The sequence below is a fragment of the Pseudomonas sp. SJZ074 genome (assembly GCF_007828215.1).
In the GTDB taxonomy this organism is placed as follows: Bacteria; Pseudomonadota; Gammaproteobacteria; order Pseudomonadales; family Pseudomonadaceae; genus Aquipseudomonas.
Genome location: NZ_VIUE01000006.1, coordinates 57672 through 223119, shown reverse-complemented (window position 1 = coordinate 223119; position 165448 = coordinate 57672). Strand labels below are relative to the sequence as shown.

The following is a 165448-nucleotide window of genomic DNA, read 5'->3' as shown; positions in this document are numbered from 1 at the left end:
CTGAATGGGCATAAAAAATCCGATACCAGAGGACTGGTATCGGATTTTCTAGAAAGCCCGGCTTGGACTCAAATGCTTAAGTGAACAGCATTACGGACCTGCCAAGCTTTTCCTGTGGCGAGATTTCATAGTCACCTATCGCGTCCATAGCCAACCGCGATTCGCCGCACTGCCCCGCCGTACCTATTCTTGTATCAATCGATGTCAGGAATAAGGAACCGCATCATGCACAAACGTCACTCCCCCCCTGCAGGCTGGCAATGGCACGCGTTCAACCCGACCCATCTGGTGTTGCAGCTGATCGCCGCGCCCTTGCTCATCATCGCATCGTTGCTGATCATCTCGGGCGCGCTCAAGCTGAACCTGGCGGACATCAGCATAGGCATCATCGCGGTATTCGCCTCGCTGGGACTGTTACGTCAACCTCACTGAACGCCCATGTACCTCAGCCGAAAATCGTCACCGTCTGCCGGCTCATGGCGATCAGACGGCCATCGGCACTCCAGAACTTCGCGGCGACGTGACCGTAGCCGTCCTGGGCGTGCTCGATTTCGGCCAGGTACTTGCACCAGTCCAACGTCGTCAGCGCCAGCACCGGCTGGACGAATTCGATGGTCCAGGTAAGTGTGCTGCCCGGTGCCATTTGTGTCAGGTGAGGCAGCAGCGCGGGCGGCCAGGCATCCACCAGCGCGAGGATGTGGGCTTCATTGAGCGGCTCTTCCTTCACCTCCCCACGCAACCGTACCCAGCCGCCCATGCTGCGGGATTTATTGCCGGTGAACGGCAGGCCCCCAACACTCCAGCGCATCGCCAGGTGACGCATGAACTCTGGTGTGCCGCCCTTGATGTATGGCAGTTCCTGGCAGTGCTCGACGCTTTTGAACTCAGGCGCGGGATCGGCCTGCACCGCCACCACGGAGGAACGTGATGCACCGAAGCTACCTTGCACCACTGTCACCACCTGGCCATTCTGCACCGCGCGCCCCTGCACCTGGCTGACCGCCTTGCCTTCACGCAGCACCTCGACTTCAAAACTGACGGGGACGTCCGGTTCGACCGGGCCGACAAAGGTAATCGCCAGCGAGCGCACCGGACGGTCCGCCGGCACCCGTGCACGCATCGCCTCATACTGCAGTGCCGCCACCAGCCCGCCAAAAGTGGCGCGGCCCTGGCCCCATTCAGGCGCGATGGTCACGGCGTCTGGCTGACGACGCACAGCATCGATCAAATCGGAAAAGCGCATGGCAACCTCGAAAGCATGGGAGAAAGGTGAAGGAATCTTAACCAGCCGGGATAAACGACACAGCGCTCATTCCGGCCAAAGAGGCTGACAGATAGGCCGCCACGTGGGAATCCACCGCAACCTCCCTTGTGGGAGCGGGCTTGCTCGCGAAGAGGCCGGCACATCCAACATTGATGTCGACTGACATGTCGCCTTCGCGAGCAAGCCCGCTCCCACAGGGAGAGGTAGGGGTAGGCTTCAGGACTTCTCGAAGCAGCTGGCAATCAACTTATCGAGCACCTTGTCAGCCTTGGCTTCGGCCTGGGTCATGGTAGTGCGCCAGACCGGTACACAGGGTTGCAGATCCTGTTCCTGCTCGGCCCGAGCCAGCCATTGCCAGCAGTCGTGCCAATCGCCCAGGGCGCCTTGGGCGGACTTGAGTCGCGGCATGGCCGCCTCCGGCAGGCGATCGAGCTCCGGGTAGGCTTCGATCGCATAGCGCACGCGCTTGATCAGCAGCCGTAATCGGTGGCGGTCATGAGCCGGATCACGTAACGCTTCACCGAGTTTTTTCCATTGCTTGTTCAGGCGTTTTTCGATGCGTTTGCGCAATCCCTTGAGCAAGCCCTGGCGCTGGGCGGCGCGAATGAAGCGCGGAAATGCGTCGAGGATCATCAACAGTTGCGTCACCTCCCGGCTCGCGGCCACGGCGGGATAGGCCTCGGCCATCTGCAGCCGACGCCGTTGCGCCGCATCGGTCTTGCCGTGCTGTTCAAGGTAGGCCGCCAGCACTTCACGGTCACGCAACGGCGTGGTCAGGGTGCCGACCGCCGAAGCAGCTGTTTCCAGTTGTTCGACACCCGGCAAGCCGCGCAACGGGCGAAGCAGGCTGCGCAAACGGCGAACCGTGGTCCGCAGGTCATGCAGCGCTTCGCTGTCGGTATGGGCACTCAAGCGGGCCTGGCAGGCCAACAGGCGGACTTCCAGGCCCAGTATCCGGGCCACCAGCCGATCGATCATGGGGGCGTACTCCGTACGCAGCTTCAAACCGCAAGCTTCAAGCTGCAAGTAGAGGTGTGTTGCGTGCTTCTCTTGCAGCTTGTCGCTTGCTACTTGCCGCTGCCGTTATCTTCCTGCGCGGGACTCGCGGATGTAGAAGCGCGCCTTCTCGGCCTTTTTGGAGCAGCCTTCGAAGGCCTCGAATTGCTGCTGGGTCTTGGCACCGGTCAGCAGCGACAGGGCCTTGGAATAGCTGACGGTACCGGCAAACCCTTCGGCCTTGGCAAGGTCCAGTTCATGCCAGGCGGCATCGAGCTGGCTACCGCAGCTGTCACGATAAGCTGTTTTGCCTGCGCAACCGGCCAGGGCCAGAACCATCAGGGATGCTATCAGGGGCAGGCAGTTCCGGGCTTTCATCATTACACCTCAGTCAGGTCAAACAGTCGTGCTGGTAAGACGGTCGCAAAGGCGAAAAGTGCCTTGGCCCGACCGCCTTAATTCAAGTGTGGGCGAGCATACAAAAATGTCACACCAGCGTGTCAAAAAACGACGCCTGTGCCACAACGATTGAGCCGGGCCCTCGATAAGTGCATTGTTGAAGTCTGTTCGACAAGAGGCCGGGTCATGACAAAACGTGTCGCATTGGTATTGGGTTCGGGCGGCGCACGGGGCTACGCCCATATCGGGGTGATCGAGGAAATCGAACGGCGCGGCTACGACATTGCCTGCATCGCCGGTTGCTCGATGGGGGCCGTGGTGGGTGGAATCTATGCCGCCGGAAAGCTCCGGGATTATCGCAACTGGATCGAAAGCCTGGATTACCTGGACGTTTTGCGTCTGGTGGATGTCAGTTTTCGCCTCGGTGCGATCCGCGGTGAAAAAGTCTTCGGACAGATTCGCAAGATCGTCGGCGAACTCAATATCGAAGACCTGCGCATCCCTTACACTGCCGTGGCCACGGACCTGACCAACCAACAGGAAATCTGGTTCCAGGAGGGTTGCCTGCATCAGGCGATGCGCGCCTCGGCGGCCATTCCCAGCCTGTTCACGCCAGTGATGCAAGGCAATCGCATGCTGGTGGACGGCGGCCTGCTCAATCCGCTGCCGATCGTGCCGGTGGTGTCCAGCCACTGCGATCTGATCATCGCGGTCAACCTCAATGCCACCAACCAGCGGCAGTACAGCCTGCCGGTGATTCCACGTCCCGCCGCATTCAAGAGTCGATTCGACAACCTCATCACCTCCCTGGGATCGAAGTTGCCGTTTCGGCGCAAGCAGGCCGAGCAATTGTTACTGCTGGAGCAAGAAGCATTGAAGGCCGAGGCCGCCGACATCAACGCCTGGCTCGAATCCGTCGAACCCGAAGGCCAACAACCGGCCGCGGCGCCGGAGGCCGAAGGCGCACCGAGGTCCGCCACCGGCTCGTTCATCATCGACAACGTCGGCCCGGCCTCGTTGCTGGACTTGATCAACCAGAGTTTCGAAGTGATGCAAACTTCGCTGGCCCAATACAAGATCGCCGGGTATCCCCCGGACGTACTGATCAACGTGCCAAAACGGGTGTGCCGATTCTTCGAGTTCTACAAGGCGCCGGAGCTGATCGCCCTGGGGCGGGAGATTGCCAGTGATACCCTGGATCGGTATGAGAGTGAACGGAGCTGAAGCAACACCCTGATCCTGTGGCGAGGGGATAAATCCCCTCACCACAACAATGCTTGGCTGAAGACCGAGGGATTAAAACCTACCTTCTCCCAACAACCGATACCCCACCCCCGCCTCGGTCACGATGAACCGGGGACGAGTCGGATCGTCGGCCAGTTTTTGCCGCAGGTGGCCGACCACGATGCGCAGGTAGTGGCTGTCCTCGGTGTGGGTCGGGCCCCAGATATCCTTGAGCAATTGGTGTTGGGTGATGACCCGTCCGGGGTGCCGCGCCAGTTGCGCCAGCACGGCGTATTCCTTGCGGGTCAGCGCCACTTCGACGCCGTCCAGCAGTACTCGGCGATACGCCAGGTCCACCGTCAACGGACCGAACGTCAGCGCCGCTTCCCGGGCCTCGCCTGCCGGCGCCTGGCGCAAGAGAGCGCGGACGCGAGCCAGGAACTCCTGGATGCCGAACGGCTTGGTCACGTAATCGTTGGCGCCGTTGTCCAGCGCCTCGACTTTCTGGGCTTCGCTGGCCCGCACCGAGAGCACCAGCACCGGCACCGTCGACCATTGGCGGAACTCGCACAGCACCTGCTGACCATCCATGTCAGGCAGGCCCAGGTCGAGCACCAGCAGATCAGGCTTGTTCAATGCAGCCTGGGCCAGGCCGTCGGCCCCTGTACCGGCCTCCAGTACCTTGTAGCCCTGGGAGGTCAGGCTGATGCGCAGGAATTTGCGGATCTGCGGTTCATCATCGATGACCAGGAGGGTCGCGGTCTGGCTCATGGGGTCCGTTCACTGAAATCAATGGCTGAGAATAACCTAGACCGGCTCAGGCTTCATCGTCCATGCCCGGTTGTGCCTGCAACGGCAGATGCAGGGTGATGCAGGTGCCGCGCCCGTCGATGCCATCGCCTACGCTGATCCGCCCGCCATGGGCGCCCACCATGCCCCGACAGATCGCCAGCCCCAACCCCGTGCCCTGCCCGCCCCGATCACCGCGCGCAGCGGTGTAGAACATGTCGAAGATTTTCTCCCGCTCTGGCTCAGGGATCCCCGGTCCTTCGTCGGCCACGGCAAAAAACACTTCACTGTCCGTCGTGCCGGCGCTTAGCGACAGGCGCCCGTGAGCCGGCGAAAAACGCGCGGCATTCTCCAGCACATTCACCAGGGCCTGTTCGATCAGCGCCGCGTGGACATGCAGCAATGGCAATTGGGCGGGCACCTCGACGCTGACCATCAGCGGTGCCAGCACCGCCCGCAGGCGATTCAGTGCACTGCCGACGATATCCGCCGGCGCCACCCAGTCCCGCGCCAGTTTCAGGGCGCCGTGGCCGAGACGGGTCATGTCCAGCAGGTTCTGGATGTAGCGGTCCAGACGCTCGGCTTCATCGCGGGTGCCTTCGAGCAATTCCCGACGATCCGCCAGCGGGATCGCCTCCCCCAACGCCAGCAGGCTGTCGATGCTGCCACGCATGGCGGTCAGCGGCGTGCGCAGATCATGGGAGACCGAGGCCAGCAAGGCACTGCGCAGTTGCTCGGTCTCACCGTGCAGGCGCGCCGCCTCGAGGTCCTGCGCCAACTGCGCCCGAGCCAGCGCCTGGGCCAGGGGCTGGCTGAGGGCCGCCAACCAGCGCCGACGTTGACCGCTCAAGGGACTGTCGTCTTTCGAACGCACGCCCAACAACGCCAGCGGTCCACCTTCCACTGACAACGGCCACCACCACCAGCGCCCGGATGGCAGAGTCCCGGTCCCGGCACCAGCCGGCTGATCATGCTGCCAGGCCCAGTCGGCCGCCGCGCGTTCGGCCTCGACGAATGTCAACGACTCAGCGGTCTCGACCTTCCAGCCACTCTGCCCCTCTCGATTGAGCAGGCACAGCTGCAAGTCGTGCCAGCCGTTGAAGTGCTGCGCGGCTGCGCTGATCACGGCCTGGCGGTCGGTGGCAGCCGTGAGTTTGCGGGACAGATCGAGCAATTCGCCGGTTTCCTGCTGGGTGTCGCGCAACACCTGCAACTGCCGACGCTGACGGGCAGCGAGGTTGCCGGTCAGGGCCGCCATCAGCAGAAAGAACACCAATGTCAGCACGTCTTCGTCGCGCTGGATGGTGAGGGAGAAATTCGGCGGAATGAACAGAAAGTCATAGGCCAGAAACGACAGCGCCGCGCAGGCCAACGCCGGGCCGAGGCTGCTGCGCACCGCCACCAGCAAGACCGCCATCAGAAACACCAAAGAGATATTGGGTAACTCCAGCAGCCCCGAAATGCCCCAGGCCAACGCACTGGCCGCCACGGTCGCCAGCAACGCCAATACGTAGTCGAAGCCGGTCTGGACGCGACTTGAGTGAACGCGGGCGGGACGTAGTTGTTCCTCACTGTCCAGTACATTGATCTCCAGCCCCCGGGCATCGCGCAACAGGCGTGAGGCCAGGCCGCCACCGAACCATCGTCTGCGCAAACGAGGTCGGGACTGCCCTACCAGGAGCAGAGTGGCTCGACGTTCGATGGCATGCTGGACCAGGGTCCTGGCCACTTCGCCGGCACGCAACAACACCACTTCGCCACCAAGACGCTCCGCCAGTTGCTGGGCGCTTTGCAGGCGCTGGCGCGAGGCCTCGTCCCGGGCACCACCGTTGTCCACATGCACCAGGCTCCACGGCAGATGCCGACGCTGGGCGACGCGGCTGGCATGGCGCACCAGGCGCTCGGCTTGGGCATCGCCGTCTACCCCCACCAGTAACCGCCCCCGCACCACCGGGGCGGCCTGCCCCAGTTGCCGATAGCCCAGCGCCAGATCATTGTCCACTTGCGCGGCGGCAGTCTGCATCGCCAGCTCACGCAGGGCCGTCAGGTTGGTCTGGGTGAAGAAAGCATCGATTGCCGCACGGGCCTGCTCCGGCACATAGACCTTGCCGTCGCGCAGACGCTCCAGCAGTTCACGGGGCGGCAGGTCGATCAGCAGCAGTTCATCGGCTTCCTGCAGAACCCAATCCGGCAGCGTTTCACGAACCTGCACCCCGGTGATGCCGCGCACCTGGTCATTGAGGCTTTCCAGGTGCTGGACGTTGACGGTGGTGTAGACATCGATGCCAGCGGCAAGCAGCTCTTGGATGTCTTGCCAGCGCTTGGCGTGGCGACTGCCGGGGGCATTGCTGTGGGCCAGCTCGTCAACCAGCACCAGCTTTGGCCGGGCGGCAAGCAAACCGTCGAGGTCCATTTCCTCGAGCATCACTCCACGGTATTCGGAGCGGACCAAAGGCTGCTGCACCAGGCCACCGAGCAGCGCTTCGGTTTCAGCGCGACCGTGTGTCTCCACCACGCCGACGATGACTTTCACGTTCTGCCGCAACTGGGTGTGGGCCGCTTGCAACATGGCGAAGGTCTTGCCGACACCTGGCGCCGCGCCAAGAAAGACCTTGAGCCGACCACGGCCAGCGCGGGGCAGATTGGCTAACAGGGCATCGGCGCGGCCGGAGTCGCTCATGGTGTGGTTCTCTTGCTTTCAGATATTGATGCAGTGAGTGTTCCGAGGCCTTCGCGAGCAAGCCCGCTCCCACAGATAATTGCGCTGAACGTGTGGGAGCGGGCTTGCTCGCGAAAGCGTCCTCACAGGTTCAGAGTTTCTCAAGCGCCAGGTTCAACGCCAGCACATTCACCACTGGCGGCCCCACCAGAGGTTGCTCGATGTGAGTGTCGAGCAACTGCTGCAAGGTCGAGACCGGCAGATTGCGCGCCGCGGCGACTCGCGTCAGTTGATAGGCAATCGCTGCCGGTGGCAAGTGCGGATCCAGTCCGCTGCCGGAAGTGGTCAACAGCGCCAGCGGCACCGGCCCCTGACCTGGCACCAAAAGCTTGTGAGCATCATCGATTATCCGCGAGGCCAGGGCCGGATTGCTCGGGGAAAGATTGCTCGCGCCGCTGGCAACCGTGGCGAAGGTGCCAGCCGAGGGACGTGGATGGAACCAGGCATCCCCCTGGAAGTCCTGGGCGATCAGCAATGAACCGCGCACCTTGCCGTCGGCTCCCTCGACAAGGCTGCCGTTGGCCTGGACGGGAAAGGCAACTTGCGCCACACCCGTGACCAGCAGCGGATAAGCGACTCCGGTGATCAGCGTCATCAGGAGCAGCAGGCTCAAGGCCGGGCGAACTAATCTGAACATTCCAAAATCCTCAGTTGAAAACACATTTGTGGCGAGGGGATTCATCCCCGTTGGGCTGCGCAGCAGCCCCACAATGCTCACTCGTTTTACCGGACATATAGAGGTAGGCTCAGACCAGCCCCAACGCCGTCAACAACACATCAATCCCCTTGATTCCCACAAACGGCACCACGATCCCACCCAGGCCATAGATCAGCAGATTACGCCGCAGCAACGCCGCCGCGCTCGCCGCCTGCACCCGCACGCCGCGCAAGGCCAATGGAATCAGCACGACGATGATCAGCGCGTTGAACACAATGGCCGAGAGGATGGCGCTCTGCGGGCTGGTCAGGTGCATCACGTTCAACACGCCGAGCTGTGGATAAATCGAGGCGAACAAAGCCGGCAGGATCGCGAAGTACTTGGCGACATCATTGGCAATGGAAAAGGTGGTCAGTGCTCCACGGGTCACCAACAGTTCCTTGCCGATCTGTACCACGTCCAGCAACTTGGTCGGGTCACTGTCGAGGTCGACCATGTTGGCCGCCTCCCGCGCCGCTTGCGTACCGTCGTTCATCGCCATGCCGACATCGGCCTGGGCCAGGGCCGGGGCGTCGTTGGCACCGTCGCCGCACATGGCGACCAGCCGACCGTCATTCTGCTCATGGCGGATACGCGCCAGCTTCTTCTCCGGCGTGGCCTCGGCCAATACGTCATCGACACCCGCTTCGGCGGCAATCGCGGCGGCGGTCAGTGGGTTGTCGCCAGTGACCATCACGGTACGGATGCCCAGCTTGCGCAATTCGGCGAAACGTTCGCGGATACCCGGTTTCACCACATCCTTGAGATGGATGGCGCCCAGCAGCTTGCCGTCCACGCACACCAATAAGGGCGTGCCGCCGCTCTGGGCGATCTTGTCGACCTCTTGGGCAAGCATCGACGGCAACTGGTTGCGCGGCAGGCCGATAAAACCCAGCAGCGAATCCACTGCCCCCTTGCGGTATATCCGCCCCTGATGATCGACACCGGACAAACGGGTTTCAGCGCTGAACGGTACCGCCGTCAGCGATTGCAAGGCAGGCTCGGGCTGCGGATGCAAAGCCCGCAGATATTCCACAATGGACTTGCCTTCAGCCGTGTCGTCCGCCAACGAGGCCAACAGCGCGCCTTCGGCCAGCGCCTTGATGCTCACACCAGGGGCGGCATGAACCGCTGCACAACGACGATTGCCGAACGTGATGGTGCCGGTCTTGTCCAGCATCAGCACGTGCACATCCCCCGCCGCTTCCACCGCGCGACCGGATTTGGCGATCACGTTCAGGCGCACCAGCCGATCCATCCCGGCGATGCCGATGGCCGACAGCAACCCGCCGATGGTGGTAGGGATCAACGTGACCAGCAGCGCCACCAGGAACACCAGTGGCAGGCTGCCGTTGGCAAAGTGGGCGAACGGTTGCAGTGTCACCACCACCAACAGAAAGATCAGGGTCAGGCCGATCAACAAGATGTCCAGCGCCACCTCGTTCGGCGTCTTCTGCCGCTTGGCACCTTCGACCAAGGCGATCATGCGGTCCAGGGTCGACTCGCCGGGGTTGCTGGTAATGCGCACCAGCAACCAGTCGGAGACCAACCGCGTGTTGCCGGTGACCGCCGAACGATCACCGCCGGATTCACGAATGACCGGCGCAGACTCACCCGTGATCGCCGCCTCGTTGACCGCGGCAATACCTTCGATCACCTCGCCGTCGCCCGGAATCATCTCCCCCGCCTCGACGCGCACCACATCGCCCTTGCGCAAACGGGTGGCGGGGACGACTTCAAAACCATTGGCAATCCGGCGCCGTGCGCTCAGGCCTTCGCTACCAGCCTTGAGGCTGTCGGCCCGGGCCTTGCCATGCCCTTCGGCCAGGGCTTCGGCGAAGTTGGCAAACAGCACGGTGAACCACAGCCAGAGCGCGATCTGCGCGGCAACGAATGTCGGCACGGCACTGTCGGGAATAAAGCACAGCACAGTGGTGAGGACTGCCGTCAGCTCCACCACCAGCATCACCGGCGCACGATGCAACTGACGCGGATCGAGTTTGACGAAAGCCTGTATCAACGCCGGCCGCCACAGGGCGGAGATGGCGGTTTTCGCGGCTTGCGGTGCCTGAGTGGAGACTGCTTGGGGTGCGGGCATATTCATCATCGGATCCTCAGAAACCCATGCTCAGGTGTTCGGCAATCGGGCCCAGGGCCAGGGTCGGCAGGAAGGTCAGGCCGCCCACCAATAAAATGGTCACGGTCAGCAAGGTCACGAACAGCGGGCCGTGGGTGGGGAAACTGTTCTGGCCGATCGGGGCGGTTTTCTTCAGCGCCAGGCTGCCGGCCAACGCCAGCACCGGCAGGATGTAGCCAAAACGGCCGATCAACATGCCCAGGCCCAGCATCAGATTATGGAACGGCGTGTTCGCACCGAATCCGCCGAATGCCGAACCGTTGTTGGCCCCTGCCGACGTGTAGGCGTACAGCAACTGGCTGAAACCATGGGCGCCGGGGTTGCTCACCGCAGCGGCAGGCCCGGGCAGGCTTGCGGCGATGGCGCCCAGCACCAGCACGCTCACGGGCATCACCAACAGGGTCACCACCAGCAACTGCACTTCCCGGGCGCCCAGTTTCTTGCCCAGGTATTCCGGGGTGCGGCCAATCATCAAGCCGGCCAGGAACACCGCGATCAGCACATTCAACAACATCCCGTAGAGCCCGGCCCCGACGCCACCGAAGATCACCTCGCCAACCATCATGTTCACCAGCGCGACCATGCCGCTGAGGGGGTTGAGGCTGTCGTGCATGGCGTTGACCGAGCCGTTGGACGCCGCCGTGGTGGTCACCGACCACAGCACCGAGGCGGTGGTGCCAAAGCGCGCCTCCTTGCCTTCCAACGGTGCGACCTGCTCCACGGCCGCATCGGCCAGTGCCGGGTTGGGTCGGTATTCGGCCCACAACGAAGTCGCACCGCCGATCAAGAAAAGCGCGAGCATGCAGGCGATGATCGCCCGACTCTGACGCAGGTCCTTGACGTAATGGCCGAACGTGAACACCAGTGCGGCGGGAATCAGGATGATCGAAGCGAGCTCGAACAAGTTGCTCCAGGCCGTCGGGTTCTCGAACGGGTGCGCCGAGTTGACGCCGAAAAAACCGCCACCGTTGGTACCCAGTTGCTTGATCGCAATCTGGCTGGCAGCCGGGCCCAACGGGATCACCTGGTCGGCCCCTTGCATCGTCACTCCGTGCACATAGTGCGCAAACGTCTGCGGCACGCCCTGCCACACCAGGAACAAGGCCAACAACAGGCACAGTGGAAGCAACCCGTAGAGGGTGGCCCGGGTCATGTCGACCCAGAAATTGCCAAGGGTCCTTGCCGATTTACGCCCGATTCCGCGACACAGTGCTACCAGCACAGCCAGGCCGGTGGCGGCGCTGACAAAATTCTGCACGGTGAGGCCAATCATCTGGCTCAGGTAGCTCAAGGACGCTTCACCGCTGTAGGACTGCCAGTTGGTGTTGGTCATGAAACTGACGGCCGTATTGAAGGCCTGGGTCCATTCCATGCCGGGCAGTTGCTCGGTGTTGAGCGGCAAGTACCCTTGCAACAGGAGAATTGCGAACAGCACCACGAACCCCGCCAGATTGAAAGCGAGCAAGGCCAGGGTGTATTTCTGCCAGCTCTGCTCGACCTGCGGATCGATCCCGGACAGCCGGTAACAGCCTCGCTCCAGTGGACCGAGGACCGGCGAAAGCCAGGTGCGCTGGCCTTCCATGACCCTGTAATAGAACAGCCCGAGAAATGGAGCCGGAATCAACACCAGCGCGAAAAAGGCGAGGATCAGCCCGTAGTCATAACCGTGCATAACCGCTCCTAGTTCCGGTCCGTGCGCAACAGCGCAACCAACAGATAAATGAACAGCGCCACTGCCAGTAGCAATGACACCCCGTCCAGGACACTCATGGGACTTCTCCGTGGTGCGGCATCGGGCCGCGTGTGGAGTGATTGTCGGCAGGGAGGCTGTAAAGGAACGAGATCGAGGATGGGTTCGGGGGATAAAGAATTCGTAAAGAATGAGGGATGACTTGCCGATCGCGTTATGAGATGCATCCGATAGAACAGGGGTAGTATTGAACCACTGCGAGCAACCTTCGCTCATAAGTGATAGGTGTGGCGGATTGGGTGAACGACGCCCACTGGCCCGCCCTCAAGGAGAGTCCTATGCCCTGGTATGCCTGGCTGATTTTGATCGTTGCAATCGGCTCGATCGTCGGAGGCCTGATGATGCTGCGCGACACCGCCAACAAGGTCGAACTGACTGAAGAACAACGCAAGCGCGTGGCCGAACGGAATGCGGAGATGGATGCGAAGGAGGCCAAGGATCGTTGAACTGCGCGGGCCCTGGCCTGCACATTTTTCCTGTGGCGAGGGAGCTTGCTCCCTCGCCACAGGAAAAGTCAGTACGTTATTTCTCCCAATCCGCCTTGGCAATCTGCAAGCCATGCAGGCCCTTGTAGGCCGCCCGCTCGGGCTGGCTCCAGCCGTCCAGCAACGCATCTTCCAACCGATAGATCTCCACACCCAGTGGACGACAGACGCTGAGCGGATCCTGTGCGTCCGGTCCCCACATTGCCAGCGACAGATCACCGCCAGGGCAAGTGGATAAGGCGCAGAGCAGATCGATCTCGGCAAAAAACTCCAAGTAATCGCCCTTCTGCGCCGGACAGGCTTTCATGAAGTACATGTCGTCATGGTTAAGCCCGGTGCACTGGAAAATGTTCAGCACATCGTGCACGTCGAACTCCGTAAGGCCATGGGGCAACACCGCGCGGGTCAGGTTCGAATGACAGTGATGATGAAAATCCTCACCGGTCAGCATCCTGTTCACATAGGGATCACAGCGTGTACCCAACAGATCGTGCAGCCGTCCGCCATGCTCATCGATACCGTAGCCGGCCAGGCTGTCATCGGTAATGGTCACCAGAGGTCTCAAGAAAGGCAGGTTCGACCAGAGCCGGTCATGAGTACTGACATGAGCGCCTTGCAGCTGCCGAGTGCGCGCCGCCCACAAGCGCTCCCGCGGGTCGTGGGCATTCCAGACGTTGAAATCGCCCACCTGCGGCCCCACCGGAGTGGTGACACGGAACACATGCCCAGCCGGCACATGCCAGGCACGACCGGTGCGGATCGGCACTTCGAATTGCTCGATCAGCGTGCGTTTGTCCTGCTCGGCGCGGATGCGGTCGTAGAAGGGTTTATCCACCTGCAGGGCCGAGCCTTTGCTGACCTGGTAGGCGGCTGGATAGTCTTTGTACATGGCACAGATCCTTGATCAGTGTTTATTAACGGGTGTCAGCAATTGCAAAAGCATCTGCTCGGAATCATCGAGATAGAGGCTCATCGCCTCATACGCCGCCTGCTTGTCGCCTTCAATCAGCCAATCATGGATCTGCCGGTCACGGGCCAGCCACGGCGCCTGGAAACGTGGTTCATCAGGCGCCGAGAAAAACGCCAGGCGCAATTGCGCAACCACGTTGGTGAAAAACTCGTCGAATAAAGGACTGCCCATCAACCCGACGATATATTGATGGAACGCCAGGCTGTGGGTCCCCACCGCGCGCCAGTCTTCACGCTCCCGGGCCAGCTCGGCCGCCTCGAGGGCCTCATACATCCGATCGGATCGATACACGCCCAACAGCTGGCTGTTCATGATCGCCTGAAGCTCCAGGGTGCGACGAACCTTGAACAGATCCCGCACATCGTCACTGTCCAACCTGCGAACCATCACCCCTTTGTTACGCACATAACGGGTCAGCCCTTCCTGCCCCAGGCGATGCAACGCCTCACGAATGGTATTGCGCGAGGCGTTATAGGCCGAGACCAGATCGTTTTCCACCAAGGCCATGCCGGGCAGCAAGCAGCCTCCGATGATGTCGGCGCGTAGCTCCAGGGTGATCTGGTCCGCGAGGGAAAGTCCCGTGTTCATGCTCAATGCCTCAGATTGTTCAACAATCGACTGCTAGTGAGTAATCATGATTTGTGCCAAGTTTTATTACTTATCGGATGCCGTCGAATCGTTGCCTTGGCTTCTTTTTCGCCAAAACGCAAAAGGCCAGTCATTCGACCGGCCTCTTTCGCTATCTCACTTCAATTCACTTCCAGCTTGTCGAGATTCCTGTCCAGGATCGCCTTGCCAATTCCCTTGACCTCCAACAATTCCTCAACTGAAGAGAACGCCCCATTTGCTTCCCTGTATGCAACAATCGCCTTCGCTTTGGCCTCACCTATACCCGCCAGCTCGCGCTGCAGCGTAGGGGCATCTGCCTCGTTAAGGTTCACTTTGGCCTCTTGGGGCTTGGGCGAGATGTTTATTGCCTTCGGCGTTGCCGCTGTATCGATTTGTGCTGAAGGTGCAGCAATGGCGGCAATAGAGGCGCTGGTCAGCAGAGCAAAAACCAGGGAGTAGAAATAGCCTGTACGCATAAGTGACGCTCCATGACATCGTTGAGAGAGAAGCAGCTTTTCCGAAGCTGCTTCTCAAACTTAGGCGATGCTGAGTCGCTGTCAAAAATGGGTACGTTACAGATTATGTAATAATCAGGGCTCAAGACGCCGTTGCTGATAGATCCAGTCAACAATCTCCCCGTCTGGGGCATACCCGCTGACGGTATCCCGAAGCAATTGGCGGACCCGGGTGTAGTCATCGTGTTCAATCGCAGCCAGCAGCTCAGCCAGCTTGGTCTTGAGCACATCCCAGGGAAGATGATCTTCGTTGGCACTCATGATCATTGGATGCGGGGTAGCAACGACGTTGTCACCAATCAACAACTCTTCATAAAGCTTCTCACCGGGCCGCAGGCCTGTGAATTTGATTGAAATGTCACCGTGAGGATTCCTCTCCGAGCGGACACTCAAGCCAGACAGGTGAATCATTTTCTCCGCCAGTTCGACAATTCTTACCGGTTCGCCCATGTCGAGAACGAACACATCGCCACCCAATCCCATCGAACCTGCCTGAATAACCAGTTGTGCGGCCTCGGGGATGGTCATGAAATAACGCGTGATCTTCGGATGGGTAACGGTCAACGGCCCGCCGGATTTGATTTGTTTATGGAACAAGGGAATAACCGAACCGGACGATCCCAACACGTTGCCGAACCGGACCATAGTAAAACGAGTCTTGTTGACTCGAGACACATTGGCATTATCACCGAACAACACGGGCGCCAGCTCACGGCTAAGGGCTTGCAACGTCAACTCCGCGAGCCGCTTGGTACTGCCCATCACGTTGGTGGGGCGCACGGCTTTATCAGTAGAGATCAGGACGAAGTTCGATACACCCGCCTGCAATGCAGCCTGAGCGGTGTTCAGCGTCCCAATCACATTATTCAAGACCCCCTCGGCAATATTATGCTCGACCATGGGGACATGTTTATAAGCAGCAGCGTGATAGACCGTATCGACATTCCAAGTCTTCATCACATCCAACAATTTAGCCTGATCCCGTACCGAACCCAGTATGGGCAGTAAACGAACAGATAAGGACTCCCGGGTAGTTCGTGGTTCAAGTTCGGACAAGATGCTGTAAAGGTTGAACTCGCTATGGTCATACAATAAAAGCGTGGTGGGCTTGAGCGCCAGGATCTGCCGACACAGTTCCGAGCCAATTGATCCCCCCGCCCCGGTGACCAGAACCGACTGCCCAGTGATGCAATGCTCGAGCAAATCAGGTTGCGCAGGTACCGGGTCACGCCCGAGCAAGTCCGCAATATCTACTTCCTGGATATCATCAACCTTGACCCGGCCACTGGCCAGGTCCATGAAACCCGGGACGCTACGTACATGCAGTGGAAATCTTTCGAGCAAGGTCAAGATCTCCCGACGACGACCACGGGACGACGAAGGTATCGCCAATAGGATTTCCTGCGCCCCCGTTGTATCGATCATCTTTTGAATCTGCTTGGGTTCGTAGACCTGAAGCCCGGCGATTACACGATCTGCGATGCTGCTGTCATCGTCAATGAACGCGACTGGCCGCATTACCCGCCCCATGCGCAACGCGGCCACCAGTTGGTTTCCCGCGGCTCCAGCGCCATAAATAGCTACCTTAGGCAAGCCGTCGTCACGGTTGGCAAACGGGACATGTTGGGCTGCAGTGAACCAGTCTCCCAGGAAATACTGCCGCATCATCAGCCGAAGGCCACCAATCATGATCAAGCTCAACCACCAGTAATTGAAGATGATCGAGCGAGGTACCACGGTTTTATGGTTGCTGTACCAATACACCACCAGGGCCAGGAGCAAGGCAGAAAGGCTGACCGCTTTACAGATGGTGATCAATGCGTCGTTGCCGAAGTAACGCATAACGGCGCGGTACATGCCGAAGCGGATGAAAATTGGAATGGCGATCAGCGGGGCGCAAACGAAAAGCCAAAGATGCGTGGCCATCGGGGTGGCCAATGCTTCAACGCCCAGTCGAACGACAAATGCCAACCATAAGGCGGCCCAGACCAGGATCACGTCGGTGAACACCTGGATTGCGCGTTTGTAGCGCCTTGGCAACCCTAACAAAGCCGCTCTTAATTTATCCATAGATCCTTCACGCACCTTGGCCAGCTCCCAAATTAATCCGTTCCTGATGCACGCGGTTCCATCGCGGAGCATTGGACAATCGATAAACGAAAAACGAAAAAACAAAAAAACGCGAACCTTACCTTGAAATCAGGCCTTCTCAAGCTCGCCCGCACGAAATTTGATAGCCAGCAGCACCAATGGCGCATAAGCCACTATCAAAGCTAACGCTCCGTCCAGATCCCACAACACAACACAGGCTGCTAGAGGTAACAGCCAGAACACGTTGAGCGCCGCCACCGCCAACGTCACTGGCAAATGTCGACCGTACTGACGCGACGCGAATTGATAGGCATGACTGCGATGCGCCTCATACACCTTATCGCCGCGCAGCAGACGCCGTACCAAGGTAACGGTTGCATCGACAATAAAGACACCCAGCAAAATCAACCAGACCCAGAGCAGTTCCGGTGAAGTCCATGCTGCTTGCAAAGATAGCAGCCCCAGGATGATGCCGAGAAACCCACTACCCGCGTCCCCCATAAAGATGCGCGCGGGTGGAAAATTCCAATACAAGAACCCTGCTACTGCCATTGCGAGTACCAGCGGAGCGACGATCAAGCCTTCAAAACCGCCCAGCCAATAAAGTAAGCAGGCTCCCAGACATGTGCAAATCGCTTCAACGCTGGCAATGCCATCGATGCCGTCCATGAAGTTGTAAAGATTGAGCATCCACGCCAGGTAAAAGACTGCCAGGACGTCTCCAAACCAGCTCAATTCTAGACCGATACCGAACAGCGTGATTGGTGGAAGGCCGCCCAACCAATACAGCGCCCATATTGATGCCGCGAAATGTCCCAACAACCGCCAGCGAGCCGCAATGTGACCATGATCGTCGAGGAAACCCAATATAGCGATTCCTGATCCTGCCCCCAGCATAGCCCACATAGCGGCCCAGCCCATAGACCCGGTGACTGCTAATACAGGCAGCGCCAATAGGAAGCTAATGACAATTGCTACTCCGCCGCCACGCGGAGTGGGGACAGTATGTGAGCTGCGGGTGTTGGGGATATCGATGATGCTTCGGGCAAGGGCATATTTACGCAATGCGCCAGTGAGGAAGAGTGATAACACAGCTGCGAGAGGAATGATTGACCAAGAAGACATGAATGAAAATTTTCCATGACAGAAGGTAAGAAGCTCAACGAGCACGAGAAATATAATCCTTCCCAGCCCTGAACAATGCCTCATCGGGTGTTATAGGGGCTGTCCAAGCCAAAAGCTCACGAGCTTTGCTAGAATCAATAGTAAGAGAACCGTAAAGCTGATCATATGTAGTTTCGCGCCGCAATAGCTTCGCTCCTCCATAAATCAATGAGTCAGGGATAGGGAATAATCGCGCCTTACGCCCCATCCCCTTAGAGAGGCAACGAATGATTTGCGGAGTCGATACATCAACCCCATCGGACACGAGAAAAGTCTGATTGGCTGCGTCAGGATGCTTTATGCATAGCACAATCAGATCAACCAAATTCTCTAGAGAAACCATACTACGCTGATTGTTTACACCCGAAAAAGGTAGCGGTAACCCACTTGAAACTAGTTTCAACAAAAGCCTGAAATTTCCTGGGGCATGGCCAGCATAAATCAACGGTGGACGGAGAATAACCAACTCCATCCCACTTTCATGTGAGATATCCTTGAGCCCTCTCTCTGCTTCCAACTTTGAAAGCGCATAATCAGTATGAGGTATCAATGGAGAGAATTCATTTAATGGGTGCCCTGCCGTGCTCGCGCCATGGACTCCAATTGAACTGATGAAAATAAATCGCTTCACGCCGGCCGCAGAAGCTTGTCGCGCGAGATTGAGACTCGCATCAACATTCACCTTCCTGAACTCCGACAGAGGGTTTTCAACTGTGTCGTTAAGTTTATGAGCTCTGCCAGCAACATGCACGACGCAGTCAATGCCCTGCAACGCCGGAGTCCACGTAGTTTCACTCGAAAGGTCACCGACACCAATAGTTTGAGAGCCACTCCAAACTATCTGCGGCGAGCGAGATGTCGCTACGACAGAATAAGCAGCATCAAGAGCCGTGTGCAACCTACTCCCGACAAACCCCGTACTACCTGTCAGTAAGACCCGCTTTATAGGATTCATTTTTTAAGATAGCTTGCTAATTTGAACGGAACCTTCATAGCCACGAGCAGAATATTGGTATAAATCCCATTTTCTTTGCAAGCTCTGACGATTTCCAAGTTTTGGTGAATTCTCCACCAAAACCCTGTAGTGCTTATTCCGCCCTCTCGCATTTTTACCATGACAGCTGCATGCCTTACCATCTTTACATTCTTTGAAAAAAAACGAGCCATCAACTCAAAGTCAGCAGAAACACGATAGCCCAACTTGTAATCACCGTATTTTTCAAAAAGCTCACGTCGTGCGTAAAAAGTAGGATGAGGTATCATAAAACCGAAACGAACTTTCCACGGAGAAAAACTCGCCGAGGAATACCTCCGAGTAACAATATCCATTTGGTCTCGCTGTACAAAAACGAGATCTGCGTAACTGGCCTGAGCATCTGGATTACTCTGCAGATGTGTCACCATCTGCTGAATTACATCTTCCCCAGCAAAAACATCATCAGAATTCAATATTCCTACATAATCACCGGTTGCGGCCTTGACACCCTTATTCATCGCATCATATATACCCTTGTCCGGCTCGCTTATTACTTTTGCAATCTTCCCTTCATACTCGGAAATTATATTTAGCGTGTCATCTTTAGACGCGCCATCCACCACAATGTATTCAATATTGGAATAGCGCTGCAAAAGAACAGACTCGATGGTGTCTCTGATAGTTTCAGCACTATTGTAGCAGACGGTGATTATCGAGATTTTCAACACTATTAGCTCCGACCATATATATCTTTAAAACGGACAATATCATCCTCCCCCAAATAGGTACCTGATTGAACCTCAATCAACTCTAATGGTATGACACCTGGGTTCTCTAAAGCATGGACCTGCCCAACAGGAATGTAAGTAGACTGGTTTTCCGTGACGAGATAGTTCTTTTCGCCATTGGTTACTCGTGCAGTGCCACTGACAACGATCCAATGCTCCGCCCGGTGATGATGCATTTGTACCGACAACTTCGCACCCGGATTTACCGTAATGCGTTTGACCTGATAGCGCGCTCCATTGTCTATGGAGTCATAGACACCCCAAGGGCGATAAACTTCACGATGATTAGCGTACTCGGGACGCTTACAGTTCTTCAATTGATCGACGATTTTTTTGACGTCTTGCACATCTCCCTTGTGTGCTACGAGCACCGCATCTTTGGTCTCAATGATCACAAGATCGTCAACCCCTATTGCGGCAACAAGTCGGTGGGTGGCGTGTATATAGCTGCTACTTGTACGCTCGGTCAGTACATCACCTTTAAGTACGTTGCCATTGGCATCTTTTTCTGCGGTATCCCAAAGTGCTGACCACGAACCGACATCACTCCATCCAGCGTCAAGCGGCACCATCACCGCGTCTGACGTGTGCTCCATCACGGCATAGTCAATTGATTTTTCCGGGCATGCACCAAACGCCTGAGCATCGACACGGATAAAATGCATATCCTGCTGAGAACCTTCAAATGCGGCGCGGCAGGCATCGAAAATATCCGGAGCAAAACGCTCCAGCTCTTGCAGATAACGACTCGCTCGAAACACGAACATGCCGCTGTTCCAAAAATACTGTCCGCTGTCCAAGTAATTCTGAGCAGTTATTACGTCAGGTTTTTCTACAAAACGGTTGACAACATATCCTCCTTGCTCAAGCATTTTGCCTCTTTCCAAATAGCCAAAACCAGTTTCCGGATGAGTAGGGACAATTGCGAACGTTACCAATTTTCCCGCTTCGGCCAGTACCAACGCCCGATCGATGCTAGCGTGAAAGGCGCTGGTATCTTGGATAAGATGATCGGCCGCAAGAACCAATAGAATAGGGTCACTTCCAGAAGCGGTCGCCTGTAATGCTGCGAGCGCGATGGCCGGTGCGGTATTACGCCCCACCGGCTCAAGCAATATCTTGGCCTCCTCCATCTCCAATTGCCGCAATTGCTCTGCCGCAAGGAAGCGATGCTGCTCATTGCAGATAAGTATTGGCAAATCATGATCAAGCCCTTCCAGTCGCTTGATTGTCGACTGCAGCAGCGATAGCTCCGCGTCGACCAATGGCAGAAACTGCTTGGGATTGAGCTGGCGAGACAGGGGCCAGAGACGGGATCCCGCGCCGCCTGCCATGATTACCGGAAGAAACATACAAGGGTGTCCTTTACTGCTGATATCAAGATTGGCTGTTATTTTTTATTCTTCATAGGCTTATGGCGTTAACTGCCATATAAATCCAGACTGGTAACGCCTTAGTTTCTGATTTCCAGATGGTGCTCGACGAACCATTTATAGGCGTCGCGAAGGCCTTCTTCGAGATCAATTGTTGCCTGCCATCCTAGCGCTCGAAGCCGAGAAACATCCATCAACTTACGTGGTGTGCCATCAGGCTTGCTTGCATCAAAAGTCAATTTCCCCTTGAACCCTGTGATCTTGGCGATGGTTTGTGCGAGCTCGCGTATCGTACAGTCTATCCCCGTTCCTACATTAATATGCGACAGCATAGGCTGGGTGTTCGCTTGGTAGCTAGCCGCATCGAGCTCCATCACGTGTATGCTCGCAGCCGCCATATCATCAACGTGCAGAAATTCTCGCATCGGATTACCGCTTCCCCAGATAACCACCTCAGCTTGTTTTTCCTGGACGGCGTCATGGAAACGACGAAGCAACGCCGGAATCACGTGGCTGTTTTCCTGATGATAGTTATCGTTCGGCCCATAAAGGTTAGTCGGCATGACGCTGCGATAATCGCGACCATGTTGCCGATTATAGCTCTCGCACAATTTGATCCCGGCAATCTTGGCGACCGCATAGGGTTCGTTAGTAGGCTCCAGCTCCCCCGTAAGCAAGGCCTCTTCTCTGATCGGCTGAACCGCCTGCTTAGGATAGATGCAGGAGGATCCGAGAAACAGCAATCGTTGAACACCTGACTCATGCGCTGCCCGAATTACGTTCGCCTGAATCATCAAATTGTCGTAGATAAAGTCTGCTGGGAACGTGTTGTTGGCATGAATCCCCCCAACCTTGGCTGCTGCTAGATAAACTTGGTCAATACGATTTTGGGCGAAATAGGCATGTACCGCCTGCTGATCAAGCAGATCCAACTCGTCACGAGCGGCGCAAAGAATGGAACGGTAGCCAAGATCGTGGAGCCGACGCACTATGGCTGAGCCCACCATGCCTCGATGACCGGCAACGAAAATGCCCTGGTTTAATTCGCGAGGCATCATTAATTCTCCAAAGCGACCGGAACATCGTGTCCGTGCAGCTTAAGCAAGGCATGACGCTGAGCTACCTTGAGGTCTTCACGCACCATTTCCGCGCACATTTCCTGCACGGTGATTTCCGGTATCCAACCAAGATTTTTCTTGGCTTTGCTTGGGTCACCCAACAGGGTTTCAACCTCCGTAGGCCGGAAATAACGTGGATCCACACGAACAATAACATCTCCGACGTTCAACGCCGGTGCAAACTCATCATCAATGCGCTCCACAACCGCGCGCTCCTCTACACCCTCGCCCTCAAAACGCAAAGTAATCCCCAACTCAGCAGCGGACCAGCGAACGAACTCGCGCACTGAATATTGGACCCCTGTAGCGATCACGTAATCCTCAGGATGTTTCTGCTGCAACATCATCCATTGCATACGGACATAATCCTTGGCGTGCCCCCAATCTCGCAGCGCATCCATGTTGCCCAGGAACAGGCAATGCTCCAATCCTTGGGAAATGTTTGCCAGAGCACGCGTAATTTTGCGCGTCACGAAAGTCTCACCGCGGCGCGGGGACTCATGGTTGAACAGGATCCCGTTACAAGCGTACATACCGTAGGCTTCTCGGTAATTCACAGTGATCCAATAAGCATAGAGCTTCGCAACCGCATATGGGGAGCGAGGATAGAAAGGCGTTGTCTCTTTCTGCGGGATTTCCTGTACCAAACCGTATAGCTCGGATGTCGACGCTTGATAGAAACGAGTCTTTTTCTCCAGTCCCAGTAAACGAATGGCCTCCAGAATGCGCAGCGTTCCCATTGCGTCGACATCAGCCGTGTATTCAGGCGACTCAAAACTCACTGCAACATGGGATTGAGCGCCCAGGTTGTAGACTTCATCTGGTTGTACTTCTTGGATAATTCGAGTGAGGTTCGAAGAATCACTCAAATCACCATAATGAAGGACAAAGTTGCGATTATCTACGTGTGGATCTTGATAAATATGATCTACGCGCTGAGTATTAAAAGATGATGCACGACGTTTTATACCGTGAACTTCGTAGCCTTTTTCAAGCAGCAGTTCAGCCAAGTAAGAGCCGTCCTGACCAGTAACGCCTGTGATTAGTGCTTTCTTACCGTTCATTTAACCACCTTTGAATAAATAGAATTTAACGAAGCGACATAATTTTCATAGTTATCACAGATAGATCGGTTTGTCTCCGATTTCCGGCAACCAGATAATGTCTCAACAAGCACCATTAAGCTTGCAAAATCCCCAGGAGGGTAACAAAAAACCTTTTCCTTGAACTCAACCAGCAATTCATCCTTTTCAAGATCGCTATTTAAAGCAGGAACAATGACATTAGAACCGGAATACAGGGACTCATACACGGTGCGACCGGTGCAAAAAAAAGGCTCTCCCCGGATTAAAAAATCGATTTCCCCGAAAAACCCAGTGGATTGCAAATCGGTGACTTGTCCAAGATAGACAATAGTACCATTAGACCTATCCACAATGGTCCTCAGCTGATCAATATATCCGGTTGCGCCCCCACCGACGATTAACAGCGTCGCGTTAGTCGGAGTCTGCGACAAAAAATGACTACAGACTTCTAAAACGCCTTTCCCACTTTCAATTCGGCCGGCAATGGCGAACACAATTTTTCCGGCTTCTTTCAGCGTCGCTATTTCTTTTGGCAATCGCTCATTTGCTCTAGCCCCCTTGAAAGGATTCTGAACAATATCAAACTCATGCCCCGCCCCTACAACCTCATAAAAACGCTGCTGCACGGCTTTATCAATGAAGATAAAGTGATCACACGTACCCATCAGATATTTTTGATAAGTGGAAACCTGGGTATCCAGCATTTCCCGAACATGTGAAACAACGGCAACTTTTTTGAAGATCCGATAAGCTCGCAATAACAACAAAAAATCCGACAAAACCAAACTATTCAAATGAATTATATTAGGCGAAAGTCTGAACAGTTTGTAAAGCACCCAAGGGCTACTAGCCCAAAAAGCAAAGCGAGAAGCCCATGAGAGAATAAAACGCCTAAAAAAAGATAACTGTACATCATAGTTATAAGTGATCGGCGAGAAAAAATTTATTACATCTACGCCTTTCCCAACACTCGTAACACTTCTGTGCACAGGCGAAAATAGCGATAAATGGTATTTCCCCATCAGTTCCATATGCTGGCGCAAGCTGGAACCCGCTCCATATATAGAGTCAGGGGAAACATGACTGACCATCAAAACCTTGAGACTATTAACATTCATACAAATCCAACTATTAATAACAGGACCCAAGCAAAACTAAAAACCTCAAAAATCCTCCTCCCTAACAGCACCACCCCCCATGCTTCGACAGCCCTTTAATCAAACTTAGCTTGCATCTTGAGCATCCCTGCAGTCCCGGAGCGCCGCGCTAGCACGATACAAGATAGAACAAACACCGGATAAAAATATCTCGGAGAATAAATTGGAGTAAGAGCAAATATAGAACAATAAATTATAGCAATGAAAACCAAATCATCGCTCAACTTTAGACGCCGACGAAAAAAAACAATCAGAAAAAGCACGAACGCCACAAGACAATGGAGCGTAACTATCAAATTATTATAAACATCATTAAGATCAAACACATTACCTATTCTAAACACCAACCCATACATAGCATGAAGCGCTTTGGGTATAAAAACCAGAAAATAAAACCCATCCCGTTGAGCTGCATTGAGGAAAACATATGCCCCACTACCTTCATCTACGGCAGCGCCTCTATCAGCATTACTATTGACTCCAACAAATTGATCCCCTATAAAAAAATAGGCCACTGATATGCTTAATAATAAAAGCCCCAACAATAATGCACGCTGATGGTGCAATGGATTGATGGACGAGAAAGTCAAAAAAACCACTATAATAAAAAGTGAAAGCTGCCAGCGAACAAAAAAAGAAGACACAAGCGCCAACACCAAATAACCTATGTGTCTACGAAACAACCAAGCGACGAGCGATGATATTGTTAACAAGGAGATTATTTCCTTGTTAACAGAGAGCAAACTTGAAAATGTGACCGGACTCAAGAAAAGCAAGAACACAAAAAGAGCCCAATTATACTGCCCCCCAACTCTCACCAACCACAAAGAAATAAACGTCAGCATAATATTGAAAAAAAGTACTAAAACGCGATCACCACCGAGAACATCCAAAATAACCAACGGACCAAAATAGTTACTATCCCAAGAGATCATTTCAGAAAAAGTTTTAAATTCTGCCTCTCGGTATAGTTTTTCGTAGGTCAGCGAATCCGCGAAAAACTTGAAATCAATATCACCGCTAAGCATGTATCTACCCAAAAAAGCGTAGAATAAAACCGCAGAAGACGCGAAGAAAAATAGCAGGAATGTCGACTTCCGAATATACAGCCTCATTTTTTTCCCCGCTACGATACCATTTTTCAACATTAATGCAGTGCATTTAGAAGTACTTATACATCGCGCCCAAGAAACCATTGTGACGCTTCTCAACTTAATGAGTACTCTACTGAGCGCTACACCTAAGAAGCCTTTCTAATATAATTATGATAAATTTTCTTCATTCCATCCCATAACGCCCGATCACTTGGATATTCATCGTGTCGCTTCTCGGGACGTTCAATATAAGCTTTCAACATAGGCTCGTCCCAACCCATTTTTTTGAGAAAGTATTTTTTGTCTACTTCCAACCCTTCCTCTGACGGATAAGGTGACTCTTCAAGCCTAGCTAAAGCTTCATCGCGAGTCATCTGGCCACTCATTATAAGAGTAGCCAAATGCAATTTTCGCTTGTCCACTCCGAATTTTTCAGGAAGCAAATACCCTTGATAGAAACGTGTGAATATAGACTCGTAATGCTTATAAGGATATCGCTTATAACCATACTTCACTTCAAGCTCGTCTAAGGCTTGATTCTTTTGATAATCATAAAAATCAAGATACGAAACCCACTGAATCTGACGCACCAAACGATTAACTATATAATCAAACGTACCCACTGACGGAAAGGTCTTTAATTTAACTCCACCAAGCGCGCCCAATGCCTTGATATTTTTTTTATCCCACTTCCGCCAATTCCAACCTTCTGGCATGGGCATACCTTCAGTAGCAGAATTGCTTCCTGATAGTATATATTTTATTCCATACTTTCGAGCCTGAGCAAAATTAACTGCAAGCATAGCATTATCGTATAGCAACTCGACATCGATAACATCGGCATCAAAAAAAGCCTGCATCAAGCGTTTATATTCCGGCCATTCGATAACGTGAGTATAGAGATCGACGTTAAGCCCCGAAACAAGATTCTTTATATTGCTTGCAGCCAATTCGGAGTTCCAATTATTGTCCATATGGACAGCTAATGGCCTCAATCCCTCCTTTACCGCAAGATCAAGAGCGTATGAGCTGTCTACACCGCCAGACAACCCAATGACACAATCATACCTTTTGCCGTTACCCGCTCGTTTAACCTTATCTATGAGTATTTTGCGACGTATTGCTCGTTCCTCTTCGGAAACGAAAACAACCTTGCTGATTTGCTTCTCAAAATAAGAACAAAAGTTACAAACTCCATTGGTATCAAAAGATATGTCAGGGGCTGACGTATCCATCACACACCGTGTGCATACCTGGTATTTTTTATGCATCTGAACTCCTAAATAACGACTCAAGCGCTGAGTAACTGGGATAACTAATCAGCACAGCTCGATGAGGTCCTTGCAAAACAAATATACTACCCGCGGCTACCGCAGAAGCTCCCGCCTGAACGGCTTCAAGCAAATGCGCCATGCTACCAGCACCGCCCAAGGCAACCAATGGAACATCAAGGACTGAAGCGGCGGATTTTATCACGTCCAGATCATAACCATTCTGCATACCGTCACGGTCAACTGCATTCAGAAGGATTTCTCCCGCCCCAGCGGAGGATAACTCCTTCATGACAGCCAGCCAATCGGCAGATAGCTTTCGCCGAGACGAGGCTGACCAAAGCTTAATTCGGCCTAACCAGTCTCTCTTCACATCAATAGATATTACGATGCTTTGACTGCCGAAGCGCGAGGCCAATTCAGTTATAAAACTTGGATTTTCCAGCGCTGCAGATTGTAGGACAACCTTCTCTACCCCCAGTGAAAATAAAATCCGTGCTTGTTCCACGGTATTTATCCCGCCACCATAACCAAGCGGCATAAAGCACTCAGCCGCAAACTCCTCAATCAATGCAAAATTTGGGGGGCGCTTTAGGCGAGTCGCATCAATATCAAGAACAACGAGCTCATCCACTTCTTTTTCATTGAAGATGCGGATAGCATTGATCGGATCGCCAACATATTTTGACTTACCAAAGCGCTGTGTCTTTACCAAACCATTATCACGGAGTAGTAAAGCTGGTATTACTCGATGTCCCAGCAAGTCACACCTCTAAAAACTGCTTGAATAATTCCATGCCATACCGATGGCTTTTCTCGGGGTGGAATTGCACCCCCCATATATTTTCTCGATGAAATCCTGCAACAAAGTCCTTTCCATAATTACAAATAAACATTTCATCTGACTTGTTTGCACACTCCACATAATAAGAATGCACAAAATAGAAGCGCCGCTCCAATGACTCACTCGAAACTAGCGCATTCTCACCAACAATACTTACCGCATTCCATCCCATGTGGGGAACTTTCAATCTATCTAGTTCCCCCTGAAACTCAAAGTGTCTCACTCTGGCGTCGATCCATCCTAACCCGGGTTCTAGCCCCTCCTCACTCGACTTGCACATTAATTGCATGCCCAAGCAAATACCTAGAGTCGGGATCTTGCGCTGTAATACCGCCTGATTAAGTTCGGCGAGCCAGCAACCAGTCCTCAAACACTCCATCGCGTGGCCAAAGGCGCCAACGCCAGGAAGCAACAACTTTTGGACTTTCGACAAATCACTCGGATGAGAAATTATTTCAGCCTCTCCTCCGACGTGCTTAATCATATTTACTACGGAGGCGATATTACCGGCACCATAATTAATTACAGAAATCTTACGTTTGCTCATGCTTTCACCATCGCCTTATCCAATATAGCTTGGATGCCTCCCTGAGGAGCAACACTCGAAGTTGAATGAACGCAAGAGAGTTTCTCGTCTATCCACAACTCAATAGTGGCGGCATCCTGCTCTAAAACAGTTGCTATTCCAGAGCGACGCTCATGCTCATACAGCCCCTCTAGGACTCCGCCCTTATTTAAATGAGGATTCAACAACGCAGAAGGCAATCCAAACCATGAAGCTTCGATCACCACAGAACTCATATCAGTTATATGCAAACTAGCTTGGGATAATAAAATCGGCAGTGGCAGCAAACTTGCTTGACGCCATTCTACTCCAGCCAAGCCTCCAAATTCCTGAGCCAAATACTTTTCGCAGTATTCACCCTCGTCTCCCGTCATTTGAATCGGATGCAGACGTATTAACCAGTTATATCGATTATGGGTCTGCTTGATCACTGACTCTAACGCCTTGCACATAACCTTATTGAAGTCGCTTTGAGGATAGTAATGAATATGTAACCCCCACTGCAAAGCCACTAAAATAACGGGTTTTTCATCAAAAAAAATCTTGCCTTTACTCAGCGCATCTTGGACCAACAAGTCCTCATCGCTAGGAAACTGAAATCGGTGAAACCAGGGGTGACCTATAACATTAATTGTGACCCCTCGCTTCGGCGCCCAACTTTCTAAATACTCCGCACTTCGTTGATCCCAGCACAAAAATCCATCAGGTAAATCCGAGGCGGCGACCTTGTTCGGCAAAATATCTCCATACCACTTATTATCTTTAGCAATAACACCGTGCTGGATGTCATACACAGAGATACCTGAAACTCGACAAGCTCGACAGAGAGCAAGATCGGGCTGTATACTTATTACCAGCTTAGGCTTAACCACATTTAATATTTTCAACCATACAACAGTCTTTCTTGAGACCCCGTACTCTTTGCTTTTCTCACGACAGATAAAAACAGACAGCATTCGCACCAATAAAGCGACAAATATTAAAGAACGATTAAATGCTGCGGGCGAATTATAAGCTAGATCTCCAACCAGCCGACTAATAGGTGTAGCAATAGATTGGACACTTATTTCCTTCTTAAAACATTCCTCAACAATCGTATCAATTATCGGAGAATACGCTTTCCCTGCGTGCTGATATCCGCAATCCGCATCGTGCCGGACGACTAAAACATCAGATTGACTCAGGTTAGACCAGCCATCCTTATAAAATACCGCCAATAACAGCGACCTGAATTTAGAAAGAACTGCCGTCATTTTCCAATGCTTCATAAAAGTACTCACACATCTTAAAATCGAGATACGTATCAATATCTATCGATCTCTCCGCGGGCATTATAAATGCTTGACTATCATTCATAAAAAAACCACGCTCACTTAAGAAACTTTCCGTTTTAGCCAAATAGATTGCACCGTTCAGGCGATAATATACAGGAAGATCTTGACTACGTTGATTTAATATTTCCGGTCGTAGAAAGTTCCCCATAGACCCATCAGTCCCCAGGGTATTACTCCAAAGCGGTGAGTGCTCACACTGACATACACTGATGATACTTTCCGCTTTCGTATTATCCATACGCCGCGCCGCTTGGCGGATATCCTCTGCCTTGCGCAGAGGTGAAGTCGGCTGTAATAACATCAACCGAGCGGGCCTTATTTCCTCTTTAGCCAAAGATTCCAATGTATGAATAAGCACGTCTACGGTCGTCGCCGTATCGCTAGCCAAATAGACTGGACGCCTAATTGTGTGAAGACCGAGTCGCTTACCTTCCGCCAAAATCGCATCATCATCACTGCTAACGACTAACTGATCAATTACCTGACTTTCGAGGGCCGCCTCAAGTGTCCAACGGATTAACGGTTTACCATGCAGATCCAACAGGTTTTTTCCAGGCAAACGCTTACTACCAGCTCGAGCAGGCACCACCGCAACGATATCTACGTTGTAGTTACCCATTGAATAATCCTGTGATGTCAGACTGCGCTCGCTGAAAGTCCTCCATCCTGCCTATGTCGAGCCAGTATTCATGTATGGGAAACATATTTACATCGTTGTTTTTCGCGATTTGTTGCTCCAACAAGGTAGGCATGTCTATGCGAGTTCCAGCCACAACACTTTTCACCAATTCAGGTGAAAGCAAATAAATCCCTGCGTTAATAAAGAAGCGATGCACCGGCTTTTCCACCATGGAAAGAATCCGATGCCCTTCACTTTGAATAACGCCATAAGGAATACAATACTCATACTCCCGGACACACATTGTGGCAACCCCTTGATGCTGCTGATAAAATTCAAGCAGGTTCTGAAAATTCAAGGTGGTAAGTAAGTCGCCATTCATCATGAACATTGGTAAATCAATTTCATTATGAGGCAGCAATCCCAGTGCACCACCCGTACCGAGTGGTTCCTTTTCGTGGATATACTCGATGCTGACGCCCCAACGACTACCATCGCCAAAATACTCTTGAATCATTTCTGGCATGTAATGCGTAGAAACGAAAAATCGATGAAAACCGGCATTGATGAACCCCTCGATAATTAGCTCAAGAATTGGTTTATCACCGACTTTAAGTAAGGGTTTGGGACAGTTCTGGGTTAATGGACGCAGACGCGACCCAAAGCCACCAGCCATAAGAAAAACGGGGTTGTCATACTGCTTTTTTTGCAAAAGTCCATGCAGCGTTTCCAGGCCCACAACCCGTCGCTGAGTATCGACAACAGGAAGTTGCAGCAGTTGATGCTTTTCCATAACAGAAAGCATTCGCTCCTTGCTCCAGCTTCGCTCCACCGTCAGAGGCGACGAGCACATAACCTCTTTAACCTTGATGTCCAGCGGTAGATGCTTGAGTAAACTACGACGCACATCACCATCCGTTAGGGTTCCAAGAAGGCGCCTCTCAGCATCTACAACTAGAACTATACGCAACGCCATGCGATCAAGTGTCGCAACCGCTTCCTCAAGAGAAGTTTCCGGGCCTACGAGTACCGATTCCCACTTTTGCATACCTAATATCCTAGTCATCACGCAGAACGGCTTTCTTACGCCCAGCAAGCCCCAATAAAATCTGACGGGCCTCAAGGTTTCTAACAACCACAGCCCCCGCCCCTACAACGGCGCCTTCCCCAATCGTCATGCCTTGGATCACGGTAGCACCACTAGCAATAAAAGCACGATTGTGGACCCGAACATCGCCACAGAGTGTAGCCCCTGGAGCGACATGAACATCCTCACCCAAGCAGCAATCATGATCGACTCCAGCCCTGGTGTTAATAATTGAATTGGCCCCCACCACCACATCTGCCTGGATGATTGCGCCCGCCAGGACCTGAACGCCTTCATGCAAATCCGCACTGGCATCCACCCAGGCTGTTGGGTGCACAAGTACTGGAAATCGATATCCCTGTGCCTTCAGACGTTGAAAAATCTTTACTCTTCCGACTCCTCCGACGAGTTGGCCGATACCGTTGACCAGCTCAATGGCCTCCGGGTCCAAAGCGTCGAGCGCCGCGTCACCGCCAAGGATCGGCACCCCGCGCCACCGCCCGCCAATCTGATCGGCTAAAACAGGATCACAAACTCCCAGCACATCAAATCCCGCCGACATGACAAGAGACAATAGGACCTTGGCATGTCCACCGGCCCCCAAAATGACCAGCGGTTTCCGGTCGTTCAAGGCTCGAGGTTCTCGCCGGCGGTATAAGCTCTCGCGGCGCGGGAACCTACGAGCCCCCATAACGCGGTTGGTGCCATACCTTGGCCGGTTCTCGCTGTCGTCAAATGCTCGCGAGACAATATTTGTCCTTCAGCTATTGAACAAGCTGCTACTACCTGCTGGCGAGCGGCTTTGCGAGTGTCCCACTCACTTGCTTGGGGAGCCTTAATTCCATTGCCAAGAGCCTGTTCCAATGCGCGGATATCGGAAATCATTGCCTTAAGTTCATGTGGCTCAAGTGAGGCCATGTGGTCCGGTCCGGGCATGGACCTATCGAGAGTGAAATGCTTTTCAATAATTCGCGCACCACGAGCCACGGCAGCAATGGAAACCAAGGCTCCTTCAGTATGATCCGAGTACCCAACCTGAAGACCGAAAGCAGAAGCCAGCGTATCCATAGCTCGGAGATTGACCTCAGACCAAGGCGTCGGATACTGGGACGTGCAATGAAGTAGCGTAACATGTCCAGACAACCTATTTCGCGCCTCTTGGCTACCCCAGCAACGCCATACATCCTCCATATCTGCAGGTTCTCTGGAGGATGTCAGGGCATGAGCAACAATGGCCAAGCCCTGCTCCACTTCTGCAAGCGTAGCCATCCCGGTGGAGAGAACCAGTCTCTTCCCCGTACGGGCGAACTGCCACAACAGAGGACCATTGGTCAGCTCTCCCGAGGGTACTTTGAATAATGGCATGTCCAAACTCTTGAGAAATACCAAGCTGTCAAAATCAAATGCTGTCGAAAGAAAATCTACTCCCTTTTGATGGGCGTAACTTTGCAAGCTTGCATGCCACTCTTTTGGCAATTCGAGCTTCTTCAACATCGATAACTGACTTTCGGTCTCATCCTGACTTTTCTTCTGATAGGCCGCTTTTGCCAAATGCTTCGAGGCCAGTCTAGAAGCATCGAACGTCTGAAACTTCACTGCGTTTGCGCCGGCCTCAGCTGCCGCATCTATCAATGCGAACGCTAATGTCCGGTCACCATTATGGTTCACGCCGGCTTCAGCAATGATGTACACGCTATCTGTGTCGGAGTGCTTCATAAGTCAGCTCAGATCATAAAATGTTTTATGGGCAGTCCCGTCATAACTCTTCAGGACCTTAAAAATTGCTTCTGAGGCGCCGCCCTTACCATAAGGATTGACAGTGTTCTTACACGCCGCAGCAAACTCAGGTGTCAGCGCCTTGCAAAGCGCCTGCTCGATCGAATCGCCAGTTGGGTTACAGTGTAATACAGAGTCGGCAGCTAACCTTCCTTTCTGCCGAACGCCAATATTTACTGTCGGAACACCAAAAGCCGGAACCTCGATAATTCCGCTCGAAGAATTACCCACTACAACGGAGGCCATTGATATCGCAGACAGATAACGTCTGAAGCCCAACGACTGTATCGCCAGAACCCGACCAGGCCGGGCCTGAGCATACGCCTCGAGCAGCAGGATGATCGTTCGACCACCATTATCAGCGTTCGGGTAGGTGAAAATGACCTGATACTGAGGGAACTTATCCAACGCCTCTGTGAGTGCTGTGAAGCTCGCTTGAGGATGTTCATCCATCGCAGTGACTGGATGGTAGGTCACCAGCAAATAGGGAGGCCGCAAGTCAAAACCGAGACTGCTGCGAAGCTCCTCAATATTCATCTTAGGAGTTCGTAGCAAATGATCAATTCCTACGGCCCCGACATTGAAGACACGCTCCGGCGACTCGCCCATCTGTATCACGCGATGACGGTAGGGCTCAGCCGCTACAAAGTGCAGATATGCCATCTTGCTGATGGCGTGCCGAATAGCATCATCATAAGCCCCCTCTGTAATCTCCCCCCCATGAAGATGTGCAATGGGAATGCGCATGATCAAAGCAGCCTGCGCGATCGCCAGTGCTTCGAAACGGTCTCCCAGGATTACTAATATGTCCGGCTGCAACCTATCTAATGCGTCGGCAAAACCCATTGCTCCAACGCCCATCGACTTCACGACGCCAACGGCGGAATCCGATGAAAGTAGCATTTCTACCTTGGCATCAATGTCAAAGCCGTCCTCTATAAGCTGACGCCATGTATCCCCAAATTGAGGCGAGAGATGCATGCCGCTCACAATGACTTGCAGCTGAACTTCGTCACTCGACTGAACACTCTTCATCAACCAATAGAGCAGGCCGTATTCGGCCCGCGAACCGGTAAAAATGGCTATCTTGCGCTTCACCCTCGAATCTCCGGCACAACGCTGCTAGGCAAGTTCACGATCCGCGCGGACAGCCACTCAGAGTTACTCAGATCACCACGAAGACAATTAGCGTAGAGAGGGAGATGATTCATTAATCTCCAAATAGGTCGAGTCATAACTCCACTGTCATTAGTCGCTTTGAGCAGTTCGTCTCTCTGAGTTTTATTATCGCAAATTACAGCATTTAACCAGTAGTTTGAGCGACAACCTTCAGGCTCCGTAACGAATTGCAAATCACTCCCTTTCAACGCTTGCGCATAACTCGAGGCCAATTCACGCTTAGAGCAGATAAAATGTTCCAACTGCTCTAACTGCGCACAACCCAAGGCCGCGTTGATGTTAGGCAAACGATAATTATAACCAAGCTCATCGTGCACATATTCGAAGGGGTGGGGTTGTTTGGCGGTGGTTGTCAGGTATTTCGCCCGAGCACCCAACTCCTCATTAGATAATATCATTCCGCCCCCCCCCGTCGTGATTATCTTGTTTCCGTTGAAGCTCAGGGTACCCAAGCGACCGAAGCACCCCGTGTGACGCCCTTTATACAGGCTACCCAAAGATTCTGCTGCGTCTTCGACCAGGACAAGACCCCAACGAGCACAAACCTCCATCAATTCATCCAATTCAACCGGATGGCCAAAGGTATGCATTGGTAGACAGGCTCTTACAGCCTGCCCGGTCACCTTATAACGACAAAATCCCTCAGAGTCCAAGTGCGCGTTATTCTCGAGCCAAACCTCAAGAGCCTTTGGGGACATCCCCAACGTCTGACGGTCCACGTCAACAAACACTGGCTCCGCGTTGCAATATGCAATTGCGTTGCACGTAGCAACGAACGTCAATGACTGGGTTACTACCAAATCACCTGGTTTAACTCCGGCCAAGAGCAACGCAACATGCAGCGCCGCCGTGCCGTTTACCGTTGCGACCGCTCGAGGACTACCTGTGTAAGAGGCGATATCCCGTTCAAACCGGTCCACAAATGCGCCTACGCTCGAAACAAACGTCGACTCGATGGTCTCCACCACATAATCACGCTCGTGCCCTAGAAAGACAGGAGCGTGCAGAGGAATGAAATCATTCGTGCGGTATTGTGCACGCACGAATTGGATCAGAGAGTCGAACATAAGAGCGCCTCAAACGTTATAAATATCGGCTTTGTACTTGGCCAAGTTCTCTGGAAGCAATAACCAGTCGATTGTCTTCTGCAGCCCTTGGCGAATGTCATATTTCGGTTCAAACCCGGTTAGCGCGCGAATTTTAGTATTATCGCACCACAAACGAAATACTTCTGATTTTTCAGGGCGAATTCTTTGCTGATCCGTAAGAAATTCCACATCACTTCCCATCAACTCACGGATCAGATTCAGAGTATCCGCAACAGATATCTCGAAGTTAGATCCGATATTCACAGTCTCTCCCACTGCCTCGCTGCATCGAGCCAACGCCAAGAAACCACGACAGGTATCATCAACATAATTGAAATCGCGAGTGGGAGTTGTGTCACCCAATTGAATTTGTTTTTTCCCGCTGGCAATCTGGGTAATAATAGTAGGAATCACTGCTCTTGCAGATTGGCGAGGGCCATAAGTATTAAATGGACGCGCGATAGTTAGGGGCAAATCAAACGAATTATAAAAACTCATCGCCATCGCATCGGCGCCAATCTTCGATGCACTGTAAGGTGACTGCGCCTGCAATGGATGTTTTTCATCGATAGGCACGTATTGTGCTGTGCCATACACCTCGCTGGTCGAAGTATGGATAACACGCTGCACACCGTTTTCAAGAGCCGCTTGACAGATATTGAGTGCGCCCTTGATGTTAGTATCAACGTAACTATCCGGCGCAATATATGAGTATGGAATAGCGATCAATGCTGCCAGGTTAAAAATGACATCAACGCCTTTGGTGATATGCTTACAGTAGTGCGGATCACGAACATCACCACTCAGAACCTCAATATCCGACGCGCACCCAATACCCTCCAACCACCCCCAATAATTGAAGGAATTATATTGAGATAGCGCTTTAACCTCGTACCCTTCACGCACAAGCAGTTCTGTCAGATGAGAGCCGATAAAACCATCAGCCCCCGTAATTAATGCTTTCACTTAACATTCCCTCCTATCAGACCACCTAGGTAACCGTAATGACTTTCGTACCTAATCAAAAGCTTACAAGGATTCTATATTATTTTCATAAAGCATAGTTATGCCACTGAGGCACTCGCCATTGTCTTCTTCCTGATCAGTTTTGCAGGTACCCCACCCCAAATCTCACCGGCTGGAACATCCTTTGTGACAACCGAGTTCGCTCCAACAACCGAGTTAGCTCCAATAGTTACACCAGGATTAATAAAAACGTTTGCACCTATCCAGCAATAATTACATATGACAACATTACCGCGCCTCTCGGGTGGATTCCCTTGGGAAAAATCTGCATCGGCATCTGCAGACTGCGTATAAATTCTAACATTATGAGAAATTCTACAGCCATCGCCTATTTTTACCACGGCACCAGCAACCGCCTGAATAGTCGATAGTTCCCCAATGTAGCTATCACCGGCTTCAATACGGCCATTTCCATAAAATTGAATGAAAGCACCATTGAATCGAAAACGCCTATCTATCGCGTATTTATTTCGATATACAGCGTATGTTATACCCCACCCAACACGACGAAACAAAAGAAGAAAGCTAGATAATAAATTCAGTATATATAACTTCATTTCGACAAACCTCGATTCAATATGATCGATAAAGACCGAACCACCTCAGACCACGGCATGGAATAAATGCGCCTGGAGAGCATCCAGGCTAACAGGAAAAGCACACCCTCAGAAAGCGCGTACGCAATAGCGGCGCCCTGCAAACCATATAGCTTTACAAAAAAAACAGTAACTACAACTGAAAACACCCCTGTACAAACTGTAACGATAGAAACACTGCTTGTTCTAGACGAAAAAAAGAAAAGCCCTGCAATTGAAAGGTACATTCCTTTAAAACTTTGCCCCAAGAAAAACCAGATAACGATTTCTTTTGCTGCAATGAAATTCTTGCCCACTACAGCAGAGAAAAACAACTCGCAAAATCCGATTGCTAAAACTGCCAAAGCAGCAAATGCGAGCCAAATCAAGTATGTTATTCCGACCACCTCTAGACGTGCAGCGTCAGAATTTTCTTTAAGCCTTGTATACAACCAAGGACCGTAAACCTTAATGAAAGCATCCGCAATCAATCCCATGATCATGCCAATCTGAAGTGCTAGGGTATAGATACCCACCGATTGAATATCAAGCATATTGGCAATAATGAATCGATCAGCGACAACCATTACGAGCCCGCCGATTACATGTGGAACTAAGGGAACACCAAATTTCAACGCGCCTACGACTTGCCCTTCCCCAATTTTGGGGTAACTCAATTCCTTGTTCAACAATAGCAATAACAAAGCTAAAAGTCCGAAAACACTAGTTGCAATGACCTGCCCCAGGGCCCGCCCCTCCCACCCCATTAGAAAGCCAAATACGAACACCAACGAAACCATGGCATTTATTAAGCCCTGAGACACTTGAAAAATACCATATCGCTTGGCCGTTCTACTCATCTGCCATAGCGTAAGTTTTATATTTACAAGAAACTGCATTCCAGAAATAGAAACAGCAATTAACAGCCATCTATATGGTAGACTCGTGGATTCAACGAGCAAATCCCCAAACACCGCAACCAAAAAAAATATCACTATTGTACTGACAAATAAAATACCAATACAAGCTCCCACAAGTCGTGCCAGAGCGGGTTTTTCAAGTTCAAAAAAACGAACTCCGATTGCACCGTGCACGCTGAGTCCTGTCACCGCCCCAAACAGATTGACCATAATACCGAACATGGCCACAACTCCATAATCAGCAGGAGACAATGCACGTGTCAAAAACGGCAATAGCAAAAAGGGAATACCGGCACTAATGATATTCGCGCCTAAGAAAATCCCAGCATTACCGAGGAGTCGTATATTCATTAGCACTCACGAAGAAAAGTGATTCAAACTAATATTCAATGCACTACGCAACCCAGATATTACACTCTCGAACACTGGAGTGACATCTGCACTCATAGGTAGACTCATAACCAGCCTGGCAACAGAATTAGATATAGGAGTCACCAATGGCGAACCATAACTACAATAGGCGGGTTGCTCATTTAGAGGAACGGGATAATGAACAGCAGTAGGAACACCCTCCTGCCTGAGAACTTCTTGTACTTGCTCGCGATTATCTACCATTACAGTATATTGGGCAAACATGCTCGTACGATCGCTTTTTTGATGAATACGCCTGACCCCTAACTCATCCATTATTCGATTATAGCGCCCCCCCACCTCGATTCGCTGAGCAACCTCCCAATCAAATCGTTTTAGCTTGGCCAAAACTATCGCGCATTGAAGCGTATCCATCCGGCCACCCAATCCGACGCGGGTATGCCAATATCGCCTACTTTGTCCATGAACGCGAATCTCTCTACAAGCTTGAGCAAAGGCATCGTCAGAAGTAAATATTGCTCCGCCATCACCATAGCATCCGAGAGGCTTACTTGGAAAAAAACTGGTACATCCAACAGTCGACAAATTACAGCTCTTACGCCCCTTGTATTCCGCACCAAAACTTTGAGCAGCGTCCTCAATCACCGGTATATCGCCATATCGGGCGGCGATCGCGTTAATCTCATCCATATCCGACGGCTGCCCATAAAGGCTGACGGGTATAATCGCTTTTGTCTTGCGGCCAATTGCAGCTTCTAGCTGATTAACGTCGATGTTGCAGGTCAGCGGATCGATATCAACGAAAACTGGCCTTGCTCCCAATAAAACAATAACTTCTGCTGTCGCGGCAAAGGTGAACGGAGTAGTTACCACCTCATCACCGGGCGCTACACCCAAGGCCATTAGGCTAATAAGTAATGCGTCCGTACCACTGGAGACCGTTATACAGTGTTTGGCACCCGTGAAAGCAGATAGCCGCGCCTCAAGCTCAGCGACTTCGGGCCCCATAATGTATTGCCCATGTTCAAGTACGCTGTTGATTCGCCCCTGTATCTCCTCCTTCAACGCCTCATATTGAGTTCTTAAATCAACGAAAGGAATACTCATGAGCCCGAACACTCCAGATTTCCAGCAACTAATTTATAATGTTGCGCCGTGTGCGGGCACGTATAGGTTCCATCACCAGTAAGGCCAAGCGGTACCCTTTCTCCCTGCTGACTCATCCAGCCAATTTGTTTCGCCGGCACGCCTGCCATTAGCGCATAGGGTTTGACGTCTCGATTAATAACCGCACCTGCCGCAACGAACGCATACTCACCAATAGTAACACCACAAACGATAGTACAATTCGCGCCTAACGTTGCACCTCGCTTGACCAAGGTATCTCGATACTCATCTTTCCGAGATACCGCGCTACGGGGATTATATACATTAGTGAATACCATGCTTGGACCACAGAAAACGTCATTTTCCAAGGTGACATTGTCATACACGGATACATTATTTTGAATCTTGACGTTGTTACCAATAACAGCACAGTTACTAATAAATACGTTTTGCCCTAGGGAGCAACCTTCGCCAATACGCGCACCTGAACAAACATGTACAAAATGCCATACACGCGAACCGCTGCCTATCACGGCGCCTTGATCAACGATAGCGGAAGGATGTAGCTGATAGTTCATAGTTTCCCTCATCTGTTCAAGGTTTTAAGAAAAGGGTGGCCTTCATCATCCTGGGCATCACTGATTTTCAAAGAGCGAATATTTTCTACTGTTTCGATACAATGCCGGGCATCTTCAAGTCCATAACCTCGCCCCGCCAGGATCTCGTTGTAGCTAGCGGTATGAAGATCCGTAAAGCCCTCAGAAAACTCCAGCTCTTTCCCGTCGACGGTAATCGAGCGATAGGTAGGTTTTTTCTCTTCTACTGCCTCAGGCAGGTCATTACTGTCGATGGAAAGAAACCAACGTACACGCGCCTTCTCGTACTCCAGGTACCCGGCAGCCTTGTATTCGCTACTAAAATGAACAACGTTTCGCTGAAGCTTTCCGAAAATGAAATGGAGCATGTCATAGAAATGTACACCGATATTCGTCGCTACACCGTAGGACTTCCGCGGATCACCTTTCCAACTTTCCATATACCATTTACCACGGGAAGTGATATAGGTAAGTTCTACATCATATTTATGCTGAGGAGAACCACGGAAAATTTCATTTCTAAGCTCTATAATTGCCTGATGATGACGAAGCTGTAAGATATTATATACTTTACGTCCTGTTTCTCGCTCGATGGCTGCGAGCTCATCAAGAGCGGCCACGGTTGGCACCAATGGCTTTTCACAAATCACATCACATCCCAGACGCAGCCCAGCGGCAATATGAGATTGATGCAGATAATTAGGCGAGCATACTGCAACATAATCCAAAGCCAGGACAGGATCTCTTTTAAGACGCCAGGCATACTCATAAAAACGCTCGAATTCGGTAAAAAATTCACTTTGAGGTGAAATACTATCTACTATGCCTACAGAATCATTTATGTCATATGCAATTACTAACTCGTGACCTGTATCCTTGATCGCACGCATATGCCGTGGGGCTATATAACCCGCCGCACCGATTAAAGCAAAACGTTTCACTTTGACACCCTCCACAGAGTCAGGCTTTAATTATATGTTTTTCTGGAATACGATACTTTCCACGGGTATCAATTAATAATTTCGAATGCCGACGTATCAGATCATAATCAAATTTATCGTGATCAGTGGCAAGTACCACCGCATCAAAAATGGTTAACTTTTCGACCGATAACTCTTCACTTGCGAGATCGAAATTATGCTCTCGCATTCTTGGAAAAACGGGGACGTGTGGATCACTGTAAGAGACCAAACCGCCCTTAGCCGCAATCAATTCCATGATTTCAACTGAGGGCGACTCGCGCATATCGTCGACATTTTTCTTGTAAGCGATTCCCAAAACCAATATTTTACTATCTTTAAGCGCCTTTCCTCGTTCGTTAAGCCCGTCCATCAGCTTACCTACAACGTATTCCGGCATGGCCTTATTGACTTCGCCGGACAACTCGATGAATCGAGTATGTAATCCATACTCTCGAGCCTTCCAAGTTAGATAGAATGGATCAATAGGGATACAATGACCACCTAAACCAGGGCCTGGATAATAGGCGGTAAACCCAAAAGGTTTCGTAGCTGCCGCATCAACAACTTCAAAGATATCTATCCCCATGCGGTCAGCAACGACTTTCATTTCATTAACCAAGCCGATATTTACTGCTCTATGGATATTCTCAAGCAGCTTTGTCATTTCAGCCGTTTTTGTTGAACTAACAGTAATTATCTTATCAATGGCATGCTCGTAGAGTGCCACCCCCACCTCAAGGCAAGAGGGCGTGTGCCCACCAATCACCTTAGGTATCGTGCGAGTTTCGAAACCTGGATTGCCTGGGTCTTCCCTCTCAGGGGAGTAAACGAGGAAAATATCCTCACCGACACGTAGACCACCTTCTTCCACGCGCGGAAGCAATTCTTCCTCAGTTGTGCCCGGATAAGTCGTACTTTCAAGAGAAATAATTTGTCCAGGACGAAGGAAGGGCTTGAGAGCATTCGTAGTATTAATCACGAAGCTCATATCAGGCTCGCGATACTTATTTAGAGGAGTAGGAACACATAAAATCAAGGCGTCGCACTCCGCCACTCGCTCGAAGTTGTCTGTTGCTTCGAAACCGGTCAGACGGGCAAGCGCAATTTTCTCACTTTGGATATGCTCAATATAACTATTCCCTGCATTTAACGATTTAACTTTGGCCTCATCAATATCAACACCCAGCACCTTGAAACCGATAGCATTATACCGAAGCATCAAAGGCAAACCTACGTAGCCGAGCCCCACTATGCCAATAACCGCCTCTTTACTCTTAAACTTTGCGACACTCGCCTGCTTCAAGCCCAACATTAATATAACTCCCAAATTTTTTGTATTACCAAACACTTACTGAAACAGACTTTCCTCGTGCCCTCCTTAACAATCTCGAAAATCCACTTCAGACAACAAAACTCATCGATACTACCGTCCTATTGTTAAGCCACTCTCTATACCACTAACTCTGCAGACGTATGACCGATGGTGGAAATCTGGCACCACGCGGAAATATTTCCTACTTCGCGATGCTCAGTAGGGACGCATCATCTTGTGCTTCGCATCGTACCAGATCCGCGTTCGACTCTGGAGTATCAGATACTTTCAACTTCGAGGGTTGCTCATGGCGATCAGATTCGCAGCCAGGAGGGATGCCTACTACTCCCTGCAGTGATGGCACATCTGCATCATAGAGGTTCATTTTGGGGAGGTATGGGGCGGTGAAAGCTACGCTAGCACCTATTTCGCCAATACGTTCCTTTTTTGACGAGGGGCCGTTGTCGTCAGACAAGGCATCCTGACAAGTCGTAACCCACTATGGCGAGAGACGGCAACGCAACATGACGGCAACAGACACCGTCAAAAAAGAGCGTATTTGTGATACAGGACACTAGCCGTAGCTCACGATGAAGAGCCGGCTTAACCGGAGTTTAAATCACCTCTTTAAGGTGAGCATCTAGGGTGACAAGGGTCAATTCAGAGATTTGCACCCACAGGTAGACTCAAATAACCATCAACGGGAAAATGATAAACATTCTATATTAGAAGCATCATTAAAATTAAAGCACTTTCCAACACGAGCTCATAGTAGGAGTACCATTCAAAACTCCGACGTACAATACCTACTCGCCATTCACTTAACTTATGCTGCGCCTATCCTGCATTACGCTCTTGCTTACAAAAAAACGAATTAATGCAATAAACCCCGCAAGAATAAAACCTAAAATAACCCCGATCGCGAGTATATAAAATTTCCTGGGCTTTATTGGACTTTCAGGCACTTCAACATTCCCATCCAAGCGATAAACCGATATGCTGTCAGGGTCCACATTTAATTTCCGGTAGAAATTGTAACGCATTTGCAAAGAACGTAAATCTGATATAAAAGCATCGTCGGAGGCCCGTGACTCCAGAGCCTTGATCTCTGCAGCCAACGCTTTGCTTCCTCGCTGATAATCCAGTTTACTGCCCGTCTCGACAGTTATATCAACTGCGGCTGTTGACTTTATCACCGGACCAGTCAAACCAATAGCTTCCGCGATTTTTAGCGCCTCTCGCAACTGTTGAATACGATCCTCGCGTACGCGCTGTGCATTTTCGCGCAAACTGATAATTCTCTGCTCGATATTGCGAGCCTTCACCGCCGCTTCGGTCGTGACGTTCCTGACTAGCTCTAACTCCGCAGCTTCACTGGCGCGAGCTACATAAGCCTTGATCCATTCGGTCGCCTGCACGGGGTTCCCCCCTTGAATCGTCACAGAATAGCGATCTGGAGTGTCTTTCCCCCCCTTTACTACCAACCGCCTAGAAAAACCTTCATACAATTGATCCATCGCCCCCTGACGCGCTTGCTCAGGAAGAGAAGGGAGGTAAATATCATTGAAAAATTTCTGACGAAGCGACTCCGCCTGCAGATTTCGGATAAATACACCATAAACATACCCAATTGAATAAGTATCCAGCTCAGTACTTTTCCCCCGCCCATAATTCAACTCAGCAATCCCATTCTGAGTAGGCGGCATGATGAAAAGCTTGGCTTCGTAAACTGGCTTACTAAGAAATGCGTAGGCGGCCGCACCAATAGTGACCAACAGCGTCACACCTATGATCAACCACTTCTGAGCCCAAAGCCCACGCACGAGCTCTATCAGATCAATCTCATCAGAGCCACGCACTTCAACACGGTCATTTTGCATGTAGGACCTCGCCTTCATTGTCTGAAATCACGCTTGCAAAACTCAACGCATGAAGAGGCAGGACAACAGGCAAAGCCCCGATAAAAACCGAAACAAACTGGATTAAGTTAAGCACAAATAAAAAAACCCGTAGTCATAAAAATTATTGGCAGCGATCCCTACTCCAAGACTACCAGGCTCCCACACTCCATCATTTCAGCCGTCGCCGCCCCCCAACGAACCACGTCAGCAAGGGACCGAATACCATACCCAGCAGTAGCGCCAACAGCACGAAAACCGAAACCGGAAGCTGCGGAGCCGACCAGCCGAGGAACAGCAGGGCAACAGGCTGATTGTTTTCGAGCACGAACAGGACGATGGCTACAGCCACGAGCAGCGCTAGTACGACAACCGCCAGACGCTTAAAGTTCCCCATGAACACCTCTTTATTTTTGATGCGCTGTTAAAACTCGTCCCCCTCCTCCTCATTCACCCGATCCCTGAGTTCTTTGCCCGGCTTGAAATGAGGCACGAATTTGCCATCAAGACTCACGGATTGCCCGGTTTTAGGGTTACGCCCTACCCGCGGAGCGCGGTAATGCAGGGAGAAGCTGCCGAAGCCACGGATCTCGATACGATCTCCCGTAGCCAGGCATTGGGACATTTGCTCAAGCATGGTCTTGATAGCCAGTTCCACATCCTTGGATGAGAGTAGCCCTTGATGGGTGACAATACGTTCGATCAACTCCGACTTCGTCATATTTTTCCCTTCTTTTTCAAGCAGCTAGGAAAATCGCTTAAAAAGGTTTTAGCATGGTCGAAGGGATTTGAACAGCCCAAGTATTGACATTCTTCCTCATTCCCCTGTTGGTCTTCCGCACAGATGGCGGGACCTTACTCGGGTTATCGACACATGACCAACATTGTCCGCGTCAGATAACCCGCCGGATTGAAACCGAAGGGATACGAATCTTCATCCTTCGCATCGTCGGATCGGGTAATCACTTTATAACCCGCCCCCTTGCACTCCCTGGCAGCCCGCTTATGGCACTTCTCCCAGCTGGACCCCAACCCCGAGCAATCGATCTCGATTCCGCTGACACCGCGCACTGCGTGGGTTTTCGCGCTTGTGGAGCACCCAGCCAGCATGACTACCAACAACACAAGAAAGAGTCTGTTCATTCAAGACCTATCGGCAGGAGGCCATCCATTCAAAGCAACCCTTGGTCGCTATATAGATAATTGATCCGCTTAACAAAACAGACCACTCTATCAAAGAATTGGTTTCCCCCCCTGACGATGCATGCCCAGGCGAAACGTGGAAATGAACGGAATCGCGGGCACAAAAAAGGGCGACCGAAGTCGCCCTTTTTTACAGAAAGTCAGAACTCAGTTCTGCTTTTCCGCTTGTGCAGCACGCAGCAGGTCACCCAGGGTGGTGGCTACTGGAGCATCCGAAGCAACTGGCTTGTCGCGCAGGCTTTGGATAGCTTCTTTTTCGTCTTCAACATCTTTCGACTTGATCGAGAGCTGGATTACGCGGCTCTTGCGATCAACGCTGATGATCTTGGCTTCTACTTCTTCGCCTTCTTTCAGAACGTTACGTGCGTCTTCAACGCGGTCACGGCTGATTTCGGAGGCTTTCAGAGTCGCTTCGATATCGTCGGCCAGGGTGATGATGGCGCCTTTGGCGTCAACTTCTTTCACGATACCCTTAACGATTGCGCCTTTGTCGTTCTCTTGAACGTACTCGGAGAACGGATCGCTTTCCAGTTGCTTGATACCCAGGGAGATGCGCTCGCGCTCTGGGTCAACCGACAGGATAACGGTGTCCAGTTCGTCGCCCTTCTTGAAGCGGCGAACGGCTTCTTCGCCCACTTCGTTCCAGGAGATGTCGGACAGGTGAACCAGACCGTCGATGCCGCCGTCCAGACCAATGAAGATACCGAAATCGGTGATCGACTTGATGGTGCCGGAGATTTTATCGCCCTTGTTGAACTGGCCAGAGAAGTCTTCCCATGGGTTGGACTTGCACTGCTTGATGCCCAGGGAGATACGACGACGCTCTTCGTCGATGTCCAGAACCATGACTTCCACTTCGTCGCCGACTTGTACGACTTTCGAAGGATGGATGTTCTTGTTGGTCCAGTCCATTTCGGAAACGTGCACCAGACCTTCAACGCCTTCTTCCAGCTCAGCGAAGCAGCCGTAGTCAGTGAGGTTGGTAACACGGGCAGTGACGCGGGTGCCTTCTGGGTAACGGGCTTTGATAGCGACCCATGGATCTTCACCCAGTTGCTTGAGGCCCAGGGAAACACGATTGCGCTCGCGATCGTACTTCAGAACCTTGACATCGATCTCGTCGCCAACGTTGACGATTTCCGAAGGATGCTTGATACGCTTCCAGGCCATGTCGGTGATGTGCAGCAGGCCATCGACGCCACCCAGATCGACGAATGCGCCGTAATCGGTGAGGTTCTTGACGATACCCTTGACCTGTTGGCCTTCCTGCAGCGATTCCAGCAGAGCTTCGCGCTCGGCGGAGTTCTCGGCTTCCAGGACACTGCGACGGGAAACGACAACGTTGTTGCGCTTCTGGTCCAGCTTGATGACCTTGAATTCCAGCTCTTTGCCTTCCAGGTGCGTGGTGTCGCGCACTGGACGGACGTCAACCAGGGAACCTGGCAGGAACGCACGGATGCCGTTAACGTCGACAGTGAAGCCGCCTTTAACCTTACCGTTGATAACGCCCTTGACCACTTCCTCAGCTGCGAAAGCCGCTTCCAGAACGATCCAGCATTCAGCGCGCTTGGCTTTTTCACGGGACAGCTTGGTTTCACCAAAGCCGTCTTCAACCGAGTCCAGAGCAACGTGAACTTCGTCACCGACGTTGATGTTCAGCTCGCCAGCATCGTTGTAGAACTGCTCAAGCGGGATGAGTGCTTCAGACTTCAGACCAGCGTGAACGGTTACCCAGCGAGCTTGGTAATCGATATCAACGATAAGACCGGTGATGATGGAGCCTGCCTGAAGGTTCAGGGTTTTCAGGCTTTCTTCAAAGAGTTCCGCAAAGCTTTCGCTCATTTTAATTCCTGTTGATTAGGGCGAAGAATACGCCCGCCTCCACACCCCAGACGATGTGGGTTAGTTTCATATAGAAGAAGCACCGCAGGACTATGACTGGTCCCCTGCGGAGCTTCCTGTCACCCGGCGATATCGCGAATGGCAATCTCGCTCATGATGCGTTGCAACACCTGATCGATGGACAATTCCGTGGAATCCAGCTGTATCGCGTCAGCCGCCGGCTTGAGCGGGGCTACTGCGCGCTGGGTGTCACGCTCATCACGTGCACGGATCTCATCTAGCAGACTCGACAGACTAACATCCTCGCCTTTGCCCTTCAACTGCAAATATCGGCGACGAGCCCGCTCCTCCGCGCTGGCGGTCAGGAAAATCTTCAATGGCGCGTCCGGAAAGACGACCGTGCCCATGTCCCGACCATCGGCCACCAGCCCCGGCTGCTCCAGGAATGCGCGCTGACGCTGGAGCAACGCTTCGCGTACCGCCGGCAGTGAAGCGACCTGGGAGGCCCCGGCGCCAACGGTTTCAGTCCGGATGACATCGCTGACTTCGTCGCCTTCCAGGATGATGCGCTGCAGTTGACCATCGGTCGCTGCAATGAATTGCACATCCAGGTGCGCCGCCAGGGCCTTGAGCAACTCCTCGTTGGTCAGGTCGACGCCATGGTTGCTGGCCGCGAATGCGAGCAAGCGATACAGGGCCCCCGAATCGAGCAGGTTCCAGCCCAGTTGCCTGGCGAGGATCCCGGCGACGGTGCCCTTGCCCGAGCCGCTCGGGCCATCGATGGTGATGACCGGTGTCTTGATGTTCACGACTGTGCCTCTTTTGCCACCCGAATGCCGACCTGCTCGCACAGTGCCAGGAAGTTCGGGAACGATGTCGCAACGTTGGCGCAGTCATGGATGCGAATCGGGGCGCTTGCCCGCAGGGACGCAACACTGAAGGCCATGGCGATGCGATGGTCACCGTGACCATGGACTTCGCCGCCGCCGATCTGGCCGCCGTCGATGATGATACCGTCCGGCGTCGGCTCGCATTTTACGCCCAGCGCCAGCAAGCCATCCGCCATCACCTGGATACGGTCCGACTCCTTGACCCGCAGCTCTTCGGCGCCGGTCAGTACCGTCCGTCCTTCCGCACAGGCGGCAGCCACGAACAGTACCGGAAACTCATCGATCGCCAGCGGAACCAGCGCCTCGGGAATCTCGATACCCTTGAGTTTAGCCGCTCTGACGCGAAGGTCCGCCACCGGCTCGCCGCCGACTTCACGCGGGTTCTCCAGGGTGATGTCGGCGCCCATCAGGCGCAGGATATCGATCACGCCCGTGCGGGTCGGATTGATGCCGACGTGCTCGAGCACCAACTCAGAGCCTTCGGCAATGGACGCGGCCACCAGGAAGAACGCCGACGACGAAATATCGCCCGGCACTTCGATGTGGGTCGCGGTCAACTTGCTACCCGACTCAACGGAAGCCGTAGCCCCGTTGACCGTAACCGGATAACCGAAGCCACGGAGCATGCGCTCGGTGTGGTCACGGGTCGGCGCCGGCTCGGTGACGGTGGTCTTGCCTTCGGCATAGAGACCAGCCAGCAGCAGGCAGGATTTCACCTGGGCGCTGGCCATCGGCATGGTGTAGGTCAGGCCCTTGAGCTTGTTGCCGCCACGGATGACCATCGGCGGACGACCTTCGGCAGCCGTCTCGATGACCGCGCCCATTTCCCGCAGCGGGTTGGCCACGCGGTTCATCGGCCGCTTGGACAGCGACGCGTCGCCGGTCAGGGTGCTATCGAAGTCCTGCGCGGCCAGCAGGCCGGACAACAGGCGCATCGAAGTACCGGAGTTACCCAGGTAGATCGGACCTGGCGCAGGCTTGAGGCCATGCAGGCCGACACCATGGATCGTCACGCGACCATGGTGCGGCCCTTCGATGACCACCCCCATGTCGCGAAACGCTTGCAGCGTCGCCAGGGCATCTTCGCCCTCGAGGAAGCCTTCCACCTCGGTCACGCCTTCGGCCAGGGAACCGAGCATGATCGAGCGGTGGGAAATCGATTTATCGCCCGGTACACGAATACGCCCGCTCAGGGAGCCACCAGGTTGTGCCAGGAAAATCAGATCGTTGGAATTCATAGCGTCCACATAGGCCCGACGGGCCAGGATTTTACTGAAATGCTCGCGGGCCACCCTGGCACGTGTGAAAACGCCCAGCAACTGGTGCCCGTCCCCTGCATCGACCGCGTCGCGCAAGGCGTCGAGGTCGCTGCGAAATGTATCGAGTGTGCGCAGGACAGCTTCGCGATTGGCGAGGAAGATGTCGTGCCACATGACCGGGTCGCTACCGGCGATTCTCGTGAAATCGCGGAAACCGCCGGCAGCGTAACGGAAGATCTCAAGATTTTCATTGCGTTTGGCCAATGAATCCACCAGACCGAACGCCAACAGGTGCGGCAAATGACTGGTGGCGGCCAGGACCTCGTCGTGGCGCCCGACCTGCATGTGCTCCACATCGGCGCCCAACTCGCGCCACAAACGGTCCACCACAGCCAGCGCAGCCGGATCGGTCTGGTCCAGCGGCGTCAAGATGACCTTGTGGCGGCGAAACAGCTCGGCATTGGAAGCTTCCACGCCGCTCTGCTCGGAACCAGCGATCGGATGCCCCGGCACGAAGCGCACCGGCATCCCGCCAAAGGCTTCGGTAGCCGCACGCACGACGTTACCCTTGGCACTGCCGACATCGGTCAGGATCGCCCGGCCCAGGTCCATGGTCGCCAAGCGTGCCAGGAGTTTTTCCATGGCCAGAATCGGCACCGCCAGCTGAATCACGTCAGCCCCCTGGCACGCAGCCGCCAGGTCGTCTTCGCAGCGGTCCACCACGCCCAGCTCCACCGCCAGCTTGCGCGACTGCGGATCCAGGTCGACGCCAACCACCTCGCGGCACAGACCTCCTTCTCGCAAGCCCTTGGCGAACGAACCACCGATCAGTCCCAGACCGACCACCACCAGGCGACCGATCATAGGTGCAGCAGGTTGCAGCGAAGTGACATCAACCACGAGCCAGAACCTTGCTCAATGCCTCGAGGAACCGGCTGTTTTCCGCTTGCAGGCCAACGGTGACGCGCAGGTGGTTCGGCATGCCGTAATTGGCCACCGGACGCACGATCACGCCTTCACGCAACAGGCCCTGGAACACCGGTGCCGCGACACGACCCAGGTCGACGCAGATGAAGTTGCCTTTCGACGGAATCCAGCCCAGGCCCAGCTCACGGAAGCCAGCCTCCAGTTGCAGCATGCCGGCCTCGTTCAGGCGACGGCTCTGCGCCAGGTACTCCTCATCCTGGAGTGCAGCGCAGGCGGCGGCCAGAGCAAAGCTGTTGACGTTGAACGGCTGGCGTACACGGTTCAGCACATCGGCCACCACGGCAGTGGACAGGCCGTAGCCGACCCGCAGCGATGCCAGGCCGTAGGCCTTGGAGAAGGTGCGCGAAACCAGCAGGTTCGGGTACGCCGCGAGGAAGTCCAGGCCATCGGGCAGGTCGCTGCCTTCGGCGTATTCGATGTAGGCCTCGTCCAGCACCACCAGCACGTGCCCAGGGACGTCCTGCAGGAAGTCGTCCAGGGCCTGGGCGTCGAACCAGGTGCCCGTCGGGTTGTTCGGGTTGGCGATGAATACCACCCGGGTATTGGCGTCGATGGCCGCCAGCATGGCCGGCAGATCGTGTCCCCACTCCTTGGCCGGAACAACATGGGCGTCGGCACCGACCGCCTGGGTAGCGATCGGGTAGACCGCGAACGCATGCTCACTGAATACCGCGTTGAGGCCCGGCGCCAGGTAGGCACGCGCCACCAGCTCAAGGATGTCATTGGAACCGTTGCCCAGCGTCACCTGGTTCAGCTCGACACCACAACGCTCGGCCAGCAGGCTTTTCAAGGCAAATCCATTGCCATCGGGGTAGCGGGTCAACTCGGCCAGCTCGTCACGGATCGCCGCCAGCGCCTTGGGCCCGGCACCCAGCGGGTTCTCGTTGCTCGCCAGCTTGACGATGCTGGCCGGATCCAGGTCCAGCTCGCGAGCCAGTTCGTCCACGGGCTTGCCTGGAACGTAAGGCGAAAGTTGTTGCACGCCTGGCTGTGCCAGGGCGAGGAAGTTGCCACTCATTTGCTATCCGCCCTTATAGAACTGCCTTGGGGTAGGAACCCAGCACCTTGAGTGCCACTGCTTCCTGACTGATTTTCTCCAGCACACCTTTTACCAGCGGGTCGCGGTGGTGGCCGACGAAGTCGATGAAGAACACGTAGGTCCATTTACCGCTGCGCGACGGACGCGTCTCGATCCGGGTCAGGTCGATACCGTTGTCGTGGAACGGCACCAACAGTTCATGGAGCGCGCCGGGCTTATTGCTCATGGAAACGATGATCGAAGTCTTGTCGTCGCCGGTCGGTGGCACTTCCTGGTTGCCGATCATCAGGAATCGCGTGGAGTTGTCCGGACGGTCCTCGATTTTCTCAGCCAGGCGGGTCAATCCATAGAGACCGGCCGCCATGTCCCCTGCAATTGCCGCCGAGTTCCACTCGCCCTTGACCCGCTTGGCCGCCTCGGCGTTGCTCGATACCGCCACGCGCTCGACGTTCGGGTAATGGGCGTCCAGCCACTTGCGGCACTGGGCCAGGGACTGGGCGTGGGAATAGATCCGGCTGATGCTGTCGGTCTTGGTGTTCTCGCCCACCAGCAGGTGATGGTGGATGCGCAGCTCGACTTCGCCGCAGATCACCATGTCATGCTCGAGGAAGCTGTCCAGCGTGTGGTTGACCGCACCTTCGGTAGAGTTCTCCACCGGCACCACGCCAAAATTCACCGCGCCGGCCGCGACTTCGCGGAAGACTTCGTCAATGGCGGCCATCGGCTTGCTGATCACAGCGTGCCCGAAGTGCTTCATGGCCGCGGCCTGGGTGAAGGTACCTTCAGGCCCCAGGTAGGCGACTTTCAGCGGTTGCTCCAGCGCCAGGCACGACGACATGACTTCGCGGAACAGCCGCGCCATTTCTTCGTTGCTCAGCGGGCCCTTGTTGCGTTCCATGACCCGCTTGAGCACCTGGGCCTCACGTTCGGGACGATAGAACACCGGCACTTCACCCTCGGCCAGGGAGGCCATTTTCACCCGGGCGACTTCCTGGGCGCAGCGTGCGCGCTCGCTGATCAGCTCCAGGACTTTTTCGTCCAGGGCATCGATGCGCAGGCGCAGCGCCTTGAGTTCTTGCTCTGACATCAGCCGTGTTCCTTCTCGAACTCTGCCATGTAGGCAACCAATGCGTTGACCGCATTGATGTCCACGGCGTTGTAGATGGAAGCGCGCATGCCACCGACAGAGCGATGGCCCTTGAGGTTCAGCAACCCGCGCTCGTCGGCACCCGCCAGGAACGGTTTGTCGAGACGGTCGTCGGCCAGGCGGAACGGTACGTTCATCCAGGAGCGGTCGGTCTTGTTGATAGGGTTGCTGTAGAGGTCGCTGGCATCGATGAAGTCGTAGAGTGTGCGCTGCTTCACTTCATTGAGTTTGCCGATGGCTTCGACACCGCCCTGCTCTTTCAACCACTCGAACACCAGGCCCGACAAGTACCAGGCCAGGGTCGGCGGCGTGTTGTACATCGAGCCGTTGTCGGCCGCGACCTTGTAGTTGAGCATGGTCGGGCACAGGGAACGGGCACGACCCAACAGATCCTCGCGAATGATGCTGACCAGAATGCCGCTCGGGCCGATATTCTTCTGGGCGCCGGCGTAGATCATGCCAAAACGGGAGACATCCATAGGGCGCGAAAGGATGTCCGAAGACATGTCGGCCACCAATGGCACATCACCGGTTTCCGGTATCCAGTTGAATTCCAGACCGCCGATGGTTTCGTTCGGCGCGTAATGAACGTAGGCCGCGTCCTTGGACAGGTTCCACTCGTTCTGACCGGGAATGGCGAAATAGTCGTAGGGCTTGGCGGTGGCGGCAACGTTGACATGGCCGTAACGCGAGGCTTCTTCAATGGCTTTCTGCGACCAGATCCCGGTGTCGATGTAGTCGGCCTGGCCGTTTTCCGGCAGCAGGTTCAACGGGATCTGGGCAAATTGCTGGCTGGCGCCACCCTGCAAGAACAACACTTTGTAGTTGGACGGGATGTTCAGCAGATCACGCAGGTCCTGCTCGGCCTTGGTGGCAATGGACACGAACTCATCGCTGCGATGGCTCATTTCCATGACGGACAGGCCCTTGCCATGCCAGTCGAGAAGTTCACCCTGGGCACGCTTCAGGACCGCTTCAGGAAGCGCCGCCGGGCCGGCACAGAAGTTATAGGCTCTCTTGCTCACATCCAATCTCGCTCTGATCTGGTGGTCACATAAATCTTGTGTTCTGCACACAATCCCTGTGGGAGCGGGCTTGCTCGCGAATGCGGTGTGTCAGTCGACATCTGAATGGCTGATACACCGCATTCGCGAGCAAGCCCGCTCCTACAAGAGGAATGCGCAGTGTCGCAAATTTTCAAAAGGGACAAACAACAAGGGGGCGAATCTTCATCCGCCCCCTACGTGTCCGCTTACTCCTGCGGTTCTTCTTCGTCTGCGGCAGCATCGAGCGATTGATCGTCGCCGGTCATGTCGTCGACATCGGCACCCAGGGTACCGTCGAACGCCACGTCGTCCTCGCCTTCCAGCTCCTCGCCTTCGACTTCCGATGGTTCCTGCACCCGCTCAAGGCCCACCAGCGTTTCATCGCTGGCCAGCTTGATCAGCGTCACGCCCTGAGTATTACGGCCCAGGCTCGACACCTCGTCGACCCGCGTACGCACCAGAGTGCCCTGATCGGAGATCAGCATGATTTCCTCGCCATCGAGCACCTGGACCGCGCCGACCAGACGGCCGTTACGCTCGTTGCTGACCATGGCGATCACGCCCTGGCCGCCACGCTTGTACTCCGGGAACTCGCTGATGGCGGTACGTTTGCCGTAGCCACGCTCGGAAGCGGTCAGGATCTGGCTGCCTTCTTCGGGAATCAGCATAGAGATCAGCTTCTGGCCTTCCGGCAGGCGCATGCCGCGCACACCGCGGGCAGTACGGCCCATGGCACGAACATCGGACTCCTTGAAGCGAGTCACCTTGCCACCGTCGGAGAACAGCATGACCTCACGCTCGCCGTCGGTGATGGCGGCGGAAATCAGCACGTCGCCTTCGTCCAGTTCCAGGGCGATCAGGCCGACGCTGCGCTGACGGCTGAAGGATTCCAGCGGGGTTTTCTTGACGGTGCCGTTGGCGGTCGCCATGAAGATGTAGTGGCCTTCGGTGTATTCCTCCACCGGCAACATGGTGGTGATGTACTCACCATCGTCCAGTGGCAGCAGGTTGACCAGCGGACGACCACGGGCAGCGCGGGACGCTTCGGGAATCTCGTAGGTCTTGAGCCAGTAGACCTTGCCCTTGCTGGAGAACAGCAGCAGCGTCGTGTGGCTGTTGGCAACCAGCAAGTGGGCGATGTAGTCCTCGTCCTTGACGCCGGTAGCCGATTTACCTTTGCCGCCGCGACGCTGAGCCTGGTAGGCGGCCAGCGGCTGGGTCTTGGCGTAGCCACCGTGGGAAATGGTCACCACGCGGTCTTCTTCCGGGATCATGTCACCCAGAGTCAGGTCCAGGCGCGCATCGAGGATCTCGGTGCGGCGCACGTCGCCGTATTCGGCGCGGATCACTTCCAGTTCTTCGCGGATCACTTCCATCAGACGCGTGGCGCTGTTGAGGATGCGGATCAGCTCGCCGATCTGGTTGAGGATCTCCTGGTACTCGGCCAGCAGCTTCTCGTGCTCCAGGCCGGTCAGGCGATGCAGGCGCAGTTCCAGGATGGCTTGTGCCTGTTCCGGGGACAGGAAGTACTTGCCGTCGCGCAGACCGTATTGCGGGTCGAGATTCTCCGGACGGCAGGAATCGGCGCCGGCACGCTCGACCATGGTCATCACCGCACTGGACTCCCAAGGCGTACTGACCAGCGCTTCCTTGGCTTCCGACGGCGTCGGCGAGGCCTTGATCAGGGCAATGACCGGGTCGATGTTCGACAGGGCAACGGCCTGGCCTTCCAGGATGTGACCCCGCTCACGGGCCTTGCGCAGTTCGAACACGGTGCGGCGGGTGACCACTTCGCGACGGTGACGCACGAAGGCTTCCAGCAGGTCCTTGAGGTTCAGGATCCGCGGACGGCCATCGATCAACGCGACAATGTTGATACCGAACACGCTTTGCAGCTGGGTCTGGGCGTAGAGGTTGTTGAGGATCACCTCAGGCACTTCGCCACGGCGCAGCTCGATCACGACGCGCATGCCGTCCTTGTCGGACTCGTCCCGCAGTTCGGTGATGCCTTCGAGTTTCTTCTCCTTGACCAGCTCGGCGATCTTCTCGATCAGACGGGCCTTGTTCAGCTGGTATGGGAGCTCGGTGATGACGATCTGCTGGCGGCCACCGACCTTGTCGATGTCTTCGACCGTCGAGCGGGCGCGCATGTAGATGCGGCCGCGACCGGTGCGATAGGCCTCGATGATACCGGCCCGACCGTTGATGATCGCGGCGGTCGGGAAGTCCGGGCCGGGGATGTACTGCATCAGCTCATCGACGCTCAGCTCGGGGTTGTCGATGAGGGCCAGGCAACCATCGATGACTTCACCGAGGTTGTGCGGCGGGATGTTGGTTGCCATGCCCACGGCGATACCGCTGGAACCGTTGACCAACAGATTCGGGATACGGGTCGGCATGACCGCCGGGATCATTTCGGTGCCGTCGTAGTTCGGCACCCAGTCCACGGTTTCCTTGTGCAGGTCGGCCAGCAGCTCGTGGGCGAGCTTGGTCATGCGCACTTCGGTGTATCGCATGGCCGCGGCATTGTCGCCGTCCACGGAGCCGAAGTTGCCCTGACCGTCTACCAGCAGGTAGCGCAGGGAAAATGGCTGCGCCATCCGGACGATGGTGTCGTACACCGCAGTGTCACCGTGAGGGTGATACTTACCGATCACGTCACCGACGACACGGGCGGATTTCTTGTACGGCTTGTTGAAGTCGTTGCCCAGCTCGCTCATCGCGAACAATACGCGCCGGTGCACGGGCTTCAAGCCATCGCGCGCATCCGGCAGCGCCCGCCCGACGATTACGCTCATTGCGTAGTCGAGGTAGGACTGTTTCAGCTCGTCTTCGATATTGACCGGGAGGATTTCTTTGGCCAGTTCGCCCATGAGAAGCCTGATTCCTTTTTCTGGTGAAACCTCGTCACATCCAGACGGGACGAACGAAGCTCGCCGCCACAGGACAAGTGCCGTGCAGCGACTTACGACAAATCAACGAGTTATGCCATGGATCTGCGCAGTAAAGACCGCTTCGTGAAGCGACCCTGGAAACCGCCGGATGTTATCACAAGAGCCGCCACGCACCTATCCCCCAGATGCGCATGGAGCATAGTTAGTTGACCGGTGACAGGCTGGAATGGGACGAGAGGGGCTTAGAAGCGCTGCGACTGGAGAAATTGCACTCAAATGCAAGGAGTTCTGGAGGTTTCAAGGGCCTCATCGCGAGCAGGCTCGCTCCCACAGGGAGGCTTTACATGCCCGAGATTCCGGACACGACCCGATTCCATGTGGGAGCGAGCCTGCTCGCGATGGCGATGCACCTGACAAAATAGTCTCAATGCAGCCGCTTGCGGCACATCAGTTGCGCCATCTTCGCGGTGTCCGGGCGCTCGACGATCCCCTTCTCCGTGACGATGGCGTCGATCAGGTCAGCCGGCGTGACGTCGAACACCGGGTTGAACGCCTCCACCTCCGCGCCGACCCGCTTGCCGCCAACTTCCAGCAGTTCGCGCCCGTCGCGTTCTTCGATCGGGATGTCCTCGCCGCTGGCCAGGTTCATATCAATGGTCGAACTGGGCGCCACCACCATGAAGCGCACGCCGTGATGCATGGCGCAGACCGCCAGTTGATAGGTGCCGATCTTGTTCGCCACATCACCGTTGGCAGTGATGCGGTCGGCGCCGACGATTACCCAGGTCACACCCTTGGTTTTCATGATGTGGGCGGCAGAGGAATCGGCGTTGAGGGTCACCGGGATACCCTCGTTCGCCAGCTCCCACGCCGTGAGGCGCGAACCCTGCAGCCATGGACGGGTTTCGTCGGCATAGACCCGCTCGACCATACCCTCGATGAATGCACCGCGAATCACCCCCAGGGCCGTGCCGAAGCCGCCGGTGGCCAGGGCACCGGTGTTGCAATGGGTCAGGATGGCCTGGGCATTGCCCTGGTGCTTGCGGATCAGGTCGACGCCGAGCTGGGCCATGGTCAGGTTGGCTTCACGGTCACTTTCGTGAATGGCGATCGCCTCGGCCTCGAGGGCGGCCAGCGGCTCGGCATGCTCTTTCAAGCGCGCCAGCCGGTCACGCATCCGATCCAGGGCCCAGAACAGATTCACCGCCGTCGGCCGGGACTCGGCCAGCAAAGTGAAGTCAGCCTCCAATGCCGCGCCCCAGTCCCCGCCCTCGGCCACTCTCGCGCGGGCGGCCAGCACCACGCCGTAAGCCGCACTGATGCCGATGGCCGGCGCGCCGCGCACCACCATCGTGCGTATGGCCTCGGCCACCCCGGCCGCACTGGTGTAGGCGATCCAGTTTTCCTCGAACGGCAACACGCGCTGATCCAGCAGGTACAGGGCGCCATCCCGCCAATCGATGGCCTTCACCTTCTCCGCAGCCAACAGTTGATCGCGCATCCTACACTCCGCACTCTTGAACAAAGCCGCCGATTATAGCGATCCCAGCGCGATGACGCTCGGGTATACTTCGCCATCCTTTATAACCCATGGAACCGATCCACAATGCCCAAGCCTGCCATTGCGCTCGACTTACTATTGCTGCCGACCTGGTTGGTGCCTGTCGAACCCGCTGGCGTGGTACTCAAGGATCATGGCCTGGGTGTCCGCGACGGCTGCATCGTGTTCATCGGTCCACGGGCCGAAGCCCTGAAATGCGAGGCTGCCGAAGTCCGTGAGCTGCCGGGCATGCTGCTCAGCCCGGGCCTGATCAACGCCCACGGCCATGCGGCGATGACATTGTTCCGCGGCCTGGCCGACGATCTGCCCCTGATGACCTGGCTTGAACAACATGTCTGGCCGGCCGAGGGCAAATGGGTCGATGAAGACTTTGTGCGCGACGGCACCGACCTGGCAATCGCCGAGCAAATCAAGGGTGGCATCACCTGTTTCTCTGACATGTATTTCTATCCCAAGGTTGCCAGCGAACGCGTCCATAACAGCGGCATCCGTGCACAAATCGCCATTCCGATCCTCGATTTCCCGATTCCCGGGGCTGCCAGTGCCGACGATGCCATTCGTCAGGGCATCGAATTGTTCGGCGACCTCAAGCACCATCCGCGGATCAAAGTCGCATTCGGCCCGCATGCGCCCTACACCGTGGGCGATGAGAACCTGGAGAAAATCCGCGTGATTGCCGAAGAGCTGGACGCAGCCATTCATATGCATGTTCACGAAACCGCCTTCGAAGTGCAGCAGGCGGTGGATAACACCGCCGAGCGGCCGTTGGCTCGCCTCGGACGACTGGGCCTGCTGGGGCCGCGTTTCCAGGCTGTGCACATGACTCAGATCAGCGATGAAGACCTGGCCTTGCTGGTAGAAAGCAATTGCAGCGTGATCCATTGCCCGGAATCGAACCTGAAGCTGGCCAGTGGTTTCTGCCCGGTGGAGCGCTTATGGCAGGCCGGGGTCAATGTGGCGGTCGGCACCGACGGCGCTGCGAGCAACAATGACCTGGACCTGCTGGGGGAGACTCGCACCGCAGCCCTGCTGGCCAAGGCCGTCGCCGGCTCGGCCACGGCCCTGGATGCCCATCGGGCGTTGCGCATGGCCACGCTCAATGGCGCCCGGACGCTGGGCATCGAGGCCACCGTCGGCTCCCTGGAAGTCGGCAAGGCCGCCGACCTGGTGGCCTTCGACCTGTCGGGATTGGCCCAGCAACCGATTTACGATCCGGTGTCGCAGCTGATCTACGCCACCGGCCGCGATTGCGTGAAACACCTGTGGGTGGCCGGCAAGCCGTTGCTTGAAGACGGCCAGCTGACCCGCCTGGAGGAACCGCAACTGATCGCCACGGCCCAGGCCTGGGGTCGCCGCATCAGCGGTCACGACGAATAACCCCGCCTCTTGAGCCACGGCTCGGGGCCACTGATTTTTTCAAGTTTTTCGAGGATCTGCACATGAGCAACGTCGACCACGCCGAAATCGCCAAATTCGAAGCCCTGGCTCACCGCTGGTGGGACCGCGAAAGCGAGTTCAAGCCGCTGCACGATATCAACCCGCTGCGGGTCAACTGGATCGACGAACGGGTCAACCTGGCCGGCAAGAAGGTGCTCGACGTCGGCTGCGGCGGTGGCATTCTCAGCGAAGCCATGGCCCAGCGCGGCGCAACGGTGATGGGCATCGACATGGGCGAAGCACCGCTTGCGGTAGCGCAGCTGCATCAACTGGAGTCCGGCGTCAGCGTGGAATACCGGCAGATCACCGCCGAAGCCCTGGCCGAGGAAATGCCCGCTCAGTTCGACGTGGTCACCTGCCTGGAAATGCTTGAACACGTGCCGGATCCGTCCTCGGTCATCCGCGCTTGCTTCCGCATGGTCAAGCCCGGCGGCCAGGTGTTCTTCTCCACCATCAACCGCAACCCGAAGGCGTACCTGTTCGCCATCATCGGCGCGGAATACATCATGAAGCTGCTGCCTCGCGGCACCCACGACTTCAAGAAGTTCATCCGTCCTTCCGAGCTGGGCGCCTGGAGCCGTGCGGCCGGGCTGACCGTCAAGGACATCATCGGCCTGACCTACAACCCGCTGACCAAGCACTACAAGCTGGCCACTGACGTTGACGTGAACTATATGATCCAGACCCTGCGCGAGGAATAAGTCGATGCGTCTCAAAGCGGTTCTCTTCGACATGGACGGCACGCTGCTCGATACCGCGCCGGACTTCATCGCCATCTGCCAGGCCATGCGCGCCGACCGCGGCCTGCCACCGATGAACACGCAGCACATTCGAGACGAAATTTCCGGGGGCGCCCGTGCGATGGTCGCGGTGACCTTTTCCATGGACCCGGAATCACCGGGCTTCGAGGACCTGCGCCAGGAATTCCTCGATCGCTATCTCAAGGGCTGCGCCGTCCACAGCCATCTGTTCGACGGCATGGCCGAGGTGCTCGCCGACATCGAAGCCGCCAACCTGATCTGGGGCGTCGTCACCAACAAACCGGTGCGCTTCGCCGAGCCCATCATGCAGCAACTGGGCCTGGCCGAGCGCTCCAAAGTGCTGATCTGCCCGGATCATGTAAAAAACAGCAAGCCGGATCCGGAGCCGCTGATCCTGGCGTGCAAGATGCTCGACCTGGACCCGGCCAGCGTGCTGTTCGTGGGCGACGACCTGCGGGACATCGAGTCCGGGCGCAGCGCCGGCACCAAGACCTGCGCGGTGACCTACGGCTACATCCATCCAGACGACAACCCCAAGCACTGGGGCGCGGACGTGGTAATCGATCACCCGCTGGCGTTGCGCGAAGTGCTGGATAACGCGTTGTGCAGTTGCTGAGCTGACTACTTCGTGTGGCAAGACACTAAGTAGATTTTTTGTGGCGAGGGGATTTATCCCCGCCGAGGTGCGAAGCGCCTCCAAGAGATGTCAATCACTGCGGTGTATCAAGTAATACGCAAGGGGTCGCTTCGGACCCAGCGGGGATGAATTCCCTCGCCACAATACAACCCGTCGCCACACCGTGCATCACCACGCATCGTTATGTTTCGTGAGGTTCTTATGTTTGATTATTCCGCCCGCCCCGATCTGCTCAATGGCCGGGTCATCCTGGTGACCGGTGCCGGTCGTGGCATCGGCGCCGCTGCGGCCAAGGCTTATGCCGCCCACGGCGCTACCGTGCTGCTGCTGGGCAAGACCGAAGCCAACCTGACCCAGGTCTACGATGAAATCGAAGCGGCCGGTCATCCACAGCCGGCAGTGATTCCCTTCAACCTCGAAACCGCCCTACCCCATCAATACGACGAACTGGCGGCCATGATCGAAACCGAATTCGGTCATCTGGACGGCCTGCTGCACAACGCCTCGATCATCGGCCCGCGTACACCGCTGGAACAGCTGTCCGGCGAGAATTTCATGCGAGTGATGCAGGTGAACGTCAACGCCATGTTCATGCTCACCAGCACCTTGCTGCCGCTGCTCAAGCTGTCCACGGATGCGTCCGTGGTGTTCACCTCAAGCAGCGTTGGCCGCAAGGGCCGGGCGTACTGGGGTGCCTATGGTGTGTCCAAGTTCGCCACCGAAGGGTTGATGCAGACCCTGGCCGACGAAGTCGATACCGTCGCGCCGATGCGGGCCAACAGCATCAACCCCGGCGCCACCCGCACCAGCATGCGCGCCCAGGCCTATCCGGGAGAAAACCCGCTCAATAATCCAACGCCAGAAGAGATCATGCCGGTCTACCTGTATTTGATGGGGCCGGACAGCAAAGGCGTCAACGGCCAGGCCTTCAACGCACAATAAGCGCTCGCCCCCACGTTGCGGCGGTTTACCGTCGCGACGCTCGAATCCTTCGATAGCCAGCCAGACGAACCGCCAAAGCCCTGTCGCGCAAATCCCGGGGTGATATTCGCGATTTTTTCACTTCATTGATTTGCAATGCTTTTTTCTGAAGTGAACAGACTGGCACGACTTTCGCTCTAACCCTGCTAAACACGCCATGTCCGGCGGGTAACGGAGGTTGATACGAGACCTGCGTCAGCCAAGGAAAGCAGACTAGACTCAAATCAGCGTCCTACGGGACTGACGGGCCTGTACGACACGCAGCCCCAAGCCACCGCACCCAGCCTGCCAGGACAGATTTTGCTTAGGGGCTTACGCCAAATGAAAACGCCCATCCAGACCAACGCGATTGATTTCGACAGCGCCAAACTGCAGCGCCTGGGCCTCGGTCAACCGTCACCGCTCGTCGCGCGGTCCGTCAGTCTTTCGCAGCTGCGTCAGCAATTGAGTCAGCAATTGCAGACCAGCCTGGAACCACAGCGGATTCTGGGTCTGTTTTTCCGTGAAGCTCAACGACTGGTACCACTGGATGCGCTGGCCTATCAACACAAGCCCAGCGACCTGCGGCTGGAGTTCGGTCAGCGTGGGCATCACCTGCTCAGCTACAACCTCAGCCACGAAGACGAACAGCTAGGCGAACTCGTGTTCCGTCGCAATCAGCGCTTCAGCGATGCGGAGCAGAGTGATCTCGAGTCACTGATGTCCACCCTGTTGTTTCCACTGCGCAACGCCCTGCTCTACCGCGCCGCAACCCAGAGCGCCCTGCGCGATCCGTTGACCGGGACCGGCAACCGCATCGCCATGGACCAGGTCATGGAGCGGGAAATCGACATGGCCAGGCGTCACATGCAACCACTGTCGTTGCTGATGCTCGACATCGATCACTTCAAGCGCATCAACGATACCTACGGCCATGGCGCCGGCGATGAGGTGCTCAAGGCCGTTGCCGAGTCGATCAAGGATCAATTGCGCAACGTGGATATGGTGTTCAGGTTCGGTGGTGAGGAGTTCCTGATCCTGCTTTCCAATACCAGCCGGGAAGCCGCTGCCACGATTGGCGAGCGACTGCGCTATGCAGCCCAATTGCAGGAGTATTTCGCTGCCGGTGTCAGGATCGAGCTGACGGTCAGCCTCGGCTGCGCGACACTGTTGCCGGGTGAGTCCATAGAAAGCCTGCTGCGCCGGGTCGACAGCGCGTTGTATGTGGCCAAGCGCGAAGGACGGAACCGATTGGAAATGGCGGGTTGAATGAGCGAGCCAGGCCTGGCAGAAAACCGAACCTGAAGCCAACACAACTTTATTGTTTGGGCTGACGCTCACTCAAACCAAATGTGGGGGCGAGCCTGCTCGCGATAGCGCTCCAACAGCCAACCTCCCCGTTGGCGGCCCGAGCACTTCGCGGAGCAAACTCGCCCCCACATCGGTCAACTAAACATCAGCTCCCGGCCAGCGCCAGGCGCTCGCGAGGGGATGCCGACTTTCCGGCAGACTCCGACTGTTCCAGTTGCATGCAACGCTCCAGAAACAGGTACATGTAATCGTAGCTCTTGCACACCGCCTGACGCAGTTCGGCCTGCAGGGCCTTGCTCGGATTCATGCCCGCCAGCGTGCAGATGATCTCCAGCGCTTCCCACGGATGGGCATCGTCGTACTGGGCATGCATCTTCAGCCATTTCATGGCGCGCTTGCGCTCTTCATCGGCGAAGGCCGCCGCGTAGATGCCGCTGGAACACACCACCGCCGACCACTCACCGGTCGCGCCTTCAATGGCATAGTTGGTCGCCGCGATTGCCACGATCAGCGGGTCCGAAGAGCTGGTGTGCCAGCACCAATGGCTCAATGCGTGGAGTTCAGGCGGCACCTGCTGTGCCTGCAGGTCCTCAAGCGTCACACCGTGGGCGGCGCTCCAGTTCACCCAGTAGTCGGCGTGATTGAGTTCGACACGAATGTTGCGCATCAGCCAACGCCGGGCCATATCCTCGCCGGGGTGGCGGGCAAAGCGAGTCTTGGTGAGGTTCTGTGCCATGTATAAAGCGAACTGTTCAACGACCGGCCAACCACCGATAAGGTAGTGGCGCATGGTCCTGGCGCTGAGCTTGTTATCGCGCATGCGTTGATACAGCTCGTGTTCGACAACCCGGCGCTTGCTCTCGCCGCAATCGGCAATGAGCTGCTGTGCCCATTGTGGATAGCTTTTGGCGTCCATGAGCGGGCCTGTTCGGTTGAATGTGTCGATCACTGTCGGGCTCCTTTTGATTGTGATTTTTTTCCGGATCAACAAGAGGCTCAGCGGAACGTGCCGGGGGCCTTGAATAACAACGGCTGGGGCCGGGCCGGCCTGCACTGCAACGTATCACAGGTAAACAACTGCGGGCGCTCGATGACATACCCCTGAGCGTAATCCACTCCAATCTCCAGCAATGCCTGCTCGATCTGGGCAGTTTCCACAAACTCGGCAATGGTGCGCTTACCCATGACGTGGCCGATGTGGTTGATCACTTCGACCATTGCACGGTTAATCGGGTCGTCCAGCATATCCTTTACGAAACTCCCGTCGATCTTCAGGAAGTCTACAGGTAAATGTTTCAGGTAAGCGAATGAAGACATTCCGGCGCAAAAATCATCCAGCGAAAAGTAACAACCCAAGCTCTTGAGTTCATTGATAAAGCGAATGGCACTGCCCAAATTCGAAATAGCGCTGGTCTCTGTAATTTCAAAACAAATCATTTCCGGCGGAATCGAATAGGCTGCGAACTGTTTACGCAGGAAGTCGAGGAACGCCTGATCTCCGATAGTCGTGCCTGACAGATTGATCGCACACATGGCCAAGGGCCCCTGCCGCGACTCGTTCAAGCACTGGCGAATGATCTTGAAGACATTTTCCACTACCCAACGGTCCAGGGACGTCATCAGGCCATAGCGCTCCGCCGCAGGAATGAAGCTGTCCGGCAGAATCATCCGCCCGGCCTCATCGTGCAGGCGCAACAGGATCTCAATGTGCCCGCCACCGTGTTCTCCCGGACCCAGCGCCGCAATTTCCTGGGCATACAGGCAGAAACGGTTTTCCTCCAGCGCCATGTGCAAGCGCTGGACCCAGGCCATCTCACCGAAACGCAGAGACAGCTCCGAATCGTCGGCATGGTAGACCTGGACTCGGTTGCGCCCCTTTTCCTTGGCCATGTAGCAAGCCATGTCGGCGGCGCGCAGGGAGGCTTCCAGGGTCGTCGGGTTCTGGGCGATGTGCACCAGGCCGATGCTCACGGTGGTCACAAACGGTCGGCCTTTCCAGACAAAATGCAGGTTCTGCACGGTCTGGCGCAGCCCTTCGGCGATCTTCTCCGCCGCCTCCGGTGAACAATTTTCCAGCAAGATACCGAACTCATCCCCGCCCAACCGGGCCAGGGTGTCGTTTTCCCGCAGGCCCGATTGCAGCAACGCGCAGATGTGTCGCAACAATTCGTCACCCGCCGCGTGGCCGCAGGTATCGTTGACCAGTTTGAATTGGTCCAGGTCGAGGAACATCAAGGCATGGCGCCCGGCCTGGCGCGTGAGGTTATGCAGTGCCTGCTCGAGCCGGTATTCGAATTCCCGGCGATTCGCCAGGCCGGTGAGCGCGTCATGGGTGGCCTGCCACGACAGGTTGGCAATGTACTGACGCTCCTGGGTCATGTCGTGCAGGACCAGTACGGCGCCGCTGACCTTGCCCGCATGGCGGATCGGCGCCCCCACCAGGGTCACCGACACGGTGCTGCCATCCAGGCGCTGGATCAGTTTGGAATGTTCGCTGCCACCACCGAGCCGGCCGCTGAGGATGTGCTCGATCAGCGTCAGGCCCTCGGTCTGGGCATTGTCGTCGAGCAAATTGAACAGCGCGGCCAGGGGCAGTCCGGTGGCATGCTCGGCCTTCCAGTGGGTCATCGCCTCGGCAGCGGGATTCATGTAGGCAATGGCGCCTTCGACGTCGGTGGTGATGACGCCGTCGCCGATGGATTGCAAGGTGATCTGCGCCCGTTCCTTCTCCAGTTGCAAAGCGTTGGCGAACACCTGTCGTTGAGCCAATAACTTGTGGGTACGCAACAAAGCCAGGACGATGAGCCCCAGCGCAGTGGCGAAGTTGGTCACCAGCAACAGGCGCAGGATAAAGCGCGATCCCTCCCCCAGCGCGTCGCTGAAAGCCTTGGCGGCCGGGGTGACGGAGTCGTTGATGGCAAAGATCTGCGCCTTCCAGCCGCGCACATCGTTTTCTGAAGCAGTCCCTTCGGTAATGCTGTCATGCATCTGCCGGGCAACGTTATCCAACTCGATCAGATAGCCGTCGCCCACCGTCCAGAGATCGATGGCTTCCTCCAGGTAACTGAAGTGACGGAAATTCAAATACAGCCAGATCAGGCTGGACACGTCGTCCGGGTGGTTTCCCCCTTGGAGGATGCCCGCCCGCGCCGCCTCCAGGTCCGGTGGCTGACGATCCAGCGCTACACGCAGGTCATGTCCGCCCTCGGGCACGGCAATGGCTTGCTGGTATTTGCGGAAAATCGCCTCATCACGGCTGTCGGCATAGAGGTTGAGGTAGTAAATGGCGTCTTTCTGCCCCTTGGACCAGAGGCTTTCCCCCGCGACATAGCCGCGAACGGCCGACAATACATAGAGGCTGACGCCCCCAAGCAATGCCTGAAATAGCACAACGGCAATGAAGGGCCAGACGATGCCCAACAACCGAGGCGTTCCGAGAGTCCGCTTTTGCTTCATGAGGTCCCTTGCACAGGCATTACCAATGAGCACCCGGGAGAAATCCGCTTCTGATTCCAGAGCCTAGGCCAGTTTTCGCTCCTTGGAACGGCTGGATCCAGGGATCGACAGGCTTTGGGTGGAAATTCGAAGAAACCGGGGGCTTTTGGCTGACTTTTTTGGATACTAAGCGCAGAAAATCACAGGAAACTCAAGGCTGCTGTATCTGTTGCAAATGACCGTAGAGTCGAGCGTACAGGCCGCCCTCGGCAATCAACTGCAAATGGTCGCCGTCTTCGGCGATTTGCCCCCCGTCGAACACCAATACCCGATCCGCCTGTTTCACGGCTGACAACCGGTGGGCGATGATCAGCGTGGTGCGCCCGCTCAGGAATCTCGACAAGGCCTGATGAAGGTTGTACTCGGTGGCGGCGTCCAGTGCGGAGGTCGCCTCGTCGAGAATCACCACCCGCGGCTCGGCCAATACCATGCGGGCGATGGCCAGGCGTTGACGCTGCCCACCGGACAGCCGCACCCCGGACCGCCCGACCACACTCTCCAGCCCCAGGGGCAACGCGCGCACCGTGGTATCGAGCTGAGCGATGGTCAATGCCCGCCAGCACGCTTCGTCACTGCAGTCGCGGCCCATGGAGAGGTTGGCCCGCACCGTGTCGTTGAACAAGGCAGGATGCTGCAGCACCACCGCGACATTTTCACGGATGGTTTCCAGGCCGATTTCCTGCTGCGTGGCGCCGCCAAACCGGATGCTGCCCGACTGCGGCGTATACAAGCCCAGCAATAGCTGCACCAGGGTGCTCTTACCGCCACCACTGGCACCGACGATGGCGACCTTTTCGCCAGGGGAGATAGACAGGTTCAACTGGTCGAGCACCAGTTCCTCGCCATAGCCGAAGCTCAAGTCCTGGATGTCGATGCCCACGGTATCGCGGCCCTTGAACGGGTCGACACCGCCGCTGTACTGCGGTTCGTCGGCCCGGGCCAGGAGTTCGTTGATCCGGCTCAACGCGCCGCCGGCCGCGTAATAGGCGTACTGAAGGTTCAACAGCTGTTCCACCGGACCGATCATGAACCAGAGGTAGCTGAACACCGCCAGCATCTGGCCGATGGACAGGTCGGAAAACAGTACCGTGAGCATCGCCGCCGCACGGAAGATGTCAATGCCGAACTGGAACAGCAAGCCACTGGCCCGGCCCGACGCATCGCTTTTCCACTGGGAATTGACCGCATAGTCGCGCACCTCCCGGGCGCGCTGCCCCAGGCGCCCGAGGAAAAATCCCTGGCGGTTACCGGCACGCACCTCCTGGATCGCATCCAGGGTTTCGGTCAATGCCTGGGTGAAGCGCGAGGTGCTGTCGTTCTCGAGCTTCTTGAGGTGCTTGACCCGCTTGCCCAACTGCACCGTGGCGTAGATTACCAGCGGATTGAACAGCAGGATCAGCAGCGCCAGTTTCCAGTGCATCCACATCAGGATGCCGGCGGTGCCCACCAGCGTCAGCATTGCTACCAGAAAACGGCTAAGGGTTTCGCCGACGAATTTATCGAGGGTGTCCAGGTCGGTGACCAAGTGAGCGGCCACGGTACCGCTGCCCAGGCTTTCGTATTCCCCCAGGGAAATCCGCTTGAGGCGCTCGATCAGGCGGATGCGGATGCGATAGACGATGTCTTTGGCGAGCCTGGCGAACAAACGCGCCTGTAGCACGTTGAACAGCAGCGCCCCGCATCGAAGGGTCAGGGTCATCAGCAGCATCAGCCCGATATAGCCGGCAGCCGTTTGCCAAGCCGTAGGCAAGGCGTGGTTCATCACCTTCAAGGCGGCGTCGCCCCGCCCCAGCAGTACTTCGTCCACCAACAATGGCAACAGCAAGGGGATCGGCACGCTGCACAGCGTCGCCAGCACGGCCACGCCGTTGGCTATCCACAGGGCTTTTTTGTGTTTGAGGGCCAGGCGACGGATTTCCGCCCAGCTCAATCGATCGACGCGCTGTGGCTCCGAGGCGCCATCCGGCAGGTCAGGCACAGGCCGCACGCTCCAGCCAGCGGCCAAGCAATGGAGACAGTTGGCCCAGGGGCTGGTAACCGTTGGTGAGCAGGGCCAATTGGCCGTCGCGTTCGGCCAGCAGCGTGGGGAAACCGGCAATGCCGAGATCCTGCACCCAGGTGAAATCCGCGGCTGTGGCCGCATGCTGCTCGGCGCTGTCGAACGCTGTGGCAAATTCGATGCGTGGCAGGCCGGCCTGTTCGGCCAGTTCCACCAGGACGCTGGCACGGGTCACGTCGCGCCCCTGCACATAAAAAGCCTGTTGGATCAGCTTCACCAGCTTCCAGGCCAGGTCGGGCGCCAGGCTTCGGGCCGTCACCACCGCCCGACAGGCCGGCTCGGTGTCATAGACGAAACCGTCCGGCAACGCGTCCTCCAGCTTGAATAGCTGGCCGGTAGCCTGGGTGACAGCCTGCCAGTGCTCGAGGATGTAACGCCGGGTAGTGGGCTCCAGCGCCGAACCACTGCCCGTACGCAACCCGCCCACCACCAGATGCAGTTCAACGCTCTGGGCCTGCGCCTGCTCGACCAATGCTTCGGCCACCGGCGCAAAGCCCCAGCACCAGGAACACATCGGGTCCATGACATACAGCAGGCGTGGCGGCATGGTTCAGGCCTCGGAGGATGATTGCTTGTAGTTGTAGCCGATCGGGTGCGGCATGTTGCGAGCCTTGGCCAATTCGATCTGCTTTTGCCGGTCGATGGCACTGCGGCGGGTCTTCTCGCTCAGCTTGTCCCAGCAATGCGGGCAACTGATGCCAGGCACGTAGTGCTCCGAAGCGCGATCTTCCAGGCTCACCGGTGTACGGCACGCATGACATTGATCGTAGTCGCCTTCGCTGAGATCGTGGCGAACGGTCACGCGGTTATCGAATACAAAGCAGTCGCCGCGCCATTTGGTTTCTTCCTGGGGAACTTCTTCGAGGTATTTCAGGATGCCACCCTTGAGGTGGAAGACCTCGTCGAACCCCTGGCTGAGCATATAGCTGGAAGCCTTCTCGCAGCGGATGCCGCCGGTGCAGAACATCGCGACTTTCTTGTGCTTGGCCGGATCGAAGTTGGCCTTGATGTAGTCGGGAAATTCGCGAAAGCTGGTGGTCTTGGGATCGATTGCGCCTTCGAATGTCCCGATGGACACTTCGTAGTCGTTACGGGTATCGATCAGCAACACTTCCGGATCGCTGATCAGCGCGTTCCAGTCCTGGGGTTCGACATAAGTGCCGACCTGCTTGTTCGGATCCACGCCTTCGACGCCGAGGGTGACGATTTCCTTCTTGAGCTTGACCTTGGTGCGGTAGAACGGCTGTTCGTCGCAGTACGACTCCTTGTGATCGATGTCGATCATGCGCGGGTCGTTCTTGAGCCAGGTCAGCAAGCCGTCGATGCCTTCGCGGGTGCCGGAGACCGTGCCGTTGATGCCTTCTTCGGCGATCAGCAGGGTGCCTTTGATACCGTTATCGAGCATCGCCTTGAGCAAGGGCTCACGCAGCTCGACGTAATCTTCCAGGGTGACGAACTTATACAGTGCCGCCACGACAATGGGTTGTGTCATGGGTATTTCTCCAGGTGGCTACCCTCGTAAGGGGTGAACCGGATGCAAAAAAAACGCGCCGGGTCAGCGGCGCGTTGCGGATTCTAGCAAAAACTCGTGGGTTGCAGGACTATGAGGTCGGGGCTTTATACAAATCCCCTCGCCACAAAAGCCCCCAACTCACCGTCAATCAGTGCTTACTGCCACCGGCACAGGTCGGCGAAGCCGGGGCGGCGTCGATCTGCGCCCACTCCTCGGGGGTGTAGGTGTGCAGCGCCAACGCATGGAATTCGCCCATCAGCTCACCCAGCGTGCCGTAGACCTTCTGGTGGCGCTTGACCCGATTGAGCCCTTCGAACTGCCGGCTCACCACCACCGCCTTGAAGTGGGTCTGTAGCCCGCGGCTGTGCATGTGGCTTTCATCCAGCACTTGCAGGTGTTCAGGCTGCAAGAGGCTGAGTGTCGATTCGATGCGTTGTTGCATGCTCATTCCAGGCTCCGCTTACGGCTTTTTCTTGGCTGGGGCAGGCGCAGCGGATTTCGGCTCGAGCTCGGCGGTCATATCCGCCAGCAGCTTGTTGACCACCGGCACCGCGCTTTCCAGCTTGGCCTGGGTCAGTTGGGCCGACTGCTGGGTCAGTTGCGGCATTTTTTCCAGGACTTTCTTGCCCAGCGGCGACTGATAGAAAGCCACCAGGTCCTTGAGCTCCGACTCGCTGAAGTTGGTGGTGTAGAGCTGGACCATGTCCGGCTTGAGCTTGTTCCAGCCGATGGCTTGGTCAAGCGCGGCGTTGGCCTTGGCCTGGTAGGTTTCCAGGGTGGCTTTTTTCGACTCGGGAGCCTTGGTCTGTTCGAAGCGCTGGGCAAACATCTGTTGCACTTGCATGTACACCGGGGTGCCCAGCTTGTCAGCGTGCGCCAGGGTCAGGAATGCTTCGGCGCTGGCTTTGTGACTGGCGGTATCGGCGAGAACAGGGCCGCTGGCACACACCAGAGCAACTGCGGTACAGATGGCGCGAAGACGGGTCATCGAGTTTCCTTATCTAACTGGCGAGGTAAAATCCCAAGGGCGACCATTCTGCGCCTAAAAAACGCCAGGCCTCAACCCCGGTGCTTGCCGGTCCCGATTGACGGACCGAACCGACCACCCCTAGATTGACGGAACCGGTACCGCCCGACAGGGCCTAAACTGCGCATTCAGACCTATCAGGAGTTTGACCCAATGAGCCGTATCGAAACCGACAGCCTTGGCCAGGTTGAAGTCTCGGAGGACGCCTACTGGGGCGCCCAGACACAGCGTTCCATGATCAACTTCGCCATCGGTAACGAACGCATGCCGCTGTCGGTGCTGCATGCCCTGGCGCTGATCAAGAAAGCCGCCGCGCGGGTCAACGACCGCAACGGCGACTTGCCCGCCGACATCGCCCGGCTGATCGAACAGGCCGCCGACGAAGTACTGGATGGCCAGCATGACGACCAGTTCCCGCTGGTGGTCTGGCAGACCGGCAGCGGCACCCAGAGCAACATGAACGTCAACGAGGTGATCGCCGGGCGCGCCAACGAACTGGCGGGCAACCCCCGCGGCGGCAAGACCCCTGTGCATCCCAACGATCACGTCAACCGCTCCCAGAGCTCCAACGACTGCTTCCCTACCGCCATGCACATCGCCGCCGTGCAGGCCGTCCACAAGCAATTGTTGCCGGCCATCAGCGAACTGTCCGGCGGGCTGGCGGAGCTGGCGGCGCGTCACCTGAAACTGGTCAAGACCGGCCGTACCCACATGATGGATGCCACGCCGATCACCTTCGGCCAGGAACTGTCAGCCTTCATTGCCCAGCTCGACTACGCCGAACGGGCAATCCGCGCCGCGCTGCCGGCGGTCTGCGAACTGGCCCAGGGCGGCACGGCGGTCGGCACCGGGCTCAATTCGCCCCACGGTTTCGGCGAGGCGATTGCCGCGGAACTGGCGGCGCTGTCCGGTCTGCCGTTCGTCACCGCGCCGAACAAGTTTGCGGCGTTGGCGGGGCACGAGCCCCTGACCACGCTGTCCGGCGCGCTGAAAACCCTGGCCGTGACCCTGATGAAAATCGCCAATGACCTGCGTCTGCTGGGCTCCGGCCCTCGGGCCGGCTTCGCCGAAGTGAAATTGCCCGCCAACGAGCCGGGCAGCTCCATCATGCCCGGCAAGGTCAACCCGACCCAGTGCGAAGCCCTGTCGATGCTGGCCTGCCAGGTCATGGGCAACGACGTGACCATCGGCTTTGCCGCCAGCCAGGGCCATTTGCAACTGAACGTGTTCAAGCCGGTGATCATCCACAACCTGCTGCAATCGATCCGCCTGCTGGCCGACGGCTGCAGCAACTTCCAGCAACACTGCATCGCCGGGCTCGAGCCCGATGGCGAGCAGATGGCCGCGCACCTGGAGCGCGGGTTGATGCTGGTGACGGCGTTGAACCCGCATATCGGCTACGACAAGTCCGCCGAGATCGCCAAGAAGGCCTACAGCGAAGGGCTGACCCTGCGCGAGGCTGCGTTGCATCTGGGCTATCTGACCGACGAGGAGTTCGATGCCTGGGTGCGGCCGGAAAACATGCTGGAGGCCGGTAGCCAGGGCTGAATCCTGGTTGACAGGGAGTTAGCCTTCGCGAGCAGGCTCGCTCCCACAAGGGATTCCAGTCGAACCCGGGACTTGCATACGCTGAAGATCTAATGTGGGAGCGAGCCTGCTCGCGATGAGGCCGGTCGACTCACATCACTGTCACCTTCAGGCCGCTACCGCTCCACAGCCAACCGCTCACGCCGGGCCCTGAGCCCGGCAATCAGCGAAGGCCCCAACGCCACCAGCGCTGATCCCACCACCACCAGCACCGCCCCGCCATACCCCAGCAGATTGATCTGCTCGGCATGCACATAGTCGGGCCACCACCAGGCAGCCACGGCCACCGCGGCGAAGGTCACCAGCGGCGTGATCGCCAGGGTCGCGCTGACTCGTGACGCCTCCCAATGAGCCAGGGCCTCGGCAAAGGCGCCATAGGCAATCAGGGTGTTGAGGCAACAGGCAAACAACAGCCAGCCTTGCAGAGGGCTCAGTTGCAGCGCTTCCAACGGGTGGGCCCACGGTGTGAGCAGCAACGCGCAGAACAGGTAGATCACCATCATCACCTGCAACGAATTCCACACCGTCAACAACTGCTTCTGGCCCAGGGCGTAGAACGTCCAGACCGCCGACGCCAGCAACACCATCAAGACCCCGGCGGTGTATTGGCTCAGGGAGGTCAGCAACTCGGCGAGGCGCTGGTTGAAAAACAGCGTGAAACCGATCAGCAGTACCAGCAGGCCAATCCCCTGCCCCAGGCTGAAACGTTCCTTGAATACAAAAAGGCTGGCGACCAGCAGCAGGATCGGCCCCATCTGCACCACCAATTGCGCGGTGCCGGGGCTCAGGCGATTCAGGCCCATCAGGTACAACACATAGTTGCCCACCAGCCCCAGCACCGCCATCGCCACCAACCAGCCACCCCGCGGACCGAGCACCTTGCGGCTGGGCAGGCGTCGGGTGGCCGCCAGATAAATGAACAGCAAGCCGCCGGACACCAGCAAGCGAAACCAGGTCACGGTGACCGGATCCATCACCTGCAACACCTGCTTGAGCTTGATCGGCAGGATTCCCCACAACAGGGCGGTCAACAGGGCGAGGAACAGGCCGTAGACCCAGCGACCGGACGAAATGTGCATGCAATCCCCGAGGCTCAAGAAAAGAGCGACTATTCTAGTGGGAGATGGCTTGGCGACACAGGGACAGTTACGTACTAACAGTTCAAAGGTCGTTTGCGGAAAGGAGAGATGGCACATTGCCGCCCATCGGCTGGCCAAGCGCCAGTTGATACCAACGAATAAACTTCACTCAACCGATTTTTAAGTTTCTTGGAGTCTCCATGCTCGGCAAACGCGCCCAGGACCTCACCCCTGCGATGGTCTTTCCCAGTGACCGGATCTGCCGGATAAACGGTGAATTTTATTTCAGTACCCGGGAAGGCACCCAGGAAGGACCGTTTGCCAGCCGTGAAGCCGCGGAGCAAGAGGTCGCGGCGTATATCGAGCGGATGCAGAAGGCGCTTGAGATCGCTAGCTGACAAAGGATTACCCAGACCTGTGGCGAGGGGATTTATCCCCTCGCCACAAATGGAATCTTTCCTCGGCTTCGTGTTTAACGCACCGCCTCGAACAACCCCGTCGCCCCCATCCCACCGCCCACGCACATGGTCACGATGCCATAGCGCAGGTTGCGCCGTTGCAGTTCCCGCACCAGATGGCCAACCTGGCGCGAACCGGTCATGCCGAACGGATGACCGATGGCAATCGAGCCGCCGTTGACGTTGTATTTCTCATTATCGATTTCCAGACGATCGCGGCTGTACAGGCACTGGGACGCGAACGCCTCATTAAGCTCCCACACATCGATGTCGGCGACCCGCAGGCCCTTGGCCTTGAGCAGTTTCGGTACTGAGAACACCGGACCGATGCCCATTTCGTCCGGCGCGCAACCGGCCACGGTGAAGCCGCGGAAAAACGCCTTGGGCTTGAGTCCCAGCGCCAGGGCTTTTTCCAGGCTCATCACCAGGGTCATCGAAGCGCCGTCGGACAGTTGCGATGAGTTGCCCGCCGTCACCGAACCGTCTTCGGCAAACACCGGCTTCAACCCGGCCAGGCTTTCATAGGTTGTGTCCGGACGGTTGCAATCGTCGCGGTCGACCACGCCGTCAAGCACCTGCACCGCGCCGGTGTTTTTATCTTCCACCCTGTACTTGACCGCCATCGGTACGATCTCGTCATCGAACAGCCCGGCCGCCTGGGCCCGGGCAGTGCGTTGCTGGCTCTGCAAGGCATAGCGGTCCTGGGCTTGGCGGCTGACCTGGTAACGGCGGGCGACGATCTCGGCGGTCTGGCCCATGGGGAAATAGATTCCCGGTACCTGTTCCTTGAGCAGCGGGTTGATCAGGTTGTCGGTGTTGACGCTTTTCATCGTCAGGCTGATGGACTCCACGCCACCGGCAACGATGATGTCGCTGCAACCGGAGGCAATCTGGTTGGCGGCAATGGCGATGGCTTGCAGGCCCGAGGAACAGAAGCGGTTGAGGGTCATGCCGGCGGTGCCGATGCCCAGTTGGGAGAGCACCGCCACGTTACGGCCGATGTTGTAGCCCTGGGCACCCTCGTTGGAGCCGGCACCGACAATGCAATCTTCGACACTGGCCGGGTCGATGTCGTTGCGCGTCAACAGCGCATCGACGCAATGGGCCGCCATGTCGTCCGGGCGGGTCATGTTGAACTTGCCGCGAAACGACTTGGCCAGGCCGGTCCGAACGCTGTCGACGATCACTACTTCTCGCATGGCGGTTCCTCATTGTTGTAGGCGGTCAAGAATGGGTCGAGCATAAATCCACCCCATAACCGACCGCGACAATCATTCATCCCGCATATGCGACCTTATCGCCCGCTACTTCCTGCTGCGCTTGAACGCTGCCTCCAGCGCCTCGTTGAGGGTACGCAACACCTTGACCCGGGCCCAGCGCTTGTCATTGGCCTCTACCAGGGTCCAGGGCGATATTTCGGTACTGGTGCGGTCGACCATGTCGCACACTGCCGCCCGGTAGGCGTCCCACTTGTCACGGTTGCGCCAGTCGTCCTCGGTGATCTTGAAGCGCTTGAAGGGGATTTCCTCGCGCTCCTGGAAACGTTCGAGCTGAGTCTCCTTGTCGATGGCCAACCAGAACTTGACCACCACCACGCCAGCGTCGGCAATCTGCTCTTCGAAATCATTGATCTCGCCATAGGCCCGCAGCCAGTCGGCCCGACTGCAGAAGCCTTCGACGCGCTCCACCAACACCCGGCCATACCAGGAGCGGTCGAAAACGGTGAATTTGCCCCGTGCCGGAATATGCCGCCAGAACCGCCACATGTAGGGGTGAGCGCGCTCTTCTTCGGTGGGCGCGGCAATCGGCACGATGCTGTATTGGCGTGGATCGAGCGCTGCCGCGACCCGCCGGATCGCCCCGCCCTTGCCCGCTGCGTCGTTGCCTTCGAACACGGCCACCAGGGCGTGCCGGCGCATGCGTTTGTCCCGCAGCAAACCGGCAAACCGGGCCTGCTCGGTGATCAGTTGTTCCTCATAGTCGTCCTTGTCCAGCCGCAGGGTCATGTCCAGGCTGTCGATCAGGGTCACCTGGTCATCCAATGCCGGCAGCGGTGCCACGCTGACCTTTTCCGGCTTGATCTTCGGTCTATCCAGCGCCTGGCGCATGCCTTCGAGCAGGATCCTGCCGACCGTGAGGCTGCGATAACAGGTGTCCACGCCCTCGATCACATGCCACGGCGCGTAATCGCGGCTGGTCCGGCGCAGCACCCGCTCACCGTACTTGACGAACTTGTCGTAGGTCTGGGATTGCTGCCAGTCCAGCGGGCTGATGCGCCAACTGTGCAACGGGTCATCCTTGAGCCCCTTGAGCCGGGCTTTCATTTGCTTCTTGGACAGATGAAACCAGAACTTGAAGATCAGCGCACCTTCATCGCAGAGCATTTTCTCCAGGCGCTCGGCGGCATTGATCGCCTGATCGAGCCGGGGGTCCTTGAACTCGCCGTGGACCCGGCCCTGGAGCATCTGGCTGTACCAGTTGCCGAAGAAAATTCCCATGCGCCCCTTGGCCGGCAGCATCCGCCAGTAACGCCAGGCCGGCGGCCGCGCCAGTTCTTCGTCGGTCTGCTGGTCGAAGGTGCGCACTTCGATCAGCCGCGGGTCCATCCACTCGTTGAGCAACTTCACCGTCTCGCCCTTGCCCGCGCCCTCGATACCGTTGATCAGCACAATGACCGGGAAACGGCTCTGCTGATGCAACTCGAACTGGGCTTCGAGCAGCGCTTCACGCAGTGCCGGCACTTCGGCCTCAAAGGTGTCTTTATCGATGGCGTGACCGATTTCGGCGGATTCGAACATAGGCAGCTCCTTCTGGGATTGGGGCAAGACTAGCGGATTGAATGCCGTGATGTGCAGGAGCTCCTGCGCAGTTACCCAGCCTCGGGCTAGAATAGCGTCCCGGAATTCACCGAGCCTGCCATGCCCCCCGTACAGCACCATGCCCAACTCGATTGGGATGACCAGGGTCTGCCCCGTTCACGGGTATTCGACGATGTGTATTTCTCCGACCAGTCCGGGCTGGAAGAGACTCGCTATGTGTTTCTTGAACAGAACAACCTGGCCGAGCGCTTCGCCGCGTTGCCGGACCATGGGCGGCTGGTGATCGGTGAGACCGGATTCGGCACCGGATTGAATTTCCTCTGTGCCTGGCAGTTATTCGAGCAATGCGCCCCCGCCGGGGCGCGACTGCATTTTGTCAGTGTCGAAAAATACCCCCTGAGCCCTCAAGACCTGCGTCGGGCCCTCGCCCTGTGGCCGTCACTCAAACTTCAGGCCGATCAGTTACTGGGACAATACGTTGCGATCCATCCAGGTTTCCAGCGCCTGACGCTGGTGGGCGGACGGGTGACGCTGACCTTGATGATCGGAGACGCCCTGGAGCAGTTACCGCAACTGGACGGACATATCGACGCCTGGTTCCTGGATGGCTTTGCACCGGCCAAGAACCCAGATATGTGGACCGCCGAGCTGTTCGCCGAACTGGCCCGGCTGTCGGCGCCCGGGGCCACCCTGAGCACCTTCACCAGCACCGGTTGGGTGCGGCGCTTGTTGAACGCAGCGGGCTTCAAAATGAAGCGTACGCCAGGCATCGGGCATAAATGGGAAATCCTGCGGGGCGTGTTCCTCGGCGGGCCGGAATCCCAGGAGCAGGCCGCCCCCCTCCCGACAAAACCCTGGTATGCGCGCCCCGCTCCGCTCAGCGGCGAGCGCCGGGCCCTGGTGATCGGCGGTGGCCTGGCCGGCTGCGCCAGCGCGGCGAGCCTCGCGGCCCGTGGTTGGCAGGTGACGTTGCTGGAGCGACATGCCGGGTTGGCCGAGGAAGCGTCCGGCAACCCCCAGGGGGTGTTGTACCTCAAGCTGTCCGCTCATGGCACAGCGTTGTCGCAAATGATCCTCAGCGGTTTCGGCTACACGCGGCGCTTGCTCGAACACCTGCAGCGGGGCATGGACTGGGACGGCTGCGGTGTCTTGCAGTTGGCCTTCAACCACAAGGAAGCCGAGCGCCAGACACAACTGGCCGCCGCGTTCCCGGCCGATCTACTGCGCACAATGGAGCAACGCGAAGCCGAGGCGCTGTCCGGCATCGGCCTGGCCTGTGGTGGTCTGTTCTTTCCTGAAGGAGGATGGGTACATCCGCCGGCATTGTGCCGCTGGCAGGCCTCGGCCCCGTTGGTCGAGGTGTTGCCCCATCATGAAGTGCTGGATCTGCGTCGCGTCGATGGCCAGTGGCAAGCCTGGGACGGTGAGCGCTACCTGACCAGTGCACCGGTGGCGATCCTGGCCAGCGCCGCCGAGATCAAACGTTTCGAAGCAGCCGCCGACCTGCCCCTCAAGCGCATACGCGGACAAATCACCCGACTGCCCCAGACCGACCGCAGCCAGGCCCTGCGCACGGTGGTCTGCGCCGAGGGCTACGTGGCCCCGCCGCGAATGGGCGAGCATACGCTGGGCGCCAGTTTCGACTTCAAGAGCGCTGACCTGACACCCACCGCCGCCGAACATGCCGGCAACCTGCAAATGCTCGAAGAGATCTCTCTCGACCTGGTGGACCGCCTGGACGCCGGCAACCTGGAACCGGAGCAGCTCGAAGGCCGTGCGGCGTTCCGTTGCACCAGCCCGGACTACTTGCCGATTGTCGGTCCGTTGGCGGACAACCGGGCATTTACCGAGGCGTATCACGCCCTGAGCAAAGATGCCCGCCAGGTCCCGGACACCCCCTGTCCCTGGCTCGATGGCCTGTACGTCAACAGCGGCCATGGTTCCCGCGGCCTGATCACGGCGCCGCTGTCCGGCGAACTGATCGCCGCCTGGTTGGACAATGAACCCCTGCCCCTGCCACGCAACGTGGCCGAGGCCTGCCATCCGAACCGGTTTGCGCTGCGGGCATTGATTCGCGGCAAGGCCTGACGCAACTTAAATGCCCATCGCCAAACCTGTGGGAGCGGGCTTGCTCGCGAAGGCGGTGTATCAGTTTGCAAACGTACTACTGACACACCGCCTTCGCGAGCAAGCCCGCTCCCACAAAGTACCGCGCAATCCCTAGCCAAGCCGTTCCCACCCGTCGACTTATAACGCATCGATCTAAAACTCACGGCAATCCCACCGGTCAGTTCCAGGGTACCCGCCATTTCGGCGTGTACCGTTTGACTCCTCCCCAACGGAAAAACCGGTAAGGACTTATGTGCGGATTAGCTGGAGAGTTACGTTTCGATCAACAACCTGCGGACCTTGCGGCCGTAGAGCGAATGACCCATCACCTGGCCCCTCGCGGCCCCGACGCGTGGGGTTTCCATAGCCAGGGCCCAATTGCCCTGGGCCACCGGCGCCTGAAAATCATGGACTTGTCCGATGCCTCGGCCCAGCCGATGATCGACAATCAACTGGGCCTCTCCCTGGCCTTCAATGGCGCGATTTACAACTACCCCGAATTGCGCGCCGAACTGGAAGCGTTGGGCTACGCCTTTTGTTCCGGTGGCGACACCGAAGTGTTGCTCAAGGGCTATCACGCCTGGGGCGAAGCGCTGTTGCCCAAGCTCAACGGTATGTTTGCCTTCGCCATCTGGGAGCGCGATGCCAAACGCCTGTTCATTGCCCGCGACCGTCTCGGCGTCAAGCCTCTGTATCTCTCCCGCACCGGCCAGCGCCTGCGCTTTGCCTCGGCGCTGCCGGCACTGCTCAAGGGCGGCGATATCAGCCCGATGCTCGACCCGGTCGCCCTTAATCACTACCTGAATTTCCATGCCGTGGTCCCGGCGCCCCGTACCCTGCTGGCCGGCATTGAAAAATTGCCGCCAGCCACATGGATGCGGGTGGAAGCCGATGGCAGCATCGAGCAGAAAACCTGGTGGACCTTGCCCTACGGCCCGCGGCCCGATGAGCAGGACCTGAACCTGGAAGACTGGATCGACCGCGTGCTCGACAGCACCCGAGAAGCCGTCGCCATTCGCCAGCGGGCCGCCGTGGACGTAGGGGTGCTGCTTTCCGGTGGCGTGGATTCGAGCATGCTGGTGGGCTTGCTGCGTGAAGTCGGCGTGGAAGACCTGTCCACGTTCTCCATCGGTTTCCAGGATGCTGGTGGCGAACGCGGTGACGAGTTCCAGTATTCGGACCTGATCGCCAAGCACTACGGCACCCGCCATCACCAACTACGCATCGATGAAAAAGAAATCATCGAGCAACTGCCGGCGGCCTTCCGCGCCATGAGCGAGCCCATGGTCAGCCATGACTGCATCGCTTTTTACCTGCTGTCGAGGGAAGTCGCCAAGCATTGCAAAGTGGTGCAAAGCGGCCAGGGGGCCGACGAACTGTTCGCCGGTTACCACTGGTATCCACAGGTGGACGGCGCCAGCGATCCCTACGCGGCCTATCGCGCCGCGTTCTTCGACCGCAGCTATGAGGAATACGCCGCCACGGTGCAACCGAAATGGCTGACGGCCAACGATGCCGCCGGTGATTTCGTCAAAGCGCATTTTGCTCAGCCGGGCGCCGATGCGGCGGTGGATAAAGCCTTGCGCCTGGACAGCACGGTGATGCTGGTGGACGACCCGGTCAAGCGTGTCGACAACATGACCATGGCCTGGGGCCTGGAAGCACGCACGCCGTTCCTGGATTACCGGCTGGTGGAACTCTCGGCCCGGGTCCCGGCGAAATTCAAATTGCCCGATGGCGGCAAGCAAGTCCTCAAGGAAGCCGCCCGGCGGGTGATCCCCGGCGAAGTAATCGATCGCAAGAAAGGCTATTTCCCGGTGCCGGGCCTCAAGCACCTGGAAGGCAACACCCTGGCCTGGGTCCGCGAACTGCTGCTGGACCCGAGCCAGGATCGCGGCCTGTTCAACCCGGCCATGCTCGACCGCCTGCTCACCGACCCCAACGGCCAGCTTACCCCGCTGCGCGGCTCCCGGCTGTGGCAACTGGCGGCGCTGAACCTGTGGCTCAGCGAGCAAGGAATCTGATCGATGAAACCCCACACGACGCTTCACAATCAACGGCTGCTGCGCGGCCAGGCGCCTTCCTATGAACGCTTGCAGGCGCGCCTGGCGGTGGACGGCAGCGAATTGGGTGCCGCTCCTATCGCGGTGCATTGCGGTTGGGGCCGATTGCTGATCGGCCATACCTTCCCGGACCCGGCGACCCTGGGCCAGGAACTGCTCAATGAACAACCCGGCGAACGTGATATTGCCCTGTATGTAGCAGCCCCCCAGCAGGTGCTGGGGCTGGAACCGGCGCAATTGTTCCTTGACCCTTCCGACACGCTGCGCCTGTGGTTCAGTGATTATCGGCAAGCCACGCGGGTGTTTCGCGGATTCCGGATTCGCCGGGCCCAGAACGACGCCGATTGGCAAGCCATCAACCAGCTTTACCAGGCCCGCGGCATGCTGCCGGTCGATCCCCAGCGCCTGACGCCGCGCCATCAGGGCGGGCCGGTCTATTGGCTGGCCGAAGACGATGACAGCGGCGCAGTCATCGGCAGTGTCATGGGTCTCAACCATCAGAAAGCCTTCAACGATCCGGAAAATGGCAGCAGCCTCTGGTGCCTGGCGGTGGACCCACAATGTTCACGGCCCGGTGTCGGAGAAGTGCTGGTACGTCACCTCATCGAGCATTTCATGAGCCGTGGCCTGAGCTACCTCGACCTGTCGGTCCTGCATGACAATCGCCTGGCCAAGAACCTCTACGCCAAGCTTGGTTTCCGCAACCTCTCGACCTTCGCCATCAAGCGCAAGAACGGCATCAACCAGCCGCTGTTTCTGGGGCCCGGACCCGAGGCACAGTTCAACCCTTATGCACGGATCATTGTCGAGGAGGCACACCGCCGGGGCATCGAAGTGCAAGTGGACGACGCCGAGGGCGGTTTGTTCACCCTGATCCACGGCAGCCGCCGGGTGCGTTGCCGCGAGTCCCTGAGCGATCTGACCAGCGCCATCAGCATGACGTTGTGCCAGAACAAGAGTCTGACTCACAAAGTGTTGAAGAACGCCGGCCTGAACCTGCCAGCGCAACAGTTGGCAGGCAATGCCGACGACAACCTGGCGTTTCTCGATGAACATGAGCGGGTGGTGGTCAAACCCCTGGACGGGGAACAGGGTCAGGGCGTCGCGGTGGACCTGCGCACCATCGAAGAAGTGCAGAGCGCCATCGAAGCCGCCCGGCAGTTCGATAGTCGGGTGTTGCTGGAAAGTTTTCACGAAGGGCTCGACCTGCGCATCCTGCTGATCAACTTTGAAGTAGTGGCCGCGGCGATCAGGCGCCCCGCGGAAGTCATCGGCGACGGCCAGCACACCATCGGAGCCTTGATCGAAGCCCAGAGCCGGCGACGGCAGGCGGCCACCGGAGGGGAAAGCAAGATTCCGATGGATGCCGAAACCCAACGCACGCTGAGTGCTGCAGGGTATGACTACGACAGCGTGCTGCCGGCCGGTGAGCATCTGTTCGTACGACGCACAGCGAACCTGCACACCGGCGGCATCCTGGAAGACGTCACTGACACTCTGCATCCGACCCTGGCCGATGCGGCGGTGCGTGCTGCACGCGCCCTGGACATCCCCATGGTCGGCCTCGACCTGCTGGTGCCGGCTGCCGATCAACCCGAGTACGTGTTCATCGAAGCCAACGAACGCGCCGGCCTGGCCAACCACGAACCACAACCCACCGCCGAACGCTTTGTGGACCTGCTGTTTCCCCATAGCCAGGGGGTGGTCTGACACCCCTCAGTAGTGGACTGATCGTTCCCACGCTCCGCGTGGGAATGCCTCAAGGGACGCTCCGCGTCCAGATGACGCAGAACGTCAGCGGCTGCATTCCCACGCAGAGCGTGGGAACGATCGGATACTCAACCGTTCAGGAGTTTCCATGATCAGCAAAATCCCCGAACCGAATCTCGAATATCTGCAGAAAGTCCTGCTGGAAATGCTCGCGATCCCCAGCCCGACCGGCTTCACCGACACCATCGTGCGCTATGTCGTCGAACGTCTCGAAGAGTTGGGTATTCCTTTCGAAATGACCCGCCGCGGTACGATCCGCGCTACCCTCAAGGGTCGCAAGAACAGCCCTGACCGGGCCGTGTCGGCCCACTTGGACACCATCGGTGCCACCGTGCGGGCCATCAAGGACAATGGTCGCCTGACGCTGGCACCGGTAGGCTGCTGGTCCAGCCGGTTTGCCGAAGGCAGCCGGGTCAGCCTGTTCACCGACACCGGCGTGATCCGCGGCAGCGTGTTGCCCTTGATGGCGTCCGGGCACGCCTTCAACACCGCCGTGGATGAAATGCCTATCAGTTGGGATCACATCGAATTGCGCCTGGACGCCTACTGCGCCACCCGTGCCGATTGCGAAACCCTGGGGGTGGGCATCGGTGATTACGTCGCCTTCGATCCCCTGCCTGAATTCACCGAGAGCGGTCACATCAGCGCCCGTCACCTGGACGACAAGGCCGGGGTCGCGGCCCTGCTGGCGGCGCTCAAGGCGATTGTCGACAGCGGCGAGGAGCTGCTGATCGACTGCCATCCATTGTTCACCATCACCGAGGAAACCGGCAGTGGCGCGGCCGCCGCGCTGCCCTGGGATGTCAGCGAATTCGTCGGCATCGACATCGCCCCGGTCGCACCCGGCCAGCACTCCAGCGAACACGCCGTGAGCGTGGCGATGCAGGACTCCGGCGGGCCCTATGACTATCACCTGTCACGACACCTGTTGAAACTGGCCAAGGAGAACGAACTGCCGGCACGCCGCGACCTGTTCCGCTACTACTTCAGCGACGCCCACTCGGCCATCACTGCCGGCCACGACATCCGCACCGCCTTGCTCGCCTTCGGCTGCGATGCCACCCATGGCTACGAACGCACCCATATCGACAGCCTGGCCGCCCTCAGCCGGCTGCTCGGTGCCTACATCCTCAGCCCGCCGGTGTTCGCCAGCGACGCGCAACCGGCCCAGGGTTCGCTGGACCGCTTCAGCCACCAGATTGAACACGACACACAGATGGAAAGCGATACCCGGGTGCCTTCGGTGGATAGCCTGGTGGGGCAGCGTTCGAATAACTGACAGAGGATTTTCATCGCCCGCAAGATTGCATCGCGAGCAGGCTCGCTCCCACAAATGGCGCTGCACCACACCCTCTGTGGGAGCGAGCCTGCTCGCGATGAGGCCGGAACAGGCGTCGCAAATCCTAGGCTAGCCGCCAAAGCCCATAAGCCGTAGCATTTGCGACATCATCCAGCCGAGGTACCCCATGCTGATCCCCCACGACCAACTCGAAGTCGACACGCTCACTCGCCTGATCGAGGACTTCGTGACCCGCGACGGCACCGACAACGGCGACGACACGCCCCTGGAAACCCGCGTGCTACGCGTAAGGCAGGCGTTGACCAAGGGCCAGGCAATGATCGTTTTCGATCCGGAGAGCGAGCAGTGCCAATTGATGCTCAAGCACGACGTGCCCAAGCACCTGTTTGACTGATCACGCCTTGCGGGCGACCTGGTTCTTCTTTCTCTGGATCTTTTCGTATATCTCGAAACGATGAACATCGATGTGACGCGGCGCTTCCACGCCAAACCGCACGGTGGTGCCGCTGACCGACAGCACACGAACGGAAATATCATCACCGATGGAAATCAGTTCACCCACGGCACGGCTGAGTACGAGCATGGTTCTTGTCCTTAAGAAGGTCTGGACCTTGACCATGCCCGGCCTGTTTCCTGTTCACAAGACACGGGCGAGAATTCAGTAACCCCCTACAAACAAGATTCCGGTAACTGAAGGAAACTTCCTGCAAAATCAGGTCGGACCGCGACACTTTCAAAACCCGAGCAGCGATGTCCAGCAGGATGGCTCCATCCTGAGGACACCGCCTTTGAAGGTCAAGTTGGGTTCTGCCTGGCTTTGGCGCGCATCTTGTCGGCCATGACGGTCATTTCGTCGTACAGCATCTGCGGGTTCTTCTGCTTCATCGCCCAGGCCATGCGCCCCTGTTCGTGAGGCAGGATCATGAACTCACCCTGGGCGACCTGCTGGAAGATGTAGTCAGCGATGTCGGCGGCAGTGATGGGCGAGCTTTCCAGCAACTTGCCTACCTGGACCTTCATGGCCGGGGTCGGACCACGGAAGGAGTCCAGCAGGTTGGTCTGGAAAAACGACGGACAAACCACGTGCACACCGATTTCCTGCTGCGCCAGTTCGACCAGCAGGCTTTCCGACAACGCCACCACGCCAGCCTTGGCCACGTTGTAGTTACTCATGGCCGGTCCCTGCATCAGCGCCGCCATGGAAGCGATGTTGATGATCTTGCCGCGGCTCTTCTCCAGCAACGGCAGGAACGCTTTGCACCCCTTGACCACCCCCATCAGGTTGATCGCAATCTGCCAGTCCCAGTCCTCCAAGGACAATTCACTGAAGAACCCGCCCGAAGCCACGCCAGCGTTGTTGACGATGATGTCGATGCCGCCGAGCTTCTCTTCGCAAGCCTGGGCAAACGCCGTCAACTGACTGTAGTCACGTACATCGCAGCGCTGGACAAAGCCGTCGCCGCCGGCGTCGCGCACCAGCCTGAGGGTTTCCTGGAGGCCTGGCTCACTGACATCCGACAAGGCCAGGCGCCAGCCTTCGCGGGCCCAGCGCAGCGCGATTTCGCGGCCCAGGCCCGAGCCGGCACCGGTGATCATCATGCGATTTTGCATAGGAAACAGCCTTTGTTCCGGGAGAGATGGGCCGAGTGTAGCGAAGGAGCCAGCGGGACCCACGCTCCATCAGATTGCTGAATGGCGGGGGCAAACCACAAAGGGTTTTGATTGAAGGAATGCTTCTGTAGCGAGCCATTCAGTCACTGAAAAAACTTTGAATCTTTTACAGGACGTTACGGTCGGACTTATTAAGCCGCCCGGATTTAATGCAGCGTGCTGGCAGTTGAAAGTTGTATCACTCCAAAACTGACCAATAAGGAAATCAACAATGGGCACAATACTCATCATTATCCTGATCCTCCTGCTGATCGGCGGCCTGCCGGTCTTCCCGCACTCCAGAAGTTGGGGTTACGGCCCGTCCGGCATCATCGGCGTAGTGTTGGTAGTGCTGTTGATACTGCTGTTACTGGGCAAGATATAAATCAATGGCAAAAAAAAAGAGGCCTTTTTCAAGGCCTCTTTTTTATTTGCCGATCATCAGTCCGGTTTTCCATCCACTACGCCAGCGGTGTTATCCAGCAGGCTCTTGGTAGCGGTTTGCAGGAAAGACTCGAGCTTGAGCTTCATCTGGACGCTATCGGGTGCATCCGGAATGGCTTCCGCACGGGGGTTGGCCCCCAGTTCATAGCGGAACATCTTCGGCCCCATTTCTTTCTCCTTTGGCAGTACCAGGATCCGATCGCCCTGGATTATTGCCGTAGTCTGATCACTGCCCGACGGCTTGATCACACCGAAACCGGTATCGCCCTGTGGCAGGTTCAACAGGTCACGCCCCCAGCATTGGTGGCGTACCTGTCCGCCGATACGCCCCATGATGGTGGGGACGATGTCGACCTGGGTACCCACGGTGTGGTTACGCTGGCCGAATTTTTCCTGGACACCCGGACCAATCAACAACATCGGCACGTTGAAGCGGCCCAGATCCATCTCGGTGATCTGGCGTTCGTTGCCGAAACCGTGGTCGCCCACCACGACGAACAGCGTTTCCTTGAAATAAGGCTCCTTGCGTGCCTTCTCGAAGAACTGGCCCAGCGCCCAGTCCGAATAGCGCATGGCGGTCAGGTGTTCGTTCAGGCTGCCACGGTCGGTGACCCGCTCCACCGGCAGCGGCGTCGGCAGTGCATACGGCGTGTGGTTGGACAGGGTTTGCAGCAAGGCATAGAACGGCTTGCCGTTTTCCCGCGCCTTGAGCTCGATCAGGCCACGGTCGAACATGTCCTGGTCGGACACGCCCCAGGTCGGATCGGAAAACACCGGGTTGACGAAGTCGTTACGCCCGATGAAGTTGGTCATGCCCTGGCTGCTGAAGAAACCCGACTGGTTGTCCCAGGCAAAATCACCGTTGTAGACATATACGTCGTCGTAGTCACGAGCACTGAGCAGTTGCGGCAGGCCCGACAGCTTGTGGCTGCCTTCCGGCGTCTGCATCAGGTATTCGAAACCGGGCAGGTTCGGGAAGCACGCCATGGTGGCGAACATGCCTTGGTGAGTGTGGGTGCCGTTGGAGAAGAAACGGTCGAACAGCAGGCCTTCCTTGGACAGCTTGTCCAGGTAAGGCGTGATGTTGCCCGGTGCGCCCAGGGCGCCTACCGAGTGACCGGCCATGCTTTCCATGAGAATCACGACCACGTTCTTGATCGGCAGCGTCTTGTCGGCTGGCGGCGTGTAGTCGCGACGCACCGCAGCAGTGGCGGTATCCACCAACTTGTCGTCGGGCAACACCAGCATGTCACGCACAGTCTGCTGGGCCAGTGGCTGTTCGAGGGTGGCTTTCCAGATGTTGTCACGGTCTTCGGACATGCGGCTCTTGGCCGCCGCCACCAGCGACAGCGTGCCGTTGAGGCCCAACTGGTTGGCGAAGTTCGAATCGGTGGTATAGACATCGCCCCAACGCAGCGGCGGACCTTGACGCAAGGTGCCACGGGCCGCGACCACAGCCACCAGCAGGCAAACGATGAACACCGCCACCCGGCCGTACCATGGGGCGATCTGGCGGGTGCCGATGCTGCCGCCGCTGAACGGCCCGCGCGGGCGGGTTGCACGGTCCGCGCCCTTGAACGCCAGGCTCAGGATGATGGTGCCGCCGGCCCAGGCCAGCAGGTAGCGCACCACCGGGAATCCATACCAGAGCATGCTCATCACGGTTTTCGGGTCTTCCTTCACATACTGGAAGACCAGGCCGTTGAGGCGCTGGTGGAACTCACGGTAGAAGTCCATCTCCATCAGGCCCAGGAACAGCGCGATGCTGGAGGTGACGGTCAGCCAGAAACGAAAGAAACCTCGGGCCGCCATGGCGCGAGCGCTGAACAGCGCCAGTAGCAGCGGAACGCAGAGGTAAACCACCAGGCGCAGGTCAAAACGCAAGCCATTGGCGAAGGCTTCGACGAAGGTCGTGGCCGGGGTGTCGAGGATCATTTGGCGGTTATAGACCAACAGCGCCACGCGCAGCAGGCTGAACATCACCATCATCACCAGGGCGCAGAGCAATGTGTAGGCCAGGTGCGATTTGACGGTCGGTTGCAGCAGGCGATGCGTGCTTCGCTGCTGACTCAGGGCATCCGGGATTGCCATGTCGTTTGAGGACCCTATTGGAGTTGGAGTGACAAAAAGTACAAAGGCGCACCCGCCATTGGCCAAAGCCTGGCCCGGGGTTTGCGCAAGAGCGCAGATGTTGCACGAACGGCTAAGGCATTGCCATTAAATAACCGACGGCAATAAAGGCGCGAGGGATTGTCCGCAAGATTTTGTGAAAATTTCGTTCAATGAATATCTGGAAACACAAAATGCCCGAACCAACCTCAATAACAAGCCGCCCCTATTGTGACGAGGGGATTTATCCCCTTGCCACAAAAAGCCCCGCAGGCTCACCGATCAGTCGTTACTCGGCTTGTTTATCGCCTGCAACACGTACTGGGGCATGGCAAACGCACCGAGGTGAATCTCAGGGTTGTAGTAGCGGGTGACAATGCCGCTGCCAATGAACCGCTCATGCAGGGTTTCACGGGAGAGCTTGCGGTAAGCGCTGTCGGTCGAGCCCCAGGCGAAAGTCATGGCGCCACCGATGTAGGTCGGCACGGCTGCCTGGTAGAAGTGCCAGTCGGCAAACAGGCCTCGCAGGCGGCCGGCGGTGGTCTGCACTTCGCCCAACTGCATGAACGGCGTGCCGTTCTGGGTCACCAGGATGCCGCCGTCGTTCAGGCAGCGATGGCAAGCCTGGTAGAAGTTTTCCGAGAACAGCACTTCACCCGGGCCGATCGGGTCGGTGGAGTCGGAAATAATGACGTCGAACTTCTCTTGAGTGGTGGAGACGAAGCGCATGCCATCATCGATCACCAGGTTCAATCGCGGGTCGTCATAGGCGCCCTTGGAGTGGTTGGGCAGGAATTCCTTGCACATGTCCACCACGGTGCCGTCGATTTCCACCATGGTGATGTGCTCGACACCCATGTGTTTGGTCACCTCACGCAACATGCCGCCATCACCGCCACCGATGATCAGCACCCGCTTGGCCTTGCCATGAGCCAGTATGGGCACATGGGTGAGCATCTCGTGGTAGATGAACTCATCGGCTTCGGTGGTCTGGATCACGCCATCGAGCGCCATCACCCGCCCCATGCGCGGGTTCTCGAAGATCACCAGGTGCTGGTGCTCGGTACGCACTTCGTGGAGCAGCTTGTCCATCCGGAAACGTTGGCCGTAGCCTTCGTAGAGGGTTTCCAGGTAGTCGCCGGTCGGGGTGGTCGTCATGGTCAGGTGCTCCGATAGCTCACAAAGGCGCGCATTCTACGACGATGGGGATGACAGGTCGAACCTTGAACGCCTGGCCAGACAAAGATCCTGTGGCGAGGGAACTTGCTCCCTGGCCACAGGATCAGCATCGCTCGTCAGTGGAACTGGCGCCCCAGTCCACCCGGCACGCCTTCGATGGTGGTGTCTTCCCACGGCCCGTTCGGGCTGACAGAGCGGCTCCAGCCGTTGTTCCAGCGATAGTAGGTGCGTTGGCGGTAGAAGGTGTTGGGCTGGTTATCCAGCACATAGACCCCAAGCTTAGCGTCCCAGTGGCTGTTGCCCCCAGGCGGTGGGGCGAAACTGGCGGAAGTGCGCGGCAGCGGCTTGGCCGGCTTGTTCGGGGTGGCCGGTTTGCCCGGGGCGGTGGACGGCACCGGTTTGGTGGTCGGCGTCGAAGGCGGAATCGGTGGCAGCGGCGTCGTGGGCTCCGGCGGACGATGGACCGCACAAGCGCTCAGGCCCAGGACGAGCGTCAACAGAGTGATACGAGCGATGGCGGTCATGGAGTAAATTCCTGTCATTGGTCCGGGCTGTCGATGGTCAGTTGTTGCGGCGTCGTGGTACTGCTGGCCAGGGGTTGGCTGCGGCCGATCCATTCACCGGAAGTCGGTTGCCCGGCCCGGGAGATACGCGCCACCAGTTGGACTTCAGGGAAGTTCGACAGTTTCAGTTGCGGCATCATCGCATCCGCGTCCCCCAGCTCGACGCTGACGGGCAGGTCGGCGACGGTCAGGCGCTTGGCCGCCAGCGGCGCCGGCGGACCGGAAACGGCACGGGCAAAGATGAATACGCTGTCGCCAGGCTGCACCTTGGCCTTGAGGGCCGGCGCCAGGTCGACACGTACCTTGAGCAGTGCGCCGGCCTTGACCGTCGGAACCTGAGCCACCTTGCCGCCACTGGCTTGCAGCTTCTCGGTGGCGCGGGCAATGCCGCCTTGCAGCGCCTCGCGGGATTTGTCGCCCTCCGGCAGTTGCGCCAGCAGGCGCCCCCAGAAGTCGATTGCGTCCTGATAGCGCTCGCCTTCAAACGCGGCGATGCCCAACAGGCCCAGGCTGGTGACTTCCTTGGGATCGAGTTTCAGGGCCTCGTCGGTCAAGGCCTGGACCTTGTCCGACCATTTCTTGCCGTCGGTAAAATACTGCGCCTGGGCCCACTGCCCCAGCAGCTCGGGCTGCCGCCCCGCCAACGCCACGGTGCGCTCGAAGATCTTCGCCGCATCCGCCGGCCGATCCTGGGCCATGTAGGTACGCCCGAGGAAATACAAGCCCTCGGCGGAATTCGGTTGTGCCGCCACCGCCCTTTCCAGGCGCTGGGTCATTTCTTCCATCGATTGCGGCGCCTGGGCGAATTCGCGGGTCAGTTCGACTTTGTCGCTCGCGCCGAAATGCAGGTACAGGCCCAGACCCAGCACCGGCACCAGCACAGCGGCGAGCAACGGCAGCGGCTTGCCCATGCGGGATTCGCGCGGCGCCTCGGCACCCTCGGTATCGGCGAGCAGTTCCCGGGCGGCTTCGGCACGGCCCGTGTCCAGTTGCGCGGCGTTGAGCACGCCCTCCGCCTGCTCGGCCTGCAACTCGGCGACACGCTCCTGGTACAGCGCCACGTTGAGCGCGGTGCGGTCCTCTTCCCGCTGGGCACGACGAACCCGCAGCACGGGGATCAACAGAAAACTCAGGGCAATCAGGAGAAGCAGACCTGCGGCGAGCCAGAAATCAATCATGCTTGGTGTTATCCAACAGTTGGTCGAGGCGCTGGCGCTCTTCGACGGAAAGCGTGTCCGGGGCGGCGGTGCGCTGCACCCGGCGGCGGCGCACGAGCAGCGCGATGACGACGAAGCCGCCGAGCAACAACCCGGCGGGGCCAAACCAGAGCAGTGCGGTCTTGGAGGTCAGGGCCGGGTTGTAACGCACGAACTCACCGTAGCGATCCACCATGAAGTCGATGATCTGCTGGTTGTCCTTGCCCTCGCCAAGCATGCGGAAGATTTCCTTGCGCAGGTCAGCGGCAATCGGGGCATTGGAGTCGGCGATGTCCTGGTTCTGGCACTTGGGGCAGCGCAGCTCCTTGGTCAGCTCGCGAAACCGCTCGCGCTCGCCTTCGTTGGCGAATTCGTAGGTGTCGATGGCGGCATGGGCAACACCAGCGAGACTCAACCCCAGGATGACGGCGGCTAACCAACGCTTCATGGCTTGGCCTCGTCCACCAGTGCCTGGTATTTGCCAGCCAGTTTCTCCCGCCAGACCTGCTCGTCGATTACCCCGACGAACTTGTCACGGATGATGCCCTTGGCGTCGATGAAGAAGGTTTCCGGAGCCCCATAGACCCCAAGGTTCAGGCCCAGGGAGCCCTCTTCATCACGAATGTCCAGTTGATATGGGTTGTGGAACTCGGCGAGCCACTTCAAGGCATCGACGTTGACATCCTTGTAATTGATGCCGTAGATCACCACGCCTTTCTCGGCCAGCTTGTTCAGCACCGGGTGCTCGACCCGGCAGGAAATGCACCAGGTGCCCCACACGTTGACCAGTGCCGGCTTACCCAGCAGATCAGCGCGGGTCAGGGTCTTGTCGCCCTGCACCGAAGGCAGGGTGAATTCCGGAAACGGTTTGCCGATCATCGCCGAAGGCAATGCGGACGGGTCCAGGAAAAGCCCCCGATACAGAAAGATTGCCACCACTATGAACAGCGCCAGCGGCAATACCATCAACCAACGTTTCATGCAGTGGCTCCCTTCACGCCCAGGGCTTCGCGCACCCGGGTTTTCACCTTGACCCGATAACGCCGATCCAGCGCCGCCAATGCCCCACCCAGTCCGGTGAGCAGACCGCCGAACCAGATCCAACGCACGAACGGCTTGACGTGCACCCGCACCGCCCAGGCGCCGTCGCCCAGGGACTCACCCAGGGCCACATAGAGGTCGCGGGTGAAACCGGCGTCGATGCCGGCCTCGGTCATCACCGAGTTCTGCACGGTGTACAGGCGTTTCTCGGGATGCAGTACCGCCACTTCCTGGCCGTCACGGATAACCCGCACCGTGCCTTTATCGGACGTGAAGTTCGGACCTTCGAAATGTTTGGCGCCTTCGAACATGAATTGGTAACCGGCCAGTTCCATGACCTCCCCCGGTGCCAGGCGCAGGTCGCGTTCGGCGCTGTTCTGAGTGGACAACACCACACCCAGGGCGCAGACGGCGATGCCCAGGTGAGCAACCTGCATGCCCCAGTAGCTGCGGGTCAGGGTTGCCAAGCCCTTGACCAGGCCTTTATGGCGGGTCTTGTCGAAGATGTCCCGTACACCGGCGAGCAATACCCAGGCGGCCAGCACGAAGGTCGCCAGCACGGCCCAGTTGAAATCGCCATAAGCGATTCCGGCCACCACGGCCAGGCCGGCAGTGCCCAGCAGCACCGGCGTCAGCATACCCAGCAGCCACTTGACCGGAGTGTCTTTCCAGCGCACCAGCACACCGACCGCCATCACCACCATCAGGATTGCCATCAGCGGAATGAACAGCGCATTGAAGTACGGCGGCCCGACCGACAGCTTGGCGCCGGAGAGCGCATCGAGCACCAGCGGATACAACGTTCCCAGCAGGATCATCGATGCGGCCACCACCAGCACCAGGTTGTTGCCCAACAGCAGCGTCTCTCGAGACCAGAGGTTGAAGCCGACCTGGCTCTTGACCACGGGTGCCCGCAAAGCGAACAACGTCAGCGAACCGCCGACCACGAACAGCAGGAACATCAGGATGAACACGCCGCGCTCGGGGTCCGAGGCGAAAGCATGCACCGACGTCAGCACGCCGGAACGCACCAGGAAGGTCCCCAACAGGCTCAGGGAAAACGCGGCGATCGCCAGCAGCACGGTCCAGCTCTTGAACACGCCACGCTTTTCCGTGACCGCCAGGGAGTGAATCAGTGCCGTGCCCACCAGCCAAGGCATGAACGAGGCGTTTTCCACCGGGTCCCAGAACCACCAGCCGCCCCAGCCCAGCTCGTAGTAGGCCCACCAAGAACCGAGGGTGATGCCGATGCCGAGGAAGGCCCAGGCGACGATGGTCCATGGGCGCGACCAGCGTGCCCACGCGGCATCGAGGCGACCACCCAGTAACGCGGCGATGGCAAAGGCAAACGCCACGGAAAAGCCGACGTAGCCCATGTAGAGCATCGGCGGGTGAACGATCAGGCCGATATCCTGTAGCAACGGATTGAGGTCGCGGCCGTCCATCGGCATCTGCGGCAGGATCCGCGCGAACGGGTTGGACGTGACGATCAGAAACAGCAGGAAGCCAGTGCTGATCATGCCCATGACCGCCAGCACCCGGGCGAGCATCACCTGGGGTAACTGCCGGGAGAACACCGAGACGGCGAAAGTCCAGCCGGCGAGAATCAAGGCCCAGAGCAGCAGCGAACCTTCATGGGCGCCCCACACCGCACTGAACTTGTAATACCAGGGCAAGGCGCTGTTGGAGTTACTCGCGACGTAGGCCACGGAAAAATCGTCGGTCATGAAGGCGTAGGTCAGGCAACCGAAGGCGAACACCATGAAGGCGAACTGACCCCACGCCGCCGGCTGGGCCAGGCTCATCCACAGGCGGTCGCCGCGCCAGGCACCGAGCAGCGGCACCACGGCCTGCACCAGGGCCAGGCACAGGGCCAGGATCATCGCCAGGTGGCCCAACTCGGGAATAAAAATGCCAGTGCTCATCAATCAGCCCTCCTTCACGGGAGCGGGTGCCGACTGACCACTGTCTTTAAGAGCCTTGGTCACCTCCGGCGGCATGTATTTTTCGTCGTGCTTGGCCAGCACTTCGTCGGCCACCACCACGCCGTCGGCGTTGAGCTTGCCCAGGGCGACGATGCCCTGTCCTTCACGGAACAGGTCCGGGAGGATGCCGCGATAGGTGATGGTCACGGTCTTGTTGAAGTCGGTGACGTTGAACTTCACGTCCAGCGAATCCCCGGAACGGACCAGCGAGCCCTTCTCCACCATGCCGCCGGCGCGAATACGCTTGGCTAGGGGCGCTTCGCCGTTGGCGATCTGGGTCGGGGTGTAGAACAGGTTGAGGTTCTCCTGCAGAGCACTCAGGGCCAGGCCGACCGCGGCACCGACCCCCACCAGGATCGCCAGGATGATGACGAGACGTTTTTTACGCAGCGGATTCACTGACCATTCTCCCGGCGCAGACGACGCGCCTCTTGTTGCAGATACCGCTTGCGGGCCAGGATCGGCACCGCCACATTGAGGGCCAGCACCGCCAGGCAGATGCCATAGGCCGACCAGACATACAGGCCATGATGGCCCATGGCGAGGAAATCGCCGAATGAAGCGAAACTCATCGAGCGGCCTCCAGGCTGTTCTGTACTTCGGCCTTCACCCAACTCGCCCGGGCTTCGCGCTTGAGCACTTCCAGGCGCATGCGCAGCAACAGCACCGCGCCGAAGAAACAGTAGAAACCCAACGCGGTGAGCAACAGCGGCAGCCACATTTCCATGGGCATCGCCGGTTTCTCGGTCAGCTTGAACGTGGCGCCCTGGTGCAGGGTGTTCCACCACTCCACCGAGTACTTGATGATCGGGATGTTGATCACCCCGACAATCGCCAGCACCGAGCAGGCCTTGGCGGCACTCTCACGATTGCTGATGGCGTTGCCCAGCGCAATAAGACCGAAGTACAGGAACAGCAGGATCAGCATCGACGTCAGTCGGGCATCCCAGACCCACCACGAGCCCCAGGTCGGCTTGCCCCAGATGGCTCCGGTGACCAACGCCACGGCGGTCATCCAGGCGCCGATGGGCGCGGCGCACTGCAGGGCCACGTCGGCCAGCTTCATCTTCCAGACCAGGCCGACCATGCCGCATACCGCCAGCATGACGTAGATCGACTGGGCGAGCATCGCTGTCGGCACATGGATGTAGATGATCCGGAAGCTGTTGCCCTGCTGATAATCCGGCGGCGCGAACGCCAGGCCCCAGACCACGCCGATGCCAATCAGCAGCAGTGCGGCAATGCTCAGCCAGGGCAATAATTTGCCGCTGATGCCGTAGAACCATTTGGGTGAGCCGAGCTTATGAAACCAGGTCCAGTTCATTGCTGTTTCCATCACGGTTGCGGCGCGCTGTCACACGCCGCGGGTCTGCCTTAACTTCACAGGAAGTGGTCGTTTTTTGACCAGGCCTCATTATTATTCGCCGACGCTGATCTTCAGGCCAGCAGCTATTGCAAAGGGTGTCAGGGTTATCGCCAGGGCGGTCAGGCTCCCAAGCCAGAGCAGATAACCGGTCGCCGGCATGCCTTGCAAGGCAGCTTGCAAGGCGCCACTGCCGAGGATCAACACCGGGATATACAGCGGCAGGATCAGCAACGCCAGCAACAGGCCGCCGCGCTTCAAGCCCACCGTCAACGCCGCCCCCACCGCACCGAGCAGGCTCAGCACCGGTGTACCCAGCAGCAACGAGACCAGCAGAACCGGCATGCACGCAGCAGGCAACCCCAGCATCATCGCCAGCAGCGGCGAGAGCAATACCAGCGCCAGTCCGGAAAAAACCCAGTGTGCCAGTACCTTGGCCAAAACCAGAAGGGCCAGGGGGTGCGACGAAAGGACCCACTGTTCCAGGGAACCGTCTTCGAAATCACTGCGGAAAAGCCCGTCCAGCGAGAGCAGGACCGACAAAAGCGCCGCCACCCAGACCAGCCCCGGCGACAAGGTTTGCAACAATTGAGTCTCCGGTCCGACCGCCAAGGGGAACAACGCGATGACGATCGCGAAGAACACCAGCGGGTTGGCCAGTTCGGCCGGACGACGGAACAGCAGGCGCGCCTCGCGGGCGAGCAACAGGCCAAACACGCTCATACGGCCCAGTTCCCCAGATCAATATTGCGATAACCGGACGGCATCCGGGCCAGGGTGTGGTGGGTGGTCAACAGCACCATGCCACCGCCTTCGCAATGCCTGGCCAGATGCTCCTCGAGTTGTGCCACGCCCTGCTTGTCCAAGGCAGTGAACGGTTCGTCGAGAATCCACAGCAGCGGGCTGTCCAGGTACAACCGGGCCAGTGCCACGCGACGCTGCTGGCCGGCGGACAAGGTATGGCAAGGCACGTCTTCGAAGCCGCGCAGCCCCACCGTGGCCAACGCTTGCCAGATCGCCTCGCGGCCGGCGGGTCGATGCAGCGCACAGAGCCAGCTGAGGTTTTCCTCGGGGGTCAGCAAATCCTTGATCCCGGCGGCGTGCCCGATCCAGAGCAGGTTGCGGGCCAGCTCGCTGCGCTGGTCCTGCAGGGGCCGACCATTGAGCAGCACGTTGCCTGCGGTCGGCTGCATCAACCCGGCCAGAAGCCGCAGCAGGCTGGTCTTGCCACTGCCGTTGGGGCCACTGACCTGCACCATATCGCCAGGCGAGAGTCTCAATTCGAGGTGTTCGAAAAGCAGCCGCAAGTCTCGCTCACAGGCGAGGCCGACAGTTTGCAAGAGAGGACTGGTCAAGGGATCGCGGGCCTTATACGGTTTAAGTCGGCGGTGCAGCGGCCGTTAAAGAGATGCAGCATAGATGCATTGACGGCCTGTTCCACAGAGCTGCGTCAAACAATTGCAAGGTTTTCGCCGCTCCCTGAAAGACGGGCGGCATTATACATGGCATGCCCCCAGGGGGCGTTCTCAATTAGTTCCAGGGTAAGACCGCAGATGACAGGCGACATGAACATCCAGCCGCTGCCCCAGCCCACGGCAACGACGCGTACGCCGGCGGTTGGTGGCGAGCTGCTCAAATTGCTGACGCCGGTCGAAGGCCTGATCGCTGCCGGCCAGACGGCCAGTGCCGAGGTGCTGTCGCTCAAGCAGGCAGACCAGACTTTCCAACTCTTGCTCAAGGTCACCCTGGAAAGTGGTCGCCAGACCACGGTGCAGGCCACCAGCGCCCAGCCGTTGCCACAAGGCACCAGCCTGGCGGTGACGCAGCCGTCCGCCAGCAACCTGGCGATCGCTGTACAACAGTCCGTTGCTTCCAGCGTTGCGACCCTGACCCGGATCGACACCGCGCAACTGCCGGTCGGCACCCTGCTGCAAGGCAAGGTGATTACCAGCCAGGCGTTGCCGCAATTGCCGGGGCAACCGGCGGTGTATCGGTCGCTGGTGAGCCTGCTCAACACCGCCCAGGCCGGCAGCACCCTGGACATCGACAGCCCCCGGCCGCTGCGTATCGGCACGCTGTTGAGCGCCCAGGTGCAGGATGCCCAGACATTGAAATTCATTCCGCTGAGCAACCGCCAGGAACAATTGGCGGTGAGCCAGCAACTGGTGACCCAGGTGAATCGCCAGGGATCGTTGGACAGCCTGATCAGTGCCCTGCAGGCGCTACCCGCCACGGACGAGACCGGCGTCGAGCTGCGTGCCGCGGTAACGCGCCTGCTGGCCAACCTGCCGGATGTACAGCAATTGAGCACGCCCAAAGGCTTGGCCCAGGCCTTGGCTGCCAGCGGTGTATTTCTGGAAAGCAAGCTGCTGGCCGGACAACCTCCGAGCGTAGCCGCGGACCTCAAGGGTGACCTGCTGAAGTTGATCGCCCAACTGACCACGACCCTGCCCGCTTCCACCAATCTCGGCGCAGTCATCGCCGCCAACACCCTGGCCCAGGCCTTGCCCAGCTTCGTGCGCAACGCCCTGGGTACCCTCGGCCAGGTCAGCGCAAAGCCGCAGCCCACCGGTTTCCCCCTACCCTCGCGCCTGCTGAAAGGCCAGGACGATGAAGGCGACCTGGAACACCTGTTGCGCCTCGCCGCCGCCGCCGTATCGCGCTTGCAAAGTCACCAGCTGTCAAGCCTGGAGCAAACCGGCCTGACCGATGACGGTCGCTTGATGAGCACCTGGCAACTGGAAATCCCGATGCGCAACCTGCAGGACATCGTGCCGTTGCAGGTCAAGTTTCAACGGGAGGAAACCCCGCCTCGGGAACAACCCAACGAGCGTCGGGAAGAACGCGAGGCCAAGCAGCAACTCTGGCGGGTCGAGCTGGCATTCGACCTGGAGCCGCTGGGACCGCTGCAGGTCCAGGCGCAATTGCTCAGCGGCAGCCTGTCCAGCCAGTTGTGGGCGGAACGGCCCTACACGGCAAACCTGATCGAACGCAACCTGGCGGCACTGCGCGAGCGCCTGGTGACCTGCGGCGTGAACGTTACAGACCTGGACTGCCATGTCGGCATCCCGCCCAAAGGCCCCAAGACCCGACTCGAACAACGTTGGGTGGACGAAACCGCATGACAACCCACACCGAACCCCGCCAGGCCATCGCCCTCAAATACGACGGCCACCACGCCCCGACCCTCACCGCCAAGGGCGACGAAGCCCTGGCCGAGGAAATCCTGCGGATCGCCCGAGACAGTGAAGTGCCGATCTATGAAAATGCCGAGCTGGTGAAGCTCCTGGCCCGGCTGGAACTGGGGGAGAGTATTCCGCAGGAGTTGTATCTCACCATCGCCGAAATCATAGCCTTTGCCTGGAAACTCAAGGGCAAATTCCCCGAGGGGTTCGACCCGCATGCGCCGAGTGTCGAGAAGGATGTGACGGCGCGCGGGGAGGATTACTGACTGTCGGCGGCGACGCTGAATACGAACAATCTACTCATTGAAGAGAGTCTCGAACTGATCGCTGGCTAGCGACGCGACCGATTTTGAAGTCTGTAAATCCTGTGGGAAATAACTGTCTAAGTTGAAGGAGTCAGCACTCGCTGGGCCGAGAAACAACCCAAACCCTGCTAACCCGTACCCCCAGACATAGCGCAACAGCCGGTTTTTAATGGGCTTGCATCACGAAGCGCGGGGGAACCACTCGCCAGGATATCCACCTGAGCTTCCTACAGCCTGGTTGCGGCTACCAAAATCACTGCCTAAAGTTGGCCTGTCGCCGACATCAGTTGGCGAAGGGTTTCGCAGCCCTTAAGATTGATACCTTGTTCGCCATGTACGGCCGGCTTTCGGTTGCGCATCGTTTCATGGCGGTTGTGCGTGGGAGACCTTCGGGTCTGCCGGGTCTTGGTGTTAATCCTCCGGTCTGCGAACCCGCGCATAACTGCCACCCATCCTGTTTCGCAGCAGAACGGTGGCAATCCAATTTTTATCAGGATTAACACCATGACAACTCAACACACGCTCAACCACTTCACCCCCATGTCTCACTTCGCCACCGAACATCCCATCCTTCTCATTGATGCCAATGCCCCACTGACTGAACTCCACAGCTGCCTGAACGAACGTCTCGAAGCCGTCCTCAAGTATCTCAGTCTCATGGCCTGCACCACCCTGCCCGACTATGCCGAAAACGACGTAAATACAGTCACCAACATTGCTCGGATTCTGGTTCAGGATGTGAGCGATGTGTTTCGGGTAATTGAGGTACGGGGGATGGAGGCATCTGAGGGATAGTTGCGGTTCTAGACATACAACCCGTCTCGGCGGGTTGTTGCTTTTCTGGTTCGTATTTAGAAGCGATAGAAAGCCTTCTGAAAGACGCTCAGTAAGATTTAGGCCTCCACGTTCTTGGTCTTTGTCTTGAATGCAAAACAGCCAATAGCTCTACCGAATTTCACTCAGGAGCAGGCTTTCCAATTTGTCTATAGAATCAGCGCCCATTGAGTAGAATACGTTACGAAAAATGACTCCAAGCGCCTGATCTCAAGGATTTCTGTGCTGGTGACCGAGGAGAGCTGAGGATTTGCGATGAAAATTGAATACCTCGAGATCGAAGGCTTCAAGAGCGCGGTAAACATAGTCCTGCGGGATGTGCCGCCCTTTACAGCTCTAGCCGGCTCGAACGGTGCGGGTAAGAGCAACATTACTGACGCGCTGGCCTTTCTGGGTGCGGTAGTGAAGCGAGGAGCTGCCCAGGCAATACGTGACTTTGGGGGATTCCAGCAGATTCACTGCTTCAAGCATAGGAAGGAAAAACGAACGACGATCTCCTTTGCACTCAGGATAAAGCTCAAAGAAGAGTTGTTCGACTACAGCTTGAAAATATCCGGGATAGATCGGGTACCTCAAGTACTTGAAAGCTTGAAGGTCAACGGCAAACAGGTCATTGACCGCAAGACTAGCAACGAAACGCAGATTGCTTTAAGTGACGCCCAGGGTCTGCAGCTCTTGCCTGAATATGCACAGGACATGACTGCGCTCATGCTGCTCAGCCATTCGCCACTTTATCGCATGCTCACCAATATCCAAGTATTCCGGATCGATCCGCTAGAAGCCAAGGAACCTGACAACTCAACAGCAGACGCTACGACACTCGATAGCCACGGTCGAAACGTGGCAACCATGTTGTCAGTTCTGGAGAAAAACGAACGCTTTCGTGACCAGGTACTGGAATGGATCGAGTTGATAGTTCCGGGAATGGAGAATGTCTCTACCGAGAAGCAAAGGTTGGATGGCTCAACGGTGATCACCTTCAAGGAAGAAGGAACAAAAGCTCGGTTCCCGGCACGGCTGATTTCTGACGGTACGATTTATGCCCTGTGCATCATGACCGCTGTATTAAGCCGTGCAGACAAATCAGGCATCACAATCATAGAGGAGCCGGAACGAGGCATTCATCCGAAAGCTATCGGTGAGCTGGTCCAGTTGATGCGTGAAAATGCGTCCGTGGAGCACCCAGTTCTCATCACCACCCATAGCGAATCCGTTGTCCGGAATCTTGACCTTGTAGAACTGTGGCTCGTGAATAAAGAGGATGGCAAGACCAAGGTCAAATGCGCTTCGGACTCAAGGGTCGATAAAAAAGATATCCCGCTGGACACCGCCTGGCTGGCCAATCTTTTTGATGGAGGCCTGCCATGGTAAAAGTTGGATTCATCGTTGAAGGCGACAGCGAAAAAATCGTTATCGAATCCGCTGACTTCAGAGCGCTTCTGCTGGAAAACGACTTTGAACTGGTCAATCCCGTGGTCAATGCCAAGGGAGGCGGTAATCTTTTACCGCAAAACATCGACGCCTATCTGGCGCGCCTGGATCAGCAAGCAGTGGACAGAATCGTTGTGCTTACTGATCTCGAAGATGAAGAATCGGTTGATGTAGTCAGAGCGCGCGTCTCAAACGATCGAATAGATATCACATTTGTCGCTGTAAAAGCATTGGAAGGATGGTTCCTGGCTGACTCAAGTGCAATACGCAAATGGCTTGACGTCCATCACTTCGATGAGCCTCAACCCGAGCAGACACTGAACAAGCCCTGGGACCGCCTCAAAGAAATATCAAATGAGCTTGGCAAACGCGGTCCGGGCAACAAGACCGCGTTTGCAAAGAAGATGGTCAAGCACTATGGCTTCAGCATTCGTCAAGCCGCCTCGCACCCAGAGTGCCCAAGTGCGAAGGAACTTGTCAGCTATTTCACGAGGCAGGGACAAGCCTAAGCACAGGACAACCTGCAAGGCTGAAATCTCTTGCAGCTTGCAGCTTGCCGCTCAAGGCTCTTAGCCACCTCTATGCAACTTGCTCATCAACTCCGCCTCGGCCTGGGTCAAGCCACAGGCCTGGGTCAGTTCGTCGATACTGGCGCCCATGCCCACCAGCCGCGCAGCCTGGGCAAAGGACAAGCTCGAGGGGTCGCGCTGTTCCAGTTGAGCCAGTTTGTCCGGTAACGGGCCGACCACGGCGCGCAGCTCATGGATGGCTTCCCCCATGCGCACGGTACCGTTCTGGTAATCGTCGACACGCTTGGCCAGGTCCCTGATGCGCTGATCGCGCAGCGCATCGCCCTGGGCCTGTTGAGCGGCGACCTGCCGCTGCTCGCGTATGTACGCCAGGAACATCGCCAGCGTGCCTGCCCAGAAAAGAAACAGGACAATGACTGCTACCTCAAGAATCAATCAGATACTCTCCAGTTCCGACCACTCTTCTTCACTCATCATTTTTTCCAGCTCGACCAGGATCAGCAACTCGTTGTTCTTGTTGCAGACGCCCTGGATGAACTTGGCCGATTCTTCGTTACCGACGTTAGGCGCGGTTTCGATTTCCGACTGACGCAAGTAAACCACTTCGGCAACGCTGTCGACCAGGATACCGACCACTTGCTTGTCGGCTTCGATGATCACGATACGGGTGTTGTCATTGACCTCGGTGGAGTTCAGGCCAAAACGCTGGCGGGTGTCGATCACCGTAACCACGTTGCCACGCAGGTTGATGATCCCCAGCACGTAGTTTGGCGCACCCGGTACCGGGGCAATCTCGGTATAGCGCAGCACTTCCTGCACGCGCATCACGTTGATGCCGTAGGTTTCGTTATCGAGTTTGAAGGTGACCCATTGCAGGATCGGATCTTCGGAACCCTTGAGAGACGACGCCTTATCATTCATACCCTGACCCCTCGAAAAACCGCCTGTGGCGGTGTGTTCTGCGCCGTGACGCTGTGCGCCACCGACTGTGTTATTTCGGTTTCTGGACCGGCTTGGTGCCGCCCAGGTGTTTTGCCCCGCCACTGGCGATCAGCTCCGCCAGCTCGGAAACGTCCAGCAAGGCGCACATATGCTCGATCACCGTACCTGCCAGCCATGGCCGTTGCCCTCGATGGCTGCGCCATTTGATCTCGCTCGGGTCCAGGCGCAGGGAACGGCTGACCTGGTGCACCGCCAATCCCCACTCGTAACCTTGTACCGAAATCACGTACTGCAGGCCCTGGCGAAAATCATCGCGATAACGGTCCGGCATCACCCAGCGCGCCGTATCCAATACCTTCAGGTTGCCGGCCTGGCTCGGCAGGATCCCAAGAAACCAATCCGGCTGGCCAAACAACGGCGTCAATTCGTGCCCGGCCAGGGAGTAAATCGACCCCAGGCATACCAGCGGCACCGCCAGGGTCAACCCGGCCACATCGAACAACAGACACTCGAACGGCTCCGCAGCCCAGGCCGGGCGGTCGTCGGTTTCTACCGGCGGCGGTGTGTTGCTCGGTGGCAGATGGACTTCCACCACCGGCGTCACCAGGCCCTGCAACAACGGTGCAACGGTGGAAACCGCAGCCAGCACCGGCGCAGGCGCCTCCATGATCTTCACCGGTGGCCTGGCGGCCGGTGTTTCCACCGCTGCGGCAACCACTGACTTGCGAGCATCACGGGCCTGCTCTTCGAGCACGGCCGCCTGAAACTCATCCAGCACACCTTCGGCTTCGACGGACGCGGGCAGAGCCTCGGGCACGCTCGGCTCCGGTGGCAATTCTTCGGTCGCTTCCTGCAACAGCCCATCCAGGTAGGACTGCAAGGCCATTTGCGGACGCGAGGTTGTCTTGATCGGGCGGTTCATGAAAACAGTGCACCGCATATAAACGTTATCGGCATGAGTGCCATCAGACTTGAGCCTGCAGAGCGTTTGGAAGCGTTCAATCAGGCCACCTGCTGGGGAACAAGTTGCTGGGCCAGCAGGTGCTTGAGCAAGGCCCGGTAGGCCAGAACGCCACGGCTCTTGCCATCGAACTGGGAGGGGGTCACACCGGCGCGGCTGGCATCGCGCAAACGCGTGTCGACCGGGATGTAGCCCTGCCAGATTTCATCCGGGTACATGTCCCGCAATACGCGCAAGGTTCCCATGGACGCCTGGGTACGGCGGTCGAACAAGGTCGGCACGATGTTGAACGGCAGCGACTGTTTGCGTGAGCGGTTGACCATCGCCAGGGTGTTGACCATCCGCTCCAACCCCTTGACCGCCAGGTGCTCGGTCTGCACCGGGATCACCAGTTGCTGACTGGCCGCCAAGGCATTGACCATCAACAGGCCCAGCAGCGGCGGACTGTCGATGATTGCGTAATCGAAATCCTGCCACAGCTGCGCCAGACTCTTGGCGATCACCAGGCCCAAGCCGCCCTGCCCCGGCGACTGCCGCTCCAGGGTGGCCAGGGCGGTGCTCGACGGCAACAGCGAAATCCGCTCGTCGCTGGTGGACAGCAGCAATTGCCCCGGCAAACCCTCAGGCACATGGCCCCGATGCAGGAACAAGTCGTAGTTGCTGTGCTCCAGGCTATCGGGATCGTAGCCGAAATAGCTGGTCATCGAGCCATGGGGGTCCAGGTCGACGAGGACCACACGCTTGCCCGCCTCGGCCAGTAATCCGGCTAAAGCGATGGAAGAAGTGGTTTTACCCACCCCACCTTTTTGATTGGCAACTGCCCAGACTCTCATTCGGATCGTTCCTCCCGGCCGAAACAGGCTCGACCGAGAAATAGCTCGGTTATAAAGCGGGTGACGGAGAATTGACGGCGCTCTGTCTTCCCGGTGTCTTGACCGGGGTCGGTGCAGTTTGTGTGCCAGCCCGCTTCAATGCCGCATCCGGCTTTGCGTTGGCCGTACCGGTACCGGTCAGGCTGCGGCGTACATCGAGGTTGCGCGACACCACCAGTACGACGCGCCGATTTTTCGCCCGCCCTTCGACGGTGGCGTTGTTGGCCACCGGTTGGAACTCGCCATACCCCACCGACGCCAGGCGTCCGGGGTTCACACCCTGCATCGCAAGCATGCGGACAATGCTCGCCGAGCGGGCCGAAGACAGCTCCCAGTTGGTCGGGTACTGCGCGGTGCGAATCGGCTGGTCGTCCGTAAACCCCTCCACATGGATCGGGTTGTCGAACGGTTTCAGGATCGCTGCCACCTTGTCGATGATGTTGAACGCCATGTCGCTGGGCATGGCGTCGCCGCTGCCGAACAACAGGCTGGAGTTGAGTTCGATCTCTACCCACAGCTCGTTGCCGCGCACGGTCATCTGGTTGGAACTGATCAGGTCACCGAATGCCGCGCTGATGTCATCGGCGATGCTTTTCAACGGATCGCTGCCACCGGCAATGCCGGCATCGACCTGTTCGGCGTCGCGGACCAACGGCTTGGCCGGTGTGGTCGTCTTGGGCCGCTCGTCGCCAATGGGAATCGGCTTGAGGGCGCGGTCCGAGTCGGTAAATACACCAATCAACGCTTCGGAGATGACCTTGTATTTACCCTCGTTGACCGAGGAGATCGAATACATGACCACGAAAAAGGCGAACAGCAATGTGATGAAGTCGGCGTAGGACACCAGCCAACGTTCATGATTGACGTGCTCTTCATGATGCCTGCGACGCGCCATGGTCCATTACTCCCATTAGTCCATGAAGCCCTGGAGCTTCAGTTCAATGGAGCGCGGGTTTTCACCTTCGGCGATCGACAGGATTCCTTCCAGCAACATTTCGCGATAACGCGACTGGCGCAAGGCAATGGACTTGAGTTTGGCGGCAATCGGCAACAACACCAGGTTGGCACTGGCCACGCCATAGATAGTGGCGACAAACGCCACGGCGATGCCGCTACCCAGCTGCGAGGGGTCGGCCAGGTTGCCCATCACATGGATCAGGCCCATCACCGCACCGATGATGCCGATGGTAGGTGCGTAACCACCCATGCTTTCGAAAACCTTGGCTGCTTCGATGTCGCGGCTTTCCTGGGTGTAGAAATCCACTTCCAGGATGCTGCGGATGGCTTCGGGTTCGGCGCCGTCCACCAGCAATTGCAGACCTTTTCGCGCGTAGTTGTCCGGCTCGGCATCCGCCACGCCTTCCAGGCCAAGCAGGCCTTCCTTGCGAGCGGTCAGGCTCCAGTTCACGACGCGATCGATACCGCCGGCCAGGTCGACCCGTGGCGGAAACAGAATCCAGACCAATACCTGTATGGCACGCTTGAACGCACTCATGGGCGACTGCAACAGCGCGGCGCCGATGGTGCCACCGAGCACGATCAACGCGGCTGGGCCGTTGGCCAGGGCGCCGAGATGACCGCCCTCCAGATAGTTGCCACCAATGATGGCGACGAACGCCATGATGATACCGATCAGACTGAGGACATCCATTACAGGCACGCCTCGACCAGGTTTTTACCGATGTCGTCCAGCCCGTACACCGCGTCGGCCAGGTCCGCTTTGACAATCGCCATCGGCATGCCGTAGATCACGCAACTGGCTTCGTCTTGGGCCCAGATCGCACTACCGCCCTGCTTGAGCAGGCGCGCGCCTTCGCGACCGTCGGCGCCCATGCCGGTCAACACCACCGCCAGAACTTTGTCACCGTAGGATTTGGCTGCGGAACCGAAGGTAATGTCCACACAAGGCTTGTAGTTCAGGCGCTCGTCGCCTGGAAGGATTTTCACCGCGCCGCGACCGTCGACCATCATCTGTTTGCCACCCGGGGCCAGCAACGCCAGGCCCGGCCGCAGGACATCGCCGTCCTCGGCTTCCTTGACGCTGATATTGCACAACTTGTCCAGGCGCTCGGCGAACGCCTTGGTGAAGGCAGCGGGCATATGCTGGATCAACACGATGGGGGCCGGGAAGTTGGCCGGCAACTGGGTCAGGACCCGTTGCAGCGCCACCGGACCACCGGTGGACGTGCCGATGGCAACCAGCTTGTAGGCCTTGCGCTTGGGTGCCGGCGACGCGCTACTCGCCGGGGCCGGGGCCGGGGCCGGGCGTGTAGGCGCAGGGGCCGGGGCACTGCGTACCGGGGGCGGATTGAAGCTGCCCGACGACGGCGCAGGACTCGGTGCAGCCACAGGCGCGGGAGCCGCTGGAGTGTAGGCACTCACGCGGCGGTTGCTGCGGGAAATGCTGTGGACCTTCTCGCACAGCAACTGCCGGACCTTGTCGGGGTTGCGTGAGATGTCCTCGAAGTTCTTCGGCAGGAAATCCACCGCCCCGGCGTCCAGCGCGTCGAGGGTGACACGGGCGCCTTCGTGGGTCAGGGAGGAAAACATCAATACCGGAGTCGGGCAGCGCTGCATGATATGCCGCACGGCCGTGATGCCGTCCATCATTGGCATCTCGTAGTCCATGGTAATCACGTCCGGCTTGAGTGCCAGGGCCTGATCGATTGCCTCTTTGCCATTGGTCGCGGTACCGACGACTTGAATCGTCGTGTCCGCCGAGAGAATTTCCGAGACGCGGCGGCGGAAGAACCCCGAATCGTCCACCACCAGGACTTTAACTACCATAAACACTCCGTTAGACGAGGCGCGGCACTGGGCCGCGCCCCTCCAGAATCAAATACGCCGCGCGGCGTAACGCTTGAGCATGCTCGGTACATCGAGGATCAGCGCGATGCGGCCGTCGCCGGTGATGGTGGCGCCGGACATGCCCGGGGTGCCTTGGAGCATTTTGCCCAGCGGCTTGATGACCACTTCTTCCTGGCCCACGAGCTGGTCGACGACGAAGCCGATCCGCTGGGTGCCCACCGAAAGGATCACCACGTGGCCCTCGCCCTGCTCCACATGCGCTGCGGAGCTGACCAACCAGCGCTTGAGGTAGAACAACGGCAGCGCCTTGTCCCGCACGATCACCACTTCCTGGCCGTCCACCACGTTGGTACGCGACAGGTCGAGGTGGAAGATCTCATTGACGTTGACCAGCGGGAACGCGAACGCCTGGTTGCCGAGCATCACCATCAGCGTTGGCATGATCGCCAGGGTCAGCGGAACCTTGATGAGGATCTTCGAGCCCGAGCCCTTGACCGAGTGGATGTTGATCGAACCATTGAGCTGGGAAATCTTGGTTTTCACCACATCCATGCCCACACCACGACCCGACACGTCGGAAATCTCGGTCTTGGTCGAGAAGCCGGGAGCGAAGATCAGGTTGTAGCACTCGGTATCGCTCAAGCGGTCGGCAGCGTCTTTGTCCATCACGCCGCGCTTGACGGCGATGGCACGCAACACTTCCGGGTCCATGCCTTTGCCGTCGTCGGAGATCGACAGCAGGATATGATCGCCCTCTTGCTCGGCGGCCAGGATCACCTTGCCGCTGCGGACCTTACCCGCGGCTTCGCGCTCTTCCGGCGATTCAATGCCATGGTCGACCGCGTTGCGCACCAAGTGGACCAGCGGGTCGGCCAGGGCCTCGACGAGGTTCTTGTCGAGGTCGGTATCCTCACCCACCAGTTCCAGATTGATTTCTTTCTTGAGCTGGCGAGCCAGGTCACGTACCAGGCGCGGGAAGCGCCCGAAAACTTTCTTGATCGGCTGCATCCGGGTCTTCATGACCGCGGTCTGCAGATCGGCCGTGACCACGTCGAGGTTCGACACGGCCTTGGACATGGCTTCGTCCTGGCTGTTGAGGCCCAGGCGCACCAGGCGGTTACGCACCAGCACCAGCTCGCCAACCATGTTCATGATCTCATCCAGGCGCGCGGTGTCAACCCGAACGGTGGTTTCGGCTTCACTGGTCGGTTTTTCCGCCGGTGCAGACGTCGCGGCCGGAGCACGGACAGGCGCAGCGGCCGCCGCTGCAGGCTTGGGTGCGGGGGCCGGTGTTTCGGCCTTGGGTTCCGGTGCCTTGGCGGCGGCTTTCGGCGCGGCCTTGGCGGCCGATGCGGCAGTTGGCGCAGCAGAGGCCGTGCCGACTTCGCTGAACTTGCCTTTGCCGTGCAGATCGTCGAGCAGCGATTCGAATTCCTGATCGGTGATCAGGTCGCTGCCGGCCGCTGCGGCGGCAGGCTTGTTCGGAGCCGGCGTAGAGGCAATGGCCGACTCCAGGGCGTCAACGGCGAAAGTCCCCTTGCCATGCAGCTGATCGAGCAAGGCTTCGAATTCATCGTCGGTGATGTCGGAACTGTCGCCCGCGGCTTTCGGCGCGGCTGGGGCTGCCGGCGGGACAACCGCATCGACAGCGAACTGGCCTTTGCCGTGCAACTGATCGAGCAGCGACTCGAACTCTGCATCGGTGATCTCATCGCTGGCCGCGCCGGTATCAGCGGGCGCAGCCGCTACCGGAGCCTGGGTCTGAGTCTGGGCTTCGGCCTTGACGGCACTCAGGGAGTCCAGCAGTTGTTCGAATTCGTTATCGGTAATATCGCCCGATTCCTCGGCGGCCGGCTCCTCGACAATGGGTTCTTCAACCGCGGTCTCGACCGGAGCAGCTTCGTCAGCCGATTGCGGCTCGGCCAGGCGCGACAGCGCAGCGAGCAACTCAGGGGTGGCAGCGGTGATCGGCGAACGATCACGCACCTCGCTGAACATGCTGTTGACCGCGTCCAGCGCTTCCAGCACCACGTCCATCAATTCCGAATCCACGCGACGCTCACCCTTGCGCAGGATGTCGAACACGTTCTCGGCAATATGGCAGCACTCCACCAGCTCGTTGAGCTGAAGGAAGCCGGCGCCTCCTTTTACAGTGTGGAAACCGCGAAAGATTGCGTTGAGCAGATCCGCATCATCCGGCCGGCTTTCCAGCTCGACCAATTGCTCGGACAGTTGCTCTAGAATCTCGCCGGCCTCAACCAGGAAATCCTGAAGGATCTCTTCATCGGCGCCGAAGCTCATTAATGGGGTGCTCCTAAAACAGGGCTAAAATCCAAGGCTGGACAGCAAATCGTCCACATCGTCCTGACCGGACATAACGTCTTCTCTTTTATCGGCATGAATTTGCGGACCTTCACCCTGAGAGAGATGTTTTTGTGGATCTTTTTCGGCAAGCATCGCTTCACGGTCGTGTTCAATGCCCGCAAAGCGGTCGACCTGGCTGGCCATCAACACCAGCTTGAGCAGATTGCCTTCGACTTCGGTGACCAATTGGGTGACGCGCTTGATCACCTGACCGGTCAGGTCCTGATAGTCCTGGGCCAGCAGAATGTCGTTGAGGTTGCTCGCGACCGCGCGGTTATCGGCGCTACTGCGTGTCAGAAAACCGTCGACCCGACGCGCCAGGTCGCGGAATTCCTCTGCGCCGACTTCACGACGCATGAAACGGGCCCAGTCGGCGCTCAAGGCCTGGGCTTCATCGCCAAGGCCATTGACCAACGGCGTGGCGCTTTCCACCAGGTCCATGGTGCGGTTGGCGGCGGCCTCGGTCAGCTTGACCACGTAGGACAGCCGCTCGGTCGCGTCGGTGATCTGCGAGACCTCCTCGGCCTGGGGGGTGTTCGGATCGATCTGGAAATTGACGATCGCGCTGTGCAATTCACGGGTGAGCTTGCCGACTTCCTGGTACAGACCACGATCCCGGGTCTGATTGAGCTCGTGGATCATCTGGACTGCATCGCCGAAACGACCTTTCTCAAGGCTGTCGACCAGTTCGCGGGCATGTTTTTTCAGGGTCGATTCGAAATCGCCCATTGAAGCTTCATTATTCTCCATAGCTCCCCCGTGGCGCCGTTAACCGATGCGTTCGAAGATCTTTTCGATCTTTTCTTTCAACGCCTGGGCCGTGAAGGGTTTGACCACATAGCCGTTCACACCGGCTTGGGCCGCTTCGATGATCTGCTCGCGCTTGGCTTCGGCGGTGACCATCAACACAGGAAGGTGCTTGAGTTTTTCATCGGCGCGCACATGGCGCAGCAAGTCGATACCGGTCATGCCGGGCATGTTCCAGTCAGTCACCAGAAAGTCGATGCTCCCGCTATTGAGAACCGGGATGGCAGTGGTGCCATCGTCGGCCTCGACCGTGTTGGTGAACCCAAGGTCACGCAACAGGTTTTTTATGATCCGCCGCATCGTTGAAAAGTCATCAACGATGAGGATTTTCATGTTCTTGTCCAATTCGACCTCCAAGCAGACTTAAACGCGTACAGCACCTGAACGCGCCATTTCAATCAATCCGGTACAGCATCCGACGACGGTCCGGGGCACCCGAACCGACTGTCAGCGCGCTCGCCACTCCCCCAAACGCCCCCGCAAACGGGCGGCGCACTGGCTGTGTAACTGACTGACCCGCGATTCGCTGACCCCCAGGACCTCACCGATTTCCTTGAGATTCAGCTCTTCGTCGTAGTACAGCGCCAAGACCAGTCGCTCACGCTCCGGCAAATTGGCAATCGCATCGGCCAACGCGCTCTGGAAACGTTCGTCTTCCAGGTCACGCGCAGGCTCCATGTGAGTACTCGCGCCGTCCTCGTGCAGCCCATCATGATCGCCGTCCTGCAACAGGTCGTCGAAACTGAACAGGCGGCTGCCCAAGGTATCGTTCAAAATCCCGTAATAATCATCGAGACTCAACTGGAGTTCGGCCGCAACCTCGTGATCTTTAGCGTCTCGTCCGGTTTTCGCTTCAATAGCGCGAATGGCGTCACTGACCATGCGGGTATTGCGATGCACCGAACGGGGTGCCCAGTCGCCCTTGCGGACTTCGTCGAGCATCGCGCCGCGAATGCGGATGCCGGCGTAGGTCTCGAAACTGGCGCCCTTGCTGGCGTCGTATTTGTTCGCCACTTCGAGCAGGCCGATCATGCCCGCCTGGATCAGGTCCTCGACCTGCACACTGGCCGGCAACCGCGCCAACAAGTGATAGGCGATGCGCTTGACCAAGGGCGCATAACGCTCGATCAACTCGTATTGGGCGTCCCGTGCCGATTTCTTGTAGAGGTGGTTGTAACCGCTGGCTGTCATAACACGGGCCCTGCTGTTTGTTGCACGAGACGCTCGACGAAAAATTCCAGATGCCCGCGCGGATTGGCCGGCAGCGGCCAGGTATCGACCTTCTGGGCGATTGCCTTGAATGCCAGCGCGCATTTGGAACGGGGAAAGGCTTCATAGACGGCACGTTGCTTCTGGACCGCCTTGCGTACGCTCTCGTCGTACGGCACGGCACCGACGTATTGCAGGGCAACGTCCAGGAAACGATCGGTGACCTTGGTCAACTTGGCGAACAGGTTGCGCCCCTCCTGCGGGCTCTGGGCCATGTTGGCCAGGACGCGGAAGCGGTTCATGCCGTAGTCGCGGTTCAAGAGCTTGATCAGGGCGTAGGCGTCGGTGATGGAGGTAGGCTCGTCACAGACCACCAGCAGCACTTCCTGGGCGGCGCGCACGAAGCTGACGACCGAATCACCGATGCCCGCCGCCGTGTCGATTACCAGCACGTCGAGGTTGTCACCGATGTCGCTGAATGCCTGGATCAGGCCAGCGTGCTGGGCCGGCGTCAGATGAACCATGCTCTGGGTGCCGGAGGCGGCCGGCACGATGCGAATCCCGCCCGGCCCCTGCAGCAGCACGTCACGCAGCTCGCAGCGGCCCTCGATCACGTCCGCCAGCGTGCGCTTGGGTGTGAGTCCCAACAGCACATCGACGTTCGCCAGGCCCAGGTCGGCGTCCAGCAGCATGACCCGTCGGCCAAGCTCTGCCAGAGCCAGGGACAAGTTCACTGACACGTTAGTCTTGCCGACGCCACCTTTGCCGCCGGTCACCGCGATCACCTGTACGGGATGCATGCTGCCCATGTTCGTTCTTTACCTGTCTTACTTAGACGGAGGCCACATTACTGGCTGCGCGTTCACATACGGAACATTGCCTGGCAGACCATCGATGTAGGTACAAAAAGTATTCATGATTACCTCAGCCAACCTGCTTGGTCGGGCTGTGGTAGATATCAGCGAACATATCAGCCATGGCTTCTTCGCTGGGTTCGTCCTGCATTTGCACACTCACGGCACGGCTGACCAGTTGGTGGCGGCGCGGCAGATGCAAATCATCCGGGATCCGCGGCCCGTCGGTCAGGTACGCCACCGGCAGATCGTGACCGATCGCCAGGCTCAAGACCTCGCCCAGGCTTGCCGTTTCGTCCAGCTTGGTCAGGATGCAACCGGCCAGTCCGCAGCGCTTGTAGCTGTGGTAGGCGGCGGTTAGAACCTGTTTCTGGCTGGTGGTTGCCAACACGAGATAATTTTTTGACTTGATGCCGCGTCCGGCCAGGCTTTCGAGCTGCATGCGCAGGGCTGGATCGCTGGCTTGCAGGCCTGCGGTATCGATCAGCACGACGCGCTTGCGCAACAGTGGCTCCAGCGCCTGGGCCAGGGATTGACCCGGATCCACATGGGTCACCGACACGTTGAGAATCCGGCCCAGGGTCTTGAGTTGCTCCTGGGCGCCGATACGGAAGCTGTCCATGCTCACCAGGGCAATGCTCTGGGCACCGTACTTGAGTACATAACGGGCGGCGAGTTTGGCCAGGGTCGTGGTCTTGCCCATGCCGGCCGGGCCGACCATGGCGATCACCCCACCCTCTTCCAGCGGCTCGACTTCCGGCGTGGCAATCATTCGCGCCAGATGCGCCAGCAGCATGCGCCAAGCCTGGCGAGGCTCGTGGATATCGTTGATCAGCGCCAGCAGGTCGCGAGCCAGCGGGCCGGACAGGCCGATGCGTTGCAGGCGGCGCCACAGGTTGGCCTGGGCCGGACGGCTGCCTTGCAGTTGGTTCCAGGCCAGGGAGCCGAGCTGGACTTCCATCAGTTCGCGCAGGCTGTTGAGTTCGAAACGCATCGAGTCCAGGGCACGCGGATCGATACCAGGAGCCGGTGCGGCAGGCGCCGGCGCGGGACGGCGCGGCTCGGCCGGGGTCGGCTCGATCAACGGTTCGGCAGCGGTCAGCGGCAGGCCTGCGGTCAACGGCTGACCGGCAAACAATTGACGATTGGTACCCGGGGCCGCCTCGCCTTCGCTGCTGCGCAGACTCAATTCGGCCTGGGCGCTGGCAATGCGCGACTGGGTCTTGCGCAGCTCATCCTCAAGCTCCATGTTCGGAACCCGCGGGGCGAGCGCAGACAGCTTGTAGTCCAGAGCCGCCGTCAGCTCGACACCACCGGCGATCCGGCGGTTGCCGATGATGGCTGCTTCGGCGCCCAGCTCGTCACGGACCAGTTTCATGGCCTGACGCATATCGGCGGCGAAAAAACGCTTCACTTGCATAACCCACTACCTCAGCCGTTGGGCCCTACTGTCGCAACAATGGTCACTTGCTTGTTGTCCGGTATTTCCTGGTACGCCAGCACATGCAGCCCCGGGACCGCGAGGCGACCGAAACGCGAGAGCATCGCACGAATCGGACCCGCCACCAGCAGGATCACCGGTTGGCCTTGCATCTCTTGCCGCTGGGCTGCCTCGATCAACGAACGTTGCAGCTTCTCGGCCATGCTTGGCTCCAGCAGAACGCCCTCTTCCGAGCCTTGCCCTGCCTTCTGAAGACTATTGAGCAATATCTGTTCCAACCTTGGCTCCAGCGTGATCACAGGCAGCTCCGACTCAGTGCCTACAATGCTTTGGACGATTGCACGGGATACGCCGACCCGAACCGCGGCCACCATGGCGGCGGTATCTTGACTCTTGGAAGCGTTGTTGGCGATGGCTTCGGCAATACTGCGGATGTCGCGTACCGGCACCTGTTCGGCCAGCAGCGCCTGCAAAATCTTGAGCAACTGCGACAACGAAACCACACCCGGCACCAGCTCTTCGGCCAGTTTTGGTGAGCCTTTGGCCAACACCTGCAGCAATTGCTGGACTTCTTCGTGGCCGATCAATTCGCTGGAGTGCTTGTACAAAATCTGGTTCAAATGCGTCGCGACTACCGTACTGGCGTCCACCACGGTGTAACCGAGGGACTGGGCCTGGGCCCGCTGACTGATTTCAATCCACACCGCCTCCAGGCCAAAAGCCGGGTCCTTGGCGGTAATGCCGTTGAGCGAACCATAGACCTGACCCGGATTGATCGCCAGTTCGCGGTCCGGATAGATCTCGGCTTCAGCCAGGATCACCCCCATCAACGTCAAGCGATAGGCGCTGGGCGCCAGGTCGAGGTTATCGCGGATGTGCACGGTGGGCATCAGGAAACCCAGGTCCTGGGACAGCTTCTTGCGCACCCCCTTGATCCGCGCCAGCAGTTGTCCGCCCTGGTTGCGATCCACCAGCGGGATCAGGCGATAGCCGACTTCCAGCCCGATCATGTCGATCGGGGTCACGTCGTCCCAGCCCAGCTCCTTGGTCTCCAGGGCGCGGGCCGGCGATGGCAGCAGTTCCTGCTGGCGCTTGACCTCCTGCAATGCCTGGATTTTCTGCACGTTCTGCTTCTTCCAGAACAGGTAGGCGCCGCCTGCCGCCACGGCGGCCATGCTCAGGAAGGAAATGTGTGGCATGCCCGGGACCAGGCCCATCACGGCCATCAGACCGGCGGCCACAGCCAGGGCCTTGGGCGACGCGAACATCTGCCGGCTGATCTGCTTGCCCATGTCTTCGGAGCCCGAAGCACGGGTCACCATGATCGCCGCAGCTGTGGATAACAACAGTGATGGCAATTGCGCCACCAAACCGTCACCGATGGTCAGCAAGGCGTAAACCTTGCCTGCATCACCGAAACTCATCTGATGTTGGAAGATACCGACGGCCATGCCGCCGATCAGGTTGATGAACAGGATCAACAGGCCCGCGATGGCGTCACCGCGCACGAACTTGCTCGCACCGTCCATGGAGCCGTAGAACTCGGCCTCCTGGGCCACTTCGAGACGCCGGAGCTTGGCCTGGCTCTGATCGATCAGGCCGGCGTTGAGATCCGCGTCGATTGCCATTTGCTTGCCAGGCATCGCGTCGAGGGTGAAACGCGCGCTCACCTCGGAAATACGCCCGGCACCCTTGGTGACCACCACGAAGTTGATGATCATCAAGATGGCGAAGACCACGATACCAACCACGTAGTTACCGCCGATCACCACCTCACCGAAGGCCTGGATCACCTTACCGGCGGCGGCATGACCTTCCTGGCCGTGCAGCATGACCACGCGGGTCGACGCCACGTTCAGCGCCAGGCGCAACAGCGTGGCCACCAGCAGGATGGTCGGGAACACGGCGAAATCCAGCGGGCGCAGGGCATACACGCACACCAGCAGCACTACGATCGACAAGGCGATGTTGAACGTGAAGAACACGTCCAGCAGGAACGGCGGTACCGGCAGCATCATCATGGCGAGCATGACCATCAGCAACAGCGGGACGCCCAGATTGCCCCGGCCGAGGTCTACGACGTTGCTGCGCGCAGTGCTGAGTAACTGAGAGCGATCCACCAAAATTCCCCGTTCCTGTGAAGCAAACTTTTGACGCCCGGAACGGGCGCAGACGGGGTATTGCAAGAAGCCTTCCAACTTTTGCCAGACCTTGGAATACAAGCCTTCAAGCCAGAACACGAATCCTGTGGGAGCGGGCTTGCTCGCGAAAGCGGTGTACCCGTTGATAGATGCATGACTGACACGACGCCTTCGCGAGCAAGTCCGCTCCCACAGGGTTTGTCAGTAACAGGACCTGGCGCACACCTTATTCTGGATCGCGACGCAAATCCGGCGGGATCGGCAGGTCCTTGAGTGGATCGGGGCGCTTGCCTTTGCCGGCGCGGTGCTGGCGGATCTGATAGACATAGGCCAATACCTGAGCCACCGCCAGATACAGCCCGCCAGGAATCTCCTGATCGAGCTCGGTGGAATAATAGATCGACCGCGCCAGGGCCGGCGACTCCAGCAGCATCACTTCATTGGCCACGGCAATCTCCCGGATCTTCAACGCCAGGAAATCGCTGCCCTTGGCCAGCAACACCGGAGCGTTGCCTTTGTCCGGGTCGTACTTGAGCGCCACCGCGTAATGGGTGGGGTTGGTGATGACTACGTCGGCTGTCGGGATCGCCGACATCATCCGCCGCTGGGACACCTCATGTTGCAACTGGCGAATCCGCTGCTTGACCTCCGGCTTGCCCTCCTGCTCCTTGTACTCGTCGCGAACCTCCTGCTTGGTCATCATCAGCTTCTGCTTGCTCTGATACAGTTGGATCGGTACATCGATCGCGGCGATCAGAATCAGGCCGCAGGCCATCCACAAGGCACTCCAGCCCACCAGTTGCACGCTATGGATAATGGCCTGTTCCAGCGGCTCATGGGCGATGCGCAGCACGTCGTCAATGTCCGACTGCAACACCGTCAAAGCCACGGACAAAACCAGCAAAAATTTCCCAAAGGCCTTGAGCAGCTCCATCAGGGCCGAGGTGGAAAACATGCGCTTGAGGCCTGCCAACGGATTCATCCGACTGAACTTGGGGGCCAGGCTACCGGCTGCGAACAACCATCCCCCCAGGGAAATCGGGCCGATGAAAGCAGCCAGGAGCAAGAAGATCAGAATCGGCTGCACCGCCACGATCGCGATCTTGCCCGAGTGCAACAGGTGCTGCGCCATAGCCCCCGGACTGAGCAGCACCTCACGGGGCAGGGAGAAATTCAAGCGCATGATTTCCAGCAGATCCAGGGCCAACCCGCCCCCATAGATCAGCAGCCCGCCAGTGCCGGCCAGCATCACCGCAAGGGTATTGAGTTCTTTGGAGCGCGCGATCTCACCCTTTTCCCGGGACTCGCGCCTACGCTTGTCCGTGGGGTCTTCTGTCTTGTCCTGGCCACTCTCGCTCTCGGCCATGGTTCAGCGCGCCTGTGCCATGTCGCGTAGCAGCTGCAAGGCCTGGGTGGCCAGCGGCTGATATTGATTGAGAATATCCCCCAGGCTGACCCAGAAGATCACCATGCCCAGCACCAGGGTCAGCGGAAAGCCGATGGAAAAAATATTCAGCTGCGGCGCCGCCCGGGTCATCACCCCAAATGCAATGTTGACCACCAGCAGGGCCGTGATCGCAGGCAGCACCAATACCATCGCCGCCCCCAGGACCCAGCCGAGCTTGCCGGCAACCTCCCAGAAATGATTGACCAGCAGCGCACTGCCCACCGGCATCGTGGTGAAGCTCTCGGTCAACACTTCGAACACCACCAGGTGTCCGTTCATGGCGAGGAACAACAGCGTCACCAGCATCGTCAGGAACTGACCGATCACCGCCGTATTCACGCCGTTCGTAGGGTCGATCATGGACGCGAACGCCATGCCCATCTGGATCGAAATGATTTGCCCGGCCACCACGAACGCCTGGAAAAACAGCTGCAGCGAAAATCCCATCAAGGACCCGATCAGGATCTGTTCGGCCACCAGCATCAGCGCACTGAGGTCCAGGGCATGAACCGGTGGCATCGGTGGCAACCCAGGCGCGATGACCACTGTAATTGCCAGGGCGAAATACAAGCGCACACGCCTGGGCACCAGGGTCGTACCGAAGACAGGCATGCTCATCAATACGGCAGTGACGCGAAACAGCGGCAAGACGAAAGCCGCCACCCAGGAGCCGATCTGGGTATCCGTCAGCGCGAGCATCGACATCCGTCAGCCGATCAACTGCGGAATACTGCCGTACAACCGCAGGATGTATTCCATGAAGGTTTGCACCAGCCAGGGCCCGGCGATGATCAGCGTCACCAGCATGACCAGCAGGCGCGGCAGGAAGCTCAGGGTCTGTTCGTTGATCTGGGTCGCGGCCTGGAACATCGCCACCAGCAGGCCTACCAGCAGACTGGGAATCACCAGGATGGCGACCATCACGGTTGTCAGCCAGAGCGCTTCGCGAAACAGGTCCACCGCTACTTCGGGAGTCATATCGCCCTACCTGCAAAAGGTCTAAACACCGCCAAAACTGCCTGCCAGGGTACCGATGATCAAGGCCCAGCCATCCACCAGCACGAACAGCATGATCTTGAACGGCAAGGAAATGATCAGCGGCGACAGCATCATCATACCCATCGCCATCAATATGCTGGCGACCACCAGGTCGATGATCAGGAACGGGATAAAAATCATGAAGCCAATCTGGAACGCGGTTTTCAGTTCAGAGGTCACGAATGCCGGTACCAGAATGGTCAACGGTGCCTGGTCGGCACTGGCGATGTCGGTGCGCTTGGACAGGCGCATGAACAACTCCAGGTCGCTGCTGCGGGTCTGGGCCAGCATGAAATCCTTGATCGGCACCTCAGCCTTGGCCACGGCGTCCTGGGCGGTGATCTTTTCCGCCAGGTAAGGTTGCAGCGCATCCTGGTTCACCCGGTCGAACACCGGCGCCATGATAAACATGGTCAGGAACAGTGCCATGCCCGTGAGGATCTGGTTCGAGGGCGTCTGCTGCAACCCCAGGGCCTGGCGCAGGATCGAAAAGACGATGATGATCCGAGTGAAACTGGTCATCAACATGACGAACGCCGGGATGAAACTCAGCGCAGTCATGATCAGCAGGATCTGCAGGCTGACCGAGTACTCCTGGGCCCCCTGGGCGTTGGTACCGAGGGTGATCGCCGGAATCGACAACGGATCGGCAGCGAGCGCCAACGGCGCGGCCAGCATCAGGGCCAGCGCCAACAAAATGCGCAGCGGCATTACTTCTTATCCTTCTGGTCTTTACCCAGCAGTTCCATGAGGCGCTGGGCAAATTCGGGGGTAGCCTGGTCGGTGGCAGGCACCTGCACCGGCTCCTTGAGGACATGCAACGCAGTGATGGATCCCGGACTCAAGCCCAGCAGGATTTGCTCGTTGCCGACCTGCACCAGCACCAACCGATCCCGCGGACCGAGCGCGCGCGAACCGACGATGTCGATGACCTGGCCCTTGCCGGTGGGCCCCGCTTGCTGCACGCGTCGCAGCAGCCAGGCCAGCAAGAAGATCACCCCCAGCACCAGCAGCAGACCGAGCACCAGCTGTACCAATTGTCCGGCCATGCCACTGCCAGCCGTCGACGCTGCGGCCGCGGTGCTCGCGGATTCGGCCGCCATGACGCTGAATGGCAGCATCAGGGTGGTAGCGAAAAGACCTTTCACTCAGCGCAGCTTCTTGATGCGTTCGCTCGGGCTGATCACATCCGTCAGGCGAATGCCGAACTTCTCGTTGACCACCACCACTTCACCATGGGCAATCAGGGTGCCGTTGACCAGCACGTCCAGCGGCTCACCCGCCAGGCGATCCAGCTCGATCACCGAGCCCTGGTTGAGTTGCAGCAGGTTGCGGATGTTGATGTCGGTGCTCCCCACTTCCATGGAGATCGATACAGGAATATCGAGAATCACGTCCAGATTCGGCCCGTCCAGCGTCACCTGTTCGTTGCTTTTCGGCACGCTGCCAAACTCTTCCATCTGCAAGCGATTGGACGCATTGGCGCCGGTGTCCGCGGCCAGCAAGGCGTCGATGTCGGCTTGTCCGGTTTCACCGGCTTCTTCCAGGGCTGCTGCCCACTCATCAGCCAGCGACTGGTCGTCCTGGTTGTTCATATCATTAGCCATCATTTGTCCTCGGCGGGCAAAAATCAGTTAAAAACGTAAAAATTCAGCTACAAAACTCAAGGTTCGACATTGCTCAGCGGCGTTCGATCGGCTCAATCACTTGCAACGCCAGGTTGCCTTTATGAGAGCCCATCTTGACCTTGAAGGCCGGTACGCCATTGGCGCGCATGATCATGTCCTCCGGCATTTCGACAGGAATGATGTCCCCCGGCTGCATGTGCAGGATGTCCCGCAGGCGCAACTGACGCCGGGCAACCGTCGCACCGATCGGCACGTCGACATCCAGTACGTCCTGGCGCAACGCATTGATCCAGCGCTCGTCCTGATCGTCGAGGTCGGACTGGAAACCGGCGTCGAGCATTTCGCGTACCGGCTCGATCATCGAGTACGGCATGGTCACGTGCAGGTCGCCGCCACCACCATCGAGCTCAATGTGGAAGGTCGATACCACGATAGCTTCGCTCGGCCCGACGATGTTGGCCATGGCCGGGTTCACTTCCGAGTTGATGTACTCGAAGTTCACTTCCATGATCGCCTGCCAGGCTTCCTTCAGGTCGACAAAGGCCTGTTCCAGGACCATGCGCACGACCCGCAGCTCGGTCGGGGTGAATTCACGGCCCTCGATCTTGGCATGACGACCGTCACCGCCGAAGAAGTTGTCCACCAACTTGAAGACCAGCTTGGCATCGAGGATGAACAGCGCGGTGCCGCGCAACGGCTTGATCTTCACCAGATTGAGACTGGTGGGCACATACAACGAGTGCACGTACTCCCCGAACTTCATTACCTGCACGCCACCGACCGCTACGTCGGCGGAGCGACGCAGCATGTTGAACATACTGATGCGGGTGTAGCGGGCGAAACGTTCGTTGATCATCTCCAGGGTCGGCATGCGTCCGCGAACGATGCGATCCTGGCTGGTCAGGTCGTAGCTTTTGACGCTGCCCGGTTCAGCAGCGTTTTCGGTCTGCACCAGGCCATCGTCGACACCATGCAACAGCGCGTCGATTTCGTCCTGGGACAACAGGTCCTGCACGGCCATGGCGGGTTCCTACTGCAATACGAAGTTAGTGAAGAGCAACTGTTCGATCACCACTTTGCCGAGCTCTTTCTGAGCCACTTCCTGCACGCTGGCCGTGGCTTTCTGACGGAGCATCTCTTGGCCAACGGGAGTGGCGAGGGTGTCGAAATTCTGTCCGGAAAACAGCATTACCAGATTATTGCGGATCAGAGGCATGTGCACCCGCAGCGCTTCCAGGTCAGCCTGGTTGCGACCCAACAAGGTGATGCTGACCTGCATGTAGCGTTGACGGCCATTCTGGGTGTAGTTGGCGACGAATGCAGGCGCCATGGATTCGAAGATCGCTGGCTGCTTGCCCACCGGCGCGGCCTCGACCACCGGCGCAGGCTTGCTTTGAGCGCTGTGCATGAAATACCAGGTTGCCCCCACGGACACACCGATCGCCAGGAGCAAACCCACGACGATCAGGATGATCATCTTGAGTTTGCCTTTGGTTGCGGGGTCTTTTACAGCTGCTGCTTCGCTCTTCGCCATGCCAATAATCCGTCACTAATCGGGGGGTTTACGGTTGCATGGCAAGGCAGGAGCAAGTGTTATGCCAGAAGCAATTTGCGACATCCGAAAACAACTGTGGGAGCGGGCTTGCTCGCAAAGGCAGTGTGCCAGATGACATTGTCATCAACTGACACACCGTCTTCGCGAGCAAGCCCGCTCCCACAAGGGGTTACCTCACCGGTCAGGCGTAGTAATCGACCGCGCTGGTACCGATGACGCTGGTGGTAGCAGCCGCCACCTCAGCGACGTTGGCCGGCAGGTGCTCATCCGTCGAATCCACTCGCCCGCCGGAGGATGACATGCGACCGGCCTGGGCCTGCTGCTGCGCCTGCTGATCCGGGTTCTGAGAACCACGGGACTGATCGGACACGTTGACATCGACCTGGCCCATGCCCTGCTGGGCGAAACTGTCCCGCAGGCGATGCAACTGGCCTTCGAGGGCTTCGCGAACGCCGGAATGGGCACTCATGAAGGTCACTTGGGTCTGTTGATCCGGCACCATGTTCACCCGGATGTCCAGACGACCAAGCTCGGCGGGCTGCAACTGGATATCGGCAGCCTTGAGATTGGCGCTCGACAGGTACATCACCCGGTTGACCACTTCTTCGGTCCAGCCACTCTGATTCATGGCGATGGGCTGGTTGACCGGCACCGCATTGGCGGTCTTGGGCGTAGCGGCCTGGGTCAACGCCGCCAGGCGGTTGGCGAAATCATCCACGCGGGTGTCACTGGAAGCCGCGCCCAGGTCCTTGAGGCCCTCGCCGATCAGCCCACTGAACGCCTTTTCCCCGCCTTGGCTGCCAGGACCGGTACTGTTCTGGTCCGCTTGCACGGTGAGCATGCTGGCCATGCCAGCGGCAAACGTCTGGGCCGAGGTCGGCTCACCGTTGAGTGGAGCCGGGGCGGCGGTCTTGGATTGGCTGGTCGCGGAAACGTGGCCGCCCTGCTCCATCGCCAAGCGCAACGCCGGCAAAGCGTCAAGCGGATCGGCCTCGGGATCGAATTTTGGATCTTCCGGCGCGGCCGGGACTGCCGGGGCTGCCGGGACCAACGGAACGACCGGGGTCGCCACGGCAGCCGCTACTTGCGGCACAGTCGAGGCGTCCACCACGGGCGCGGGTACTACGTCGGCTTGAACCACAGGTATAGCCACATCCGACGGCAACATCGGGTCGATGACAGGATCGGCAGGGGTCGCGTTCGCTACCGGAGTCTCGGTCTCGGTTTTGCTGTCGGCATCGGCGTCCTTGTCTGCCGTGTCATCGGCCTTGACCGGTTTGTCGGCGGGCAAGGGTTTGCCGCTATCGGCAACGGTCGGTTCCGGGGCGGCAGCCGTTTCATCGCCGGTGTCCTTTTTGACGCTGCTGTCGGGGGTCTTGTCGCGCACCGGCTTCATCGCAGGCTCAGGGGCCGACGAGGATTTGACGGGGGCTTGCTGGGCGAAGACCTGGGCGAAGCTGGAGGCTCTATTGCCGAGGTCCGGAGCCGCTGCCGGCGGATTGACGGCGGCCTGCGGCTTGGCCTGGGCTGAGGCCTGAAGCAGTGTATTGGGCGTAACGGGCATAAAAAGGTCTCCGCTGCACTGAAATCATAGGTACAGTCGAGACTGGACAATGCAAGGGACGGGCCAACGCCCAGACAGTGGTGATGGGTGGCAGGTCATCACTCAGCAGTGGAAGCCTTCGCGCTCTTCCCGGTAAAGATTTCGGACATGGGCAAATTCGCTGTCGATTTCGCTGACCAGCTTCTCGATGCCGCCCAAGGAAGGCTGTTTGGCACGCTGCTCCAGCTCACCACACAGTTCGGCCAGGCGGATGGCACCCATGTTGCTGCTGCTGCCCTTGAAACTGTGGGCGGTGGCGCTCAGCTTTTCGGCGTCGCGGGCTTCATGCAGCACACGCAAGCGTGCCTCGGAGTCGTTGAGAAACGTATCCAGCAGTTCCAGATACCCTTCCTCCATGACTTCCTTCAACGTGCTGAGCACGTCGCGGTCCAGATGAATCTCGTTCACTTGTTCGCTCCCTGATCAAGAGTCGCGCGGATTATGCCAGAGCCTCCCAGAAAAACTCCACGCGGACACTACGACCATCGTCTGACCAACACGCCTGATGGCTCAACTGACGCACCAGACTGACACCTCGTCCCGACAACCGGTCGCTGTCCAGCGGCCGAGCCAACACACGGGCTACATCGAAGCCCTCACCACTGTCTTCAACCTCGATCACCAGGCGACCTCCGTCGCCGTGGGGCGTGACATGCAAATGTACCCGGATGTGACCAGCGTCCAGTTCATCCAGACGAGTGCTGCGCTCCATGTAATAGTGCGCAAAACCCGACGCGTCGCGCTTGATGCTCGAGTCGAGCCCCAACACCCCATGCTCCAGGGCATTGGAATAGAGCTCTGAAAGAACGCTGTAAAGCGCGCCGCTCTGAGCTCTGAGCCCATGCACTTCAAGCAGCAACTGCAACAAGTACGGCATCGGGTTGAAGCGCTTGAGCGTCTGCGCCCGAAACTCGAAACTCACCGACCAGTCCAGCGGACTGGATTGGCCGCTGTCGGAATAGACCGGCGGCGGCGGATTGAGTTGCGTCGGCGCGACCATCCGCACTTCGACCATGCTGAAATCGTCGCGTGCCTCGCCGCGAAAGTCCCGCAGGGCCTGCTGGATATCTTCGAAAAGGCAATCGGGTTCACGGTTGGCGGCAAACACCTGCTGCAGCCGCTCCACACCGAACAGTTGGTCATCGGCATCGCTGGTATCGATCACGCCGTCGGACAGCAGGAACACCCGGTCGCCCACCGCCATAGGATGCACTTCGGTCCGGTCATCGAACAGTTGAGGCGTGAGCACCCCCAATGGCAAGTGCCGCGCCGGCAATGGCGTGCGCACGCCAGTGAGACTGTCATGCAAGTACCCATCGGGCATGCCGCCATTCCAGATTTCCACCGTGCAGCGCTGGAAGCCCAGGCAGAGCAGCGTCGCGCAACAGAACATGTCCACCGGCAGGATGCGTTTGAGCTTGGCGTTCATTTCCCGCAGGATCTGCGCCAGGCCGTAGCCTTTGGCAGTCATCCCATAGAACACTTCCGCCAGCGGCATCGCACCGACCGCCGCTGGCAGGCCGTGCCCGGTGAAATCCCCCAGCAGGACGTGCATGTCGCCGGCCGGATTGAACGCAGCCAGCAGCAGGTCACCGTTGAACAGGGCATAAGGCGATTGCAGGTAGCGGATATTCGGTGCGCTCAGGCAGCCGGAATGGGCAATCTTGTCGAACACGGCCTTGGCGACCCGCTGCTCGTTGAGCAGGTAATCGTGGTGCCGGGCAATCTGGTCACGCTGTTCAACGACCGTGGCCTGCAACCGGCGCAGACGGTCCATGGCCTTGATCTTGGCGGCCAAAATCACCTGGTTGTAGGGTTTGGCCAGGAAATCGTCACCGCCGGCTTCCAGGCAACGGGCCAGGCCTTCGCTTTCGGTCAATGACGTGAGGAAAATGATCGGCACCAACTGGTCGCCGGCCAGTTGCTTGATCTTCTGCGCCGCCTCGAATCCATCCATGACCGGCATCATGGCATCCATCAGCACCAAGTGCGGACGTTGCTCCGTATAGATTTCGACCGCCTCGGCACCATCGGCGGCGGTGAGAACATGATGGCCCTGGCGGCGGACAATCGTCGACAACAGCAGTCGGTCAGCGGCACTGTCTTCGGCAATCAGGACCGTCAGCGACTCCAACTCGGACAACATGGCTGTCGATCAGGCTTTGCGCGGATGGACCTTGTCCTGATGGGCATGTCCTGGCTGCGGTTTGTCTTTCTCCGACTTGTCGTCTTTCGGGCCGTCGATATCGAACAGCTTGTCGAAATTGGATATCGCGAGAATCTTGCGTACATCCGCGCCGCAGTTGGTGACATTCACGTCAGCGTCTTCGCCGCCGGCATGATCACGGAGCAAGAGCAGCATGCCCAGCGCGGAGCTGTCGAGGTAGGTTGTGTCCTTCAGGTCCACGACGTAGGTTTCAGGCTTGCGGTTGAGCTTTTCGTAGGACTCGCGAAACTCCTGATGCCGTCCGAAATCGAATCGACCCTTGATCGAAATCGTCAGCTTCTTCCCATCATCGGATACTTCGGTAACGACTGACATAGTTGGCTTCCCTGTCATGGACATACGTGTACAAGGTTTAGCATCTGGTAAAGGACTGAGCAAGGTTTTGGCCCATCCAACCGATAAAATCTCGACTTCATGATCAATACGAATCCTGGCGTGGCAGGCGCTGGGATAACTCATCCAACAATTTCTGCTCGCGCTTGTCTTCCAGTTGCCTCGCCTCATCGATGTAGCGTTGCACCAGCTTGCGCAGCCCCTCTACCCGGGCAAAGGCTTCTTGCCAGCTCTGGCGTGCCTTCTCCAGGTTGTTCTGATGCCAGACCAGGCTTTGGCGCTGCTGGTCGATGGCGGTACCCAACTGCGCCAGGAAGCCTTGATAACCCAACAGCCACTGGCCGGAGACGCCATGGCTGCCGCGAGCGATCCATTGTTCCTGGTATTCGAGGCGGAAATTCTCGAGGTCTGCCAACTTGCTTTCAGCGACGGCCACCTGCCCCTGGAAATAGGCCAGCCGCTGGACAGCGGTTTTTTCGGCCTTTTCGGCCATGTCCACCACCGGCGCCAGGCGCGCCGCGCGACTCGTGGCCATGGCCGATTACCCGCCGGCGACCGGGGCGAAGATGGTTTGCAGGTGCGCTTCGCTCGCGCCCATGCCGATGTTGTCGTTCAGGCTTTGGCGCAGGTACACGGCCATCGCCGGATAGAGATTGATCGCGGTATCGGTTTCACGATCGCCACCGGGCACATAGGCGCCCACGCTGATCAGGTCGCGGCTTTGCTGGTAGCGCGACCAGTATTGCTTGAACTGCTGGGCACGCTTCATGTGCTCGGCACTGATGACCGATGGCATGACCCGACTGATGGACGCCTCGATGTCGATGGCCGGGTAATGGCCTTCTTCAGCCAGGCGCCGGGACAACACGATGTGGCCGTCGAGCACGCCTCGCGCCGAGTCGGCGATAGGGTCCTGCTGGTCGTCGCCTTCGGACAGCACGGTATAGAACGCGGTGATCGAACCACCTCCCTTCTCGGCGTTGCCGGCGCGCTCCACCAGCTTCGGCAGCTTGGCGAACACGGAAGGCGGATAGCCCTTGGTTGCCGGCGGCTCACCGATGGCCAGGGCGATTTCCCGCTGGGCCTGGGCAAACCGGGTCAGCGAATCCATCAGCAGCAGGACATTCTTGCCCTTGTCGCGGAAATATTCGGCAATGCGGGTGCAATACATGGCGGCCCGCAGGCGCATCAAGGGTGCGTCATCCGCTGGCGATGCCACCACGACAGAACGCTTGAGGCCTTCTTCACCGAGGATGTGCTCGATGAACTCTTTCACCTCACGACCCCGTTCGCCAATCAGCCCCACCACAATGATGTCGGCTTCGGTGAAGCGGGTCATCATGCCCAACAGCACACTCTTGCCCACACCGGTACCGGCGAACAGGCCCAGCCGCTGACCGCGCCCGACCGTCAACAAACCGTTGATGCAACGAATGCCCACATCCAGCGGTACGCTGATGGGGTCGCGCTTGAGGGGGTTGATGGTCGGACCATCCATCGGCACCCAGTCTTCGGCCTTCATCCCGCCCTTGCCGTCCAAGGCCCGACCGGCCCCGTCCAGCACTCGGCCGAGCATGCTCATGCCCATGGGCAAGCGACCGGTATCGGCCAGGGGGACCACCCGCGCGCCGGGGGCAATCCCGGCCACACTGCCCACCGGCATCAGGAATACCTTGCTGCCGGCGAAGCCCATGACCTCGGCCTCGACCTGTACCGGGTGATAACTGTCGTCGTTGATCACCAGGCAGCGACTGCCCATGGCGGCGCGCAGGCCCTCGGCTTCGAGGGTCAGGCCGACCATGCGCAACAGGCGCCCTTCGAGAATCGGCTGGCCGGCCAGCTCGGTGGCCTCGGCGTAGCTGCCCAGGCGCTTGCCGAAACTGGTGCGCTCAAGACGCATCGCGGCCGTCCGGCTCAGCAGCAATCAACTCGGCACCGTCCGGGTCGATGGGCGAAACGGCCGGAGGTTCGTCCGGCAACTCCAGGCTCAGGTCGGCAGCGGCCGGGTGAAGGGCCTGTTCGTGCAGTTGGTCGAAGAGCTTGGCCATGATCTGGCTGATGCGGGTTTCGACGGTCGCATCAATGCGGCTGTGCTCTGTTTCCACGCGGCAACCGCCCGGCAACAGGGCTTCGTCTTCGACGATGCGCCAGGTTTCCTCATGGCGCTCGCGCAAGGCTTTGACCAGCTCGAAATCCTGAGGATTGATGTACAGCCGCACGTTGCCCACGCCCAACGGCAAAAGCTTCAGGGCCTCGCGCATGACGTGTTCGATCTGACTCGAATCGATGGCCAGCTCACGCTGGATAACCTGCCTGGCGATGTGTTGCACCAGCCCCACGAGGGACTTTTCAATCTGGGTGTCCTGCTCGGCGATGGGATCGAACAGGTTGAGCATCAGCGACTCCAGCGCTCGCAGCTTGGCCGTCAGCGCCACGTCGGCTTCCTGACGAACCTTGAGCGAGGTGCTGTGGAAGCCTTCCTTTTCGCCGATGGCAAAGCCTTCGTTATAGGCTTCCTGACGAATGCCCTCGACTTCCTCGAGGGTCAGTGGCTGGACTTCCTCCAGCGGCACCTCTTCCATCTCCGGCAGTTCTTCCACCGGTTCCGGCTCAGGCTCGGGCACGTGGGGATCGAAGCTGGGCAACGACCAGACGTCGAAACCACCGACGTCCCGGGCGCGGATCAGGTCGCTGGGTGAATCATCACTCTTGGCAGACATAACGACCTTAGATCATCTCTTCGCCGCCCTTGCCACCGAGCACGATCTCTCCGGCTTCGGCCATGCGGCGGGCGATGGTGAGGATTTCCTTCTGCGCGGTTTCCACGTCGCTGACACGTACCGGGCCCTTGGCCTCGAGGTCGTCGCGCAACAGTTCGGCCGCCCGTTTGGACATGTTCTTGAAGATCTTTTCCTTGACGCCTTCGTCCGAGCCCTTGAGAGCCAGGACCAGCACGTCGGAGGACACTTCGCGCAACAGGGCTTGAATGCCACGGTCGTCGACATCGGCCAGGTTGTTGAACACGAACATGAGGTCTTCGATCTGACCGGACAGGTCTTCGTCGAACTCACGGATCGAATCCATGAGTTGACCTTCGATCGAACTGTCGAGGAAGTTCATGATGTCCGCCGCGCGCTTGATACCACCCAGGGTGGTGCGCGAGGCATTGGAGTTGCCCGAGAACTGCTTCTCGAGAATCTGGTTCAATTCTTTCAGGGCCGCCGGCTGCACGGTGTTGAGCGAAGACACTCGCAAGATGATGTCCAAGCGCGCCTTGTGGTCGAAGTTGCCCAGCACTTCACCGGCCTGGTCCGGGTCGAGGTAAGCCACTACGATTGCCTGGATCTGCGGGTGCTCGTAACGGATCACGTCGGCTACCGCCCGCGGCTCCATCCACTTGAGGCTGTCCAGGCCGCTGGTATTGCCACCTAACAGGATCCGGTCGATCAGGCCATTGGCCTTGTCCTCGCCCAGAGCCTGCGTAAGCATCTTGCGCACGTAATCATCGGAACCCACGCCCAGGCTGGTCTGATCGCCAACGATGTCGACGAACTCGCTCATCACCTGCTCGACCTGTTCGCGGTGCACATTCCCCATCTGGGCCATGGCCACGCCCACACGCTGGACCTCCTTGGGTCCCATGTGGCGCAGCACCTGGGCAGCGTCGGTCGAGCCCAGGGACAGCAGCAGAATCGCGGCTTTGTCTACCCGGGACAATTTGGCAACAGCGGCTCGATTATCACTCATCTGCGTTGATCCACTCTTTCACGACCTGGGCCACACGACCCGGATCTTCTGCCACCAGACTCTTGATGGCGTTCAACTGAGCGTCATAGCCTTCGCTCGGGCTTGGCAGCAGAATGCTCTGCGGCCCGCCGAGGCTGACGCGATCGTTAGCCAATTCGCCATCCAGGCCGCCCATGCCGCCCAGCTCTACATCGCCCAAGCCAGCCAACTGCTTGTTCTTGCCACCATTGGTAATGTTGTTGAGCACCGGACGCAGCACACCGAATACCAGCACCAGGATGAACACTACGCCCAATACCTGCTTGACCACATCCCAGAACCAGGGTTGCGAATAAAACGGAATATCGGCGATGACTTCACCACGCTCCGAGGAGAACGGCACGTTGATCACGCTGACGCTGTCGCCACGGCTGGCGTCGAAACCCACGGCATCCTGGACCAGGCGAGTGAAGCGCGCCAATTCGTCGGCGCTCCATGGCGCACGGCTGGTTTCACCATTGGCCGGGTTGACCTTGACCTGATCATCCACCACCACCGCAACCGACAGGCGCGTCAAGCGGCCCTGCTGCTGCTTGGTGTGGCTGATGGAGCGGTCGAGTTCGAAGTTCTTGGTCGATTGTTGACGCTTGTCGGCCGGGTATGGCGCCAGCATCGGTTGGCCGGTGGCCGGGTCCATGATCTGCTGGCCGTTGGCGTCCACCAGCGGCTGGCCTGGCTGTACCATGCCGGCGGTGCCCGCAGCGCCCCCGGTGGTTTGCGGCGCGCTGGCCGGCGACGGCGGCTGATTGCTCAGGGCGCCGGGCACGCCTTGCGGGCCGTTGCTGGCGGTGCGCTGCTCGTTCACCGATTGCTCACTGCGCAACGCCGGTTGATCGGGGTTGAACTGCTCGGAGGTCGACTCGACCGCGCTGAAATCCACGTCTGCCGAAACTTCGGCCTTGTAGCGGTCGTTGCCCAGGATCGGTTGCAGGATGTTGTGCACACGCTGGGTCAGCATGCCTTCCATGCGGCGGCTGTAATCGAACTGCTTGCCGGCCATGGTCAATTCGGAATTTTCCGCCTGATCGGACAGCAAGGTGCCTTTCTGGTCGACCACGGTGATCTGGGACTTGCTCAACTCGGGGACGCTGGTCGCCACCAGATTGACGATGGCAACGACCTGGCCTGGCTCCAGGGCGCGGCCCGGATACAGTTCAACCAGGACCGACGCGCTTGGCTTGCGCTCGTCGCGCACGAACACCGAGCTTTTCGGAATCGCCAGGTGCACACGGGCGCCCTTGACGTTATTCAGGCTGGAGATGGTACGTGCCAGCTCGCCTTCCAGGCCGCGACGATAACGGGTCGCTTCCATGAACTGGCTGGTACCCAGGCCCTGGTCCTTGTCGAGGATTTCGAAACCGATGTTGCCATCGGTCGGCGTCACGCCGGCGGCGGCCAGCTTCAGCCGCGCACGGGCCACGTCGTCGGCCTTGACCAGCAAGGCGCCGGAATTCGGTTCGACGGTATAGGGAATGTCGGCGGAAGCCAGGGTTTCCATGACCTGCTTGGCGTCCATACCCGCCAGGCTGCCGTAGAGGGGACGGTAGTCTGGCTGCTGGGACCACAGCACCACGGCGAAACCAATCGCCACGCTGGCAGCCAGGCCGACCAACAGCCCCACCTGACGCAACATGGTCATCTCGGAGAGATTTTCCAGGAATGACAACCCGAACAGCGGCGGTTTGCCGTCTGGTGGGGTGGCCTTGGCCGGAACGTTATCTACGGCTGCTTCTGCCATGACTCAATAGTTTCCTTAGACCGGCATCTGCATGATGTCTTGATAGGCCTGGACCAGTTTGTTGCGAACCTGGGTCAGCGCCTGGAACGAGACAGTGGCTTTCTGCGAAGAAATCATTACGTCGGTCAGGTCGACACCACTTTTGCCAATTTCAAAGGCACTGGCTAATTGGTTCGACGCCTGCTGGGTATCGTTCACTTTATTGACGGCCTGGCCAAGCATGTCGGAAAAACTGCTGCCGCCCACCTGGGGGACCGCGACCGATTTTGGCTGCGACATGGCGTCCATCTGCATGGCCCGCATGTCCAGCATCAACCGATTAAATTCAATACCTTGGCTCATGGTCTATTCTCTCTGGCGGCCCGCGTTTTTTTGACGCTTACTCGATGGGTACACAGGTGTTAGCAACAAGGGTGCCAGCTCCATGGCGACGTTAAACAAATGCACACACGGATTCTTGTGGGAGCGGGCTTGCTCGCGAAGGCGGGGGTTCAGACGACGCAATATCGACTGACAGGCCGCTTTCGCGAACAAGCCCGCCCCCACAAGGATTTCCGGTTCAAACAACTCAACTGGCGAACAGATACGCCTCGACATCCATCCCCGCGTCACGCATCTGTGCCAGCTTGTAGCGCAGGGTGCGCGGGCTGATACCCAGGCGTTCGGCCGCCTCCTTGCGACGGCCGCGCTCGGCGCGCAGGGTGTCGATGATCATCTGGAATTCGCGTCGACGCAGGTCGTCTTCCAGCCCGCCGGCCGACTCGCTTTCCACCTCGACCCTCGGCGGGACCGGCACCAGCGTCGGCAGTGGCGCGCAGGCCACGGGGCCCGCCAGGCAGAAGTCCTCCGGCTGGATCAAACCACCCTGCTGCAGGATCAATGCACGCTGAATGGCGTTATCCAGCTCCCGCACGTTTCCGGGCCAGGGATAGGCAATCAGACAGGCCTTCGCCTCGGGCGACAGCCTTGCCGCCGCATGCTTCATTTTATTGACGTGCCGGGCCAGCAGACGCTCGGCCAGTGGCAGGATATCGGCAGTGCGCTCACGTAATGGACGCCAGGCGAGAGGGAATACCGACAGGCGGTAGTAAAGGTCCTCGCGAAAACGGCCTGCCGCCACCTCGCCGGCCAGATCCCGGTTGGTGGTCGCCACCACGCGAATATCCAGGCTGATGGGCTTGCGCCCGCCCACCCGCTCCACTTCCCGTTCCTGCAAGACCCGCAACAACTTGGCTTGCAGGCCCAAGGGCATTTCGGAAATTTCATCGAGCAGGATGGTGCCGCCGTCGGCCTGCTCGAACTTACCCGCCTGGGCCGCAATGGCACCGGTAAACGAGCCTTTTTCGTGACCGAACAGCGTCGCCTCGAGCATGTTGTCGGGAATCGCCGCGCAGTTGATGGCAATGAACGGTTCATTGGCGCGACGGGATTGCTGGTGGATGTAGCGCGCCAGCACTTCCTTGCCGGTGCCCGATTCACCGGAAATCAACACCGTGGAATCGCTGCGCGCCACCCGTGCGGCCAATTCGAGCAATTGGGCGCTGGCCGGTTCGAGCGCCACCGGCCCCTCCCCCTCGACCGCAGGAACGCCCAGTGCATGGCGGGCCACCAGATCGAGCAGCGCCTTGGGCTCGAACGGCTTGACCAGGTAATCCGCAGCGCCCTGGCGCATGGCGTCCACCGCTCGCTCGACCGCCCCATGGGCCGTCATCAGCAAGACCGGCAACTGCGGTTGGCGCGCACGCAACAGCCCCAGCAATTGATGGCCGTCCATGCCGGGCATGTTCACATCGCTGACCACCAGGCTGAAGGTTTCCTGGCCCACGGCCAGCAGTGCATCCTCCGCCGAACCGACCGCCGTGTAATCGTGCCCGGCCAACACCAGTGTATCGGCCAACGCTTCGCGCAGGGCCCGGTCATCCTCAACCAGCAACACCTTGATCGCCATCGACTTCACTCCACCTCCGGCGCGCCGGAAAACAGCGGCAGGAACACCATTGCACAGGTGCCACGCCCCAGCCTTGAACGCAGTTGCAATTCTCCCTGATGAGCGCGGGCCACAGCCTTGACCACGGTCAGGCCGAGCCCGGTCCCGGTAGTCTTGGTGGTAAAGAACGGCTCGCCGAGACGCGCCAGCACTGCCGGCTCGATCCCGCCGCCATTGTCGCTGACACACAGGCGCAAGGTGTTGTCTCGGCTATACAGGTGAACCTTCAGTCGCACATCTTCGCCACTGGCCTGGATGGCATTCTCGATGAGGTTCAACACCGCCCCCACCAAGGTGTCGCGGTTGCAGAGGACTTCCCCGGCATGGCTGTCGCACTGCCAACGGATTGGCAGACCCTGCACATGAGTCAATGCCGCGGCCTGCAGGGATTGCAACAGGGCTTTCGGGGTGACCCGGTCAGTCAATGGCAGCTCGCCACGGGCGAACACCAGCATGTCCCGCACTTGATGCTCGAGCTCATGCAGGCGCTCTTTCAGACGCCCGGCGAAACGCTGCTGGGTTTCCATTGGCAACTGTTGCTCGGTCAAGTGACTGGCGTACAGCAACGCGGCGGACAGCGGCGTGCGGATCTGGTGAGCCAGGGATGCCACCATGCGTCCCAGGGACGACAGGCGTTCATGGCGGGCCAACTGGTCTTGCAGGTGACGGGTTTCAGTCAGGTCGTTGAGCAGCACCAACTGGCCGGGTTCGGCGTCCAGCGAACGCGTCGAGATAGACAGGCGCCTGCCGTCCTTGAGAGACACTTCATGACCGTCGTCCTCACGGGGGGCGAAGCAACGCGCAATGACGTGTCGCCACAGCTCGCCCTCGAGCGGCAACCCGAGCAGCTCGCAGGCCGCCGGGTTGGCTTCGCGAACGAAACCATGGGCGTCGATGACAATGACGCCACCAGGCAACAGGTCGAGCAGGTTCTGTAGCCGGTTGGCCAAGCGCTCTTTTTCCGCCAACTCCTGCATGCGCTGAGCGCTGACCACCGCCAGCTCGCCCTTGAGCTCAGTGACCCGGGCTTCGAGCAGGCTGTAGGAATCGGTCAACTGGCTGGACATCTGGTTGAACAGCGAAAACGCCTGCTCGAGCCCAGGGCGACTTGCCTTCTCGGCGGACGGCATGAGCCCCGACTCAGGGACAGGAGACATCTGGACGTGGGCGGCTTGGCTCATCGAACTCTCTCGCTTGGCTGACCGTCAGTTAAACGATCTGTTGAGAGAGCTTTAGCAATAGCCGTGCCGGAAGGTGGTAAACATGAATCGAGCTGTCGCGGGGGACTTTGTGGCGAGGGAATTTATCCCCTCGCCACAAAAAATCAGGCGGTCATGAGACAGGCGTCAATCATCCGCCTGTTCATCGCCTTCACGACGACTCATACCGTACTTGCGCATCTTCTCCACCAGGGTGGTGCGACGGATGCGCAGGCGTTCCGCTGCGCGAGCCACGATACCGTTGGCGTCGTCCAGGGCCTGCTGGATAAGACCCTGCTCCAGGCCACCCAGGTAATCCTTGAGATCAAGGCCTTCCGGCGGCAGCAAGGCACTGCTGGTGAAGTCCGGTGTGTGGCCGTTGATCGCCACGCGCTCTTCCAGATCGCTACGCAGGGTATCGACCATTTGCTCGTCTTCGTCGTCGACGTAGCGGAATTTCTTCGGCAGTTCAGCCACACCGATCACACCATAGGGGTGCATGATCGCCATGCGCTCCACCAGGTTGGCCAATTCACGGACGTTGCCCGGCCAGCCATGACGGCACAGGGACATGATCGCCGCCGAATTGAAGCGGATCGAACCGCGCTTTTCGTGCTCCATGCGCGAAATCAGCTCGTTCATCAGCAGCGGAATGTCCTCGACGCGCTCACGCAGCGGAGCCATCTCGATCGGGAACACGTTGAGGCGGTAGTAGAGGTCTTCGCGGAAACTGCCGACCTCGATCATGCTCTCGAGGTTCTTGTGGGTCGCGGCGATGATCCGCACGTCGACGCTCTGGGTCTTGTTGCTGCCCACGCGTTCGAAGGTACGTTCCTGCAGGACCCGCAGCAGCTTGACCTGCATCGGCAACGGCATGTCACCGATTTCGTCAAGAAACAGCGTGCCACCGTTGGCCAGCTCGAAACGCCCGGCCCGGCTGGTGATCGCGCCGGTAAAGGCGCCCTTCTCATGGCCGAACAGCTCGCTTTCCAGCAACTCGGCCGGAATCGCACCGCAGTTCACCGGCACGAATGGCGCTTCGCGACGCTTGGAGTGATAGTGCAGGTTGCGCGCAACCACTTCCTTGCCGGTGCCCGACTCACCCAGGATCAGCACACTGGCGTCCGTATCGGCGACCTGCTGCATCATCTGGCGTACGTGCTGGATCGCCCGGCTGGTGCCGACGAGGCTACGGAAAAGGTTGGGTTCGCGATGCCTGCCGCGCTCACGGGCCTGATCGTACATCTCGCGGTAAACCTGGGCGCGATGCAGCGAATCGAGCAATTTGCTGTAGCTGGGCGGCATTTCGAGCGTGGAAAGCACTCGGCGACGCTGGTCTTCAGGCAAGTCAAGGGAAGAATTTTCGCCCATTAACAAAACCGGAAGGAACTCATCCCAGGTTGAGAGTGTCTTTAGCAAGCCCAAAAGAGTTGCGGGGGCATTTACGGTCCCGATAAGGACACAAATGACTTCACGACTGGAAGCCAGCGAGCCGACAGCCTGCTGCCAGTCATGGCTTCCGCAAGGTAAATTTTCTTCGCCAAGAAAATTTAAAATCACCGCCAGGTCACGGCGGCGGACGCTGTCGTCATCGATCAGGAGAATTTTGGTTTCACGCCACATGCAATAGCAACTTCCCTAGTCAACTCAGTGCCCGAAATTAGGGGGCAAGCTAGACGCTTGCAGACTTGTCATGCCTGTAGACGCCTGAAATCTGTAAACAGCTACTAGTTAAGTCAAAAAACGGTGCACAGTCAAATTTATGGCGCACTTTGTTCGGATTAACTGAGCATTAACCGAACAGATGGTATACCTTTGCGGCGTTTTGCGCTTGATGGACTTGCGACATCTCGTCGACTATCGCCTGGCGCTCCCCAGTCGCCGCTTCCAGCAACTGCTTGTAGACCCCCAGCAGCTCCTCAAGATTATTGCGCAACGCCGCCTCGTCCAGCTCTGACTCCCTCAGGACGTCTTCCATGCAGGAACGGCACGTCATGTCCAATTGACCGATCGCCTCCCAGTTACGCTCTGCCAGGGCATCGACCAACGCATCACGGGTTTGTTCTATTCGCTGCAAGACAAGACTCATGGGGAGTACTCCTTAGAATTGCGGACCAGGCGCGGCGATGCCATCCCAGCCTTCTTTGACCGTGCGCAGCAGACCGGCGACTTCGTCAAGGATCTTCGGGTCGGTCTGGATATTCGCATCGGTCAAACGCTTGATCATGTAGGCATACAGGTTATCCAGCTCGGCCACCGACTCCGCCTGGTTCTCCATGTCCAGCCCCTCGCGCAGGCCACCAATGATGCCGATGGCCTTGCTGATCAGAATACCCTTGTTGGCGATGTCCTTGCGCTCCATCGCGCCCCTTGCCTGGGCGATACGATCCAGCCCGCCTTCCATCAACATTTGTACCAGACGATGGGGACTTGCTTCAGAGGTTTGCGCCTGGGCGCCAATTTTCTGGTATTGGCGAAGGGCTAACATCGGATTCATGTTCTACCTCATCAAAAAATCTTCGGTTCGTATAAACAGTTTATCGACGCCGCGTCAAAAAACTTTAGGTCGAAAAAGCCGAAAGCCCGGAGCGTCATGGACGCAACCGGGCTTTCTTGTGTCACTCGGAATCAGCTGTTCTTCTGCTGCGCCGAGATGGCCTCAAACATGGAGGTAATATTGCTGGCGGTGGCTTTCAGCTTGCCCACCAAGGCATCCATGTCGTTGTACTTCTTGGTCAATACGGCGGTCAGGGTTTCTACCCGGCGGTCAAGCGCGGCCTGATCGTTCGTCAAGCGGGTCTGGGTCTTGTTCAGCGCCGTGGTCCGCTGATCAAGGATCCCGCCGGTCTTCGTATAGGGGTCGATGGCATTGGTCATGCGCTCCAGCAAACCATTGGTGCCGGTAAACATCGTCTGGACTTCACCACTGAGCTTCTTGTCGTTCATCGCCGTGTTGAACTTGGTGGTGTTGAAGTCCAAGGCACCGGTCGTCTGATTGGTGGTGATACCCAACTGGGCCAGTACCGTAAGCTTGTCACCTGCCCCGGTTTCAGACAACGGACCCCGAATCGTTGCCAGGATAGAACGAGGCAGAGCGTCGCCGGTCATTTTTGCCGCAACGGTAGGGTTGCCATCAGCGTCGAGCGACGGCTTGGTCAGCGCAGTGATGTTGGTCGCGATTGCGTTATAGGCGTCGACGAATTTCTGGATCGAAGCTTTCAGACCGTCGTTATTGGGCGCGACGGTCACGGTTGAAGTGGCATTCGTTCCACCGGCAACCAGGTTCAAGGTCAATCCCGAAATTGCCTTGTCGACTGTGTTGCTCTTGCTGGTCAGCGCCATGCCGTCAATGGAGAACTTGGCATCGGTCGCGATGGCACCGATGGCTCCGGCCGAAGTCGCCGTCAAGGCAGCACCGCCCGCCCCCACGACATTGGTCCCGTCGATCTCCAGCCCGGCAATACCGCTGACCGAAATATCGGAGCCCGCACCGGTCGTGCTTGAACCCAGCACCAGGCGCGAACCGAAAGAGTCGGTCACGATGTTGGCGCTGATGCCCGCGGTCTTCAGCGATGTATCGGCGTTGATCGAGTCGCGAACCGATTGCAGGGTAGCCCCGCTTGCCACATTGAGATTGTAGTTGACCCCGTTCTGCGCGATGGTCAACGTGCCAGTGGGAATGGCACTGGTGGTACCGTCGGCGAAAGCCGCGCTGGTGACCTTGGACGACGTGGCGATGTTATCGACTTTGACGGTGTAGTTGCCGGCGACAGCCGTATTGCTGGCAGTGGCGGTAACATAGCTGGTTGCGGAAGATGTCGCAGCAAAACCGGCAAATTGCGGCGTGGTTGTGCTGGACAGAGACGTCATGGCGGCCTTGAAGGATGCCAGCAGGGACTTCAGGGTGCCTACCCCGGAAATGCTGTTGGTGTTGGCCGTCGTCGCGCGAGTAATCTGGCCTTGCTTGGCCGCCTTGTCAGAGTCCACGAGGACTTTGACGATGGCTGTTGTATCCAGGCCGGAGCCGAGACCCAAGCCAGGTAGAATTGGACTTGCCATGTGAAACTCCCTTCAGTATGTCGCCGGCCTTTTGACCACTACAACGCCCAAAAGAACATAGCAACAAAATTCGTGCCAGTTGTCAGGCTTCTGCGCTGAACAACAGGCTGTTTGCATCATTCAAACTGTTGGCCAGTTTCAGAACTTCTTCGTTCGGGATCTGGCGAATCACTTCACCTGAATCGCTGGCAATCACTTTGACTACTACTTTGCCTGAAGGCTCATCAATGGAAAACTCCAGGTTGCGCTTGACCGATTGAACGAACTTCTCGATCTCCTGGACAGCTTTCTTGAGTTTTTCCTGCTCGGCAGCAGCGTCTTTAGGGGCTTCCTTTACCGGCGCCACAACCAACGCGTCGGTTCGAGGCTTCTCCACTGGCTTGTCGACCACGGTGGGTGCCGGCTTCGCCGCTGGATAAGACAAGTTCAGCTTCACGCTCATATCCATGTCCATCACCTCTTGAACGGAAAAAGCGAGAGAGTACGCAAGCGCACTCCCCCGCTAAAACTCATCCGGCTATTACTGAAGCAGCTTCAGTACAGCGGATGGCAGTTGGTTGGCCTGGGCCAGAACCGAAGTGGAAGCCTGTTGCAGAGTCTGCTGCTTGGTCAGCTGGGCAGTTTCAGCAGCGAAGTCGGTGTCTTGTACACGACCCAGTGCAGCACTGGCGTTTTCGTTGATGTTGTTCAAGTTGGCGATGGTGCTGGTGAAACGGTTTTGTGCAGCACCGAGGTCAGCACGCGAGGAGTTGATCGTTGCCAGTGCAGCGTCGATTGCAACAACAGCAGCCGAGAAGTTGGTTTCAGCAATGGCACTGGTCGAACCGGCGATGGTGATTGCCGAACCGACGCCCAGGGTGTCAGCGTCGAAGCTGGCGCTCAGGGTCAAGGTGATCTGGTTCGAGGTGCCAGTGTTGGAGCCGACCTGGAAGGTCATGGTGCTGGCGGTACCGTCGAGCAGGTTCTTGCCGTTCAGGTTGGTGCTGTTGGCGATACGAGTCAGCTCGGCGCTCATCTGGGTGAACTCTTTGTTCAGAGCGTCACGGTCAGTCGAGCTGTTGCTGTCGTTGCGGGACTGGACGGCCAGTTCACGCATACGTTGCAGGATGTTGGTTTGTTCCTGCATCGCGCCTTCAGCGGTCTGAGCGATGGAGATACCGTCGTTGGCGTTTTTGATCGCCATGGTCTGACCACGGATCTGCGAGTTGATGCGGGTAGCGATCTGCAGGCCGGCGGCGTCGTCTTTGGCGCTGTTGATTTTCAGGCCGGAAGACAGACGGGTCATCGAGGTGGACAGCGCATCGGAAGCCTTGTTCAGGTTCTTCTGTACGCCCAAGGATGTGACGTTGGTGTTTACTGTTAAAGCCATGACGAATTCCTCGTTGGTTGGGTACTGCGGCTTCCGGCCTTGGCAACCGCCGGGTTGGCCTAGAGAACCTTCGTAATAGTTATCGTCGGCTTGGGAACTTGCTTGAGGGCTTTTTTCAAAAAATTTACTAGCAGGTGGCCACCCCTTGAAAAACAAGGGCTTAGCCCAGGGAAAAGGCCCAAAAAATGGCGCCTGAAATCTGCGCTGGTAAATTTCAGGCAAAAAAAGTGGGAGCGGGCTTGCTCACGAAAGCGGTGGATCAGCTTGTATATGTGCTGAATGTACCAACGCCTTCGCGGGCAAGCCCGCTCCCACATCACATCTCAGGTAATTCAGTCGCGATAGAGAATCGCTGAGCCCCACGACAGGCCAACACCGAAACCGCTGATAGCCACACGCTTCCAGCTGGCATCCAGGGCATGTTTTTCCAGCAGTAGAGGAATACTCGAGGACACAGTATTTCCGGTCTCCACCATGTCCTTGATGAATTTCTCAGGTTTGTCTTCAAAACGTCGCGCCACGGCATCGACAATCGCCGCGCTGCCCTGGTGGATGCAGAACGCGTCGATGTCATCGGGCTGCAGTGACGATTCGCTCAGCAATTCGTGCAAGTGGGCCGGCACTTTCAACAAGGCAAAGTTGAACACCTGGCGTCCGTTCATGAAAAACACACCATCACTGACCTTCAGGTGCGGCGCACCGGAACCGTCAGTGCCGAACTTGGCCTTGCCCAATTGCCAGATTGCCCTCTCGCCCATCCAGGTTGCAGTGGCGGCATCACCAAACAACATGGTGGTGTTGCGATCTTCCGGGTCGACGATCTTCGAATAGGGATCAGCCGTCACCAGTAGGCCATTCTTCAGCCCTGCCGCCTCCATGAAGCCTTTCAAGGCATAAATGCCGTACACATACCCCGAGCAACCCAGGGAGATGTCGAACGCCGCGACATGGGTCGGCAGGCCCAGCTTGTCCTGCACGATGGCGGCGGTATGAGGCAACCCTTCCTCGTCACCGTTCTGAGTGACGACGATCAGCGCATCGATCGATTCGCGCTTGAGTTCGGGATTGCTGGCAAACAACGCATTCACCGCTTCAACACACAGATCCGAGGTTTCCTGGTCGGCGCTTTTGCGCGGCAGGAACGCCGAACCGATCTTTCCTAGGATGAATTCTTCATCCTTCTCGAACTTGGCACCCTGAGCGTAGTTATCCACACCAGCGGTCGGCACGTAACTCGCTATGCTTTTTATGCCAATCATCATGGCTTCCCGATCATAAATAGCTACTGAATATGTACCCCAAAACGCGGCGGGGGTGCGTCATAACGATTGAACCGCGGAGCTGAACACGACATTCGATGAGCTGAACGCGCCTTCAGTCCGGGGAACACAATACATTGAAGATGCACTTTATGACCTATGCGTCACGCCGTTTTCCGTTCGAAAACGATTTTACCCTGGGATAGTCACGCAATAATTTCATGTTTTCACATTCAATCAGGCAGCCAGATATCCCGCAAAGCCAACAATACGGAGCCTGCAAGCGTCCAGCTACGGCCCACACGTTCACGCAGGGCATCTCCTACCTGTGCCGCAGCGTCAAGATCATTCAAAAAAGCCCGGATTCCATCCATCCACGCCTGATAGGTATTGGTCACGCGCATGACCGGTAAATCGATGCGGTACGCCTCAAGATCGCTGCAGATGACCGGATAGCCACAAGCGCCATACTCCAACAACCGTAGAGGGGTCTTGTAGCGACTGGATGGTCCATCATCCAAAGGCGCCAATGCCAGATCCAGGTTCAGTGACGCCAACTTCTTAGGATAGGAGGCGATGTCGGCATTGCCATGGCACTCATGGACGAAGGGACGCAGATGATCCGGGCAAGGACCGAAAACCACCCATTGCACTTCGTTGGCGAGGTCCTTGATTACGTTGGCAAGCATATCAAGCTCGCCGGCATCTCCCACGCCACCCGCCCAACCGACTCGAGGCCGCTCCGCGTACCGACGCTTGCTATCCACGCTGCCCCAGTCTTCCGGCGAAAGATGAGGGCCGCGGACCCGGATATCGGGATGAAGCCTTTCGAAGGTCTGCGCCATTGCTTCACTGTTCACCACCAACCTATCCATACAGGACAGACCTTGGCTCAACGTTACAAGCGCCTGTTCGGAAGATGGGAATTCACTCAGATCGTAGACCTTGAATGCCCGGGAAAACGCCCTCATGTGCTGCATCGTTTCCAAGACGCTATCGCTGACCGGCTGTGCGAGCACGATTGCATCCGCCGCGTAGCGCTCCAGCTCCACTGCCGAAAACAAAGTGGGCGACAAACGACCGTCAATCAATCCGGCGTCACGCAGCGCGTTGAAGGTCTGAATGACCCGACGCCCACTATTGTCACCTTGTGTATGGGGATGAGCCAAGACCGTCGGCAAAGCCTTGCAAGCCGCCAGGGGACGCCATGACAACTTCGAATCCGCTAGGTTGAACGCCGCACCGGCAGCAAGGGAAAAATTGGTGTTATAAGCGGGATCCCGAGCCAGCTGGGGCAACCACCGCTCATATAAGCGGTATCGTTGCTCCGGCGAGGCTTCAGGGCTTTCAACCTCGCTTATCAACAACTGCGCTCGCGGCGTCCACACGTTTAGATAGCCGGCTTGCTGGGCTTTCAGACAAAGATCCACATCCGCCCATGGCGCGAGCTCTTCATCGAAACCTCCTAGAGCCAGGAACAACTCCTGGCGCAGCATCAGGCACTGGCCGCTCACGGCGCTATAGTTCTGATCCACCTGGCCGCGCAGCATATAACCTGCAGTGTCGGCGCTTTGCCCCAGCAACGGCCTGCCCACGGCCCCAGCCATGCCCAATACCAACCCGGCATGCCGTAGCTTACCGTCTGCATCAATCAACTTCGCTCCGACACATCCCACTTCAGGACGCATGGCATGGTTGAGTAACTGTTGCAGCCATTCCTGTTCAATGGCAGCAGTGGCACAGTCGAGAAACAAAAGGACGTCGCCTCTCGCTTCGGTGGCGCCCAGGTTGCGAATGGCTTCGGCCGACGCATGGGATGAGAACCGCAGGACCCGGATATGATCGGCCCCCAACTGTTCAATACCTGACAACCAGTCGCACAGGGTCGGTTCTTCATTACCCCGGTCCAGCAACAACAGTTCGTAGCGACTGTGCAGTGTCTGTCCCAACAGGCTATCGAGACAGCGTTGTACGTGGGGCAGTTGACCATCGATCACGATTAGAATACTGACTGCCGGTATACCTGCATGGTTATAGTCCAGCGCATAACAGCCCGCCATTTGCGAATCGACCGTTGCCATCGGGAAACCCCGAGTGTGCAGGTGCTGTTCAATAACTGCCCGCTCTTGGGGACTATCCTGCAACGTCAAAAGGTCGCTGATCACCAAGGGTTCACTGATATGCCCCAACCCTTCTAGCCCGGCCGTTTCGATCAGGCGAAGAATGAACTCCAGCTCGAAGGCCTCCGGCCAATCAATCATGAAGCCGCCCATGCCTTGCCAGACATCACGACTGAATAGCCAATGCCCAGCCATGGTGGCAGGCAAGCTGAGCAGCAGATCGAGATTGAAATCCGGACGCAGCATCAAGTCCAGATTCCCGTTCGCCTGGCGCATGACTTCGTCGGCATAGACTGCCCGTACCGCAGGAGCATCGATCAGGTCCAGAGTGGCGGTCAAGAAGCCACTGGCGCTCAATTCGTCCCCGGTTTTGAGTACCATGAACCATTCGGCACTCGACTCGCAAAGCCGTTGATTGATGAGTTCCACGCCCTGAGCCCCCGGCGCAATCCGGAACGCTTCAAGATTGGTTCGCGAATCGACCCTGGTTACGTCAGGCGTCAGCACGGTCACGCGAATCGAGGCGTAGACATCATCAAGCGCCTTAATGCTGTCGAGCGTGCGATTCAACTCATCCAGCGCTCCCCCGTCATCAAGTACCAATAAGTCGAATGACGGCATGACTTTGCCGCTCAAACTGGCCTCGAGCACCTTTTTCTGCACATCGCTCAATACGCGGGAAGCCAGCCAACGACCACCTTCGCCGCCCTTGCTCTGTGCTTGCCAGGCGCGTCCTGCTTGTTGAGTCACGTCGATAAAATGGTCAAGCGCAGACCAGAATTTCGCCTGATGCTCAAGCTGAGTCTGGCGCAACAATGGCAGCGTCTGCCGGGCTCGCTCGATGGCCTCCGGGGTATTTCCCCAAGCCGTTCCATAGTTCTTATTCTCGAATTCAGACAGTTGGGCCTGCGCATACTGTCCCGGCAAAACGATACTGATGCACCCGCAAAGAGCCGCTTCGGCTGCCAGCCCCGAGCGCTCGGCAAGATAAAAATATTCACACTGTTGAAACAGGTCCGCCAATCCTTCCCAGGAATCAGGGAATTCCGGTGTGATCTCCGTCGCATCCGGCGGCAGCAATTCAGGATCGATTTTTGCCTGCGCCGCCCTCCCCTGGTAGTAACAGACCTTCCCGGGAATCCGTTTGGCTGGGTCGGCTGGAGGGCAAAAAATACTTAGGTCGATAGGTGGCAGATGGAGAATATTTTCCTCCGGCATACCAGGTTGCAGCAGTCCTCGCGAATAGGCGAACCGTAGGTCCCCCTCATCATAGATGCCGCTGCCGCCCAAATAGCCTGGCTGGTTGAGGAGGTAACGTACTACGACCCCTGCCCCGAGTGGATTGCCATCGACGATTTCCGGATATACCGCAATAGGTTCCAGGCCTTGAGACTTGTGCAACGCAATGACGTCGCTGCTCAGGTGAGGCGTCATCAGGTTCGGATTGAATACCCGGGCCGCGACATAGGCTTCGTAGCCAGAACGCTTGAGCGCATCGCACAACATGTGCATTACACGAATGCCAGCGGAACTGCGGCGATAATTCGGCGCGTAAATGTAATAGGGTTGCGGCCGCCGGGAGAACAATTTGCGCATCAAGATTAATGTCTCGTTGAATAGAGTGAGATAGCAAACTCGTTAGCGGGCACCGGATGTCGATTCATCGTTCCACACCCCGAGCCCAGTTCGCCATGCTGTCTATGGAGGCGTCCAAGGACGTCCAGACATCCAGGCCAAGCCCTCTGGCGCGACCGATGTCGGGGACGTAGAACGAGCGTCCTCCGCCTTCGGAACGCCCCAATATTGTCACCGGCTTGTGCGGCGCTATACGCGCCACTACTCGCTTGGCAAGGTCCGCAATGCTGATCGCTTCGTCGGAGCCCACGTTGTAGGCAACGCCTGGCTCTCCACGTACAAGCAGGGTCAGCAGCCAGGCTGCAAGATCAGCACCGTGCAGGTAGCTGCGTACGGCCTGACCATTGGAATTGAGCACAATTTCTTCTTCGTACAGCGCGTCGCGAACAAAGTTGCCGATGGCGAAATGTCCGTCCAGCGGTAACCCTGGCCCAGCAAAAGCGAAGCAGCGAGCCATCACCACTTTGATCCCATAGCATTGCGCATACAGTGCGCCCAGCGTTTCCTGTGCCCGTTTACCTTCGGCATAGGCACTGGCAGCCACATTGCTTGCACAGGCCCCGCTGTACGACTCACAGACTCCTACAGCAGAAGACAGGCTTCCATACTGGGCACCCGAGCCGGTTAGCAGCACTCGCGAGGAGGAATTGCGCGCGGCAAGATCGAAGACCCGTCGAGCACCATCGACGAGGGTGTTGAACAGTTCCAGTGGATGCGCGTTGGCCGTAGCAGAGGTATCCGCGGCAGCATGCAGAATCAGGTCCGGTACACGTCCGGGAAGGTCGACGAGATCACGGATATCGCCCGTGAACCAACTGATCCAGGTGCATTCGCGATATTCGGGATTCGCTGTCAGAAAGCGCGACGGATCACGCGAGGTGATCGTCACCGTGATTGCGGCACCCTGGCCATTGAGATAGCGCAACAATGCCAACAGCCAGCGGCCAAAGAACCCCGTCCCCCCGGTTAACAGAAGATGGGCTCCAGCCAGTTCATTCCGTAGGCTCAAACCGGCCAGAACCGATGACAGACCGTCGGGCATTCTGAATGCCCTGGGAGGGAGGGAAGCACGCATTCAGAAAACCGACCTCGAAGTCTCGCGGTAGTCAGGCTCCTGCATCGGATAGTCAGCCAGGGTGACATCACGTTTCGGCGCCTGCCAGTTGCCGTAAACGTATGTCAGGTAGCCAGGAACGTCATGTGGAGTAAGGAACTGCCTATCCAGGAAGCAGGTAGTATCTGCCGAGCGGAAATGAACCTCCGGGGCAATAAACTCAGGACCGGAAGATTTGGTCACGGATTTCCCGTCTTCAAAAATGCGCCGCATGAAACCCAGTTCAAACGGCACGATAAGGTCACTGTCCGCCGCGTTTTCGAAAGTCACGGATACGCCCGTAACGAAATCTCCTGACTTGAGAACGATGATCTCTATGCAAACACCCTCTCGATGCGGAAGAAGAGACTTGAGATCCGGCAGATGATCCAGCAGCAGGGGAAATTCGTCGTCATTGATGGAAAAATCGATGTCGTCATCCCACGGAATCAGGTCGCCGTCGCGTGTCGCCCCCAGAAGCGTGCCGAAATCCAACAGAATGGGGAGGCTGAACGTCTTTGCAAGCTCACCGACTCGTTGAATGGCCTCTACGGCAAGCGCCTTGGTGAAGTCGTGGGAAAACGGCTTGGCCCCACTATTGACTGCCAGCATGTTTTTCGGGGGAATGATGATTTTTTCCGCTGGAACACCCAGTTCCTGGAGTTGAGCGGTAATACTTTCCCACCAACCAGTGCTGATCACGACCAGATCATAATCCAGGCTATGCAAGGCGGACGGCAGGACGACCGGCACCGGGCCGACGAAGGTTCCTTCCTTGAGTGGGTCGTTGTCGGCGAATGCAACTACCTTCAACTCTGGAAACCGCGCAAACATTAGTCGCGCGACTCGCCCGGCGCCAAACAGAACCAAACGTTTTTCTTTTAGCTGTTCAGGCACCATGATTCACCCCTTTACCGCGACACAACGTCCGACCAGGGCGTCCTCATCGCGGTATTTTGCAAAGCCGCGACCTTGTATCTGGTAGGCAATGGAAAAACCCGCCCCCTGCAAGGTGTCGATCAGTGCGTCGTGATCGATGTAGCGACGGTAGTGTTGACCAAACCTTTTCGCGCCACTTTCATCTTCCTTGGTTCTGTACTCCAAGAACACCAGACTGCCTGGCGGCAGCGAATTTTCCAGCATGTCAAAGAATGATCTTTCTACTTCAGCGTCGATCGCATGCAAAAAGAAACGTGCATAGACTGCGACACGATGCTTGCCTTTCAGAAAATCCTGCAGATGTTCCGCACTGCCTTCGGCATGGCTCAATAAATATTGAACCTCTGGGCTTTTTGTACGCTGCCGGCATAAGGCAATGGCTTCCGAAGAGGCATCGAAGGCCAATACCTTGAAGCCATTGAGCGCGAAAAACTCACTATCACGCCCGTTACCGCAACCGAACTCAACGACTGCGTCCACGCCAATGAACTCACCCGCCGAGAACACTGAAAACTGGGAAGGCAATTGCGGTACCGTTTTATCCTGGCGGCTATAGAAGCCGTTCCAGTACTCCAAGCGATCAGCAAGAGTGGGATTAAAACTCATGGACGTACATCCCTTAAAAATTCTTTGTCATCAATCGCGAGGTTCACCTCGCGGGCGGGAGCATCAATAAAAATACAGCGTGGTGTCGTCGACGATATCCGAGTAATGACGCACACCGACTTTGTAGTCGCCGCGAATGGCAAGAACGGTATCGATCAACTTCCACAAGTCATCACCGCGGTGATAAGCGCATACACATAACTTCGGACGCGCGCGCTGTATGACTTGGCGGGCACCACGAAGGGCTCCCTGCTCATTACCTTCGATATCGAGCTTGATCAGGGTCACATCACCGGACACGGTGTCATCCAGTGGGATGCCGGGCACATGGGCAGGTGCGGTCGGCGACTGCCCGGAAGACAATGCTCCGAGCACATCACAACTATTGGACACTGGAGCTGACAGCTCACACGCCACTTCGGTCATGGCGGCCCGAAGCACAACCACTTCGGAGCGCCCACCAAACTTTTCCTGGCACTCCAGAAAGGCCAGTTGCTCCGGCTCAAAAAGATAGGCACTTTGCACAGGACCGAAACGTGATTCGATCTTGCCCAACGTATCGCCGTTATACGCTCCGGCATCGACATAATGCCGAAGATCGCCAGCGTCGATGAATGCCGGCTCCAGGTATTCATCCGCGAAGTCCGAACGAATCTTCGCGTCGGCATGGGCGAGATCAAGGCGCATGGTTATCAGACCATCGAAGACTTCGCGCGAGCGTTCATCGTCGAGGCATAGGAACGCCGAAATGAACGCCAGCCGTTCATCGATCACTTTCGACCTGTAGTGGCGGAAACTTGTCTCGGTGATATAGGGCGCATCCATCGCAGCAAGGAACTGCTGCATGGTCATGAAGTTACTCCAACCCCGGGCTTCCAGATCACGTTGGATAACCGCACTGTAGCGGCCGCTTCCCAGAACGATGAGCGCGTTGCCAGGGATGCTGGACGGATCAAAGGCCTGGACCTTGATGCCGTCGAGCACTGTGTCATGTTTGTTGGCATCATTGTCGAAGAACGCCTGGACGCGGCCGCCCTTGCTGGCAAACAGGCGTGCCAACAGCACGCCCACCTGATGGGCGCCGAAAATATAAACAGGCGCATCAAGCTGTCTTTCCAATCCCTCATAGGAGATATCCAACGAGTCCATGGACAACAATCGGGCCATCGCCGGATAGGTGCCAAGTCGTTTCAACACGTCGAGGTGCTGACGCGATCGCAACACCACTTCCTGATTGACGGCGATACTCGCCTGCGAATCGAAGCGGAACTTCAGGACCGAAGATTTTCCATTGAGCGCAAGAGCACATTGATAGCCGTGTCCCTCGATCAACTCGTCACCTTGCAGCAAATCTGCATTCTCATGATCACGCATGCGTCGCTACCCCGTTGCAGCGTTCAAAGCCATTGGGCGCTACCGCGTATAGCACCGTGTCAAACGAGCTATGGGCATGGCAGCGCAGATAAAAGCGATAACCCAGACCGTATCCGTTCACCTGTTCGAAAATGCTCCAGAGATGTTCGGCACGGTGATAAATACTGATGGCCAGAGAAGGACAATGTTGGTGAAGCAAGTGCAGGGCCCCCGTCAACGCCGTAGGCTCTTCACCTTCGATATCCATTTTGATCAAGGTCGGAGCGAATCCGGGCAATGCGTCATCCAATCGAACGCAGGTCACTGTTTCGCCCCCCGATTCGACAAGATGACCTCCCGCGCCCAAAGCACCGTCAAAACCAACCTGCCGATTGCCATCAGAAACGCCACACGGAAAATTCACCGCGTTGAGATCGCTCAGGTTCTTGACGAGTACGGCGTAGTTTTCAAGGTTGGGCTCGAAGGTCGCCACCGCTTCGAACTTCAGGCCGGCTGCCCGCATCTCTTCCACTGTGTCGCCGGTGTAGGCACCACAGTCAATGAAGCGCAAGGGCTGGGGCCAGCTCGGTAAATCTTCCGGGAAGTACTGCCGAGGCGTTGGTGCAGGCAGGCGCAAGTAATCACCGGTCGTCCTGAATTCAACGATGCAATCCAGCAGTTCGCGACTGGCCTCGTCCGCCAGTTGTTCACGCATGCGGGCGATGCGATCGGCATGGGCTTGATAGTAACTCGGTTCTACCAGCCAGTATCGGAAGGGCTGCTCCCTGGGATAGTGACGAACGAACTCCACGAGGCTGACCACGCGTCCGTAGCCCAAGTGTTGCAATTGGGTTACGACTTCGCCGACATCCACATAGTTATTGAACAGGCCGATGATGACGCAAGCACCTGCAGGATCGTGCCGTGACGCCCAATCCGAGGCGGTGGCAACGCCAATCCCATCCACTTCCTGGAGTGAAGTGTCACGATCCAGAAACCCACTGATCCCAACACCCTCTCCGGCCAGATAATCACGAACCCGCTGGCCGGCCAATCGCGCGCCGTAGATCAGCACGTGCTCGAAGGTCTGCCCCTCAAACATGACTGCCTCCCGAGGCGACCCGTACCAATACCGCATGGCCGTTGAGATTGTGGAGGAAGCGGAAATCCTGGTTCGCGGTAGTGAACTCGTTGACCAGCCTCGTGACGCCTTCGCAGCCAAAGAAATCATAGTCATCGAACACGACAACCGCGCCGACAACCAGACGCGGCAGCGCCCACTCCAGCACGCTTCGCGCGGACTCATAGACATCCACATCGATGTGCAAAAAGGCCAGCCGAGAACCGACGTATTCGGCGTTGTGCTCCGGGAACATGCCCTCAAGCAGATGAACCCGGTCAGTTACGCCACAACGCGCAGCCAGTGCTTCCACCAATTGGATATTCGTGTCGCTGTGCTCCCCGCCCTCGTAACGGGTATCCAGGTTGCCGGCCTTGACCACGCCGGTGAACGTGTCGGCCAGGAACACCTTGCGTCCCGGCCGATGACTGGCCATTGCCAACAGGCAACCAGAACCGCCGCGCCACACACCGACCTCAAGAAAATCACCTTCGACACTGTCCAGTTGGCGGGCCAGCGACCACAGCTCATACAACCGGTACTTATCCACCAGCGTGTTTTGCTGGACGAGCGTCAGCGCTTGCTCGAAGGATTTGTCCCCGCACCACGGCGCATAGCTCGAATACGGCAACAGCCGCTCATGGCGGATTTCCGGCGACTTGGCATGTGCCCAGGAAACCGTACCGCGCAAATAGCGGTAGCTCAGGCCGGTCAGTTTTCTCTTCAACCAGGCCATGTCAGTTGCGCTCCGAGATTGCCATCTGTGCGTGGAATTCGTCACGCGGCAGGAACGGATAGAGATCTTCCAACGCGCCGGTTTCCGGTTTGCCCTGTTCATTGATACGGGTCATGACCCGCGGCACCCGTGCCTCTTCGATTTGCACCAGCACTTCGCAGATCACCGGGCCGCTGCGCTCAAGTACATCGGTCAGCGCTGCATCCAGTCCCTCGTGGGCCTCGATGCGGGCATAGCCGACGCCATAGGCTGCGGACAATTGCTGCAAATCAGGGAGCTTCAGGCCACTGGTGTCGTCGGCCCCTACCAGCAATTTGAAGTGCATGTTCTGTGAGGTGCGGATCGAGGCGTAGCCCTGGTTGTTGATCACAAAGCACTTGATCGGCAGGTTCTGCGCGGCCAGGGTGGCCAGCTCCTGGATGTTCAGTTGCACGCCGCCGTCACCTTCGACACAGATCGTCTGCTTACGTCCGGATGCCAGGCAAGCACCGATGGCCGACGGCACGCCGAAGCCCATCGAGCCGGTGCCGCGGTTGTGGAAGCAGCGCTGATCCTTTTTCAGGCGCAGGTTGAGCAGGAACAATTCGGACGCGAACCCGGAGCTGCCGGGGGCAATCACATCGCCCTCGCTCAACAGGTCCGACAGGCGATCGGTGAAGTGATACATGCTCACGCCTTCGCTGTCGTCGGCGTGCTCAGGTTGCAGCAGTGGATAACGCTTGCGCCAGGCAGCGATCTGCGCCCGCCAGGCGGAGTAATCAGGCAGCCCGGCGGCCTTGACCGCCGTAGCGAGGCCTTCGATGAACGGCTTGACGTCAGCCACGACCTTGACCTCGACCGGCATCTGCAGCTTGGCGATTTCCGCCGGATCGATGTCGACCACGACTTTCTTGGCATACGGTGCGAAATGCGCATGGTTGTAGGCCGTGAGCGCCATGTCCAGGCGTGAGCCCAACACAATCAGCAGGTCACAATTCTGCAGGGTGAAGTTGGCCCAACGCGGCGCGATCGAACCTGGGCGACCGCCAAACAGCGGATGCTCGTCTTCGATCAGGTCCATGGACAGCCACGTCGGCATGACGGGGACGCCCGCCGATTCCATCAGTGCATTGAAAGCTTCGACAGCACCGGCCATGCGAATACCGCTACCGGCAATAATGCCCGGACGCTTGGCGGCCTTGAGCAATTCCAGGGTGCGGTTTACCGACTCGCTGACATCGACGGCTGCGGCCACCGGCGGCAACTGGGCACGGCGCAGCTGCGTTGGATCGATCTGCACCGCTTGGACATCCAGCGGTACGTCCAGCCACACCGGGCCACGACGTCCGGTCAGAGCGGCATGCTCCAACTCATCGAATACCTCGGCGACCGCCAGCGGATCGGTCAGGGTCACCGCTTTCTTGGTGATCGACGACACGATGGAGACGATGTCGGCCTCTTGCACGCCGAGCATCCGCAAGCCGGTCCCTGCCTTGAGGTCAGCCGTCTTCACCTGCCCGGAAATAAAGAACACCGGAGTGGAATCAAGCCAGGCGCCCAGGGTCGCCGTCACGGCGTTGGTGGCGCCCGGCCCGCAGGTGGTCATGCAAGCACTTGGCCCGCCGGTGAGCTTACCGGCCGCTTCGGCAGCAATGCCGGCCGCTTGTTCATGCAGGCACAGGATCGGCTCGAGGTCGGGATGACGTCCCAAGGCGTCGTTCAAATGCATGGCGCCGCCACCTGGCAGGAAGTACACCTGCTTGATGCCCAGTTCCGCCAGTCGGTTCATGATGTAGTCAGCTACACGCATTTTGGTACTCATCTCTCAAAACCCCAATTCGCCGAGCGCTCGGCTCAATTCAATTCGTTCAGAAACTCAAGCGCCGACCAGAACCCGGCACCATGATCCTTGTGGCCCTGCCACACTTCGGGAATAAAACTCAGCTGCGGATACTGCTTGAGCTGCGCCCAGGTCGCCGGCCAGTCCACGTCCCCGGTGCCCATGAGCACGCCTTCGCCGTTGCTGCCCTTGGCATCGGCCACGTGCAGGTGCGCCGAATGCGGCAGCAGCAGGGCCAGGGCAGCCTGGAAGTCGAGGCCGAAATGGAAGCAGGCCATTTGCAGGTGCGAGAGATCCAGGCACAGACGCATGTTCATCGCCTTGGCCTGTTCGGCCAGCTCCTGGGGCATCATGAAAATGTTCTGGTGACGTTGCCCGCCGAAATGCCAAGGGAACGGTGCCATGTTCTGCGGGATCAACTCGGTGCGACCGAAGTCGATCTGGGCGCAGGACTCACGGAAACGCCGATACAGTTCGGCCCGGTGGCTGAGGGGGAAAGGTTCGTCGGCCGAGAAGCCGCCGACGTTTGCCACGATCAGCAACGAATCGGCCTTGGGGAAGAACTCGGCGATCTGCAACGTCGCATCCACCACCCGTTGCAGGTTGACGATGGAGCGCTGGCGGTAGTCCAGGTCGTCCGCCGCCAGGTCCAGCAGTTCGCTGTTCTCGAACAGCTCAGGCGCGTGCACCACCAGACGCGAGCATTCGACGGTACGCAGGTAGGCCTGTGGCGCCACGCTCAGGTCGCGGTAGGACAGATGGAATTCGAACAGGTCAGGTTTGATCCACTGGTCGTATTGCAGGAAGTCGTGGTAACGCACCGGCACGCCCCAGAGAATCGGCATGGCGTATTCACGGCGAACCTCCTGCTGTGCGACCAGGTCACTGTCGAACAGGAAATCGCCCTGGGCAATGGCGCGTCCGGCCGGCTTACCCAGCAGATCAGCCAACCGATACGGCGGCAGGCCCTGGCCGGGACTCGCAACGCGCAGCATGTCTTGGGAGAACGTTTCGCCAGGTTCGATAGCCCGGACCGCAATCACGCTCTTGCCCAGGTTCTCACGATTGAGCAATTCCCCCTGGCTGGCATGGCGCCCCGGCCCGGTCCACGGCAGGGCTTTCTCGACTTGGCGGATACCCTCTACCAGTTGCCGAAACTCTTCGGGTTCAAGGCTCGCCAGATGGTCAGGTCCTTCCATACTACGATCCAGGGTGATGTGACGCTCGATCAGCTTGGCGCCCAATGCCACTGCGGCGATGCTGATGGCCGTGCCACGCTCATGGCCCGAATACCCCACCAGGTCATGCAACTGGCGCAAACGCGCCAGGTAACCGAGCTGGATATCGGTTTCCGGAGCCGGGTAGGTACTGTTGCAGTGCAGCAGCGCGAAAGGAACACCCAGGCCCTTGAGTTGTTCGATGGCCCGAATAATCTCGTGTTCCAGCGACATGCCGGTGGACAGGACCAACGGTTTGCCCAGCGAAGCGGCTTTGGCGATCAGGTACGGGTTGCACAGGTCGGCGGAGGCGATTTTCAGCGCCGGAACGTCAAAGCCGGCCAGCACATCGACACTCGGCTCGTCCCAGGGCGTGCAGATGTAGCTGATGCCCTTCTGCGCGCAGTACTCGCGGATCAGTCGGTGCTCATCCACACTCAGCTCGACTTTATCCAGCAGGTCCTGGATATATTCCACGCCCAGGTCTTCGGCCCGGGAGCCGTCGGCCTTGGTACGGTACAGCGCCTCGCGATTACGCAGCTGGAACTTCACGCAGTCGGCCCCCGCCTCGATGGACGCGTCCACCAGTTGCCGGGCCAGTTCCACCGAGCCGTTGTGGTTGTTGCCCACTTCCGCGATGACAAATGTATGTTGCTCACCGATGGTCACGCCATCGATGCTGAAGATCGGCTTGCTCATTGAATTTTGGTCCGCCAGGAAGTGACACCGTTGGATTCAAAACGGAAATCGGTGGTTCGGCAGCCAAGCGCTCTGACCTTCTCGGTCACGGCCTGGCGGTGCTGGGGTTGTACGAAGAACAGGAAGAAACCGCCGCCACCGGCTCCGAGCAACTTGCCGCCCAGGGAGCCCGCGTCCACGGCGCACTCGTAGATCTGGTCAAGCACACTGTCGCTGACCGCCTGGGAGAATTGTTTCTTGAGCATCCAGCCTTCATGCAGGCAGCGGCCGAAATCGTGCAGCTCGCCACGAATCAGGTGGTGGTGCATGCGCCGGCACAGCGACACGCTTTCGGTCAGCAGCAGGCTTTGCTCACTCTTGCTGCTCATTTCCGCGCGCTGTTGCACATGGAGCTTGCCGGAGTCATGGGAAATACGGGTATCGCAGAGTACCAGGCACTCTTCCAGCTCGTTGCAGATCGAATCCTCGAGACGGATCGGGTGAACCAGGTTGCGCCCCTCGCGAAACTCGATCAGGTTGAAGCCACCGAACGCCGAAGCGTACTGGTCCTGCCAGCCACCGGCGATGCCGAAGCACAGGCGCTCGGCCTGGAATGCCAGTTCTGCCACTTCATAGGTGGTCCAACGATCGCGACGCAACTCGTTGAACGCTGCGATCACCGCCGTGGCGACCGCCGACGAGCCGCCCAGGCCCGAGCCCACCGGAAAATCGGAACGCATGTACAGGTCCAGCCCATAGTTGGGTTGGATCACCGACACGATGGTTGCCAGCAGGCCCTTGTCGGCATGCTCCAGCAACTCATCCAGGGAATCATAGGATTCGCGGGTTCCCAGGTCCTCGGAGAAGATCCGAATCACGCTGTCGGTCCGCGGAATCAACGTGGCATGGGAGTACAGCCCGACGGTGCAACTGAGCACCGCCGCCGGATTTTCCACGAAATAATAGGTCAGGTCCGAACCGCCACCGCTGAAACTCATCCGCACTGGCGCCCTTGCCCGGGCCAGCACCGGCACTTCCTGGTTGGCGGCCAGTCGTGCCGGGGTGACGACGTCCACCAGGCAACCGGCCTCGTCCACCACCGGAATCGCGTTGTAGCTCAGGTCGAAGATCTTGAGCATTTCTTCGCGCGAAGCACCGACCTTGACCGAACGGTATGCGGTGTTCATGCACTCGGTGACTGGCACGCTCGTTTCACCGCCCTGGAGCAGATAACGACGCAGGTCACCGTTGGTCAATACGCCTTCCAGGTGCCAATGCTCGTTGACCACGAAGACGATTTGCAGATCGCCTGTCTCGATGCACTCTACGGCGTCGAGAATGGTCTGGTTCATGTAGACGGTTTGTGTTCTGGCCAGTTGGTTCATGGCTGGATGGCCTCCTCGAATCCCGACTTGAAGGCACTCAAGGCGTCGGGCGTTCCGATATCGATGAAGGGTCCGCTATAGGCGCAGACCTTGAGCGAGCGGCGCCGAATCAGCATCGGCAGGATGTCCTGTTCCATCGAGCAGGGCTGGACGACGCAGTGTTGCAAGGCGTCGGCCGTGAATGCATAGACGCCGGCATTGACCACACCCGGTCCGGACAAGCCCTTTTCCTTGAGCGCCAGCAGTTGCAGATCTTCGGCACATTCCAGGCTGCCGTAGCGAGAGCGGTCGTCGACCTCAACACCCACCAGCACATTGCCGGGGGCGGTCATGGCCAACCGATAGGCCCGACGGTCGAGCCAGGTGTCGGCATTGAGCACCAGGAAGCGCCCTTCGGGTGGCATCTGCCGCAAGGCATGCAGAATGGCCCCGCCGGTGCCCATGGGCTGTTCCTCGACCACTATCTGCAGATCCAGGCCGGTTTCGGCCATCAGGGACGGCAGCAGTTCGGCCAATTGATCGGCCCGGTAGTGCGCGCACAATACGGCCTGGGTCATGCCGGCCTGCTTCAGCTCCGCCAGCACCAACGCTAGGAACGGCCGGCCGTGGATATCCACCACGGCTTTCTGCGAACCCTGGAGCACGGCACTCAGGCGAGTGCCGAAACCACCACACAGGACGTAGGCACGCATCAGCGATCCAGCCCGAAGAAATGTTCCAGGCAGCGGGCCGCATGACCCAGATGCTCCTCGCCCAGTCCCGGCCAGACGCCGATCCAGAAGGTGTCGTTCATGATTTTGTCGGTCACCGTCAACTCGCCGCTGATGCGGAAGTTACGGCCCAGCATGTAAGGCTGGCGCACCAGGTTGCCGGCGAACAACAACCGCGTGCCGACGTTCTGGCTGTCCAGATAGCGCAACAGCTCGACGCGCTTGATGCCGCAGCCGTCGCGCAGAGTCACAGGGAAGCCGAACCACGAAGGGTCACTGTCCGGGGTCGCCTCGGGCAGGATGAGGAAGTCGCTGCAATTGGCCAACCGCTCGCTGAGCCAGCGGAAGTTACGCTTGCGCGCAGCCGTGAAATCCTCCACACGGTCCATCTGCGCCAAGGCACAGGCGGCCTGCATGTCAGTGATCTTCAGGTTATAACCCAGGTGCGAATAGGTGTACTTGTGGTCATAGCCTTCCGGCAGCTCGCCCATCTGCTTGCAGAAGCGCTGCTTGCAGGTGTTGTCCTGGCCGGGCTCGCAATAGCAATCACGGCCCCAGTCGCGGAAAGATTCCATGATGCGCTTGAGCAACGGGCTGTCGGTGAACACCGCGCCGCCCTCGCCCATGGTGATGTGGTGCGCCGGGTAGAAGCTCAAGGTACCGATGTCGCCGAAGGTACCGACCATGCGGCCCTTATAGGTCGAGCCCAGGGCATCGCAGCAGTCTTCGATCAGCCACAGTTTGTATTTGTCGCACAGCGCCCGCACCACACCCAGGTCATAGGGGTTGCCCAAGGTATGAGCGAGCATGATGGCCTTGGTCTTCGGTCCGATGGCCGCTTCAATCTTGGCCGGATCGATGTTGTACGTACCCAGTTCGACATCGACAAACACCGGTACCGCGCCAAACTGCAGGATCGGATTAACGGTGGTCGGGAAGCCGGCGGCGACACCAATCACTTCATCGCCGGGCTTGATCGCGCGATCCCCCAGGCGCGGGGAGGTCAAGGCGGAAAACGCCAGCAGGTTGGCCGATGAGCCCGAATTGGTGGTCAACACGCAACGACGCCCCAGGTATTGGGCCAGGCGTTTTTCGAAAGCCTCGTTGAACCGGCCGGTGGTCAACCAACCATCCAGCACCGCCTCGGTCATCGATTGCAATTCCGCGGCGCCAATGACCTTACCGGCCGGCGGCACACTGCTCTGCCCGGCCACGAACACCTGCGGAGCGAGCGCCGACTGCGCATAGCGCCCCACCAGCTCGACAATTTGTTGGCGCAGTTGCGTAGTACTTTCACTCATGGGTATCGCCTTGGTAGTCCGCGATCTGCTTGCGGGTAAAGGAGTGCATGTCCTGGCCGTTCTGCCAGGCCAGGTGCCAGGCCAGCGTGCGCTCGAGACTGGTCGCGAGGGACCAGCGCGGCATCCAGCCGAGCTCTTCGCGTGCCTTGCTGGAATCGAGTGCCAGCAAACCGGCCTCGTGGGGTTGAGCCAATGGATCGACTGTCCAGCGCACCGGCGTCGGCCATTGCCCGGCGAGCAGGCCGACGATGGTTTCGACCGTGGCGACGTTGTCGCTCTGCGGACCGAAGTTCCAGGCGCCGACGTGACGCTCAGCGTCCTCCACCAGCGCCCTGGCCAGCATCAGGTAACCCATCAGCGGCTCAAGGGCGTGTTGCCAGGGACGAGTTGCCTGTGGATAACGCAGCACCACTTCCTCATCGTTCTGCCAGGCGCGAAAAATATCCGGCACCAGCCGCTCCGGCGACCAGTCACCACCGCCGATGACATTGCCGGCCCGAGCCGTCGCCAGCGCGATGCCGGCATCCTGCAGGAACGAATTGCGATAAGAGGCACATAGCAATTCAACGCACGCCTTGCTGTTGCTGTAGGGGTCGAAGCCGCCCAAGGCGTCGTATTCACGATAGGGCAAGACCCACTCGCGGTTTTCGTAGCATTTATCAGTGGTGACCACGACCACCGCCCGTACGCTTGGGCAATGACGAACGGCTTCGAGCAGATTGACCGTGCCCATGACGTTGGTGGCATAAGTCTGGACGGGATTGCGATAGGCCTCGCGAACCAGGGGTTGCGCAGCGAGATGCATGACCACGTCCGGCTGGAATGCCCCAAGTACCGAGGACAGCGCGGCGCCGTCGCAGATGTCCGCCAGATCACCGGGGATCAGCGCATCCACGCCTGCGACGGACCATAAAGCGGGCGTGGTTTCAGCGGGCAACGCAAAGCCGCGGACCTCGGCCCCCAACTGACGCAGCCACAGTGCCAACCAGCCACCCTTGAAGCCCGTATGGCCGGTCAGGAAGACCTTTTTACCCATCCAGAATGCGTTCAAGTCCAGAGTTTCCATTCGGCCTGGCCGCTGTTCCAGCGTTCCTCAAGGAAGACGCGGTCGCGCAACGTATCCATCGGCTGCCAGAAACCACGGTGCAGATGACTCATCAACTGCCCCTGTCGCGCGAGGTTGCGCATTGGCTCGTATTCCCAGGTGGTGGTGTCGTCTTCAATGCCATCGAGCGCAGCAGGCTCGAGCACGAAAAAGCCGCCATTGATCCAGCCACCATCGCCCTGGGGCTTTTCCTGGAATCCCCTGACGCATGCACCTTCGAGCTCCATCGCGCCAAAACGGCCGGGTGGCTGGACGGTGGTGACCGTAGCCAGTTTGCCGTGCTGTTGATGGAACTCGATCAGCTCGCGGATGTTGACGTCGGAAACGCCGTCGCCATAGGTGAAGCAGAACGTCTCGTCGCCCAGATATTCGCGCACGCGCTTGAGACGACCGCCAGTACCCGTAACCTCGCCGGTATCCACCAGGGTGACACGCCAAGGTTCGGCCTTGCCCTGATGGATGTGCATGCTGTTCTTGGCCATGTCGAACGTCACGTCCGACATGTGCAGGAAGTAGTTGGCGAAATACTCCTTGATGACGTAACCCTTGTAGCCCAGGCAGACCACGAAGTCGTTGATGCCGTAGTGAGAGTAGATTTTCATGATGTGCCAGATGATTGGCTTGCCACCAATCTCAATCATCGGCTTGGGCTTGAGATGCGACTCCTCGCTAATGCGAGTGCCCAGTCCTCCAGCCAGAATTACTGCCTTCATATGCCTCTCTCTCATCAGCGTCAAAGACGCTCCACTGCTCACAAGAGACGCCAATTATTCGGCGTCGCTGCCGGTAATACAGGCGCTGATAACTGAGAAAGCAATTATGGTGCCACTGATTGGAGGCCCAATATTACGGGGCCTGGCGGCAATAAGAGGGGGGGCGGGCTGGGGTGGAGAAGATTGACAGTCAACATCTGCGTTGCCAGAACCACCGCAATCGCGAGCCTGCTCGCAATTGCGGTGGTCCGCCTGCTATGCGACTGATGCCTTACACGCGGGTTTGGCCAATCAGTGTCGACCACGGCACCTGGGCCACCGGACCGAGGGTGTAACCAGAACCGGTCAAGGCCAGGTTGCCGTTGTAGTTGGGGTCCTGCGCCATGGCTTCCTGCCATTTGCCGAGCAGTGCCTGGCGAGCCTCGGGCGATGACGGCAGGGTGCCTGGGTTGACGACCTGGACGTAAGGCGTCCACACCGTGAGGTAGCCGGCCTGTGCGGCTCGCAGGCATAGATCCACATCCCCAAACCCCTCGGCGAACAACGTATCGTCCACGCCATCGAGTGCCTGGAACAGCTGCGTGGAAATCATCAGGCAGGCGAAGGACACCGCCGAGCAATTCTGCTCCGCCACCAGGCGGTTCATGTAACCCCGCGCATCCGCGGGTTCGCCGACGAACGCCGAACCCACTACGCCATTGAGGCCCAGAATCAGGCCAGCCTGCGTAATATGCCCCTGGCGGTCGATCAGCCTGGCGCCGACCACACCGACTTCCGGACGCTGGGCATGGTTGAGCAACAGCTCGATCCAGTTGACGTTCACGACCTCGCTGTCCACCGCCAGGGTGAGCAGGTACTCGCCCTTGGCCTGTTGGCTGGCCTGATTGACCAGTGTCGCCGTAGCCAGCCCAGGCTCCACTTCAATGAAACGTACGCGGCTGGCCTGGTGTCCCTGGCTGCGGAGCCAGTCTTTCAACGCTGCGCCATGGATCGGATGCTCGGCCACCAGCAGCTCGAAACGTTGGTAACGGGTACGTTGCAGGACGTTGACAATGCAACGTTGCAACGTCACCAGTTCGCCCTCGCCATGGAGAATGATCGATACCAGCGGACGCTCGATAAAGCGATAGTCGATTTTGTAGACACCCGGCACCAGCGAACCGACATCAGCCTTGTAGCCCCGTGCCGCGAGATGGCGGAGCAAGGCCTTGCGCTCGTCGGCATTGTCGCCCTCCTGCCCTGCCTTGCAGACCAGCAACGCTTCGTCCAGGTGCGCCAGGCCACTCATGCCGCCCTGTTCGATCAAGCGCAGGAGCAGTTCGAACTCCAGTGCCTCCTTGAAATCGCGCGAGTAGCCACCGGCCTGCACCAGCACCTCACGACGAACCAGCCAGTGCCGCGCCATCAACGACGGTACGCTCAACAACAGATCCAGATTGAAGCCGGGGCGGAACACATCGACCAGGGTTTCGTCGGGCTGGCGCTGGAATTCGTCCATCGCCACGGCCCGGCATTGCGGTGCGTCGAGCAACTCCAGGCTTGCATGCATCAGACCGGATGGCGTCAGTTCATCCCCCGCTTCGGCCAGGACGACCCAGTCGCAATCAATCTGACCCACGACCTGGTTGATCTTGTCGACATAATTGCTTTCGGTGACTTTGACGAAATGCAGGGTGTTATGGACGGTGGTTTCGGCCGGCAGGTCGCCGGTGGTGAACACAATGATTTTGAATGCCCGACAGGCCCCATTGATCACGCTGTCGAAGGTGGCCTGCAAGCGGGTGAAATCCGCTTCCAGGTCCAGGAGCAGGATGCCGAAGGTCGGTCCACCCTTGTGGCCCGCCAGGTACCGACTGATCTGCTGGACCTGTGCCGCGTTCGGCTCACGCCCATCGAGCCAACGCAACAAGCGGCCCGACCGCATGGTTTCGAAAAGACTGGAGTGGTCCTGCAGCATCACGTCCTCCAGCCGCTGTGCCCACTCGCTCAACCGCTCGGCCTCGACTTGGGCACCGCCTTCCTCGAGCAAGGCAGCCAACTGCTGCACCACGTCGCGATTGAAAGCATTGAGCATAAAGGCTTTGAGCAGCCGCTCATTGAGCGGCTCGGCACTGGCGTTGCGCTGTGGCCGCGCCAGTTCTTTCTGCTTGAGCAGCGCCGCTTCCAGCTCATTCAACTGGACCCGCCCGGCCGGTATCGCGTGCATGAGGAATTCAAGCCTGGACAGGGATTCGAAAAACGGCTGGTTGTAGAACGGAAGCTCGACGAACTGCGTCGGCTCGAAACGACAAATGGGCCCTTGCAACTGGGAGTGCCAGGCCGCCTCGAACAACTTGGCCAGGGCAAAAGCTGCACGCTGGCTCAGGTAATTGCCAATTTCCTCCAGGCTTTCCACCGCTTGCGACGGCGCCCCCCGGCCCAATCCGAACGTCGAATCCAGGGCCGTCACCAAGCGTTCACGTAACGCTACGGTGCCCCCATCACGATAGCTCAGCACCGCGGCCAACTGACTGGCTTCCAGGGTCGAAGGACTTTCCAGGGCGTGGACCCCATAAGGGATCGGCAGGACACGGACCTTGGCCGCCGCCATCAGCGCACAGCCATGACCCAGTTCCTGCCAGGCCGGATCGAAATCCGCCGGCAACGCGGCATACCAGCGCTGGACCACTTCGGTCCGGCTGACGGCGTTGATCAATGAAGGGCAATGCCCGGCATAAGCGGCCAAGCGCTCCTGGGCGGACGCATCGGCGAAGTCCTCGACGCCCTTGCGATCCCTGCGGTAATAGTCCACGCGGGAAGCATGGGCTTCGAACGTCAGGGCATAACCCTGGCACGCCGAATAATCGTCATGGCCGGCCAGGAACTCCAGCGACTGGTCGAGGGCCTCCGGCAGCAGGAACGCGTCCACGTCAATCATCGCCAGGTATGGCGTCTGCACATGTTCGAGCCCTTGACGCAGCTTGTTGGCGAAGTGACCGGCGTCGGCTCGATGCACATAACGCACGCCCGGTAATGTCTCCACACTGTCGGCGTCCGGCTCGGCGGACGAATCGAGGACGAGTTGGGCACAGGGGTAAGCGGCGTAGTAACGCAATGCCCGGCGCAACGCCTGCGGTTGCTCATGGGCCAACAGGACCAGGGTAAAACGCTCGTTCAACGGAGCGGATGGATCATTGGCAATACTGCGTTGCATATGAATTCCTTAACGAGCGAGTCGCCCAATCGGCGGCATTATGTTCATGGCACGTCGCGGCGTTGGCTGGATCATCAATCCGGCAGCCAGCCGTCGGCCCAATAGCGCAGGTTGTCGCCGCGCAACATGAAATCGCGCAGCACCACTTCACGCAGTTGGTCACCCATCCGATAACTGGCCTGTGGGTCGGACAGGTGCATGCGGATCGCATCCAGCCATTCCTGCGTGCTGTTGGTCTTCACCTTGGTACAGGGTAGATGACCCCGATAGGCTTCGGTATCGGTACAGATGACCGGGTACCCACAAACCCCATACTCCAGCAGCCTGAGGTTGCTCTTGCAGTCGTTGAAAATGTGCTGTTCCAGCGGAGCCAGGGCCAGGTCCAGGTTCAGGCTCGCCAGCTTGGCCGGATATTCCGACAGCGGGACGCCGGCATGGTATTCATGCACATAGGGTCTGAGGGAATCCGGACACATGCCGAAGAAGACCCATTCGACTTCATCCGCCAGCTCGCGTACCACCTCGGCAATGATTTCCAGGTCTCCCCGATGGCTGGTACCGCCGCCCCAACCCACCCGGGGCTTGATCGACGTACGGCGCTGGCTGGTCAGCCGATGCCACAGATGCGGCGCCAGCATGTTCGGCACTACGCGGATATCGTGATGAAGACCGGACAATGCATCCGCCAGCGCGAATGTCGAGACCACCACCCGATCACACAGAGCAATGCCGCGCTCCAACAGGTTAACGATGTCGTCGGGCATGTTGCGGGTGTGATCGTTCTTTTCAGGGATCTTCGCCACATAGTCATCGAGTTCGTAGATGCGCATGGCGTTGGAATAGGTTTTCACCTGGACGATGTCGTTGAACTTGCCGCTGTTGTAGCGTCCCTGGAGCACGATCACATCCGGTGACTGGCGCTCGATCTCAATGATCGACGGCATCTCATAGGACACCCGTCCGACGATCCGCCCGGTGGCTCGCAGTTCGATCAGCGGCTGGCTCACGCGGTAATGGCCGATGGCGGAACTGTTGAGGGCCAGGCCCAGGACCGAAGGCAGCGGACGACTGTATAAAGGATTCCAACCGGTGCGTTGGCCCGGCGCCAGGCCAAAACTGTTGCCGGCCAGGCTCAGGTTCCGGTTGTAGGCCGGATCGTTGGCGATCCAGGGCAACCAGCGCTGGTAGAACGACTCCTGCTCTTGTTCCACGCGTTGCTTCCAGGACGCTTCACGCGCGCTCCCGGCAAAAGGGGTCAGGACTACGTTGGCATAAGGCGTGGTCACCACCAGGTAACCTTGCCTGCCGACCTCAAGGCACAACTCGAGAAAGTTGATGCCCGGTGTTTCAATGGCAGGCGACAGCCCCCCGACGGTATCGAATACCGTCCTGCGCACCAATAGGCAATGACCGCTCACGGCGCTCCAGTTCTGCACCACCTGCAAGCGCTGCATGTAGCCCCCGGCGGTGACCTGCTCGTTCGCAAACGGCCGGCCGGCCAAGCCATCGAGCCCCAACACCAGGCCCGAGTCAATGACCTGCCCTTGCATGTTCAGAGTCCGCGGGCCGACGATCCCCACTTCAGGGCGCTGGGCATGGTTCAGCAATTCGTCCAGCCAGGCCGCGTCATGGGTCACACAGAACGGACTGAGCAACAGCAGGTAATCGCCTTGAGCTTGCCCGACAGCAAAATTGCGCACCTGCGCTTCGTTGCCCAACTCTTCCGAGAAAAAAATCCGCAACTTGTCGCTGCCCAGTTCTGCCATGGCCGTCAGCCAGTTACGCATCTCGGCGGTTTCGCTGCCGTTGTCGACGACGATGACTTCGTAATGCTCGTAGGCAGTGGTCGTCAACAGATTGCTGATGCAATTTTCCAACGCCGCCAGTTGATCCTTGACGCTGATAATGATCGACACCAGCGGACGCTGGGGGTGCAGGTATTCGATCCGCGGAATCAACGGCAACGGCCCGGGATGCAACCGATGCTCGACACCCAGACGCTGCAGATGTGCCGTCACCAGTCTGGGGCTCTGCTCGATTACCTGCGACTGCGAAAGCCATTGGGCAAAGTCCAGGGTCGACTCCACCTGGATTTCCGC

Annotated in this window: 151 protein-coding genes and 1 pseudogene (1 of these 152 running past the window's edge); 21 read left to right on the top strand and 131 right to left on the bottom strand. The window is 58.2% G+C overall.

Going from position 1 to position 165448, the window contains the following annotated elements; translation table 11 throughout:
• Positions 1-225: 225 nt before the first annotated feature.
• Positions 226-432: a hypothetical protein gene (locus tag FBX99_RS10500; RefSeq protein ID WP_178111882.1), complete on the top strand. Its 207-nt coding sequence runs from the start codon at positions 226-228 to the stop codon at positions 430-432.
• A 13-nt stretch (positions 433-445) separates the two neighbouring features.
• Here the strand turns inward: FBX99_RS10500 and FBX99_RS10495 are convergent, their stop codons facing one another.
• The 3 genes from FBX99_RS10495 to FBX99_RS10485 form a co-directional block, all read right to left on the bottom strand.
• On the bottom strand, positions 446-1243 hold the full coding sequence (locus FBX99_RS10495) for an acyl-CoA thioesterase II (RefSeq protein ID WP_145131505.1): 798 nt from the start codon (positions 1241-1243) through the stop codon (positions 446-448).
• Between the two features lie 237 nt (positions 1244-1480).
• On the bottom strand, positions 1481-2242 hold the full coding sequence (locus FBX99_RS10490; protein WP_144927180.1) for a CHAD domain-containing protein: 762 nt from the start codon (positions 2240-2242) through the stop codon (positions 1481-1483).
• Positions 2243-2347: 105 nt separating this feature from the next.
• Entirely contained in the window at positions 2348-2638 is a 291-nt protein-coding gene (locus tag FBX99_RS10485; protein WP_144927451.1) for a hypothetical protein, read from the bottom strand.
• Between the two features lie 207 nt (positions 2639-2845).
• On the opposite strand from FBX99_RS10485, the gene FBX99_RS10480 reads away from it, so the two are divergent.
• Positions 2846-3883: a patatin-like phospholipase family protein gene (locus FBX99_RS10480; protein WP_145131502.1), complete on the top strand. Its 1038-nt coding sequence runs from the start codon at positions 2846-2848 to the stop codon at positions 3881-3883.
• 72 nt (positions 3884-3955) lie between these two features.
• Here the strand turns inward: FBX99_RS10480 and FBX99_RS10475 are convergent, their stop codons facing one another.
• From FBX99_RS10475 to kdpF, 6 genes are all read right to left on the bottom strand, one after another.
• Positions 3956-4654, bottom strand: a complete 699-nt coding sequence (locus FBX99_RS10475) for a response regulator (RefSeq protein WP_145131499.1) — start codon at positions 4652-4654, stop codon at positions 3956-3958.
• A gap of 46 nt (positions 4655-4700) precedes the next feature.
• Positions 4701-7352 (bottom strand): sensor histidine kinase KdpD, encoded by a 2652-nt coding sequence (locus FBX99_RS10470; RefSeq protein ID WP_145131496.1) that lies wholly within the window; start codon positions 7350-7352, stop codon positions 4701-4703.
• Positions 7353-7482: 130 nt separating this feature from the next.
• Positions 7483-8028 carry a potassium-transporting ATPase subunit KdpC gene (gene kdpC, locus FBX99_RS10465; RefSeq protein WP_145131494.1) on the bottom strand — a complete coding sequence of 182 codons (546 nt, stop codon included), beginning with the start codon at positions 8026-8028 and terminating at the stop codon, positions 7483-7485.
• Positions 8029-8137: 109 nt separating this feature from the next.
• Complete coding sequence (kdpB, locus tag FBX99_RS10460; protein WP_145131491.1) at positions 8138-10192, bottom strand: potassium-transporting ATPase subunit KdpB; 2055 nt, start codon at positions 10190-10192, stop codon at positions 8138-8140.
• Between the two features lie 10 nt (positions 10193-10202).
• A complete protein-coding gene (gene kdpA / locus FBX99_RS10455; protein ID WP_145131488.1) occupies positions 10203-11897 on the bottom strand; it encodes a potassium-transporting ATPase subunit KdpA in 1695 nt (564 codons plus the stop codon).
• 8 nt (positions 11898-11905) lie between these two features.
• Entirely contained in the window at positions 11906-11995 is a 90-nt protein-coding gene (gene kdpF, locus FBX99_RS10450; protein ID WP_047701565.1) for a K(+)-transporting ATPase subunit F, read from the bottom strand.
• Positions 11996-12253: 258 nt separating this feature from the next.
• Between kdpF and FBX99_RS10445 the strand changes: the two genes are divergently transcribed.
• Positions 12254-12421, top strand: a complete 168-nt coding sequence (locus FBX99_RS10445; protein ID WP_072408389.1) for a DUF2897 family protein — start codon at positions 12254-12256, stop codon at positions 12419-12421.
• A 76-nt stretch (positions 12422-12497) separates the two neighbouring features.
• Here FBX99_RS10445 and FBX99_RS10440 read toward each other — a convergent pair whose 3' ends face one another.
• The 41 genes from FBX99_RS10440 to mtnA form a co-directional block, all read right to left on the bottom strand.
• Positions 12498-13349, bottom strand: a complete 852-nt coding sequence (locus FBX99_RS10440; protein WP_145131485.1) for a DUF1989 domain-containing protein — start codon at positions 13347-13349, stop codon at positions 12498-12500.
• Positions 13350-13364: 15 nt separating this feature from the next.
• Positions 13365-14018 carry a GntR family transcriptional regulator gene (locus tag FBX99_RS10435; RefSeq protein ID WP_145131482.1) on the bottom strand — a complete coding sequence of 218 codons (654 nt, stop codon included), beginning with the start codon at positions 14016-14018 and terminating at the stop codon, positions 13365-13367.
• Positions 14019-14179: 161 nt separating this feature from the next.
• A complete protein-coding gene (locus tag FBX99_RS10430; RefSeq protein WP_144927152.1) occupies positions 14180-14515 on the bottom strand; it encodes a helix-hairpin-helix domain-containing protein in 336 nt (111 codons plus the stop codon).
• Between the two features lie 114 nt (positions 14516-14629).
• Positions 14630-16624 carry a nucleoside-diphosphate sugar epimerase/dehydratase gene (locus FBX99_RS10425; RefSeq protein ID WP_145131479.1) on the bottom strand — a complete coding sequence of 665 codons (1995 nt, stop codon included), beginning with the start codon at positions 16622-16624 and terminating at the stop codon, positions 14630-14632.
• 129 nt (positions 16625-16753) lie between these two features.
• A complete protein-coding gene (locus FBX99_RS10420; RefSeq protein ID WP_145131519.1) occupies positions 16754-17770 on the bottom strand; it encodes a glycosyltransferase family 4 protein in 1017 nt (338 codons plus the stop codon).
• A gap of 34 nt (positions 17771-17804) precedes the next feature.
• Positions 17805-18764 carry an NAD-dependent epimerase/dehydratase family protein gene (locus tag FBX99_RS10415; protein WP_145131477.1) on the bottom strand — a complete coding sequence of 320 codons (960 nt, stop codon included), beginning with the start codon at positions 18762-18764 and terminating at the stop codon, positions 17805-17807.
• The gene (locus FBX99_RS10410) at positions 18761-19513 is read right to left on the bottom strand and encodes a glycosyltransferase family 2 protein (RefSeq protein ID WP_256664033.1); all 753 of its coding nucleotides are present in this window, start codon (positions 19511-19513) and stop codon (positions 18761-18763) included. Before FBX99_RS10410 ends, FBX99_RS10415 begins: the two co-directional genes overlap by 4 nt.
• Before the next feature lie 2 nt (positions 19514-19515).
• Entirely contained in the window at positions 19516-20925 is a 1410-nt protein-coding gene (locus FBX99_RS10405; RefSeq protein ID WP_145131474.1) for a mannose-1-phosphate guanylyltransferase/mannose-6-phosphate isomerase, read from the bottom strand.
• Positions 20926-21026: 101 nt separating this feature from the next.
• Positions 21027-22001, bottom strand: a complete 975-nt coding sequence (locus tag FBX99_RS10400; protein WP_145131513.1) for a GDP-L-fucose synthase — start codon at positions 21999-22001, stop codon at positions 21027-21029.
• Between the two features lie 2 nt (positions 22002-22003).
• Positions 22004-23128 (bottom strand): GDP-mannose 4,6-dehydratase, encoded by a 1125-nt coding sequence (gene gmd / locus FBX99_RS10395; protein ID WP_145131470.1) that lies wholly within the window; start codon positions 23126-23128, stop codon positions 22004-22006.
• On the bottom strand, positions 23125-24267 hold the full coding sequence (locus FBX99_RS10390) for a glycosyltransferase family 4 protein (RefSeq protein WP_145131467.1): 1143 nt from the start codon (positions 24265-24267) through the stop codon (positions 23125-23127). Before FBX99_RS10390 ends, gmd begins: the two co-directional genes overlap by 4 nt.
• 95 nt (positions 24268-24362) lie before the next feature.
• A complete protein-coding gene (locus FBX99_RS10385) occupies positions 24363-25334 on the bottom strand; it encodes a hypothetical protein (protein WP_145131464.1) in 972 nt (323 codons plus the stop codon).
• A gap of 212 nt (positions 25335-25546) precedes the next feature.
• Positions 25547-26671: an N-acetyl sugar amidotransferase gene (locus FBX99_RS10380; RefSeq protein WP_145131461.1), complete on the bottom strand. Its 1125-nt coding sequence runs from the start codon at positions 26669-26671 to the stop codon at positions 25547-25549.
• Positions 26664-27434, bottom strand: a complete 771-nt coding sequence (locus FBX99_RS10375) for an AglZ/HisF2 family acetamidino modification protein (RefSeq protein ID WP_145131458.1) — start codon at positions 27432-27434, stop codon at positions 26664-26666. Before FBX99_RS10375 ends, FBX99_RS10380 begins: the two co-directional genes overlap by 8 nt.
• Position 27435: 1 nt before the next feature.
• Complete coding sequence (gene hisH, locus FBX99_RS10370) at positions 27436-28062, bottom strand: imidazole glycerol phosphate synthase subunit HisH (protein WP_145131455.1); 627 nt, start codon at positions 28060-28062, stop codon at positions 27436-27438.
• Positions 28059-29333, bottom strand: a complete 1275-nt coding sequence (locus FBX99_RS10365) for a hypothetical protein (protein WP_145131451.1) — start codon at positions 29331-29333, stop codon at positions 28059-28061. The genes hisH and FBX99_RS10365 overlap by 4 nt, the downstream gene beginning before the upstream one ends.
• Positions 29314-30033: a cytidylyltransferase domain-containing protein gene (locus FBX99_RS10360; RefSeq protein WP_145131448.1), complete on the bottom strand. Its 720-nt coding sequence runs from the start codon at positions 30031-30033 to the stop codon at positions 29314-29316. Before FBX99_RS10360 ends, FBX99_RS10365 begins: the two co-directional genes overlap by 20 nt.
• Positions 30026-31081 carry a nucleotidyltransferase family protein gene (locus tag FBX99_RS10355; protein WP_145131445.1) on the bottom strand — a complete coding sequence of 352 codons (1056 nt, stop codon included), beginning with the start codon at positions 31079-31081 and terminating at the stop codon, positions 30026-30028. The genes FBX99_RS10360 and FBX99_RS10355 overlap by 8 nt, the downstream gene beginning before the upstream one ends.
• A 10-nt stretch (positions 31082-31091) precedes the next feature.
• Entirely contained in the window at positions 31092-31751 is a 660-nt protein-coding gene (locus FBX99_RS10350; protein ID WP_256664037.1) for an acetyltransferase, read from the bottom strand.
• Positions 31748-32836 carry an N-acetylneuraminate synthase gene (gene neuB / locus FBX99_RS10345; protein ID WP_145131439.1) on the bottom strand — a complete coding sequence of 363 codons (1089 nt, stop codon included), beginning with the start codon at positions 32834-32836 and terminating at the stop codon, positions 31748-31750. The genes FBX99_RS10350 and neuB overlap by 4 nt, the downstream gene beginning before the upstream one ends.
• Before the next feature lie 3 nt (positions 32837-32839).
• A complete protein-coding gene (gene neuC, locus FBX99_RS10340) occupies positions 32840-33994 on the bottom strand; it encodes a UDP-N-acetylglucosamine 2-epimerase (RefSeq protein ID WP_145131436.1) in 1155 nt (384 codons plus the stop codon).
• Positions 33991-35142 (bottom strand): LegC family aminotransferase, encoded by a 1152-nt coding sequence (locus FBX99_RS10335; RefSeq protein WP_145131433.1) that lies wholly within the window; start codon positions 35140-35142, stop codon positions 33991-33993. The genes neuC and FBX99_RS10335 overlap by 4 nt, the downstream gene beginning before the upstream one ends.
• A gap of 9 nt (positions 35143-35151) precedes the next feature.
• A complete protein-coding gene (locus tag FBX99_RS10330) occupies positions 35152-36129 on the bottom strand; it encodes an NAD-dependent 4,6-dehydratase LegB (RefSeq protein WP_145131430.1) in 978 nt (325 codons plus the stop codon).
• A 98-nt stretch (positions 36130-36227) separates the two neighbouring features.
• The gene (locus tag FBX99_RS10325) at positions 36228-36746 is read right to left on the bottom strand and encodes a DapH/DapD/GlmU-related protein (protein WP_145131427.1); all 519 of its coding nucleotides are present in this window, start codon (positions 36744-36746) and stop codon (positions 36228-36230) included.
• Positions 36743-38035, bottom strand: coding sequence for a lipopolysaccharide biosynthesis protein (locus FBX99_RS10320; protein ID WP_145131424.1), 1293 nt, complete (start codon positions 38033-38035; stop codon positions 36743-36745). Before FBX99_RS10320 ends, FBX99_RS10325 begins: the two co-directional genes overlap by 4 nt.
• 6 nt (positions 38036-38041) lie before the next feature.
• Positions 38042-39163 (bottom strand): DegT/DnrJ/EryC1/StrS aminotransferase family protein, encoded by a 1122-nt coding sequence (locus FBX99_RS10315; protein ID WP_145131420.1) that lies wholly within the window; start codon positions 39161-39163, stop codon positions 38042-38044.
• Positions 39160-39741 (bottom strand): acyltransferase, encoded by a 582-nt coding sequence (locus FBX99_RS10310; RefSeq protein ID WP_145131417.1) that lies wholly within the window; start codon positions 39739-39741, stop codon positions 39160-39162. Before FBX99_RS10310 ends, FBX99_RS10315 begins: the two co-directional genes overlap by 4 nt.
• Positions 39742-39749: 8 nt before the next feature.
• Positions 39750-40700, bottom strand: coding sequence for a Gfo/Idh/MocA family protein (locus FBX99_RS10305; RefSeq protein ID WP_145131415.1), 951 nt, complete (start codon positions 40698-40700; stop codon positions 39750-39752).
• A 19-nt stretch (positions 40701-40719) separates the two neighbouring features.
• Positions 40720-42033 carry a UDP-N-acetyl-D-glucosamine 6-dehydrogenase gene (wbpA, locus tag FBX99_RS10300; RefSeq protein ID WP_145131411.1) on the bottom strand — a complete coding sequence of 438 codons (1314 nt, stop codon included), beginning with the start codon at positions 42031-42033 and terminating at the stop codon, positions 40720-40722.
• An 821-nt stretch (positions 42034-42854) separates the two neighbouring features.
• Positions 42855-43913: an LPS O-antigen chain length determinant protein WzzB gene (locus FBX99_RS10295; RefSeq protein WP_145131408.1), complete on the bottom strand. Its 1059-nt coding sequence runs from the start codon at positions 43911-43913 to the stop codon at positions 42855-42857.
• A 190-nt stretch (positions 43914-44103) separates the two neighbouring features.
• Entirely contained in the window at positions 44104-44328 is a 225-nt protein-coding gene (locus FBX99_RS10290; protein ID WP_144927099.1) for a LapA family protein, read from the bottom strand.
• Positions 44329-44355: 27 nt separating this feature from the next.
• Complete coding sequence (gene ihfB / locus FBX99_RS10285) at positions 44356-44652, bottom strand: integration host factor subunit beta (protein ID WP_003183877.1); 297 nt, start codon at positions 44650-44652, stop codon at positions 44356-44358.
• Positions 44653-44795: 143 nt separating this feature from the next.
• Complete coding sequence (locus FBX99_RS10280) at positions 44796-45074, bottom strand: hypothetical protein (RefSeq protein WP_144927096.1); 279 nt, start codon at positions 45072-45074, stop codon at positions 44796-44798.
• Positions 45075-45281: 207 nt separating this feature from the next.
• The gene (rpsA, locus tag FBX99_RS10275) at positions 45282-46976 is read right to left on the bottom strand and encodes a 30S ribosomal protein S1 (RefSeq protein WP_145131405.1); all 1695 of its coding nucleotides are present in this window, start codon (positions 46974-46976) and stop codon (positions 45282-45284) included.
• A 119-nt stretch (positions 46977-47095) separates the two neighbouring features.
• Positions 47096-47785: a (d)CMP kinase gene (gene cmk / locus FBX99_RS10270; protein ID WP_145131401.1), complete on the bottom strand. Its 690-nt coding sequence runs from the start codon at positions 47783-47785 to the stop codon at positions 47096-47098.
• The gene (locus FBX99_RS10265; protein ID WP_256662487.1) at positions 47782-49989 is read right to left on the bottom strand and encodes a bifunctional prephenate dehydrogenase/3-phosphoshikimate 1-carboxyvinyltransferase; all 2208 of its coding nucleotides are present in this window, start codon (positions 49987-49989) and stop codon (positions 47782-47784) included. The genes cmk and FBX99_RS10265 overlap by 4 nt, the downstream gene beginning before the upstream one ends.
• A gap of 28 nt (positions 49990-50017) precedes the next feature.
• Positions 50018-51130 carry a histidinol-phosphate transaminase gene (hisC, locus tag FBX99_RS10260; RefSeq protein WP_144927088.1) on the bottom strand — a complete coding sequence of 371 codons (1113 nt, stop codon included), beginning with the start codon at positions 51128-51130 and terminating at the stop codon, positions 50018-50020.
• 13 nt (positions 51131-51143) lie between these two features.
• On the bottom strand, positions 51144-52238 hold the full coding sequence (gene pheA, locus FBX99_RS10255; RefSeq protein WP_024778725.1) for a prephenate dehydratase: 1095 nt from the start codon (positions 52236-52238) through the stop codon (positions 51144-51146).
• Positions 52238-53323 (bottom strand): 3-phosphoserine/phosphohydroxythreonine transaminase, encoded by a 1086-nt coding sequence (gene serC / locus FBX99_RS10250; RefSeq protein ID WP_145131399.1) that lies wholly within the window; start codon positions 53321-53323, stop codon positions 52238-52240. Before serC ends, pheA begins: the two co-directional genes overlap by 1 nt.
• Before the next feature lie 227 nt (positions 53324-53550).
• Entirely contained in the window at positions 53551-56217 is a 2667-nt protein-coding gene (gene gyrA / locus FBX99_RS10240; RefSeq protein WP_145131397.1) for a DNA gyrase subunit A, read from the bottom strand.
• Positions 56218-56662: 445 nt separating this feature from the next.
• Complete coding sequence (gene mtnA / locus FBX99_RS10235; protein ID WP_144927079.1) at positions 56663-57739, bottom strand: S-methyl-5-thioribose-1-phosphate isomerase; 1077 nt, start codon at positions 57737-57739, stop codon at positions 56663-56665.
• A gap of 105 nt (positions 57740-57844) precedes the next feature.
• Between mtnA and FBX99_RS10230 the strand changes: the two genes are divergently transcribed.
• From FBX99_RS10230 to FBX99_RS10210, 5 genes are all read left to right on the top strand, one after another.
• Complete coding sequence (locus FBX99_RS10230) at positions 57845-59176, top strand: TRZ/ATZ family hydrolase (protein WP_145131395.1); 1332 nt, start codon at positions 57845-57847, stop codon at positions 59174-59176.
• Positions 59177-59238: 62 nt separating this feature from the next.
• A complete protein-coding gene (gene ubiG / locus FBX99_RS10225) occupies positions 59239-59937 on the top strand; it encodes a bifunctional 2-polyprenyl-6-hydroxyphenol methylase/3-demethylubiquinol 3-O-methyltransferase UbiG (RefSeq protein WP_145131393.1) in 699 nt (232 codons plus the stop codon).
• Positions 59938-59941: 4 nt separating this feature from the next.
• Positions 59942-60613, top strand: a complete 672-nt coding sequence (gene mupP, locus FBX99_RS10220) for an N-acetylmuramic acid 6-phosphate phosphatase MupP (protein WP_145131392.1) — start codon at positions 59942-59944, stop codon at positions 60611-60613.
• A 222-nt stretch (positions 60614-60835) separates the two neighbouring features.
• A complete protein-coding gene (locus FBX99_RS10215; RefSeq protein ID WP_055127310.1) occupies positions 60836-61576 on the top strand; it encodes a YciK family oxidoreductase in 741 nt (246 codons plus the stop codon).
• A 360-nt stretch (positions 61577-61936) separates the two neighbouring features.
• The gene (locus FBX99_RS10210; protein WP_144927068.1) at positions 61937-62863 is read left to right on the top strand and encodes a GGDEF domain-containing protein; all 927 of its coding nucleotides are present in this window, start codon (positions 61937-61939) and stop codon (positions 62861-62863) included.
• Between the two features lie 187 nt (positions 62864-63050).
• On the opposite strand, the gene FBX99_RS10205 is transcribed toward FBX99_RS10210, so the two are convergent.
• The 7 genes from FBX99_RS10205 to FBX99_RS10175 all read right to left on the bottom strand — a co-directional run bounded on the left by FBX99_RS10205 (position 63051) and on the right by FBX99_RS10175 (position 70960).
• Positions 63051-63821, bottom strand: a complete 771-nt coding sequence (locus FBX99_RS10205; protein WP_371921412.1) for a TenA family transcriptional regulator — start codon at positions 63819-63821, stop codon at positions 63051-63053.
• Between the two features lie 80 nt (positions 63822-63901).
• Positions 63902-66361 (bottom strand): EAL domain-containing protein, encoded by a 2460-nt coding sequence (locus tag FBX99_RS10200; protein ID WP_144927062.1) that lies wholly within the window; start codon positions 66359-66361, stop codon positions 63902-63904.
• Positions 66362-66551: 190 nt separating this feature from the next.
• Positions 66552-68378, bottom strand: a complete 1827-nt coding sequence (locus FBX99_RS10195) for an ABC transporter ATP-binding protein (RefSeq protein WP_144927058.1) — start codon at positions 68376-68378, stop codon at positions 66552-66554.
• Complete coding sequence (locus FBX99_RS10190; protein WP_178111890.1) at positions 68371-68973, bottom strand: DsbA family protein; 603 nt, start codon at positions 68971-68973, stop codon at positions 68371-68373. The genes FBX99_RS10195 and FBX99_RS10190 overlap by 8 nt, the downstream gene beginning before the upstream one ends.
• Before the next feature lie 36 nt (positions 68974-69009).
• Positions 69010-69951: a rhodanese-related sulfurtransferase gene (locus tag FBX99_RS10185; RefSeq protein WP_144927052.1), complete on the bottom strand. Its 942-nt coding sequence runs from the start codon at positions 69949-69951 to the stop codon at positions 69010-69012.
• A gap of 169 nt (positions 69952-70120) precedes the next feature.
• Entirely contained in the window at positions 70121-70420 is a 300-nt protein-coding gene (locus tag FBX99_RS10180; protein ID WP_144927049.1) for a BolA family transcriptional regulator, read from the bottom strand.
• Between the two features lie 12 nt (positions 70421-70432).
• Complete coding sequence (locus FBX99_RS10175; protein WP_047701603.1) at positions 70433-70960, bottom strand: DUF2059 domain-containing protein; 528 nt, start codon at positions 70958-70960, stop codon at positions 70433-70435.
• 192 nt (positions 70961-71152) lie between these two features.
• On the opposite strand from FBX99_RS10175, the gene FBX99_RS10170 reads away from it, so the two are divergent.
• A complete protein-coding gene (locus FBX99_RS10170; RefSeq protein ID WP_145131390.1) occupies positions 71153-72547 on the top strand; it encodes a class II fumarate hydratase in 1395 nt (464 codons plus the stop codon).
• Positions 72548-72702: 155 nt separating this feature from the next.
• On the opposite strand, the gene FBX99_RS10165 is transcribed toward FBX99_RS10170, so the two are convergent.
• Positions 72703-73665, bottom strand: coding sequence for a DMT family transporter (locus FBX99_RS10165; RefSeq protein ID WP_144927043.1), 963 nt, complete (start codon positions 73663-73665; stop codon positions 72703-72705).
• A 200-nt stretch (positions 73666-73865) separates the two neighbouring features.
• On the opposite strand from FBX99_RS10165, the gene FBX99_RS10160 reads away from it, so the two are divergent.
• Entirely contained in the window at positions 73866-74063 is a 198-nt protein-coding gene (locus tag FBX99_RS10160; protein ID WP_047701605.1) for a DUF6316 family protein, read from the top strand.
• 74 nt (positions 74064-74137) lie between these two features.
• Here FBX99_RS10160 and FBX99_RS10155 read toward each other — a convergent pair whose 3' ends face one another.
• Together FBX99_RS10155 and pap are read right to left on the bottom strand one after the other, a co-directional pair.
• Entirely contained in the window at positions 74138-75322 is a 1185-nt protein-coding gene (locus FBX99_RS10155; RefSeq protein WP_144927040.1) for a thiolase family protein, read from the bottom strand.
• Positions 75323-75427: 105 nt separating this feature from the next.
• Positions 75428-76921: a polyphosphate:AMP phosphotransferase gene (gene pap / locus FBX99_RS10150; RefSeq protein WP_047701607.1), complete on the bottom strand. Its 1494-nt coding sequence runs from the start codon at positions 76919-76921 to the stop codon at positions 75428-75430.
• Positions 76922-77041: 120 nt separating this feature from the next.
• Here pap and mnmC point away from each other — a divergent pair, with 120 nt between their 5' ends.
• The 5 genes from mnmC to FBX99_RS10125 all read left to right on the top strand — a co-directional run bounded on the left by mnmC (position 77042) and on the right by FBX99_RS10125 (position 84578).
• Positions 77042-79030, top strand: a complete 1989-nt coding sequence (gene mnmC / locus FBX99_RS10145) for a bifunctional tRNA (5-methylaminomethyl-2-thiouridine)(34)-methyltransferase MnmD/FAD-dependent 5-carboxymethylaminomethyl-2-thiouridine(34) oxidoreductase MnmC (protein WP_145131388.1) — start codon at positions 77042-77044, stop codon at positions 79028-79030.
• 272 nt (positions 79031-79302) lie between these two features.
• Complete coding sequence (locus FBX99_RS10140) at positions 79303-81075, top strand: N-acetylglutaminylglutamine amidotransferase (RefSeq protein ID WP_144928177.1); 1773 nt, start codon at positions 79303-79305, stop codon at positions 81073-81075.
• 3 nt (positions 81076-81078) lie between these two features.
• On the top strand, positions 81079-82824 hold the full coding sequence (gene ngg / locus FBX99_RS10135; RefSeq protein ID WP_145131386.1) for an N-acetylglutaminylglutamine synthetase: 1746 nt from the start codon (positions 81079-81081) through the stop codon (positions 82822-82824).
• A 148-nt stretch (positions 82825-82972) separates the two neighbouring features.
• Positions 82973-84163, top strand: coding sequence for an osmoprotectant NAGGN system M42 family peptidase (locus FBX99_RS10130; protein ID WP_144928179.1), 1191 nt, complete (start codon positions 82973-82975; stop codon positions 84161-84163).
• A gap of 187 nt (positions 84164-84350) precedes the next feature.
• On the top strand, positions 84351-84578 hold the full coding sequence (locus FBX99_RS10125; RefSeq protein WP_024778700.1) for a YheU family protein: 228 nt from the start codon (positions 84351-84353) through the stop codon (positions 84576-84578).
• Here FBX99_RS10125 and csrA read toward each other — a convergent pair whose 3' ends face one another.
• Both csrA and FBX99_RS10115 read right to left on the bottom strand, forming a co-directional pair.
• Complete coding sequence (gene csrA, locus FBX99_RS10120) at positions 84579-84767, bottom strand: carbon storage regulator CsrA (protein WP_055128366.1); 189 nt, start codon at positions 84765-84767, stop codon at positions 84579-84581.
• Between the two features lie 212 nt (positions 84768-84979).
• Entirely contained in the window at positions 84980-85795 is an 816-nt protein-coding gene (locus FBX99_RS10115) for an SDR family oxidoreductase (RefSeq protein ID WP_144928181.1), read from the bottom strand.
• Positions 85796-86066: 271 nt separating this feature from the next.
• On the opposite strand from FBX99_RS10115, the gene FBX99_RS10110 reads away from it, so the two are divergent.
• Entirely contained in the window at positions 86067-86219 is a 153-nt protein-coding gene (locus tag FBX99_RS10110; RefSeq protein WP_018606531.1) for a DUF3309 family protein, read from the top strand.
• A gap of 56 nt (positions 86220-86275) precedes the next feature.
• Here FBX99_RS10110 and FBX99_RS10105 read toward each other — a convergent pair whose 3' ends face one another.
• The 12 genes from FBX99_RS10105 to ccmA all read right to left on the bottom strand — a co-directional run bounded on the left by FBX99_RS10105 (position 86276) and on the right by ccmA (position 97069).
• Positions 86276-88369: an LTA synthase family protein gene (locus tag FBX99_RS10105; RefSeq protein WP_144928183.1), complete on the bottom strand. Its 2094-nt coding sequence runs from the start codon at positions 88367-88369 to the stop codon at positions 86276-86278.
• 300 nt (positions 88370-88669) lie between these two features.
• Positions 88670-89545, bottom strand: a complete 876-nt coding sequence (gene speE / locus FBX99_RS10100) for a polyamine aminopropyltransferase (RefSeq protein WP_145131384.1) — start codon at positions 89543-89545, stop codon at positions 88670-88672.
• Between the two features lie 137 nt (positions 89546-89682).
• Positions 89683-90090, bottom strand: a complete 408-nt coding sequence (locus tag FBX99_RS10095) for a hypothetical protein (RefSeq protein ID WP_144928187.1) — start codon at positions 90088-90090, stop codon at positions 89683-89685.
• A gap of 14 nt (positions 90091-90104) precedes the next feature.
• On the bottom strand, positions 90105-91307 hold the full coding sequence (gene ccmI / locus FBX99_RS10090; RefSeq protein ID WP_144928189.1) for a c-type cytochrome biogenesis protein CcmI: 1203 nt from the start codon (positions 91305-91307) through the stop codon (positions 90105-90107).
• Positions 91300-91773, bottom strand: a complete 474-nt coding sequence (locus FBX99_RS10085; RefSeq protein ID WP_144928191.1) for a cytochrome c-type biogenesis protein — start codon at positions 91771-91773, stop codon at positions 91300-91302. Before FBX99_RS10085 ends, ccmI begins: the two co-directional genes overlap by 8 nt.
• Positions 91770-92306: a DsbE family thiol:disulfide interchange protein gene (locus FBX99_RS10080; protein WP_145131382.1), complete on the bottom strand. Its 537-nt coding sequence runs from the start codon at positions 92304-92306 to the stop codon at positions 91770-91772. Before FBX99_RS10080 ends, FBX99_RS10085 begins: the two co-directional genes overlap by 4 nt.
• On the bottom strand, positions 92303-94291 hold the full coding sequence (locus tag FBX99_RS10075; protein ID WP_145131380.1) for a heme lyase CcmF/NrfE family subunit: 1989 nt from the start codon (positions 94289-94291) through the stop codon (positions 92303-92305). The genes FBX99_RS10080 and FBX99_RS10075 overlap by 4 nt, the downstream gene beginning before the upstream one ends.
• Positions 94292-94294: 3 nt before the next feature.
• Complete coding sequence (ccmE, locus tag FBX99_RS10070) at positions 94295-94750, bottom strand: cytochrome c maturation protein CcmE (protein ID WP_145131379.1); 456 nt, start codon at positions 94748-94750, stop codon at positions 94295-94297.
• Positions 94747-94923, bottom strand: coding sequence for a heme exporter protein CcmD (gene ccmD / locus FBX99_RS10065; RefSeq protein ID WP_042729135.1), 177 nt, complete (start codon positions 94921-94923; stop codon positions 94747-94749). The genes ccmE and ccmD overlap by 4 nt, the downstream gene beginning before the upstream one ends.
• Positions 94920-95675, bottom strand: coding sequence for a heme ABC transporter permease (locus FBX99_RS10060; protein ID WP_145131377.1), 756 nt, complete (start codon positions 95673-95675; stop codon positions 94920-94922). Before FBX99_RS10060 ends, ccmD begins: the two co-directional genes overlap by 4 nt.
• Positions 95676-95768: 93 nt before the next feature.
• Complete coding sequence (ccmB, locus tag FBX99_RS10055; protein ID WP_003183957.1) at positions 95769-96437, bottom strand: heme exporter protein CcmB; 669 nt, start codon at positions 96435-96437, stop codon at positions 95769-95771.
• Entirely contained in the window at positions 96434-97069 is a 636-nt protein-coding gene (gene ccmA / locus FBX99_RS10050) for a cytochrome c biogenesis heme-transporting ATPase CcmA (RefSeq protein WP_144928201.1), read from the bottom strand. The genes ccmB and ccmA overlap by 4 nt, the downstream gene beginning before the upstream one ends.
• A gap of 198 nt (positions 97070-97267) precedes the next feature.
• Here ccmA and FBX99_RS10045 point away from each other — a divergent pair, with 198 nt between their 5' ends.
• The 5 genes from FBX99_RS10045 (at position 97268) to FBX99_RS10025 (ending at position 101978) form a co-directional block, all read left to right on the top strand.
• On the top strand, positions 97268-98839 hold the full coding sequence (locus tag FBX99_RS10045) for a flagellar hook-length control protein FliK (protein ID WP_145131375.1): 1572 nt from the start codon (positions 97268-97270) through the stop codon (positions 98837-98839).
• Complete coding sequence (locus tag FBX99_RS10040) at positions 98836-99165, top strand: EscU/YscU/HrcU family type III secretion system export apparatus switch protein (RefSeq protein ID WP_144928205.1); 330 nt, start codon at positions 98836-98838, stop codon at positions 99163-99165. The genes FBX99_RS10045 and FBX99_RS10040 overlap by 4 nt, the downstream gene beginning before the upstream one ends.
• Positions 99166-99708: 543 nt before the next feature.
• Positions 99709-99999, top strand: coding sequence for a fructose-bisphosphate aldolase (locus FBX99_RS10035; protein ID WP_144928207.1), 291 nt, complete (start codon positions 99709-99711; stop codon positions 99997-99999).
• A 294-nt stretch (positions 100000-100293) separates the two neighbouring features.
• Positions 100294-101409: an AAA family ATPase gene (locus FBX99_RS10030; protein ID WP_144928209.1), complete on the top strand. Its 1116-nt coding sequence runs from the start codon at positions 100294-100296 to the stop codon at positions 101407-101409.
• Positions 101403-101978: a DUF4276 family protein gene (locus FBX99_RS10025; protein ID WP_145131373.1), complete on the top strand. Its 576-nt coding sequence runs from the start codon at positions 101403-101405 to the stop codon at positions 101976-101978. The genes FBX99_RS10030 and FBX99_RS10025 overlap by 7 nt, the downstream gene beginning before the upstream one ends.
• A gap of 60 nt (positions 101979-102038) precedes the next feature.
• Here the strand turns inward: FBX99_RS10025 and FBX99_RS10020 are convergent, their stop codons facing one another.
• From FBX99_RS10020 to FBX99_RS09735, 57 genes and pseudogenes are all read right to left on the bottom strand, one after another.
• Positions 102039-102434 carry a DUF2802 domain-containing protein gene (locus FBX99_RS10020; RefSeq protein ID WP_144928213.1) on the bottom strand — a complete coding sequence of 132 codons (396 nt, stop codon included), beginning with the start codon at positions 102432-102434 and terminating at the stop codon, positions 102039-102041.
• Positions 102435-102920 (bottom strand): chemotaxis protein CheW, encoded by a 486-nt coding sequence (locus FBX99_RS10015; protein ID WP_145131372.1) that lies wholly within the window; start codon positions 102918-102920, stop codon positions 102435-102437.
• Positions 102921-102990: 70 nt separating this feature from the next.
• Positions 102991-103863 (bottom strand): CheW domain-containing protein, encoded by an 873-nt coding sequence (locus tag FBX99_RS10010; RefSeq protein WP_144928215.1) that lies wholly within the window; start codon positions 103861-103863, stop codon positions 102991-102993.
• An 80-nt stretch (positions 103864-103943) separates the two neighbouring features.
• Positions 103944-104735, bottom strand: coding sequence for a ParA family protein (locus tag FBX99_RS10005; protein WP_144928217.1), 792 nt, complete (start codon positions 104733-104735; stop codon positions 103944-103946).
• A 49-nt stretch (positions 104736-104784) separates the two neighbouring features.
• Positions 104785-105669, bottom strand: coding sequence for a flagellar motor protein MotD (gene motD, locus FBX99_RS10000; RefSeq protein ID WP_047701632.1), 885 nt, complete (start codon positions 105667-105669; stop codon positions 104785-104787).
• 15 nt (positions 105670-105684) lie between these two features.
• Positions 105685-106425, bottom strand: a complete 741-nt coding sequence (locus FBX99_RS09995; protein ID WP_144928219.1) for a flagellar motor protein — start codon at positions 106423-106425, stop codon at positions 105685-105687.
• On the bottom strand, positions 106425-107561 hold the full coding sequence (locus FBX99_RS09990) for a chemotaxis response regulator protein-glutamate methylesterase (protein WP_145131370.1): 1137 nt from the start codon (positions 107559-107561) through the stop codon (positions 106425-106427). The genes FBX99_RS09995 and FBX99_RS09990 overlap by 1 nt, the downstream gene beginning before the upstream one ends.
• Positions 107562-107609: 48 nt before the next feature.
• Positions 107610-109883 (bottom strand): chemotaxis protein CheA, encoded by a 2274-nt coding sequence (locus tag FBX99_RS09985; protein ID WP_144928223.1) that lies wholly within the window; start codon positions 109881-109883, stop codon positions 107610-107612.
• 24 nt (positions 109884-109907) lie between these two features.
• Complete coding sequence (locus FBX99_RS09980) at positions 109908-110696, bottom strand: protein phosphatase CheZ (protein ID WP_144928225.1); 789 nt, start codon at positions 110694-110696, stop codon at positions 109908-109910.
• A gap of 18 nt (positions 110697-110714) precedes the next feature.
• Entirely contained in the window at positions 110715-111086 is a 372-nt protein-coding gene (locus tag FBX99_RS09975) for a chemotaxis response regulator CheY (protein WP_003183998.1), read from the bottom strand.
• A gap of 114 nt (positions 111087-111200) precedes the next feature.
• Positions 111201-111944: an RNA polymerase sigma factor FliA gene (gene fliA / locus FBX99_RS09970; RefSeq protein ID WP_144928227.1), complete on the bottom strand. Its 744-nt coding sequence runs from the start codon at positions 111942-111944 to the stop codon at positions 111201-111203.
• A complete protein-coding gene (fleN, locus tag FBX99_RS09965; protein ID WP_003184001.1) occupies positions 111941-112771 on the bottom strand; it encodes a flagellar synthesis regulator FleN in 831 nt (276 codons plus the stop codon). Before fleN ends, fliA begins: the two co-directional genes overlap by 4 nt.
• Positions 112772-112886: 115 nt before the next feature.
• The gene (gene flhF / locus FBX99_RS09960) at positions 112887-114236 is read right to left on the bottom strand and encodes a flagellar biosynthesis protein FlhF (protein ID WP_144928229.1); all 1350 of its coding nucleotides are present in this window, start codon (positions 114234-114236) and stop codon (positions 112887-112889) included.
• 11 nt (positions 114237-114247) lie between these two features.
• Entirely contained in the window at positions 114248-116377 is a 2130-nt protein-coding gene (gene flhA / locus FBX99_RS09955) for a flagellar biosynthesis protein FlhA (RefSeq protein ID WP_144928231.1), read from the bottom strand.
• Positions 116378-116624: 247 nt separating this feature from the next.
• Complete coding sequence (flhB, locus tag FBX99_RS09950; protein WP_144928233.1) at positions 116625-117764, bottom strand: flagellar biosynthesis protein FlhB; 1140 nt, start codon at positions 117762-117764, stop codon at positions 116625-116627.
• Positions 117765-117767: 3 nt separating this feature from the next.
• Positions 117768-118550 (bottom strand): flagellar biosynthetic protein FliR, encoded by a 783-nt coding sequence (gene fliR, locus FBX99_RS09945; RefSeq protein WP_144928235.1) that lies wholly within the window; start codon positions 118548-118550, stop codon positions 117768-117770.
• A 3-nt stretch (positions 118551-118553) separates the two neighbouring features.
• The gene (gene fliQ / locus FBX99_RS09940) at positions 118554-118823 is read right to left on the bottom strand and encodes a flagellar biosynthesis protein FliQ (protein ID WP_144928237.1); all 270 of its coding nucleotides are present in this window, start codon (positions 118821-118823) and stop codon (positions 118554-118556) included.
• A gap of 21 nt (positions 118824-118844) precedes the next feature.
• Positions 118845-119594, bottom strand: coding sequence for a flagellar type III secretion system pore protein FliP (fliP, locus tag FBX99_RS09935; protein WP_144928239.1), 750 nt, complete (start codon positions 119592-119594; stop codon positions 118845-118847).
• On the bottom strand, positions 119594-120004 hold the full coding sequence (gene fliO / locus FBX99_RS09930; RefSeq protein ID WP_144928369.1) for a flagellar biosynthetic protein FliO: 411 nt from the start codon (positions 120002-120004) through the stop codon (positions 119594-119596). Before fliO ends, fliP begins: the two co-directional genes overlap by 1 nt.
• A 27-nt stretch (positions 120005-120031) precedes the next feature.
• Positions 120032-120490, bottom strand: a complete 459-nt coding sequence (gene fliN, locus FBX99_RS09925; RefSeq protein WP_144928367.1) for a flagellar motor switch protein FliN — start codon at positions 120488-120490, stop codon at positions 120032-120034.
• Positions 120491-120563: 73 nt separating this feature from the next.
• Entirely contained in the window at positions 120564-121532 is a 969-nt protein-coding gene (fliM, locus tag FBX99_RS09920) for a flagellar motor switch protein FliM (RefSeq protein WP_003184019.1), read from the bottom strand.
• A 9-nt stretch (positions 121533-121541) separates the two neighbouring features.
• Complete coding sequence (fliL, locus tag FBX99_RS09915) at positions 121542-122045, bottom strand: flagellar basal body-associated protein FliL (RefSeq protein WP_144928241.1); 504 nt, start codon at positions 122043-122045, stop codon at positions 121542-121544.
• Between the two features lie 202 nt (positions 122046-122247).
• The gene (locus FBX99_RS09910; protein ID WP_144928243.1) at positions 122248-123630 is read right to left on the bottom strand and encodes a flagellar hook-length control protein FliK; all 1383 of its coding nucleotides are present in this window, start codon (positions 123628-123630) and stop codon (positions 122248-122250) included.
• Between the two features lie 102 nt (positions 123631-123732).
• Positions 123733-124077: an Hpt domain-containing protein gene (locus FBX99_RS09905; RefSeq protein WP_144928245.1), complete on the bottom strand. Its 345-nt coding sequence runs from the start codon at positions 124075-124077 to the stop codon at positions 123733-123735.
• A 31-nt stretch (positions 124078-124108) separates the two neighbouring features.
• On the bottom strand, positions 124109-125815 hold the full coding sequence (locus FBX99_RS09900; RefSeq protein ID WP_144928247.1) for a fused response regulator/phosphatase: 1707 nt from the start codon (positions 125813-125815) through the stop codon (positions 124109-124111).
• Between the two features lie 96 nt (positions 125816-125911).
• Positions 125912-126211: pseudogene (locus FBX99_RS09895) on the bottom strand (STAS domain-containing protein); the annotation flags it as partial.
• 103 nt (positions 126212-126314) lie between these two features.
• Positions 126315-126764 carry a flagellar export protein FliJ gene (gene fliJ, locus FBX99_RS09890; RefSeq protein WP_144928251.1) on the bottom strand — a complete coding sequence of 150 codons (450 nt, stop codon included), beginning with the start codon at positions 126762-126764 and terminating at the stop codon, positions 126315-126317.
• A gap of 6 nt (positions 126765-126770) precedes the next feature.
• Positions 126771-128129, bottom strand: coding sequence for a flagellar protein export ATPase FliI (gene fliI / locus FBX99_RS09885; RefSeq protein ID WP_144928253.1), 1359 nt, complete (start codon positions 128127-128129; stop codon positions 126771-126773).
• Complete coding sequence (gene fliH, locus FBX99_RS09880; RefSeq protein ID WP_144928255.1) at positions 128119-128949, bottom strand: flagellar assembly protein FliH; 831 nt, start codon at positions 128947-128949, stop codon at positions 128119-128121. Before fliH ends, fliI begins: the two co-directional genes overlap by 11 nt.
• Positions 128950-128956: 7 nt before the next feature.
• On the bottom strand, positions 128957-129976 hold the full coding sequence (gene fliG / locus FBX99_RS09875) for a flagellar motor switch protein FliG (protein ID WP_053154943.1): 1020 nt from the start codon (positions 129974-129976) through the stop codon (positions 128957-128959).
• Positions 129969-131753, bottom strand: coding sequence for a flagellar basal-body MS-ring/collar protein FliF (gene fliF / locus FBX99_RS09870; protein ID WP_145131367.1), 1785 nt, complete (start codon positions 131751-131753; stop codon positions 129969-129971). Before fliF ends, fliG begins: the two co-directional genes overlap by 8 nt.
• Before the next feature lie 15 nt (positions 131754-131768).
• Entirely contained in the window at positions 131769-132095 is a 327-nt protein-coding gene (gene fliE, locus FBX99_RS09865; RefSeq protein WP_041020343.1) for a flagellar hook-basal body complex protein FliE, read from the bottom strand.
• Between the two features lie 226 nt (positions 132096-132321).
• Positions 132322-133701, bottom strand: a complete 1380-nt coding sequence (locus tag FBX99_RS09860) for a sigma-54 dependent transcriptional regulator (protein ID WP_144928259.1) — start codon at positions 133699-133701, stop codon at positions 132322-132324.
• Positions 133702-133706: 5 nt separating this feature from the next.
• On the bottom strand, positions 133707-134897 hold the full coding sequence (locus FBX99_RS09855; RefSeq protein ID WP_178111894.1) for a PAS domain-containing sensor histidine kinase: 1191 nt from the start codon (positions 134895-134897) through the stop codon (positions 133707-133709).
• Positions 134898-135086: 189 nt separating this feature from the next.
• Positions 135087-136562, bottom strand: a complete 1476-nt coding sequence (locus FBX99_RS09850; protein WP_047701651.1) for a sigma-54 dependent transcriptional regulator — start codon at positions 136560-136562, stop codon at positions 135087-135089.
• A gap of 169 nt (positions 136563-136731) precedes the next feature.
• Positions 136732-137028: a flagellar protein FliT gene (locus tag FBX99_RS09845; protein ID WP_144928264.1), complete on the bottom strand. Its 297-nt coding sequence runs from the start codon at positions 137026-137028 to the stop codon at positions 136732-136734.
• Positions 137029-137040: 12 nt separating this feature from the next.
• Positions 137041-137436 (bottom strand): flagellar export chaperone FliS, encoded by a 396-nt coding sequence (fliS, locus tag FBX99_RS09840; protein ID WP_144928266.1) that lies wholly within the window; start codon positions 137434-137436, stop codon positions 137041-137043.
• 131 nt (positions 137437-137567) lie between these two features.
• On the bottom strand, positions 137568-138998 hold the full coding sequence (fliD, locus tag FBX99_RS09835; protein ID WP_144928268.1) for a flagellar filament capping protein FliD: 1431 nt from the start codon (positions 138996-138998) through the stop codon (positions 137568-137570).
• Positions 138999-139080: 82 nt separating this feature from the next.
• Positions 139081-139446, bottom strand: coding sequence for a flagellar protein FlaG (locus FBX99_RS09830; protein WP_145131366.1), 366 nt, complete (start codon positions 139444-139446; stop codon positions 139081-139083).
• Positions 139447-139518: 72 nt separating this feature from the next.
• Entirely contained in the window at positions 139519-140367 is an 849-nt protein-coding gene (locus FBX99_RS09825) for a flagellin domain-containing protein (RefSeq protein WP_144928270.1), read from the bottom strand.
• 332 nt (positions 140368-140699) lie between these two features.
• Positions 140700-141626, bottom strand: a complete 927-nt coding sequence (locus FBX99_RS09815; RefSeq protein WP_178111886.1) for a ketoacyl-ACP synthase III — start codon at positions 141624-141626, stop codon at positions 140700-140702.
• A 233-nt stretch (positions 141627-141859) separates the two neighbouring features.
• Positions 141860-145342, bottom strand: coding sequence for a glycosyltransferase (locus FBX99_RS09810; protein WP_256664041.1), 3483 nt, complete (start codon positions 145340-145342; stop codon positions 141860-141862).
• Between the two features lie 64 nt (positions 145343-145406).
• The gene (locus FBX99_RS09805; protein WP_145131360.1) at positions 145407-146423 is read right to left on the bottom strand and encodes an NAD(P)-dependent oxidoreductase; all 1017 of its coding nucleotides are present in this window, start codon (positions 146421-146423) and stop codon (positions 145407-145409) included.
• Positions 146424-146456: 33 nt separating this feature from the next.
• A complete protein-coding gene (locus FBX99_RS09800) occupies positions 146457-147374 on the bottom strand; it encodes a nucleoside-diphosphate sugar epimerase/dehydratase (protein ID WP_218570867.1) in 918 nt (305 codons plus the stop codon).
• A gap of 3 nt (positions 147375-147377) precedes the next feature.
• Entirely contained in the window at positions 147378-148019 is a 642-nt protein-coding gene (locus tag FBX99_RS09795) for a bifunctional 2-polyprenyl-6-hydroxyphenol methylase/3-demethylubiquinol 3-O-methyltransferase UbiG (RefSeq protein WP_145131358.1), read from the bottom strand.
• Between the two features lie 63 nt (positions 148020-148082).
• Complete coding sequence (locus FBX99_RS09790; protein WP_145131355.1) at positions 148083-149393, bottom strand: FkbM family methyltransferase; 1311 nt, start codon at positions 149391-149393, stop codon at positions 148083-148085.
• The gene (locus tag FBX99_RS09785; RefSeq protein ID WP_145131354.1) at positions 149386-150474 is read right to left on the bottom strand and encodes an FkbM family methyltransferase; all 1089 of its coding nucleotides are present in this window, start codon (positions 150472-150474) and stop codon (positions 149386-149388) included. Before FBX99_RS09785 ends, FBX99_RS09790 begins: the two co-directional genes overlap by 8 nt.
• Positions 150467-151228: a TylF/MycF/NovP-related O-methyltransferase gene (locus FBX99_RS09780; RefSeq protein ID WP_145131352.1), complete on the bottom strand. Its 762-nt coding sequence runs from the start codon at positions 151226-151228 to the stop codon at positions 150467-150469. The genes FBX99_RS09785 and FBX99_RS09780 overlap by 8 nt, the downstream gene beginning before the upstream one ends.
• A 1-nt stretch (position 151229) precedes the next feature.
• On the bottom strand, positions 151230-153017 hold the full coding sequence (locus tag FBX99_RS09775) for a thiamine pyrophosphate-binding protein (RefSeq protein WP_145131350.1): 1788 nt from the start codon (positions 153015-153017) through the stop codon (positions 151230-151232).
• Between the two features lie 44 nt (positions 153018-153061).
• On the bottom strand, positions 153062-154963 hold the full coding sequence (locus tag FBX99_RS09770; protein ID WP_145131348.1) for an N-acetylneuraminate synthase family protein: 1902 nt from the start codon (positions 154961-154963) through the stop codon (positions 153062-153064).
• Positions 154960-156327 carry a CBS domain-containing protein gene (locus FBX99_RS09765; protein ID WP_145131346.1) on the bottom strand — a complete coding sequence of 456 codons (1368 nt, stop codon included), beginning with the start codon at positions 156325-156327 and terminating at the stop codon, positions 154960-154962. The genes FBX99_RS09770 and FBX99_RS09765 overlap by 4 nt, the downstream gene beginning before the upstream one ends.
• On the bottom strand, positions 156324-157019 hold the full coding sequence (locus FBX99_RS09760; RefSeq protein ID WP_144928292.1) for a sugar phosphate nucleotidyltransferase: 696 nt from the start codon (positions 157017-157019) through the stop codon (positions 156324-156326). Before FBX99_RS09760 ends, FBX99_RS09765 begins: the two co-directional genes overlap by 4 nt.
• On the bottom strand, positions 157019-158338 hold the full coding sequence (rfbH, locus tag FBX99_RS09755; RefSeq protein ID WP_041023366.1) for a lipopolysaccharide biosynthesis protein RfbH: 1320 nt from the start codon (positions 158336-158338) through the stop codon (positions 157019-157021). The genes FBX99_RS09760 and rfbH overlap by 1 nt, the downstream gene beginning before the upstream one ends.
• Positions 158331-159404: a CDP-glucose 4,6-dehydratase gene (rfbG, locus tag FBX99_RS09750; protein ID WP_145131344.1), complete on the bottom strand. Its 1074-nt coding sequence runs from the start codon at positions 159402-159404 to the stop codon at positions 158331-158333. The genes rfbH and rfbG overlap by 8 nt, the downstream gene beginning before the upstream one ends.
• Positions 159386-160156, bottom strand: coding sequence for a glucose-1-phosphate cytidylyltransferase (gene rfbF / locus FBX99_RS09745; protein ID WP_041023364.1), 771 nt, complete (start codon positions 160154-160156; stop codon positions 159386-159388). Before rfbF ends, rfbG begins: the two co-directional genes overlap by 19 nt.
• 271 nt (positions 160157-160427) lie before the next feature.
• The gene (locus tag FBX99_RS09740) at positions 160428-163349 is read right to left on the bottom strand and encodes a TIGR00180 family glycosyltransferase (RefSeq protein WP_145131342.1); all 2922 of its coding nucleotides are present in this window, start codon (positions 163347-163349) and stop codon (positions 160428-160430) included.
• Between the two features lie 74 nt (positions 163350-163423).
• Positions 163424-165448, bottom strand: the 3' portion of a protein-coding gene (locus tag FBX99_RS09735; RefSeq protein WP_145131340.1) for a glycosyltransferase. The gene runs 1554 nt beyond the window's last position; only the last 2025 of its 3579 coding nucleotides appear in the window; its start codon lies off the right edge, out of view; its stop codon occupies positions 163424-163426.

Bases quoted from the DNA above. Each gene is read 5' to 3' on its own strand.
- FBX99_RS10500 (WP_178111882.1), top strand. From the start codon at position 226: ATGCACAAACGTCACTCCCCCCCTGCAGGCTGGCAATGGCACGCGTTC.
- FBX99_RS10495 (WP_145131505.1), bottom strand. From the start codon at position 1,243: ATGCGCTTTTCCGATTTGATCGATGCTGTGCGTCGTCAGCCAGACGCC.
- FBX99_RS10490 (WP_144927180.1), bottom strand. From the start codon at position 2,242: ATGATCGATCGGCTGGTGGCCCGGATACTGGGCCTGGAAGTCCGCCTG.
- FBX99_RS10485 (WP_144927451.1), bottom strand. From the start codon at position 2,638: ATGAAAGCCCGGAACTGCCTGCCCCTGATAGCATCCCTGATGGTTCTG.
- FBX99_RS10480 (WP_145131502.1), top strand. From the start codon at position 2,846: ATGACAAAACGTGTCGCATTGGTATTGGGTTCGGGCGGCGCACGGGGC.
- FBX99_RS10475 (WP_145131499.1), bottom strand. From the start codon at position 4,654: ATGAGCCAGACCGCGACCCTCCTGGTCATCGATGATGAACCGCAGATC.
- FBX99_RS10470 (WP_145131496.1), bottom strand. From the start codon at position 7,352: ATGAGCGACTCCGGCCGCGCCGATGCCCTGTTAGCCAATCTGCCCCGC.
- kdpC (WP_145131494.1), bottom strand. From the start codon at position 8,028: ATGTTCAGATTAGTTCGCCCGGCCTTGAGCCTGCTGCTCCTGATGACG.
- kdpB (WP_145131491.1), bottom strand. From the start codon at position 10,192: ATGAATATGCCCGCACCCCAAGCAGTCTCCACTCAGGCACCGCAAGCC.
- kdpA (WP_145131488.1), bottom strand. From the start codon at position 11,897: ATGCACGGTTATGACTACGGGCTGATCCTCGCCTTTTTCGCGCTGGTG.
- kdpF (WP_047701565.1), bottom strand. From the start codon at position 11,995: ATGAGTGTCCTGGACGGGGTGTCATTGCTACTGGCAGTGGCGCTGTTC.
- FBX99_RS10445 (WP_072408389.1), top strand. From the start codon at position 12,254: ATGCCCTGGTATGCCTGGCTGATTTTGATCGTTGCAATCGGCTCGATC.
- FBX99_RS10440 (WP_145131485.1), bottom strand. From the start codon at position 13,349: ATGTACAAAGACTATCCAGCCGCCTACCAGGTCAGCAAAGGCTCGGCC.
- FBX99_RS10435 (WP_145131482.1), bottom strand. From the start codon at position 14,018: ATGAACACGGGACTTTCCCTCGCGGACCAGATCACCCTGGAGCTACGC.
- FBX99_RS10430 (WP_144927152.1), bottom strand. From the start codon at position 14,515: ATGCGTACAGGCTATTTCTACTCCCTGGTTTTTGCTCTGCTGACCAGC.
- FBX99_RS10425 (WP_145131479.1), bottom strand. From the start codon at position 16,624: ATGGATAAATTAAGAGCGGCTTTGTTAGGGTTGCCAAGGCGCTACAAA.
- FBX99_RS10420 (WP_145131519.1), bottom strand. From the start codon at position 17,770: ATGTCTTCTTGGTCAATCATTCCTCTCGCAGCTGTGTTATCACTCTTC.
- FBX99_RS10415 (WP_145131477.1), bottom strand. From the start codon at position 18,764: ATGAATCCTATAAAGCGGGTCTTACTGACAGGTAGTACGGGGTTTGTC.
- FBX99_RS10405 (WP_145131474.1), bottom strand. From the start codon at position 20,925: ATGTTTCTTCCGGTAATCATGGCAGGCGGCGCGGGATCCCGTCTCTGG.
- FBX99_RS10400 (WP_145131513.1), bottom strand. From the start codon at position 22,001: ATGCCTCGCGAATTAAACCAGGGCATTTTCGTTGCCGGTCATCGAGGC.
- gmd (WP_145131470.1), bottom strand. From the start codon at position 23,128: ATGAACGGTAAGAAAGCACTAATCACAGGCGTTACTGGTCAGGACGGC.
- FBX99_RS10390 (WP_145131467.1), bottom strand. From the start codon at position 24,267: ATGAATGTTAATAGTCTCAAGGTTTTGATGGTCAGTCATGTTTCCCCT.
- FBX99_RS10385 (WP_145131464.1), bottom strand. From the start codon at position 25,334: ATGCTTAGCGGTGATATTGATTTCAAGTTTTTCGCGGATTCGCTGACC.
- FBX99_RS10380 (WP_145131461.1), bottom strand. From the start codon at position 26,671: ATGCATAAAAAATACCAGGTATGCACACGGTGTGTGATGGATACGTCA.
- hisH (WP_145131455.1), bottom strand. From the start codon at position 28,062: ATGAGCAAACGTAAGATTTCTGTAATTAATTATGGTGCCGGTAATATC.
- FBX99_RS10365 (WP_145131451.1), bottom strand. From the start codon at position 29,333: ATGACGGCAGTTCTTTCTAAATTCAGGTCGCTGTTATTGGCGGTATTT.
- FBX99_RS10360 (WP_145131448.1), bottom strand. From the start codon at position 30,033: ATGGGTAACTACAACGTAGATATCGTTGCGGTGGTGCCTGCTCGAGCT.
- FBX99_RS10355 (WP_145131445.1), bottom strand. From the start codon at position 31,081: ATGCAAAAGTGGGAATCGGTACTCGTAGGCCCGGAAACTTCTCTTGAG.
- neuB (WP_145131439.1), bottom strand. From the start codon at position 32,836: ATGAAGCACTCCGACACAGATAGCGTGTACATCATTGCTGAAGCCGGC.
- FBX99_RS10335 (WP_145131433.1), bottom strand. From the start codon at position 35,142: ATGTTCGACTCTCTGATCCAATTCGTGCGTGCACAATACCGCACGAAT.
- FBX99_RS10325 (WP_145131427.1), bottom strand. From the start codon at position 36,746: ATGAAGTTATATATACTGAATTTATTATCTAGCTTTCTTCTTTTGTTT.
- FBX99_RS10320 (WP_145131424.1), bottom strand. From the start codon at position 38,035: ATGAATATACGACTCCTCGGTAATGCTGGGATTTTCTTAGGCGCGAAT.
- FBX99_RS10315 (WP_145131420.1), bottom strand. From the start codon at position 39,163: ATGAGTATTCCTTTCGTTGATTTAAGAACTCAATATGAGGCGTTGAAG.
- FBX99_RS10310 (WP_145131417.1), bottom strand. From the start codon at position 39,741: ATGAACTATCAGCTACATCCTTCCGCTATCGTTGATCAAGGCGCCGTG.
- wbpA (WP_145131411.1), bottom strand. From the start codon at position 42,033: ATGTTGGGCTTGAAGCAGGCGAGTGTCGCAAAGTTTAAGAGTAAAGAG.
- FBX99_RS10295 (WP_145131408.1), bottom strand. From the start codon at position 43,913: ATGCAAAATGACCGTGTTGAAGTGCGTGGCTCTGATGAGATTGATCTG.
- FBX99_RS10290 (WP_144927099.1), bottom strand. From the start codon at position 44,328: ATGGGGAACTTTAAGCGTCTGGCGGTTGTCGTACTAGCGCTGCTCGTG.
- ihfB (WP_003183877.1), bottom strand. From the start codon at position 44,652: ATGACGAAGTCGGAGTTGATCGAACGTATTGTCACCCATCAAGGGCTA.
- FBX99_RS10280 (WP_144927096.1), bottom strand. From the start codon at position 45,074: ATGAACAGACTCTTTCTTGTGTTGTTGGTAGTCATGCTGGCTGGGTGC.
- rpsA (WP_145131405.1), bottom strand. From the start codon at position 46,976: ATGAGCGAAAGCTTTGCGGAACTCTTTGAAGAAAGCCTGAAAACCCTG.
- FBX99_RS10265 (WP_256662487.1), bottom strand. From the start codon at position 49,989: ATGATCGGTCGCCTGGTGGTGGTCGGTCTGGGACTGATCGGTGGTTCG.
- hisC (WP_144927088.1), bottom strand. From the start codon at position 51,130: ATGAGTGGCAACTTCCTCGCCCTGGCACAGCCAGGCGTGCAACAACTT.
- pheA (WP_024778725.1), bottom strand. From the start codon at position 52,238: ATGTCAGAGCAAGAACTCAAGGCGCTGCGCCTGCGCATCGATGCCCTG.
- gyrA (WP_145131397.1), bottom strand. From the start codon at position 56,217: ATGGGCGAACTGGCCAAAGAAATCCTCCCGGTCAATATCGAAGACGAG.
- mtnA (WP_144927079.1), bottom strand. From the start codon at position 57,739: ATGCGCGATCAACTGTTGGCTGCGGAGAAGGTGAAGGCCATCGATTGG.
- FBX99_RS10230 (WP_145131395.1), top strand. From the start codon at position 57,845: ATGCCCAAGCCTGCCATTGCGCTCGACTTACTATTGCTGCCGACCTGG.
- ubiG (WP_145131393.1), top strand. From the start codon at position 59,239: ATGAGCAACGTCGACCACGCCGAAATCGCCAAATTCGAAGCCCTGGCT.
- mupP (WP_145131392.1), top strand. From the start codon at position 59,942: ATGCGTCTCAAAGCGGTTCTCTTCGACATGGACGGCACGCTGCTCGAT.
- FBX99_RS10215 (WP_055127310.1), top strand. From the start codon at position 60,836: ATGTTTGATTATTCCGCCCGCCCCGATCTGCTCAATGGCCGGGTCATC.
- FBX99_RS10210 (WP_144927068.1), top strand. From the start codon at position 61,937: ATGAAAACGCCCATCCAGACCAACGCGATTGATTTCGACAGCGCCAAA.
- FBX99_RS10205 (WP_371921412.1), bottom strand. From the start codon at position 63,821: ATGGACGCCAAAAGCTATCCACAATGGGCACAGCAGCTCATTGCCGAT.
- FBX99_RS10200 (WP_144927062.1), bottom strand. From the start codon at position 66,361: ATGAAGCAAAAGCGGACTCTCGGAACGCCTCGGTTGTTGGGCATCGTC.
- FBX99_RS10190 (WP_178111890.1), bottom strand. From the start codon at position 68,973: ATGTGTTCCTGGTGCTGGGGCTTTGCGCCGGTGGCCGAAGCATTGGTC.
- FBX99_RS10185 (WP_144927052.1), bottom strand. From the start codon at position 69,951: ATGACACAACCCATTGTCGTGGCGGCACTGTATAAGTTCGTCACCCTG.
- FBX99_RS10180 (WP_144927049.1), bottom strand. From the start codon at position 70,420: ATGAGCATGCAACAACGCATCGAATCGACACTCAGCCTCTTGCAGCCT.
- FBX99_RS10175 (WP_047701603.1), bottom strand. From the start codon at position 70,960: ATGACCCGTCTTCGCGCCATCTGTACCGCAGTTGCTCTGGTGTGTGCC.
- FBX99_RS10170 (WP_145131390.1), top strand. From the start codon at position 71,153: ATGAGCCGTATCGAAACCGACAGCCTTGGCCAGGTTGAAGTCTCGGAG.
- FBX99_RS10165 (WP_144927043.1), bottom strand. From the start codon at position 73,665: ATGCACATTTCGTCCGGTCGCTGGGTCTACGGCCTGTTCCTCGCCCTG.
- FBX99_RS10160 (WP_047701605.1), top strand. From the start codon at position 73,866: ATGCTCGGCAAACGCGCCCAGGACCTCACCCCTGCGATGGTCTTTCCC.
- FBX99_RS10155 (WP_144927040.1), bottom strand. From the start codon at position 75,322: ATGCGAGAAGTAGTGATCGTCGACAGCGTTCGGACCGGCCTGGCCAAG.
- pap (WP_047701607.1), bottom strand. From the start codon at position 76,921: ATGTTCGAATCCGCCGAAATCGGTCACGCCATCGATAAAGACACCTTT.
- mnmC (WP_145131388.1), top strand. From the start codon at position 77,042: ATGCCCCCCGTACAGCACCATGCCCAACTCGATTGGGATGACCAGGGT.
- FBX99_RS10140 (WP_144928177.1), top strand. From the start codon at position 79,303: ATGTGCGGATTAGCTGGAGAGTTACGTTTCGATCAACAACCTGCGGAC.
- ngg (WP_145131386.1), top strand. From the start codon at position 81,079: ATGAAACCCCACACGACGCTTCACAATCAACGGCTGCTGCGCGGCCAG.
- FBX99_RS10130 (WP_144928179.1), top strand. From the start codon at position 82,973: ATGATCAGCAAAATCCCCGAACCGAATCTCGAATATCTGCAGAAAGTC.
- FBX99_RS10125 (WP_024778700.1), top strand. From the start codon at position 84,351: ATGCTGATCCCCCACGACCAACTCGAAGTCGACACGCTCACTCGCCTG.
- csrA (WP_055128366.1), bottom strand. From the start codon at position 84,767: ATGCTCGTACTCAGCCGTGCCGTGGGTGAACTGATTTCCATCGGTGAT.
- FBX99_RS10115 (WP_144928181.1), bottom strand. From the start codon at position 85,795: ATGCAAAATCGCATGATGATCACCGGTGCCGGCTCGGGCCTGGGCCGC.
- FBX99_RS10110 (WP_018606531.1), top strand. From the start codon at position 86,067: ATGGGCACAATACTCATCATTATCCTGATCCTCCTGCTGATCGGCGGC.
- FBX99_RS10105 (WP_144928183.1), bottom strand. From the start codon at position 88,369: ATGGCAATCCCGGATGCCCTGAGTCAGCAGCGAAGCACGCATCGCCTG.
- speE (WP_145131384.1), bottom strand. From the start codon at position 89,545: ATGACGACCACCCCGACCGGCGACTACCTGGAAACCCTCTACGAAGGC.
- FBX99_RS10095 (WP_144928187.1), bottom strand. From the start codon at position 90,090: ATGACCGCCATCGCTCGTATCACTCTGTTGACGCTCGTCCTGGGCCTG.
- ccmI (WP_144928189.1), bottom strand. From the start codon at position 91,307: ATGATTGATTTCTGGCTCGCCGCAGGTCTGCTTCTCCTGATTGCCCTG.
- FBX99_RS10085 (WP_144928191.1), bottom strand. From the start codon at position 91,773: ATGAAGCGTTGGTTAGCCGCCGTCATCCTGGGGTTGAGTCTCGCTGGT.
- FBX99_RS10080 (WP_145131382.1), bottom strand. From the start codon at position 92,306: ATGAAACGTTGGTTGATGGTATTGCCGCTGGCGCTGTTCATAGTGGTG.
- FBX99_RS10075 (WP_145131380.1), bottom strand. From the start codon at position 94,291: ATGAGCACTGGCATTTTTATTCCCGAGTTGGGCCACCTGGCGATGATC.
- ccmD (WP_042729135.1), bottom strand. From the start codon at position 94,923: ATGAGTTTCGCTTCATTCGGCGATTTCCTCGCCATGGGCCATCATGGC.
- FBX99_RS10060 (WP_145131377.1), bottom strand. From the start codon at position 95,675: ATGAACTGGACCTGGTTTCATAAGCTCGGCTCACCCAAATGGTTCTAC.
- ccmB (WP_003183957.1), bottom strand. From the start codon at position 96,437: ATGAGCGTGTTTGGCCTGTTGCTCGCCCGCGAGGCGCGCCTGCTGTTC.
- FBX99_RS10045 (WP_145131375.1), top strand. From the start codon at position 97,268: ATGACAGGCGACATGAACATCCAGCCGCTGCCCCAGCCCACGGCAACG.
- FBX99_RS10040 (WP_144928205.1), top strand. From the start codon at position 98,836: ATGACAACCCACACCGAACCCCGCCAGGCCATCGCCCTCAAATACGAC.
- FBX99_RS10035 (WP_144928207.1), top strand. From the start codon at position 99,709: ATGACAACTCAACACACGCTCAACCACTTCACCCCCATGTCTCACTTC.
- FBX99_RS10030 (WP_144928209.1), top strand. From the start codon at position 100,294: ATGAAAATTGAATACCTCGAGATCGAAGGCTTCAAGAGCGCGGTAAAC.
- FBX99_RS10025 (WP_145131373.1), top strand. From the start codon at position 101,403: ATGGTAAAAGTTGGATTCATCGTTGAAGGCGACAGCGAAAAAATCGTT.
- FBX99_RS10015 (WP_145131372.1), bottom strand. From the start codon at position 102,920: ATGAATGATAAGGCGTCGTCTCTCAAGGGTTCCGAAGATCCGATCCTG.
- FBX99_RS10010 (WP_144928215.1), bottom strand. From the start codon at position 103,863: ATGAACCGCCCGATCAAGACAACCTCGCGTCCGCAAATGGCCTTGCAG.
- FBX99_RS10005 (WP_144928217.1), bottom strand. From the start codon at position 104,735: ATGAGAGTCTGGGCAGTTGCCAATCAAAAAGGTGGGGTGGGTAAAACC.
- motD (WP_047701632.1), bottom strand. From the start codon at position 105,669: ATGGCGCGTCGCAGGCATCATGAAGAGCACGTCAATCATGAACGTTGG.
- FBX99_RS09995 (WP_144928219.1), bottom strand. From the start codon at position 106,425: ATGGATGTCCTCAGTCTGATCGGTATCATCATGGCGTTCGTCGCCATC.
- FBX99_RS09990 (WP_145131370.1), bottom strand. From the start codon at position 107,561: ATGGTAGTTAAAGTCCTGGTGGTGGACGATTCGGGGTTCTTCCGCCGC.
- FBX99_RS09985 (WP_144928223.1), bottom strand. From the start codon at position 109,883: ATGAGCTTCGGCGCCGATGAAGAGATCCTTCAGGATTTCCTGGTTGAG.
- FBX99_RS09980 (WP_144928225.1), bottom strand. From the start codon at position 110,696: ATGGAGAATAATGAAGCTTCAATGGGCGATTTCGAATCGACCCTGAAA.
- FBX99_RS09975 (WP_003183998.1), bottom strand. From the start codon at position 111,086: ATGAAAATCCTCATCGTTGATGACTTTTCAACGATGCGGCGGATCATA.
- fliA (WP_144928227.1), bottom strand. From the start codon at position 111,944: ATGACAGCCAGCGGTTACAACCACCTCTACAAGAAATCGGCACGGGAC.
- fleN (WP_003184001.1), bottom strand. From the start codon at position 112,771: ATGGGCAGCATGCATCCCGTACAGGTGATCGCGGTGACCGGCGGCAAA.
- flhF (WP_144928229.1), bottom strand. From the start codon at position 114,236: ATGCAAGTGAAGCGTTTTTTCGCCGCCGATATGCGTCAGGCCATGAAA.
- flhB (WP_144928233.1), bottom strand. From the start codon at position 117,764: ATGGCCGAGAGCGAGAGTGGCCAGGACAAGACAGAAGACCCCACGGAC.
- fliR (WP_144928235.1), bottom strand. From the start codon at position 118,550: ATGTCGATGCTCGCGCTGACGGATACCCAGATCGGCTCCTGGGTGGCG.
- fliQ (WP_144928237.1), bottom strand. From the start codon at position 118,823: ATGACTCCCGAAGTAGCGGTGGACCTGTTTCGCGAAGCGCTCTGGCTG.
- fliP (WP_144928239.1), bottom strand. From the start codon at position 119,594: ATGCCGCTGCGCATTTTGTTGGCGCTGGCCCTGATGCTGGCCGCGCCG.
- fliO (WP_144928369.1), bottom strand. From the start codon at position 120,004: ATGCTGCCATTCAGCGTCATGGCGGCCGAATCCGCGAGCACCGCGGCC.
- fliN (WP_144928367.1), bottom strand. From the start codon at position 120,490: ATGGCTAATGATATGAACAACCAGGACGACCAGTCGCTGGCTGATGAG.
- fliM (WP_003184019.1), bottom strand. From the start codon at position 121,532: ATGGCCGTGCAGGACCTGTTGTCCCAGGACGAAATCGACGCGCTGTTG.
- fliL (WP_144928241.1), bottom strand. From the start codon at position 122,045: ATGGCGAAGAGCGAAGCAGCAGCTGTAAAAGACCCCGCAACCAAAGGC.
- FBX99_RS09910 (WP_144928243.1), bottom strand. From the start codon at position 123,630: ATGCCCGTTACGCCCAATACACTGCTTCAGGCCTCAGCCCAGGCCAAG.
- FBX99_RS09900 (WP_144928247.1), bottom strand. From the start codon at position 125,815: ATGTTGTCCGAGTTGGAGTCGCTGACGGTCCTGATTGCCGAAGACAGT.
- fliJ (WP_144928251.1), bottom strand. From the start codon at position 126,764: ATGGCCACGAGTCGCGCGGCGCGCCTGGCGCCGGTGGTGGACATGGCC.
- fliI (WP_144928253.1), bottom strand. From the start codon at position 128,129: ATGCGTCTTGAGCGCACCAGTTTCGGCAAGCGCCTGGGCAGCTACGCC.
- fliH (WP_144928255.1), bottom strand. From the start codon at position 128,949: ATGTCTGCCAAGAGTGATGATTCACCCAGCGACCTGATCCGCGCCCGG.
- fliG (WP_053154943.1), bottom strand. From the start codon at position 129,976: ATGAGTGATAATCGAGCCGCTGTTGCCAAATTGTCCCGGGTAGACAAA.
- fliF (WP_145131367.1), bottom strand. From the start codon at position 131,753: ATGGCAGAAGCAGCCGTAGATAACGTTCCGGCCAAGGCCACCCCACCA.
- fliE (WP_041020343.1), bottom strand. From the start codon at position 132,095: ATGAGCCAAGGTATTGAATTTAATCGGTTGATGCTGGACATGCGGGCC.
- FBX99_RS09860 (WP_144928259.1), bottom strand. From the start codon at position 133,701: ATGGCGATCAAGGTGTTGCTGGTTGAGGATGACCGGGCCCTGCGCGAA.
- FBX99_RS09855 (WP_178111894.1), bottom strand. From the start codon at position 134,897: ATGTCTCCTGTCCCTGAGTCGGGGCTCATGCCGTCCGCCGAGAAGGCA.
- FBX99_RS09850 (WP_047701651.1), bottom strand. From the start codon at position 136,562: ATGTGGCGTGAAACCAAAATTCTCCTGATCGATGACGACAGCGTCCGC.
- FBX99_RS09845 (WP_144928264.1), bottom strand. From the start codon at position 137,028: ATGAGTCTTGTCTTGCAGCGAATAGAACAAACCCGTGATGCGTTGGTC.
- fliS (WP_144928266.1), bottom strand. From the start codon at position 137,436: ATGAATCCGATGTTAGCCCTTCGCCAATACCAGAAAATTGGCGCCCAG.
- fliD (WP_144928268.1), bottom strand. From the start codon at position 138,998: ATGGCAAGTCCAATTCTACCTGGCTTGGGTCTCGGCTCCGGCCTGGAT.
- FBX99_RS09830 (WP_145131366.1), bottom strand. From the start codon at position 139,446: ATGGATATGAGCGTGAAGCTGAACTTGTCTTATCCAGCGGCGAAGCCG.
- FBX99_RS09825 (WP_144928270.1), bottom strand. From the start codon at position 140,367: ATGGCTTTAACAGTAAACACCAACGTCACATCCTTGGGCGTACAGAAG.
- FBX99_RS09815 (WP_178111886.1), bottom strand. From the start codon at position 141,626: ATGATTGGCATAAAAAGCATAGCGAGTTACGTGCCGACCGCTGGTGTG.
- FBX99_RS09810 (WP_256664041.1), bottom strand. From the start codon at position 145,342: ATGCGCAAATTGTTCTCCCGGCGGCCGCAACCCTATTACATTTACGCG.
- FBX99_RS09805 (WP_145131360.1), bottom strand. From the start codon at position 146,423: ATGCCCGACGGTCTGTCATCGGTTCTGGCCGGTTTGAGCCTACGGAAT.
- FBX99_RS09800 (WP_218570867.1), bottom strand. From the start codon at position 147,374: ATGGTGCCTGAACAGCTAAAAGAAAAACGTTTGGTTCTGTTTGGCGCC.
- FBX99_RS09795 (WP_145131358.1), bottom strand. From the start codon at position 148,019: ATGAGTTTTAATCCCACTCTTGCTGATCGCTTGGAGTACTGGAACGGC.
- FBX99_RS09790 (WP_145131355.1), bottom strand. From the start codon at position 149,393: ATGCGTGATCATGAGAATGCAGATTTGCTGCAAGGTGACGAGTTGATC.
- FBX99_RS09785 (WP_145131354.1), bottom strand. From the start codon at position 150,474: ATGTTTGAGGGGCAGACCTTCGAGCACGTGCTGATCTACGGCGCGCGA.
- FBX99_RS09780 (WP_145131352.1), bottom strand. From the start codon at position 151,228: ATGGCCTGGTTGAAGAGAAAACTGACCGGCCTGAGCTACCGCTATTTG.
- FBX99_RS09775 (WP_145131350.1), bottom strand. From the start codon at position 153,017: ATGCGTGTAGCTGACTACATCATGAACCGACTGGCGGAACTGGGCATC.
- FBX99_RS09770 (WP_145131348.1), bottom strand. From the start codon at position 154,963: ATGAGCAAGCCGATCTTCAGCATCGATGGCGTGACCATCGGTGAGCAA.
- FBX99_RS09765 (WP_145131346.1), bottom strand. From the start codon at position 156,327: ATGAACCAACTGGCCAGAACACAAACCGTCTACATGAACCAGACCATT.
- FBX99_RS09760 (WP_144928292.1), bottom strand. From the start codon at position 157,019: ATGCGTGCCTACGTCCTGTGTGGTGGTTTCGGCACTCGCCTGAGTGCC.
- rfbH (WP_041023366.1), bottom strand. From the start codon at position 158,338: ATGAGTGAAAGTACTACGCAACTGCGCCAACAAATTGTCGAGCTGGTG.
- rfbG (WP_145131344.1), bottom strand. From the start codon at position 159,404: ATGGAAACTCTGGACTTGAACGCATTCTGGATGGGTAAAAAGGTCTTC.
- rfbF (WP_041023364.1), bottom strand. From the start codon at position 160,156: ATGAAGGCAGTAATTCTGGCTGGAGGACTGGGCACTCGCATTAGCGAG.
- FBX99_RS09740 (WP_145131342.1), bottom strand. From the start codon at position 163,349: ATGCAACGCAGTATTGCCAATGATCCATCCGCTCCGTTGAACGAGCGT.